Annotated in this window: 221 protein-coding genes and 5 pseudogenes (2 of these 226 running past the window's edge); 123 read left to right on the top strand and 103 right to left on the bottom strand. The window is 59.7% G+C overall.

Going from position 1 to position 226,924, the window contains the following annotated elements; genetic code table 11:
- From ACJ8QF_RS12670 to ACJ8QF_RS12625, 10 genes are all read right to left on the bottom strand, one after another.
- A protein-coding gene (locus tag ACJ8QF_RS12670) for a glycosyltransferase family 2 protein (RefSeq protein WP_004934661.1) crosses the window boundary here: on the bottom strand, positions 1-93 show its beginning. 813 nt of this gene lie to the left of the window's left edge; 93 of the gene's 906 nt are visible here — the first part of the coding sequence; it begins with the start codon at positions 91-93; the stop codon falls past the left edge of the window.
- Between the two features lie 3 nt (positions 94-96).
- Positions 97-1,251: a hypothetical protein gene (locus ACJ8QF_RS12665; protein ID WP_442537560.1), complete on the bottom strand. Its 1,155-nt coding sequence runs from the start codon at positions 1,249-1,251 to the stop codon at positions 97-99.
- 6 nt (positions 1,252-1,257) lie between these two features.
- On the bottom strand, positions 1,258-2,106 hold the full coding sequence (locus ACJ8QF_RS12660) for an ATP-grasp fold amidoligase family protein (protein ID WP_004934663.1): 849 nt from the start codon (positions 2,104-2,106) through the stop codon (positions 1,258-1,260).
- Positions 2,087-3,385 (bottom strand): flippase, encoded by a 1,299-nt coding sequence (locus ACJ8QF_RS12655; RefSeq protein WP_004934664.1) that lies wholly within the window; start codon positions 3,383-3,385, stop codon positions 2,087-2,089. Before ACJ8QF_RS12655 ends, ACJ8QF_RS12660 begins: the two co-directional genes overlap by 20 nt.
- A gap of 4 nt (positions 3,386-3,389) precedes the next feature.
- Positions 3,390-5,570 carry a polysaccharide biosynthesis tyrosine autokinase gene (locus ACJ8QF_RS12650; RefSeq protein ID WP_004934666.1) on the bottom strand — a complete coding sequence of 727 codons (2,181 nt, stop codon included), beginning with the start codon at positions 5,568-5,570 and terminating at the stop codon, positions 3,390-3,392.
- A gap of 27 nt (positions 5,571-5,597) precedes the next feature.
- Complete coding sequence (locus ACJ8QF_RS12645) at positions 5,598-6,731, bottom strand: polysaccharide export protein (protein WP_004934669.1); 1,134 nt, start codon at positions 6,729-6,731, stop codon at positions 5,598-5,600.
- Positions 6,732-6,776: 45 nt separating this feature from the next.
- Complete coding sequence (gene wecA, locus ACJ8QF_RS12640; protein ID WP_004934672.1) at positions 6,777-7,826, bottom strand: UDP-N-acetylglucosamine--undecaprenyl-phosphate N-acetylglucosaminephosphotransferase; 1,050 nt, start codon at positions 7,824-7,826, stop codon at positions 6,777-6,779.
- A gap of 173 nt (positions 7,827-7,999) precedes the next feature.
- A complete protein-coding gene (locus tag ACJ8QF_RS12635) occupies positions 8,000-8,962 on the bottom strand; it encodes an NAD-dependent epimerase/dehydratase family protein (RefSeq protein ID WP_004934674.1) in 963 nt (320 codons plus the stop codon).
- Between the two features lie 179 nt (positions 8,963-9,141).
- Complete coding sequence (locus ACJ8QF_RS12630; RefSeq protein ID WP_325961747.1) at positions 9,142-10,041, bottom strand: winged helix-turn-helix domain-containing protein; 900 nt, start codon at positions 10,039-10,041, stop codon at positions 9,142-9,144.
- A 771-nt stretch (positions 10,042-10,812) separates the two neighbouring features.
- Positions 10,813-12,207 carry a NarK family nitrate/nitrite MFS transporter gene (locus tag ACJ8QF_RS12625; protein ID WP_004934679.1) on the bottom strand — a complete coding sequence of 465 codons (1,395 nt, stop codon included), beginning with the start codon at positions 12,205-12,207 and terminating at the stop codon, positions 10,813-10,815.
- A gap of 349 nt (positions 12,208-12,556) precedes the next feature.
- On the opposite strand from ACJ8QF_RS12625, the gene narX reads away from it, so the two are divergent.
- Positions 12,557-14,341, top strand: a complete 1,785-nt coding sequence (narX, locus tag ACJ8QF_RS12620; protein ID WP_004934682.1) for a nitrate/nitrite two-component system sensor histidine kinase NarX — start codon at positions 12,557-12,559, stop codon at positions 14,339-14,341.
- A gap of 10 nt (positions 14,342-14,351) precedes the next feature.
- The gene (gene narL / locus ACJ8QF_RS12615) at positions 14,352-15,002 is read left to right on the top strand and encodes a two-component system response regulator NarL (protein ID WP_004934684.1); all 651 of its coding nucleotides are present in this window, start codon (positions 14,352-14,354) and stop codon (positions 15,000-15,002) included.
- Here the strand turns inward: narL and ACJ8QF_RS12610 are convergent.
- Entirely contained in the window at positions 14,999-16,510 is a 1,512-nt protein-coding gene (locus ACJ8QF_RS12610) for a YchO/YchP family invasin (RefSeq protein WP_280631498.1), read from the bottom strand. The genes narL and ACJ8QF_RS12610 overlap by 4 nt on opposite strands.
- Positions 16,511-16,939: 429 nt before the next feature.
- Between ACJ8QF_RS12610 and ACJ8QF_RS12605 the strand changes: the two genes are divergently transcribed.
- Positions 16,940-17,608: a prepilin peptidase gene (locus ACJ8QF_RS12605; RefSeq protein WP_280631497.1), complete on the top strand. Its 669-nt coding sequence runs from the start codon at positions 16,940-16,942 to the stop codon at positions 17,606-17,608.
- On the opposite strand, the gene ACJ8QF_RS12600 is transcribed toward ACJ8QF_RS12605, so the two are convergent.
- The 10 genes from ACJ8QF_RS12600 to chaB form a co-directional block, all read right to left on the bottom strand.
- Positions 17,605-19,215 (bottom strand): hypothetical protein, encoded by a 1,611-nt coding sequence (locus ACJ8QF_RS12600; protein WP_004934698.1) that lies wholly within the window; start codon positions 19,213-19,215, stop codon positions 17,605-17,607. The two genes, ACJ8QF_RS12605 and ACJ8QF_RS12600, sit on opposite strands and share 4 nt — an antisense overlap.
- 231 nt (positions 19,216-19,446) lie before the next feature.
- A complete protein-coding gene (locus tag ACJ8QF_RS12595) occupies positions 19,447-21,021 on the bottom strand; it encodes an ABC transporter substrate-binding protein (RefSeq protein WP_280631496.1) in 1,575 nt (524 codons plus the stop codon).
- A 132-nt stretch (positions 21,022-21,153) separates the two neighbouring features.
- Positions 21,154-21,825, bottom strand: a complete 672-nt coding sequence (locus ACJ8QF_RS12590; protein ID WP_004934700.1) for an ABC transporter ATP-binding protein — start codon at positions 21,823-21,825, stop codon at positions 21,154-21,156.
- The gene (locus tag ACJ8QF_RS12585) at positions 21,822-22,664 is read right to left on the bottom strand and encodes an ABC transporter ATP-binding protein (protein ID WP_004934707.1); all 843 of its coding nucleotides are present in this window, start codon (positions 22,662-22,664) and stop codon (positions 21,822-21,824) included. Before ACJ8QF_RS12585 ends, ACJ8QF_RS12590 begins: the two co-directional genes overlap by 4 nt.
- Entirely contained in the window at positions 22,654-23,523 is an 870-nt protein-coding gene (locus ACJ8QF_RS12580; protein WP_004934710.1) for an ABC transporter permease, read from the bottom strand. The genes ACJ8QF_RS12585 and ACJ8QF_RS12580 overlap by 11 nt, the downstream gene beginning before the upstream one ends.
- Positions 23,520-24,575 carry an ABC transporter permease gene (locus tag ACJ8QF_RS12575; RefSeq protein WP_004934713.1) on the bottom strand — a complete coding sequence of 352 codons (1,056 nt, stop codon included), beginning with the start codon at positions 24,573-24,575 and terminating at the stop codon, positions 23,520-23,522. Before ACJ8QF_RS12575 ends, ACJ8QF_RS12580 begins: the two co-directional genes overlap by 4 nt.
- Complete coding sequence (locus ACJ8QF_RS12570; RefSeq protein ID WP_440484283.1) at positions 24,575-26,143, bottom strand: ABC transporter substrate-binding protein; 1,569 nt, start codon at positions 26,141-26,143, stop codon at positions 24,575-24,577. The genes ACJ8QF_RS12575 and ACJ8QF_RS12570 overlap by 1 nt, the downstream gene beginning before the upstream one ends.
- A 175-nt stretch (positions 26,144-26,318) precedes the next feature.
- Positions 26,319-27,272, bottom strand: a complete 954-nt coding sequence (gene cbl, locus ACJ8QF_RS12565; RefSeq protein WP_004934716.1) for an HTH-type transcriptional regulator Cbl — start codon at positions 27,270-27,272, stop codon at positions 26,319-26,321.
- 302 nt (positions 27,273-27,574) lie between these two features.
- Complete coding sequence (locus ACJ8QF_RS12560) at positions 27,575-28,270, bottom strand: gamma-glutamylcyclotransferase (RefSeq protein WP_021504033.1); 696 nt, start codon at positions 28,268-28,270, stop codon at positions 27,575-27,577.
- A gap of 252 nt (positions 28,271-28,522) precedes the next feature.
- Entirely contained in the window at positions 28,523-28,750 is a 228-nt protein-coding gene (gene chaB / locus ACJ8QF_RS12555) for a putative cation transport regulator ChaB (RefSeq protein WP_004934720.1), read from the bottom strand.
- Between the two features lie 130 nt (positions 28,751-28,880).
- Between chaB and ACJ8QF_RS12550 the strand changes: the two genes are divergently transcribed.
- Together ACJ8QF_RS12550 and chaA are read left to right on the top strand one after the other, a co-directional pair.
- The gene (locus tag ACJ8QF_RS12550) at positions 28,881-29,699 is read left to right on the top strand and encodes a siderophore-interacting protein (protein WP_275094877.1); all 819 of its coding nucleotides are present in this window, start codon (positions 28,881-28,883) and stop codon (positions 29,697-29,699) included.
- A gap of 294 nt (positions 29,700-29,993) precedes the next feature.
- The gene (chaA, locus tag ACJ8QF_RS12545) at positions 29,994-31,097 is read left to right on the top strand and encodes a sodium-potassium/proton antiporter ChaA (RefSeq protein ID WP_004934723.1); all 1,104 of its coding nucleotides are present in this window, start codon (positions 29,994-29,996) and stop codon (positions 31,095-31,097) included.
- A gap of 36 nt (positions 31,098-31,133) precedes the next feature.
- On the opposite strand, the gene lpxO is transcribed toward chaA, so the two are convergent.
- From lpxO to putP, 6 genes are all read right to left on the bottom strand, one after another.
- Complete coding sequence (lpxO, locus tag ACJ8QF_RS12540; RefSeq protein WP_004934725.1) at positions 31,134-32,036, bottom strand: lipid A hydroxylase LpxO; 903 nt, start codon at positions 32,034-32,036, stop codon at positions 31,134-31,136.
- 235 nt (positions 32,037-32,271) lie between these two features.
- Positions 32,272-33,060 (bottom strand): phosphate starvation-inducible protein PhoH, encoded by a 789-nt coding sequence (phoH, locus tag ACJ8QF_RS12535; RefSeq protein ID WP_015378226.1) that lies wholly within the window; start codon positions 33,058-33,060, stop codon positions 32,272-32,274.
- Positions 33,061-33,778: 718 nt separating this feature from the next.
- On the bottom strand, positions 33,779-35,077 hold the full coding sequence (gene efeB / locus ACJ8QF_RS12530) for an iron uptake transporter deferrochelatase/peroxidase subunit (RefSeq protein ID WP_442518239.1): 1,299 nt from the start codon (positions 35,075-35,077) through the stop codon (positions 33,779-33,781).
- An 11-nt stretch (positions 35,078-35,088) separates the two neighbouring features.
- Positions 35,089-36,225, bottom strand: coding sequence for an iron uptake system protein EfeO (gene efeO / locus ACJ8QF_RS12525; RefSeq protein WP_004934728.1), 1,137 nt, complete (start codon positions 36,223-36,225; stop codon positions 35,089-35,091).
- A gap of 20 nt (positions 36,226-36,245) precedes the next feature.
- The gene (gene efeU / locus ACJ8QF_RS12520; protein WP_004934730.1) at positions 36,246-37,091 is read right to left on the bottom strand and encodes an iron uptake transporter permease EfeU; all 846 of its coding nucleotides are present in this window, start codon (positions 37,089-37,091) and stop codon (positions 36,246-36,248) included.
- 243 nt (positions 37,092-37,334) lie between these two features.
- Positions 37,335-38,819, bottom strand: a complete 1,485-nt coding sequence (putP, locus tag ACJ8QF_RS12515) for a sodium/proline symporter PutP (protein ID WP_015378228.1) — start codon at positions 38,817-38,819, stop codon at positions 37,335-37,337.
- Positions 38,820-39,388: 569 nt separating this feature from the next.
- Between putP and putA the strand changes: the two genes are divergently transcribed.
- From putA to ACJ8QF_RS12500, 3 genes are all read left to right on the top strand, one after another.
- Positions 39,389-43,360, top strand: coding sequence for a trifunctional transcriptional regulator/proline dehydrogenase/L-glutamate gamma-semialdehyde dehydrogenase (gene putA / locus ACJ8QF_RS12510; RefSeq protein ID WP_131164814.1), 3,972 nt, complete (start codon positions 39,389-39,391; stop codon positions 43,358-43,360).
- A 211-nt stretch (positions 43,361-43,571) separates the two neighbouring features.
- The gene (locus tag ACJ8QF_RS12505) at positions 43,572-43,727 is read left to right on the top strand and encodes a type II toxin-antitoxin system HicA family toxin (RefSeq protein WP_075201097.1); all 156 of its coding nucleotides are present in this window, start codon (positions 43,572-43,574) and stop codon (positions 43,725-43,727) included.
- 11 nt (positions 43,728-43,738) lie between these two features.
- A complete protein-coding gene (locus tag ACJ8QF_RS12500; protein WP_004934737.1) occupies positions 43,739-44,152 on the top strand; it encodes a type II toxin-antitoxin system HicB family antitoxin in 414 nt (137 codons plus the stop codon).
- A 29-nt stretch (positions 44,153-44,181) separates the two neighbouring features.
- Here ACJ8QF_RS12500 and tcyN read toward each other — a convergent pair whose 3' ends face one another.
- From tcyN to ACJ8QF_RS12465, 7 genes are all read right to left on the bottom strand, one after another.
- Positions 44,182-44,934 carry an L-cystine ABC transporter ATP-binding protein TcyN gene (tcyN, locus tag ACJ8QF_RS12495; RefSeq protein ID WP_015378232.1) on the bottom strand — a complete coding sequence of 251 codons (753 nt, stop codon included), beginning with the start codon at positions 44,932-44,934 and terminating at the stop codon, positions 44,182-44,184.
- Between the two features lie 3 nt (positions 44,935-44,937).
- Complete coding sequence (tcyL, locus tag ACJ8QF_RS12490) at positions 44,938-45,600, bottom strand: cystine ABC transporter permease (protein WP_033643498.1); 663 nt, start codon at positions 45,598-45,600, stop codon at positions 44,938-44,940.
- Complete coding sequence (tcyJ, locus tag ACJ8QF_RS12485; protein WP_015378234.1) at positions 45,600-46,400, bottom strand: cystine ABC transporter substrate-binding protein; 801 nt, start codon at positions 46,398-46,400, stop codon at positions 45,600-45,602. Before tcyJ ends, tcyL begins: the two co-directional genes overlap by 1 nt.
- 115 nt (positions 46,401-46,515) lie before the next feature.
- Positions 46,516-47,508, bottom strand: coding sequence for a D-cysteine desulfhydrase (locus tag ACJ8QF_RS12480; protein ID WP_004934750.1), 993 nt, complete (start codon positions 47,506-47,508; stop codon positions 46,516-46,518).
- 125 nt (positions 47,509-47,633) lie between these two features.
- On the bottom strand, positions 47,634-48,143 hold the full coding sequence (gene fliZ, locus ACJ8QF_RS12475) for a flagella biosynthesis regulatory protein FliZ (RefSeq protein WP_004934751.1): 510 nt from the start codon (positions 48,141-48,143) through the stop codon (positions 47,634-47,636).
- 54 nt (positions 48,144-48,197) lie between these two features.
- On the bottom strand, positions 48,198-48,920 hold the full coding sequence (locus ACJ8QF_RS12470; RefSeq protein ID WP_004934752.1) for an RNA polymerase sigma factor FliA: 723 nt from the start codon (positions 48,918-48,920) through the stop codon (positions 48,198-48,200).
- Between the two features lie 182 nt (positions 48,921-49,102).
- Positions 49,103-50,158 (bottom strand): flagellin FliC, encoded by a 1,056-nt coding sequence (locus tag ACJ8QF_RS12465; RefSeq protein ID WP_049188410.1) that lies wholly within the window; start codon positions 50,156-50,158, stop codon positions 49,103-49,105.
- A gap of 281 nt (positions 50,159-50,439) precedes the next feature.
- Between ACJ8QF_RS12465 and fliD the strand changes: the two genes are divergently transcribed.
- From fliD to ACJ8QF_RS12440, 5 genes are all read left to right on the top strand, one after another.
- Complete coding sequence (gene fliD / locus ACJ8QF_RS12460) at positions 50,440-51,840, top strand: flagellar filament capping protein FliD (protein ID WP_033645722.1); 1,401 nt, start codon at positions 50,440-50,442, stop codon at positions 51,838-51,840.
- A 26-nt stretch (positions 51,841-51,866) separates the two neighbouring features.
- The gene (gene fliS, locus ACJ8QF_RS12455) at positions 51,867-52,277 is read left to right on the top strand and encodes a flagellar export chaperone FliS (protein ID WP_004934758.1); all 411 of its coding nucleotides are present in this window, start codon (positions 51,867-51,869) and stop codon (positions 52,275-52,277) included.
- Positions 52,277-52,645 (top strand): flagella biosynthesis regulatory protein FliT, encoded by a 369-nt coding sequence (fliT, locus tag ACJ8QF_RS12450; RefSeq protein ID WP_004934765.1) that lies wholly within the window; start codon positions 52,277-52,279, stop codon positions 52,643-52,645. The genes fliS and fliT overlap by 1 nt, the downstream gene beginning before the upstream one ends.
- Before the next feature lie 308 nt (positions 52,646-52,953).
- A complete protein-coding gene (locus tag ACJ8QF_RS12445; protein ID WP_171454238.1) occupies positions 52,954-53,802 on the top strand; it encodes a helix-turn-helix transcriptional regulator in 849 nt (282 codons plus the stop codon).
- A 916-nt stretch (positions 53,803-54,718) separates the two neighbouring features.
- Complete coding sequence (locus ACJ8QF_RS12440) at positions 54,719-55,804, top strand: hypothetical protein (RefSeq protein ID WP_442537559.1); 1,086 nt, start codon at positions 54,719-54,721, stop codon at positions 55,802-55,804.
- Positions 55,805-55,847: 43 nt separating this feature from the next.
- On the opposite strand, the gene ACJ8QF_RS12435 is transcribed toward ACJ8QF_RS12440, so the two are convergent.
- Entirely contained in the window at positions 55,848-56,765 is a 918-nt protein-coding gene (locus ACJ8QF_RS12435; RefSeq protein ID WP_442537558.1) for a LysR substrate-binding domain-containing protein, read from the bottom strand.
- Between the two features lie 128 nt (positions 56,766-56,893).
- Here ACJ8QF_RS12435 and ACJ8QF_RS12430 point away from each other — a divergent pair, with 128 nt between their 5' ends.
- The 5 genes and pseudogenes from ACJ8QF_RS12430 to ACJ8QF_RS12410 form a co-directional block, all read left to right on the top strand.
- A complete protein-coding gene (locus ACJ8QF_RS12430; RefSeq protein ID WP_021504082.1) occupies positions 56,894-57,493 on the top strand; it encodes an FMN-dependent NADH-azoreductase in 600 nt (199 codons plus the stop codon).
- 407 nt (positions 57,494-57,900) lie between these two features.
- Positions 57,901-57,984: pseudogene (locus tag ACJ8QF_RS12425) on the top strand (Arc family DNA-binding protein); the annotation flags it as partial.
- Positions 57,984-58,724 carry a HipA family kinase gene (locus tag ACJ8QF_RS12420; RefSeq protein WP_442518240.1) on the top strand — a complete coding sequence of 247 codons (741 nt, stop codon included), beginning with the start codon at positions 57,984-57,986 and terminating at the stop codon, positions 58,722-58,724. The pseudogene ACJ8QF_RS12425 and the gene ACJ8QF_RS12420, both read left to right, overlap by 1 nt.
- The gene (locus tag ACJ8QF_RS12415; RefSeq protein ID WP_274864340.1) at positions 58,721-59,557 is read left to right on the top strand and encodes a DUF3037 domain-containing protein; all 837 of its coding nucleotides are present in this window, start codon (positions 58,721-58,723) and stop codon (positions 59,555-59,557) included. Before ACJ8QF_RS12420 ends, ACJ8QF_RS12415 begins: the two co-directional genes overlap by 4 nt.
- Positions 59,558-59,699: 142 nt before the next feature.
- Positions 59,700-59,905 (top strand): annotated as a pseudogene (locus ACJ8QF_RS12410) (integrase); the annotation flags it as partial.
- A gap of 35 nt (positions 59,906-59,940) precedes the next feature.
- On the opposite strand, the gene fliE reads toward ACJ8QF_RS12410, so the two are convergent.
- Positions 59,941-60,255: a flagellar hook-basal body complex protein FliE gene (fliE, locus tag ACJ8QF_RS12405; protein ID WP_004934773.1), complete on the bottom strand. Its 315-nt coding sequence runs from the start codon at positions 60,253-60,255 to the stop codon at positions 59,941-59,943.
- A gap of 315 nt (positions 60,256-60,570) precedes the next feature.
- Here fliE and fliF point away from each other — a divergent pair, with 315 nt between their 5' ends.
- The 16 genes from fliF to ACJ8QF_RS12325 all read left to right on the top strand — a co-directional run bounded on the left by fliF (position 60,571) and on the right by ACJ8QF_RS12325 (position 72,778).
- The gene (gene fliF / locus ACJ8QF_RS12400) at positions 60,571-62,271 is read left to right on the top strand and encodes a flagellar basal-body MS-ring/collar protein FliF (RefSeq protein WP_131164817.1); all 1,701 of its coding nucleotides are present in this window, start codon (positions 60,571-60,573) and stop codon (positions 62,269-62,271) included.
- A complete protein-coding gene (gene fliG / locus ACJ8QF_RS12395) occupies positions 62,268-63,260 on the top strand; it encodes a flagellar motor switch protein FliG (protein ID WP_004934775.1) in 993 nt (330 codons plus the stop codon). The genes fliF and fliG overlap by 4 nt, the downstream gene beginning before the upstream one ends.
- Positions 63,253-63,957: a flagellar assembly protein FliH gene (gene fliH / locus ACJ8QF_RS12390; protein ID WP_033643511.1), complete on the top strand. Its 705-nt coding sequence runs from the start codon at positions 63,253-63,255 to the stop codon at positions 63,955-63,957. Before fliG ends, fliH begins: the two co-directional genes overlap by 8 nt.
- A complete protein-coding gene (gene fliI, locus ACJ8QF_RS12385; protein WP_004934781.1) occupies positions 63,957-65,318 on the top strand; it encodes a flagellar protein export ATPase FliI in 1,362 nt (453 codons plus the stop codon). Before fliH ends, fliI begins: the two co-directional genes overlap by 1 nt.
- A 21-nt stretch (positions 65,319-65,339) precedes the next feature.
- Entirely contained in the window at positions 65,340-65,786 is a 447-nt protein-coding gene (gene fliJ, locus ACJ8QF_RS12380) for a flagellar export protein FliJ (protein ID WP_004934783.1), read from the top strand.
- The gene (locus tag ACJ8QF_RS12375) at positions 65,783-67,015 is read left to right on the top strand and encodes a flagellar hook-length control protein FliK (RefSeq protein WP_442537557.1); all 1,233 of its coding nucleotides are present in this window, start codon (positions 65,783-65,785) and stop codon (positions 67,013-67,015) included. Before fliJ ends, ACJ8QF_RS12375 begins: the two co-directional genes overlap by 4 nt.
- Before the next feature lie 165 nt (positions 67,016-67,180).
- Positions 67,181-67,666, top strand: coding sequence for a flagellar basal body-associated protein FliL (gene fliL / locus ACJ8QF_RS12370; protein ID WP_004934797.1), 486 nt, complete (start codon positions 67,181-67,183; stop codon positions 67,664-67,666).
- A 5-nt stretch (positions 67,667-67,671) separates the two neighbouring features.
- Positions 67,672-68,676 carry a flagellar motor switch protein FliM gene (gene fliM, locus ACJ8QF_RS12365; RefSeq protein ID WP_004934798.1) on the top strand — a complete coding sequence of 335 codons (1,005 nt, stop codon included), beginning with the start codon at positions 67,672-67,674 and terminating at the stop codon, positions 68,674-68,676.
- Positions 68,669-69,085, top strand: coding sequence for a flagellar motor switch protein FliN (fliN, locus tag ACJ8QF_RS12360; RefSeq protein ID WP_004934799.1), 417 nt, complete (start codon positions 68,669-68,671; stop codon positions 69,083-69,085). The genes fliM and fliN overlap by 8 nt, the downstream gene beginning before the upstream one ends.
- Positions 69,085-69,489, top strand: a complete 405-nt coding sequence (gene fliO, locus ACJ8QF_RS12355; RefSeq protein ID WP_004934800.1) for a flagellar biosynthetic protein FliO — start codon at positions 69,085-69,087, stop codon at positions 69,487-69,489. The genes fliN and fliO overlap by 1 nt, the downstream gene beginning before the upstream one ends.
- Complete coding sequence (fliP, locus tag ACJ8QF_RS12350; RefSeq protein WP_253718468.1) at positions 69,486-70,247, top strand: flagellar type III secretion system pore protein FliP; 762 nt, start codon at positions 69,486-69,488, stop codon at positions 70,245-70,247. The genes fliO and fliP overlap by 4 nt, the downstream gene beginning before the upstream one ends.
- A 21-nt stretch (positions 70,248-70,268) precedes the next feature.
- Positions 70,269-70,538 carry a flagellar biosynthesis protein FliQ gene (gene fliQ, locus ACJ8QF_RS12345; RefSeq protein WP_004934803.1) on the top strand — a complete coding sequence of 90 codons (270 nt, stop codon included), beginning with the start codon at positions 70,269-70,271 and terminating at the stop codon, positions 70,536-70,538.
- 2 nt (positions 70,539-70,540) lie between these two features.
- The gene (fliR, locus tag ACJ8QF_RS12340) at positions 70,541-71,323 is read left to right on the top strand and encodes a flagellar biosynthetic protein FliR (RefSeq protein WP_021504085.1); all 783 of its coding nucleotides are present in this window, start codon (positions 70,541-70,543) and stop codon (positions 71,321-71,323) included.
- Between the two features lie 355 nt (positions 71,324-71,678).
- A complete protein-coding gene (gene sra / locus ACJ8QF_RS12335; RefSeq protein ID WP_086556932.1) occupies positions 71,679-71,813 on the top strand; it encodes a stationary-phase-induced ribosome-associated protein in 135 nt (44 codons plus the stop codon).
- Positions 71,814-72,170: 357 nt separating this feature from the next.
- Positions 72,171-72,437 carry a hypothetical protein gene (locus ACJ8QF_RS12330; RefSeq protein ID WP_280598357.1) on the top strand — a complete coding sequence of 89 codons (267 nt, stop codon included), beginning with the start codon at positions 72,171-72,173 and terminating at the stop codon, positions 72,435-72,437.
- 14 nt (positions 72,438-72,451) lie between these two features.
- A complete protein-coding gene (locus ACJ8QF_RS12325) occupies positions 72,452-72,778 on the top strand; it encodes a hypothetical protein (RefSeq protein WP_440484291.1) in 327 nt (108 codons plus the stop codon).
- Between the two features lie 187 nt (positions 72,779-72,965).
- On the opposite strand, the gene flgL is transcribed toward ACJ8QF_RS12325, so the two are convergent.
- From flgL to flgB, 11 genes are all read right to left on the bottom strand, one after another.
- Entirely contained in the window at positions 72,966-73,925 is a 960-nt protein-coding gene (flgL, locus tag ACJ8QF_RS12320; protein ID WP_015378250.1) for a flagellar hook-associated protein FlgL, read from the bottom strand.
- A gap of 59 nt (positions 73,926-73,984) precedes the next feature.
- Positions 73,985-75,634, bottom strand: coding sequence for a flagellar hook-associated protein FlgK (flgK, locus tag ACJ8QF_RS12315; protein WP_442537556.1), 1,650 nt, complete (start codon positions 75,632-75,634; stop codon positions 73,985-73,987).
- Positions 75,635-75,840: 206 nt separating this feature from the next.
- On the bottom strand, positions 75,841-76,785 hold the full coding sequence (flgJ, locus tag ACJ8QF_RS12310; protein ID WP_154871153.1) for a flagellar assembly peptidoglycan hydrolase FlgJ: 945 nt from the start codon (positions 76,783-76,785) through the stop codon (positions 75,841-75,843).
- Entirely contained in the window at positions 76,785-77,885 is a 1,101-nt protein-coding gene (locus ACJ8QF_RS12305) for a flagellar basal body P-ring protein FlgI (RefSeq protein ID WP_442537555.1), read from the bottom strand. The genes flgJ and ACJ8QF_RS12305 overlap by 1 nt, the downstream gene beginning before the upstream one ends.
- Positions 77,886-77,895: 10 nt before the next feature.
- Positions 77,896-78,597, bottom strand: coding sequence for a flagellar basal body L-ring protein FlgH (gene flgH / locus ACJ8QF_RS12300; protein WP_004934817.1), 702 nt, complete (start codon positions 78,595-78,597; stop codon positions 77,896-77,898).
- An 83-nt stretch (positions 78,598-78,680) separates the two neighbouring features.
- Complete coding sequence (gene flgG / locus ACJ8QF_RS12295) at positions 78,681-79,463, bottom strand: flagellar basal-body rod protein FlgG (protein WP_004934819.1); 783 nt, start codon at positions 79,461-79,463, stop codon at positions 78,681-78,683.
- Between the two features lie 18 nt (positions 79,464-79,481).
- Positions 79,482-80,237: a flagellar basal body rod protein FlgF gene (locus tag ACJ8QF_RS12290; protein WP_442537554.1), complete on the bottom strand. Its 756-nt coding sequence runs from the start codon at positions 80,235-80,237 to the stop codon at positions 79,482-79,484.
- Positions 80,238-80,249: 12 nt separating this feature from the next.
- Entirely contained in the window at positions 80,250-81,473 is a 1,224-nt protein-coding gene (gene flgE, locus ACJ8QF_RS12285) for a flagellar hook protein FlgE (RefSeq protein WP_004934822.1), read from the bottom strand.
- Between the two features lie 54 nt (positions 81,474-81,527).
- Entirely contained in the window at positions 81,528-82,205 is a 678-nt protein-coding gene (gene flgD, locus ACJ8QF_RS12280) for a flagellar hook assembly protein FlgD (protein ID WP_004934824.1), read from the bottom strand.
- Positions 82,206-82,217: 12 nt separating this feature from the next.
- Positions 82,218-82,622: a flagellar basal body rod protein FlgC gene (flgC, locus tag ACJ8QF_RS12275; protein WP_004934826.1), complete on the bottom strand. Its 405-nt coding sequence runs from the start codon at positions 82,620-82,622 to the stop codon at positions 82,218-82,220.
- Between the two features lie 5 nt (positions 82,623-82,627).
- Complete coding sequence (flgB, locus tag ACJ8QF_RS12270; RefSeq protein WP_004934827.1) at positions 82,628-83,041, bottom strand: flagellar basal body rod protein FlgB; 414 nt, start codon at positions 83,039-83,041, stop codon at positions 82,628-82,630.
- A 160-nt stretch (positions 83,042-83,201) separates the two neighbouring features.
- Here flgB and flgA point away from each other — a divergent pair, with 160 nt between their 5' ends.
- From flgA to ACJ8QF_RS12245, 5 genes are all read left to right on the top strand, one after another.
- A complete protein-coding gene (gene flgA / locus ACJ8QF_RS12265; protein ID WP_015378257.1) occupies positions 83,202-83,855 on the top strand; it encodes a flagellar basal body P-ring formation chaperone FlgA in 654 nt (217 codons plus the stop codon).
- A gap of 129 nt (positions 83,856-83,984) precedes the next feature.
- Positions 83,985-84,296, top strand: a complete 312-nt coding sequence (gene flgM, locus ACJ8QF_RS12260) for a flagellar biosynthesis anti-sigma factor FlgM (protein ID WP_004934832.1) — start codon at positions 83,985-83,987, stop codon at positions 84,294-84,296.
- Between the two features lie 39 nt (positions 84,297-84,335).
- Positions 84,336-84,770, top strand: a complete 435-nt coding sequence (locus tag ACJ8QF_RS12255; RefSeq protein ID WP_004934835.1) for a flagella synthesis protein FlgN — start codon at positions 84,336-84,338, stop codon at positions 84,768-84,770.
- 229 nt (positions 84,771-84,999) lie between these two features.
- Positions 85,000-85,371, top strand: a complete 372-nt coding sequence (locus ACJ8QF_RS12250) for a type II toxin-antitoxin system RelE/ParE family toxin (protein WP_033647787.1) — start codon at positions 85,000-85,002, stop codon at positions 85,369-85,371.
- Positions 85,368-85,670, top strand: coding sequence for a helix-turn-helix domain-containing protein (locus tag ACJ8QF_RS12245; RefSeq protein ID WP_033632742.1), 303 nt, complete (start codon positions 85,368-85,370; stop codon positions 85,668-85,670). The genes ACJ8QF_RS12250 and ACJ8QF_RS12245 overlap by 4 nt, the downstream gene beginning before the upstream one ends.
- A 2-nt stretch (positions 85,671-85,672) precedes the next feature.
- Here the strand turns inward: ACJ8QF_RS12245 and ACJ8QF_RS12240 are convergent, their stop codons facing one another.
- The 17 genes from ACJ8QF_RS12240 to flhD all read right to left on the bottom strand — a co-directional run bounded on the left by ACJ8QF_RS12240 (position 85,673) and on the right by flhD (position 102,414).
- Positions 85,673-86,077: a flagellar protein FlhE gene (locus tag ACJ8QF_RS12240; RefSeq protein WP_015378259.1), complete on the bottom strand. Its 405-nt coding sequence runs from the start codon at positions 86,075-86,077 to the stop codon at positions 85,673-85,675.
- A complete protein-coding gene (gene flhA, locus ACJ8QF_RS12235) occupies positions 86,077-88,155 on the bottom strand; it encodes a flagellar biosynthesis protein FlhA (protein ID WP_021504090.1) in 2,079 nt (692 codons plus the stop codon). Before flhA ends, ACJ8QF_RS12240 begins: the two co-directional genes overlap by 1 nt.
- Positions 88,148-89,299 carry a flagellar biosynthesis protein FlhB gene (gene flhB / locus ACJ8QF_RS12230; RefSeq protein WP_019452962.1) on the bottom strand — a complete coding sequence of 384 codons (1,152 nt, stop codon included), beginning with the start codon at positions 89,297-89,299 and terminating at the stop codon, positions 88,148-88,150. Before flhB ends, flhA begins: the two co-directional genes overlap by 8 nt.
- A gap of 129 nt (positions 89,300-89,428) precedes the next feature.
- Positions 89,429-89,827, bottom strand: coding sequence for a type II toxin-antitoxin system tRNA(fMet)-specific endonuclease VapC (vapC, locus tag ACJ8QF_RS12225; RefSeq protein WP_004934850.1), 399 nt, complete (start codon positions 89,825-89,827; stop codon positions 89,429-89,431).
- Positions 89,827-90,060, bottom strand: coding sequence for a type II toxin-antitoxin system VapB family antitoxin (gene vapB, locus ACJ8QF_RS12220; RefSeq protein ID WP_442537553.1), 234 nt, complete (start codon positions 90,058-90,060; stop codon positions 89,827-89,829). The genes vapC and vapB overlap by 1 nt, the downstream gene beginning before the upstream one ends.
- A 125-nt stretch (positions 90,061-90,185) precedes the next feature.
- Positions 90,186-90,830, bottom strand: coding sequence for a protein phosphatase CheZ (cheZ, locus tag ACJ8QF_RS12215; RefSeq protein WP_004934858.1), 645 nt, complete (start codon positions 90,828-90,830; stop codon positions 90,186-90,188).
- 10 nt (positions 90,831-90,840) lie between these two features.
- On the bottom strand, positions 90,841-91,230 hold the full coding sequence (cheY, locus tag ACJ8QF_RS12210) for a chemotaxis response regulator CheY (RefSeq protein ID WP_004934862.1): 390 nt from the start codon (positions 91,228-91,230) through the stop codon (positions 90,841-90,843).
- Between the two features lie 102 nt (positions 91,231-91,332).
- Positions 91,333-92,382 carry a protein-glutamate methylesterase/protein-glutamine glutaminase gene (locus ACJ8QF_RS12205; protein WP_004934865.1) on the bottom strand — a complete coding sequence of 350 codons (1,050 nt, stop codon included), beginning with the start codon at positions 92,380-92,382 and terminating at the stop codon, positions 91,333-91,335.
- Positions 92,382-93,254, bottom strand: a complete 873-nt coding sequence (gene cheR, locus ACJ8QF_RS12200) for a protein-glutamate O-methyltransferase CheR (protein WP_025159837.1) — start codon at positions 93,252-93,254, stop codon at positions 92,382-92,384. The genes ACJ8QF_RS12205 and cheR overlap by 1 nt, the downstream gene beginning before the upstream one ends.
- A gap of 28 nt (positions 93,255-93,282) precedes the next feature.
- Complete coding sequence (locus ACJ8QF_RS12195) at positions 93,283-94,908, bottom strand: methyl-accepting chemotaxis protein (RefSeq protein WP_004934871.1); 1,626 nt, start codon at positions 94,906-94,908, stop codon at positions 93,283-93,285.
- Between the two features lie 76 nt (positions 94,909-94,984).
- Complete coding sequence (locus ACJ8QF_RS12190) at positions 94,985-96,655, bottom strand: methyl-accepting chemotaxis protein (RefSeq protein ID WP_004934873.1); 1,671 nt, start codon at positions 96,653-96,655, stop codon at positions 94,985-94,987.
- 194 nt (positions 96,656-96,849) lie between these two features.
- Positions 96,850-97,350 (bottom strand): chemotaxis protein CheW, encoded by a 501-nt coding sequence (cheW, locus tag ACJ8QF_RS12185; RefSeq protein WP_004934876.1) that lies wholly within the window; start codon positions 97,348-97,350, stop codon positions 96,850-96,852.
- 32 nt (positions 97,351-97,382) lie between these two features.
- Positions 97,383-99,386, bottom strand: a complete 2,004-nt coding sequence (gene cheA / locus ACJ8QF_RS12180) for a chemotaxis protein CheA (RefSeq protein WP_044031008.1) — start codon at positions 99,384-99,386, stop codon at positions 97,383-97,385.
- The gene (motB, locus tag ACJ8QF_RS12175; RefSeq protein ID WP_004934882.1) at positions 99,383-100,447 is read right to left on the bottom strand and encodes a flagellar motor protein MotB; all 1,065 of its coding nucleotides are present in this window, start codon (positions 100,445-100,447) and stop codon (positions 99,383-99,385) included. Before motB ends, cheA begins: the two co-directional genes overlap by 4 nt.
- Positions 100,444-101,334 (bottom strand): flagellar motor stator protein MotA, encoded by an 891-nt coding sequence (gene motA / locus ACJ8QF_RS12170; RefSeq protein WP_015378266.1) that lies wholly within the window; start codon positions 101,332-101,334, stop codon positions 100,444-100,446. The genes motB and motA overlap by 4 nt, the downstream gene beginning before the upstream one ends.
- 145 nt (positions 101,335-101,479) lie before the next feature.
- The gene (flhC, locus tag ACJ8QF_RS12165; RefSeq protein WP_016927281.1) at positions 101,480-102,064 is read right to left on the bottom strand and encodes a flagellar transcriptional regulator FlhC; all 585 of its coding nucleotides are present in this window, start codon (positions 102,062-102,064) and stop codon (positions 101,480-101,482) included.
- Positions 102,064-102,414: a flagellar transcriptional regulator FlhD gene (gene flhD / locus ACJ8QF_RS12160; protein ID WP_004934891.1), complete on the bottom strand. Its 351-nt coding sequence runs from the start codon at positions 102,412-102,414 to the stop codon at positions 102,064-102,066. The genes flhC and flhD overlap by 1 nt, the downstream gene beginning before the upstream one ends.
- 1,344 nt (positions 102,415-103,758) lie before the next feature.
- On the opposite strand from flhD, the gene ydgT reads away from it, so the two are divergent.
- The 3 genes from ydgT (at position 103,759) to ACJ8QF_RS12145 (ending at position 105,707) form a co-directional block, all read left to right on the top strand.
- Positions 103,759-103,974 carry a transcription modulator YdgT gene (gene ydgT, locus ACJ8QF_RS12155; protein WP_004934895.1) on the top strand — a complete coding sequence of 72 codons (216 nt, stop codon included), beginning with the start codon at positions 103,759-103,761 and terminating at the stop codon, positions 103,972-103,974.
- Positions 103,975-104,171: 197 nt separating this feature from the next.
- Positions 104,172-104,591: a universal stress protein UspC gene (uspC, locus tag ACJ8QF_RS12150; protein WP_016927278.1), complete on the top strand. Its 420-nt coding sequence runs from the start codon at positions 104,172-104,174 to the stop codon at positions 104,589-104,591.
- Between the two features lie 84 nt (positions 104,592-104,675).
- Positions 104,676-105,707: an NADP-dependent oxidoreductase gene (locus ACJ8QF_RS12145; protein ID WP_442537552.1), complete on the top strand. Its 1,032-nt coding sequence runs from the start codon at positions 104,676-104,678 to the stop codon at positions 105,705-105,707.
- Positions 105,708-105,741: 34 nt separating this feature from the next.
- On the opposite strand, the gene pcp is transcribed toward ACJ8QF_RS12145, so the two are convergent.
- The gene (gene pcp / locus ACJ8QF_RS12140) at positions 105,742-106,389 is read right to left on the bottom strand and encodes a pyroglutamyl-peptidase I (RefSeq protein WP_004934904.1); all 648 of its coding nucleotides are present in this window, start codon (positions 106,387-106,389) and stop codon (positions 105,742-105,744) included.
- 97 nt (positions 106,390-106,486) lie between these two features.
- Between pcp and ACJ8QF_RS12135 the strand changes: the two genes are divergently transcribed.
- The 32 genes from ACJ8QF_RS12135 to ACJ8QF_RS11980 all read left to right on the top strand — a co-directional run bounded on the left by ACJ8QF_RS12135 (position 106,487) and on the right by ACJ8QF_RS11980 (position 144,613).
- Positions 106,487-107,419, top strand: a complete 933-nt coding sequence (locus ACJ8QF_RS12135) for a LysR family transcriptional regulator (RefSeq protein WP_004934907.1) — start codon at positions 106,487-106,489, stop codon at positions 107,417-107,419.
- A 513-nt stretch (positions 107,420-107,932) separates the two neighbouring features.
- Positions 107,933-110,272, top strand: coding sequence for a type VI secretion system Vgr family protein (locus tag ACJ8QF_RS12130; protein WP_442537551.1), 2,340 nt, complete (start codon positions 107,933-107,935; stop codon positions 110,270-110,272).
- Between the two features lie 10 nt (positions 110,273-110,282).
- Entirely contained in the window at positions 110,283-110,672 is a 390-nt protein-coding gene (locus ACJ8QF_RS12125; RefSeq protein ID WP_004934914.1) for a DUF3592 domain-containing protein, read from the top strand.
- A 101-nt stretch (positions 110,673-110,773) separates the two neighbouring features.
- A complete protein-coding gene (locus ACJ8QF_RS12120) occupies positions 110,774-111,274 on the top strand; it encodes a hypothetical protein (RefSeq protein ID WP_004934918.1) in 501 nt (166 codons plus the stop codon).
- Positions 111,275-111,445: 171 nt separating this feature from the next.
- Complete coding sequence (locus ACJ8QF_RS12115; RefSeq protein ID WP_442537550.1) at positions 111,446-113,998, top strand: DUF2169 domain-containing protein; 2,553 nt, start codon at positions 111,446-111,448, stop codon at positions 113,996-113,998.
- Positions 113,995-115,062 carry a pentapeptide repeat-containing protein gene (locus ACJ8QF_RS12110; protein WP_442537549.1) on the top strand — a complete coding sequence of 356 codons (1,068 nt, stop codon included), beginning with the start codon at positions 113,995-113,997 and terminating at the stop codon, positions 115,060-115,062. The genes ACJ8QF_RS12115 and ACJ8QF_RS12110 overlap by 4 nt, the downstream gene beginning before the upstream one ends.
- A gap of 30 nt (positions 115,063-115,092) precedes the next feature.
- Entirely contained in the window at positions 115,093-115,728 is a 636-nt protein-coding gene (locus ACJ8QF_RS12105) for a DUF3540 domain-containing protein (protein WP_015378275.1), read from the top strand.
- A 15-nt stretch (positions 115,729-115,743) separates the two neighbouring features.
- Positions 115,744-116,136 carry a DUF4150 domain-containing protein gene (locus ACJ8QF_RS12100; RefSeq protein WP_004934933.1) on the top strand — a complete coding sequence of 131 codons (393 nt, stop codon included), beginning with the start codon at positions 115,744-115,746 and terminating at the stop codon, positions 116,134-116,136.
- A gap of 48 nt (positions 116,137-116,184) precedes the next feature.
- Positions 116,185-116,685 carry a type VI secretion system accessory protein TagV gene (gene tagV / locus ACJ8QF_RS12095; RefSeq protein ID WP_033632731.1) on the top strand — a complete coding sequence of 167 codons (501 nt, stop codon included), beginning with the start codon at positions 116,185-116,187 and terminating at the stop codon, positions 116,683-116,685.
- A gap of 29 nt (positions 116,686-116,714) precedes the next feature.
- Positions 116,715-117,245 carry a type VI secretion system lipoprotein TssJ gene (tssJ, locus tag ACJ8QF_RS12090; protein ID WP_015378277.1) on the top strand — a complete coding sequence of 177 codons (531 nt, stop codon included), beginning with the start codon at positions 116,715-116,717 and terminating at the stop codon, positions 117,243-117,245.
- A 40-nt stretch (positions 117,246-117,285) separates the two neighbouring features.
- Entirely contained in the window at positions 117,286-118,632 is a 1,347-nt protein-coding gene (gene tssK / locus ACJ8QF_RS12085) for a type VI secretion system baseplate subunit TssK (RefSeq protein ID WP_442537548.1), read from the top strand.
- 21 nt (positions 118,633-118,653) lie between these two features.
- Entirely contained in the window at positions 118,654-119,856 is a 1,203-nt protein-coding gene (locus ACJ8QF_RS12080) for a DotU family type VI secretion system protein (RefSeq protein ID WP_004934945.1), read from the top strand.
- On the top strand, positions 119,856-123,491 hold the full coding sequence (tssM, locus tag ACJ8QF_RS12075) for a type VI secretion system membrane subunit TssM (protein ID WP_015378280.1): 3,636 nt from the start codon (positions 119,856-119,858) through the stop codon (positions 123,489-123,491). Before ACJ8QF_RS12080 ends, tssM begins: the two co-directional genes overlap by 1 nt.
- Before the next feature lie 18 nt (positions 123,492-123,509).
- Positions 123,510-124,229 (top strand): type VI secretion system-associated protein TagF, encoded by a 720-nt coding sequence (gene tagF / locus ACJ8QF_RS12070; protein WP_004934950.1) that lies wholly within the window; start codon positions 123,510-123,512, stop codon positions 124,227-124,229.
- Between the two features lie 23 nt (positions 124,230-124,252).
- The gene (gene tssA / locus ACJ8QF_RS12065; RefSeq protein WP_004934952.1) at positions 124,253-125,284 is read left to right on the top strand and encodes a type VI secretion system protein TssA; all 1,032 of its coding nucleotides are present in this window, start codon (positions 124,253-124,255) and stop codon (positions 125,282-125,284) included.
- Positions 125,285-125,406: 122 nt separating this feature from the next.
- The gene (gene tssB, locus ACJ8QF_RS12060; RefSeq protein ID WP_015378282.1) at positions 125,407-125,943 is read left to right on the top strand and encodes a type VI secretion system contractile sheath small subunit; all 537 of its coding nucleotides are present in this window, start codon (positions 125,407-125,409) and stop codon (positions 125,941-125,943) included.
- Between the two features lie 3 nt (positions 125,944-125,946).
- Positions 125,947-127,452, top strand: coding sequence for a type VI secretion system contractile sheath large subunit (gene tssC, locus ACJ8QF_RS12055; RefSeq protein WP_004934958.1), 1,506 nt, complete (start codon positions 125,947-125,949; stop codon positions 127,450-127,452).
- 304 nt (positions 127,453-127,756) lie between these two features.
- A complete protein-coding gene (locus ACJ8QF_RS12050; protein WP_004934962.1) occupies positions 127,757-128,239 on the top strand; it encodes an Hcp family type VI secretion system effector in 483 nt (160 codons plus the stop codon).
- A 50-nt stretch (positions 128,240-128,289) separates the two neighbouring features.
- Entirely contained in the window at positions 128,290-128,793 is a 504-nt protein-coding gene (locus tag ACJ8QF_RS12045) for a type VI secretion system amidase effector protein Tae4 (RefSeq protein WP_071525932.1), read from the top strand.
- Positions 128,790-129,248, top strand: coding sequence for a T6SS amidase immunity protein Tai4 family protein (locus ACJ8QF_RS12040; protein WP_004934966.1), 459 nt, complete (start codon positions 128,790-128,792; stop codon positions 129,246-129,248). Before ACJ8QF_RS12045 ends, ACJ8QF_RS12040 begins: the two co-directional genes overlap by 4 nt.
- Positions 129,249-129,260: 12 nt before the next feature.
- On the top strand, positions 129,261-129,614 hold the full coding sequence (locus tag ACJ8QF_RS12035) for a T6SS amidase immunity protein Tai4 family protein (RefSeq protein ID WP_049188443.1): 354 nt from the start codon (positions 129,261-129,263) through the stop codon (positions 129,612-129,614).
- A gap of 69 nt (positions 129,615-129,683) precedes the next feature.
- On the top strand, positions 129,684-129,884 hold the full coding sequence (locus ACJ8QF_RS12030; RefSeq protein WP_071591444.1) for a hypothetical protein: 201 nt from the start codon (positions 129,684-129,686) through the stop codon (positions 129,882-129,884).
- A gap of 609 nt (positions 129,885-130,493) precedes the next feature.
- On the top strand, positions 130,494-132,233 hold the full coding sequence (gene tagH / locus ACJ8QF_RS12025; protein ID WP_004934973.1) for a type VI secretion system-associated FHA domain protein TagH: 1,740 nt from the start codon (positions 130,494-130,496) through the stop codon (positions 132,231-132,233).
- Positions 132,233-133,006 (top strand): PP2C family protein-serine/threonine phosphatase, encoded by a 774-nt coding sequence (locus tag ACJ8QF_RS12020; RefSeq protein WP_004934976.1) that lies wholly within the window; start codon positions 132,233-132,235, stop codon positions 133,004-133,006. Before tagH ends, ACJ8QF_RS12020 begins: the two co-directional genes overlap by 1 nt.
- 28 nt (positions 133,007-133,034) lie before the next feature.
- The gene (locus ACJ8QF_RS12015; protein WP_442537547.1) at positions 133,035-134,021 is read left to right on the top strand and encodes a type VI secretion system-associated protein; all 987 of its coding nucleotides are present in this window, start codon (positions 133,035-133,037) and stop codon (positions 134,019-134,021) included.
- Between the two features lie 15 nt (positions 134,022-134,036).
- The gene (locus tag ACJ8QF_RS12010; RefSeq protein WP_442537546.1) at positions 134,037-134,858 is read left to right on the top strand and encodes a type VI secretion system accessory protein TagJ; all 822 of its coding nucleotides are present in this window, start codon (positions 134,037-134,039) and stop codon (positions 134,856-134,858) included.
- Positions 134,859-134,860: 2 nt separating this feature from the next.
- Positions 134,861-135,436, top strand: coding sequence for a type VI secretion system baseplate subunit TssE (locus ACJ8QF_RS12005; protein ID WP_004934985.1), 576 nt, complete (start codon positions 134,861-134,863; stop codon positions 135,434-135,436).
- A gap of 4 nt (positions 135,437-135,440) precedes the next feature.
- Complete coding sequence (gene tssF, locus ACJ8QF_RS12000; protein ID WP_004934987.1) at positions 135,441-137,327, top strand: type VI secretion system baseplate subunit TssF; 1,887 nt, start codon at positions 135,441-135,443, stop codon at positions 137,325-137,327.
- On the top strand, positions 137,324-138,394 hold the full coding sequence (gene tssG, locus ACJ8QF_RS11995; RefSeq protein ID WP_049240660.1) for a type VI secretion system baseplate subunit TssG: 1,071 nt from the start codon (positions 137,324-137,326) through the stop codon (positions 138,392-138,394). Before tssF ends, tssG begins: the two co-directional genes overlap by 4 nt.
- Positions 138,395-138,450: 56 nt before the next feature.
- Entirely contained in the window at positions 138,451-141,108 is a 2,658-nt protein-coding gene (tssH, locus tag ACJ8QF_RS11990) for a type VI secretion system ATPase TssH (protein WP_346594278.1), read from the top strand.
- A 49-nt stretch (positions 141,109-141,157) separates the two neighbouring features.
- The gene (locus ACJ8QF_RS11985; RefSeq protein ID WP_280631476.1) at positions 141,158-142,603 is read left to right on the top strand and encodes a serine/threonine protein kinase; all 1,446 of its coding nucleotides are present in this window, start codon (positions 141,158-141,160) and stop codon (positions 142,601-142,603) included.
- 81 nt (positions 142,604-142,684) lie between these two features.
- Positions 142,685-144,613 carry a type VI secretion system Vgr family protein gene (locus tag ACJ8QF_RS11980; RefSeq protein ID WP_442537545.1) on the top strand — a complete coding sequence of 643 codons (1,929 nt, stop codon included), beginning with the start codon at positions 142,685-142,687 and terminating at the stop codon, positions 144,611-144,613.
- A 188-nt stretch (positions 144,614-144,801) separates the two neighbouring features.
- Here the strand turns inward: ACJ8QF_RS11980 and sbmC are convergent, their stop codons facing one another.
- Both sbmC and kynA read right to left on the bottom strand, forming a co-directional pair.
- Positions 144,802-145,269 (bottom strand): DNA gyrase inhibitor SbmC, encoded by a 468-nt coding sequence (gene sbmC, locus ACJ8QF_RS11975; RefSeq protein WP_440484304.1) that lies wholly within the window; start codon positions 145,267-145,269, stop codon positions 144,802-144,804.
- 22 nt (positions 145,270-145,291) lie between these two features.
- Positions 145,292-146,134: a tryptophan 2,3-dioxygenase gene (gene kynA / locus ACJ8QF_RS11970; RefSeq protein WP_004935005.1), complete on the bottom strand. Its 843-nt coding sequence runs from the start codon at positions 146,132-146,134 to the stop codon at positions 145,292-145,294.
- A gap of 296 nt (positions 146,135-146,430) precedes the next feature.
- Between kynA and ACJ8QF_RS11965 the strand changes: the two genes are divergently transcribed.
- From ACJ8QF_RS11965 to ACJ8QF_RS11950, 4 genes are all read left to right on the top strand, one after another.
- A complete protein-coding gene (locus tag ACJ8QF_RS11965) occupies positions 146,431-147,468 on the top strand; it encodes a LacI family DNA-binding transcriptional regulator (RefSeq protein ID WP_442537544.1) in 1,038 nt (345 codons plus the stop codon).
- Between the two features lie 270 nt (positions 147,469-147,738).
- Positions 147,739-148,974, top strand: a complete 1,236-nt coding sequence (locus tag ACJ8QF_RS11960) for an MFS transporter (RefSeq protein ID WP_253718471.1) — start codon at positions 147,739-147,741, stop codon at positions 148,972-148,974.
- A gap of 21 nt (positions 148,975-148,995) precedes the next feature.
- Positions 148,996-149,760 carry an SDR family NAD(P)-dependent oxidoreductase gene (locus ACJ8QF_RS11955; protein WP_442537543.1) on the top strand — a complete coding sequence of 255 codons (765 nt, stop codon included), beginning with the start codon at positions 148,996-148,998 and terminating at the stop codon, positions 149,758-149,760.
- Positions 149,761-149,809: 49 nt separating this feature from the next.
- Positions 149,810-150,226: an RbsD/FucU domain-containing protein gene (locus tag ACJ8QF_RS11950; RefSeq protein WP_019453017.1), complete on the top strand. Its 417-nt coding sequence runs from the start codon at positions 149,810-149,812 to the stop codon at positions 150,224-150,226.
- Between the two features lie 52 nt (positions 150,227-150,278).
- Here ACJ8QF_RS11950 and ACJ8QF_RS11945 read toward each other — a convergent pair whose 3' ends face one another.
- Positions 150,279-151,628: a colicin-like pore-forming protein gene (locus ACJ8QF_RS11945; RefSeq protein WP_325961720.1), complete on the bottom strand. Its 1,350-nt coding sequence runs from the start codon at positions 151,626-151,628 to the stop codon at positions 150,279-150,281.
- Between the two features lie 305 nt (positions 151,629-151,933).
- On the opposite strand from ACJ8QF_RS11945, the gene ACJ8QF_RS11940 reads away from it, so the two are divergent.
- Positions 151,934-153,013, top strand: a complete 1,080-nt coding sequence (locus ACJ8QF_RS11940) for a transketolase-like TK C-terminal-containing protein (protein WP_442537542.1) — start codon at positions 151,934-151,936, stop codon at positions 153,011-153,013.
- Here the strand turns inward: ACJ8QF_RS11940 and ACJ8QF_RS11935 are convergent, their stop codons facing one another.
- Positions 153,014-153,451 (bottom strand): MarR family winged helix-turn-helix transcriptional regulator, encoded by a 438-nt coding sequence (locus tag ACJ8QF_RS11935; protein WP_015378305.1) that lies wholly within the window; start codon positions 153,449-153,451, stop codon positions 153,014-153,016. It abuts the gene before it with no gap.
- A 154-nt stretch (positions 153,452-153,605) separates the two neighbouring features.
- Between ACJ8QF_RS11935 and aceE the strand changes: the two genes are divergently transcribed.
- Positions 153,606-156,281, top strand: coding sequence for a pyruvate dehydrogenase (acetyl-transferring), homodimeric type (gene aceE / locus ACJ8QF_RS11930; RefSeq protein ID WP_442537541.1), 2,676 nt, complete (start codon positions 153,606-153,608; stop codon positions 156,279-156,281).
- 27 nt (positions 156,282-156,308) lie between these two features.
- Here the strand turns inward: aceE and umuC are convergent, their stop codons facing one another.
- The 7 genes and pseudogenes from umuC to ACJ8QF_RS11895 form a co-directional block, all read right to left on the bottom strand.
- A complete protein-coding gene (umuC, locus tag ACJ8QF_RS11925; RefSeq protein WP_442537540.1) occupies positions 156,309-157,625 on the bottom strand; it encodes a translesion error-prone DNA polymerase V subunit UmuC in 1,317 nt (438 codons plus the stop codon).
- A 2-nt stretch (positions 157,626-157,627) separates the two neighbouring features.
- A complete protein-coding gene (gene umuD, locus ACJ8QF_RS11920) occupies positions 157,628-158,062 on the bottom strand; it encodes a translesion error-prone DNA polymerase V autoproteolytic subunit (RefSeq protein WP_015378308.1) in 435 nt (144 codons plus the stop codon).
- A gap of 188 nt (positions 158,063-158,250) precedes the next feature.
- Positions 158,251-158,331 (bottom strand): annotated as a pseudogene (locus tag ACJ8QF_RS11915) (SOS response-associated peptidase family protein); the annotation flags it as partial.
- A gap of 329 nt (positions 158,332-158,660) precedes the next feature.
- Positions 158,661-159,032: a hypothetical protein gene (locus ACJ8QF_RS11910; RefSeq protein WP_157798850.1), complete on the bottom strand. Its 372-nt coding sequence runs from the start codon at positions 159,030-159,032 to the stop codon at positions 158,661-158,663.
- A gap of 75 nt (positions 159,033-159,107) precedes the next feature.
- Positions 159,108-159,488, bottom strand: a pseudogene (locus ACJ8QF_RS11905) (resolvase); the annotation flags it as partial.
- Positions 159,489-159,706: 218 nt separating this feature from the next.
- Positions 159,707-159,886, bottom strand: a pseudogene (locus ACJ8QF_RS11900) (DNA polymerase V); the annotation flags it as partial.
- A 248-nt stretch (positions 159,887-160,134) separates the two neighbouring features.
- Positions 160,135-161,094 carry a LysR substrate-binding domain-containing protein gene (locus ACJ8QF_RS11895; protein ID WP_100245524.1) on the bottom strand — a complete coding sequence of 320 codons (960 nt, stop codon included), beginning with the start codon at positions 161,092-161,094 and terminating at the stop codon, positions 160,135-160,137.
- 88 nt (positions 161,095-161,182) lie between these two features.
- Here ACJ8QF_RS11895 and ACJ8QF_RS11890 point away from each other — a divergent pair, with 88 nt between their 5' ends.
- From ACJ8QF_RS11890 to ACJ8QF_RS11875, 4 genes are all read left to right on the top strand, one after another.
- On the top strand, positions 161,183-162,148 hold the full coding sequence (locus ACJ8QF_RS11890; protein WP_004935061.1) for an MBL fold metallo-hydrolase: 966 nt from the start codon (positions 161,183-161,185) through the stop codon (positions 162,146-162,148).
- A gap of 406 nt (positions 162,149-162,554) precedes the next feature.
- Positions 162,555-163,397 (top strand): formate dehydrogenase accessory sulfurtransferase FdhD, encoded by an 843-nt coding sequence (gene fdhD / locus ACJ8QF_RS11885; RefSeq protein ID WP_004935065.1) that lies wholly within the window; start codon positions 162,555-162,557, stop codon positions 163,395-163,397.
- Positions 163,398-163,455: 58 nt separating this feature from the next.
- Positions 163,456-164,373 (top strand): bestrophin family protein, encoded by a 918-nt coding sequence (locus ACJ8QF_RS11880; RefSeq protein ID WP_004935069.1) that lies wholly within the window; start codon positions 163,456-163,458, stop codon positions 164,371-164,373.
- A 34-nt stretch (positions 164,374-164,407) separates the two neighbouring features.
- Positions 164,408-165,370: a Dyp-type peroxidase gene (locus ACJ8QF_RS11875; protein WP_004935072.1), complete on the top strand. Its 963-nt coding sequence runs from the start codon at positions 164,408-164,410 to the stop codon at positions 165,368-165,370.
- 26 nt (positions 165,371-165,396) lie between these two features.
- On the opposite strand, the gene arsC is transcribed toward ACJ8QF_RS11875, so the two are convergent.
- The 3 genes from arsC to ACJ8QF_RS11860 form a co-directional block, all read right to left on the bottom strand.
- Positions 165,397-165,828: a glutaredoxin-dependent arsenate reductase gene (arsC, locus tag ACJ8QF_RS11870; RefSeq protein WP_004935075.1), complete on the bottom strand. Its 432-nt coding sequence runs from the start codon at positions 165,826-165,828 to the stop codon at positions 165,397-165,399.
- Positions 165,829-165,842: 14 nt separating this feature from the next.
- A complete protein-coding gene (locus ACJ8QF_RS11865) occupies positions 165,843-167,132 on the bottom strand; it encodes an arsenic transporter (protein WP_004935077.1) in 1,290 nt (429 codons plus the stop codon).
- Positions 167,133-167,201: 69 nt separating this feature from the next.
- Positions 167,202-167,528 (bottom strand): metalloregulator ArsR/SmtB family transcription factor, encoded by a 327-nt coding sequence (locus ACJ8QF_RS11860; RefSeq protein ID WP_004935082.1) that lies wholly within the window; start codon positions 167,526-167,528, stop codon positions 167,202-167,204.
- A gap of 151 nt (positions 167,529-167,679) precedes the next feature.
- On the opposite strand from ACJ8QF_RS11860, the gene ACJ8QF_RS11855 reads away from it, so the two are divergent.
- The 4 genes from ACJ8QF_RS11855 (at position 167,680) to ACJ8QF_RS11840 (ending at position 170,650) form a co-directional block, all read left to right on the top strand.
- Positions 167,680-168,789: a YbdK family carboxylate-amine ligase gene (locus ACJ8QF_RS11855; protein ID WP_004935083.1), complete on the top strand. Its 1,110-nt coding sequence runs from the start codon at positions 167,680-167,682 to the stop codon at positions 168,787-168,789.
- Positions 168,790-168,884: 95 nt separating this feature from the next.
- Positions 168,885-169,064 (top strand): hypothetical protein, encoded by a 180-nt coding sequence (locus ACJ8QF_RS11850; RefSeq protein WP_004935085.1) that lies wholly within the window; start codon positions 168,885-168,887, stop codon positions 169,062-169,064.
- Between the two features lie 213 nt (positions 169,065-169,277).
- A complete protein-coding gene (locus tag ACJ8QF_RS11845; protein WP_033645726.1) occupies positions 169,278-169,874 on the top strand; it encodes a hypothetical protein in 597 nt (198 codons plus the stop codon).
- A gap of 2 nt (positions 169,875-169,876) precedes the next feature.
- A complete protein-coding gene (locus ACJ8QF_RS11840; RefSeq protein WP_325961714.1) occupies positions 169,877-170,650 on the top strand; it encodes a DUF3307 domain-containing protein in 774 nt (257 codons plus the stop codon).
- A 48-nt stretch (positions 170,651-170,698) separates the two neighbouring features.
- Here ACJ8QF_RS11840 and mgtA read toward each other — a convergent pair whose 3' ends face one another.
- Together mgtA and ACJ8QF_RS11830 are read right to left on the bottom strand one after the other, a co-directional pair.
- Positions 170,699-173,398 (bottom strand): magnesium-translocating P-type ATPase, encoded by a 2,700-nt coding sequence (gene mgtA / locus ACJ8QF_RS11835; protein ID WP_261125663.1) that lies wholly within the window; start codon positions 173,396-173,398, stop codon positions 170,699-170,701.
- 244 nt (positions 173,399-173,642) lie between these two features.
- Positions 173,643-174,341 (bottom strand): MgtC family protein, encoded by a 699-nt coding sequence (locus ACJ8QF_RS11830; protein ID WP_004935097.1) that lies wholly within the window; start codon positions 174,339-174,341, stop codon positions 173,643-173,645.
- A 434-nt stretch (positions 174,342-174,775) separates the two neighbouring features.
- Between ACJ8QF_RS11830 and ACJ8QF_RS11825 the strand changes: the two genes are divergently transcribed.
- Together ACJ8QF_RS11825 and ACJ8QF_RS11820 are read left to right on the top strand one after the other, a co-directional pair.
- Positions 174,776-174,937 carry a hypothetical protein gene (locus ACJ8QF_RS11825; protein ID WP_162838016.1) on the top strand — a complete coding sequence of 54 codons (162 nt, stop codon included), beginning with the start codon at positions 174,776-174,778 and terminating at the stop codon, positions 174,935-174,937.
- A gap of 61 nt (positions 174,938-174,998) precedes the next feature.
- A complete protein-coding gene (locus ACJ8QF_RS11820) occupies positions 174,999-176,384 on the top strand; it encodes a CoA transferase (RefSeq protein WP_442537539.1) in 1,386 nt (461 codons plus the stop codon).
- Here the strand turns inward: ACJ8QF_RS11820 and ACJ8QF_RS11815 are convergent.
- The gene (locus tag ACJ8QF_RS11815; protein ID WP_154871127.1) at positions 176,381-177,256 is read right to left on the bottom strand and encodes a LysR substrate-binding domain-containing protein; all 876 of its coding nucleotides are present in this window, start codon (positions 177,254-177,256) and stop codon (positions 176,381-176,383) included. The two genes, ACJ8QF_RS11820 and ACJ8QF_RS11815, sit on opposite strands and share 4 nt — an antisense overlap.
- 101 nt (positions 177,257-177,357) lie before the next feature.
- Here ACJ8QF_RS11815 and ACJ8QF_RS11810 point away from each other — a divergent pair, with 101 nt between their 5' ends.
- A complete protein-coding gene (locus ACJ8QF_RS11810) occupies positions 177,358-178,773 on the top strand; it encodes a pyridoxal phosphate-dependent decarboxylase family protein (RefSeq protein ID WP_154871126.1) in 1,416 nt (471 codons plus the stop codon).
- A 13-nt stretch (positions 178,774-178,786) separates the two neighbouring features.
- Here the strand turns inward: ACJ8QF_RS11810 and ACJ8QF_RS11805 are convergent, their stop codons facing one another.
- The gene (locus ACJ8QF_RS11805) at positions 178,787-179,428 is read right to left on the bottom strand and encodes a GNAT family N-acetyltransferase (protein WP_079007628.1); all 642 of its coding nucleotides are present in this window, start codon (positions 179,426-179,428) and stop codon (positions 178,787-178,789) included.
- A 797-nt stretch (positions 179,429-180,225) separates the two neighbouring features.
- Here ACJ8QF_RS11805 and rcsA point away from each other — a divergent pair.
- Entirely contained in the window at positions 180,226-180,855 is a 630-nt protein-coding gene (gene rcsA / locus ACJ8QF_RS11800) for a transcriptional regulator RcsA (protein WP_004935115.1), read from the top strand.
- Between the two features lie 217 nt (positions 180,856-181,072).
- On the opposite strand, the gene dsrB is transcribed toward rcsA, so the two are convergent.
- Complete coding sequence (gene dsrB / locus ACJ8QF_RS11795; RefSeq protein ID WP_004935117.1) at positions 181,073-181,273, bottom strand: protein DsrB; 201 nt, start codon at positions 181,271-181,273, stop codon at positions 181,073-181,075.
- Between the two features lie 317 nt (positions 181,274-181,590).
- Positions 181,591-181,803: a transcription antiterminator/RNA stability regulator CspE gene (cspE, locus tag ACJ8QF_RS11790; RefSeq protein ID WP_004935122.1), complete on the bottom strand. Its 213-nt coding sequence runs from the start codon at positions 181,801-181,803 to the stop codon at positions 181,591-181,593.
- A 376-nt stretch (positions 181,804-182,179) separates the two neighbouring features.
- Between cspE and ACJ8QF_RS11785 the strand changes: the two genes are divergently transcribed.
- From ACJ8QF_RS11785 to ACJ8QF_RS11775, 3 genes are all read left to right on the top strand, one after another.
- Entirely contained in the window at positions 182,180-182,557 is a 378-nt protein-coding gene (locus ACJ8QF_RS11785; protein WP_049188334.1) for a hypothetical protein, read from the top strand.
- Between the two features lie 511 nt (positions 182,558-183,068).
- The gene (locus tag ACJ8QF_RS11780; protein WP_004935132.1) at positions 183,069-183,278 is read left to right on the top strand and encodes a hypothetical protein; all 210 of its coding nucleotides are present in this window, start codon (positions 183,069-183,071) and stop codon (positions 183,276-183,278) included.
- A gap of 156 nt (positions 183,279-183,434) precedes the next feature.
- Positions 183,435-184,442 carry an NAD(P)H-quinone oxidoreductase gene (locus tag ACJ8QF_RS11775; protein WP_154871124.1) on the top strand — a complete coding sequence of 336 codons (1,008 nt, stop codon included), beginning with the start codon at positions 183,435-183,437 and terminating at the stop codon, positions 184,440-184,442.
- A 44-nt stretch (positions 184,443-184,486) separates the two neighbouring features.
- On the opposite strand, the gene ACJ8QF_RS11770 is transcribed toward ACJ8QF_RS11775, so the two are convergent.
- On the bottom strand, positions 184,487-185,539 hold the full coding sequence (locus ACJ8QF_RS11770; RefSeq protein WP_131164871.1) for an SDR family oxidoreductase: 1,053 nt from the start codon (positions 185,537-185,539) through the stop codon (positions 184,487-184,489).
- A 110-nt stretch (positions 185,540-185,649) separates the two neighbouring features.
- Here ACJ8QF_RS11770 and ACJ8QF_RS11765 point away from each other — a divergent pair, with 110 nt between their 5' ends.
- Positions 185,650-186,582 (top strand): LysR family transcriptional regulator, encoded by a 933-nt coding sequence (locus tag ACJ8QF_RS11765; protein ID WP_275094922.1) that lies wholly within the window; start codon positions 185,650-185,652, stop codon positions 186,580-186,582.
- 3 nt (positions 186,583-186,585) lie between these two features.
- Here the strand turns inward: ACJ8QF_RS11765 and ACJ8QF_RS11760 are convergent, their stop codons facing one another.
- The 3 genes from ACJ8QF_RS11760 to ACJ8QF_RS11750 all read right to left on the bottom strand — a co-directional run bounded on the left by ACJ8QF_RS11760 (position 186,586) and on the right by ACJ8QF_RS11750 (position 187,534).
- Positions 186,586-186,978 (bottom strand): YidB family protein, encoded by a 393-nt coding sequence (locus ACJ8QF_RS11760; protein WP_004935144.1) that lies wholly within the window; start codon positions 186,976-186,978, stop codon positions 186,586-186,588.
- Between the two features lie 95 nt (positions 186,979-187,073).
- A complete protein-coding gene (locus tag ACJ8QF_RS11755) occupies positions 187,074-187,322 on the bottom strand; it encodes a GlsB/YeaQ/YmgE family stress response membrane protein (RefSeq protein WP_004935146.1) in 249 nt (82 codons plus the stop codon).
- Between the two features lie 14 nt (positions 187,323-187,336).
- Positions 187,337-187,534 (bottom strand): glycine zipper domain-containing protein, encoded by a 198-nt coding sequence (locus tag ACJ8QF_RS11750; RefSeq protein ID WP_004935148.1) that lies wholly within the window; start codon positions 187,532-187,534, stop codon positions 187,337-187,339.
- Between the two features lie 630 nt (positions 187,535-188,164).
- Between ACJ8QF_RS11750 and ACJ8QF_RS11745 the strand changes: the two genes are divergently transcribed.
- On the top strand, positions 188,165-189,085 hold the full coding sequence (locus tag ACJ8QF_RS11745) for a Kdo(2)-lipid IV(A) acyltransferase (RefSeq protein WP_442537538.1): 921 nt from the start codon (positions 188,165-188,167) through the stop codon (positions 189,083-189,085).
- 176 nt (positions 189,086-189,261) lie between these two features.
- Positions 189,262-189,681, top strand: a complete 420-nt coding sequence (gene yjdN, locus ACJ8QF_RS11740) for a VOC family metalloprotein YjdN (RefSeq protein WP_004935154.1) — start codon at positions 189,262-189,264, stop codon at positions 189,679-189,681.
- Between the two features lie 15 nt (positions 189,682-189,696).
- Here yjdN and ACJ8QF_RS11735 read toward each other — a convergent pair whose 3' ends face one another.
- Positions 189,697-189,891: a hypothetical protein gene (locus tag ACJ8QF_RS11735; protein WP_004935157.1), complete on the bottom strand. Its 195-nt coding sequence runs from the start codon at positions 189,889-189,891 to the stop codon at positions 189,697-189,699.
- Positions 189,892-190,051: 160 nt separating this feature from the next.
- On the opposite strand from ACJ8QF_RS11735, the gene ACJ8QF_RS11730 reads away from it, so the two are divergent.
- Positions 190,052-191,605 carry a sensor domain-containing diguanylate cyclase gene (locus ACJ8QF_RS11730; protein WP_442537537.1) on the top strand — a complete coding sequence of 518 codons (1,554 nt, stop codon included), beginning with the start codon at positions 190,052-190,054 and terminating at the stop codon, positions 191,603-191,605.
- A gap of 480 nt (positions 191,606-192,085) precedes the next feature.
- A complete protein-coding gene (locus ACJ8QF_RS11725; RefSeq protein ID WP_048324083.1) occupies positions 192,086-192,979 on the top strand; it encodes a Kdo hydroxylase family protein in 894 nt (297 codons plus the stop codon).
- Between the two features lie 43 nt (positions 192,980-193,022).
- Here ACJ8QF_RS11725 and paaZ read toward each other — a convergent pair whose 3' ends face one another.
- A complete protein-coding gene (gene paaZ / locus ACJ8QF_RS11720) occupies positions 193,023-195,089 on the bottom strand; it encodes a phenylacetic acid degradation bifunctional protein PaaZ (protein ID WP_442537536.1) in 2,067 nt (688 codons plus the stop codon).
- A gap of 317 nt (positions 195,090-195,406) precedes the next feature.
- On the opposite strand from paaZ, the gene paaA reads away from it, so the two are divergent.
- The 13 genes from paaA (at position 195,407) to paaY (ending at position 206,700) form a co-directional block, all read left to right on the top strand.
- Positions 195,407-196,345 carry a 1,2-phenylacetyl-CoA epoxidase subunit PaaA gene (gene paaA / locus ACJ8QF_RS11715; RefSeq protein WP_015378348.1) on the top strand — a complete coding sequence of 313 codons (939 nt, stop codon included), beginning with the start codon at positions 195,407-195,409 and terminating at the stop codon, positions 196,343-196,345.
- Positions 196,346-196,366: 21 nt separating this feature from the next.
- Entirely contained in the window at positions 196,367-196,654 is a 288-nt protein-coding gene (paaB, locus tag ACJ8QF_RS11710) for a 1,2-phenylacetyl-CoA epoxidase subunit PaaB (protein ID WP_004935173.1), read from the top strand.
- An 8-nt stretch (positions 196,655-196,662) separates the two neighbouring features.
- Complete coding sequence (gene paaC / locus ACJ8QF_RS11705; protein WP_015378349.1) at positions 196,663-197,421, top strand: 1,2-phenylacetyl-CoA epoxidase subunit PaaC; 759 nt, start codon at positions 196,663-196,665, stop codon at positions 197,419-197,421.
- Between the two features lie 9 nt (positions 197,422-197,430).
- Positions 197,431-197,928: a 1,2-phenylacetyl-CoA epoxidase subunit PaaD gene (gene paaD / locus ACJ8QF_RS11700; protein ID WP_015378350.1), complete on the top strand. Its 498-nt coding sequence runs from the start codon at positions 197,431-197,433 to the stop codon at positions 197,926-197,928.
- A gap of 13 nt (positions 197,929-197,941) precedes the next feature.
- Positions 197,942-199,000, top strand: a complete 1,059-nt coding sequence (gene paaE / locus ACJ8QF_RS11695; RefSeq protein ID WP_442537535.1) for a 1,2-phenylacetyl-CoA epoxidase subunit PaaE — start codon at positions 197,942-197,944, stop codon at positions 198,998-199,000.
- Between the two features lie 8 nt (positions 199,001-199,008).
- The gene (paaF, locus tag ACJ8QF_RS11690; protein WP_442537534.1) at positions 199,009-199,782 is read left to right on the top strand and encodes a 2,3-dehydroadipyl-CoA hydratase PaaF; all 774 of its coding nucleotides are present in this window, start codon (positions 199,009-199,011) and stop codon (positions 199,780-199,782) included.
- 3 nt (positions 199,783-199,785) lie between these two features.
- Positions 199,786-200,577 (top strand): 2-(1,2-epoxy-1,2-dihydrophenyl)acetyl-CoA isomerase PaaG, encoded by a 792-nt coding sequence (paaG, locus tag ACJ8QF_RS11685; protein ID WP_015378353.1) that lies wholly within the window; start codon positions 199,786-199,788, stop codon positions 200,575-200,577.
- A 2-nt stretch (positions 200,578-200,579) separates the two neighbouring features.
- Positions 200,580-202,112: a 3-hydroxyacyl-CoA dehydrogenase gene (locus ACJ8QF_RS11680; protein ID WP_442537533.1), complete on the top strand. Its 1,533-nt coding sequence runs from the start codon at positions 200,580-200,582 to the stop codon at positions 202,110-202,112.
- Positions 202,109-202,549, top strand: coding sequence for a hydroxyphenylacetyl-CoA thioesterase PaaI (gene paaI / locus ACJ8QF_RS11675; protein ID WP_015378355.1), 441 nt, complete (start codon positions 202,109-202,111; stop codon positions 202,547-202,549). Before ACJ8QF_RS11680 ends, paaI begins: the two co-directional genes overlap by 4 nt.
- Positions 202,546-203,751: a 3-oxoadipyl-CoA thiolase gene (pcaF, locus tag ACJ8QF_RS11670; RefSeq protein ID WP_442537532.1), complete on the top strand. Its 1,206-nt coding sequence runs from the start codon at positions 202,546-202,548 to the stop codon at positions 203,749-203,751. Before paaI ends, pcaF begins: the two co-directional genes overlap by 4 nt.
- Positions 203,752-203,766: 15 nt before the next feature.
- Positions 203,767-205,074: a phenylacetate--CoA ligase PaaK gene (paaK, locus tag ACJ8QF_RS11665; RefSeq protein ID WP_004935199.1), complete on the top strand. Its 1,308-nt coding sequence runs from the start codon at positions 203,767-203,769 to the stop codon at positions 205,072-205,074.
- Positions 205,075-205,152: 78 nt separating this feature from the next.
- Positions 205,153-206,091 carry a phenylacetic acid degradation operon negative regulatory protein PaaX gene (paaX, locus tag ACJ8QF_RS11660; RefSeq protein ID WP_076740701.1) on the top strand — a complete coding sequence of 313 codons (939 nt, stop codon included), beginning with the start codon at positions 205,153-205,155 and terminating at the stop codon, positions 206,089-206,091.
- Between the two features lie 12 nt (positions 206,092-206,103).
- Positions 206,104-206,700, top strand: coding sequence for a phenylacetic acid degradation protein PaaY (paaY, locus tag ACJ8QF_RS11655; protein ID WP_197753289.1), 597 nt, complete (start codon positions 206,104-206,106; stop codon positions 206,698-206,700).
- A 37-nt stretch (positions 206,701-206,737) separates the two neighbouring features.
- Here the strand turns inward: paaY and ACJ8QF_RS11650 are convergent, their stop codons facing one another.
- From ACJ8QF_RS11650 to ACJ8QF_RS11630, 5 genes are all read right to left on the bottom strand, one after another.
- Positions 206,738-208,135, bottom strand: a complete 1,398-nt coding sequence (locus tag ACJ8QF_RS11650) for an amino acid permease (RefSeq protein WP_021505795.1) — start codon at positions 208,133-208,135, stop codon at positions 206,738-206,740.
- Positions 208,136-208,155: 20 nt separating this feature from the next.
- On the bottom strand, positions 208,156-209,343 hold the full coding sequence (locus ACJ8QF_RS11645) for an amino acid aminotransferase (RefSeq protein ID WP_442537531.1): 1,188 nt from the start codon (positions 209,341-209,343) through the stop codon (positions 208,156-208,158).
- 58 nt (positions 209,344-209,401) lie between these two features.
- Positions 209,402-209,773 carry a RidA family protein gene (locus ACJ8QF_RS11640; protein WP_442537530.1) on the bottom strand — a complete coding sequence of 124 codons (372 nt, stop codon included), beginning with the start codon at positions 209,771-209,773 and terminating at the stop codon, positions 209,402-209,404.
- Position 209,774: 1 nt separating this feature from the next.
- Positions 209,775-210,572: an alpha/beta hydrolase fold domain-containing protein gene (locus tag ACJ8QF_RS11635; RefSeq protein ID WP_197753291.1), complete on the bottom strand. Its 798-nt coding sequence runs from the start codon at positions 210,570-210,572 to the stop codon at positions 209,775-209,777.
- Between the two features lie 147 nt (positions 210,573-210,719).
- Positions 210,720-211,631 (bottom strand): LysR family transcriptional regulator, encoded by a 912-nt coding sequence (locus tag ACJ8QF_RS11630; RefSeq protein WP_197753292.1) that lies wholly within the window; start codon positions 211,629-211,631, stop codon positions 210,720-210,722.
- A gap of 98 nt (positions 211,632-211,729) precedes the next feature.
- Between ACJ8QF_RS11630 and ACJ8QF_RS11625 the strand changes: the two genes are divergently transcribed.
- Positions 211,730-212,347, top strand: coding sequence for a glutathione S-transferase (locus tag ACJ8QF_RS11625; RefSeq protein ID WP_275094933.1), 618 nt, complete (start codon positions 211,730-211,732; stop codon positions 212,345-212,347).
- Between the two features lie 4 nt (positions 212,348-212,351).
- Positions 212,352-213,266, top strand: a complete 915-nt coding sequence (locus tag ACJ8QF_RS11620) for a pyridoxamine 5'-phosphate oxidase family protein (RefSeq protein WP_442537529.1) — start codon at positions 212,352-212,354, stop codon at positions 213,264-213,266.
- Positions 213,267-213,303: 37 nt separating this feature from the next.
- On the opposite strand, the gene ACJ8QF_RS11615 is transcribed toward ACJ8QF_RS11620, so the two are convergent.
- A complete protein-coding gene (locus ACJ8QF_RS11615) occupies positions 213,304-213,519 on the bottom strand; it encodes a glycogen synthase (protein WP_004935234.1) in 216 nt (71 codons plus the stop codon).
- Between the two features lie 211 nt (positions 213,520-213,730).
- On the opposite strand from ACJ8QF_RS11615, the gene gabD reads away from it, so the two are divergent.
- The 3 genes from gabD (at position 213,731) to ACJ8QF_RS11600 (ending at position 216,101) form a co-directional block, all read left to right on the top strand.
- Positions 213,731-215,206 (top strand): NADP-dependent succinate-semialdehyde dehydrogenase, encoded by a 1,476-nt coding sequence (gene gabD, locus ACJ8QF_RS11610; protein WP_442537528.1) that lies wholly within the window; start codon positions 213,731-213,733, stop codon positions 215,204-215,206.
- 90 nt (positions 215,207-215,296) lie between these two features.
- On the top strand, positions 215,297-215,710 hold the full coding sequence (locus tag ACJ8QF_RS11605; protein WP_021505800.1) for a GyrI-like domain-containing protein: 414 nt from the start codon (positions 215,297-215,299) through the stop codon (positions 215,708-215,710).
- 22 nt (positions 215,711-215,732) lie between these two features.
- A complete protein-coding gene (locus ACJ8QF_RS11600; RefSeq protein ID WP_025159860.1) occupies positions 215,733-216,101 on the top strand; it encodes a glyoxalase/bleomycin resistance/extradiol dioxygenase family protein in 369 nt (122 codons plus the stop codon).
- Between the two features lie 6 nt (positions 216,102-216,107).
- On the opposite strand, the gene ACJ8QF_RS11595 is transcribed toward ACJ8QF_RS11600, so the two are convergent.
- Positions 216,108-216,503, bottom strand: coding sequence for a (R)-mandelonitrile lyase (locus tag ACJ8QF_RS11595; protein ID WP_015378368.1), 396 nt, complete (start codon positions 216,501-216,503; stop codon positions 216,108-216,110).
- Positions 216,504-216,676: 173 nt separating this feature from the next.
- On the opposite strand from ACJ8QF_RS11595, the gene ACJ8QF_RS11590 reads away from it, so the two are divergent.
- Positions 216,677-217,570, top strand: coding sequence for a LysR family transcriptional regulator (locus tag ACJ8QF_RS11590; protein WP_015378369.1), 894 nt, complete (start codon positions 216,677-216,679; stop codon positions 217,568-217,570).
- Here the strand turns inward: ACJ8QF_RS11590 and ACJ8QF_RS11585 are convergent.
- On the bottom strand, positions 217,567-218,556 hold the full coding sequence (locus ACJ8QF_RS11585) for an aldo/keto reductase (RefSeq protein WP_015378370.1): 990 nt from the start codon (positions 218,554-218,556) through the stop codon (positions 217,567-217,569). The two genes, ACJ8QF_RS11590 and ACJ8QF_RS11585, sit on opposite strands and share 4 nt — an antisense overlap.
- Positions 218,557-218,861: 305 nt before the next feature.
- On the opposite strand from ACJ8QF_RS11585, the gene pqqU reads away from it, so the two are divergent.
- The 4 genes from pqqU to ACJ8QF_RS11565 all read left to right on the top strand — a co-directional run bounded on the left by pqqU (position 218,862) and on the right by ACJ8QF_RS11565 (position 224,108).
- Positions 218,862-221,000: a TonB-dependent receptor PqqU gene (gene pqqU / locus ACJ8QF_RS11580; protein WP_442537527.1), complete on the top strand. Its 2,139-nt coding sequence runs from the start codon at positions 218,862-218,864 to the stop codon at positions 220,998-221,000.
- A 147-nt stretch (positions 221,001-221,147) separates the two neighbouring features.
- Positions 221,148-223,520 (top strand): glucose/quinate/shikimate family membrane-bound PQQ-dependent dehydrogenase, encoded by a 2,373-nt coding sequence (locus ACJ8QF_RS11575; protein WP_004935255.1) that lies wholly within the window; start codon positions 221,148-221,150, stop codon positions 223,518-223,520.
- Positions 223,521-223,746: 226 nt separating this feature from the next.
- Positions 223,747-223,932, top strand: a complete 186-nt coding sequence (locus ACJ8QF_RS11570) for a hypothetical protein (RefSeq protein ID WP_033643635.1) — start codon at positions 223,747-223,749, stop codon at positions 223,930-223,932.
- Positions 223,929-224,108 (top strand): hypothetical protein, encoded by a 180-nt coding sequence (locus tag ACJ8QF_RS11565; protein ID WP_004935260.1) that lies wholly within the window; start codon positions 223,929-223,931, stop codon positions 224,106-224,108. Before ACJ8QF_RS11570 ends, ACJ8QF_RS11565 begins: the two co-directional genes overlap by 4 nt.
- A 30-nt stretch (positions 224,109-224,138) precedes the next feature.
- On the opposite strand, the gene ACJ8QF_RS11560 is transcribed toward ACJ8QF_RS11565, so the two are convergent.
- From ACJ8QF_RS11560 to ACJ8QF_RS11545, 4 genes are all read right to left on the bottom strand, one after another.
- Positions 224,139-225,572: an EmmdR/YeeO family multidrug/toxin efflux MATE transporter gene (locus tag ACJ8QF_RS11560; RefSeq protein WP_004935263.1), complete on the bottom strand. Its 1,434-nt coding sequence runs from the start codon at positions 225,570-225,572 to the stop codon at positions 224,139-224,141.
- Between the two features lie 114 nt (positions 225,573-225,686).
- The gene (gene gspS, locus ACJ8QF_RS11555) at positions 225,687-226,085 is read right to left on the bottom strand and encodes a type II secretion system pilot lipoprotein GspS (protein ID WP_442537526.1); all 399 of its coding nucleotides are present in this window, start codon (positions 226,083-226,085) and stop codon (positions 225,687-225,689) included.
- 76 nt (positions 226,086-226,161) lie between these two features.
- Positions 226,162-226,362, bottom strand: coding sequence for a hypothetical protein (locus ACJ8QF_RS11550; protein WP_015378375.1), 201 nt, complete (start codon positions 226,360-226,362; stop codon positions 226,162-226,164).
- Between the two features lie 116 nt (positions 226,363-226,478).
- Positions 226,479-226,924, bottom strand: partial view of a peptidase domain-containing ABC transporter gene (locus tag ACJ8QF_RS11545; RefSeq protein ID WP_004935271.1) — the 3' portion only. It continues 1,690 nt past the right edge of the window; 446 of the gene's 2,136 nt are visible here — the last part of the coding sequence; its start codon lies beyond the right edge, outside the window; its stop codon occupies positions 226,479-226,481.

The raw sequence follows: 226,924 nt of genomic DNA, 5'->3' as shown, positions 1-226,924 counted from the left end.
GTCGAACCCTTGGCAAGCGTTGAAAATCCGCTTCAGAGTTTTAGGCAGGTAACGCGCACTATTATAAATAGGGATCACGATCGAGAAATCCATTTCTTAACCCTCCAACTTAGAATTTATCATTTCTTTTCCACGGCAAAGCAGCAATAACGACACGTTAAATACCGGGACCAAAAAATAGGTTTCCGTAAAAGTTGTTAGCAGGAAAACCACCACCACCCAGCGCATGAATCGACTCAGCCTGCGCATATTCCCCAACAGGTGAAAATAACAAAAAAGCATGACAACAGAGGCTATCCCACCAGCCGAATAAAACATGGCGATGAAGAAAAAATCGACCGGCTTATAGGGTTCGATATTCATGCCGAACAGCGGATTGGGTAGCCCCACCGCCTGAAACATCTGCCAGGAGAACCAGATGCGCCCGGTCAACGCCTGGTTCAACAGCGCGTCCAATGCCGGATTGTTCCCCCAGCGTATAACGCTGGCGAACTGAAAGCCTATGATAGCCAACGTCAGCGCAATGCAGACTTTTCTATTGGGGGTAAAACGCAGCAGCGGCGCCAGCCAAAACAGCAACAACATCAACAGCGCCAACATAAAACAGGTGCGGGAATAGGAATACATCAGCACCGGGATAATTAACGCCGACACCCCCAGTGAGGCGATATTTTTCATTCCACGCGTTAATTTTGCATGGTCGATCAGGCACAGCAGCATGGCGAACAAGGCAAAAGAATAATACGCCAAGGTGTTCGGGTTATCGAAACCCAGCGTTAATCTGTTGCCATAGCGCTCATCAAGATAAACAAATCCCTCGGTGTAAAAGGTATAGGGGATAACCATCAACAGCCCGGCAACCACAAAAGCGATAGCGAACATTTCAGCGCCGCGCACCATCTCGATGCGGCGGAATAAAATTATCACCGCCGAGCTGAATACCGCGCCAAAAAGGTAATCACCATGTCCGGTGGCGATATTAACCAGAAACAGCAGAACCAAAAAACCCGCAACCGCTTTTTCCGCCATCGTAGCGATGAAAAATGCATAGCCGACATAGAGCAACATTAGGGCATTAAGCCCCGTCACGGTTTTATTAATCAGCTCGCTGTTGAACGATCCCGAGGTCAGGAAAGTTTTCACGAAAAATAGCAACAGGAAGGTCAATATGATTGATTGATTGACCAAATCCCGCGACTGATTATAACCGACATTGGCATGCATGTGAAAATTGGAGGCGACTCTCTGCATAAGCATTTACTCAGTAAAATAACTGCCCCATTCCTGCTCGATGTTTTCCGGCTTAAGCTTGCTTAACCCCGCACCAGGCGTAAACGTCAATTCACCGAAATAGACCTTCTCACCGACCTGGTAGAAATCCACGCGGACATAAGAGAACTGCTGCGCAACCTGGCGAGCCAAGCGCGTCATTTCTTCCAGCCGCGTAGGCCGCGGCATCGGTTCGTCGGCATTCGGCAAGCTGATGCGGATTTCGGTGCGGTTCCAGTCGATATCAAAAATGTCGCGCCGATGGGTGCCGAAACGCTGGTAATCCACCTGGATGAACATGCGAATTTCATGGTTGTCGTTGAAACAATGAAACTTGATATCGTTCGGCACCTGCTCCCCATCCAGCAACATGCGTTCCACCATGATGCAGGGTTCGATGTCCAGATAATGCTTTTCGCGACTCTGCTCGTAAAAGTTGCTGCGCATCCACGCACTGCTGAGATCGTACAATTCCGCGTAGCTAACCTGTTGCTTGTCGAACACCAACCGGTTATAGCCGCTGCCATGGTTGGCCTTCAGCACGAAGGCATCGGGCAACTGCCTGAACGTGTCGTAGCTGAGTTCAGTGCCATGCGCATACAGCTCCACCAGATACTCTTCGCCCCACAGGCCGGCAATAAATTCACGGACCTTGTATTTGTCCGACAAGGTGGTGTAGATGCTGCGCGGATAAATTTTGCGGCGCATGATCTTTTCGCTGAAGCCGGTCGGTTTTGACAGGTGCGGCAGTTTTTTGAAATAGAGCGCGTATTTAACCTGATGGTGCCAGGCATCGGGCAGGCGCTTGGAAATGCTTTTAACCAGGGTGTTTAACATGCTCTCTCCTTAATTTGCTGACAAGACGCGGCAGGCAGTAAAAACAGGTCAGCTGCAGTCGGGTAATTTTCCCGCCACGGAATAAACTGTTCAGAACGAAGAATGAAATGAATTCCGCCAGTAGCGTAGACACCGCAGCGCCGGTCAGGCCGTAACGCGGGATCAGCAGCAGATTCATCGCCACGTTCATCAGAGCCACCAACGGCATCTTGATGGCGATAAAGCGATAACCGGCGAACAGCACGATGCTGCGGTACGAAACCGTCCCCATCACTGAGAACAGCGAGGTCAGCGTACAAATAGCCAGGATGTCGGCGGCCGGTTGAAAAGCGGCGCCATACAGCAGCGCAATAGCCGGGTGGGCGAACCACCACAGCCCCAGCAGCACCGGCAACGACAGGCCCAATACCACCAGATACAGCACCCGGATGCGGTACTCCTGCTCCAACGGATCGCGACAGTTGGCAATACCCGGCATCAACGAGGTGATCAGCGCCATCGGCACAAAAACCCACCCCTGACTGAGGGTGGTAGCGGCGCTGAACCAGCCCACCGCCTGCTCGCCGACCAGATTGCCCAGCATGATTTGATCGATGCGGGTATAAATCACTATCGCCAGACTGGAGATGGCCAACGGCAGGCCCACTTTCAGCAAATAACGGCCATAGCGCCCGGCCTGGCGCGGCGTAACCCGCGGCGTGGCCGCCGCTTCCCCACGGAATAGCCAGAGGCGCGCCAGATAAGGTACGGCGCTGCTGAGGATGTAGGGTACCGCGAACCACACCAGCGGCAGCGCGGCGCTCACCAGCGCCAGCCGCAGCCCGATCGACAGCAGCAGCGCCAGGTTGTTGATCAGCGTATTGCGTTTCGACTGCAGGCGGGCATCGTAATAAATTTTGTACACGTCCTGAATCGAGAAATAGGCGCTGATAAGCAGCAACAGCGTCATCAGTTGACTGGCTGGAGGCTGGCTGAAATAGCTCCATATCAGCATCGGCAGCGCCACCACCAGGAACAGCCGGCGGCGCAAACGCATCGAAGCCAACATCAGGCGAATGCCGCTCGGCTGGCGGCGGGCGACGCGGTTGAAAATGATGCTGTCGGCGCCCAGCTGCACCAGCGGCACCACGATGGCGATCGTCGCCAATAGATAGTTGAGAGCGCCAAACTGGGCGGGCCCCAGATAGCGCGCAACGTAAATGGAGACGAAGATGCCGGACAGGCTGAGCGAAACGCGTTCAAGCATCAGCCACAGGGCGTTGGTGATAATGGCCTTCACCCGCTTATTCCTCTGCCTGCCGGTGATCTTCCCGATGGCTTGGATAGGCGAAGTTGTAATAGCTCATGTCGGTCGCCGCCCTCTTCACGATGCCGTTGAGGATTACGCCTCTGATCGCCACGCCATTCTGTTCGAAACGGCGCATGCTGGTTTCGATCTGCTTGACGGTGTTCACCTCAAAACGCACCACCAACAGTGACGTACCGGCGTGATTGCCGACGATGGCCGCGTCCGTCACCGCCAGAATCGGCGGCGTATCGATCAGCACCAGATCGTAGTTTTGCCCGGCCCAACGCAGGAAATCGGCGAAACGGCGATGCATCAGCAGCTCGGACGGGTTCGGCGGCACCTGGCCACGCGGTACGAAATCCAGATTGGCAATGGCGGTTTTCCGCACCGCCTGTTCCGTCGTCACTTTGCCCACCAGCATGTCGGACAGCCCTTGATGAGCGTCGTCCGATAGCCAACGATGCAAAAATCCTTTACGCATATCCGCGTCGATCAACAGCACCCGCTGCCCGGCCTGCGCCACCACCACCGCCAGGTTGGTGCTGGTAAAACTCTTGCCGCTTTCCGGGCTGGCACCGGAGACCATCAAAATGTTGTTTTTGGCCTCCAGCATGGCGAAATGCAGGCTGGTGCGCAGGCTGCGAATGGCCTCCACCGACAGATCCGCCGGCTCGGCCACCGCCAGGATCGGCAGGCGACGACCGCCGGATTTGGGCAACTGCAGGCGTTGTTCGCGATTGCGTTTCGCCTGCCATGGCGACAGCGGCACGGTGGCGTAGACGTTGATGCCTCGCTTCTCCAGCGTATCGATATCATTGATGCCGCGATGGAAGGCCGTGCGCAGCAGCACCACCGCCGCGGTGCCTGCAGCGCCCAATATCAACGCCAACAACACGATTAGCATCTTTTGCGGCTGAATCGGTCGGATAGCGGATTCCGCTTCGTCGACGATGCGAATATTGCCCACCGTACCGGCCTTGCTGATGCTCAGCTCCTGCTGTTTGTTCATCAGTTGCATGTAAACCTGCTGATCCACCTGCACGTCGCGGGTGAGACGCAGGATCTCCTGCTGCATTTTCGGCAGCGTCTGTACCTGTTTGCCGAGCCGCGCCTTTTCCGCCTCCAGCGTGGCGCGCTTTTCCAGCAGCGCCCGGTAAGCCGGGTGCACGCGGGTATAAAGCTTGGAAATCTCCGCCTCTTTGAAGGTCAGCTCGTTGAGCTGGGCTTCGAGCTGTACCTGCGTGTCCAGCACCGACTTGGCTTCCAGCGACAGATCCACCGAGTCGTTTTGCTGGCGGAACTGGTTGAGCTGGGTTTCGGCGTTGTTGAGCGAGGTTTGCGTTTGCGGCAACTGCTCCTGCAGGAAGGCCAGCATCCGCTGCGCCTCTTCCGTTTTGCGATCCACGTTCTGCTGCAGGTAGTTATCGGTGATGTTCTTCAGCACCGCCTCTGCACGCTGCGGATCTTCGCTCGGCAGCGTAAACGTCATGATGCCGCTGTCTTTGCCGCTCGGCACTACGCCCAGGTATTTACGCAGATCGTCCACCGCTTCTTGACGCGCGACTTTCACCACGGTGAAACTGGTGCCCGGCGCCGCGTCCAGCGCCGAAACGGTCATGCCCCACTCGCCCTGCGCCACCGGTTGCCCAACCACGCCACTGAACAATTTGGCGCCGTCATGGCTCAGCTCATAATGTTGCCCATCGCGCACCGTCAGCGTCAGCGCTTCGCCCTGCATGTCCGCCGGCGTTGTCAGCGTGGCGATGTCCAATACCGGCGCCTTTTCACCGCTCAGTCGGGCAAAGCCTTTACCGAATACCGGGAAATAGTCCGGTTCGACGCGCACCGTCAGGCCGAGGGCATCCACCGTTTTGCCGAGCACGTAGCGCGACTTGACCAGCGTCACCTCATCCTGCGTCGCCGAATTTTGCCCCAGCGAACTGTCCAGCGTTTCACGCAGCAGCGAATCGCCGGACAGCTGATTCTCCACCTGCACCACCGCCGTGGCCTGGTACACCGGGGTAGCCAACAGGGCGTAGGCGACGCCCAGCGCACCCGCCACGCCGGTCACGACGGCGATCCGCCAGCGGTTATCCCACAGCGGCCCTACCAGACGCTCCCACTCCAGCTTTTCATCTTGTTCGGCCACCATCACGGACAGCGCATTGTTTTTCATCTTCTGTTCCTTATTCACCCTGCGGAGTTACCAGTTGCGCACGCGCAAGGTAGCCTCGCTGAGATCGTTAAAACTGCTGATGGTCGGCACCAGCTGGCTGATCAAACGGTTCCAGCGCGCGATAGGCGCCGCGGTGACGTACACGACGTCGTAAGGGTGCAGCTGAAATTCAGCGCCCATCGCCAGCGCGCTGGCGTCGGAGAGATCGAACTGATACAGCGTCGCCAGCCGCTGCGGGGGATTGCCGCCGCTCGGCCGGATCACGAACACCCCGGTCGCATCCGCCACCGTCTGGCTGATCCCTTCGGAAGATCCGAGGGCTTCGGTCAGGGTCATGCCGCTGCGATCCATCTTCAGCGTCGCTTGCTTGCCCACCTCGCCCATCACGAACACTTTCAAGTTGTCATTGCGCGGAATGTAGAGGATGTCGCCCGGCTGCAGCAGCGCGTTCTGGCTGATGTCGCCACGCTGCATCAGCGCCTGCAGCGAGATGGCCCGCTCTTTGCCCTGATGGGTCAGCACCACGTTGCGCCAGTCGGCATTGTCCGTCAGGCCGCCGGCGGCGTTGATCGCATCCAGAATGGTCAGCGGCACGTTGGTGATCGCCTGCTGACCGGAGGTTTTCACCTCACCGGTCACATAAGCCTTCTGCGAGCGGAACGCGGCGATGCTGACATCCACCTGCGGGCTTTCCACATACTGCGCCAGACGGCCGGCGATCAGGCTGCGCACTTCGGTGACGGTTTTACCCACCACCGCCACGCGCCCGATATAGGGGTAAAAGATCGTGCCATCCGCATGCACCCAGTTACCGGTGTCGCTGGCGCTGCGATATTGCCCGGCCGGCGTGGTCAACTCGGGGTGATCCCAGACGGTGACGTTCAACACGTCGCCGACGCCGATACGGTATTGGTAGCTCTGCAACCGCTCATCCAGTGCCGGATTCGGCTGGGCGACCGGTTCAACGCGCCGCATTTTCTGCAGCAGCATCGGTGACATGCGGTAGACCTGTACCTGGCTGTTCAAATCGAAATCGTCGTCTTGTTGCACGACGATGGCTTTTCCGCTGGTCGATAAATGAGAGCCGGGAACCACCGTACAACCGCTCAACAACGCGGAGGTGAAGGCCAACGGCATCAAAAGAGGCAAATGAAAATTCATGGAAGTACCGTGATAAACGGGCTGCTGCCGCAGCCCGTGAGAGGATTAACGCCCGACGGTTGGATTATCGCTGAGCATCGTCGCCTGACGCGGTTCGCGCAACATGGCGAAATAACCGCAAAAACAGAACAGAAACGCCACCAGCATCAGGCTTTCCTGCAGTTGCAACACTTCACTGCAAATGCCGATGCAGGCCAGCGTCACCGCCAGCATGGTGCTCATCGCCAGTGCCTGACGCGCATTGAGCCCGCGACGCATCAGAATATGGTGCAAATGATCGCGGCCCGCTTTGAAGGGGCTTTGGCGGCGCAACAGGCGGCGCACCATCACGGTCACCATGTCCATCAGCGGAATGGCGATCAGCCACAGCGCGGTGACCGGGCGCATTACCGCCTGCTGCCCCTGCGTCGCCAGCAACACCAGCCACAGAACGCTGAAGCCGATCACCATGCTGCCGGCGTCCCCCATAAAGATTTTGTTACGCGCGCCGAACAGGCTCAGGTTGAACAGCAGATAAGCCGCCAGCGCGACGATCATGCCCAGGCACCACAGCGCCAGATCTTCCCGGCCACCCAGTCCGAACACGATGGCCAGCGCAACAAAGGTCACGCAGGACAAGGCGCCCAGTTGCCCGTCGATGCCATCCACCATGTTGTAGGCGTTGATCGCCCCCCATACCGCCAGCGGTGTGAGCAGCAACGCGCCATAACCGAGCATCACTTCCTGATGGCCCCAGGCATGGCCCAATGAGGAAAGCTGCATCCCTGCCGCCAGCATCATCGCCAGCGCGATCCCTCCCTGCACCATGACGCGCGGCGCCACGGGCAGATCAAAGCGGTCATCCAGTACGCCCAACACCACCAGCGCCGTGATGCACAGCAGGTAGACGGTGTTGTCGGGCAGCCAGGCGGGTTGCCACAACGTCATCAGCATCAGCGTCAGGTACACGGCGATGCCGCCGACCAACGGAATATGTCCCAGATGTTGCTTGCGCGCATTGGGCTTATCCACTAATCCCACCGTCAAGGCGACCCGGCGGGCAATAAGGATCCACGCGACCGCCAGCACAAATATCACGCTCAGTTGATATAACATCGTTCCTCCAGCGAATAAGCACGCTACCGCCCTTGAGTTACAGCTCCCAATGCGCTATTAACAAAAACAGAATTGATCCTGCCAGGATATAAGTCAGCATGAATTTATCCTGAAAAATACAGATTTATCCGCTTGTCGGCGGAATAATCAAATAACGTCAGCGTGCGATTAAGTTATCTATCAGAAAACTCATGTTTAATGGTTCTTTCGATTGCCGAATCAAGTTCAACAGGCGCCACGAAATTATTTTGCACATTACTTTTAAACTGCGTTCTGGCGCAGAATTTCTGTACTCTGACGCGACTGATTGGGAATTTCTTGCGACTTATTTTACTCACAACATCCAATGCGGTTGCGCCGCATATGCCTACGGCATAAGGAATGCGAATCGTCTTATTTTCTCTCCCCAATGAAGAGGAAATTACGTCAACCAATTGATTCATCGTAAAGTCCGGTTTATCGACGTAGTTGCTGACCTGATAACTTGACTGTTGATCCAGCGCATATTCCAGCCGCGCGGCAATATTTTCAACGTAGGCCATCGACTTCATATTATTGCCGCTGCCAATCATCACGAAACGTCCGCTGGCGATCTGACGGAACAGGTTATACACGTTGCCACGGTTGCCTTCGCCGAATACCACCGTTGGGCGAATGATAGTCAGCCGATTTGCCTCATCGGCCTTGCGCCAGGCTTCATAAACGTATTCCGCCTCGAGCTTGGACTTGCCGTAATGGTTGAAAGGCTCGAAACGTCCTTCTTCGCCGGTCTCCTGTTTGACGAAGCCGTAAACAGCGACCGAGGAGGTGAAAATGATTTGACGGATATTCAGGGCGGAGGCGGTCATGCAGACATGGCGCGCGCCTTCGACATTGACCTGATAATAGAGCGAAATGGGATCGACATTGTCCTGATGCTCCGCCGCCAGATTAATGATGGCGTCGCAGCCCGCCAGCGGTTCTTGCAACGTCTGGGGTTGCGTCACATCGCCATACTGATAAAGGGATGGAAAATGTGCACTGGGTTGCTTATCGACGATGACCAATGTCAGATCATCGCGCTTACTGAGACGTTTCGCCAGGCGTGTTCCGATAAAACCGGAACCCCCGATAATAGCTACTTTACGCTTATCCATAATTTGTCACTCAGCAGGTTCTCATTATTCCCGTCACCCGATTGGGACAGGACGCTAATACGCGTTAGGTAATGAGTTCCAGACTGGACAAATCGAACCTGGCTTTCAAATAACAAATAATGAAATAAAAGATTTCATCAAATGTAAAATTATCGCTATAGATAAAACCTCATTCAGCGCTAATTTTTAACATCGTAAGCAACTTGATATTGCAAGGTTTTATTCGGCAATATAAGATTAATCCGACCCTTACCGGTGGAAGAAGAGGTCTCATATTTTACCGGCAATTTCAGCTGGCCTTGCTTAGGATCGACACATTCGATGGTCGCCTGCTCCATGCTCTCGCCCTGGTACAGGCAGAACAGAGTTTGCGGGCTGTTGGTATGGGGATTATTCAGCGTCAGCGTCAACACCACACGCGTGTTGTTCTGAATATCATTGATCACCGGGGGGCGGGTTTGGTTGCCAAGCACGTATGAAAAATGTGAAATAACCAGCAAAGAGGCGAATACGGTCAGGTATTTCACTACACGGCTGGCGGGCATGCTGAAAAAGCGACGCGCCGCCGCCGACTTTTTTTCACGCGCCGGTTCTTTGGATGACTCCACCGTTGCAACAGGCGCAGCAACCAGCGTCGACTTATGCGGCTTATCTATTTTTTCATCGTTTGTTTCAGACGACTCACTTACACTTTCAGAAAGTTCCGCTTGAATATCAACGCCAATATCTTCACCGCCATTTAATATATCATCATCTGCGTAGTCTTCATCCTCGGATATAAAGTGAAAAGCCGCTTGATTTTCCACCTTGTAACCCAAACGAGGAATGGTTCTGATAAGCGTGTGTTCCGTGTCGCTAATCTTTTGGCGAATAGATTTAATTGTTTGATTTATCGTTGAATCTGAGCAATAGGTTCCTTTCCAGATATTTTCTATAATTTCCGTTCGGGTAACCAGCTCTGGCGATCTGGCGACAAGCAGCGAAAGAATTTGATACTCCTTCCAACGCAGACGAAATTTCTCCCCGGCAGGAGTCAGAACATCGAGATTCCTAATCTTTATTCTTTTATCAAGATTCACTTTTAATTTCCTTAGCGTGCCTGTCCTGCACACTTTGTATAGAAATATCAAAAAATGTTCAAGAAATTAAATGTAAACTCAACAGGTTGCATTCATCGGATATTGGCCTTTATAAAAATTTTCTGATTTCATTTTTTACATTAGGCCATATTAAGGATGTTCCGTTTATCCAAATGACTCTTTTTCCCTGTTGGCAACATGGATTTCTTTCATGGTTACCGTAAAATTCAAATGAACACCTCATTGATTTAAAAAGAAAAAACTAACCATGTTGTTCGATTGTTAATCGAATGAAATTGTGAAATTTCATTCTTATCCGTGAATTCATTGTGTTTTCCCACCTAATCTGATTGTCAGATAGACTACAAAAAGCCGAAAAAAACAGAATGAGAGTTATCTGATTTAACCCCGTCACACATTCTACTCGGTGTGTGCTGCATCTAAGACAAAATCCTATTACTGATTTTATAACAATCGCACTAATTATGCTTTGCCCTCCCGGAAATTTCATTTAATCTGCGAAATGACATTAACGTCTTAATGTAAGAATACTCTCAATAAAACGAAAAAAACGTGCAAATAATATAATCCGTTTTGGCGAAAACATTCTCACATTGAGAGATAGTGCTATAAAAAAAGAAAAAAACGGCAAGCAAAGATGAGAATTTTACCTAAAGACAGAAAATTTCACTGAGGAGGGGAGGAGAGATGACTCGGAATGAGAGAAATATCCCTCCCCTGGCGGGAGGGATTGAGAAAGCAGTTTGATACTCAGGCCTTTTTCTTGCGGCCATACACCGCCCAGGTGATGACCACACACAAGATATAGAACACCAGGAATACTTTCATTGCCCCCGCCGGTGAGCCGGTCAGCGCCAGCGAGGTACCGAATGCCTGGGGAATAAAGAAGCCGCCTGCGGCGCCGATCGCCGAGATAAAGCCCAATGCGGCGGCGGAGTCCGTCACCGCTTCACGCTGTGCGCTCTCGTCACTGCCGCCGGCCGCTTTCACGCGATCGACAGTGATTTTACGGAAAATGACGGCGATCATTTGGAAAGTCGATCCGCTGCCCAGCCCCGCCGTGAGGAACAGCACCATAAAGATGCCGTAGAAGGCGATGAACGAACCGCCCTCGCCCGCCGTCGGCAAGGTCAGGAACAACAGCGCGGCGAACACGGCCATCACCACAAAGTTGATCAACGTCACCCGCACGCCGCCGAAACGGTCAGACAGCGCGCCGCCGACCGGCCGCGCCAGCGCCCCGAGGAACGGCCCGAAGAAAGCGTAATGCAGGATCACGACCTCCGGAAATTGCGTCTTCGACAGCATGGCGAAACCGGCGGAGAAACCGATGAAAGAACCGAAGGTCGCGAGGTACAGCAAACTCAGCATCCACAAATGCCCACGTTTGAGCACTGGCAGTTGCTGGCGCAGCGATGCCTTGGCCGCCGCCAGATCGTTCATGCCGAACCAGGCCGCCAAGGTGGCAACCAGCAGGAACGGTACCCAGATCCAGGCGGCGTTTTCCAGCCACAGCTGCCCCCCTTCTGCCTGATCTTGCGCCGTGCCGCCAAACAGACCAAACAGGCTGAAAGAGATCGCCAGCGGCGCGACCAGTTGCATGACGCTGACCCCCAGATTCCCCAACCCGCCGTTGAGACCCAACGCGCCGCCCTGACGCGCTTTCGGGAAGAAGAAGCTGATATTGGCCATGCTGGAGGCAAAGTTGGCGCCCGCAAAACCGCACAGCAGGGAAATGATGACGAACACGCTGTACGGCGTGCTGCTGTCCTGCACCGCGAATCCCAGCCACAAGCACGGCACCAGCAGGAAGCAGGTGCTGATAGCGGTCCAGCGACGGCCGCCAAACAGCGGGATCACGAAGGAATACGGCACGCGTAAAATAGCGCCCGAGACCGACGGCAGCGCTGTCAACAGGAACAGTTGATCGGTGGAAAAGTTGAAGCCAACCTTGTTCAGGTTGACCGCCACGGCGCTGAACAGCATCCAGACGCAGAAGGCCAGCAGCAGACAGGGAATGGAAATCCACAGGTTCCGGGTGGCGATGCGATGGCCACGCTGCTGCCAAAAGGCGCTGTCTTCAGGATGCCAATCCTGAATCAGCGCACCGGTTTTCTTTGATGAAGGCGTTGCAAGTTGCGACATAAAAACCTCAGACACGGGGGATTATTCCGACACCCTAGGGGGCGGCCCCGGCGGCAAAGTTGATGTATATCAACCCGAATGCAAGTAGTTGGCGGCACAAATAGCGCCTTCATCCCCTTAGGGGTACGTTCCGGATAAAAATTAAATCATTTATAATCAATAAATTACAATAAACCACTTCGTCATCCTCACCGCTTCGCCGCCCCACTGGAAACTAATGGGTACTTCATTCGAGGTATGGGGTTATGCTCAGGGATAATCAAAAATACGGCTGAATCGTTACTTGTTTACCCCGTCGCCGCCTTCGCCCCTGAGCTTCAGCGGCGCCAAATGCCAGGAACCCGCGCTTATGAAACGCCTGTTGGCCCCGCTTTCGATCGTGAATCAGGTCGCCCTGCTGATGTTGCTGTCGGGCATTCTGGGCGTGGCCGGCATGGGGATTTCCGCCTGGATGTCGCAAAGCATTCAGGGCAACGCGCATGCCATCAACAAGGCCGGCTCGCTGCGTATGCAAAGCTATCGTCTGCTGGCGCAGGTGCCGCTGGATGAACGGCATGAAGCGTTGATCCGCGAACTGGAGCGCGACGAAAACAGCCCCGACCTGCAGCGTTCGGTGGAACAGGAAGGGTTGACGCAACCTTTCGACACCTTGCGCGACTACTGGCAACAGACCCTGCAACCTCGCCTGCGTAGCGCGCAGCGCCCGGCCGACGCCGCGCCGCAGGTGGCGCACTTCGTGCAGCTGTTGGATAAACTGGTCTCGGATATCGACAGGCAAACCGAGCGCCGCCTGCTGATGGTGACGCTAGTGCAGGCCGGCTTTATCGCGCTGACCCTGCTGCTGCTGATCGGCACCACCTGCTACCTGCGCCGCCGGTTGCTGCATCCGTGGCGGCAGCTGGTGGAAATGGCGTTGGCGGTGGGCCGCGGCGACTTTAGCCGCCGCTTCGCGCAGCGCGGCCATCAGGATGAAATGGCGTCGCTCGGCGGCGCGTTGAACACCATGTCCGACGAACTGTCGGCCACCTACAGCGGGCTGGAGCAGCGCGTAGCCGAGAAGACCGCGGACCTGCAGCAAAAAAATCAGATGCTGAGCTTCCTCTATCGCGCCAGCCGCCTGCTGCACGCCAGCGAGCCATTGTGCAGCCGCCTGACGCCGCTGCTCAACCAACTGCAAACCCTGACGCCGCTGCGCGCCATTCAGGTGCGGCTGTATGAAAACGACAGCCGGGAGCCGCTGCTGCAGCTGAGCGGCAACCAGCCGTTGCGGCCGGAGCATTGCCATAATCCGGTGTGCAGCGCCTGCCTGCACGACAGCGACCGCCAGCATCCCGACAACCCGTCGCTGAGCTGGAGCCTGAGTGACAAACTTGGCGACTACGGCGTGATCGTGGCGCAACATGCGCCGCAACAGCCGCTGAACGATGAGCACCGCCAGCTGGTCAACACTCTGGTGGAGCAACTGACCAGCGTGCTGGCCATCGAACGTCAGGTAGACCACCAGCAGCAGCTGATGCTGATGGAAGAACGGGCGGCGATCGCCCGCGAGCTGCACGACTCCATCGCCCAATCGCTCTCCTGCCTGAAAATGCAGATCGCCTGCCTGCAGATGCAAGGCGAAACGCTCTCGTCCGCCAGCCAGGCGCTGGTGCAGCAGATGCGCGAAGAGCTGAACGGCGCCTATCGCCAGCTGCGCGAGCTGCTGACCACCTTCCGCCTGCAGCTGACCGAACCGGGCCTGCTGGCGGCGCTGCAATCGACGGTAGCGGAGTTCAATCCCAAACTGGGCCTGAACATCAGCCTCGATTACCAACTGGGGCCGCGCACGGTGCCCGCCTACCAGGCCATTCATCTGCTGCAGATCGCCCGCGAGGCGCTCAGCAACATCCTTAAGCATGCCGCCGCCAGCGAGGTGAGCATTCAGGTCATCAACAAACGGGGCGAAGTGACCCTGAGCGTATGCGACAACGGACGCGGCCTGCCGGCCGAAACATCCCGCCCCGACCATTACGGCCTGATCATCATGCGCGATCGCGCCAAGAGCCTGCACGGCCGTTGCGACATTTTACCGCGCAGCGGCGGCGGCACCGAGGTGCGAGTCAGCTTCACGCCGGATAACCACGCCATCGACTAACGGAGACACCATGACGACAGAAACCGCCGCCACCATCTTACTGATCGACGACCACCCGATGCTGCGCAACGGCGTAAAACAGCTGATTGGCATGGACGCTCGCCTGCAGGTCATCGCCGAAGCCAGCAACGGTGAACAAGGGGTCGCGCTGGCGGAGCAGCACGATCCGGATCTGATCCTGCTCGACCTCAACATGCCCGGCATCAACGGGCTGGAAACGCTGGATCGCCTGCGCCAGACCGACCTGTCGGGGCGCGTCGTGGTGTTCAGCGTGTCCAACCATGAAGACGACGTCGTCAGCGCGCTCAAACGCGGTGCCGACGGTTATTTGTTGAAAGACATGGAGCCGGAGGATCTGCTGAAGGCGCTGCATCAGGCGGCGGCCGGGCAGATGGTGCTCAGCGAAACGCTGACGCCGATCCTCGCCGCCAGCCTGCGGGAAAACCGCCCCAGCGCCGATCGCGATATTCAGCAATTGACGCCGCGCGAACGGGATATTCTGAAGCTGATCGCCCAGGGGCTGCCGAACAAGCTGATCGCCCGCCGCCTGACCATCACCGAAAGCACCGTCAAGGTACACGTCAAACACCTGCTGAAAAAGATGAAGCTAAAATCCCGCGTCGAGGCCGCCGTGTGGGTGCTGCAGGGTAAAAACGGTTAGTCGCCGCCGTACAGCGGCCCGGTTTGCGCCGGGATCGGCGGCGGCGTCAGGGTTTTGATCGGCGGCAGGCCCGCGTCATCACCGGCGGTCGCCGTCAGCGGCGGCGCCACTTTCAGCTCTATCCAGTTGGACGTCACGCGCTGCTGTTTATCGTCCTCCAGCGTGACCGATAGCCGGTAGCTGTTGGCGGCGCCCGGCGCATCGTCCCACGGCGGCACGATCGCCGTCCAGCCCTGCGGATCGTTGGCGTTGTGCGGCGGCGTCAGGCTCAGCGCCTGGGTATCCCCCTGCCAACTGACGTGAGCGATGCCGTTGAGCGCCTTGATTTCCAGCACCAGCGGCACGGTTTCCCCCGCCTGCAGGCTCCACGGCGGCGTGGCCAGGAACACCTGCAGCGTTTTGCGCTGGCGGAACTCCAGCACCGGCACGTTCTTGCGTTCGATAGGATCGTAGCGGCTGCCGCGCAGCGACTTGGCCTGCGCCACATACTCCGGCGAAATCTGCTTCACCAACGGCACCCCGAGCCGATAGCTCAGCGCCAGCTCGATCTGATCCTGGCTCTGCCCGCCCGCGCCAATCTTATGCAGCGCCTTCATCGTCACCAGCGGCACCGGGGTGTAATTGAGCCCCAGCTGCATCGCGCGCGGATCGTTTTGTTTTTTGCCGCTGCCGAACAGATCGACATTATCGCCGAGATACTGCTCATAGCTGAGCGAACCGCCGATCTGGCGATAAAACGGCAGATAGCCTTGCGTCGTAATGTCGTAACCGCGCGCCGGGCGGCTGAAAAACACGCCATCGCTAGGCTGTTGCGCCAGCGCCGACAGCGGGTAGTAATAGTTGGTGGAGAAACGCAGGTAGTCTCCCCAGGCCTCCGCGCCGACGCTGCCGCGATTGCGCTGCCGGGCGAAATCGCTGTCGAGCGCCGTGTTGTACCCCAGCAGCCAGTCACCGGCGATCCAGCGCTGCCCCAGCGCGAAATTACCGAGCGCCCCGGCGCTTTGCTGTAGCCAGCCGATCTGGCTGTAGGTCAGCAATCCGTCGACGTCGTACAGCGGGCTGAATAACTGCCCGTTGCTGCCGGTAAAGTCCCCCTCACCGGTCATCTTCAGCGATAATCGGGCGGTGCCCAGCGGCGACAACAGTTCCTGCGCCTGCTGTTGCAGCGCGCCGGTCGCCTGGCCCAGCAGATAATCCTCGGCGCGGCTGCGCATCTGCTGACGGGAAACGTTATTCAGATCTTTTTCGCCGAACTGCTTGGCCATCTCGGCCCACTGCTTCTCGCGCGCGGCGTCATCGGGCGCGCCGCCCAGTTCGGGCAAATTCGCGGCCGGATCTGCGGCGGCCTGTGCGGAAGAGACAACGCTCTCCGGCGCCGGCGGGGATTCGGCGCAGGCGGGCGCCGCGCCAGCCAGCCACACCAGCGCCCCGGCCAGCCAAATCGTCCGGCGGCTGTGCCAGCGTCGTTTTTTGGTTTTGATGAGTCCCGCCTGAATTTCGTCTTTCATGGCACCGTTGGCCCCCCTCCCTCCTGGAGCGGGCCAACCCACTGCTTTGCTGTCGCCTTTCCCGCGGCAGATCTGGAAACCCTACGCCCCGTCCAGGCCGGGGCGCCTCTCCCTTAAAGTCTAACGGCTTGACGAACAGAAACAATAGGATAAACCCCAATCACTCCCCAGTGACGCCGTCACTTACGCCCTTTACCGATCCATTCCGGCCGCCAGGTGAATTCACACCATTTCAGCACCGATTTTGCCGATAAAAAGCGCAACACCCCACTGCTGCGCGCCTCCACGCATGACATTGCCTCACTCTGCAATACGTGAAGTGGCGATGCGTACAACTGCGCATTCCTCACAGCCCACCGCATTTCACCCCGATGAAATACGCATTTTGCCGTTATTTTAAACATCTATTTCACGACTGACGGAGCCCCGATGTTTCTTTCCTTACTGTGGCCCGCGCTGTTTTTCACCGCGCTGCTGTCGGCAGGTGCGGTCGCCTTCACGCTCATCACCCGATTGGAGCGAACGGCGGCCGTGCGCGCCAGCCCACCGAAATTGCGCCGCCGTAGCCTGCTGCTGACGGCCTTCGGTTTGGCGTTGACGGCGCTGCCCTTCGACCTGCCGGCAGCACACCGGCTGTGGTTGCCACCGGCTGCGGCGCTGCTGATCGCCCTGGCCTGGCTAGACTGGCGCCATCGGTGGTTGCCGGACCGGTTAACCCAGCCGCTGCTGTGGGGCGGGATGCTGTGCAATCTTGACGCTCGCTGGGCGACGCTGGGCGACGCGGTTATCGGCGCCGCCGCCGGCTACGGGGGGTTGTGGCTGCTCAACGCGCTTTATCGGCAGGTGCGGCGGCGTAACGGCATCGGCCAGGGTGATTTCAAACTGCTGGCGGCGCTGGGCGCCTGGCTCGGTTGGACGATGCTGCCGCTGCTGGTCTGTCTGGCGGCCATGTTCGGAATAGGCATGGCATTGACGCGCGGCCGCCGCAACCGCCGCGCCTGGCAAACGCGGCAACCTTTCGGCATCGCCTTGGCGGCCGCCGGCTGGCTGTTGCTCTTGATGGACGCCGGCCAAAACGCGCCGGCGTTATTCGGTTAGTTCTTCAGTGTCTCGATCAGCCGATTGAGCAATCCTGCCACTTCCGCAGTGCTGGCCGTTGTCGGATTAGCCAGTGGCTGGATCACTGCGAGCCTGGTGGTGGATAACACCTCATCGCTGCGGATTTCCAACGCATCGGCGGGTGGCGTGCTCAATGAAACGCCGTCCGGCCGCCAGTAGCTGCCGCGCGTAGTCTGCACCTGATAACTGCCAAAGCCGAAATCTTTCTCGACGCGGTAATATATTTCGCAGCTTAACGGCCCGGTGCGCCGCAACATAAAGGCGCCTTTCGCACTATAGCTGCCTTTATTGACGACAAAGGCGGTTGCCTGCGAAGACAGATCGAACGTGATATATAAATCGCACGCCAGCACCTTGGTGCTTACGCCCTGTTGAAGAGTAATGCGCGTTGTAGGTTGCCGATCCGGCGCGGTCAGGGTGCCTAAAAAAGTCCACGATTGCTGTTTCGAGATATTGCGCGGCAAATGGTTGCTGGTGGCGGAAGGGGCAATTCCCCGCTCGCCCAGACTGTACATCGCTTCGACCCCGCTTAAAAACGACGTAACGTCGACGGTGCTTTTGCCGGCCACCGGAACGCCGCCGTTGTATACGTTACTGAAGGTTACCTCGGTATTGTTGCTGCAGGCGGCGATCGCCGCCGGGAACGGCGTCTTCGAACCGCTGTAAAGAGTCAACTGACCGATGTCCCAACGAGATTCGTTGATGAATCGGCACAACACGCTCCCGCTCTCCACATTCTGCGCGTCCTGGATATTGATATTGCCTATCGTGCCCTGGGCAAAGTTGGTGGACAACACGCTGACATTGGCGGCGCGCTGCGTATTGCGGTTCTCGCAACCCAACGAATTGATCGTGCCGTTAAAATCTTTGAACGAGTAGATATCGCCGATGCAGTCATCCGCAGCCAACGAGCCGATAGTAGAGTAAAACCCTGAAATTCTGAACGCAGTCCCCTTGGCGCGAGCGGCGTAGAGGCCGTCTATAAAATTGGTGGTGCCGGACTTGTCCATCCACAGCACCCCATCGCCCGGGCGATTGGCGTTTGCCTCCATCTGCACGTTCACCAGCCAGTTAATGAACATGTCGCCCGAGACAAACAGCGAATAACCGCCGACCTTGGTGTAAATATCGCGAATATCAAACTTCGTCATATTGCGATCGCTGAACCACACGCCGTGAGTGTCGTCTACGCCGGTATCATCCCGCAACGTCAAGCCGTGCAGCGTCAGATTGGCGAAGCCTTTCACCACGATCACCGCTTTCTTCGTTTCGCCCTGTTCGTTGGTGTAACTGCTGTCCGCCGTCTTGACAATTTTGGTCGCCCGTCCCAATCCGACCACCCGCAACCCGATGCCGCCGTAGATGTCCGTTGTCGTCTGAATGAGTACGTGTCCGGCGACCGTATACACCCGCTTCCCAAGGGACAGCGTACCGCCGGCTTGCAGCGCCGCCGCCGCCGCTTTGTTGATCGCCGGCCCCCAGTTGCTTCCGTCGCTGTCCTGATAAAACTGTTCCGGCGTAACAACCTCACCGGTGGCGATCAAGGTTGCTGCGCGCGCTCCTGAAGCGTTTTCGTTATTGTCCATAATATCTCCTGACGTGATGTGTCCGCATCATTGCGGACGGCCGCGGTGAAAGGCGTCAACAACGCCGCCTTTCAGTGCCAATCTATCACCGTCATATGAGTGCGTTATGAAATTTCATTTTATTTCACCCTGACACAACATCTCGCGATCCGAGGTGACAACAGCCAGCGATTTCACTCGCCGTTGGCCTTTGGTGCGACAGAAAGCTCGGACAGGCCCGCGGCATTGCCGCTACTTGCTGACCCGATCCAGATACAGCATGCTGTTGGCGATATCCAGCCGGGCACCTTCGACGTTGTCTCGCAATGCCACCAGCGTTTGCCCCTGCAGCGCCACCACATACGGCGAACTGGCCTGCAGTTCCCGTTGCAACGTGACGTAACGTGCGCTGCGCGCGGCGCTGTTCCCTTCCGCAGCCGCGGCGCGCGTTTCCGCGCTGATGGCGGGAATGTTCCACTGGGTGCGCCAGGCCAGAGTTTTCGGCCCACCGGGCACGTTATAGGCAAAGGCGCTGGCGTTGGTGTTCGGATCCAGGTAGTCGGCGCCCCAGTAGGTGAAGATCGCCTGAAAATCGCGGCCGCGCATCTTGCCCCACAGATCGCTTTCTACCACCGGATGGATATCCAACCGCAGCCCGGCCTGCGCAAAACTGGCCTGCAGCGCCTGCGCGATGTCGGTATACGGCGGTTGGTTGATGACGATAAGATCGATGCGCGTACCTTCAGCGATGCCGGCATCGCGCAGGATCTGTTTGGCTTTGTCCACGTCGAGCTTAAACGGCCGATCGTCGAGTGCCCCGTCCAACCCCTGCGGCAAGAAGGCCTGATGCACGCGATATTGCCCTTTCAGCAGTTGCTCGGCGATGCTCTGATAATCGACCAGCCAGCGCGCCGCCTGCCATAACGCCGGATTGCCCAGCGCCGGATTGTCTTTGCTGCCGGTGTTGAAACCGAGGTAATAGATCCGGGGCGCATCGGCCTGCTCAATGCGCACGCCAGACGCGTTACGCAGTGAGTCGAACTGGTCGGCCCCCAGATCGTAGGCCACGTCGGCATCCCCTTTCAGCAACAGCAAACGGCGGGTACCGGCGTCGCTGACGTTCTTGAACAACACCGTTTTCAACCTTGCCGGCGACGGAGCGTAGTCATTACGGCCAAACAGCAGCGCTTCATGCGGCACATAGTTGTTCACCCGATACGGGCCGCCGCCGGCGGAATGGCTGCGCAGCCAGCCGTTACCGTAGTCCCCCTGCTGCGCGTGCTCGTTCAACAGCTTTTCATCCACGATCGAAGCCACATTCGCCGTCAGCAGCCGCAGCGCCAACTCGCTGCCGATGTTGGCGGGCCAACTGAGTTGCACCTGGTTATCTCCCACCTTCTTCAGCTGTTGCTCAACGTTATCCGGCGTCCAGCCAAACTCGCCGAGAATAAACGACGGCGCCTTGTTCAGCTTCACCGCGCGAACCAGCGAAAAAATCACATCTTCTGGCCGCAGCGGGTTGCCGGAAGCGAAACGCTGCTGCGGTTTCAGGGTAAAGGTCAGGCTGTGGCCATCGGCGCCCGCTTGCCAACTGCCTGCGGCGTCCGGCGCCAGCTTTTGCGGCGCGGCGCGATCCGGCGCCACCAGGCGCTGATAGAGGTTGACCAGATTGGCCGAACTGACGGTTTCAAAGCTCTCTGCCGGATCGAGGCTGATAATACCCTCCAACGAACTGACCACCACCAAGGTATCCTGCGGGGTGGCAGCCTGCGCACCGAAAGCGGCCGCCAGCGCGCCATACAATAAGGTTGGAATTAACCGTTTCATCGATACACTCTCCACAATCACGCGGTTGCGCTGTTTTTCGAGTGTAGGGGGTAAGAATTAACAGAAGAACGACGATAAATTGCTTTATTTATTACCAAGATGGATATGCCCGCCGCGTTGGCGGGCACAGGTTTAAATGCTGATGCGGCCGTGCGCCATTGCGACCGAACGATCGCACATATGGTCAATCACGTCCGCATCGTGGCTGACCAGCACCATGGTCAGCTCGCCCGCCTGCTTCAGCTCGTTGAGCAGATTGAGGATCTCCGCCTGCACCGACATGTCCAACGCCGAAGTCGGTTCATCCAGCAGCAACAACTTAGGCCGCAGCAACAATGCGCGCACGATCGCCACGCGCTGCCGCTGGCCGCCCGACAGCTGATGCGGGTAGCGATCCAGCAGGCGCGGATCCAACCCCACCTGGCGAAAGCCCGCGCTGATCTTGCGTTCGATATCGCTTTCCTGCAGCAGCTTGAGCGGCTCCGACAGCGTACGCAACAGCCGGTGCTTGGGGTGTAGCGAAGCATAGGGATCCTGAAACACCATCTGCACCTCGCGCCGCAGCTCGCCGGTAAATGCCTGCCCCGGTTGCAGCCGCCGCCCCAGCAGCTCAAAACCGCCCTGCCAGCTGCCATTCAGCCCGGCCAGCACCCACAGCAACGAGGACTTGCCGCAGCCGGAAGGCCCCACCAGCCCGAAACACTCACCCGGTTCGATGTGCAGGTTAACCTCATGTACCACGGTGCGCAGCTCGTAGCCCTGGCGATGACTGACGCTCAGGTTCTCCAGTGCAATTACGCTCATTTCAACGTCTCCAACAGCGCGCGGTCCAGCACCGGCAGCGGTTTGCCGCGCGTCTCGCGGCTCGGCCGGCACGCCCACAGCGTGCGAGTGTAAGGATGCGTGGCCTGCGCCAGCTCTGCTGCCGGCAGTTGATCCAACAGCTCGCCTTTGTACATCACCAGCACTCGCTCGCAGTGGTGCGCCACCTGCTGCAAATCGTGGCTGATCAGGATCAGCCCCATGTTGCGTTGCGCCACCAGATTGTCTATCAGTTGCAGCACCTGATCGCGCATCTGGTGATCCAGCGCCGAAGTCGGTTCATCGGCAATCAACAGCTGCGGATCGTTGATCAACGCAATGGCCAGCATCACCCGCTGCCCCATGCCGCCGGAGAGCTGATGCGGATAACGGCCCCACAGCGCCGCCGGATCGGGCAATCCCACCGCCGCCAGCATCTCCAATACCTTTTCACGCCGCTCGGCGCGGCTTAGCTTGGCATGCAGCACCAGCGGCTCCTCCACCTGACGGCCGATCGGCTGATTGGGATTCAGCGCATGTTTGGGATCTTGCATCACCATCGCCACCCGGTCGCCGCGCAGGCGGCTCCACTGGCGTTCGCTCAGGCGCGTCAAGTCTTCATCGCCGAGCGTCAGGCGCTGCGCCTGCAGCTGCAACGGCGGCGGCAATAGCCCCATCAGCGCACGCGCGGTCAACGACTTGCCGGAACCGGACTCGCCGACCAGCGCTAGCCGCTCCCGCCCCATGCTGAACGAGATATTCTTCACCAGCGCCGCCGGCTGCGGCCCCGGCACGCCGATCGCCAGCCGTTCGACGGTCAATAAAGTGTTATCAGTGCCCATGACGAGGATCCATTTTGTCGCGCAGGCCATCGCCCAGCAGGTTAAACGCCAGGCTGGCGAACAGGATCGCCCCGCCTGGTGCGGCGGCGACCCACCATTGGTCGAAAATCACTTTACTGCCTTCGGCCACCATCGAACCCCATTCGGCGGTCGGCGGCGCGACGCCCATGCCGAGGAACCCCAGACCGGCGGCGGACAGGATGATGCCGCCCAGGCTCAGCGCCGCACGCACCACCGCGCTCGGCAGGCATAAAGGCAAAATGTGGCCGACCATCAGCCGCAACCCGTTGATACCCTGCATGCGCGCCGCCGCCAGGTAGTCACTGCGGCGCAGCGCCAGGGTTTCGGCCCGCGCCTGGCGGGCAAAGGCCGGCCAACTGGTCAATGCCAGCGCCAGCGCGCCGTTCATCAGCCCCGGCCCCATCACCGCCACGAACGCCAGCGCGATCACCAGACTCGGCAGCGACAGGAAAATATCGGTCAGACGCATCAAAATGCGCTCGACCCAGCCGCCGAGGTAACCGGCGCAAATGCCGACCAGCAGGCCGATGGGAATGGTCAACACCAGAATCAGCGACACCAGGATCAGCGTCGGCCGCGCGCCGTAAATCACGCGGGAAAGCAAATCGCGGCCAAAGCCGTCGGTGCCCAGCCAATGTGCAGCCGAAGGCGGCAGTAACCGCAGCTCGATATGCTGCAGATTGGGGTCGAAAGGCGCCAGCCACGGAGCCAGCAGCGCGGTGACGAGCAGGATCGCCACCAGCGCCGCGCCCAGCGTCAGCGTGGTCAGACGCCGACCGCGGCGGTAACCGACGGCTGGCTCGCTTTGCGGTTCGTGTTCAGAGAGATATTGGCTCATCGAGTTCGCGGATCCACTAAATAGGTCAAGGCGTCGGCCAGCGCATTCAACAGCACGAAACAGGTGCCGATCAGCAGCGTGGCGCCGAGGATCGCCGGCGTGTCGGCGGCAAACAGCGCCGAGGTCAGGTAACGCCCGACGCCGGGCCAGGCGAACACCGTTTCGGTCAATACCGCGCCCTCCAGCAGGCTGGCGTAGGAGAGAGACAGTACGGTGATCAGCGTGCCAAGCACATTGGGAAACACATGGCGCAGCAGAATGCGCAGGCGGCCGGCGCCCTTGGAACGCGCCAGCGTCACGTATTCCTTGTTGCACTCTTCCAGCATCGCCGCCCGCAGCAGCCGGGTAATGCCCGCCATCGACAGCAGCGCCAACGCCACCACCGGCAGCCACAGGTGGCCGATGGCGTTGTAGAACATTTCACGATCGCCGGACAGCCAGCTGTCGATCAACACGAAACCGCTGCGCGGCTCCATGCTGTACAAGTAAATGTCGTCCAGCCGCCCCGGCCCCGCCGACCAATGCAGCGTGGCGTAGAACAGCAACAGCCCGAGCAGGCTCAGCCAGAAAATCGGCACCGAATAACCGATCAGCGACAGCAGACGCGCCGCGTTATCCAGCCAACTGCCCGGTTTGAGCACCGCCAGAAACGCCAGCGTAATGCCGCCGAGGGCGCCGAGGATAATGGCGCAGGTGGCCAGCTCCACCGTCGCCGGGAAGGTACGCAACAGATCGCTCAACACCGGCTGCGCGGTAATACGCGAAATGCCCAAATCGCCGTGCGCCAAGTGCACCAGGTAACGCCAAAATTGCACCGGCAGCGGCTGATCCAACCCCAGCTCGTGCCGCACCTGCGCATAGGTGGCTTCGCTGGCGTGATCGCCCGCCACCTGCAGCGCCGGATCGATCGGCGCCAGGTGCGACAGCATGAAGGTGAACAGCAGCAGGCCGAGCAGCGTTAACGCCAGAGACAGCGCGCCGCCGAGCAGCCGCCCGCCCCAGCGCCAATACCGCCGGGCCGCCCCGGCGCCGGCGGACAGGTCAGCGGCCATTACTTGCTGACCTTGCTGTAGAACACCATGTCAGGGTTGATGCCCTGCACATAGCCCTTGAGGTTGTCACGCACCGCAATCAGGCTGCGTGCCTGCAGGCCGATGACAAACGGCGAGCTTTGCTGCACCTGTTTTTGCAGTTGCTGGTAGTCTGCCACCCGTTTGGCGGTGTCGTTTTCCGCAGTGGCGGCCAGCGTCAGCTTGCTCAGCGCCGGGATCTGCCAGTTGGCGCGCCAGGCCAGCGTCTTGCTGCCGTCTTCCGGGTTGTAGGCGAAGGCTGCGGCGTTGGTGTTAGGGTCGAAGTAATCCGGCCCCCAGGAGGTCAGCGTCGCATCGTAGTTAAGCGCTTTCACCTTGGTGGAGACCTGCGAACTGATGCCCGGCACCAGTTCGACCTTCACGCCGCCCTGGGCAAAACTGGCCTGCAGCGCCTGGGCAATATCCAGATACGGCGGCTGATTGTTGACGTCCAGGCGGAAACTGACGTTGCTCAGCCCCGCTTTGGCCAGTATTTCTTTGGCTTTCTGCGGATTGAAGCTGTACGGCTGGTCCTTGAGCGCGCCCAGATAACCGTCCGGCAGGAATGCCTGATGGCTCTGGAACTGCCCTTTCAGCAGATCGTCGGCGATGCCTTGATAATCGAACAGCCAGCGTGCCGCCTCCCAGAACGCCGGATTGCCGAGCGCCGGCGACGCCTTGGCATTGAACTGCAGGAAATAAAGCGAAGCATAAGGAATAGCCAGCGGTTTGACGCCCGGCTTGCCCTTCAGAGCCGCCATCTGGTCTGCCCCCAGGTTGCGTGCGATATCGGCATCGCCCTGCTCGATCAGTAAACGGCGCGCCGCCGGATCGGGCACGTTTTTGATCAGGATGGTTTTCAGCGTCGGCGCCCCTTCCGGTGAGCCGGGATTGGCGTCCAGCACCACCACTTCGTGCGGCACATAGGTGCGGATTTTGTAAGGGCCGCTGCCGGCGGAGTGGCTGTTCAACCATTGATGCCCCAGATCGTCGCCCTGCTGGTGCGCCAGCGCCTCTTTGGCGTCGACGATCGAGGATACCGGCGCCGACAGCAGGCTGAGCACGAAGGCCGGGCTGACGTTCTCACTCCAGCTGATTTTTACCTGATGCTCGTCCACCTTGCTCAGGTGTTGCTCCACGTTCTTCGCGTTCCAGCCCAGCTGCGTCAGGATAAATGACGGCTCCAGATTCAGTTTCACCACCCGTGAAAGCGAGAAGATCACGTCTTCCGGCCGCAGCGGATTGCCGCTGGCGAACCTGGCGTCCGGGCGCAGGCTGAAAGTCAGGCTGCGGTCGTCGGCGCCGGCCTGCCAGCTGCTGGCCAGGGTTGGTTTAAGATCGATGGGATTGTGCGGATCTGACTGGATCAGACGTTGATACAGGCTGTTGAACGACTGCACCGTGGTTAACTCAAATCCCTGGGCCGGGTCAAAGCTGACCACGTCATCGATAGATTGCGCGATCACCAGCGTGTTGGCCGGCGTCGCCGCCTGTACGTTAACGCTGGCCGCCACGGCCAAAAACAGCAAAGAAGGAACGAGCGCTTTCATCTGAAACTCTCCAAGCGGATGGAATTTATAATAATTTTGCGAGTGTATGCGAGCACGATCGGCAGCTGAAGGTACTTAAATCACTATAGATATTCTTTTTATGTATATAGATGGGATTTTGATTATTAGGCGGGCTTTGAGGAAAATGCGGCAGGAATTGCCTGCCGCCTCTCGCTTAAATCTGGTAGTCAATCACCGCATCCAGCTGCGACGAGAAGACCTTGTCTTTGATTTCGGTCAGCGACAACGTCGGGTTGCACAGCTGAATAAAGCGCCAGGCATAGTTGCGCTGCAGCTGGCTGCGTTTCAGGCCCAGCCAGACCGTATTGGGTTCAAACAAATGCTCGGCGTTGAGGCTGACCAACCCGCGATCGCGCTCTTTTTCATACGACATGTCCGCCAGCACGCCCACGCCCAACCCCAGCTCGACATAGGTTTTAATCACGTCGGAATCTTGCGCGCTGAGCGCGATGTCCGGCGTCAGGCCCGCTGATTTGAACGCCGCATCCAGCTTCGCGCGGCCGGTAATGCCCTGGCGGTAAGTGATCAGCGGCAAGGTGCTGAGCATCTCCAGCGTCACCTGCGGCTGCCGCGTCAACTCGTGCCCTTCAGGCACCAGAATGGTGTGATGCCACCGGTAGTAGGGGAACGCCGCCAGCGACTCGTCGCTCATCAGCCGTTCGCTGGCAATGCCGATATCGGCTTCACCGGCGGCCAGCATAGAAACGATCTCCTCCGGGCTGCCCTGATTGAGCACCACCCGCACCCGTGGATAAAGCGCGCGAAACTCTTTGATCACCCCCGGCAGGCTATAGCGCGCCTGGGTGTGCGTTGTCGCGATATGCAGCTGCCCCGAATCGTTGCTGCTGAAGACGTCCGCCAGGCGACGGATGTTATTGGCGTCGTTAAGAATGCGCTCCGCCACCACCAGCAGCTCTTTGCCGGGTTCGGTCATGCCCAACAGCCGCTTGCCGCGGCGAATGAATATTTCAATGCCCAGCTCTTCTTCCAGCTCGCGAATATGCCGACTGACGCCGGACTGCGAAGTAAATAAGGTATTGGCGACCTCGGTCAGGTTGTAGTTGCAGCGCGCCGATTCGCGAATAATTTTTAATTGTTGAAAGTTCATCCCCGTCTCCCTGTTTCTTGCGGTAGCGTTTGCCATATTGATACGGAGTCCTGCGGGGCTGAACAAATAAGAAATAACCTTTACTTATGCAATTTAATACTAAGTGAATTATTTATCGTGGCTCTCGGGGGGTGAGGACGGGGGAAAATGATGAATGGCTTTAAAAATAATGAGATAAATAACCACACGAATAAAGAGCCTTAAGTCATCATGCAGAATAAAGTTATTAAATAGAGGTATTAGATATATGAAAAAGGGCTCAGCATGCTGAGCCCTTCAGTGTCTGCTGCCCTGCTAACGCCTCAGGCCGTGGCTTCAGCCCCGAAAGCGCCAGGGCGGTTCTGTTGCAACCACTGCTGTACATAGCGCACCAGATCGCCGATGCAATCATCCTGCATGCCGTGGTGTTTCAGCTCGTTATCCAGCGCAAACAGGTATTGCGCGTTGGTACCCAGCGGGCCGCTGGCGCTGGCGATTAATGGCGCGATCACCTGGTGGCTGGTGTCTGCTTCAAACAGCGGGTGCTGCGCGTTCATCACGAACACCAGCGCCGTGACGGTCTCTCCGCCATCCAACTGCAGTTCACACCAGGTCGGTACGTAGCAATCGGTCACCATTTCGCGCTTCCAAAGCAGCTCCAGCTCTTCGCGCAGCTTGCCTTCCGGCAGACGAAACGCCAATCCGGTGGTCTGACCGCCCTCTTTCAGCGCCAGCATGCGCCCCGGCTGATGCAGCGTGCCGCGCCCGGCGGTCAAACGCATGCAGAACGCCCGATGCCAGCCCTGCAGCATGGCGGGCCGCACTTCTTCAGATTCGAAAACCGGATTCCACATCAGCGAACCGTAACCGAATACCCATACCGGGCTGTGATCCGGCCGGCGCGATAACGTGCATTCCAACGAGGCTGCGCGCTGTTCAGGCGTCAGCAGCAGCGACTCCTCAATAGCGCCAAAGGCGGTTTTGCAATCCGCTTTTTGCAGAAAATCTCGCGTTAACACTGTTACAACCTCCCGGGAATACGATTTCTCGTCCTCCCTCGCCACTACTGAACCTTTGCAATTTTATTTTTTGGTGCGGAATTTTATTAATTCAATAACCGCGCCGATTAATAATGACCATATTCTTTTCCCGCCGCGCAATCAAGTTGCAAAGCGGCGTTAACGTGGAAAAGTATTTGTACTGAGCAGCAATAATATTAATTGCCGAGGTCAGCATAACGTCTGCGCGTTTTTTACCGGGGCATAAAGGCGTTACTTTTTATGCCAGCGTTCGTCGTCGCCCTTGCGATAGCTTTGCTTGACCGCCGCCCAGGCCACCTTATGCGCCGTTTCCTCCCGGCTGTCGTCACCGCGCCGATCGTCGGGATCCCGGTATTGTTGCCAGGCGCTGTTGAACGCTTCTTTATAGATCGCCTGCGCATGTTCCGGTAGCACATGCTTTACATTGTCCGGCAAGTCGCTCGTGTCTTGGTATGGCATCACGTCCTCCCGTGCGTATTGCGTGAACCTTAAGCCTAGCTCACACGCGGTTGCGCCTCAATGAGCAAACAATTCTCATTATCAAACGGCATGGTATACTCACCGCCAAACGAACTATAAGGAGATCCTCGTGACTACCGAAGCCCCCCGCTCACGCGCCCCCTACCTGATCGCCGTCAGCGCCGTACAGGACATTACCCCGCACCTGCGTCGCATCACCTTTACCGCGCCCGATCTGCGCTACTACCCGGCCAACGCCGCCGCTGCGCACATCAAAGTCTTTTTGCCGCTCGCCGGCCAGACGCAACCGGATCTGCCGACGCTGACCGAAAACGGCCCGCGCTGGGCCGCGGACGCCGTGCGCCCGATCGTGCGCACCTATTCCATTCGCGCCGTGCGTCCCGAGCAGGCGGAAGTGGACATCGAGTTCGCCATCCATGACCACCAGGGCCCGGCGGTCGACTTTGCGCGCCAGGCGAAAGCCGGCGATAAAATCGGCATCAGCAACCCGGGCGGCCCGAAACCGATGCTGCCGGCCGCCGACTTCTACTGCCTGGCGGGCGATCCCTCCTCGCTGCCTGCGCTGGCCGCGCTGCTGGAAAACCTGCCGCCGCACGGCGCAGGGCGCGCTTTCATCCGCGTCGACAGCACTGCCGACGTGATTGACCTGAAAAAACCTGCCGGCGTTGAGGTGAATTGGATCGTCGGCGGCACGGAGAAAACCGACGAATTGATCGCTCGGTTCCGCGCGCAGTCCCTGCCGCAGGGGGAAGCGCACTTCTGGCTCGCCGGTGAAGATCGCCTGGTGGTGGAGCTGCGCCGTTACCTGCGCCGCGAACGCCAATGCGATCGTAATCGTCTTTATGCCGTACCTTACTGGCGTGAGGGGCTAAATGAAGAGGGTTACCACAATAAACGGCATGAAATCATGGACAATATTGACGACTAGCGGTCATATTTTCCTTGAATAACCACGAACTAAATAAGTAAACACGACTTTTCTCAAATCTAGCGTTGTAAATTGACGTTATTGCGTAAAAGTAAGTAAATAAAACCGCACCCCGTGCGGTTTTTTTGTTACTCTGATCACATAAAGCAAGCAATTGCTTTCTCAGATAAAAACAACATCACACCGGCGCCGCGGGTGTATCCTAATATAAAATACCTACTGGAAACGCAGAGTTGCCGCATCACGGCGACCGGCGCTGACGGGCTACGCTGTTTGAGAAGGAGTGCCACCCTCATGAAGTCGCAACACGATCCTGGCCGATCCACCAAATCTCGCCACACCGAATACTCGCTGATCTTCCCCATCGCCGCGCTGGTGGTGTTGAATTTATGGGGCAGCACCGCTAACTTTCCGCTGATCGTCGGCATCAATATTCTCGCGCTGGTGGGGATCCTCAGCAGCGCCTTCAGCGTGGTGCGCCATGCCGACGTGCTCGCCCACCGGTTGGGCGAACCCTATGGCTCGCTGATCCTCAGCCTGTCGGTGGTGATCCTCGAAGTCAGCCTGATCTCGGCGTTGATGGCCACCGGCGACGCCGCGCCGGCGCTGATGCGTGATACGCTGTACTCCATCATCATGATCGTTTCCGCCGGCCTGGTCGGCTTCGCGCTGCTGCTCGGCGGGCGCAAGTTCGCTACCCAGTACGTCAACCTCGGCGGCATCAAACAGTACCTGATGGCGATTTTCCCGCTGGCAGTGATCGTGCTGGTGTTCCCGAGTGCGCTGCCGGGCGGCAACTTCAGCACCGGGCAAGCGCTGTTGGTGGCGTTGATCTCCGCCGCCATGTATGGCGTATTCCTGGTGATCCAGACCAAAACCCACCAGAGCCTGTTCGTGTACGAGCATGAAGACGACGATGGCGATCCGCATCACGGCAAGCCTTCTTCGCACAGCAGCGCCTGGCACGCCGCCTGGCTCATCGTGCACCTGATCGCGGTTATCGCCGTCACCAAGTTCAATGCCAATCCGCTCGAAGGCCTGCTGACCAAAATGAACGCGCCGGCGCAGTTCACCGGTTTCCTGGTGGCGCTGCTTATCCTCTCGCCGGAAGGCCTGGGGGCGCTGCGCGCCGTGTTGAACAATCAGGTGCAACGCGCCATGAACCTGTTCTTCGGTTCGGTGCTGGCGACCATCTCCCTGACGGTGCCGGCGGTGACCATCATCGCTACCCTGACCGGGCAGACGCTGATCTTCGGCCTGCAAACGCCGCATATCGTGGTGATGTTGACGGTGTTGCTGCTGTGCCAGCTGTCGTTCTCGACCGGCCGCACCAACGTGCTGAACGGCACCGCCCACCTGGCGCTGTTCGCCGCCTACATGATGACTATCTTCGCCTGATCAAAAAGGGGCGCACTCTGTGCGCCCCTGTCTGCGTTATACCGAGAAGAATATCGCCGCGGCGATCCCCCCGAACAAAATCCACTTGATGATGTAATAACCGGTGCGGTTCCAGGCCTTCAGCCGTTTCCCCACCCGGCGAATTGCATAGATGTATTTGAACATCTTGTTGACGCCGCCGGTGCGATCGCCCTCTTCATTCGGCGCGGTGGCGGCGCTCATCAGATTGCGCCCCAACCAGTGGTTAACCGCCTGTGCCCAGCGGTAGCGCATCGGCCGTTCGATATCGCAGAACAGGATCAGGCGATTCTGCCCGCTCTGGTTTTCCGCATAGTGCAGATAGGTTTCATCGAACATCACCCCTTCACCGTCACGCCAGCTGTAGCGCTCACCGTCCACCTCAATGAAGCAGCGGTCATCATTGGGGGTAATCAACCCCAGGTGATAACGCAGCGAACCGGCGTAAGGGTCGCGGTGGCGCGGCAACCGGCTGCCGTCCGGCAGTTCGGCGAACATCGCCGCCTTGACCGAAGGCAGGCTGCGCAGCAGTTCCGTGGTCTGCGGGCACAGGGTCATGGCGGAGGGATGGCTGTCCTCATACCATTTCAGATAAAAGCGTTTCCAACCGGTCTTGAAGAACGAGTTGAAACCGGCGTCGTTGAATTGATCGGACGCTTTGATCTGCTGGATCTCCATCAGCTTCTGTCCTTCTTCGCGGATAGTTTCCCAGTTCTCCCGCAGTACCGTCAGCTCAGGAAATTGCTCCGGCTTCAGGTACGGCGTAGTCGGCACACGGGAAAACAGATACATGAAGACGTTCAACGGTGCGGTAAAGGTGGAATGGTCAGACAGCTGCCGCCACACGTTGTAGCGCACCCGCCCGCGGTAATGCACATAGACGACGCATAAAATAAGCAAAAGCAGAATGATGTATTTCATGTTTGAATCGCATCAAAGAACCCACACGCTATGCGCCGCGCGGCGCACACCCCAGATAGTGTCCTTTTGGCGCCGCACGCAAATTGCGCGCCAATCTGGAACCCATTAATCATTAACGCTAACTCAACGAAAATCTATACAAATAACCACAATAATTTACACAAAGGTTAAACGAAATGGTAAATAGGCGGCGATAAAAAAGGCCGCCGAAGCGGCCTTTTCAGTAGCGGGTAGGTTAACTGTAAGCGTTGAGCGTGCGCTGGCACAAAGCGGAGCGTACGCAGTCCTGTTTTTCAAAGCGGATAACGCCGATCATCTCGTCCTCTTCGAAGCGCTCCAGGGCATCGCTGAGACCGGATTTCACGCCGCGCGGCAAGTCGCACTGGGTCACGTCGCCGTTAACGATAACCGTCACGTTTTCCCCCAGGCGGGTCAGGAACATTTTCATCTGGCTGGCGGTCACGTTCTGGGCTTCATCCAGGATAACGACCGCATTTTCGAAGGTGCGCCCGCGCATATAAGCGAACGGCGCAATCTCTACCTTGCCGATTTCCGGGCGCAGGCAGTACTGCATAAAGGATGATCCTAAACGGCGCACCAGAATGTCATACACCGGGCGGAAATAAGGCGCGAATTTCTCGGAGATATCCCCCGGTAAGAAACCGAGGTCCTCATCCGCCTGCAAAACAGGACGGGTAACGATAATCCGATCCACCTCTTTATGGATCAGCGCCTCCGCCGCCTTGGCGGCGCTGATAAATGTTTTGCCACAGCCGGCTTCGCCGGTGGCGAAGATCAGCTGCTTATTCTCTATGGCTGATAAGTAATGACCCTGAGCTTCGGTTCTAGCCTCGATGGGTGAGCTATCGCGCTTGTCTCGCGCCATGCCGATAGACTCGACTCCCCCCATTTGCACCAGCGAGGTCACAGACTCTTCTTCCAGCTGGCGATGACTACGAGCGTCACGACGAATAACGCGTTTCGCTTCACGACGTGCTTTGATCACTGCTTTCTGTCTACCCATAGTGGCACCTTACAGTTTGTTTCACCTACCGCAACGGCCAGGCCGCGCGATTATGTTTCACACACGTATTAGGTTTTGGCCTCCTCCGAGCCAATAAGAGCCAAGGGACAAAGTGAATCGACGGCAACGCTTAAGCGCCGTGTCTTCACGGGACAACGCGGACTGCATCAATAAACGTGGAGTAAAAAGTGATGAGATTCGGTAGCGATAAGGGTGCGGAGTTGCCGGTAAAAGAGAGTCGGAGAGAGAACCCTCGTTACAACGAGAAATCAGGGGAGATGTGTTATTTTTTCTTTCCAGCCCAACCAAGGACTTTACCATTAGCGATCCCCGCAGTGATATTTACAGCTTCAAGCTGTGCACCGTGTGAAAACTACCGCCAGATGATTACAGTATAATGACATTCAATCCTGTCGCGTTACTAAAATGTAAAAAAATTTTATATGTTTTGTTTTTAGTTATCACTAAAACACTATATCACGCGCAACACGTCATTCCATAAAAATTTTTAACATATAAATTTCAACTGGTTACAATTAAAAACCGCGAATGACACTTTGGTTTCCCGATTAAATTTTGCGCTATCAAAAGCAGCAGAGATGGGTGTTTTTTTATCTGCTGGCGAAGCATTGAATTGCGTTTCATCGTTAACTGCCCCCCTGCAGCGGGTAAGACAAACGTAAAACGAGGCGGAAGATCCCGCCTCGTTATTCCGGCTTCAGGCCTTGAGCAGGCCGCTGGCCAGATAATCGCTGCCCTCTTTCACGCCCGGCAATACGAAGAAATACCCGCCGCCAATCGGCTTGATGTATTCCTCCAGCGCTTCGCCGTTCAGCCTTTTTTGCACCGTCAGGAAGCCTTTCTCCAGATCGGCCTGATAGCAGACGAACAGCAGCCCCATTTCCAGCTGGCCGGCATTGGAGACGCCAAGGGAATAGCTGTAGCCGCGCCGCAGCATCAGGTTGCTTTGGCTTTCCGGCGTGCGAGGATTAGCCAGCCGGATGTGCGCATCCATCGGGATCACCTTGCCGTCGGGATCGTTCGCGTAGTCCGGCTCGTCATGTTCACGCTTCATGCCCAGCGGCGCCCCGCTGTGCTTCTCGCGGCCGAAGATGGTTTCCTGCTCCTGCAGCGGCGTGCGATCCCAAAACTCGACGCGAAAACGAATAATGCGCGCCGCCTGATAGCTGCCGCCCGCCGTCCACGCCGGCTCACCGACGTTGTCGCCGACCCACACCACCTTATCCATCAGCGGTTTGTCGTCGGTTTTCGGGTTCGCAGTGCCGTCTTTGAAACCCAACAGGTTGATCGGCGTCTCTTTGCCTTTGCTGCGCGCCGCGTGCGCGGAGATGAACCCCTCCCGCTTCCAGCGCACGCTGAGCAGATCCGGCGAATGCTTAATGATGTCGCGCAGCGCGTGAATCACCGTTTCGTTGGTGTTGGCGCAGATCTGCAACAGCAGGTCGCCGTGGCAAAGCGCGGTGTCCAACGCATCGTTGGGGAAGCGGGTCATTTTCTGCAACCGCAGCGGCTTTTGCGCCTGCAGACCAAAGCGTTCATCAAACAGCGATGCGCCGACCGAGACGGTGATGGTCAGGTTGTCCGGGTAAATCTCCGGCCCCATGATGCCGGAATCGAGCGGCGGCAGCTTGGCGTCCACCTCCGGCGCCTTGCCGCCGTGGGTCAGGAAGGCGATGCGATCGGTCAGCAGCCGGAACAGGCGCTCCAGCCCCGCTTTGTCGGTCGCCAGCACATCGAACGCCACCAGCATCATCGCCGCCTGTTGCGGCGTCAGCACCCCGGCCTGATGGCGGCCATAAAACGGCTGTTTCTGCCAGCGCTCATCCTGCGGCGTCGCCAACGGCTCCGCCGCGTTACCCGCCGCCTGCGCCAGGCGGCTGCCGCCCAGCGCCAGCGCGCCCAGCCCCAGCCCTTGCAGCAAACGGCGGCGCGAAGGCGATGCCGCCCCCTGCGATTGCGGATGCGGCCCGTTATTCGGGCCTGCCTTGTTGCTCATAACCGTATGCCTCAGTCCAGACCCAATACGCCGCGCAGCTGGGAAAGATCTTCCGCCAGCGTGGTGATCGGCCCTTTCAACGCATTGCGATCGGCATCGGTCAGCTTCTCATAGGACTCATAACCCTCTTTGGTTTGGTACTTCGCCAAAATGGTGTCCACGGTTTTGAAGTTGGCGTCGATTTTGTCCAGCAGCGGCTTATTGGCCTTAACCAGCAGCGGGCGCAGCAGATTGACTATCTTTTGCGCGCCGTCGACGTTGGCCTGGAAGTCCCACAAATCGGTGCGGCTGTAACGGTCTTCTTCACCGCTGATCTTGCTGGCCGCCACCTCTTCGATCAGCCCGGCTGCGCCACCCACCACCTTGCTCGGCGGGAAGGTCAGTTCACTCACGCGTTTTTGCAGCTCAACGGTGTCGTGATACAGACGATCGGCATATTGGCCCATGTCTTTGGTGGAGTTGTCAGCAAACAGCGCCTTCTCCAGACGGTGGAAGCCGGTGAAGTTCGGGTCCGCCGCTTTCTTCTCGTAGTCGTCTTCACGGGCGTCGATGCTGCCGTCCAGATCGGAGAACAGCTCGGCGATCGGCTCAATGCGCTCATAGTGCTGGCGGGTCGGCGCATACAGCTTGCGCGCCTGCTCCACGTTGCCGGCCTTCACCGCGTCGGTAAACAGCTTGGTCTGTTTCACCAACCCATCGACTTCTTTGGTGACGTAAACCTTGTATTCGGCGATCGGGCCGACCAGGTCCAGCGCGTTCGGCTTGCCGTCGGTGGCGCCGTTGGCCGCGGCGGTGACAGTCAGTTTGCCTTTCGGATTGCTCAGCAGCCCGCAGGTCATGTCATATTCGCCCGCTTCCAGCGTGGCGGTCATTTTCTGGGTAAAGCCCGGCGCGATGTTCTCGCGCTCTTCCACCACCATCACCCCTTTCAGGATTTCCCATTCGACGTTTTTCTGGCTGGTGTTGTGCACCACAAACTGCGTCTTGCCGGCCGGGACCGTCAGCTGCATCGGTTCGCACTGCTTGTCGTTAACCGTAACCTTGACCTGCGGCACGTCCGCCGCCAAGGCGTCGATGCTCAGCGCAAACGCCGGGATAGCCAGTAATGCTGCGTGCAACGCCTTGCGGCGAAATAACGGAGTAGACATACGAGATTCCCTATTAAACATTAATGATTGATTTTACGTTGCGCCGGGGCCGCTGCCGGCTCCGCGCGCTGCGGCAGGAAAAAGAAAATCAGCGCCGGGATCAGATACAGGAAGTAGACCGCCACTTCGCTGACCGTCGGCGCTTCCTGGTAACCGAGAATGCCTTCCAGCAGGGTGCCGAACAGCGAATGGGTCGACAGGGTGTTGCTGAAATCGAAGGCGATGTCCTGGAAGTGGTTCCACAGACCGGCTTCGTGGAAGGCGCGGATCGCCCCGGCGGCCAGGCCGGCGGCGACGAACAGAATGAACAGGCTGGTCCATTTGAAGAATTTGGCCAGGTGCAGCTTCACCCCGCCCCAGTAAATCATCATGCCCAGCACGATGGCGGCCACCAGGCCGAGCACCGCGCCGATCGGCGCCGCGGCGCCTACGTCTTGCTGGAACGCCGCCAGCAGGAAGAACACCGACTCCAGCCCTTCGCGCGCCACGGCGAAGAACACCATCGCCACCAGCGCCCACCCCTGCCCTTTACCGGCGCTGAGCGCCTGATCGATAGCCCCTTCCAGATGCACCTTGACCGATTTGGACACCTTACGCATCCAGAACACCATATAGGTGAGGATCAGCACCGCCACCGCCGCCACGATGCCTTCGAACAGCTCTTGCTGTTTCTGCGGGAACTCGCCGGTGGTCTCATTGATGAAGATGCCGAGCGCCAGACACAGCGCCGCGGCGACAATCACGCCGATCCACACCGCGCCCAGCCATTGGCTGCGCTGCGTGCGCTTCAGGTAGCTGGCGATCAGGCTGACGATCAGCGCGGCCTCCAGCCCCTCACGGAACATGATAAGAAAGGGAACGAACATAACCAATCACCCCTGAAAAGACCGCGGCGGCAGAGAAAACCGGCTCGAAATGAGCCGCGGCGAGTATGTAAAGAAACGTAAAATACAACGAGAGTGATTATCATTCTGGCAAAAAGAAATACAAGAGGCACAAGCGTGATTTTTTCTAATCAAATGTCGCCAGGTGTTACAGCCGAATGACGGGCAAACAGGCAAAAAGAAGGGGCGCTCTGCGCGCCCCTTGCCGACAGACATCAAACGGCGTTATACCGTTTTGTATTCGGCTTCCGCCTGATCGAAACGTTCGGTCATGGTCGAGGATGGCTGGCGGCCCATCAGGCTCACCACCACAATGGCCAGACAGCCCAGGATGAAGCCAGGGATGATTTCGTACAGGCCCAGCCATTCGTACTGTTTCCAGACGATCACCGTCACCGCACCGACCAGCATGCCGGCCAGCGCACCGTTGCGGGTCATGCGCGACCACATTACCGAGATCAGCACAACCGGGCCGAAGGCGGCACCGAAACCGGCCCAGGCATAACTCACCAGGCCCAGCACGCGGTTCTCCGGGTTGGCCGCCAAGGCGATGGCGATCAACGCCACTACCAGCACCATCACGCGGCCGACCCACACCAGCTCACGCTGGCTGGCGCCCTTGCGCAGGAACGCCTTGTACAGGTCTTCGGTGATCGCGCTGGAGCACACCAGCAGCTGGCAGCTCAGGGTGCTCATGACCGCCGCCAGAATCGCCGACAGCAGCACGCCCGCCACCCATGGGTTGAACAGCAACATCGCCAGTTCGATGAACACGCGTTCGCCGTTCTGCGACACGTTACCGGCCTGATCCGGGTTATTGGCGAAGTAAGCGATACCGAAGAAACCGACGGCGATGGTCCCGGCCAGGCACAGGATCATCCAGGTCATGCTGATGCGGCGCGCGCTGCGGATGGTGCGGTGAGAATCCGCTGCCATGAAACGCGCCAGGATGTGCGGCTGGCCGAAGTAGCCCAGGCCCCAACCCAGCAGCGACAGGATGGCGACGAAGTTCAGCCCCTTCAGCATGTCGAGGTTGGCCGGATTCTTCGCCTGGATCACCAGCATCGAGGTATCGATGCCGCCGACGGCGAAGATCACGATCACCGGCGTCAGGATCAGCGCGAAAATCATCAGGCTGGCCTGTACGGTGTCGGTCCAGCTCACCGCCAGGAAACCGCCGATAAAGGTATACAGGATGGTCGCCGCGGCGCCGGCCCACAGGGCGGTTTCGTAGCTCATGCCGAAGGTGCTTTCGAACAGGCGCGCGCCGGCCACGATGCCGGAGGCGCAGTAAATGGTGAAGAACACCAGAATGACGATGGCCGAGATCACCCGCAGCAGCTTGCTGTTGTCTTCAAAACGGCTGGTGAAATAGTCCGGCAGCGTCAGGGCGTTGTTGTTGGCTTCGGTATGCACGCGCAGCCTTCCTGCCACCAGCTTCCAGTTCAGGTAAGCGCCGATGGTCAGGCCGATGGCGATCCAGCTTTCGGAGATGCCGGAGAGGAAGATGGCGCCCGGCAGGCCCATCAGCAGCCAGCCGCTCATGTCGGAAGCCCCGGCGGACAGCGCGGTCACCACGCTGCCCAAACTGCGGCCGCCGAGAATATAGTCATCAAAGTTGTTGGTTGCCCGGTAGGCAAGCAGGCCGATCAGCACCATCCCGAAAATGTACACCAGGAAGGTCACCAGCATAGGTGTGCTCATTGTCATTTAATTCTCCACTTTCATTATTATTCGCGTTTCGCTCCGGCCAAGCCGGCGCCGGTAAACCCACGCGCAATGCATTTCACTGGCCGCCGCGCCGGAACGTGGCGCAGCCTGCGAGCGAGTGCAGGTAAAATAGTTTCTGCCCGTAATTGTTGACCGTCGGTTATCCTAGATGAGCCTTTCATCAACCAACAAGATATTTAACAACAAAGTTACACAAAGTTTACCCTGCGTCACATTTACCGGACTCAAAGGTTGCACTTACGACAAGTAAAATGAGTTGCACCTTGCCATTACCCTTATATACCGCAGGGTGAAGCGCCTGCGACGTAATAAACCCGCCGCATTCGCTCAATAACGCAACATTCATGCCAACTGCCCGTGTTAAAAAATCGATGAAACTCACACTTCGCTCATCAGCCTGATTTAACAAGGTTGCACAAAGTTGCAACATGCAGGATATTGTCTGCATTCTTAACCCACACATCTCACGAACCTATCCCAACAGGCTTTCCGGCCTGCTGTTTGTCTAGCCTGATGGGATAGGTTCTAAACACAGGAGTTGGACAGGCATGGGCACTACCACAATGGGCGTGAAACTCGACGAGGCAACACGCGACCGGATCAAGAGCGCCGCGCAGCGCATCGATCGCACGCCGCACTGGCTCATCAAGCAGGCCATCTTTAATTACCTCGAGCGTCTCGAGAGCGGTACCGATATCCCTGAAATTCCAGCGCTGGCCGCAGCGGGCCAGCCTGAAGCGGACGACATTATGCCGCAAGCGCAGGAAGAGTCACACCAGCCATTCCTCGATTTCGCCGAACAAATTCTGCCGCAGTCGGTCACCCGCGCCGCCATCACCGCCGCCTATCGCCGCCCGGAGACCGAAGCGGTGCCGATGTTGCTCGAACAGGCGCGATTACCCGCCGATCTTGCACAGGCTACTCATAAAATGGCCTATGGCATCGCCGAGAAATTGCGTAACCAAAAAAGTGCAAACGGCCGCGCCGGCATGGTGCAAGGCCTGCTGCAAGAGTTCTCCCTCTCCTCGCAGGAAGGTGTGGCGCTGATGTGCCTGGCGGAAGCGCTGCTGCGCATTCCGGACAAACCGACCCGCGACGCCCTGATCCGCGACAAGATCAGCAACGGCAACTGGCATTCGCACCTGGGGCGCAGCCCGTCGCTGTTCGTCAACGCCGCGACCTGGGGCCTGCTGTTTACCGGCAAGCTGGTGTCCACGCATAACGAAGCCAATCTGTCCCGATCGCTGAACCGCATTATCAGCAAGAGCGGCGAACCGCTGATCCGCAAAGGCGTGGACATGGCGATGCGCCTGATGGGCGAGCAGTTCGTGACCGGCGAAACCATCGCCGAAGCGCTGGCCAACGCGCGTAAGCTGGAAGAAAAAGGCTTCCGCTACTCCTACGACATGCTGGGCGAAGCCGCCCTGACCGAAGCCGACGCCCAGGCCTACCTGGTTTCCTATCAGCAGGCGATCCACGCCATCGGCAAAGCCTCCAACGGCCGCGGCATCTATGAAGGCCCCGGCATCTCCATCAAGCTGTCCGCCCTGCACCCGCGCTACAGCCGCGCGCAGTACGAACGCGTCATGGAAGAGCTTTACCCGCGCCTGCTGTCGCTGACCCTGCAGGCACGTCAGTACGATATCGGCATCAATATCGACGCCGAAGAGGCCGATCGCCTGGAGATCTCGCTCGATCTGCTGGAGAAACTGTGCTTCGAGCCGCAGTTGGCCGGCTGGAACGGCATCGGCTTCGTGATCCAGGCCTATCAGAAACGCTGTCCGTTCGCCATCGACGCGGTGATCGACATGGCGCAACGCAGCCGCCGCCGCCTGATGATCCGTCTGGTGAAAGGCGCCTACTGGGACAGCGAAATCAAACGCGCCCAGATGGACGGCCTGGAAGGCTACCCAGTCTACACCCGCAAGGTGTACACCGACGTTTCCTACCTGGCCTGCGCCCGCAAGCTGCTGTCGGTGCCGAACCTGATCTATCCGCAGTTCGCGACCCACAACGCCCATACGTTGAGCGCCATCTATCACCTGGCCGGCAACAACTACTACCCTGGCCAGTATGAATTCCAGTGCCTGCACGGCATGGGTGAGCCGCTGTACGAGCAGGTGGTGGGTAAAGTGGCCGACGGCAAACTGAACCGCCCTTGCCGCATCTACGCGCCGGTCGGCACCCATGAAACCCTGCTGGCTTACCTGGTGCGTCGCCTGCTGGAAAACGGCGCCAACACCTCGTTCGTCAACCGCATCGCCGACGCCACCCTGCCGCTCGACGAGCTGGTGGCCGATCCGGTCAGCGCCGTGGAAGCGCTGGCGGCCAGCGAAGGTCAAATTGGCCTGCCGCATCCGCGCATCCCGCTGCCGCGCGAGCTGTACGGCGAGAAACGCGTTAACTCCAGCGGTCTGGATCTGTCCAACGAACAGCGTCTGGCCTCACTCTCCAGCGCCCTGCTCACCAGCGCCAGCCATCCGTGGCGCGCGGAACCTATCATCGATGCCGAATTGGATCAGGGCGTGGAGCAGCCGGTGATCAACCCGGCCGAGCCGGGCGATGTGGTCGGCTATGTGCGTGAAGCCACCGAAGGCGAAGTCAGCCGCGCGCTCGACGCCGCCGCGGCCGCCGGCCCAATTTGGTTCGCTACGCCGCCGACGGAACGCGCCGCGATCCTCGAACGCGCCGCCGAACTGATGGAAAGCCAGCTGCAAAGCCTGCTGGGCATTCTGGTGCGCGAAGCGGGTAAAACCTTCAACAACGCCATCGCCGAAGTGCGTGAAGCGGTCGACTTCCTGCACTACTACGCCGGCCAGGTGCGCGACGACTTCGCCAACGACAGCCACCGCCCGCTGGGCCCGGTGGTTTGCATCAGCCCGTGGAACTTCCCGCTGGCGATCTTCACCGGCCAAATCGCCGCCGCGCTGGCGGCGGGCAACAGCGTGCTGGCCAAACCGGCCGAGCAAACGCCGCTGGTGGCCGCGCAGGCGGTGCGCATCCTGCTGGAAGCCGGCATTCCGCAAGGCGTGCTGCAGCTGCTGCCGGGCCAGGGTGAAACCGTCGGCTCGACGCTGGTCAACGACGCCCGCGTCCGCGGCGTGATGTTTACCGGCTCCACCGACGTCGCCGGCATTCTGCAGCGCAGCATCGCCGGTCGTCTGGATCCGCAAGGCCGTCCGACGCCGCTGATCGCCGAAACCGGCGGCCTGAACGCCATGATCGTCGACTCCTCCGCCCTGACCGAACAGGTGGTGACCGACGTGGTGGCCTCCGCCTTCGACAGCGCCGGCCAGCGCTGCTCCGCGCTGCGTATCCTGTGCATTCAGGAAGACGTGGCCGAGCACACGCTGCAAATGCTGCGCGGCGCGATGGCCGAATGCCGCATGGGCAACCCGGAGCGCCTGTCTACCGACGTGGGCCCGGTGATCGACGCCGAAGCCAAAACCGGCATCGAGCGCCACATCCAGGCGATGCGCGCCAAAGGCCGCAAGGTGTACCAGGCCGCCAAAGGCAGCGCGCAGGATGAAAAAGAGTGGGCGCGCGGCACCTTCATCAAGCCGACGCTGATCGAGCTCGACAGCTTCGACGAGCTGCAAAAAGAGATCTTCGGCCCGGTGCTGCACGTGGTGCGCTTCCAGCGCAACAATCTGGACGCGCTGGTCGATCAGATCAACGCCGCCGGTTATGGCCTGACGCTGGGCATTCACACCCGTATCGATGAAACCATCGCCCGGGTGACCGAACGCGCCAAGGTCGGCAACCTGTACGTCAACCGCAACATGGTCGGCGCAGTGGTCGGCGTGCAGCCGTTCGGCGGCGAAGGCCTGTCGGGCACCGGCCCGAAAGCCGGCGGCCCGCTGTACCTGTACCGTCTGCTGGCCAACCGTCCGGACGACGCGCTGCAACGTACGCTGCACCGCCAGGACGAAGAGCGCCCGATGGAAGCCACTGCGCGGCCGCAGCTGTTGGGTGCGCTGCAATCGCTGGAGAAATGGGCGGTCACCAGCCAACAAGGCGAACTGGCGGCATTGGCGCAGCGCTATGCGGAACTGGGCCAGGGCGGCACCGTACGTCCGCTGCCGGGCCCGACCGGCGAGCGCAATACCTATGCCCTGCTGCCGCGTGAACGCGTGCTGTGCCTGGCGGATAACGAAACCGACGCGCTGATCCAGCTGGCCGCCGTGCTGGCGGTTGGCAGCTGTGCGCTGTGGCCGGAAGCGGAACTGCAGCGCAATCTGTTCCGCCGCTTGCCGAACGATGTGCAGGCACGCATCGCCTTCAGTAAAGACTGGCAGCAGGATAAGGTCGAGTTCGACGCCGCCATCTACCACGGCGATGCCGACCAGCTGCGCACCCTGTGCGAGCAGATCGCCCAGCGCGGCGGCGCCATCGTCTCGGTGCAGGGCTTCGCTCACGGTGAAACCAACATCCTGTTGGAACGCCTGCTGATCGAACGTTCGCTGAGCGTCAACACCGCCGCCGCCGGCGGTAACGCCAGCCTGATGACCATCGGTTAACGCATCCTCAAGGCGGCAATACATTGCCGCCTGATTTGCTAACCGCTACGCAAACCCTGCACTTGTGCAGGGTTTTTTATTGTCCGCAGCCCGGTCAGCCGTTAGCGTATTAATCTTCTTGCCTGATAGTGTGTATGGTGTGTAGATTAAGGACAATAACATCGTGAAGAGTTCAGAACTGATTGCGCTGCTGGAAAGCCGCGGTTAGGTATTGCGGCGGGTAAAAGGCAGCCACCATCAATTCAAACATCCCGATTTTGCGCTGATCATCACCGTGCCGCATCCAAAGAAAGATCTCAAGCTGGGCACGCTGCGGCAGATACTTAAAGACGCGGAGTTAAGTGCGCTTCACATCGCCACGCGTTAACAGGAGAGACCATGTTTTATCCCGCTTATATCCATACAGAATCAAACGGCAGCGCCAGCGGTTTCTTTCCCGACGTCCCTGGCTGCTACTTCGCCGGCACCAGCCTGGACGACGCTTTTGCCGATGCCCAAAGCGCACTGGATGCGCACTTTGAGTTGTTGAGCGAAGACAATCAACCGCTACCGCGCCCGCATGCCGTCGCAGCCCATCTTGCCAAAGGTGCGGGATCCTTCGAGGGAGGACAATGGCTATTGGTCGCTATCAATATGGATAAATTTGACGGCCGAGCCGAACGGATTAACATCACGTTGCCCCATCGCCTGTTAAGTCGCATTGACTCTCTGGTTCGGCAACATCCGGGATACGGCAGCCGCAGCGGATTTCTCGCTGCCGCCGCGCGCAATGAATTGTTGAAAGCGGAGTGAATGCAGTCGGGGGAAACGCCCCCGACGCCTTATTGATTCCGGAACTTGTCGAGGAATTGCTGGGTGCGCTGATGCTGCGGATTGGCGAACAGCGCTTTGGCCGGGCCCTGTTCGACGATGCGGCCGTGATCCATAAAGATAACCCGATCGGCCACGTCGCGGGCGAAGCTCATTTCATGGGTGACGATCACCATGGTGCGTTTCTCTTCCGCCAGTGAACGCATGGTATTGAGCACTTCTCCCACCAGCTCGGGATCGAGCGCCGACGTCGGCTCGTCGAACAAAATCACCTCCGGCTGCATCGCCAGCGCGCGCGCGATCGCCACCCGCTGCTGCTGCCCGCCGGACAGCCGACGCGGATAAGCCGCCTCTTTGCCGCTCAGCCCCACCTTGGCCAGCAACGCGCGAGCGCGCTGTTCGGCGCTGGCTTTCGCCTCGCCTTTAACGATAACCGGCCCTTCAATGATGTTTTCAAGCACCGAACGGTGCGGAAACAGGTTGAAGTTCTGGAATACGAAACCGACCTGCTGGCGCAGCGCGCGCACCTGATTTTTCTGTTTACTCAACGGCTTGCTGCCGTCGATCAGGATATCGCCGACGCGAATGGTGCCGGAATCCGGCTCCTCCAGCAGGTTGATACAGCGCAACAAGGTGGTTTTCCCTGAGCCGCTCGGGCCGATGATCGCCACCACTTCACCGGCGTCCACCGCCAGATCGATCCCATGCAGCACCGTCTGACCTTTGAACTGCTTGGTCAATTGCTTAACTTCAATGGCACTCATGCGTTACTCCTGATCCTGGCGATTAACGTGGGCTTCCAGACGGTTTTGCAGTGCGGAAAGCAGGGTCGCCATCACCCAGTAAATCAGCGATGCCGCCAGGTACATGGTGAACACTTCCAGCGTGCGCGAGGTGATGAGCTGCGCCTGGCGAAACAGTTCCGGCACCTGAATGGTAGCGGCCAGCGAGGTGTCCTTCACCAGGCCGATAAAACTGTTGCCCAGCGGCGGCAAGGCGGTGCGCGCCGCCTGCGGCAGGATCACCCGGCGCAGGGTTTGCCAACGGGTCATGCCGATGCTGGCGGCGGCTTCCCACTGCCCTTTGTCGATCGACGAAATCGCCGCGCGCAGCGTTTCTGAGGTGTAGGCGGCGGTATTGAGCGACAGGCCAATCAGCGCCGCCGGGAAAGGATCGAATTCGACGCCGAACTGCGGCAGACCGTAGTAGATCATAAACAGCTGGGCGATCAGCGGCGTGCCGCGGAACAGCGATACGTAAATGCGCGACAGCCATGACAGCGGCCAAAGCGGCGATAGGCGCATCAGCGCCAGCAGAAACCCCAGCAACAGGCCGAACGCCATACCGCCCAGGCTAAGCTGCAGCGTCAGTATGGCGCCCTTCAATAAAAATGGCGCTGAATCCAGCGCCAGTTGAATACTTTCGTGCATTATTTAGTTACATCCGCGCCAAACCATTTCTCGGAGATCTTCGCCAGCGTGCCGTCTTTTTGCATCTCGGCGATCGCCTGGTCAATCGCGGCCAGCAGCTCTGGGTTATTCTTGCGCAGCGCCACGCCGGACTCCTGGCGGGAGAAGGCCGGGCCGGCCACCGCCAGCGTATCGCCGGTTTTCTTCACCAGATCCAGCGCCGCCAGGCGGTCCACCAGAATGGCGTTGATGCGGCCGACGCGCAGATCCTGATACTTGGTCGGGTCGTCGTCGTAGGTGCGCACGTCCACGCCCTGCACATTCTCGCGCAGCCATTGCTCATAGTTGGTGCCCAGGCCAACGCCGACCTTTTTGCCCTTCAGGTCATCCGGCTTGGTAATGGTGCCTTCGTTGCCTTTTTTCACCAGCGCCTGAATACCGGAAACGGTGTAAGGGGTGGAGAAATCATATTTCTTCTTGCGCTCATCGGAGAGCGTCACCTGATTGATGACCACGTCGATGCGCTTCGAATCCAGCGAAGCCAGCATACCGTCCCACTTGGTCGGGTTCAGCTTGGCTTTCACGCCCAGATGTTGCGCCAGCGCGTTGGCGAAATCCACTTCGAAACCGGTCAATTTGCCGTCTTCACCCTGGAAGCTGAACGGCGGATAGGTGCCTTCCAGCCCAACGATCAGCGTGCCGCGCTGTTTCACCTGCTGCAGCAGGTTATCGGCGGCGTAGGTTTGCGTCGTCACACCGGCGGCCAACGCAATACCCACCACGCCCAACAACCATTGACGACGAACTTTCGCAAACATCATAAACACCCCTGTATGTTGTTTATCTTTTTTGATATCAGCACTTTAACAGTGCAACCGCCCGCATAAAGGAATATAACCTTATAAATATAGTTCAAAATGGAATAACACGCGGTGTTTACACCTGCGGATGGTAGGCGAACAGCGCCGGCGCACCGCCGGTGTGAACAAACAGAATGGGACCTTCATCGCGGAAGCGCCGCTGGGCGATGCCGTCGATCAAACCGGCCATCGCCTTGCCGGTGTATACCGGATCCAGCAACACGCCCTCTTGCTGCGCCAGCAGCTGCACTGCCGCCATGCCCTCTTCGTTCGGCATGCCGTACTGCGGAGCGAAGTAATCGTCCCACAGCGCGATCGGCGCCAGTTCGTCGATATTCAGCGAACAGGCCAGGGCCTTTTGGATCTGCTCAACCTTCGGCAGCTGATCGATCACGGTGCGCGAAACCGTCACGCCGATCAGCTCGGTTTCCGGCAACAGCTGCTGCAGCCCCACCGCCAGCCCGGCATGCGTGCCGGCGCTGCCGGACGCCACCACCACCGAGCTGAACGCCACGTTGCTGCGTTGGCTCTGTTCGGCGATTTCCAATGCGCACTGCACGTATCCCAGCGCGCCCAGTGCGTTGGAGCCGCCCACCGGCACCACGTAAGGTCGGAAGCCCTGCGCTTCAAGGCGCGTCGCCAGTTCCGCCAGCTGCTGCTGCGGATCGTGCAGCGCTTCGCACATCACCACTTCGGCGTTGAACAGGCCGAGCAGCAGGCGGTTGCCGTTAGTCAGATAATTTTCTGCGCGGGTGTCGATCGGGTTTTCCAGCAACGCGACGCAGTGCAGGCCCAGTTTCGCCGCCACCGCCGCCGTCTGGCGCACGTGGTTGGATTGAATGGCGCCGGCGGTGACCAGCGTATCGGCCCCTTGACGCAGCGCATCGGCGGCCAAAAACTCAAGCTTTCTCAGCTTGTTGCCGCCCATCGCCATAGGCGTGACATCGTCACGTTTAAGGTAAATTTCACGGCCGAGGTAATCGGAGAGACGGGACAGTTTTTCCAGCGGTGTGGCGACGCCAACCAGATCCAGACGCGGAAATTGCGCCAGTTGTTGTTGCAGGTTCACTACTTCCCCCCAGGGAATCGAATATCAACATCTGATAACCGATAGATTTAGCAGATGTGAACTGAATAATCATCCTTTATCACGGGGGGATATAGCTGACCCCGGCCCAGCGGCCGGGGAAAGTCTCAGTAGCTGCGCTGCCAGGCGAGATACTGATCGTACTTGCGCAGCGCAATGCGGTAGTTGTTGTGCGCCGCGGTAGGCAGATCGTCGATGATGCGCTGATGGCTGGCGCTGTTGGCGAATTTGTCCGCCGGGTAATTCCGCGCCACCAGCATTTCATCCAGCCGGCGCAGCCGCACCACGTACTCGCGAATGGTGCTGTGGCTCATCTCGGTCTGTTCGAACAGATACTGCTTGAACGCCATAATGTCGAAATAACTCGGGTGGCTGTTGCAGGAAATCTCGCTGCAAAAGCGGCACAGCGCGGTCAGCTCGTGCTGCACGTTTTGCCAGACCGCATCGTCGATCGGCTGATCCATGCGCGCGATGGCTTCTTTATTGATTATCTTGCCGCGAAACACCAGCGCCATGCGGTCCAACAGTTTGCCGCACTGGGAGCAATGGGTCTGGCTGTGCTTGTAATCTTTCAGGTAACGGCTAAGCGGCCGTTTCTTCAACAGTATTCCTGGCATAAGGGGCAGTCCGATTGTCGCATGAGTCATCGAGTTGGGGGCGGCGCTCCGCCGTCAGGTATCGTTCGCCAGCCGCGCGCGCAGCCGTTTGATCGCCTGACTGTGCAGTTGGCTGACGCGGGATTCCCCCACGTCCAGCACGGCGCCGATCTCTTTGAGATTCAACTCTTCCTGGTAATACAGCGTCAGCACCATTTTTTCGCGCTCCGGCAACGCCTCGATGGCGTCGATCACCCGCTGGCGCAGGCTGCCTTCCAACAGGTGATGCAGCGGGTTGGCCTCTTCATGCCCTTCCAGCATCGGTTCCGCGTTCTCGCCATGCTCCTCGCGCCATTCGTCGTAGGAGAAAAGCTGGCTGTTATTGGTGTCCAACAGAATTTGACGGTACTCATCCAGCGAGATGTTCAGCGTCTGCGCCACTTCCGTCTCGCTCGCCGGGCGGCCATAACGCTGTTCCAGTTGCCGCATCACCTGCGCAACCTCGCGCGCGTGGCGCCGCACGCTGCGCGGCACCCAGTCGCGGCTGCGCAACTCGTCGAGCATCGCGCCGCGAATGCGCTGCACTGCATAGGTGGTAAAGGCGGTTCCCTGTAGGGCGTCATAACGCTCAACGGCGTTTAATAGCCCGATTCCCCCGGCCTGCAACAGGTCGTCAAGCTCCACGCTGGCGGGCAGCCTGACCTGCAGGCGCAACGCCTCGTGGCGCACTAACGGCACGTAGCGCAACCAGAGAGAATTTTTGTCCATCACGCCTTCGGCGGTATACAGATCGCTCACTATGTCTTAAACCTGCGGATAAGAGAGTCAGCGCTATTATGCGTAGGGGGCAGAATGCCAATCGGCTGAACAGTCGCACAAAACGGGCTTTATTTGCGCCATGTAATAACCGCGCGGTGCGCGAGCATAAAAAAACCCCGCCGAGGCGGGGTTTCTTTGCGACAGTTAATCGGGAGAGACGATTAACGCAGCAGGGACAGAACGTTCTGAGTAGACTGGTTAGCCTGTGCCAGAACAGAGGTGCCAGCCTGTTGCAGGATGTTGGCACGGCTCATGTTGGACACTTCGGTCGCGTAGTCAGCATCCTGGATACGAGACTGAGAAGCAGCCAGGTTGTTCACGGTGCTGTTCAGGTTGTTGATAACAGAATCGAAACGGTTCTGTACCGCACCCAGGGAAGAACGCAGACCGTCAACCTGTGCCAGCGCTTTGTCCAGGGTATCCAGTGGGTTTTTGATGGTCACGTCAGCGCCGGCAGTTACTTTACCGTCGGCGGCAATGGTTGCCGCTTTGTAAGTTTTGGTGCCGTCAGTAGCGGTAGTCTGCACGTAGTTTACTGCTTTACCGTCTTTGTCTTTACCGGAAACCAGCACTTCGCCTTTCGCTGCATCCAGACCAGACTTGGCTGCGTCGTAAGTCACATCCGCATCTTTGTCATCTTTCAACACGGTACCGTTGGCAATAGCAGTGCCAACAGATGGACCTTTGTCGGTCACGTTGAAGGTGTCCAGGCCCAGTTGCTTAGCGTCGATTTTTTTCAGGTCGATATCGATGGTTTCACCGTCGTTAGCGCCAACCTGGATGGTCAGTTTCTGATCGCTGCTCAGCACTTTCACGCCGTTGAAGTCAGTCTGCTCGGAGATACGGTTGATTTCAGACAGACGCTGAGTGATTTCGTCCTGGATGGATTTCAGGTCGCTGGTGGAGTTGGAACCGTTCTGCGCCTGTACGGTCAGACGACGGATGTTCTGCAGGTTGTCGTTAACTTCGTTCAGTGCGCCTTCAGTGGTCTGCGCCAGAGAGATACCGTCGTTGGCGTTGCGGGAAGCCTGAGTCAGGCCTTTGATGTTAGCGGTGAAACGGTTGGAGATCGCCTGACCCGCAGCATCGTCTTTCGCGCTGTTGATACGCAGACCGGAAGACAGACGCTCAATCGCAGTGCCCAGAGAAGACTGAGATTTGTTCAGGTTGTTCTGCGCCATCAGAGACAGGCTGTTAGTGTTGATTACTTGTGCCATTGTTTGCTTTCCTTACGAGTCAGTTGCGTTCTTCGCAACACGGTTAAAAGGTTCGGGCTTGTTTGCCCACGGCGTCAACCACCGTCCCCTCAGGTATCGGCCCTCCCCTAACAACCTTTAGCAATTTTTTAAAATTTTTTGCGCCCGTTGCAATGGCGGAAATAACGCGCTTTTTCCCTCCTCTATTGCGCCATCGTTTTTTTGTTTTTTTCGGTAAACTTTTTCACCACTGGGCCGATAACGCGTAAAGCGAATAAAGTCATAATCAAGGAGAATTACTCATGGCAACGATCAGTTCATTAGGTCTCGGCTCAGGACTCGACCTCAATGGCTTGCTGGATAAGCTGACCAAAGCGGAACAACAGCGTCTGACCCCTTACACCACCAAGCAATCCAGCTACAACGCCCAGCTGACCGGTTACGGCACGTTGAAAGGCGCGCTGGAAAAATTCGACAATCTCAGCAAAGAGATGGCGAAAGAAGATTTCTTCAAGGCCACCACCGCCACCGAACACGACGCCTTCAAGATCACCACCAACGCCAAGGCGGTGCCGGGCAACTACGTGGTGGAAGTGAACAAACTGGCGCAGGCGCAAACCCTGACCACGCAGGCGAAAGTCAGCGACCAGGGCGCTAAGTTGGGCGCTGAAGGCGTGACAGACCGCTCCCTGACCATCACCGCCGGCAACCCGCCGAAAGCCACCAAGATCCCACTGAGCGACGATCAAACCTCGCTGGTTGAGCTGCGCGACGCCATCAACGGCGCCAAAGCCGGCGTCACCGCCAGCATCATGCGCGTCGGCGACAACGACTATCAGTTGGCGGTCAGCTCTTCCACCACCGGCGAAAACAACAAGATTTCTCTGCAGGTCGATAACGACGACCAACTGGGCGATATCCTGAACTACAACGCCACCCGCGGCACCGGCACCGCCATGAAGCAGACGGTCGCGCCGCAGGATGCTGAGCTGACGGTGAACGGCACCGCTATCAAGCGCAGCACCAACTCGATCAGCGATGCCCTGCAAGGCGTCACCATCGATCTGAAAACCAAAACCAAAACCGATGAACCGCAGCACCTGGTGATCAGCACCAACACCGCCGGCACCACCGACAAGATCAAAGAGTGGGTCGACAGCTATAACTCGCTGCTGGACACCTTCAACGCGTTGTCCAAGTTCACCCCGGTGAAAACCGGCGAAGCGCCAAACCCAACCAACGGCCCGCTGCTGGGCGACAACACCCTGCGCGGCATTCAGTCGTCGATCAAAAGCGCGCTGAGCGCAGCCCAGGACAACCCGGAGTTAAAAGGCCTGGGCAACCTCGGCATTTCCACCAACACCAAAACCGGCAAACTGGAAATCGACAGCGCCAAGCTGAAGAAAGCGATGGATGAGAAGCCGGATCAAGTCAGCAACTTCTTCGTCGGTAACGGCAAAGACACCGGCATGGCCACCGAGATCCACAACGAGATCCAGAACTACATCAAATCCGGCGGCATCATCGAGAACTCGACCAAAAGCATCAACACCAACCTCGATCGCCTGAACAGCCAGATCACGACGGTCACCGCCAGCATTCAGAACACCATCGATCGTTATAAACAACAGTTCGTTCAGCTGGATACCATGATGTCGAAAATGAACGGCACCAGTAACTATTTGGCTCAACAGTTCAAGTAACCCTTTAACAAGGTAAAGAAAACAGCATGTATAACCGTAGCGGCACTCAGGCCTATGCACAGGTCAGTCTGGAAAGCGGCGCCATGAGCGCCAGCCCGCACCAGTTAATCGTGATGTTGTTCGACGGGGCGCTCAGCGCCCTGCTTCGCGCACGCATCCTGATGAACCAGGGCGATATCGCCGGCAAAGGCATGGCGCTGTCCAAAGCCATCAATATCATCGACAACGGCCTGAAAAGTGGCCTCGATCCTCAGCAGGGCGGCGAGATCGCCGAAAATCTGGCGGCATTGTACGACTACATGAAGCGTCGACTGATGCAGGCCAACCTGCACAACGACGAAGCGGCGATCGCCGAAGTGGTTAAACTGCTGGAAAACATCGCCGACGCCTGGCGCCAGATCGGCCCTAACTACCAACCTTCGCAGGACGCCGTGTAATGGAACGTCAACAGCAGCTGTTAGCCGCTTATCAACAAATTTATAGCCTGAGCAGCCAGATGATCGCGCTGGCGCAAACCGGGCGCTGGGAGGAGCTCGTCGAGCTCGAATTCGCTTACGTGACGGCGGTGGAGAAAACCGCCGCCTTTACCGGGCAAGCCGGCCCGTCCATGGCGCTGCAGGAGATGTTGCGCAATAAGTTGCAACAGATCCTCGACAACGAAACCGAGCTCAAGCGTCTGTTACAGCAGCGAATGGATGAGCTGAAGATGCTGATCGAACAGTCCACGCGCCAGAACGTGGTCAACAATACCTACGGCCAGTTTCATGATCGTGCGCTGTTGCTGGGGGAACCACAGGTCCGATAAGATCGACAATACTGACGAAAATGGATTAAATAGCACTATGCGCTATTACCCTCGGGTTACGTTAGGATATTAATCTATGGCATTTGAATTATTCAGTTTATGGGTAATTGGTAAAATGCGCGCTTCGAGCCTGGCTCTCACTTTAATGGATAAACATCATCCCGACACGGACGTTTTCTGTTCAGCAGGAAATTGATTTTTGATAGATAAAACACGCCGCTGTGTTTCACGGCCCATGGAAAAATGTTGCTCCAACGCTGATCAAAGCGTAAAGATATTCTCAGATAATGGCTGCGAAATGAATATCGATGGAACGTACAATTAATCTCTGTCCTGGAATTGGCGCCTCAGCGCACATCATTCAGCATACTGAATTATTATTCCCTTCAGTCTATTTTGAGCAACCACATCTGTATCTGATACAACAAGGCCATAAGCGCGTACGCTGGCAACAACACGAAGTGGTCGCTCATCCCGGCGAGCTGTTGATTATCGACGGCGGGCAAACGGTGGACATTATTAACGGCCCGTCCGAAGACGGCGTATTCAGCTGCCAGTTGCTGACCTGCGATCCCCTGTTGCTCACCGTCCAACCTCCGGCCGAGGAAACGCCGGCGCCGATGCCGTTCGAGGCCGTCCTGGCGCTGCGCAACCTGCCCTGCGCCCTCAAGCACAGTTTTGAAACCACCGGCCTGGCGCTGACGCTGCGGCAACGCTTTCCCACCATCATCGTGCGGCACAAAATGCTGGAAATTCTGCTGTGGCTGGCCCAATTCGGCATTCGCTTTATTCACAACGAAGCCAAGGATCTGACGCAGCGCGTGCGTCGCTGCCTGGCGACCGATCCGCACAGCATTTGGACGGCGGCCAAAGTCGCGGAAAGCCTGTCGATGAGTGAAGTGATGTTGCGCCGCAAACTGTCGATGGAAAATACCGCATTGCGCAATCTGATGATCGACGTGCGCATGAGTAGCGCGCTGGCCCTGCTGCAGTCGACCGACTGGCCAATCTCCGCCATCGCGCAACATGTGGGTTATGAAAGCGCATCGCGTTTCGCCGAACGTTTTCGCAAACGCTTCGGTTTCGCGCCTACCGCCATTCGCGGCCATCAAAGGATTATGGAACCTGCCTTTGAACAGCATTACGGTTCCGGCTAATCAATGGCGGCAAACAGTGCAATTTAGCCCGGATAAACGATGGCATCGCAATGATGTGGGCGTGCCGAGCAACTTATCTTGACGTATCCGCCAGCGACCGCTGGCATCTTTTCCTAGTTGTTCTCTTCCTGTCGCTGGCTATTTATCCCGCACAACCCACTGCTCAGTTATCCACCAAAACATTAAGCATTTTCCTATTTTGACCGACGCCAAAAATTTGCTTGCTATACTGCTTTTCTATCTGACTGTCTAAAGCGAGAACGTAAAAATGTGGCAAAGGAACAACGTTAAAGCCAAGCTTAAGCAAGCTGGTGAAAAGCTGGTGCTTGCCAGCTGTCTCTTATTGCTGCTTTATTACGCATTGCAATGGTCGTTGCTCCTCGGTGATTTTTAATTAATTTTGTTTATTTATTTTATTGCTGAATTAATTGCATCGGTGGCCTGCTTTCTGCTGTCACAGCAAATCCCGAGGGCCAATCGTCACTATACCAAACGCAAAACCCGCGCGACTTAATTAGCTCACTAATTATAACGACGACATATACTTGCAGTCTAATTCTATAACCCCATGAATATACTACCCTTGCAGCTAGACCGTCCCATCTTATTATTGTATGATAGCGTGCGTAAATGCGCTGGTTTTTATAACTACTTTAATCTGAAGCCAGACGATGCCATATAGGATAAGTAATTTAGGGAATATAATGTGAATATATTAAGTTTTGTTTGGCTAGCTCTTGCTTTCGCCACTTTTTTCCTACATCACAGAACCATTTTCGCCCTATTGATTCTCGCATCCATCTTTCAATCAAGCGCTATTATTAACACAGGGAGTAATAGCCTACCTATATTTTACTTTATCGAGCTGGTTTTAATAACTCGGTTTTTTTTCACTTCAAAAAACAGCACATCCGTCTTGAACTTAAAACACCGGGTATTTCTGCAATCGCTGGTAATAATTGTTCTTTTTTGGTTCTTCACCTATGCGTTAACCCACCTATTTGAAGGGGTAAGAGTTTATTCACCGGCTTATAGCTTTGAAAATAATTATGCCAAAAAAGGTATCTCGCTTGTGTGGGGCAATAACAACATCAAGCAACTGGTTCTAATCACGCTGAACCTGATAACGCTGTATGTCATTTACGTCAAGCGGCGTGAAATCACGCCTGAATACGCACTGAAAACCATCATTTTCACGACGCTGGTTTTCTCCGCTTACTGTCTGATTTGGCTCCTTGCCAGGCCGTTGGCGAATGCGATTCAGATTTTGATGTATAACAGCATGCATAACGCCAATGCCATTTTTGAATCCAGACTGAGCGGTACCTTCGGTGAACCGTCATTCGCCGGTATCTTTATCGGCGCAACGATCGTGCCTCTTTTGGTTGCCAAGGGGTTGCGACTGAAGCTAGTGGCCCTATTGATGGTGCTGCTCTTGGTTAGAAACGGCTCTACATCGGGCTATTTTACCCTGCTTACGTCGCTGTGCGGCACATTCATTTTCAGTCCGCGTTTTAGCCTGATACAGAAAGCTCTATTTTCTCTGGCTTTGGTTATCGTATCAAAGCTCACATTTATCTTTTTCCTGGAGAAAATAACCGATTACGCGGATAAAAAAGCGCAAACGATCTCTCACCTCGTGCGTTCCGCCTCCAACTACAATGCCCTTGAAATTATGTATAATACCTTTGGCTTGGGCGTCGGTATCGGTAGTGCAAGAATATCTTCTCTGCCCCTGTCCCTACTTGCTAACTTCGGAATATTGGGGACGATACTGTTAGTCGGTTTTATCGTATCCAAGCTTATTCGTTCGCAATGTAACGTCGCCGGCAACGAAGCCCATTCCATGCTTAAATTTATGCTTTTCTCAGCATTTTTGGGCTCTTGCGCCGCCAACCCCGATTACTCTTACGGGTTCATTTGGGTTCTTATTTTCAGTTGCCTGTTGACAGGGAAAACACAGCCGTCACTGCCACGATCAACGCAACAGCGCACGCTCTGACATCGGTAAACGTCCCTTGGACCGCATGCCACCACATACACGTTCAGGCCAACGCGAACCGCGTCAGCCTGCCCGGCAGCTCCGCCACCAGCTTGTCTACCGCCAGCCGCACCTTGAGCGGCTGGTAAGGCATATAGGGCCACACGACGTTCACCGGGAAACTGAGGCTGGACTCACCGCGCATGATCTCCACCAACGTCCCCGCCATCAAGCGCTCGCGCACCAGCCACTCCGGCAGCCAGGCAATGCCGGCGCCGGCGGACACCGCATCGACGATCCCCTGCATGTCATCCATCATCATCTTGGCCGGTGGCCTGAACGGCCGCAGCTCGCCGTTTTCACCGCGAAGCTGCCAGGGCAGCACGGCCCCGGCATGCAGATACCCCACCGCCTGATGTCGGCTTAACGCCTCTACCGTTCTCGGTTCACCGCAGCGCTGCAGATAATCGGGCGAGGCGCACAGCAGCATGCCGTGTTCGCCCAAGCGCCGGGCAACCAGGCTGCCGCTGTCCGCCAGCTCGCCAATGCGCACCGCCAGATCGAACCCCTCGTCGACGAGATCGATCCTGCGGTCGCTGAATGAAATCTCCAGCGTCAGTAAGGGATGCTCATTCGCCAGCGCCGTCAACACGGGCGCAATGCACAAATGGCCGAACAGCACCGGCACCGAGACTCTGAGCCGGCCGCTGACCTGCATCTTGCCGCTGTCGAGCTGGTTTTCCGCCGCCTGAATGTTTGCCAACGCCTGCCGGCAGTGCTCATAGTACAGCGCCCCTTCATCCGTCAGGCTCAGGCTGCGCGTGGTGCGCATAAACAACATCACACCAAGCCGAGCCTCGAGACGCGACACGATTTTGCTGACCGCCGAGCGCGTCAGATGCAGTTTCTCTGCGGCGGCGGCGAAACTGCCGCCTTCCGCTACGGCAACAAAGGCCGGCAGCGCACTCAGATCGCTTTTCATCTTAATGTTGCCAATATGGAATCAATTTAGTGAAAACCTATCACCACTGGTGAACCTCAAGCAATGATAACCTGCAGTCATTCCGAATCCCCGGTGAAAACCACAGATGACCGTCAGAGGACAACAGCATGAAAAAAATACTGGTACTCAAATCCAGCATTATGGGAAATGACTCGCAGACCAATAACCTGATTGACCGCTATCTGGCGGCGCGTAAGGCGAAAGGACACGAAGATCGGATCGTCGAACACGATCTGACGGCGTTGGATCTGCCGGTATTGGACGGCGAGCTGTTCGGTGCGTTGCGCGGCGCGGAAAACATCAGCCCACGCGCCAAAGCGGCGGTGGCGCTCTCCAACCAGCTGATTGCCGAACTGAAAGAGAGCGATCTGCTGCTGCTCGGCGCGCCGATGTACAACCTCAACGTCCCGACCCAGTTGAAAAACTGGTTCGATCTGGTGGCTCGCGCCCGGATGACCTTCAACTATACCGCTACCTACCCGGTGGGGTTGGTGGAAGGCGTCAATGCGCTGGTATTCAGTTCACGCGGCGGCATGCACGCCGGGCATCCGACCGATGCCGTAACGCCCTACCTGCGTTCGGTGCTGGGGCTGATGGGGATCGGCGACGTGCAATTCATCTATGCCGAAGGGCTGGACATGAAACCACACGGCCGCGATCAGGGGCTGGCGAACGCCCACCAGCGGATCGCGGAATTGGCGGGCTGAAGCAAACGCACGGCAGCATTGATTTGTTATAACATAACAAATATGATAATCGCGTTGACGCCACCTCGAGCGGGTGTCGACGCTCCTACATGACATAAATGTTTTATCGCACCTTCAGCCAGCTATTTCGATAGCTGGTTTTTTTTGTTCCTTATAGCATATTTTTCACACAATGGATTCACAGCGGGCCCATTGTAGCCTCTGGAAACACAATCTATGATAACAACACTTGGTTGAAGATTGCTTTCAATAGCCAGAGACAACGCACACGTCAATTCCCGCATCCCCCCAGAAAGTAAGGGAGAAGCACCTGCAGTAAATGGAATATTAACGAACTCCAAGCTTCTTACTATCGTTCAAGGTAGATTGTCACAACCAGCATCAGTATCTGATGTAGATGCGATGCGGAAAAAATGGCTAATATGCAGGCAGAAAAATTCCGGCGCGTTGTTTTCGATATACTTAACGACCTATATTGCAAGGAAAAGTGATGGTTGATAATGCTGAAGATGACATTCCATGCGTTGTAGAAATAATCCGCAGAATAAATGAAGGATCGACGCAGCCATTCTTGTGCCGGTGTAACGATGATCGGCTCTATGTTGTTAAATCCAGACCATCAATGCCACCAAGGAACCTATTGGCTGAGTTCGTCTCTGGGTGCATTGTTGAAGACATCGGACTCCCTATACCCGACTTCAAGATAGTGAACATTCCCGAGGAAGTCATTGAATACGTTCCGGATCTCGAACAGCAAATATCACCTGGACCGGCGTTTGCATCACTTTACATAGAAGGAGCTGCATCTCTAACCTTTAGCCAGTCAAGAGATGAATCAGTTATCCCTGTAGATGAGCAAAAATTAATCTATGTAATTGATAAAACTGTATTAAATGCTGACAGAACACTCACTGAAAAAGGTGGCAATGTCAACATTTTGTATGATTTTGGCAATAGTAAATATTATCTAATTGACCATAACCTATCCTTTGATCAGAATGCTTCAGAGGCTGATTTTTCTGTCCATGTTTATGCTCCTAACAGCAGAAACTGGCGTATAGACATGGTCGACAGAGTTGAGTTGCGAGAGAGGGTTCTTGAAACTCTTAGTAGGATGCCACACTTCTTGGATGACATTCCTGATGAGTGGATTGATGACGCATTTTCCCCGGTCATAGACAACACGTTAGACCGGACTGAAACAGATGAGTTTTGGAGCACCTTAGAATGACCACACCGTGTCTTTACAGCATTGTGAGATATGCCCCTTATGCGGAGACTGAAGAGTTTGCCAACGTCGGTGTGGTCTTATGCGCTCCAAAAGCAGGCTTCTTTGACTTCAAAATCACTAAGCGCAATGATGCGAGAGTCAAATGTTTCTTTCATGACGACAAAATCTTCCCCATCGCCAAGACGGCAATCGGTACCGAACTCAAGATTGCTAAATATAAATTAAATCAATTTACGCATTTTGGTGATAAAGATTTCGCTAACTTCTTCAGAAATCTCACCGCAAGAAAGGAGTCAATTTTCCACTTTAGCCAAACTCGCGTAGTCCTTAGTCAAGATCCTGCCACAGAGTTGGTCAGAATCTATGACAAGTATGTCAACCACTCAACTTACACGGAAGAACGCCGAGAAGATGTGTTGGCCAAAGAATTAAAATGCGCTTTTGATCGAGTAAGCGAACTGCGCAATGCTTTCAAACCCACATCTATCAAAGGAAATCTATCGAAGTTTACTATGCCTCTCGTTGCAAAAGTTGAAGGGCAAGTTAAGTGCGCAATCAAACCGTTAGCATTCACACAAGATGAGCCGGGTAAGATGATGGAGCATGGTGATGCGTGGATCATGCGTATAACCAGAGCTTCAGAAGAGGGCTTGCTCTCTGCTGATGATGTCCTATTTACCCTAGACGAGCCAATGTGCGTTACGGCAAGACAGAAGAAGGCTCTCGACAATATCAAGAGAGCTATGGATCTGAAAGGCATCAACCACATTGATGCATCTGATAAAGCAGACACTATAAACTTCGCTAAGCGAATTCTTCACAGCTTTAACTAAGCACTGGCTCACCGTTGTGGGCCAACCTTGCCCTGCACGCACAATGAGTTGGTAATAACGTCAGAAAAGTAACTATTATTCCGAGGGCTCTATGGGGTAGCGCTGGGATGATACCTTACTTCGAGAAGGGTTCTGGCATTGAAAGGCTTACCAATCGCGGCATTCTAGCCCCTGTCTGCCAGCACCGGCTCCCACTTTCTTGCTCAACAGAGGGAACACGTTTCTACCCAGATGGTTTACCAAGTTTATGGATCATGGATGGCAGAAAACAACCATGACCAGATCAACCTGTTGAACCAGAAATTAACGGAGTTTGCCCCATCAGTGCCCCACGCCGCTATTAACTAGTGACATTTCCCTTTTAAATCAAAGAAATTAACCAATCACACCGGCATATTCATGATGTCCTGGTAGGCCGCCACCAGCTTGTTGCGCACCTGCACGCCCAGTTGCAAAGAGACCGACGATTTCTGCAGATCGACCATCACATCGTTCAGGCTGATGCCTGGCGCGCCCAGCTCGAAATCCTGCGCCTGTTTGCGCGCCGTTTGCTGGGTCTCGCTGATCTTGCCGAGCGCCGCGGTCAGTTCGCTGGCGAAGCTGACGCCCTGCGGCGCCGCATTCTGCCCCATCTTGCCGGCCTGAACCGCCATGGTCTGCATCTGCTGCAGTACCCCTTCAATGCCCTGAATCGCCATCTGGTCCTCAATCATCTCGTCTCGCCGGGTGACGTTTTCACCCTGCACTTCTCCAATGATGCACACCCTAGCACAGCGTTTTCGGACCTAAAGCGGTTAATTAACTGCAAAAAACCCGGCTTATCGGGCAATCGGAATTGTCTGATAAGGCGAATAATGGCCTGCCCAGAAATGGGAGCGCCGCTATTTAGAAGATATGTGTATCAGGGAGTCTGTTTTGTCACACAACGCTAACCATACCGTTCATCAGCCTGGCAGGGAGCTGCTCAGCGGCCCGTACGGGATCGTGAGCGCCATTGAAGGACGAGACCTAAAATGAGTGCTTCGATAACCGCCGGCGAAAGCCGCGACAACGGCCTGCAGGCCATCTGGAACCGTCTGCGCGCCAACCCGAAAATTCCGTTGCTGGTCGCCGCTTCCGCCGCGATCGCGATCGTCGTCGCGCTGCTATTGTGGGTGAAAAGCCCCGACTACCGCGTGCTGTACAGCAATCTGAACGACCGCGACGGCGGCGCCATCGTCACCCAGCTGACGCAGATGAATATCCCTTACCGCTTTGCCGAGAATGGCGCGGCGCTGCTGATCCCGGCGGAAAAGGTGCATGAAACCCGTCTGCGTCTGGCGCAGCAAGGGCTGCCGAAAGGCGGCGCCGTCGGCTTCGAACTGCTGGATCAGGAAAAATTCGGCATCAGCCAGTTCAGCGAGCAGATTAACTATCAGCGCGCCCTCGAGGGCGAGCTGTCGCGCACCATCGAATCGCTGGGGCCGGTGCAAAACGCCCGCGTTCACCTGGCGCTGCCTAAACCTTCGCTGTTCGTGCGCGAACAGAAATCCCCTTCCGCCTCGGTAACGCTCACCCTGCAACCCGGCCGTGCGCTGGACGACGGCCAGATCAACGCCATCGTTTATATGGTGTCGAGCAGCGTCGCCGGCCTGCCGCCGGGCAACGTGACCGTGGTCGATCAGGCCGGCCGCCTGCTGACTCAGTCCGACGGCACCGGGCGCGATCTCAACGCCTCGCAGCTGAAATACGCCAACGAAGTGGAAAACGGCTTCCAGCGCCGCATCGAAGCGATCCTCGCTCCGGTGGTCGGCAGCGCCAACGTGCGCGCGCAGGTCACGGCGCAGATCGATTTCGCCACGCGCGAACAAACCGATGAACAGTACCAGCCGAACCAGCAGCCGGACAAAGCCGCTATCCGCTCCCAGCAAACCAGCCTGAGCGAGCAGATCGGTGGGCCGCAGGTGGGTGGCGTGCCGGGCGCGCTGTCCAACCAACCGAGCGCGCCAGCCACCGCGCCGATTGAAACCGCCAAGCCGGCCACCGCGGCAGGCAACAACGCCAACGCCACCGCGCAAAACGCCGCGGCCACCCGCAGCGCGGCGGCCGGCGGCGTGCCGCAAAATACCCGACGCGACGCGACCACCAACTACGAGCTCGACCGCACCATTCGCCATACCCAGCAAAAAGCCGGCACCGTGCAGCGTCTGTCGGTCGCCGTGGTGGTCAACTATCTCGGCGTAGACAAAGACGGCAAACCGCAGCCGATGAGCAAAGAACAGCTGGCGCAGATCGAAGCGCTGGTGCGCGAAGCGATGGGCTACTCCAGCAGCCGCGGCGATACCCTGAACGTGGTCAACACACCGTTTACCGACAGCCAGGTGACCGGCGGTGAACTGCCGTTCTGGCAAAGCCAGTCGTTTATCGATCGCCTGATCGACGCGGGCCGCTATCTGCTGGTGCTGCTGGTGGCCTGGCTGCTGTGGCGCAAACTGGTGCGGCCGCAGCTGCAACAGCGCCAGGCCGCGCAACAGGCCGCCCTCGCCGCCGCCAACGCCCCTGCCGCCAAAGCGGCCGACAGCAACAAACCGAGCAACGAGGAGCTGGCGCAGCGTCGCAAATCGCAGCAGCGCGTCAGCGCAGAAGTCCAGAGCCAGCGGATCCGCGATCTGGCTGACAAAGACCCGCGCGTGGTCGCTCTGGTAATCCGCCAATGGATGAGTAACGAGATATGAGCCTGACCGGAACCGACAAAAGCGCCATCTTGCTGATGACGCTGGGTGAAGATCGCGCGGCGGAGGTGTTCAAACACCTCTCCTCGCGCGAAGTACAGCTGCTGAGCGGCACCATGGCCGGCATGAGCCAGGTTTCACACAAACAGCTCGGCGAGATACTGACCGAGTTTGAAGACGACGCCGAGCAATACGCGGCGCTGAGCGTCAACGCCAGCGACTACCTGCGCTCGGTGCTGGTCAAGGCGCTGGGCGAAGAGCGCGCCGCCAGCCTGCTGGAAGACATTCTCGAATCGCGCGAGACCACCACCGGCATGGAAACGCTCAACTTTATGGAGCCGCAGAGCGCCGCCGATCTGATCCGCGACGAACACCCGCAGATCATCGCCACCATTCTGGTGCACCTCAAACGCGGCCAGGCGGCGGACATCCTGGCCCTGTTCGACGAACGCCTGCGCAACGACGTGATGCTGCGTATCGCCACCTTCGGCGGCGTGCAGCCGGCGGCGTTGGCGGAGCTGACCGAGGTGCTGAACAACCTGCTCGACGGCCAGAACCTCAAGCGCAGCAAAATGGGCGGGGTGCGCACCGCCGCCGAGATCATCAACCTGATGAAAACCCAGCAGGAAGAAGCGGTCATCGACGCGATGCGCGAATACGACGGCGAGCTGGCGCAGAAGATCATCGACGAGATGTTCCTGTTCGAAAACCTGGTGGAAGTCGACGATCGCAGCATCCAACGCCTGCTGCAGGAAGTGGAAGGCGAGTCGCTGCTGATCGCGTTGAAAGGCGCCGAACAGCCGCTGCGCGAGAAGTTCCTCAAGAACATGTCGCAACGCGCCGCCGACATCCTGCGCGACGACCTGGCCAACCGTGGGCCGGTGCGCATGTCGCAGGTGGAGAACGAGCAGAAAGCCATCCTGCTGGTGGTAAGACGCCTGGCGGAAACCGGCGAAATGATCATCGGCGGCGGCGAGGACACCTATGTCTGATCGCATTAACACCCTGCCCTGGCAGCCCTGGTCGCTCAACGATTTGGGCGAACAGAAACCGGCGTTCGAACTGCCGCCGCTGCCGGATCTCGAACACAGCGATCCGTCGCCGGACGCGCAGGCCGAATTGCAGCAGCAGTTGGCGACGCTGCGCCTGCAGGCGGAGCAACAGGGCCAGCAACTGGGCTATGCCGACGGCCAGCAGAAAGGTTACGAGGCCGGTTTTCAGTCCGGACTGGAGGAAGGCCGCCAGCAGGGGCTGCTGGAAGCGCAACAGCAGCAACAGCCGCTGACCGCCCACTGGCAGCAGCTGGTCACCGAATTCCAGCACACGCTGGACGCGCTCGACAGCGTGATCGCATCACGGTTGATGCAGCTGGCGCTGACCGCCGCCAAACAGGTGCTGGGCCAGCCGCCGGTGTGCGACGGCACCGCCCTGCTCGCGCAGATCCAACAGCTGATCCAGCAGGAGCCGATGTTCAACGGCAAGCCGCAGCTGCGGGTCCACCCGGACGACTACCCGCGCGTCGAGCAGCAGTTGGGGGTTACCCTCAGCCTGCACGGCTGGCGCCTGCTGGCGGACGGTGAACTGCATCCGGGCGGCTGCAAGGTCAGCGCCGAGGAAGGCGATCTCGACGCCAGCCTGGCGACGCGCTGGCATGAACTGTGCCGCCTGGCGGCACCGGGAGAAGTCTGATGACCGCGCGTCTCGGCCGCTGGCTGAGCTCTCTGGATACGCTGGAAAAACGCATCGCCCGCGCGCCGACGGTGCGCCGCTACGGTCGCCTGACCCGCGCTACCGGGCTGGTGCTGGAGGCCACCGGCCTGCAGCTGCCGCTCGGCGCGACCTGCCTCATCGAACGGCACGACGCCGGTGAGGTGCAGGAAGTGGAAAGCGAAGTGGTCGGCTTCAACGGCCAGCGGCTGTTCCTGATGCCGCTGGAAGAAGTGGAAGGCATCGTGCCGGGCGCGCGGGTTTACGCCCGTATCGCGCCGGAAGGCCAAAGCGCCGGCAAACAGCTGCCGCTCGGCCCGGCCCTGCTGGGGCGCGTGCTCGACGGCAGCGCCAAACCGCTCGACGGCCTGCCCTCCCCGGAAACCGGTTACCGCGCGCCGCTGATCACCGCGCCGTTCAATCCCTTGCAGCGCACGCCAATTGAGCAGGTGCTGGACGTGGGGGTGCGCACCATCAACGGCCTGCTGACCGTCGGGCGCGGCCAGCGCATGGGCCTGTTCGCCGGCTCCGGCGTCGGTAAGAGCGTGCTGCTCGGCATGATGGCCCGTTATACCCAGGCGGATGTGATCGTCGTTGGCCTGATCGGCGAACGAGGTCGCGAGGTCAAAGACTTTATCGAGAACATTCTCGGTGCCGAAGGCCGCGCGCGCTCGGTAGTGATCGCCGCGCCGGCGGACGTGTCGCCGCTGCTGCGCATGCAGGGAGCGGCCTACGCCACCCGCATCGCCGAAGATTTCCGCGATCGCGGGCAGCATGTGTTGCTGATCATGGACTCCCTTACCCGCTACGCCATGGCGCAGCGTGAGATCGCCCTGGCCATCGGCGAGCCGCCGGCGACCAAAGGCTATCCGCCTTCGGTCTTCGCCAAGCTGCCCGCTCTGGTGGAGCGCGCAGGCAACGGCATCAGCGGCGGCGGCTCCATCACCGCCTTCTACACCGTGTTGACCGAAGGGGACGATCAGCAAGACCCGATCGCCGACTCGGCGCGCGCCATCCTCGATGGCCACGTGGTGCTGTCGCGGCGGCTGGCGGAGGCCGGCCACTACCCGGCGATCGACATCGAAGCGTCAATCAGCCGCGCCATGACGTCGCTGATCGACGAAGAGCATTACCGCCGGGTTCGCACCTTCAAACAGATGCTGGCCAGCTATCAGCGCAACCGCGATCTGATCAGCGTCGGCGCCTACGCGGCGGGCAGCGATCCGTTGCTGGACAAAGCGATGACGCTGTACCCGCAGATGGAAGCCTACCTGCAACAGGGCATCTTTGAACGCAGCGGCTATGATGAAGCCTGTCAACAGCTGCAGCAGTTGATTGTTTAACGTCACCAGAGGCGCACAGCGATGAAATCACAATCCCCCCTGATTACCCTGCGCGATCTGGCGCAGGATGCGGTGGAGCAAGCCGCGCAACAGCTGGGCCAGGTGCGGCAGGCGCAGCAGGCGGCGGAGCAACAGCTGTCGATGCTGCTCAACTATCAGGACGAATACCGCCAGAAGCTGAATCATACGCTCTGCGACGGCATGGACAGCTCACGCTGGCAAAACTACCAGCAGTTTATCGGCACGCTGGAGCAGGCCATCGACCAGCACCGCCAGCAGCTGCTGCAGTGGGGGCAGAAAGTGGATCACGCGGTGAAGCAATGGCAAGACAAACAACAGCGGCTGAACGCTTTCGAAACCCTGCATACCCGCGCAATGAACGCGGAGCAGCAGCAGGAGAACAAACGGGATCAAAAATTGATGGATGAATTCGCTCAACGCAGCGCACAAAGGAATATCAACCCATGAATCTGAACGCCCTGTCCGGCCTGGCCTTACCCGGCGACGCCGGCGGTCTGACCGAACTGACCTCGGCGCTGGACGAAAGCCAGCTGTCGTCCGCTTTTGCCCAGCTGCTCGGCGCGCGTTTCGCGCCCGCCGCCGATGGCAAACCTCAGCCGGCCACGCTGAGCGCGGACGATGAACGCGCCCCGGCCCTGAGCCGCAACCAGCTCAATCAGCTGCTGGCCACCTTCGGCGAGCGCGGCGGCCTGTTGCCGAACCTGTCAGCCTCAGCCGACGCGCCTTCTTCAGAAGCCGTTGAAGGCGATGCGCCCGCCGCCGGCGATAAACCGGCGCAGCCGCCGATCGTCGCCGCCAAAGAGCTGGATGCCGCGACGCTGCAGGCGCTGTACGCCATGCTGCCGGCCGCGATCGTCGCTCAGGCGCAACCGGCCGAAGGCCAACAGTCGCTGCCGATGGAAAACGCTGACGAGGCCACTGCGCTGCAGCCCGGCAACGGCCTGCTGAACATCGCGGCGGCCGGTGATAACACCGCCGCGCACTCGTCGGCGGCCCCCGCCTCGGCGGTGACGGGCGCGAAAACGCCGGCTACCGATGGCGACAACGCTGCCGCGGCGCTCCCGCAGCCGACCAGCGGTGAACGCGCAAACGCCGCACAGCCGCTGCCGGCGAGCGATGCGCAGCAGCAACCGACGCTCAATCACGCTGTCGCCCTGGCCGCCGCCAGCCCGACGCAAACGGCCGCCCCGGCCAGCGCGCTGGTGACGGCGCCGCCTACGCCGCAGCTCAACGCGCAGCTGGGCAGCCCGGAGTGGCAGCAGGCGTTGAACCAACAGGTGCTGATGTTCCACCGCAACGGCCAGCAGAGCGCCGAGCTGCGCCTGCACCCGCAGGAACTGGGCGCCTTGCAGATCACGCTGAAACTGGACGATCAGCAGGCGCAGCTGCACATCGCCTCTGCGCACGGCCAGGTGCGTGCGGCGGTGGAAGCGGCGATGCCGCAGCTGCGGCACGCGCTGGCGGAGAGCGGTATCAACCTGGGGCAGAGCAGCGTGGGCGGCGAATCCACGCCGCAATGGCAGCAGCAGGCGCAACAGCAGGCTTCCAACGGCCAGGGCCGTTCCAGCTATGCTGAACATCATGGCGGCGAGGCTGCGGCAGCCGACAACGTCAGTACGCCGGTTGCGCTGCAGCGTATGGCCAGCGCGGTCAACGGCGTCGATATTTTCGCCTAAGTCGCCGCAAACGCCCAAGCTGGCACCCATTTGCGCGTCTATTCAGGCTATTGCACGCCACAATAGACGCGATAATACCTTTACATGTCATGCGTGCGGCTTTGCCGCGCGCTATGCCCGCCGCCTCGCCGGCCGCGGGTGGAACAACAGGAATTAGATTTCGCTATGTCTCAGAACTCCCTTCCGGCAGCACCGAAACGCCCCCTTCTGGTCATCCTGCTGGTGTTGATCAGCGTCGTCGCCTGTGGCGCCGCGGGCTACAGCTGGTGGCTGCTGCAACAGCATAAAAACGGCGCCGAACCGGCCGCAGCCAAACAGCAACCGCCGGCCGCGCCGGTGTTCATGCCGCTCGACACCTTTACCGTCAACCTGGTGACGCCGGACAACAACCCGGATCGCGTGCTGTACATCGGCCTCACGCTGCGTCTGCCGGACGAAAGTACCCGCCGCCAGCTGAACGATTTTCTGCCGGAAGTGCGCAGCCGTCTGCTGATGCTGCTCTCCCGTCAGGAAGCGAGCCAGCTGGCCAATGAACAAGGGAAGCAACAGTTGGTGGCGCAGATTAAGGACGTGCTCAGCCCGCCGCTGGTTAAGGGACAACCGAAGCAGGTGGTCAGCGACGTGCTGTTCACCGCCTTCATACTGCGGTAATCACTATGGGCGATAGCATTCTTTCACAGGCAGAGATCGACGCCTTGCTCAACGGCGACAGCGCGGGTGATGAACCCGAGGCGGTGGTCGGCAAAGAGAGCGAGGTCAAGCCTTACGATCCGAACACCCAGCGCCGCGTGGTGCGCGAGCGCCTGCACGCGCTGGAAATCATCAACGAACGTTTTGCCCGGCAGTTCCGCATGGGGTTGTTCAACCTGCTGCGCCGCAGCCCGGACATTACCGTCGGCCCGATCAAAATCCAGCCGTATCACGAGTTCGCCCGCAACCTGCCGGTGCCGACCAACCTGAACCTGGTGCATCTGAATCCGCTGCGCGGCACCGCCCTGTTCGTGTTCGCGCCGAGCCTGGTGTTCATCGCCGTCGATAACCTGTTCGGCGGCGACGGCCGCTTCCCGACCAAGGTCGAAGGCCGCGAATTCACCCCGACCGAACAACGGGTGATCAAGCGCATGCTGCGTCTGGCGCTGGACGCCTACGGCGACGCCTGGAGCGCCATCTACAAGATCGACGTAGAGTACGTGCGCGCCGAAATGCAGGTGAAGTTCACCAACATCACCACCTCGCCGAACGACATCGTGGTCACCACGCCGTTCCAGGTGGAGATCGGCGCGCTGACCGGCGAGTTCAACATCTGCATTCCCTTCGCGATGATTGAGCCGCTGCGCGAGCTGTTGACCAACCCGCCGCTGGAAAATTCGCGGCAGGAAGACAGCCACTGGCGCGAAACGCTGGTGAAGCAGGTGCAGCATTCCGAACTGGAGCTGATCGCCAACTTCGTCGATATCCCGATGCGGCTGTCGAAAGTCCTGAAGCTGCAACCGGGCGATGTATTACCGATAGACAAGCCGGAACGCCTGATCGCCCATGTGGACGGCGTACCGGTTCTGACCAGCCAATACGGCACGTTGAACGGGCAATACGCCCTGCGTGTTGAACATTTGATTAACCCTATTTTGAATGCTCTGAGTGAGGAACAGCCCAATGAGTGATCCTAAGCAACCGTCTGGCGAAGGAAAGGAATCCGTAGACGATCTGTGGGCTGATGCGTTTAACGAGCAGCAGTCTTCAGAGAAATCCGGCGCGAGCACCGAAGGGGTGTTCAAGTCGCTGGAAGCTCAGGATGCGCTCGGCAGCCTGCAGGATATCGACCTGATCCTGGATATTCCGGTCAAGCTGACCGTGGAACTGGGGCGCACCAAGATGACCATCAAAGAGTTGCTGCGCCTGTCGCAGGGCTCGGTGGTGGCGCTGGACGGCCTGGCTGGCGAACCGCTGGATATCCTGATCAACGGTTACCTGATCGCACAAGGTGAAGTGGTGGTGGTGGCCGACAAGTTCGGCGTGCGCATCACCGACATCATCACCCCATCCGAACGCATGCGTCGACTGAGCCGCTGATGACCGCCGCGGCGCCCGTTACCGTGCAAAGCACCCAACACCCCGCCGCGCCGGCCCTGCCGGCCGGTTCGGTGTTAATGCAGGTCAGCAGCGCGCTCGGCGGCATTCTGCTGCTGATCCTGCTGGCCGGTTGGCTGTTCCGTCGGCTGGGGTTCGCCCCGCAGGCGCGCAACAACAAACTGCTCAACCTGCGCGCCAGTTGCCAGGTCGGGCAGCGTGAGCGCGTGGTGGTGGTGGAAATCGACGACACCCTGCTGGTCTTGGGCGTCACCGCCCAGCAGATCACCCCGCTGCACACCCTGCCCGCCCCGCCGAAAGACGAAGGCGAGTCCAACGCGGCGACACCGGCGGACTTCCGCCAACTGATGCAAAAAGTTCTGAAACGCCCGGAAAAATCGGCATGACCTCGACTCTTCATACCCTCATCCGCCGTCCGGCGGTTTGGCTCCCTGCCGCCCTGCTGCTGATCAGCCCGGCGGCTTTTGCACAACTACCGGGGCTGATCAGCCAGCCGCTGGCCAACGGCGGCCAAAGCTGGTCGCTGCCGGTGCAGACGCTGGTGCTGTTGACCTCGCTGACCTTCCTGCCGGCCATGCTGCTGATGATGACCAGCTTCACCCGCATCATCATCGTGCTCGGGCTGCTGCGCAATGCGCTGGGCACGCCGTCGGCGCCGCCGAACCAGGTGATGCTGGGGCTGGCGCTGTTCCTGACCTTCTTCATCATGTCGCCGGTGTTCGACAAGGTCTATCAGGACGCCTACCTGCCGTTCAGCCAGGACAAAATCGGACTGGAAGTCGCGCTGGATAAAGGCGCGCAGCCGCTGCGCGAGTTCATGCTGCGCCAAACGCGCGAAACCGATCTCGCGCTGTACGCCAGACTGGCCAATCAGCCGCCGCTGGCCGGCCCGGAAGCGGTGCCGATGCGCATCCTGCTGCCCGCCTACGTCACCAGCGAACTGAAAACCGCCTTCCAGATCGGCTTTACAGTGTTTATTCCGTTCCTGATCATCGACCTGGTGGTCGCCAGCGTATTGATGGCGCTGGGGATGATGATGGTGCCGCCGGCCACCATCTCGCTGCCGTTCAAGCTGATGCTGTTCGTGCTGGTCGATGGCTGGCAGCTGCTGCTTGGCTCGCTGGCGCAGAGCTTCTATTCGTAACCCCCGATCGGAGAACGCGAGATGACACCTGAATCGGTTATGGCGCTCGGCACCGAGGCGATGAAAGTGGCGCTGGCGCTGGCCGCCCCGCTGCTGCTGGCGGCGCTCATCAGCGGCCTGGTGGTCAGCCTGCTGCAGGCCGCCACCCAGATCAACGAAATGACGCTGTCGTTCATCCCCAAAATTCTGGCGGTAGTGGCCACCATCATCATCGCCGGCCCCTGGATGCTGAACCTGTTGCTGGACTACATGCGCACCCTGTTCAGCAACCTGCCTACCCTGATCGGCTGACCGTGCTCACTTTCGACAGCGCCCAGCTCACCGTCTGGCTAAGCCACTATTTTTGGCCGCTGCTGCGCATTCTGGCGCTGATCAGCACCGCGCCGATATTCAGCGAAAAGCAAATCAGCAAAAAGGTCAAAATCGGCCTTGGCGGGCTGATCGTCATCCTGATCGCGCCGACGCTGCCCGCCAGCAATATTCCCATCTTCTCCGCCGCCGGCCTGTGGCTGGCGATTCAGCAAATACTGATCGGCGTGGCGCTGGGGTTGACCATGCAGTTCGCCTTCGCGGCGGTGCGCCTGGCGGGCGAAGTGATCGGCATGCAGATGGGCCTGTCGTTCGCCACCTTCTTCGATCCCAGCGGCGGCCCGAACATGCCGGTGCTGGCGCGCCTGCTTAACCTGCTGGCGATGTTGCTGTTCCTCAGCTTCGACGGCCATCTGTGGCTGATTTCGCTGCTGGCGGACAGCTTCCACACCCTGCCTGTCCAAACGCAGCCGCTGAACGGCAACGGTTTCCTGGTGTTAACCCAGGTCGGCTCGCTGATCTTCATCAACGGCATGATGCTGGCGCTGCCGCTGATCTGCCTGCTGTTGACGCTCAACATGGCGCTCGGCCTGCTCAACCGCATGACGCCGCAGCTGTCGGTGTTCGTGATCGGCTTCCCGGTCACCATGACCTTCGGCATCATGACGCTGGGCATGATGATGCCGATGCTGGCGCCGTTCTGCGAACATCTGTTCGGCGAAGTGTTCGATCGACTAGCGGCGGTGATCGGCGGCATGACCTTCTGAGCCCCTGTGCGGCCCCTTCCTTCCCCTCTCTTCCGCCTGAGACAAAATGGCAATAAAAACGCTTTCTTGGGACAAAAGCCTGAGAAACGGCTTTTATCCGGATTAAGGTTCAAATGTCTCCGGCGGCTTGAATAAATAAAACCCCGACCTAGAATAGACCCGGTAACAAAAATATCGCCACAGCGCGTGAGTCTCCGCAGCGATAATATACAGCCATTAATTAGAGAAAAATAAAATAACGCAGCCACGCAGGGTTAAATGCGCGGCAGATAACTTACACCCTGAATAAATGCGTCTGGCAGCCTGCCGGCTGCAGGGCGCAGCATCGACCTTTGCTAACTACAGGAGCGAGATCATGATTAAAGCGAAAAGCAACCGCAAAGCACGCCGGTTATTCGGTTTGACCCACTGGAAAAGCAACAAGTTTAGAGTTTCCTTTACCGAGACGGCCGACGGCGGAAAATGGAAAGTAGTGAAGAAAAAGAAATAATCCGTACAGCTTTTAGCAAAACATTCCGGGTTGCGCCCGTATCCGGCCTCTGCTGCGCCATTCGACGCTGCACCGGAACGGCAACCCGGCTCCTGCCGTAACCGGCATTGATCACCCGTCGGCAAGCCATGTCGACGTCCTGTGCATTTCATTGTCAGTAATGAAATAATGCAGCACGTCGCCCTCGCTGCCACGCTAAATTTAAAGATAATGCATTAATAATTTGCTTTACTCACATCTCTTATTTATTCACTGACAAGAAAAATCGATTTCCCACCTTATCCCCCCAGCGTTATATTGGAAGCAACCTTACAGACAGCACGCTGAAAGCCTCACCCAAATATAATCGGTGTAAATATGAAGATAAAATTCCAGCTGAGTGATTTATTCATCAGCGGCATCGCCCTTTTGATCATGAGCACTATTTTAAACACGCTAGGTTTTTCCTGGGGTTTATTTGCTCTGCCGCCTGGCGTCGATAGTTTTGTCATCATCCCGTTTACCTTATTTGGCTCATTGAAGTTGGCCGAGTGCCTCTATAAGCCAATACGGTGGCTGTTCAATGAGAGCCGAAAATCTCAAATCGAAAATAACAACCCTAAAAATAACGCTAAGTCGCGTTAACAGGAGATCGACCTATGCTGAGAGAACTGACCAGAGAAGAAATGCAACGGATGGGCGGCGCCGGTGACGGCAATAACGGCGGCGATCGGGATCGCGACTATGGCCGAAGCTCCTACGGCGCGCAGGCGAACGGCTTCCAGCCTAATTGGGCGGCGAAAGGCTATGGGCTATTTCAGGATCCTTGTACCGGCGCGGTGGTGACCGGCGCCATTGCCATGGCCGGCGCCCTGGCCAGCCGTAACGGCAGTGCGATTGGCACTGCGGCGGCCTCAGCCTTTGTCAACATAGGCGGTCAATGCACTAAAGGGTCCGGCAACGATCGCGGCGTGCCTTTCCGCTAAGGCTTAAGGTGAATGGGGAACATGCAGACAAAAAAAGGCGCGTCACTCAGTCAGTAGTGGGAGAACGAGCGACGCGCCAAACGAGTGCGCCCGGTTTCAAGAAGCCTCCCTCCCCGCGGGGCGGAGAGGGCATTTTCTAAGCGCACTAAAGGGAAACCCGTCGCGGTCAGGCAACGGGGTATTGCTCTTAACGATTCATCTGGAACAACGACATGCCCTGCATATCGCTGAAGGTTTTATACGACGCCTGCAGCGCCGCCTGCTGCATGAAATAAGACGAGATAGACTCGGCGAGGTCGGCATCCGTCAGCGCGCTCATCTGGATTTGGTTGGTCATATCGCGCTCTTTGCCGATGCTGTCCAGTTGATCCATCTCCTGCAGCTGGCTGCCCAGCTCGGCGCGCACGCTCAGCACGTTGTTGTAGGAGTTGTCCAGGCCGCGGTTGGCTTTCGCCAGCGCATCGTTCACCTGCTGCTTGGTGGCCTCGTCGGCGCCCTGCAGCGGGATTTTCAGCGCGTTCAGCGCGATATCGATGCTCTCGAATACGTTGCTGACCGGCGCGCTGCCGTCCGGCTCGGGCTTCGGGTTGCTGGTCAACGACATGAACACCGCGTTGCCGGTATGGCCGATGGTCATGGTGCGGTTGGCGTCCACTTTCTGCTGAACCGTCTTGTCGCCGCCCTGATAGCTGACGGTGCCGCCGTTGTCGACGAACGGCGCCTTGTCGTTCACATACCCGCCGAACATATAGCGGCCGTTGCCGTCGGTGCTGTTGGCCTGGTTCAGCAGCTGATCTTTCAGCCCCTGCAGCTGAGTGGCCAGCGACTGGCGATCGTTATCGCTTTCCGTACCGCCGGCATTGACGATCAGCGCCTTCATGTCCGCGATGGTGGAGGTCGCGCCGGCCAAGACCGTTTCTTCCATCGACACGTTCTGACGAGCGAAGGTGCGCGCCAGCGTGTACTGGCTGTTTTCCGCCTGCGATTGCGACAACATCACCGCGCGCGACGCCGCCAGCGGATCGTCGGACGGGTTGATCACCCGCTTGCCCGAGGAAAGCTGCTCGGCCGCCTTCATGAACAGCGACTGGTTGCCCGTGATGCCGTTCATGTTCTGTTGGTACATCATGCTGGTGCTCATGCGCATGCTGTGGGTTCCTTACTCTGAGCGACCGGCGCCGTTATCGGCGCCGATTAACAATGAAATCAACGAATATTCAGCAGCGCGTCGAACAGCGAGCTGGCGGTCTGAATCACCTGCGCGTTGGCCATGTAGTACTGCTGGAAACGCAGCAGCTCGCCATACTCTTCGTCAAGGTTGACGCCGGACATCGACTGCTGTTGCGCGCCCAGCTGCGTGACGATCTTGGCCTGCGAGGTGGCGATAGCCTTGGCGGCAGCGGTCTGGTTGCCGACGCCGCTGACGATGCCGGCGTAAGCGCCGCTCAGGGTCGCCTTGCCGTCCACCAGGTTTTTGGTTTGCAGATCCAGCAGCTTCTTGGCGTTTTCGTTATCGCCGCGGCCGCTGTCGTCTTTACCGGCGGCGGCGATCTTGGACGAATCGGTGATGGCCACTTTCAGATTGCCCGCCACGTCGCTGACCGGCTTCACGGTGAAGCTGTCTTTGGCCTGCGCATTGCCGTCGATGTTCACTTCCAACCCGTCGAAGTTCAGCGTCGGCTTGCCGTCGGCGCTGGTGCCCGGCGTCGCGTTGACTTTCACGTTGTCCGGCAGGCGGCTGACCTGCCAGTTGCTGCCGTCGAACTCGACGCGATAATCGTTGGCCTTCACCTTGCCGGTATCGGTGTAAGAGACTGACAGCGACGCGTCGCCGGTGTTGCGGGTGTTATCCACCACCCGGCCGCCGCTGAAGCTGAAGAAGTCGCCGCCCGCGTCACCGTTCAGATCGAAGCCGGCGCGATGCTGCTGGTTAAAGCTGTCCGCCATCGCCAGCGCCAACTGGCCCAGCTGATTGCGCACGCCGTCCAGCGTTTCGCTGCGGAATTTCAGCACGCCGCTCAGCGTGCCGCTGGTGATCTGGCCTTCCGGCACTTCGCTGGCGCCGTTGCCGCGGTTGTAACCGATAGTCAAACGGGAAGGATCGCTGCTGGAAGGCACGGCTTCCACCTGATAGGTATTGCTGCCCTGCACCAGGGTCAAGCCGTTGGCGAAGGAGACGGTATAGGCGTCGCCGTCCTGTTGCGTGACCTGTACGCCCACCAGCTGATTCAATTCGGTGACCAGCTGATCGCGCTGATCCAGCAACGCATTCGGCTCGCCGGCGGCGCTGCCGCGCAAACGGGTGATCTCGTCGTTCAGTTTGGCGATCTGTTGGCCGTAGCTGTTGATCTGCTGCGCCGTATCGCTGATCTGCTGATTAACGCCGTTATCCATGTCGCGCAGGAATTTATCGGTGTTGTTGAACTGGTTCACCAGGCCGTTAGCCTTGCCCAGCACCGTCTGGCGCGCGGCGTCGTCACCGGCGTTGCTCACCAGGTTCTGCAGGTTGGTGAAGAAGTCCTGCATGTTGGTCGACAGCGGGTTGGTCTTGCTCGCCAACAGGTTGTCGATCTGCGAAATCTTCTCGTAATAGGCGTTTTGCGCCCCGAACGCGCTTTGTGCGCCGCGCAGCTGGTTGGTGATGAACTGGTTGTACTCGCGGTTGACGCTGGTGACGGTCACGCCGTTGCCGATAAAGCCGCTCATGGTGGCCATGCCGCCGTTCTGCGCCAGGATCGCGGTCTGGCGGTTGTAGCCCGCCACGTTGTAGTTGGAGATGTTGTTGCTGACGGTACTGAGCGCCACCTGAGCCGCATTCAGCCCGCTCATCGCGGTATTGATTAAGCTATTGGACATCGGAATTCCTTATGCTGCGGCGCCGGTGGCCCACAGGGTTCTTAATTGAGCTGCTGAGCCTGTTCGCTCAGCCTGTTTCGGTTATCGGCAAAAATGAGAAGAACTTGAGGAAAAAAAGCGGCAACGCGCTCAGCATCCAGCCAGCCTTCGTTACCGCCTATCCCCTAAATAATTGGCGCCGCTGCGGCGTCAAGAATGACGGGGATTTAGAACAAATCTTTCAGATCGTGGGTGTAAGCTTTCACCGCCTGTTCCCCCGCGCTCTTCATCTGCTGAATCACGCTGACCAGTTTGCTGGCGTACTGCGGGTCGGTGGCATAGCCGGCGCGCTGCAGCGCATGCGCCGCCTGTTCCGGGCTGCGCGCGGCGGCCACATCGGCGTAGCGCGGGTTGTTGGTCAGCAGTTTGACGTAATCGGCGATCGCTTCGACGTACGAGCCGTAGACGCGGAACTTCGCCTTCACCTTCTTCGCCGCGCCCTGTTCGAACTCGGTGGTGGTGATCTCCGTCACCGGCCCGTTCCAGCTGCCGCCGGCCTTGATGCCGAACAGGTTGTAGCTCGGCGTGCCGTCTGAGGTCGGGATCTCGCGCTGCCCCCAGCCGGACTCCAGCGCCGCCTGCGCGACGATCAGCTGATGCGGAATGCCGCTCTGCTGGCTGGCGACCTTCGCCGGTATCGACAGACGAGCGACGAAGTTGCCGTTGTTGAGCGACAGCGGCGCGGCGGCCGACGGGGCTTTCGGCATCGCGCGGCGCACCATCTGCTCCAGCGCCTGGTTCGGCAGCGTTTGCAGCACCTCGTTGTCCAGCGCCATCGGCGACAGGCCCGCGGTTTCGCTCGGCACCGCGTTGGCGTTGCTCATCTGCTTGACCATCATGTCGGCCAGCCCCAGCCCTTTTTGCGACATCTGCTGGGCGATTTGCTGGTCGTACATCGAGGTATAGAGCCGCGTTTGATCGCTGCTCAATACCCCGTCCTGCGGCAAGGCGGAACGCATGCTTTTCAGCATCATCTGCACGAACATGCCTTCTACCTGCTGGGCCACCTGCTTGAGGTTGCCCTGCGGGTCGGCCGCCGCGTCGCGCTTCAGGCCGTTCAGCGCCTGGGCGTCATAGGCCGCGCCCGACATCGCCATCAGATCGCCGGCCATCAGATGATTTCCAACTTGGCGCGCAGGCAGCCGGCGCTCTGCATCGCCTGCAGGATCGACATCAGATCGATCGGCGTAGCGCCCAGCGCGTTCAGCGCGCGGATCACATTGTTCAGGTTGGCGCTGGCGTTCACCTTCTGCAGCGATCCGCCCTGCTGTTGCACCGAGATCTGGGTGTTTGGCGTCACCACCGTCTGGCCGCCGCCGAACGGGGTCGTTGGCTGGCTGACGGTGTTCTGCCGATCGACCACCACCGACAGGTTGCCCTGGGCGACGGCGCAGGAATCGAGGATCACATCGCGGTTCATCACGACCGACCCGGTGCGCGAGTTGATGATCACCTTGGCGTCCATCGCGCCGACGTTGACGGTGATGTTCTGAATCTCCGCCAGGAAGCGTACCTGAGAGCTGTTGCCCTGCGGCACCAGCACCTGAATGGTGCGGGCGTCGAGCGGCGTCGCGGTGCCGCCGCCGCGTTGGCGGTTGATAGCGTCGCTGATCTGCTGCGCCAGCGTGAAGTCTTCGTCGTTCAGCCGCAGGTTGAGTACGCCGCCGCTGCCGAAGGTGGTCGGCAGCTCGCGCTCGATGGTGGCGCCGTTGCTGATGCGCCCGCCCGCCAGCTGGTTGACCTGCACGCTGCTGCCGCCGGCCGCCGCGCCCGCGCCGCCGACCAGCACGTTGCCCTGCGCCAGTGCATAGACCTGGTTATCCACGCCTTTGAGCGGCGTCATCAGCAGGGTGCCGCCGCGCAGGCTCTTGGCGTTGCCCATTGATGAGACCACCACGTCGATATTCTGCCCGGCGCGCGAGAACGGCGGCAGTTTGGCGGTCACCATCACCGCCGCCACGTTTTTCAGCTGCATGTTGGTGCCCGGCGGCACGGTGATGCCCAGCTGCGACAGCATATTGCTCAGGCTTTGGGTGGTGAACGGCGTCTGCATGGTCTGGTCGCCGGAGCCGTCCAGCCCCACCACCAGGCCGTAGCCGATCAGGGCGTTGTCTCGCACGCCCTGCACCGTCACCAGATCGCGGATGCGCTCCGCCGCCGCCGGCAAGCACACCAGCCCGACGCACAGCGCGATAAACCATTTTTTCAGCATCAGTCAATCCTTAGAACGGTGAAACATTTAAGAAGAAGCGCTGCAGCCAGCCCATGGTCTGCGCTTCGTTGATATAGCCATTGCCGACGTATTCGATCCGCGCGTCCGCCACCTGCGTCGAGGTCACCGAGTTGTTGCCGCTGATGGTGCGCGGGTTGACGACGCCGGAGAAGCGGATGAATTCGGTGCCCTGGTTGATGGCGATCTGCTTTTCCCCCACCACGTGCAGGTTGCCGTTGGCCAGTACCTGGTTGACCGTCACCGTAATGGTGCCGTTGAAGGTGTTGTTGGCGTTGGCGCCGCCCTTGCCGCCGAAGGTGCTGTCGCCGGAAATGTCCATATCGGCGCGCGCATTGCCCAACAGGCCGTCGAGGTAACGCGGCGAGGTGGCGACGCCGAACTTGCTGGCGCCGTTGCGGCTGGCGTTGGCGGAGGAGCTTTTGCTGGCGCTGACGTTTTCCTGCAGCACGATGGTCAGGGTGTCGCCGACGTTGCGCGGCCGGCGGTCTTCGAACAGCGGCTGATAGCCGTAGTTCATCGGCTGCACCGTCTGGAAGATTGAGCCGTTCGGCATCGGCGCGCTGGCCGGCGCGGGCTGCGCCGTGGTCGCGCCGTCCACCAGCGGTTTGTGCGGGATATAAGCGCAGCCGCTCAGCGTCAGCATCACCATTCCCGCCAGCCAGCGTTGTCCCTGCCGCGGCAGGATTGCCATCGAATATGTGGTTACCACGGGTATCGCCTTTGTTTCACGAAAGAGAATGACGGGCGCGGCATGCCGGGCCCGTCAAGGACAGATTACAGTTGCGTCAGCTTTTGCAGCATCTGATCGGAGGTCGATACCGCTTTGCTGTTGATCTCGTAAGCGCGCTGAGTCTGGATCATGTTGACCAGCTCTTCCGCCACGTTAACGTTGGAGGTTTCCACGTAGCCCTGATACAGCAGACCGGCGCCGTTCAGCCCCGGCGTGCTCTCGTTCGGCGCGCCCGAGCTTTCGGTTTCCTGATACAGGTTCTCGCCCACGCTCTCCAGACCGCTGTCGTTGACAAAGGTCGTCAGCGTCAGTTGGCCCACCTGCTGGGCGGCGGTTTGCCCCTGCTGGGTGACGCTGACGATGCCGTCGCGGCCGACGGTGATGGACAGCGCGTTCGCCGGAATGGTGATCGCCGGCTGCACCTGGAAACCGCTGGAGGTGACCAGCTGGCCGTTCTGATCGATCTGGAACGACCCGTCGCGGGTGTAGGCCTGGGTGCCGTCCGGCAGCATCACCTGGAAGAAACCCTGCCCTTTGATGGCGACGTCTTTGCTGTTGTTGGTCTGCGACAGGTTGCCCTGGCTGTGCAGGCGCTCGGTCGCCACCGGACGCACGCCGGTGCCGATCTGCAGACCGGAAGGCAGCGTAGTCTGCTCGGAAGACTGCGCACCCGGCTGACGCATGGTCTGGTACAGCAGATCTTCAAATACCGCACGCTGGCGCTTGAAGCCGTTGGTGCTGACGTTCGCCAGGTTGTTGGCGATCACGTCCATGTTGGTCTGCTGCGCGTCCAGACCGGTTTTGGCAATCCATAAGGATGGAATCATCGGTTATTTCCTTGCTGCTTAGCTCACTGAGAGCAGTGAGTTGGCACGCTGTTCGTTTTCATCCACGCTGTGGATGACCTTCATTTGCATTTCAAAACGGCGGGCGTTGGCGATCATGTCGACCATGGTCTCCATCGGCTTGACGTTGCTGCCCTCCAGCACGCCCGGCATCACCCGCACCTGCGGATCGTTTTGCAACTGATTGCCGCGCTGCTGTTGAGTTTCCGGCGTCAGGCGGAACAGCCCGTCGTCACCGCGCATCACTTCGCGCGCATCGGCCTTCACCAGCTTCAGGCGGCCAATCTGCGCGATGGTGTTCGGCGGATCGCCGGCGTTCAGCGCCGAAATGGTGCCGTCGGCCGCGATGGTGATCTCCGCCGACGGCGGCACCTCGATCGGCCCGCCGTCGCCCATCAGCGGCATCCCCTGCACCGTCAACTGCCCGGTGGAGGAAATCTGAATGTTGCCGTTGCGGGTATAGGCCTCGCCGCCGCCCGGCAGGCTCACCGCCAAAAAACCATCCTGCTGCAGCGCCACGTCCAGCGGGCGCGCCGTGTAGTTCAGCGCGCCCTGGCTCATGTCGGCGCCCGGCGTCGAGGCAGTCACCAAGGTGCGTGTCGCCAGGCTCGGACCGTCAACCGGCACCGCGCGCAACGCGGCAAGCTGGACGCGAAAGCCCGGCGTCGACGCGTTGGCCAGGTTGTTGGCGGTAATGGACTGCTGTTCCAGCGTTTGGCGCGCCGCGCCCATCGCGGTATAAATCGCGTGATCCATAACTCGGCCCTATTAGCGCAGGCTAACCAGCGTCTGCAAGATGGAGTCCTGCGTCTTGATGGTCTGGGCGTTGGACTGGTAGTTACGCTGTGCGACGATCATGTTCACCAGCTCCTGGCTCAGATCGACGTTGGAAGATTCCAGCGCGCCGCTGGTCAGCTTGCCGAAGCCGCCGCCGCCCGACAGACCAACGCGTGGCTGGCCGGACGCGCCGGTTTCCTGCCAAACGTTATCGCCCTGCGACGCCAGCCCTTCCGGGTTGGAGAAGTTGGCCATTACGATCTGGCCCAGCACCTGGGTCTGCTGGTTGGAGTAGATCCCAACGACGGTGCCGTCGTTGTTAATTTGGAAGTTGGTGTATTCACCGGCGGCATAGCCGTCCTGCGCCACCTTGCTCACCGAGTCGCTGCCTACGTTCTGCTGCATGCTGCCGGCGAAGCTCAGGGTGAAGTTTTGCGCCGGCGCGCCGTCTTTGGCGGTCATCGGGATCACCATGCTGAACTCGCCCGGCGCGCCGTTGGTGCTGGTGGTTTTCACCAGATTACCGCTGGTGCTGAACTCCATGGTGCCGGCGTTCACTGGCGCCGCGCTGCCGTCCTGGGTGTAAACCTGCCACTTGTTGTCTTCGGTCTTCACAAAGTAAGCGTTGATGTTGTGCGCATTACCCAGCGAGTCGTAAGCGGTGATGGTGTTGACGTAGTTGTAGCTGTCCTGCTTGGTCGGATCGAAGGTCTTGTTTTCCGGCACTTTATGGGTGGACTTCAGGTTAGTCACCATCTCACCGGAGGTGGACGCCTTGGCGTTCATCATGCCTTCAGGAATGCTCAGCGGCACCGGGTTGGCGCCCTGCTGGATGGTCGGCGGGGAACCGGCCGCCGGGTAACCGGTCAGCTGCAGGCCCTGCATGTTGGTCAGGTTGCGGTTCTCGTCCAGTTTGAACTGGCCGTTGCGGGTATAGAAGATGCCGCCGTCTTTATCCTGCATGCGGAAAAAACCGTTGCCATTGATGGCCACATCCAGCGCGCGGCTGGTGCCGGTGGTGGTGCCGCCCTTGAAGTTCTGGGTGATGCCGGACACTTTGACGCCCAGCCCGACCTGCGAACCGGCGAACATGTCGGCAAAGGATACGCTGCCGGATTTGAAGCCCGCAGTCGCGGAGTTGGCGATGTTGTTACCGATCACGTCCAGGTTGGTTGCTGCCGCGTTCAAGCCGCTGACTGCCTGAGAAAAGGCCATGTTATTCTCCGAATAGTGGTCAGGCTATCGTCCGATTGAGCCTGATGCTTAGGGTTATAAGATCTGTCGCACGTCTTCCAGGGTGGCGTTGCCCGCCAGGCCGAGATCCAGCTTGGCGCCGTTGCCGTCGCGGATCACGCCGTTCACCAGCCCGAAGTGCAGGCTGCGCGCCACCAGCTGCTCGCCGTTGCCTTTGGCGTTAATCGCCACTTTGTAGGCGCCGTCGGGCGCGGTGGAGCCGTCATCCAGCGAGCCGTCCCAGGTGAAGGCGTGCACGCCGGCGGTCAGGCCGCCAATTTCAATGGTGCGCACCACCTGCCCGCTGGCGTTGGTAATGGTGGCGGTCACCTGATCGGCGGCGCGCTCCAGTTCCACGCCGAACGGCGTGGTGCTGACCTTGCCGTCCTTGCTGCCGACCAGAATGTTGTTGCCCGGCACCATCACGCCGTGACCGATCAGCGCGGTGGCCTGCAGCGACTGGTTGCTGTTGATCTGGCCGGAGATCGACCCCAGCGTGGTGTTGAGTTTTTCGATGCCCTGAACGGTATTGATCTGCGCCAGCTGCGAAGTCAGTTCGTTGTTCTGCATCGGGTTGGTCGGATCCTGGTTTTTCAACTGCGCGACCAGCAGCGTCAGGAAGCTGTTGTGCAGATCCTGGCTGTTGGTGGTCTTGCTGTTGTTACCGATGACGGTGTTGTCCAACGACTCGTTGGTGGTTGCGGCGATAGCCATGGAAATCTCCGGTTATTGACCCAGCGTCAGGGTTTTCATCATCATCGACTTGGTGGTGTTGAGCACCTCGACGTTGGCCTGGTAGCTGCGGGAAGCGGAGATGGTGTTGACCATTTCCCCCACCACGTCGACGTTCGGCATGCGCACATACCCCTTGGCGTCCGCCAGCGGGTTGCCCGGCTGATACACCAGGCGCTCGGGCGCCGGATCGTCCACCACCTGGGCGACGCGCACGCCGCCGGTCGGCTGCCCTGGCGCCGCCGCGACCTGGAACACCACCTGCTTGGCGCGGTAAGGTTCACCGTCCGGGCCGGTCACGCTGTCGGCGTTGGCCATGTTGCTGGCGCTGACGTTCATGCGCTGGGATTGCGCCGATAACGCCGAGCCGGAGATATCAAAAATATTCAGTAAAGACATGCGCCTTATCCTTGTTGCAGCACGGACATCATCCCTTTGATCTGCCCGTTGAGCAGCGTCAGGTCGGTCTGATATTTCAGGCTGTTATCGGCAAAGTTGGTGCGTTCGCGATCCATGTCCACCGTGTTGCCGTCCATCGACGGCTGATCCGGCACTCGGAACAGCAGATCGAGCTGTGGCGGCTGCAGGGTCTGCGCCGGGATGTGGCGCGCCGCCGTCAGGTTCAGCGCCATGCCGTTGCCGTTGACGCGCCCCTGCTCCAGCACCTTGTTCAATTGGCTGGCGAAATCGATATCCCGCGCCTGATAACCCGGCGTGTCTGCGTTGGCGATGTTGGCGGCCAGAATTTCCTGCCGCTGGGCGCGCAAGTTCAGCGCCTCTTGGCCAAAGCGCAGAGCCGCGTCCAGTTTGTCGAGCATGCTCCCTCCGCGAGGTTAGAATTTGGAGTCGACAGCATAAACGCCCCCTGCGCCACCCTATCGCGGGAATAAACGCAAAATGGGGCGCTATTTATCTGCTTAGCCTGCGCGCGCTGCGGGTACACTTACGCGTATCCCGATGAAGCTTGAGAAGATGACGATGAAAGGTAAAATGCTGCTGCTTATCGGCCTGCTGTGCAGTCTGAACGCGCGCGCCGACGATCTGGCGACGCAAATCGAAAGCTTCATCCAAGGCAAGTTCAGCGGCGAACCGGTACAGGTAAAAGTGCGGGTGCGCACGCCGCCGAACCAATGGCCCGCTTGCGAACTGCCGCAGCTGTCGCTGTCGCCCAACGCGCGGATCGGCGGCAACGTCAGCATTTCGGCGCGCTGTGGCCAGGAGCGGCGTTTTATCCAGACGCAGGTGCAGGTGTTCGGCCGCTATCTCGTTTCGGCGCGCGGCATCAGCGCCGGCAGCCGGTTGACGGCGGCGGATCTGGCGTTGAAACAGGGCCGGCTCGATACCCTGCCGCCGCGCGCGCTGACCGAAGCGGGCAAAGCGTTAGGTGCCGTCAGCCTGCGCAACATCAGCCCCGGTCAGCCGCTGACTCTCGCCATGCTGCGCCGCGCCTGGATTATCAAGGCTGGGCAACCGGTGCAGGTCAACGCACAGGGCGAAGGATTCAGCATCAGCGGTGCGGGTAAGGCGATGAACAACGCCGCCGCCGAAGACAGCGTGCGGGTACGCATGGCCTCCGGGCAGATCGTCAGCGGCGTGGTCGGGGACGACGGCGCGATCCGCATTACGTTATAAAAAAGTAAAGGTTCCGCCAACCTTGCCGATAAGACAAATCAAGCAGCATTTTATTGGCCACCAGGGCCGCAACACTTTCATTGCAGCGTCGTCGCCCGCGAGCGGTCACGGCGTAAACGGAGATGGACCATGAGTATCGATCGCACCCAGCGGTTACAGCCGGTTTCCACTGTGCAACCGCGTGAAACCCCGGCCGACAACCCGCTCCAGCCGCGCAAGGCCGCCGTGGCCGAAACCGCCGTCAGCGGCACGCAGGTCAAACTGAGCGAGGCGCAGGCGCGCCTGATGCAGCCGGGCACCCAGGATATCGATATGGGTCGGGTCGAGGCCATCAAACAGGCGATCCGCAACGGTGAACTGAAGATGGACGCCGGCAAAATCGCCGATGCGCTGCTGCAAGACGCGCAGAGCGATGTTCAATGGATCGCCGGACGCGACTGACAGCGCGCGGCGAGTAGCGGTAAAGGATAAGTCATTACTATGGAAAAGCTGGCACAACTGCTGGATAAACTGTTGGAAACGCTGCAGGCGCTCAATGGCGTGCTGGAGGAAGAGCACGACTTGCTGTGCTCCGGCCAGTTGCCGGGCGTGGCCTTGCAGCGCGTCACCGATGCCAAAAGCCAACTGCTGGCGACGGTCGCTTATCTCGAGCAACAGCGCCTGGGGCAGGAAAAAACCTGCGGGCAACGCGCGCCCTATGCCAGCCAAGCGCCCCTGGCCGATCGTTGGCAGCGCGTTCAATTGCTGAGCCAAACGCTGCGCGAAAAGAACCAGCACAACGGTCTGCTGCTCAATCAGCAGATCGACCATAACGCTCAGGCGCTGGCCATCCTCAGCAAAAACAACAAATCGCTGTATGGCCCGGACGGCCAGTCGCACGCCGGCAGCCTGCTCGGCAGAAAGATCGGCGTTTGACCTGACTCATTTGCCCGGTGAGCCTATCACCGGGCATGCGTTTACCGGCTTCTGCGCATCCCGTCGCATTTTCTCCTCATCACCTCCTGAATTCCCTTAACGTTATGCGCCAGGCTGCGCAGAACGGATATTTACCTGTTCCCCATCACTCCCTATTTCGTCATCTTAGCTCGGTCGTTAAACATCTTGATCTGTACCCATTAAGGGTATATTTTCACACGGAGAGTGAATGACCGACATTTATCTCACAAAAGCCTTCCAGACATTTGCCGGCGACGAACGCATCAGTGACGCCACGATAGTGAAAGCGGCGCGAGAGATGCAAAATCAGCTGTACGACGCCAATCTTGGCGGTTGCGTATACAAAAAGCGCATCGCCCGGATGGGGAGTGGGAAACGGCGCGGGTATCGGGTATTAATCGCAACGGCAGATGAAGGCAGGATCTTTTTCATGTATGGCTTTGCCAAAAACGAAAGAGACAACATCAATCAGGATGAGTTAATTTCCTGGCGGCATTTGGCGGCGCTGTATCTGGATTATTCACCATTCAGACTGTATCAGTTGGTCAACTGCGGGGAATTAATAAGGTTACAACTATGAGCAAGATGCTGAAATCGATCCACCAGGAAGTTCAGGGCCTGCATCGCGCCGGTTTCGTCGATGACGTGACCATGCGCACCTTCGACATGCTGTGCCTGCGGCCGGTGAAACAGTTCGGGCCGGCCGAGATCCGCGCGCTGCGCGAACGGGAAAACGTCAGTCAGCCGGTGTTTGCGCTGTATCTCAACGTCAGCAAAAAAGCGGTGCAGAAATGGGAGCGCGGCGAAGCGCAACCGAACTCCGCCGCGATGAAACTGCTGACACTGGTGGAACGCAACGGCCTGCAAATTCTGGCCTGATGTTACTGATAATTGACGATCACCTGATTGCCAATCACCCGCAGCGGCGGATTCAGCCCGCCTTGCGACTGCACGTAATAGACAAAGCGCAATTCCGCATTGGCCGGTTCGCCCTGCAGACCATTGCTGCTGCCGCTGCCTCCGCCCAGTGGAATGCAGCGGTTTACCGTGCAGAGCTGGGCCTGCAGCCCCACGGGCTCCGGCCCCAGCAAACGGTAGCGCCAGCTGACGCTGGTGATGCGCGCATGGGCATCCGGAAGCGCGTTCGGCGGCCGCAAAGCGGCGGATTCATCGCGCATCCCGCCCTGTTCCAGCGTGACCCCCGCCCCTTCAGCGACCCAGGAACCGGACACCGCGCCAGCGGCGAGCGGAGCCAGCAAACAAAATACGAACAGACAGCGTTTCATCAGGCCGCTCCGATGGTCGAGGTCATGCGAATCTGGCGATCGTCGTTGATCTCCAGATTGGACAGCACCACGATCTGCGGCAGGCTGCGACGCAGGAAGCGCGCCAGCAAGGCCCGCAGCGCATGGTTGACCAGCAGCACCGGCGGCGCGCTGAGCATTTCTTGCCGCTGCAACGCCTGGCGTGCCTGATCCAACAGACGATCGGCCAGCCCCGGCTCCAGGCCGCCGCCGCCCTGCAACGCCTGCAGCAACAGACGCTCCAACTGGGTATCCAGGCCGATAACCTGAATCTCGCCGTTGCCCGGGAACCACTGCTGCGTGATCGCCCTGCCCAGCGCCACTCGCACCACGGTGGTCAATTCATAAGGATCGCTCTGCGCCGGGGCGTGTTCCGCCAGCGTTTCGACGATGGTGCGCATATCGCGAATGGAAACGCGCTCGGCCAACAGGTTTTGCAGCACTTTGTGCAGCGTCGTCAGCGACACCACGCCCGGCACGAAGTCTTCGGTCAGCTTCGGCATCTCCTGCGACACGCGGTCCAGCAGCTGCTGAGTTTCCTGGCGGCCAAACAGCTCGCTGGCGAACTGGCCGATCAGGTGATTGAGGTGTGTCGCCACCACGGTGCTGGCCTCCACCACGGTAAAGCCCTGGATCTGCGCCTGCTCGCGCAAGGCGCTGTCGATCCATACCGCCTCGAGCCCAAAGGCCGGATCGACGGTTTTGTCTCCAGCCAGCTCGCCTACGGCATTGCCGGGGTTGATCGCCAGCCAGCGGCCCGGCTGCGCTTCACCGCTGCCGATCTCGACGCCTTTCATCAGGATACGGTAGCTGGCAGGCGGCAGTTCCAGGTTGTCGCGAATGTGCACCACCGGCGGCAGATAGCCCATGTCCTGGGCGAATTTCTTGCGGATGCCGCGGATACGGCCCAGCAGTTCGCCGTTCTGCTGAAAATCGACCATCGGAATCAACCGGTAGCCCACCTCCATCCCCAGCGGATCTTCCAACTGTACGTCGGCCCAGCTGGCTTCGGCGGCCTGCGGATTCTCCGGCATCACCGGATCTTCCACCGTTTTCGGCGCCTGTTGTTCACGGCCGCGCAGCCACCAGGCGAGGCCCAACAGAGCCGCGGTAAACAGCAGGAACACCAGGTTCGGCATGCCCGGCACCAGGCCCAGCAGCCCCAGCACCCCGGCGCTCAGCAACATCACGCGCGGATTATTGAACAGCTGGCCCACCATCTGCTCGCCGACGTCCTGATCGGTCGCGACGCGGGTGACGATGACGCCGGCGGCAGTGGAGATCACCAATGCCGGGATCTGCGCCACCAGGCCGTCACCGATGGTCAGCAGCGTATAGCTTTCCGCCGCCGCCCCCAGTTCCATGCCGTGTTGTACCACGCCGACCAACAGGCCGCCGACTACGTTCAGCACCATGATCATCAGGCCGGCGATGGCGTCGCCGCGCACGAATTTACTGGCGCCGTCCATCGAGCCGTAAAAGTCGGCCTCCTGGGTCACTTCGGCGCGGCGTTTCTTCGCTTCGTCTTCACCGATCAGGCCGGCGTTCAGATCGGCGTCGATCGCCATCTGTTTACCCGGCATACCGTCCAGCACGAAGCGCGCGCCCACTTCGGCGATACGCCCCGCACCTTTGGTGATGACCATAAAGTTAATCAGCACCAGGATGATGAACACCACGATGCCGATGGCGAAGTTGCCCCCCACCAGGAAGTGGCCGAAGGCTTCCACCACGCGGCCGGCGGCGGCGGAGCCGGTGTGCCCTTCCAGCAAGATGATGCGCGTCGACGCGACGTTGAGCGACAAACGCAGCAATGTGGAGAACAGCAGGATGGTCGGGAAGGCGGCGAATTCGAGCGTGCGCTGGGTGAACATCGCCACCAGCAGCACCATGATCGACAGCGCGATGTTGAAGGTAAACAGCAGGTCGAGGATAAACGCCGGCAACGGCAACACCATCATCGACAGGATCAGCAGGATCAGCACCGGGCCGGCCAGCACCTGCCACTGCGTATCTTTAAAATTGCCCGGCAAACGAAGCAGGGAGGCCAAATTAGCCATCAGAGTCACTCTCTCTTGCAAAATCCAGTGCTTCCGGCACCGGTAAACGTTCAGGTTTTTTCGGGATCAGGCCGCCCTCGCGCCGCCAGCGGCGCAGCTGGTACACCCAGGCCAGCACTTCGGCGACCGCGGCATACAGAGTGGCCGGAATATGCTGGCCGATCTCGCTGTGCCGATACAGCGCACGCGCCAGCGGCGGCGCCTCCAGCATCGGGATGCGGTGTTCCGCACCGAGTTCGCGAATGCGCAAGGCGATTTCGCCGGCCCCTTTGGCCAGCACTTTCGGCGCACTCATTTTTTTGTCGTTGTACTGCAACGCGACGGCGTAGTGCGTCGGGTTGGTGACGATCACGTCCGCCTTGGGCACGTCGGCCATCATGCGGCGCCGGGCGATCGCCCGCTGCTGCTGACGAATGCGCCCCTTCACGTGCGGGTCCCCTTCCTGGTCTTTGAACTCGTCGCGAATATCCTGCTTGGTCATCTTCAGCTTCTTGAAGTGACTCCACAGCTGATAAAACACGTCGAACGCCACCATCGGCGTCAATCCCAGCACCACCAGAAAGCCACAGAACAGAATCATCTGCAGCGCGTTGCCCAGCGCATCGAGCGGCTGCTGAGTCATCAGATGCAGCATCGCCGCCCAGTTGTGCCACAGATAGAGGCCGGTCACCCAACCGACCAGCGTCGCTTTCAGGATCCCTTTCAGCAGCTCGGCCAGCACCTGGGTAGAAAAGATGCGCTTCAACCCGGATAACGGGTTCAGCCGCTTCAAATCGAACTTGATCGACTTGCCGCTGAACAAAATGCCCCCCAGCAACATCGGCGCGGCGAGCGCCACCAGCACCAGCCCCGCCATGATCGGCAGCAGCGCCAGCACCGCCTGGCGCAGCAACATGCCCAATTGGCGCAGCATCTGTTTATCGTTGCTGACCATGCCGTGATCGAAGTTCAGACCTTGCGTGAGCATCGCCGCCAGCTGTTGCGCCATGTTGCTGCCGGACATCAGGATAATCGCCAGGCCCGAGAGCAGCATCAGTACCGAGGTCAGCTCGCGCGAGCGCGGGATCTGGCCGTCTTCACGCGCCTTCTCCAGCCTGTGGGGCGTGGGGGCCTCGCTTTTTTCCAGATCGCTGTCTTCAGCCACGAAACGCCGTTCCTGTGTCGGGAGGGTAAAGAATGGCGGTCAGCATGCCAAAAAATTGGCGATGTCATTGGCGGAACAACGGGGAAAAAGGCGGGTTATTTAGGGGATGAGGCAATCAAGGGGGAGACGTTACAGCCAATTTTCCAGCCGTAAGCCATCAACGCGCTCAAATTCGCGTCGGTTATTGGTCACCAGAATCAATCCTTCGCTGCGCGCATGCCCGGCGATATGCAGATCGTTTACGCCAATAGGCGTTCCCTGACGTTCCAGCGCAGCCCGAATGTTGCCGTAGTGCGAAGCCGCTTTGGCGCCGTAATCGAGAATGTCCAATCGGGAGACAAAATCCTCAACCACTCTGGCGTTAACCGCCGGACGCGCGCTTTTCTCCACTCCGTGAACCAATTCGCCATAGGTGACCGACGAAATGACCATTTTGCCCGCATAGCGATTGAACACCTCCAGCACTGCTAAAGGCCGGCGCTTGATGACATAGATAACAATGTTGGTGTCCAGCATATGGCTGAACATCAAAGTTCTTCCCGCTCGCGCTGGTGTTGCCCGGCACGTTCATTGAGGAAGTCATCGCTCACCTCATTTTCCGCGCAGAAGAAACTGTCCCAGGTATTCTCCACCGGCGCAAGAATGCGCTCTTTGCCCACTACGCGGACGGTCACTTTAGAAACGGTATCGGGGAAACGCGCCTCTGCGGGTAAGCGCACGGCCTGCGTCCGATTATTGGTAAAGACAGAACCTAACGTCATGGCGACCTCCTTTAACTGGAGTACAAATTATAATCGCCACAGTGTATATAGCAACGCTATATACTCCAATCTTTGCGCGACGCTGCGCAACTTTCGGGGCGCGCCGTCGCGCGCCCCGAAAGGCCTCAGAAACCGAGGCTGTCGAGCAGATCGTCGACCTGCGCCTGATTGGCGATCACGCCGACGCCGTTCTGGTCGAGCTGCGGGCCGTTCAGCAGGCTGTCGTTCGGCCGTTTTTCCTTCACCGGCTGCTCCGGCATGTTTTCCATCAGCACCATCAGCAGCTGCTTTTCGATCTCCTGCACCACGTCCATCATGCGCTTGATCACCTGACCGGTCAGATCCTGGAAGTCCTGCGCCATCATGATCTCCAGCAGCTGGGCGTTGGTGAAGGCCGTATGGCCCGGCACCTGATCCAGATACTGGCGCGTGTCGTTGACCAGAGAACGCGCGTCGTCCAGTTCGATGGGATTGGCGAACCACTCGTCCCAGCGCCCTTTCAACGCGTTGGCGCCGGATTCCAGCTCCGCCTGGCGCGGTTGCGCCGCCTCCACGCAGTTCAACGCCCGTTCCGCCGCCTGCGCCGTCATGGTTACGACATAGTCAAGACGGTCGCGCGCATCCGGGATCGCCTCTGCCGCCTGGGCGATCGCCTGATCGAGCCCCAGTTCGCGCATGCTGTCGCGCAGCATTCGGGTCAGTTGGCCGATGCGGGAGATGATCTCTCCCGCGGTCGCTGCATCGCTGGCAGGCATTGGAATGTCTCTCATCGCCCTCTCCTTACATGCCCAATTTTTCAAAAATCTTGTTGAGCTTTTCTTCCAGCGTCGCCGCCGTAAATGGTTTTACTACATAACCGCTGGCGCCGGCCTGCGCCGCCGCGATGATATTTTCTTTCTTGGCTTCCGCGGTCACCATCAGTACCGGCATTGCGGCCAGCGCGCTGTCGGCGCGGATGGTTTGCAACAGCTCAAGCCCGTCCATGTTCGGCATGTTCCAGTCGGACACCACGAAGTCGAAACCGCCGGCGCGCAGCTTGTTCAGCGCATCCGCACCGTCTTCAGCTTCTTCGACGTTGTTGAAGCCCAGCTCTTTGAGCAAATTTCTGACGATGCGGCGCATGGTGGAGAAGTCGTCCACAACCAGAAATCTGAGGTTCTTGTCTGCCATTGTTACTCCTGAAATAGTTAACCGTTTAATGATGCAACACCGCAGGCCGCCGCACGGCGAACCTGGGTCATATCGCCGCCGGGTAGACCCTGCGGACTGAAATCAAATGCGCAATGCCTGGCCGCCGGCGATCTGCGCCAGCATCCGTTGGCTCATTCTGTCCAGCTCGACCACTTCGCTGACGCCGCCGCTGGCGATCGCCTCGCGCGGCATACCGAACACCACGCAGCTCGCCTCGTTCTGCGCCAGGGTATAAGCCCCGGCGCGATGCATCTCCAGCATCCCCGCCGCTCCGTCGTTGCCCATGCCGGTGAGGATCACCCCCACCGCATTGCGGCCGGCGTATTGCGCCACCGAGCGAAACAGCACGTCGACCGACGGACGATGACGGTTGACCGCCGGGCCGTCATGCAGCTTCACCTGATAGTTGGCGCCGCTGCGCGTCAGCTCCAGATGGCGGTCCCCCGGGGCGATATAGGCGTGGCCCGGCAGCACGCGCTCGCCGTCCTCCGCTTCTTTCACCGTGATCTGGCACAGCTTGTTTAGCCGCTCGGCGAACGAGCGGGTGAAACCCGGCGGCATGTGCTGGGTGATCAGCAGCGCCGGGCTGGTAGCCGGCAGCGGCTGCAGCACCTGGCGGATCGCTTCGGTGCCGCCGGTGGAGGCGCCGATGGCGATCAGTTTTTCACTGCTCAGCAGCGGCGCATGGCTAAGGATCGCCGGCGCCGGGCTGCTGGAGCGCTGAGGCAGGCGCGCTCTGGCCGCGGTGCGGATCTTCTCGGCAATCAGCTCGCTGTAGGCCAACATGCCCTCGCGAATGCCGAGTTGCGGTTTGGTGACGAAATCCACCGCGCCCAGTTCCAGCGCGCGCAGCGTGATTTCCGAGCCTTTGCCAGTCAGCGAAGAGACCATCACCACCGGCATCGGTCGCAGGCGCATCAGCTTCTCGAGGAAATCCAGCCCGTCCATGCGCGGCATCTCGACGTCCAGCGTCAGCACCTGAGGATTAAATTTTTTGATCAGATCGCGCGCCACCAGCGGATCCGGCGCGGTCGCCACCATTTCCATGTCGGGATGGCCGTTCACGATTTCCGTCATCAGCTGGCGCATCAGTGCCGAATCGTCTACGCATAACACTCTGATTTTACTCATTACCTCTCCTTGGTCAGCCCATACACGGTCTGCCCACGCAAGTAGAAATCCCGGCTGATCTGGCTGAAATTCTCGGAGTGGCCGGCGAACATCAGCCCCCCCGGCTTAAGCAAGGGAACGAAGCGGCGCAGGATGCGCTCCTGCGTCGCCTTATCGAAATAGATCATGACGTTGCGGCAAAAAATGGCGTCGAATTGCCCCGGCAGCGCCCACTCTGGCGCCAGCAGATTCAGCGGCTGAAAGTTCACTCGCGCCGCCAACTCCGGCCGCACGCGCACCAGCCCCTGATGCGGACCGGTGCCGCGCAGAAAATAGCGCTGCATTTGGGTCGGCGTCAGGGTGCGCAGATCTTCCTGGCGGTAAACACCCGCCTCCGCTTTTTCCAGCACCTGCGTATCGATGTCGCTGGCCCAGACCTGGCAACTGCCGGCCCGCTGCCCCAGGGCATCGCTCAGCGTGATGGCGATCGAATACGGCTCTTCGCCGGTCGAGGCCGCGGTGCTCCAGACGCTGTAGCCGTTCGGCCGCGAGCGCGCATGCTCCGCCAGGATCGGGAAGTGATGCGCCTCGCGGAAAAATGCCGTCAGGTTGGTGGTCAATGCGTTGATGAACGCCTGCCACTCCGCGCTGTTCGGATCGCTTTCCAGCAGCGCCAGATAGTCGCCGAAATCGTGCAATCCCAGCAGCCGCAACCGGCGCACCAGGCGGTTGTAAACCATCTCGCGCTTATGCTCCGCCAGCACGATGCCGGCGCGTTGATAAATCAACTGGCTGATACGGCGAAAATGCACGTCCGACAGCGGCAGGCGCTGCACCATTTGCGTCAACATCGACGCAGTATCCCGGTTAGAAGTTGACGGCGCCTGTTTCATGCCGCCTCACCGGAGTAAAACGTGCTGCTTATGCGGTTTGACAATCTTGGGCTTCCTTTACCACGGGTGAAACTGCGTTGTTGCTGTTACCTGGCGCGACGAAGTTATCGTCCGCCAGACGGAATACCGCGACCGCGTCGGCCAGGGTAATGGCCTGCTCTTCCAGCGCGGTGGCGGCAGAAGCAGACTCTTCCACCAGCGCGGCGTTCTGCTGGGTAACCTGATCCATCTGGGTCACCGCCTGCGTCACCTGCTCGATGCCGCGACTCTGTTCATCCGAAGCCGACGCGATCTCGCCCATGATGTCGGTGACGCGCGTCACCGAACGCACGATGTCCTGCATGGTGGCGCCGGAATTTTCCACCAGCACCGAGCCGTGTTTGACGCGGCTGACCGATTCGTCGATCAGCACCTTGATCTCTTTCGCCGCCTGCGCGCTGCGGCTCGCCAGGTTGCGCACTTCGCCGGCGACCACGGCGAAACCGCGCCCCTGTTCACCGGCGCGCGCCGCTTCCACCGCCGCATTGAGCGCCAGAATGTTGGTCTGGAAGGCGATGCCGTCGATTACGCTGGTGATGGCGCCGATTTTCTGCGAGCTGTTGGCGATATCGTGCATGGTGGTGACCACGTCCCCGGCCAGTTCGCCGCCCTTGGCCGCGGTGGCCGAAGCGTCGCGCGCCAGCTGAGAGGCCTGCCGCGCATTGTCGGCGTTCTGTTTCACCGTCGCGGTCAGCTGTTCCATGCTGGCGGCGGTTTCTTCCAGCGAAGCGGCCTGCTGCTCGGTACGGGAAGAGAGATCGTTATTGCCTTCGGCGATCTCCTGCAGGCCGATCAGAATCGACTCCGCACCGTCGCGCACCGCGCCGACGGTACCGATCAGTGACTGCTGCGTGCGTTGCAGGCTGGCGAACAACATGCTGATTTCATTGCGGCCATACACCTGAATCGGCGTCGCCAAATCGCCGGCGGCGATGCGTTCAAAGTGGCTGCGGATTTGGTTCAGCGGCTGTACCAACATGGTGCGCAACCACCACATGGCGCTGCCGGTCACCACGATCAGCATCAAGACCGCCCCCGCCAGCATCAGGCCCGCCAGCGTGAAGGAGAATTGGTTGGCGTCTCGAGCCTCGCTGATGTCACCGTTGACCAACTGCAGGTACTGCACGAAGTCAGCCTCAAACAGGTCCTGGGTTTTCTGCGTCGGCTGATCCATAAACGCCTGCAGCTCGCCCTTTTCCAGGAAACCGATCAGTTCACGCAGCGCGCCGCGCAGCCGCTCGTAGCTGGCCTTGGTGGTGGCCGTCTGCTGGTTCTGCTGTTCACTGCTGCGTTCAACCGCCATAAACTGATTGAAATAGAGATCGGCCTTCTGCAGCGAACTGCGGGCGCTGCTCATCAATTCGTTCACCTGCTCCTGCGGCAGTTTCAGCGCCGCGCGGGTGCCGGCGCGGTTCAGCGTATTGCGCGCCTGCAACAGCGACACCCAGCTCAGGCTGAGCGAATCGCGCTGCTGGCTGCCGAGGGTGATGATGTCGAGGTTGTGGTTATCAGAGCGAAACGCGGAATACGACAGGCCGCTGCTGGCCAACTGCAGAACGCAGAAGGTCATCAACAACAGGAACAAGCTGGTAGAGATACGGATTCGGTTAAACACTGTGAACCTCCTTGCAGCCGGCCGGCGACCGGCCTACGTAGGGAAAAGGGCCTCTGCGAGAGAGGCCCGATACCGGTCAGAACGTTTCCCAGTTATCCTGCAGATCGCTGGCGTTCATTTTCTTATGATTGATTACCGGTGTTACCGGCGCCTTGCTGGTGACAGGCGCTTTAAACTCTTCCTGGCCTTCCGACCTCAGGCGGAATACCGCTACCGACTGGGTCAGCATGCTGGCCTGTTCTTCCAGCGCCGCCGCCGCCGAGGCGGATTCTTCCACCAACGAGGCGTTCTGCTGGGTCACGCGGTCCATTTCCGCTACCGCCTGGCCAACCTGATCGATACCGCGGCTCTGCTCGTCGGAAGCCGAGGCGATTTCGCCCATGATGTCGGTCACGCGGGTGACGGCGTTGACGATGTCGCCCATGGTTTCCCCGGCGCTTTCCACCAGCACGGAGCCCATATCGACGCGGCTGACCGAGTCTTCGATCAGGCCTTTGATCTCTTTCGCCGCCTGCGCGCTGCGCTGCGCCAGGTTGCGCACTTCACCGGCCACCACCGCGAAGCCGCGGCCCTGTTCGCCGGCGCGCGCCGCTTCCACTGCGGCGTTCAACGCCAGGATGTTGGTCTGGAAGGCGATACCGTCGATCACGCCGGTAATATCGGCGATCTTCTGCGAGCTGCCGGCGATGTCGTGCATGGTCTGCACCACGTTGGCCACCACCTTGCCGCCTTTCTGCGCGGTTTCGGAGGCGCTCAGCGCCAGCTGTGAAGCCTGACGGGCGTTTTCGGCGTTCTGTTTCACCGTCGCGGTCAATTGCTCCATGCTCGCGGCGGTCTCTTCCAGCGAAGCGGCCTGCTGCTCGGTGCGGGAGGAGAGATCGTTGTTGCCCGCGGCGATTTCAGACGCGCCGCTGTAGATGGCGTCCGCACCCTGGCGCACGCCGCTGACGGTTTCGATCAGTTCGCTTTGCATGTGTTTCAGGCTGGCCGCCAGCACGCCCATTTCGTTGCGGCTGTTGACGACGATCTGCTGAGTCAGGTCGCCGGCGGCGATCTGTTTGATGTGGTCGATCATGCGGTTCAGCGGGCGCACCAGGATGTGATGGATACCGGTCCAGACCAGTACGATCACCGCCAGCACCACCACCAGCACCACGATCAGCGTCCAAATGGCCGAGTTGTAGGAGCTGTTGCTGCCGTCAACCGCGATTTGGTACAGCTTGCCGTTTTGCTCCAGATAAACGTTGTAGCTCTGCTCAAAGTTGTCCTGGTAACTCTGCGTAGGCTGATCGAAGAAGGCGTTGATTTTGCCTTCGCCCAGCAGTTGGATCAGCTCGGAGAGCGCGCCGTACAGCACATCGTACTGCTGCTTGAGGCGTTCCGCCGATTGAGGATCCTGGCGCGGGTCCTGAGGAATTTTCTCGTACGCGGCGTAGTGTCTTTCCGCTTCACCCAGCTCTTCCTTCGCCTTGGCCAGCAGTTCATCAATGGTGGCGCCGCTGCCGATCTTGTTGGTATCCATCATGTAGCGAATACCGGCGCGGTTCAGGGAATTGCGCGCCTGCAGCAGGTCAACGCGGCTTTCACTCAGCTGCAGCTGCTGCTGGCGGATCGTTTGCAGGACGGTAAAGTTTTCCTTATCGCTTTTCAGCGAGGAGAAAAAGAGTCCGCCCGAAATCAACTGCAAGGCGCCAAACAGCACCAACACCAGCAACAGGCTGGTGACCACCTTCATACGATTTAACATGATTTCCCTTGTTGAAGCCCGCGCAGACAGGCTCTGATGACGTTGAATGTGAGAGTTATCGGCGCCGTGCGGCAAAACTTTATGCGGGAAAGTAACTATTTTTAGTGGGGGTTCCGGGCGCGGCTGAGGCCATCGCGACAGATCAGGGAAAGTGAAGATTAAAGGGGGCGGCGCCCCGCCCCTTGAGTCTGAAATCAGACGCTTTTCGCCACGCTGTCGACCAGCGACATCTCTTCGCTGCTCAGCAGCTTCTCGATATCCACCAGGATCAGCATGCGCTCGCCCAGCGAACCGAGGCCGGTGAGATATTCGGTCGCCAGGGTCACCGCGAACTCCGGCGCCGGACGGATCTGATCGGCGGTGAGCGACAGCACGTCGGAGACGCCGTCAACCACGATGCCCACCACGCGCTGGCCAAAGTTCAGCACGATCACCACGGTGTTTTCATCGTAGGAAACGCTCTGCTGCGAAAATTTCACCCGCAGATCGATGATAGGAACAATCACGCCGCGCAGGTTGGTGACGCCCTTGATGAACGCCGGGGTGTTGGCGATGCGGGTCACCTGATCATAGCCGCGAATTTCCTGCACCTTGAGGATGTCGATGCCGTACTCCTCGTTGCCCAGGGTAAAAATCAGAAACTCTTGCCCTACCGTTTCGCCAGCCAATTTGCTGACGGCGGCCAATCCTGCCATATCATTCACCTTTTAAATCAATAAACTCATTATTATGCGGCGGCGTCCGTCAGACGCTTTTCACGGTTCAAGGTTTGCAACGCCGAGACATCGACGATCAAGGCCACGCTGCCGTCGCCCAGAATGGTCGCGGCGGAGATGCCCGGCACTTTGCGGTAGTTGCTTTCCAGATTCTTCACCACCACCTGATGCTGGCCAATCAGCTGATCTACCAGCAACGCATAGCGGCGGCCGGCGCTTTGCAGGATAACGACGATGCCCTGCGTGGCGTCGGTTTTGGCGCCGTCCACTTCGAATACCCGATACAGCTCCACCAGCGGCAGGTATTCGCCGCGCACCTGCAGCACGCGTTCGCCGCCGGCCAGCGGGTGCAGATCTTCCGCCTGCGGCTGCAGCGATTCCATCACCGCGTTCAGCGGCAGGATAAAGACTTCGTCGTTCACCTTGACCGACATGCCGTCGAGGATCGCCAGCGTCAGCGGCAACAGGATGCGGATGGTGGTGCCTTTACCGGCCTGCGAACGGATCTCGACGTGGCCCCCCATCTCCTGAATATTCCGTTTCACCACGTCCATGCCGACGCCGCGGCCGGAAACGTCGGTCACCTGCTCGGCGGTGGAGAAGCCCGGCGCAAAGATCAGCATGCCGACCTCTTCGTCGCTCATGCTGTCGCTGACCGCCAGCCCTTGCGAAGCCGCCTTGGCGAGAATTTTTTCGCGGTTCAGCCCGGCGCCGTCGTCGATGACTTCAATACAAATGTTGCCGCCCTGGTGTTCGGCCGACAGCACCAGATTGCCCACCGCCGACTTGCCGGCGGCGATACGGGTAGCCGGCTCTTCGATACCGTGATCGAGGCTGTTGCGCACCAGGTGCGTCAACGGATCGATAATGCGTTCGATCAGGCTCTTGTCCAGTTCGGTCGAGCTGCCCTGCAGCGTCAGCTCCACCTGTTTATTCAGCTTGCCGGCCAGATCGCGCACCAGCCGCGGGTAGCGGCTGAAGACGTATTCCATCGGCATCATGCGGATCGACATCACCGATTCCTGCAGATCGCGCGCGTTACGCTCCAGCTGGCTCATGCTGTTCAGCAGATCGCCGTGGTTCACCGGATCAAGCGTGCCGGAGCGTTGCGCCAGCATCGATTGGGTGATCACCAGCTCGCCCACCAGGTTAATCAGCTGATCCACCTTTTCCACCGCCACGCGGATGCTGGTGGATTCGCTCGCCTTGGCGCGCGCTTTTGGCGCTTCGGCCGGTTTCGCGGCAGGCGGCGCGGCGTTCGCGACCGGCGCAGGCTCCGGTAAGGCGGCCACTTCCGGTAAGCTCGCTTCTGCGATGGCCGGTTCGCTCTGGGTCGGCGTCGAGAAGCTGATTTGTTCCGGTTCCAGCACGAAGCACAACACGGCGCTGATGTCGTCTTCACTGGCGGAGGTGAGCAACGTCACGTCCAGACTGTGTTCCGTCTGATGCGGATCTTTAACCTCGCCGAGGTTGCCCAGCTCTTCCAACATCAAGGGGATTTCACTGGCCTTCAGCCCGTTCAGGCTGATGCGCATGCCGCCCTCGATCGCCGCCGGCGCGGCCGATGGCTTAACGACAGGCTGCTGAACGGCCGGTTGAGCCGCAGGCGCCTCTTGCTGCTGTTGCGCTTCCAACGCCAGCTGGCGCAGCGCCTGACAAATGTATTCAAAGCTTTCAGCGTCAGGCTGTTGCGAGGTTTTATAGGCGTCCAGTTGCTCCTGCATAATGTCTTTGGTTTCCAGAAACAGGTTGATAATCTCGGTGCTCAGGCTCATTTCCTGGCGTCTTGCACCGTCCAGCAGGTTCTCCAGCAGGTGGGTGGTTTCCTGCAGCACCGAAAAACCAAAGGTCGCCGCGCCGCCCTTGATCGAATGCGCCGCGCGGAAGATGGCGTTCAACGGCTCGATATCGGGGGCCAGCGGATCCAGCTCCAGCAGGTGTTGCTCCATGTCGGCCAGCAACTCGTCTGCCTCATCAAAGAAGGTCTGATAAAAATCGCTAATGTCCATGCTCACGGGGTCACCTCTGGCTGTGAGTCGCGGTTAGTCGGTGCGGGTGCGGACGCCGGTGGTTCCGGCGCCTGATCGGCCGGTGCTATCGCCGGGGATGCCTGCGGTGGAGCGCCTGGCGTTGTCGCCACCGGTTCCGGGGCCGTCGCCGAGGGTTCCGGCGTTTGGCTGGCCGGTGCGGTCGCCGACGGCGCCAGCTGCTTCAGGCTGTCCGGCTGGGCGATATCCATCGCGTTGCTTTCGGCATTTTCGTGCTCGATGCCCTCTTGCGTTTGCTTGTTCAGCACCAACACGGTGATGCGACGGTTAATCGCGTCATCGGCGCCATGCTGTTTCAGGCTCATGGTGGCCGCCATGCCCACCACCCGCAGCACCTTGCCTTCCGCCAGGCCGCCGGCGATCAGCTCGCGCCGGGAGGCGTTGGCGCGATCGGCCGACAGTTCCCAGTTGCTGTAGCCGCGCTCGCCGGTGGCGTAAGGGATGTCATCGGTGTGGCCGGACAGGCTGATTTTGTTCGGCAGGTCGTTAAGGATCGGCGCTATCGCCCGCAGAATATCGCGCATGTAGCTCTCGACCTGCGCGCTGCCGGTTTTGAACATCGGCCGGTTTTGGCTATCGATAATCTGGATGCGCAGCCCTTCGTCCATCATGTTGATCAGCAGATGCGGACGCAGCGCCTTCAGGCGCGGATCGGACTCAATCAACTCATCCAGCTTTTCGCGCAGCTTGTTCAGGCGCAGCTCTTCGGCGCGCGAGTCCGGCGAATCGACCTGTTTTTTCACCAGGCCATGCTGCTGCGTGGGATCGTCGCCGCCGCCAGGAATGGGGCTGCTCTCGGAACTGCTCTTGTCGCCGCTGGTCAGGGCAACCTTGAGCGGCGTACGGAAATATTCGGCGATTTGCGTCAGCTCCTGCGGGCTGGCGATCGCCAGCAGCCACATCACCAGGAAAAACGCCATCATCGCCGTCATAAAGTCGGCATAAGCGATCTTCCAGGAGCCGCCGTGATGGGCGGCATGATGCGACTTGCGCTTTCTGACCAGAACGACCGGATGATTCTGTTTCATGCTTCTTCTTCTTCCGTCGCCTGCTGCGCCGGCGCTTTCACGCGGCGCACGTGTTCTTCCAGCTCAACGAAAGAAGGACGTTCGGTGGTATACAGCGTTTTACGGCCGAACTCGACTGCGATCTGCGGCGCGTAACCGTTCAGGCTCGACAACAGCGTGACCTTGATGCACTGCATCATCTTGACGTTTTCGGCGCTCTTCTGGCGCAGCAACGTCGCCAGCGGCGAGATGAAGCCGTAGGCCAGCAAAATGCCGAGGAAAGTACCGACCATGGCGTTAGCGATCAGCGCGCCCAGTTCAGCGGCCGGACGGTCAGCCGAAGCCAGGGCGTGCACCACCCCCATCACCGCCGCGACGATGCCGAACGCCGGCAAGGAGTCGCCCACCATCGCCAGACTGCCGGCGGGCACTTCGCTTTCCTGCTCGTAGGTTTCGATCTCTTCGTCCATCAGCGCTTCGATCTCGAACGCATTCATATTGCCGCTCACCATCAGCCGTAAATAGTCGGTAATGAACTCCACCAGAGTGTTATCGGCAAGGATGCGCGGATAATTAGAGAAAATTTCACTTTCTTGCGGATTATCGATATCGAACTCGAGCGACAGCATGCCCTGCTGGCGCGATTTGGCCAGCAGACGGAACAGCAACGCCATCAGATCCATATACAGATCTTTGTTGTATTTGGAACGGCGCATCAGCCGCGGCAGCGCGCGCAGCGTGGCTTTGATCGCTTTGCCGTTGTTGCCGACGATGAAGGCGCCGACGCCCGCCCCGCCGATAATCAGAAATTCCGCCGGCTGATACAATGCCCCAAGATGACCGCCCACGATCAGGTAGCCGCCAAACACCGCACCCAATACCACGAGATAACCCAAAATAACTAGCACACGCATTCCTTAAATTAACAATGTGGATGGAAGGTGGGGCAAACGCGCCCTGGCGCGACAGACCAGGCTGCATGTCTGGGGGCGGCATGCCGCCCCTGCGTATCACACGTCGGTATTCATTGCCGAGAGCCGGCAACGTGGCGGCTCAAATGGCGCGTTTGACCTGCTCGTCCAGCAGTTGAGGAATAATATCGGCCAGTTGCGGCGAAAGTTTACGTCTTTTTACGGCGCGGGATGGGGGTTGGCATAAACTGCAGATGAAACCATTCAGCGGCTGGTGCGCGTGGGTGATAAATGCGCCGCCGCAGCAGCTGCAGGCGGAAAGCTGCAACATGCCGCTATCGACGAAGCGCACCAGCGTCCAGGCACGGGTCAGCGCCAGCAACGGCGCCTCGCCGGCCTGCTGCGGACACTGCTCGAGATAGAGGCGATAGGCTTTGATCACCGCCTCCACGCCGCTGCACTGCCCGCTTTTCATCAAAAACAGGTAAGCGTTGTAAAACATCGACGAGTGAATATTTTGTTCCCAGGTCATAAACCAGTCGGTTGAGAACGGTAACATTCCTTTTGGCGGCGGGCTGCCGCGTAACTCCTTGTAAAGTTTAATCAAGCGCCCGCGGCTAAGCTGGGTTTCACTCTCCAGCATCTGCAATCGGGCTCCCAGCGAAATCAGCTCCATGGCGAGCTGAATGTCCTTGGCTTCTTGAACGATACTTTTCTCAACCATCATCAGGCTCTTTTCTTCGTCGGGCTAGCGTCTTTACTCGATAGCTCTTGCAGTAAATGGCTTGATAGCAAAATGCCGGTATGGATTTGTTGCAGATCGTCGACGCGCGACTCTTTGGTCAGGCGTTCGATGGTCTGGCTTTCGTTAAAGCGGAAGTGGCAAACCAGCTGGTTGGTCTCGGCCAGTTTAACCATTTGCGGCAAAGTCAGCTGCGCCAGCGCATCGGCCATGGTTTCATCAATACCCAGGCGAAACATTGCGGACGCTTTTTCATCGTTGATCAAACGCTGTGCTAAAAGTAAATATGACAGATTGATGTCATAAATATGCTTAAGTAATTCAGACGTACCCATATTCCCCATCCCGACAGACTATGTTTAAAAACATACGCTGGGTGATAAATTTTATCGCCCGTGACTTGGGTTGTTTCCCAAAGTTGGCAAATTAATCTCTCAAAAACGACTGCTATAATTTTCGACAATCGCTAAATTCGACCACTGTTCAGTATTTGCTACGAGCGTAAACCAACGTGTATGGATGTACAGCATTCTGCTTCGATAGTGTTTAGTCACCATGAAACTATTTTTACAAATTTAATAAGATTATTCCTAAAGCAGCGCAACTCTACCCCCGAACCATTAGCACACACAATGTAAGTGAGAGGCAATTTTAAATACAATGTGACATAGATCACAAAAATAAAAAATAATTAAGCCAAATACCCCCAAATACGCTCACTTATTGACCGTCATTTTGCTCATAAAACAGCCATAGGTAAAAAAACGTCTTAAAAACAATGTTTATGCGCCAAAAAATTATCTTTTTTAGATCAATTCGAACAAAAGCATCACCAAACCAAAATAACAGAACAAAAATCTGCATATAGGCAACAAACTCAGTATAAATAACCATTTGAGTTACTAAAAAATATCCAAGCTGAAAAATAACCAATGTAAACTATGAGGTTATTAGCTATCGGATTTGACTTAAGCCTTCAGCCTGAGGCTGTTCTAATTTTCAACATCAGGTGATTATGGCTTATCAATGATTCGCAGGCGTAGTGAACAAGCCAACAGACGTAACGATATGTTTCCGTATTAGCACGATGCAAGAGTGCTTTTTTTGAGTTAAATTCCCCCAAAACGTTATATCGGCAGCAATTCATAAAACTTTAATGCTTTTTATTTCTTTTTCTGACGCCGAGATAATTCCCCCTCCCCCCTGAGATTATTTACATGGCTTTGGCTTTCATTACTTCATTGTCATAAAATAAAACGCAGTTTTGTTTTACTGTTCATATTTCTTCATCGAAAAAAACGGCTTTTCAACGTAAGCAGCGGCGACAAACATCGCCCAATGCCGCGACGGCGCCACGGCCGGGTGAAAAAATCACCCAAAAGAGGCCCGGCACGGCACCTTGTGCTTGCCCACAGCACGAACGGCGACGCGTCGGCCGTCAACCGCCCTGAGACTTTCCCTATTTCTCCATTAATCAGCAGGCTGAGATTGCTGACGGCGCACTGGCATATTATGATTTACCAAAGCGCCGCTACGGGCGGCGCGACATCATTACCCAGTGCAATTTATCTAATTGAAATGATTTTTGTCAGGTCGTACATCGCTGCCTCGACGGCGTCGCCGTGAGTCGCTATGTGTTATTCACCCGGCTTTAACTATTAACAGGCTATATTTTAATCATGACCGATACGCTCGAATATCTGCTGACATTTCGTAAATGCTCCTCTTTGGACAGCCTGGAGAAGGTGTACGACAAACTGAACTACTCCATTGAAAACGATACGGAAATGAGCAATATGTACCGTGCCGCCGACCACCGTCGCGCCGAGCTGGTTGCCGGTAAATTGTTCGATCTGGGCAAGGTGCCGAAAACGCTGTGGGCACAGGTGCTTTAATTCAGTGAAATTACGTGCGGCAACGGTTTTATCTTTTATTGCTATATAACCGGGGCACATTCAGCTTTTATTGCCGCGCGTGATATGAAACACATTTATTCCCCCCGCCAGGTTCTACCCTTTATCCGACGCAGTACTTCCACCAAGGCCGCCGATGCAGCGGCCTGAAACACGATGGATACAACAAGGAGTCGGATATGGGGTATCAAAACGTTCTGGTTACCGTCGCCGTTGCCCCTGACAGCCACCGCCTGGTGGAAAAGGCCGTCTCCATCGTTCGCCCCTACGGCGGCAGCATCACCCTGTTAAGCACCCTCGCCAATCCGGAAATGTACAATAATTTCGCCGGGCCGATGCTGGGCGATTTGCGCTCGCTGATGGAAGAGGAAACCCGGCTGTTTATGGAGGAACTGCGCCAACGCGCCGGCTACCCTATCGCCGATACGCTGATCGTGCATGGCGAGCTGGGTGACAGCCTGGCATTCGCCAGCCGCCGTCAGCCGTTTGACCTGCTGCTCTGCGGCAATCACCGAGACAGCATGATGAACAAAGTCTCCTGTTCCGCCGCCCGCTTTATCAATATCAGTCATATCGACGTGTTGATCGTTCCGCTCTGAGCTAAGCACATTCGGTCACGTCGCCTCAGCGCTCCTGCACTAGGCTTAACGGACCTTGTTTGCCGCACCACAAAGGAGCTTTCGATGTCCCCTTCTCAACAGAACCGCCGCTTCCTGCTGGCCTCGCGTCCGAACGGCGAACCGACAGCCGCGAACTTCCGTCTCGATACCGTCCCCGCACCGCAACCCGGCGCCGGCCAACTGCTGCTGCGCACCGTATATCTGTCGTTGGATCCTTATATGCGCGGACGCATGAGCGATGCCCCCTCCTATGCGCCGCCGGTGGAGATCGGTCAGGTGATGGTGGGCGGTACGGTATCGCGCGTGGCGGCCTCACAGCATCCCGATTTCAACGTCGGCGATTGGGTATTGGGGTATGACGGCTGGCAGGAATATGCGCTGTCCGACGGCAGCGGCCTGCGCAACCTCGGCCCGCATTTGCCGCACCCTTCCCGCCTGCTGGGCGTGCTCGGCATGCCGGGATTTACCGCATACATGGGGCTGCTCGACATCGGCCAACCGCAGGCGGGTGAAACGCTGGTGGTGGCCGCCGCCAGCGGTGCGGTTGGTTCGGTGGTCGGCCAAATCGGCAAACTGAAAGGCTGCCGCGTCGTCGGCGTCGCCGGCGGTGCGGAAAAATGCCGCTATGTGGTGGAAGAGTTGGGTTTCGACGCCTGTATTGATCACAGCGCCCCAGACTTTGCCGAACGGTTGGCCGCCGCCTGCCCACAGGGTATCGACATCTATTACGAGAATGTCGGCGGGGCGGTGTTCGACGCCGTACTGCCGCTGTTGAACACCAAAGCGCGTATTCCGGTATGCGGCATCATCGCCCATTACAATGCCACCGGGTTACCTGCGGGGCCGGACCGCTTGCCGCTGCTGGAGGGGCTGATCCTGCGCAAACGCATCCGTATGCAGGGCTTTATCATCTTCGACGACTACGGCTCACGCTTTGACGAGTTCTTGCAACAAATGAGCAGTTGGGTCGAACAGGGGAAAATCAAGTTCCGCGAAGACATCGTCGACGGGCTGGAGCAGGCGCCGCAGGCGTTTATCGGCCTGCTGCAGGGCAAAAACTTCGGCAAACTGGTGATCCGCGTCGCCGACGAATAACCCGTAGCAGGGCGTGGTACGCCGCGCTCTGCTTTTAATGTACGGCGCCGTCGCCGAATCGCACATCTTCCTCTACCGTCAGCGTCACCTGAACGACAGTGCGCACCGCTTCCACCATCGTCGCCAGTGCCATGCTCGGCTTGCCCGGGTGCGCTGCCGCCAGTTCATGGCTGTACGGAATATGCACGAACCCGCCCCTGGCCCGCGAATGCTGCGTCTCCAGATAGTGACGCAGACCATAAAAAATGTGGTTGCAGTTGTAGGTGCCCGCCGTATAAGAGACCGCCGCGGGGATCCCCTGCCGGCGCAGTTGCTGCACCGCGGCCTTGACGGGCAGCGTACTGAAATAGCCCACCGGCCCGCCGGCAACCACCGGCACGTCAATCGGCTGTTTACCGGCATTGTCGGGAATGCGGGCATCGATCAGATTGATGGCTACCCGTTCCAGGGATATCTCGGCCCGGCCGCCGGCCAGCCCCAGACAAATCACCGCCAGCGGCTGCAATGCCTCAATCGCCGCGATCAACCGCTGATTGGCTACGCCCAATACGCAAGGTAGCTCGAGCACCACAATCTCCGCGCCGGCAATATGTTCACCGGCCAACGCCTGCGCAATCTGCCAGGAAGGATTCACCGCATCCCCCTCGAACGGCTCAATGCCGGTGATCAAAACTTTGTTCATCATTTCCCCTGATTGAAGGCTAAATTCGTGTACTTCCAGCCTAAAGAACGCAGTATGATTCTGGAAATGGATTATCTGTATATAGAGTATTCATAAAATGAATTTATCCAGCGTCGATCTCAACTTGCTGGTGGTGTTTGAGGCGTTGTATCAGACGCGCAACGTCACCGCCGCAGGCCGGCGTCTTAACCGCGCGCAACCTTCCGTCAGCAATGCATTGGCGCGGCTGCGCATTCTTCTGAACGATCCGCTGTTTGTTCGCAGCGGCGGCGGCATGGCCCCCACGCCGCGCGCCCACCAGTTGATGCCGCAAATACAGCGGGTGCTTGAACAGATCCATCTGGCGTTGGCGCCCCCTGCCCGTTTCGACCCGGCCACCGCCGGGCAGCGGCGTTTTACGCTGGCGGCCGGCGACTATGCCGATATATTGCTGCTGCCCGCCATCATCAGTCGATTGCGTCAGACCGCACCCGGCATCGATATTCGCGTTTCGCGCCTGGATCGCCACAATATTTACCGGCAACTGGATCGCGGCGAGGTGGATATCGCGCTGGGAGGGCACCTTTCCGGTGCGGAAAGCCACTATGTGCGCACGTTGTTTGAAGAACATCTGGTGTGTATCGCCAGCCGTTCACACCCACAGCTGGCGGATGGCCGCTGGGATCTGGCGCGCTACCTCAGCCTGCCGCATGGGCTGTACGCACCGGCAGACGACGGCTCTGCCAGAGGGTTGGTCGACCGGCGTCTGGCGGAAATTGGAGGTCAACGGCGCGTTGCCGTGACCTTTTCACACATTGCCGCTCTGCCGGCGGTGGTCGCCGACAGCGATCTGATCGCCACGCTGGCCGCCAGCGCGGCCCGGCATTTTTCCGATCCGCAACGCGTACGCATTCTCCCGCTGCCTGACGAGTTGGCCATCGCGCCTTTCCCCATTGAGCTGATCGCCGGCCGGCAGGCGCAACGCGACCCGGCTTTAATCTGGCTCTGCGAGCTTATCGGGCAACTCTCCTTCGCCTTCTCTCCACGCTAACGACGACATTCGCTGCATTTTCAACCGTTCAAACGCATGTTCCCAGGCCCGTCGGTGGGCCCTGGAACGCCCACCAAATAGGAATCATCCGAATTAACATTCGGTAAATTTATATATTTGATCATCTTTAACTAACGAATGGTAAGGATAAAAAATACTCAGTGACTTTTTTCACGGAAAAAAAGAGTTGTTTTATAAGCACGTTGACTTAAGTGTTACAGATTTATTATTTGGTATTACCATTTACCCAATAATTTGGGATAAAAAAAGATCTGCGCGTATCTATATGTTTTAGATAATAAAAAACCAGATCGTGAGCGAGTTAACGAATTGAGCATTGATCCACAAGGCTATTTTGCAAATGCAGAGCTCTATTGTAGACTGCACAAATCGTGCCTTTGTGTAAACTTTGTTAAATCTTTCGTCAGCCCCTGTCTCAATTCGTGACAGATACGCCATCGGGATCGCGCGTCAAATCTCGTGCGGTAGCTATGCCTAAACCGGGGATATAGTATGGATCGCCTTATCATTGCGCACACGCCTTTGCCCGCCAATCAGCTGTTGTTCAGAAGCCTTTCCGGTGAGGAAAAACTGGCCGGCCTGTTCGAATTCGACGTCGAGCTGCTCAGCCCCGACAATCGGCTCGATCTGAAAGCGCTGCTGGGACAAAAAATCACGCTGGAGCTGCGGGGCAATCCGTTGGCGCCGCGTTATCTCAACGGCAATATCACGCGCATGACCCTCTCCGGACGAGAAGCCGGCGGCAACCGTTACTATATCTACCGCGCCGTGCTGCGCCCCACGCTGTGGTATCTGACGCAAAACCGCGATTTTCGCATCTACCAGGAACAGACCGTTCCCGACATCCTGACTCAGGTGCTGGGGCAGTATCAGGTGAAAATCGATAACCGCCTGAGTTACGACTACCGCATCTGGGGGTACTGCGTGCAGTACCAGGAGAGCGATTTCGATTTCATCAGCCGTCTGATGGAACACGAAGGCATCTATTACTATTTCACGCACCAGCAAGACGGCCATACGCTGGTGCTGGCTGACGCGCCGGCGGCCCATCAGGAACTCGCCGGCTACGCCAGCATTCCCTATCAGCTCGCGGAAGGCGGCCTGGTGGAAAACAAAGACAGCATCAACAGCTGGAGCGTTTCTGACGCCATCACGCCCAGCCTGTATAGCCTGGATGACTACGATTTTCGCAAGCCGCGCGCGCGTTTGCTGGAGGCCCGGCAAAATCCCGCCTCATTCGCGCAGGACAAAGCCGAGGTGTTCGACTGGCCCGGCCGTTATACCGATCACGCCCATGGCCAGTTTTACGTCAAGGTTCGCCAACAGGAGTTCGAAGCGCAGCATGAGCAGATGAGCGGCGAAGGCAATTCGCAGGGCATTGCGCCCGGCTATCGTTTTCAACTGACCCAGGCGCCGCGTATGGAAGACAACCGCACCTACCTGGTGGTCAGCGCACATTACTTCATGCAGGAAAATAGCTACGCCAGCAACGATAACGACGTCGGCGAACAGCGAACCGAATTTCAGGTCGTTCCGGCGGATATCAATTGGCGCCCGGCGCGCACCACGCCCTGGCCGAAAACCCATGGCCCGCAAACTGCCGAAGTGGTGGGCCCGGAAGGCGAAAGCATCTGGACCGATAAATATGGCCGGGTGAAACTCAAATTCCGTTGGGATCGCCACGGCAGCGGCAACGAAACCAGCTCCTGCTGGGTGCGCGTCTCCAGCGCCTGGGCCGGCTGGAAATACGGCGGGATCCAGATCCCGCGCGTCGGTGAGGAAGTGGTGGTCGACTTTATCAACGGCGATCCGGATCGCCCCATCATCACCGGCCGCGTTTACAACGAAGACAGCATGCCACCGTGGGATCTGCCCGGCGACGCCACCAAAATGGGCTTTATGAGCCGCAGCAAAGGCGGCGGCGTCGACAACGCCAGCTTCCTGTTCCTGGAAGACTCGCCCGGCAACGAATCTTTCGACATGCACGCCGAACGCAACATGAACATGACGGTGGAAAACGACAAGAACGTCAATATTGACGGCAGTCGCACCACCACCATCGGTCGCCAGCAGGACGACACCGTCACCGGCGACGCCACGTTCCTGTACAAAGCGAAACGCACCACAACGGTCAATGGGCTGGAAACCGCCAACCTGAACGCTCACCAGACGGTGAACATCAAAGGCGGCCGCGACCTGACGATTATCGACGGTGGCGATAAAATCGACATCACCGGCAATCAGTCCTTCAAGCTCGACGGCGCGCAGACGCAAAACATTACGCAAACCCAGCATGTCACGGTGAAAGGCAACCAGACCCTCGACATTACCGAGGGGCAACAGACCAGCACCATCAAGCAAGGGCAGACGGTCAACATCACCTCCGGCGGGCAGCACACCACCATCACCGCCGGCGGGCAGGAATTGACGATTGAAGGCGGCGGCCAAACCGCCACCGTAACCGGGGATGTCACCGAGACCTACAAAAACGATCAGAGCACCACGGTCACCGGCACGCTGACCATCAAGGCGAAAACGATCAATATCACCAGCGCGGACGGCGTATCGGTGCAGACACCGAGCTGGAAAGATAACTGCCACGGCTTGAAATGGGTGGCGACCGGGGCCAACTTCGCCTTTTACGGTTCAAATCTTGCGTTGACAGGAGCCAGCCTGAAACACACGATGCTGGATATCTCGCACAACCCGCTGTCGATCAGCAAAACCAATTTCAAGCTCAGTAATGATCCCATGACGTTCACGCAGCTTGGCGCGCTGGTGACCAACGGTGCCTTACGATTGAGCACCAAGGCGCTGGCGATCTTCTTGTAAAGGGACTCCCATGTCGAAGGCCAAAAATGTTTTCACCGTTATCGGTTTGATTTTATTGGCTCCCATTCTCAGCCTGGTGGGCTTTTTCAAATTCATCACGGTCGATATCTGGGGTTATTTCAAACATATCGGTTCTTCCCTCAGCGTGATGGAGAACGGTATTTCCGCCTCAGGGCAAATCGTCAGCATTCGCCAGACCAACCTGTGGGACGGGAATCGGCCGGTCTGCGAAGTCGAAGTCAAGTACATCGCCCAAGACGGGAAAAACCATACGGCCGTGGCGAAAGGCCCGATCAGCGTCGTGGATCTGCCGCGTTATCAGCCGGGTCATTTCATCGCGATAAAGTACGATCCGAAGAATCCCAAAAAAGCGGTGATCGAAGAGCTTTCCCGGCTTTGAGCGAAAAGCATCCCTTCAATCACGCGATCCGATTTCAACGTTCCGTAAACGGCTTATCGTTCATCAGTTCGCGAAATCACCTTGCATAAGGAAGTGTCACGATGGGCACGTTCATTGCCTTTTCGACGCAGGACAGCCTCTGGGGACAAGTCCTGTTTACCTTCTTTGGCATCCTGGTTGGCTGCGTATTGCTCGCTGCGATCGGCAAAACCTTTTTGTCGGCCAACCGAGCGGCCACGTTGCCTGTGCGGCTGCTGATCTTTGTCGCGCTGATGCTGGCGCTCCTGAAATACAACCAGCAGGTGATGTCTGCGGTAAATGCCCCCGCAGAACTGATCGGATTGCTGATTTTTCCCGGCTTTTTGATGAGTTACCTGAGTGCGGCGCCCACCGGCAGACTGGCGCTGGCGATAGAGCTGCCCTGTTTTGCGGCGCTCGCCGCGCTGCTGATCCTGGGCACCAATGACATCGGCTTCTTTGCGCCCTATCACCTGGAGAGCGCCGGCCAATTGATCGCCAAGGCGATCGCCGCGGCGTTGTCCGTGGCCGCCGTGCTGCTGGCTCGTGGAATAAGCGGAAAGGACAACGCACTGTCCTCTTGATCATCCATTTCGAAGCGGGGCGCTCCCCGCATTGGCGATCGGCTCTGAACGCCGCATCGTTTTCTTCATCTGTTGTGACATAGCCTGATATCTATTAAACCGAAAAACGGATTGTTTTTGAGCAAGCAGCCTGGCTGCCGGCTGATATCCACAGGAAGCTTTACACACACAATGAAAGTCGTAAAACCTCTGCGCCTCAGCGCGCTTCATCGTCCCTTCTCTTGGCAGGGGCAAAACCATCTGGGCGTTTCCGTTTTGGCCTTGGCCGACATGGGGGCCGCCCCGCGCCTGCGTCCCGAACCGGAGTTGTGGCAGTTGGCCGCCGACGAACTCACGTTGAGCGGCGGCGTGCTCGATTTGGCTATCCCAAAAGCTTGCGCGGAGTTTCTCGCCACCGGCAATGCCTACACCCATCATCAACAAGACAAAACCGCTTGCGCCGTGAAGATCCAGCTTGATTCGCTGGAAAAAACGCTGGTGGTTTTCGGCGATCGCCATTGGATCAACGATCGTCCCTCTACTCCCCTCCCTTTTGCAGAAATGCGTCTGGACTGGCGCCGGGCTTACGGCGGCGCGCAGTTCGCCGATAATCCGCACGGCATCGGCGCCACCCCAGAAACATTTCCGCAAGGCCGCATCCACCGCCTACCCAATGTTGAACCCCTGCAGGGGCGCCTTGCGTCTTCTCGGCAAAGCGCGCAACCGGCAAGCTTTGACGCGTTGGATATCACCTGGCCGCGCCGCTTCTCCCGCATCGGCAAAAACTACGACGCCGACTGGTTGAAAAACGGCTTTCCCGGCTTCGCCAACGATATCGACTGGCGCCTGTTCAACATGGCGGAAAGCGATCAGCAGTTTCCTCAACGCGACAGCTTGCCGCCCCGGGCCGCCTATCGGATTTGGAACATGCACCCTTCAGAACCGGTGCAGCAAGGGCATTTGCCGCCGTGGCGCGCGCGCTGCTTCATCAACCGGCTGCGCGGCGGCGAAACGCATTTCGAAGAGATCGCGATGCGCCACACCACCGTCTGGTTCTTCCCCCATCGGGAACAGATGCTGCTGATTTATCAGGGCAGCGCACGCATCAATGAAGACGATGCCGCCGACGTGATGCAGCTGATGCCGGCCCTGGAAACCGAAGGCGAGCCCCGCTCCACCGCGCATTATCGGCAGGTATTGGCCCAGCGGCTGGATAAAGAACGGGGTGCTCTGCACGCTTTTCGTGAGCAAGAGTTGTTGCCGGAGGCGTGCATCGGCGCCTGGCTGGATACGGAAACGCCGACGCAGCAAAGCCCGATGGCGGAAAATATCGCCGCCTACGAGCATCAGCAACGCGAAGAGCATCGCCAGCGTCTGCTGCGCGAGGGACAAGACATTGATGAACTTTTCCCGCGCCCGTCGCAAGAGGCGCCGCCGAAGCTGGACCAGCTCGCCGAATTCGTCGAGCGTCTGGAAAGCCAGGCCGAGGCGCAGTATCAGGACATGCTCAAGCTGACACAAGCCGAGGGTATCGATCCGCTCAATCCCGGTGGGGACCATGTGCCGCCATCCGGTGCGGAAAGCTACCAGCAGCAACGCGATCTGCTGTTCCAGGAGGCACGCCGGCATCCTGACGCATTTAGCGATAAACAGCGTGGGGAAAGCGAACGCGCGCTGCACCAAATGTATTTAATGTCGGCACAGGCGCAAAGCCCTGCACTGCGCCTGCGTGGCGATCTGGCGCAAATCATTCGCCAACGCGTCGCCGCCGCCATGCTGCGCGATAAGGATCTCAGCGGCCTGGATCTCACCGGCGCCGATCTGTCCGGCATGAATCTCTGCCAGGCTAACTTGCGCGGCGCTTTGCTGGAAAACGCCGATCTGCGCCAAACCCAATTGGTGGGTTGCGATCTTCGCGAGGCGATGTTGGCGCGCGCCGATCTCAGCGGCGCCGTCTTACAGCAGGCCGATTTGAGCCACGCCTCCTTGGCCCTGGCGAAATGTGAAGCGACGGATTTCGGCGGCGCGCAGTTGCACGAAACCAACATCCAGCAAACGTTGTTTCAACGCTGCGATTTCACTATGGCGTCGTTACGCGACTTGCTGGGGTACGAAACCCTGCTCGGGCAGTGTGACTTCAACCGCGCCACGCTGGCCAACATTACGCTGATGGAGCTGCAACTGGAGCAACTGACATTCAGCCACGCCCGGCTCGACAAAGTCAGCTTCGTCAAATGCCGGCTGCTGGCGGTGAACTTCGATCGGGCGCGGCTAGAGAGCTGCGCCTGGGTTGATACCGAGACGAAAAGCCTCAGCTTCCGCGCCGCACGCCTCACCGCCTGCGCCTTCGCGGCAAAGACGCTGTTGCCGCAGGCGGATTTCGGCGACGCAACGCTGAACCAGTGCAATTTGCGCCAGATGCCGTTGCAGCGGGCTAATTTCAGCCGTGCGCGCCTCGACAACTGCGACCTGTCGGAAGCCCGGCTGAACGAGGCCGATTTCCGTCAGGCCAACGGCAGCGGCAGCCTGTTCATTCGCTGCGATCTGTCCCAGGCCAACCTGCGCGACGCCAATTTCATCGCGGCGATCCTGCAAAAATGCGTGCTGTCAGGCGCCGACCTGCAGGGCACCAATCTGTTCCGGGCCGATTTGTCGCAGTCGCAAGTGGATCAGGCGACCCGGCTCGACGGTGCCTATACCGCCAGGGTGAAAACATTGCCTCGCCACAACGGGAAGGAAGTATGACGTCAAAACCTGAGCAGATACGCCAGCGCGTGAAACGCGGCGAGCTGATTGCCGGTGAGGATTTGCACGGCCTGTCATTCGCCGGTATGGATTTGGCCGGCGGCATGTTCAACGAACTGAACCTGAACGGCGTGAACTTCTCCGATTGCGATCTGCGCGACAGCGTCTTCAGCGATTGCCGGCTCGAACACGCTCAATTTGCGCGGACGAACCTGAAGCAAACGGCCTTCAATCAGTGCGCCATGGCGGGCGGCCGCTTCAGCGAGAGCCATATCGAACTGACGATGTTCAACGGTTGCCGGCTTGAACAGAGCGACTTTAGCCGGCTGCCGCTCAACCAAAGCCACTGGATGTCATGCCAATTGGCCGGCGCGAATTTTTCCGCCACTCAGCACGATCGCACCACCTTTTACGAAAGCCCGCTCGACGGCGCAGATTTAAGTCATACGAGGCTGTCACTTGTCACGTTCTTTCGATTAAATCTCTGTGAAACAAGGTTTGAAGGGGTTGATTTCGACCGCGTCACGTTTTTCGAATGTGACCACCGCGGCAAAAGTTACGCCGGGCAGCGCCTCATCGCCTGCCAGTTTACCGATAACCAACTGGACGACGTCGATTTCAGCCAGGCGACGTTGCGTCAAAGCAACTTCAAGGGCGCTTCGCTGCTGCGCGCCAACCTGACGGGCGTGCAAGCGCAGCAGTCACTGTGGCTGGAGGCCAATCTGACCCACGCGCAGTGCCGCAGCGGGCAGTTCGATCAGGCGATCTTCAGCGAAGCGACGCTGGACGCCGCCAACTTTAGCCAGGCGCGCCTGTATCAATGCGTGTTCCAGCGCAGCCGCGCGGCGCGCTGTGACTTCAGCGACAGCGACCTGACCTACGCCGACTTCTGTTACGCCGACATCGGCGCCGCCGATTTCCGGCGCGCGCGTTTTATGCGCACCCGCATGCACCGCGCCCACCAGCAGCAAACGCGCTGGGGCGATCGCAGCGGGATCCTCGAGCGCGACGAAGAACTGTACGCCGCCGAAACCTGGAGCGCACAGCGCCAGAGCCGAATCTGAATGCATTGACCACTTCACGAGGGGATCACCATGAGCGTTGCCAACACAACTCGCGCCGTCAACATCGCACCGCCCCAGCAGGCCGCCGGCCAGGTCGTCAACCTGTTGCCGGACGGCAGCCTGGTGGTGGAGTGCGAAGGCCGCGGCTGGCATTGCCGCCGGGCGGCGAGCTGCCTGCTGACGCCGGCCCTCGGCGATAACGTGCTGGTCGCCGGCTGCGGCCACCAGCTGTGGGCGATCGCCGTCCTTGAGCGCGCAGAGCCGCAAAGCGCGGCGCGGCTCTGCGTCGCAGGCGATCTGCACATTGAAACGCCGAACGGCTCGCTGTCGCTGCACGGCGCGCAGGCGCTGAACCTGAGCGGCGACGCCATGACGCTGCAAGCGAACAGCGGCGACTGCCACGTCGACAAGATGAAATACAGCGGCGAAGAGCTGTCGGCCTTCGTCAGCCTCAGCCGCCTGGTCGGCAAACGCTGCGAGTCGCTGTGGCATTCGGTCAGCCAGATCAGCCATTCGCTGTTCCGCAAAGTGCGCCAGACCGAGCACGTGCGCGCCGGGCAGCTGGATTACCAGGCGGAAGATTACGCCCGCATTCATGCGCGCAACACGCTGATTACCTCGAAAGACATCACCAAGCTGGATTCGGAACAAATCCACGTCGGATAACCTGCGGAGGCCTTTATGTTTGCCAACAGCCAAATGATCGGCGTGGACCTGGCGTTTCCCGACGTCTGTCTGACGCCAAGCCCGGCGCCGGTGCCCGTGCCTTACCCGGATATCGCCCTGGCGCCGACCGCCATCCCGAATGCGTTCAACATTCTGTTCGTCGGCACCCCGGCGCACAACATGGCGACGGTGACGCCCCTGACCAACGGCGACAACCCCGGCGTGGCCACCGGCGTCGCTTCCGGCACGGTGATGGGGCCGTCCCGCCACCTGACCGGCGCCTTTACCGTGCTGCTCAAAGGCACCCCGGCCACCCGGTTGACCAGCCTCAGCCTGCAGAATTCCACCAACGCGCTCGGCATGCGCATCGTGCCGAGCCAATTAAAAGTGTTGCTGCTTGCGCCCTGATGACGGCGCCTTATTACACAGCCATTCAATCAAGAAAAAGAGGACATTGTGAAAACACGGATTACCCTGACGCTGCTGACCGCCCTGACGCTTGCCGGTTGCTCCACCCCGCCGCCACCGCCGCCGGCGCTCAATAACGACGCCATCGTCAGCAGTGAAGTCAATGGCGTCACGCTAAAACACCGCGCCGCGGTGAGCGCGCCGAAACAGTTCAAGCCGATCGGTGAGGAATACCGCAGCCTGTACGCCGCCAGCATCATGAGCAGCCCCGATTATACCGGCACCGCCGTCGGCAGCCTGGACAACGCCGCCGCGTTCTACGCGCTGGGCGAAGTGGAAAACAACTGGCTGGCGATCTCCGCCATTCGCGGCGGCGACCTGGTGGGTTATATCCAGGCCAACGCCGGCGTGCCGGAAGCGCGCTACAAATCAACGCTGCGCAAAGATCTGCCGCGCCGCGCGCGCGCCGCCAAACAGGACTGCGTCAAAGTCGGCGGTGACAGCAAGGCGTGTAAAAACGCCGGCTCAGCCACCTGGATCCTCCAGTAGTCAGTACGCCTGCGGGCGACGAGATTCCCATGATGACGACCCCTATCGCTTCCCGCTGGTGCGGGATGTTGTTTCTGCTGCTGGGCGCGTTGGCGCTCGGCGGTTGCATGTCTTCCGCCAAAAGCGTGCCGTCGCGCTACAGCCTGGTGTTCGATGCCGATCGCCAGGTCAACGCCGCCGCCGGTGCGCAACCGGCGCCGATAAAAATTCGCGTGCTGCTGCTGCGTTCGGATGCGGAATTCATGGATGCCGACTTCTTCAGTCTGCAAAACGACGCCAAAAGCGTGCTCGGCAATAGCCTGCTGGACAGCGATCAGTTCTTCCTGACGCCGGGCCAGACCGGCAAGACGCTCGGCGGGCAAAGCGCATTGGACGCACGTTACATCGGCGTGATCGCCGAGTATCAAAACCTGGACGGCAAGGCCTGGCGCATTTCGCTGCCGCTGCCGGAGCCCACCGAAACCAATTTCTACAAGGTATGGCAATTCTCGCCGGATGAGCTGGAAGCGCATATCGTCGCGGGCGTGAATGGCCTGCGCCCCGTAAAAAAGGTCGACTGATCTACCGCTGCGCTGAAGCGAAGTAACTATAGGTGTGATGATGAAAGATGCTCATAAGGTTGTCTGGACTGAGGGGATGTTTTTACGCCCTCACCATTTCCAGCAGGCGGAAAACTATCTCGAAGGCTATATGCGCAACTGGGGCCAGGCCCACAGCGGCTGTTTCTGGGGGTTCCTGACCCTGGATCTGGACCAAACGCTGCTGCGCCAGGGCAAGATTGCGCTCAACGCCGCCAGCGGCATCATGCCGGACGGCACGCCGTTTCGCTTCTCCGGTGCCCAGCAGGCGCCCGCGCCGCTGAGCATCGCCGAAAACAAGACCGGTGAAAACGTGGTGCTGGCCCTGCCGACTTACCGCGCAGGGCGTGAAGACGTGATCTTTCAGGAAAGCCCGGAGGCGCTGGCGCGCTATCTGGCTTACGAGAATGAAGTCGACGATCTCAACGCCGTCTCGGTGGGCAGCGCGGCGCTGCAGTTCGGTCGCCTGCGCCTGCGGCTGATGCTGGAGAGCGAGCTGAACGCCGAATGGACGGCGCTCGGCGTTACCCGCGTGCTGGAAAAGCGCGGCGACAACAGCCTGCGTCTTGATACGGCGCAAATCCCGCCGATGCTGAACTGCCAGGGCAACCCGGTACTGAAAACCTTCATCAACGACCTGCAGGGCCTGCTGCAGCAGCGCAGCCAGCAGATGAGCCAGCGCCTGTTGCAGCCGGGGCGCGGCGGCAGTTCCGAAATGGTCGATTTCATGCTGCTGCAGCTGATCAACCGTCATCTTGGCCAGGTGAGCCATGCCTATCACCTCGACCATCTGCACCCGGAACGCCTGTTCGCCGATTGGCTGCAGTTCGCCACCGAGCTCGCCAGCTTCTCGGCGCAGCGCACCCCGGAAGGCCGCCTGCCGGTGTACGACCACGACAACCTGGCGCTGTGCTTCGGCAAGCTGATGCTGTTGCTGCGTCAGGGCCTGTCGGTGGTGCTGGAAGACAACGCCATTCAGCTGACGCTGGTCGAACGATCCCACGGGTTGAACGTCGCCACCGTGCAGGACACCAAAATGATGCGCGACTTCGGTTTCGTCTTGGCAGTGCGCGCCGACGTGGCCGCCGAGGTGTTGCTGACCCACTTCCCGGCGCAGATGAAGATCGCCCCGGTCACGCGCATCCGCGATCTGGTGCAGCTGCAGCTGCCGGGCATCGGCCTGCGCACCATGCCCGCCGCGCCGCGTCAGATCCCCTATCACGCCGGCTACACCTATTTCGAGCTGGAAAAAGGCGGCGACCTGTGGAAACAGATGGAAAAATCCAGCGCCTTCGCCCTGCATCTGGCCGGCGAGTTCCCGGGGCTGGACATGGAATTTTGGGCGATTCGCAGCCATACGGACCGGTAACCTATGACTCAGGAAAATAGCATGGCGCCGGCGGCCAATCCGCTGGTGGACGCCGCCAACCCGCTGCTGAACGCCATTTCGCAGATCCGCCAGTCGGCCACGCACGCCAACCCGGCGCAGCTGCGCCAACAGCTGATCGACGAAATGCGCCGCTTCGAGATCCGCGGCCAACGCGCCAATCTGCCGTACGAAGTGATCATCGGCGCGCGTTATTGCCTGTGCACCGCGCTGGATGAAGCGGCGGCGCTGACCCCGTGGGGCAGCAACAGCGTGTGGTCCGGCAGCGGGCTGCTGGTGACCTTCCATAACGAAACCTGGGGCGGCGAAAAGTTTTTCCAGCTGCTGGCCAAGCTGTCGCAGAGCCCGCGTGAGCACATCAACCTGCTGGAACTGATCAATTATTGCCTGCTGCTGGGCTTTGAAGGCCGCTATCGGGTCATGGAAAACGGCCGTTCTCAGCTGGAAACCATGAAACAGCGCCTGCTGCAGCTGATCCGGACGGTGCGCGGCGGCTACGCCCCGCCGCTGTCGCCTCATGCGCTGGATCTGCCGGTACAGCAAAAACTGTGGCGCCCGCTGGTACCGCTGTGGGCCTGCGTGGCGCTGACCGGCTTCCTGGCTTCGCTGCTGTTCATCGCCCTCAACTGGCGGCTGGGCGACAACACTAGCCCGGTGCTGGCGGCGATTTACCAAACCAATCTGCCGCAGGTGGCGATCGGTAACCCGGCGCCGGCCGCGCCGCCGACGCTGAGCCTGAAAAGCTTCCTGCGCAAAGAGATCGCCGAAGGGCTGGTGGTGGTGCGCGACGAAGCGCAGCAAAGCGTGGTGATCCTGAAAGGCGACGGGCTGTTCGACTCCGCCGCCACCACGGTGCGCGCCAACTATATCCCGGTCATCGACCGCATCGCCGCCGCCATGAACGGCGTCAGCGGCAAGATCCTGGTCACCGGCTACAGCGACAACCTGCCGATCCGCAGCGCCCGTTTCGCCTCCAACTGGGAGCTGTCGCTGGCGCGCGCCGAAGCGGTCAGTGCCCGCTTGCAAAAACACCTCGCCAACCCGCAGCGGGTCAAGGCCGAGGGCCGCGGCGAGAGCAACCCCGTCGCGCCGAACGATAACAAAGTGAACCGCGCGTTGAACCGCCGGGTAGAAATTACGCTGTTGGTCGCCCCGGAAAACACCCAGGCGGAAATCAACGGCTTGCCGCAAGGAACCGGAAAGTAATGCTCAGTACGTTATTCTCCATCATCACCAGCCGCCTGCTGTGGGGCTTTGTCGGCATTACCGCGCTGGCGTTCATCATCTGGATGATCGGCCCGCTGGTGGCCATTGGCGACTATCGCCCGCTGGAGCCGGAACTCAACCGCCAGATCGCCATTGGGGTCATCTACCTGATCTGGTTCCTGTGCCGCCTGATCCCGCGCCTCTACAGCGCCTGGTTCAACAGCCGCCTGCTGAGCAACCTGCGCGCCGCCGAAACGGTGCCGGCGGAAGACGGCAAGCCCGAGGTTAAACAAGACGATCAGCTGGCGCAGCGCTTCGACGAAGCGGCGCAGCTGCTGAAAAAGGCGCGCTTCGCACCGGGCCAGGGCGACGGCAAACACCGCTGGATGACCCGCTTTAGCCGCCAATACCTGTACCAACTGCCGTGGTATGTGATCATCGGCGCGCCCGGCGCCGGCAAGACCACCGCGCTGGTCAATTCCGGCCTGCACTTCCCGCTGGCGGATCGCTTCGGCAAATCCGCGCTGCGCGGCGTGGGCGGCACCCGCAACTGCGACTGGTGGTTTACCAACGACGCCGTGTTGCTCGACACCGCCGGCCGCTACACCACCCAGGAAAGCCAGCGCGAAGAAGACGCCGGCGAATGGCAAAGCTTCGTCGCGCTGCTGAAAAAATATCGCACCCGCCAGCCAATCAACGGCGTGATGGTCACCATCAGCGTCGCCGATCTGCTGAGCGACAGCGCCGAAGCGCGCGCCGCCCAGGCCAGCGCGCTGCGCAAACGCCTGATCGAACTGCACGAACAGCTGGGCATTCACTTCCCGGTCTATGTGCTGGTGACCAAAACCGACCTGCTCAATGGCTTTATGGCCTATTTCGGCAGCTTCGACAAAGCGCAGCGCGACCAGATCTGGGGATTCACCTTCCCTTACGAACGCTCGCGGCAGCCGGACTTCAACCTGAACGCCGCCTTCGAACAACAATACGCCCTGCTGCAACAACGGCTGGATGCGGCGCTGCCGGATACGCTGCTGATGGAGCACGACGCGCGCCAACGCGCCGAAAGCTATCTGTTCCCGCAGGAATTCGCCGCGCTGCGCCCGCTGCTCGGCCACTATCTGGAACAGGTGTTCGCCACCTCCAGTTTTGAAACCCGCTTTACCCCGCGCGGCATCTATTTCACCAGCGGCACCCAAGAGGGGCTGCCGTTCGACCGGGTGATGGGCGAACTGAACCGCTACCTGCAGCTGCCGACGGCCAACTCAGGGGCGCAGGCCAACGCGGCCTGGGACAGCGTGGGCCAGGAAACGCCGATCCCGGCGGCCAAGGGCCAGAGCTTCTTCCTGAAAGAGACGCTGGAATCGGTGATCTTCCAGGAGTCCGGGCTGGCGGGCAGCAACCGCTGGTGGGAATACCGCAACCGCGCCCTGCACTGGGCGGGTTACATCGCGCTGGCGGTGGTCCTGGCGGTGCTGGCGATGCTCTGGTTCACCAGCTACGGCAACAACAAGGCCTACCTGGCGGAAGTGGCCGCCAAGGTGCCCGGCGTCGAGCGCCAGGGGCAAAACCTGACGCAGGTGGGCAACGGCGACATGTTCTCGCTGCTGCCGTTCCTCAACAGCCTGCTGCACCTGCCGGACAGCCAGAACTTTTCGCTGGACGATCCGCCGTTCACTTACCGCATGGGGCTGTTCCGCGGCGATCAGGTCGGTGACGCCGGCAATGCCCTGTATCAAAAAGCGCTGAAAGAGCTGCTGCTGCCGCAGGTGGCGCAACAGATCGCCACCACGCTGCGCAACGATAACCACGGCGACGCGGACTTCAGCTATGAAGCTTTGAAGGCCTACCAGATGCTGTATCTGCCGAAGCAGTACGACGGCAAATTCCTGCGCGCCTGGGTGATGCTCAACCTGCAGCGCAACCTGCCGCAGGGCAGCACCCAAAAACAGCTGCAGCAGATCGAATGGCACCTGAGCCAACTGCTGGATGCGCAGATCCAGGCCTCGCCCTACGCCAAAGATGAACAGCTGGTGGCGCAGGCGCAGGCCGCCATCAATCGGGCGCCGCTGTCGCAGCGCGTCTATGGCCGCCTCAAGCGCTTGCTGCTGAAACAGACCGACATCAAGCCGGTCAGCCTGGTCGATTTGGCCGGCCCGCAGACCGAGCTGGCGTTCAGCCGCAAAAGCGGCAAACCGGTCACCGACGGCGTGCCGGGCCTTTTCACCTCGCAAGGGTACTGGAAAGCGTTCAACGACAACATCGATCCGGTGACCGATACCCTGCGCAAGGAAGACGTCTGGGTGTTGAACAGCCAGACGCCGGAGCAGAAAAGCGCCGATCTGACCAAGACCATCCGCCAGCTGTACATGCAGGACTTTATCAGCGCCTGGGATGAGCTGCTGGGCGATATCCAACTGGCCAACATCGGCAACCTGACCCAGCGTATCAGCAGCGCGCGCCTGCTGTCAGGCAACCCGTCGCCGATGCGCAACCTGCTGGTCAACGTCAGCAAAAACGTCACCCTGCGCGACGAGAAAAGCGACGCCGATTCCCGCTCGCTGCTGGCCAAAACCGAAGACAGGCTGAATCAAAACGCCAACCGCACGCTGGAGGCGCTGTTCACCAACCGGCCGGCCAACGCCGACGGCGACGTGTCGGCCCAGCCGGAACAGCTGGTGATGGCGCACTTCGCGCCGCTGCTTGAGCTGGCGCAAAGCCAGGGCGAAGGCAATAAGGCGATCCCTTTCGACAGCGTGCTGAAACAGGTCGATGAGCTGTACAGCTACCTGACGGCGGTGCAAGGCGCGGCCAACAGCGGCATGTCGGCGCCGCCGAGCGACATCATCCCGCGCCTGCAGGCCGAGTCCGGCCGCTTGCCGGTGCCGTTCAAACAGATGCTGCTGTCACTGGCGATCGGCGCCAGCAGCGACACCCAGCGCAAAGAGATGGAGAACGTGAAAAAGCGCATCAGCTTCGAGGTCGGCAGCTTCTGTCGCCAGGCGATTGCCGGGCGTTATCCGCTGGTGGCCCGGGCGCGCCAGGAAGTGACGCCGGACGATTTGGCGCGCATGTTCGCGCCGAACAGCGGGCTGATGGACAGCTTCTTCCGCGACAACCTGCAGGGCAAGGTCGACACTACTCGCGCCAACTGGCGCTTTACCCCCGGCGTGGACGGCAAGACGCTGCCCGGCGGCGAAGGCATCCTGCGTTCGTTCCAGCAGGCGCAGCGCATCCGCGACGCCTTCTTCGCCAACGGTACCGCGACGCCCTCGTACCGCGTGACCGTGCGGCCGGTGCGGATGGATAACGACATCCTCAACCTGACGCTGGATATCGACGGGCAGCTGTTCAAATACAGCCACGGCCCGCAGGTGCCGCTGGTGGTCAGCTGGCCGGGCACCCGCAATACCAACCAGGTGCATCTGCAGCTGGCGCTGGCCAACGGCACCACCGCCAGCCTGGTGACCAGCGGGCCGTGGGCGCTGAACCGCCTGGTGGATATGGCGCAGTCTTCGGGCACCGGCGGCCTCGGCCGTCAGGCGACGTTCAATCTCGACGGCCACCGCGTCACGCTGGAGTTCACGCCCAACAGCATTCGCAATCCGTTCCAACTGCCGGCCTTCTCGTGCCCGTAGCCCCGAAAGGACATGACCATGAGCACTGATTCAAGCGCCCCGACGAGCATCGGCTGGTACGGCAAACTTCCTTCCGCCGGTGACTTCCTGCAACGCCGTTTGCCTGACCCGGTGATCAACAACTGGGCCCACTGGTTCCATAACGGGCTGGTGAATTTGCAGCGCGATGCGCAGGGGCCAAACGATCACCCGTTCAGCAACGCGCCGGTGTGGAACTTCGTGATCCCCGCCACGCTCGGCAGCCAGTACGTGCAGATGGGCTGCCTGTTGCCGGCGCGCGACCGCGTCGGGCGGCGTTACCCCATCTGCGCGCTGCGCCTGTTCAGCCAACAGGATTGGCGCCCGCAACAGCTGAACATGGCGGCGAGCTGGTACCAACAGCTCGGCCATACCCTGCTGAACGGCGTGCGCAACGGCTTCTCCGCCGAACAGATCGACCGCACGCTGCAGGCGATCCCGGCGCTGCCCAGCCCGCCGGCGGAAGCGGACTCCGAGATATTGTCGATTATCGGGTTCCAGCATCCGGACGTACCGGGCCTCGGCTGGCAACAGGCCGCCGACTGTTTCGATCCGGCGCAGTACACCAGCTTCTGGTGGACCAATCAGGCCGACGGACACCCGCTCTACACCCACGTGCACAGCGGCAACCTCACCGTGCAGCTGTTTTCACTGCTGTTCGAACCCAACGGCTGGGCGCGCCCCGGCCGCGGCGGCCAGTACCCGCAAATGTTTGATTAACATCGCTCGTTGAAGGAAATTTTATGGCTATCGACACCGATACCCTGCTGGCCCCGGTTGACGCGGACAATCCCTGCGGCGACAACCTGGAATACGACGCCGACTTTCTGGCAATGGCGCGCGCCGCCACCGGCAAGGCCGAACAACAGTTCGGCAGCACCATCATTCCGGAAGAAGCGCCGGACTGGGTGCAGGTCGAGCGCCTCGCAAGCTCGCTGCTGGCGCGCACCAAAGACCTGCGCATCATGCTGTATCTCACCCGCGCCTGGACCCAGCTACGCGGATTGCCGGGCTATGCCGACGGGCTGACGCTGATCCACCAGGCGATACTCCGCTACTGGGATGCCCTGCAGCCGCCGCTGGAGTTCGACGGCGAGGCCGACCCGCTGTTTCGCATCAACGCGCTGGCCGACCTTGGCGACAAGGCCGCGCTGGCCGCCAGCGTGCGCGCCGCGCCGCTGCTGAAAAGCGCCGCCGGTGAAATCTCGCTGCGCGATGCGGGCGCCCTGCTCGACGGCAGCAAGCAAGAGTGCCCCAACTTTCCCGGCGGCCGTGCGCGGCTGCAGGATGAACTGGCGCAGCAGGATCGCCCCGAAGGCGCGCTGGTGATGCACATCGCCAACACCCTGGCCGCCATCCGCAGCGAAGTGACCCGCCATCTGGGTGAAAGCGCGCTGCCGGAAATGAGCGCGCTGACCAAGGTCTTTTCGTTGGTGGCGCTCGCCGGCCAGAGCGAGGCCCCGGCCGCCACCGAGGCGGACGCCACACAGGAAACCGCCGCTGAGCAACCACCGGCCGCCGTGCAGAGCGCCTCTGCCCCACTCAACTGGCGCAGCGCGCAGATCCAGTCGCGCGACGACGCCCAGCTGATGCTGGACAAGGTGAAAAACTATTTTCGTCTTCATGAGCCAAGCCACCCGGCGCCGCTGATGATCGATCGGGTCCAGCGGCTGATTACGCTGGACTTTATGCAAATCGTCCGCGATTTGGCGCCCGATGGGCTTAACCAACTGGAGACCATTCTCGGTCGCCCCGACCACGAGGAGAACAGCTAGCCGCCGACTTTTGTTCTCTTGACGACACCCGATACCGTCTGCCCCTGCGCAGACCCGAATCAGAACCTGACTCTCCCAGCCGGACGAGGCGCGTTCCCAATCGCCATTAGATGGAGTAAATCATGTCAAACTCGAAATCCCGCAGCGGGCAGAAATTCATCGCCCGCAACCGCGCGCCGCGCGTACAGATTGAATACGATGTCGAAATTTATGGCGCAGAGCGCAAAATCCAGCTGCCGTTCGTGATGGGCGTGATGGCGGATCTGGTGGGGAAAGCGGTCGATCCGCAAGCCAGCGTGGAAGAGCGCAAGTTCATGGAAATCGACGTCGACAACTTCGACGAGCGCATGAAATCGCTGAAGCCGCGCGTCGCTTACCAGGTTGACAATACCCTGACCGGCGAAGGCAAGCTGAACATCGATCTGACCTTCGAAAGCATGGAAGACTTCTCCCCCGCCGCTATCGCCCGCAAGGTCGACGCGCTGGACAATCTGCTGGATGCCCGCACCCAGCTTTCCAACCTGCTGTCCTACATGGACGGTAAAAACGGCGCCGAGGAGCTGATCTCCAAGATCCTGCAAAACCCGGCGCTGCTGAAATCCCTGACCGACGCGCCGAAGCCGGCGGTTAACGATGACAACAACGAGCGTGAGGATTAATCGATGAGCAACTCGCCTCAGCAACAGAATGCGTTGCAAACCACCGAGACTTTTTCCAGCGATGAGTTCAGCGCGCTGTTGAACAAAGAGTTCCGGCCGAAGACCGACCAGGCCAAAGAAGCGGTCGAGAACGCGGTGAAAACGCTGGCGCAGCAGGCGCTGGAAAATACCGTCACCGTTTCTTCCGACGCCTACCGCACCATCCAGGCGCTGATCGCGGAAATCGACGAAAAGCTGTCGCAGCAGATCAACCAGATCATTCACCACGACGATTTCCAGAAGCTGGAAGGCGCGTGGCACGGCCTGCACTACCTGGTCAACAACTCTGAAACCGACGAGATGCTGAAGATCCGCTTCATGAGCATTTCCAAGCAGGAGCTGGGCCGCACGCTGAAGCGTTATAAAGGCGTGGGCTGGGATCAGAGCCCGATCTTCAAGAAAATCTACGAAGAAGAGTATGGCCAGTTCGGCGGCGAGCCGTTCGGCTGCCTGGTGGGCGACTACTACTTCGATCACAGCCCGCAGGACGTGGAGCTGCTGGGCGAAATGGCCAAGATCGGCGCCGCCTCGCACTGCCCGTTCATCGCCGGCACCGCGCCAAGCGTGATGCAGATGGAGTCCTGGCAGGAGCTCTCCAACCCGCGCGATCTGACCAAGATTTTCCAGAACACCGAATACGCCGCCTGGCGCAGCCTGCGCGAATCGGAAGACGCGCGCTACCTGGGCCTGGTGATGCCGCGCTTCCTGGCGCGCCTGCCGTATGGCATCCGCACCAACCCGGTGGACGAGTTTGACTTCGAAGAAGATACCGACGGCGCGACCCACGGCAACTACACCTGGACCAACGCCGCCTACGCCATGGCCGCCAACATCAACCGTTCGTTCAAAGAGTTCGGCTGGTGCACCGCCATTCGCGGGGTGGAATCCGGCGGCGCGGTGGAAAACCTGCCGTGCCACACCTTCCCGAGCGACGACGGCGGCGTGGACATGAAATGCCCGACCGAGATCGCCATCAGCGACCGCCGCGAAGCCGAGCTGGCCAAAAACGGCTTTATGCCGCTGGTGCACCGCAAAAACTCCGACTTCGCCGCCTTTATCGGCGCGCAGTCGCTGCAGAAGCCGGCGGAATACTACGACGCCGACGCCTCCGCCAACGCCCAGCTTTCCGCGCGCCTGCCGTACCTGTTCGCCTGCTGCCGTTTCGCGCATTACCTGAAGTGCATCGTGCGCGACAAAATTGGCTCCTTCCGCGAACGCGACGACATGGAGCGCTGGCTGAACGACTGGATCATGAACTACGTGGACGGCGATCCGGCCAACTCCTCGCAGGAAACCAAGTCGCGCAAACCGCTGGCCGCAGCGGAAGTACAGGTGGAAGAGATCGAAGACAACCCGGGCTACTACAGCGCCAAGTTCTTCCTGCGCCCGCACTACCAGCTGGAAGGCCTGACCGTCTCCCTGCGCCTGGTGTCGAAACTGCCTTCGCTGAAACAAAACGACGCGTCCTGATGGACTGAAGTCAGGCCGCGGTAGTGCGGCCTGGCTGATGTATCAATCTCATCGTCAGCCTATCGCAGAAAACCCGGATCGCATGTGGAACCAAGACAACGCGAAATAATTAAGCATTGAGCCATTAGCACTTAATAGTGGCTCGGTAACCCGTACCGATAGTTTTCGGTATTTAAGAAGGTGCATGGCACAAGGATATAAATTGGTAATGCATTACCACACTTGCAATTCCTGCTGCTATTACCTGAGTTTTTCAACGTAACGTTAATACTACTGTTAACCCTTAATAAAGAGTGAAGAAACTATGGCTATTGATATGTTCCTGAAAGTTGAAGGTGCCAGCGGCGAATCCAAAGATTCGAATCACAAAGGCTGGACCGACATTACTTCTTTCTCCTGGGGCGCTTCTCAACCAGGCAATATGGGCGTTGGCGGCGGCGGTGGCGCCGGCAAAGTGTGCTTCAACGATCTGCACGTCAACGCGCTGATCGACAAGTCAACCCCGGCCTTGCTGAAACACTGCTCAAGCGGCAAACACCTGACCAAGATTGAGCTGTCGGTTTGCAAAGCGGGCGGCACCCAGGTTGAATACGCAAAAATCACCCTGGAAGACGTGCTGGTCACCGCCGTGCAGTACACCGGTGCAGGTGGCGAAGACACCGTGGGCGTCACCTACTCCTTCCAGGCGGCGAAAGTGAAACAGCAGTACTGGGAGCAGAGCGACAAAGGCGGCAAAGGCGCCGAAAGCAGCGCAGGTTGGAACATCAAGGAAAACCGCGAAGCTTAATCTGCATGCCCCCCGGTTACGGCCGGGGGGATTAATATAGGGAAATAACAATGAATAATAATCGCCCCATTTTTTCAGCAGCATGGGCTGCAAGCACTAAAATATATAATGCGCAATATTCAGCTCAAAATGTTGCCAAGATTATCGGCGGGCGTGTCGCCATGAATATTGCGCCCAATGGAAAGTGGGAAAACACCTGCGCTGTGCGTATGAGTTACATCTTGAATAAATCTGGCTTCCCCATTCCTTATGTAAAAGATCAGACCGTATCAGGCGCCGATCGTCAATGGTATTTTTTTAGAGTTAAAGATCTTATCGCTTATCTGACAAAGATCTGGGGCAAACCCGACCTTCGAGTCAAATTCCCTCCTCCAGGTGGTGGTGAATTAGCCGGGAAGAAAGGGATCATACTGTTTGAAATTGCAGGTTGGAGCGATGCTGGAGGACATGCTACGCTTTGGAATGGGAACGGCGATTGTTATGATCATTGTTATTTCAATGAACCAGAAGCTCGCTATACAACAAATTACGCTAACTTTTGGGTATTGAGATGAAAAAAATCCTTATCTCTTTTCTTTGTCTATATGCTACTTGTGCTATAGCACAGAAAAACCAAGAAGAACCCATTGAAAAGTGGCCACCGCAAGCGGCGTACCGAAACTATTTGCAAAACTACAAGGATATTGCTCTGACCTACTGCATTTCCGTCGCTTATAAGACATCACCAGAGGCTAGCAAAGATGCAATTGCCTCATCGAATGGTATCGATGCTTGGTCATACTATGCAATTCGTGATGAAGAATCCCCTATCATCAAGCTGACAAAGCAGTATTTGCAAAAGAATTACAATGCTAAGGACGGGAAAAGCCGCTTAGACTTAATGAAGTGCATGGATATGTACCATAGTGAAGAACTAGACAAACTTGCGAAAGATTATGTACAGCGCCCTAATGATAATTGGGTGAAAGACAATCCGGACAGAGTAAATGAAAATCCTCCTCGGAAATAACCAGTGAAAAAAATCTCACTGACTGTGGCCATCGCCGCAACGTTGAACGTCAATGCAGCGACAGAAATTGACTATTCCCCTGCCGAGAACCTCAAAAACTACGCGCTCAGCGTTTGTATCGCCGAGGGGTACTCAGCAAAAGAAGTCAAAAACGATGCCGCCGCCGCTGCTCGGGGTTACATGGAATTCGGCGATTATTCTCTGGAGGCGCATACCGCCGTCAGGGCGCTGGCAAAAGAATTTCTGGCAAAGCCCTATGACAGTATGTCAGGGGAGCCGATGACGATGGCCAAGTGCATCGATCTTGTACATAGCCAAGCGTTGCAAGCCATCATCAAGAAGTACCAAGGGAAAGACGACAACTGATATCAGAATTGCTCAAACGACGGCTCATATCAAAGGTTATCTCGGATGAGAAGATACACGTACTTTTTAATGTCTCTGCTGCTCGGAAGCCATGTAGCCCTTGCTGAAAACTCACTCAATATTTTATCGCAAGAGGCACTATATAAAAATTGGTTAGTCAGCCGCTGCATTGGGAAGTCCACTGACTCAGAAAAAACCAAGCAAGACGCCTTCCGCTCCGCTTCCGCCTATTTAGAATTGAGTAAACTGCCGATGGATGCATTCGAATAAGGCGAAAAGCTGGCTGAACAGTACGCCAATAAAAATAGCCAAGGCTCAGTTAAAGGAAGTTATCATATTTTAGATTGCCTTTCACTGCAGAACGCCAGTGAAGCTAAAGCCATTTTTAAACGTTACTCAAAGTAATAGTCAGGATTATCGAACCCAATTTCATAAAGCTTTCAACTCAAGTAAATTTATTGATTATTAACACAACTCCAGACGTCACGCTATCAACTTACTCATATGGATTCTTACTTTCCTATCTTTCATTGTCACTCATAACTTTAGTGGCATTATATTACTTAAAAAAATTATCGGCTCACAAACACAATTATCCATTTTTTGTTTTCAACTGTCTCATTGTGGTTTTTATGGGTGTCATACAGCTCTCAATTTTTGCATGCGGGAATGATTTTCTTAATCTTTTCTACCCACCAGGCAACAATGACTATGACTCTATACATTATGGCAGTTTGATATTTACCTTTATCTACTTAACTCAACTGCCAAAAAAAACCTATTACAAAAAAGAAAAGAATCGAAGTTAGCCATCTGATTAGATGACTAAATCAACATACGCCCAAAGCAGTCTAAAATCCCCATCAGCAGGAATGCCTTATGCGATTTTCCATTGTAAAAAATAAAAGCGGCCAGGTTCCGCCGCAGAGCAGTTGCGATTTTCTGCCGCCGGGCGGCACCATCGGCCGCAGCGTGGACAACAACCTGGTGCTACCGGACGAAGAGCGCGCTATTTCCCGTCTGCAGGCGATCGTGCACATTTCCTCTGACGGCGAATGCCGCATCACCAATCGCGGCAACGTCACCCGCGTGCTGCTGAACGATATTCCGCTGGAGCGTGGCCGCCAGGTTGAACTGCAGGATGGCGACGTACTCGGCATCGACGATTACCAGATTGAAGTCAGCGCGCTGCAGCAACACGCCGCGCCACAGGCTCAACCGGTGGCCAAGGCTGCTGCCGTTGCCGCTGCTGCGGCCCCAGCAGCTGCCGCCACCGAAAAATCCGCCGCGCCAATTCCCAACGAAATCTGGGACAGCCTGGTGGAAGAATTCACGCCGAACGCGCCGGCCGCCGTCACGCCGCCGCCGATCGCCAATCCGGACAATCATCCGCTGCTGGATACCCCCGCTCGCGAGCTGAACCCGGCCGATCCGCTGGCGCAGCTGGCGGGCGAGGTCGATCTGCACCAATTGCAGCAACAGCAGACCGATCCGGCCGCCTTATTCAACACCGACACCACTTTTGAACGCGAACACATTCTGGCCGATACCACCCCCAGCGCGCTGCTGGCGGAGCAGGCTGCGCCACCGCGCCCGGCTCCCCCCGTCCGGAATGCGCACCAACCGGAGCAAGAGCTGGATCCGCTGGCGCTGTTCGGCGGCTCATCCGCGCCCGCTTCGCCAGAGACGCTGAACAGCAACGATCCGCTGGGGCTGCTGATGGGAGGTGCCGTGCCGCTGGCTCAGCCAGAGGAAGCGGTACAGCCTCCGTCCCCGCCGCCAGCACCGGCTCCGGCCGCCGCACAGCCGGTAGCGCCGCGCCCTCAGCCGACGCCGCCGCCCGTACAGATGCCCGAGCCGCAACCCCAACCCGCGCCGCAGTTCAGCCCGCAGGAGCCGCCTGCGCAGCCGCCGCGTCCGCGCCAAGGCAACCGCCTGGGCATCGATCCGGTTGCCTACCAGTCCGCTCAGCGGCAGCACGCCGCCGCGCCTAATGGCGACACCTTGGAAGGACCGTTGCTGGCGGCGCTGCTGCAAGGCGTCGGTCTTGACGATCTGCAGCCGCAGCCGCATTTCGACGAACAACAGATCCGCCTGGCCGGCCGCCTGCTGAGCCTGTTCTCGCAAGGCACCGTCGCCCTGCTCTCATCCCGCTCGATCCTCAAGCGCGGCGTGAAGGCCGAGATGACCATGATCCTCGACGAAGCCAACAACCCGTTCAAGTTGCTGCCTTCGGGCAAAACGGTGCTGATGCAGATGTTCGGCAGCCAGATGCCGGGCTTTATGCCGCCGGAGCAGGCGGTGCGCGACGCGCTGATCGACCTGCAGGCGCACCAGTTGGGAATGATCGCCGGCATTCGCGCCATCATCGCCGCCATGCTGCAGTCGTTTAACCCGGAGCGTCTCGAAGAAGAAGCGCGCAAGGAAGGCGTGGCGCCGCGTCTGTCGCTGCCCGCCAACCGCAAGGCCGCGCTGTGGGACTACTTCGTGAAGAACTATCAGCAAACCTCCGGCGAAATCGAGGACGATTTCCACACCCTGTTCGGCGAAGCCTTCCTGCACGCCTATGACGTTGAAGTGAATCAATACAAAGACTCACAGACCAAACCGGACGCGTAATGAATATCACCATAGCCTCTACCTCCAACCAGGGCGGCCGCGCCTCCAACCAGGATCAGACCGGCGAGGTGCTCGGCAACCGCGCCGCCTGCTTCGTGGTGTGCGACGGCATCGCCGGTTTTCCGGGCGGCGATATCGCCGCCAAACTGGCACGCGACACCATTTTGCAAAACTTCGACGGCGAAAAGCACCTGAACGCCCAGAGCATTCGTCAGCACATCACCAGCGCCAACGCCGCCATCCACCAGCAGCAGCGGCAGTCGGACGAATACAGCAAGATGGGCACCACGCTGGTTAGTCTGTTTATCGATCGCGATTACCAGCTGGCCTACTGGGCGCACGCCGGCGACAGCCGCCTGTACCTGTTCCGCCGCGGCTACCTGCATGCCGTCACCACCGACCACAGCCTGATCCAACAGATGCAGGACGCCGGCTACCAGACCAACGGCATCAACAGCAACCTGCTGTATTTCGCGCTGGGGCTCAACGAAGAGCGCGACGCCACCTACAGTGACGTGCTGCAGCTGGAAGACGGCGACGTTTTCCTGCTGTGCACCGACGGCTTCTGGCACAGCTTCAGCCAGGCCGAACTGGAACAGTCGCTGCACATGGTCAACTCCCCCAGCGAGTGGATCGCCCTGATGCAGCAGGCATGGAAGAAAAACAATAACAGCGATAACTACAGCGCTATCGCCGTCTGGATTGGCTCACCGCAGGAAACCACCCTGCTGCATTCGCTGGCGGATGCGGAGCGGTTTCTGAGCCGCGACTGAGCAGCGCACATTCACAGCAAGGTTCACTATGAAATATTGGATGCCGGGGCTCGTCGCCCTGATGGCGGTGCCGACCGCGCAGGCGATGAACTATCGCCTGGTTTACTCCCCCAGCCAGAAGCTGGAAGTGTTTATCGATGACGTTAAAAACAGCAATCCGGCAAGCTGGTGCGGCAAAAGCATCCCGCTGCGTATCGTCTCGGCGCAAAGCCAGGATCCGGCGGTGCTGAACGACTTTCTGCCGCGCGTCGGCAATCTGTTGGAAAAGCAGTGCCCGAAAGCCGGTCACCTGCCCTGGACGCTGACCGACAAGCGCGGAGAGAAACTGGCCAGCGGCGAAGCCGCCAAAGCGCGCGGCTGGAAACCGATGGTCAAACAAGAGGCCTCCGAGCCGCCGGAAACCCCGCCGCAACCGGCGATCCCTGCGGCGGTGGCCGTGACTTCTCCGCAGGCGGACAGCGCGCCGGCTCAGCGTTTCAGCCTGCCGCAGGGCTGCCACTTCCGCACCTTCTGGCGTGACGAGGCCAACGGCGGCTCGCTGTTCATTCCCGCCGGCGCCGCGCTGCGCTGCGGCGAGGACGGCTGGCTGCAGGGCAGCGGCGCGGTCACGCTGCAACAGGGCGGCCAAACCCTCTCGCCGACGCTGTGGTTCCTGCAAGGTTACCCGCTGGCGCAGGTTAACGGCGGCGATCGCGCGCTGACCGTCGTCAGCGCCAACGCCCAACGGCTCATTTTGGGCGGCAACCCGCAGGCGCCGGGCAGCTTCCTGCTGCTGAACTTCGAACCGAAGCTGCACGCCTGGGCGTTCAACGGTGAAGCGATCGTTGAAATGCCGCGCGTCGACGCCGCCGACGAGAACAAGATCAAACAGCGCGTGCAGCAGGCGCAAACTGCCTGGCAGCCGCTGCTGAGCGCCCCCGCCCCGCTGACTTTCAAACTGGTGGAAAAGCTGGCCGCAGACCGCGTTGATCCTGCCAGCGGCAGCTACCTGTCGGTTAACGGCGCCACTCACTGATTATAAGGAAAGCCTGTGAAATCATTAGCAAGCATGCTGCAAGGCCAGTCGATCGGCGCGGCCATCACCGCCGTCGAAAACGATATCAAGGCGAAACCGGCGGATGCCGACCTGCGCGCCGCGCTGGTGCAACTGCTGTGTCTGAGCGGCAACTGGACGCGCGCCAACGCGCAGCTGAAATCCTGGCAGGCGCTGAAACCGATCGCCCAACCGACCACGCTGCTGCTGATGCAGTCAGTCAACGCCGAGCTGCAACGCCAGGCGGTGTTTGCCGGCACGGCCGCGCCGGCGCTGCTGCGGCAGGATCAGCCTTGGCTGAAACTGATGGTGCAGGCGCTGCATCAGGATGCGCAAGGGGTGACCGAACAGGCCCAGGCGCTGCGTGATGAAGCGCTGGAGGCCGCTCCGGCCGGCGCCGGGCGGTTAACGCTGGCCGAAGGCGAACAAGAACGGCAGCTGCGTTTCGACTGGCTGACCGACGGTGACGGCCGCCTCGGGCCGGTATGCGAACTGGCGCTGAACGGCGTTTACTACTGGCTGCCGTTTGCCGACATCGCCGCGATCCAGTTCCAGGCGCCGCAGAGCGCCATCGACCTGGTGTGGAGCCATGCGCTGGTGCGCCTGACCGATGGCCGCGAACAGGTATGCCAACTGCCCGCCCGTTATCCGCTGCCCGAAGGCAGCGACGACGCGCTGCTGCTCGGCAAGCGCACCGAATGGCAACCGCTGGGCGACGGCACCCACTATGCGGGGCTGGGCCTGAAAACCTGGCTCAGCGAAAGCGATGAATTCCCACTGCACAGCCTGCGGCAGCTGAGCTTCGACGCGAGCGCCTGACCATGAACGATAAGCGCCCACCCCACTACGACGGCGGCGATCTGCGCCACCAGGGCTATCGCTATCGTCAGGACAGCGAACGCCTGACCTCGCGCGACAAAATGCAGCCGGTGCTGCTCGATATGCTGACCGACGACGAACCGCAGAAAAAGCAGGAGGCGCAGGTGCGCAACCTGGTGTCGCACAGCGAGCTGCGCCGCCGGGTATTGCGCGATCTGCAGTGGCTGTTCAACTGCGTCAACAGCGAATCCAATCTGGATCTCGGCGATTTTCCGCAGGTGCGGCGCTCCACCCTGAATTATGGCATCGCCTCGCTGGCGGGCAAGCGCATGTCGGACATCGAATGGCTCGACATTCAGCGCGCGCTGACCGAATCCATTCTCCATTTCGAGCCGCGCATTTTGCCCGAGGGGCTGCAGGTGCGCTGCATCTCGGATACCGGCTCGCTGGAGCTGCACAACGTGCTGTCGATCGAAATCAAGGGCCGCCTGTGGTGCGTGCCCTATCCGCTGGAGTTTCTGTTCCGTACCGACGTGGATCTGGAAAACGGCCACTTCGATCTGAAAGACATAGGGTAAGGCGATGGACAGTAAACTGTTAGATTATTACAACCGCGAGCTGGCCTATCTGCGTGAGATGGGCGCCGAGTTCGCCGAACAGTACCCGAAGGTCGCGGGCCGCCTCGGCATGCGCGGCATCGACGTGGCGGACCCTTATATCGAGCGCCTGATGGAAGGCTTTGCCTTCCTCACCTCGCGCGTGCAGTTGAAAATGGACGCCGAGTTCCCGCGCTTTTCTCAGCGCTTGCTGGAGATCATCTACCCCAACTACCTGTCGCCGACGCCGTCGATGGCGATCGCCGAGCTGCAGCCGGACAGCAGCAAGGGCGATATCAGCAACGGCTTCGTGGTGCCGCGCGGCACCATGATGGACAGCCAGACGCTGAAGAAAAGCGGCATCACCTGCAGTTACACCACGGCGCATGACGTCACGCTGCAGCCGGTGCGCATCGCCGGCGTCGAGCTGGGCGGCATTCCGGCCGATATCCCGCTGGCCTCGCTGGGGCTGCAGCACAGCGGCTGCGTCAGCGCGCTGCGCATTCGTCTTGAGTGCTACGAAAGCGTGACGCTCAACAACCTGCAGCTGGATCAATTGATGTTTTACCTGGCCGGGCCGGACATGCAGGCGCAGCAGCTGCTGGAGTTGCTGATGCAGCACAGCGTAGGGCTTGTCTGCCAAACGGTGGAGGCTCAGCCACAGCGGCGGGCGCTGGCGTTGGACGGGCTGCGACAGGAGGGCTTCGCCGCCGATCAGGCGCTGCTGCCCAACGATCTGCGCAACTTCGAAGGCTACCGGCTGCTGCAAGAATATTTCGCCTTCCCGGCGCGCTTCCAGTTCTTCAGCGTCAACGGCCTGCGTCCGCTGCTGCAGAGCGTGCGCGAAGGGAAAAAGGGGCTGCGCCAGTTCGAGATCGTGGTGCTGCTCGATAGGCACGACGCCGCGCTGGAACGGGTGGTTGACGTTGCTCACCTGGCGCTGCACTGCACGCCGGTGATCAACCTGTTTCCGAAAGTGGCCGAACGCATCGCGATCAACGAAAAGAACCACGAATACCATCTGGTGGTCGACAATATCCGGCCGCTGGATTACGAAGTGTTTTCGGTGCAGCGGCTCGGCGGCAGCGCCAGCGAAAAACGCTACGAGCAAGAGTTTCGGCCGTTTTACAGCACCCTGAGCGCGGACGACGGCAACTATGGCGCCTACTTTTCGCTGCGGCGCGAACAGCGCACGCTGTCGGAGCACGCCCGCCGCTACGGAACCCGCACCGGCTACGCCGGTTCGGAAGTGTTCGTGTCGCTGGTGGACGAACGGCAATCGCCGTGGCACAGCGATCTGAAATACCTCACCGCCGACGTGCTGTGCACCAGCCGCGATCTGCCGTTGATGCTGTTGCAACAGGATCAGGGCAACTTCGTGATGCCCGATTCGATCCCGATCAAGCAGGTCTCGCTGCGCAAAGGCCCCACCCCGCCGCGCCCGGCGCTGGCCGAAGGGATGATCACCTGGCGGCTGATCAGCCAGCTGCAGCTGAACTACCTCAGCATGATGGACGGCGATCCGGAACAGGGTGCCGCCAGCCTGCGCCAGCTGCTGGGGCTGTACGGCAACCTGAGCGAACCGGCGATCGCCAAGCAGATCCAGGGCGTGCGCCACTGCAACCTGCGGCCGGTCTATCGGCGTGTACCGGAGCCCGGCCCCATCGTATTCGCGCGCGGCATCGCCATCGATCTGACGGTCGATGAGCAGGCGTTCTCCGGCAACAGCCCTTACCTGCTCGGCAGCGTGTTGGAGCGCCTGTTCTCGCGCCTGGTGGCGATGAACACCTTCACCGAGATGACGCTCTCCAGCCAGCAGCGCGGCGAGATCGCCCACTGGCAGGCGCGCATGGGCAAAAGGACGCTGATATGAGCGCGGAAATGATCGCCACCGAACTGGCGCCGCCGCAGATCAACGCGCTGTATCGCCTGCCGGACGACTTCTGGCCGCGGCTGCGCAGCGCGCCTTACCAGCACGATCTGTTTCAGCTGCTGCGGCGCATCGACGCCCAGGGAGGCCAGCCCTACCTGCTGGGGCGCGCGCCGCTGCCGCGCCACGAGATGCTGCGCCTGGGCCAGGAGCCGTCGCTGTCGTTCGCGCCCTCCACGCTGGCGCAGGTGACGCCGCGCGCCAACGGCCCGCTGCACGACGTTTCGATCTTCAGTTTCGGCCTGTTCGGCCCCAACGGGCCGCTGCCGCTGCACCTGACCGAATACGTGCGCGAACGGGTATACCACCATCAGGACACTACCCTGCTGGCGTTCACCAACCTGTTCCATCACCGCCTGACGCTGCTGTTTTACCGCGCCTGGGCCGACGCGCAGCCGACGGTATCGCTGGATCGCCCGGACAACCGGCGCTTCGACGAGTACCTGTCGAGCCTGATCGGCATCGGCCAGCCGGCGCAGCAGGAACGCGACAGCATCAACGCCCACGCCAAGCATTTTATGGCCGGTCATCTGATTCGCCACAGCCGCGATCCGGAAGGCCTGAGCAAGATTTTGCAGCAGTATTTCAAGGTGCCGGTGCGCATCGTCGAAAACGTGCCACACTGGCTGCGGGTGGAGCCGCGCGAGCAGGCGCGGCTCAAGGCCGGCCGCGGCGCGCCGCGGCTCGGCGAGTCGGCCTTTCTCGGCATCGCGGTGCGCGATATCCAGCACAAGTTCCGCATCGAGCTGGGGCCGATGCCGCAGCAGGACTATGACCGTTTCTTGCCGGGCGCCGATCTGTGCCGGCAACTGCGCGACTGGGTGCGCCAATATCTGGGCATCGAGTTCGTCTGGGAAGTGCGCCTGATCCTGGCGAAGGAACAGGCGCACGGCATCCAGCTCGGCGGCGCGCAGCGATTGGGCCTGAGCAGTTGGCTGGCCGACCATCGGCGACAGCGCGATCTCGACGATCTGATCTTCAGCCCTGAACCGCTGGAAAACCCGTTCTGACCCTATTTCGGCCGGCGCCCTGCGGCGCCAGGCCACCCTGAGACCTGAGGAAAACCATGTCTGAAATCAGCCGCTCGGTATTATTTGGCAAACTGGATAGCCTGTTATTCACCTCTCTGGAAAGTGCGACGGCGTTTTGCAAGCTGCGCGGTAACCCCTACGTCGAATTGGCGCACTGGCTGCATCAGCTGATGCAATCGCCGGACGGCGATCTGCAGCAGATCGTCCGCCACTTCGCTTTGGACGAGGCGCAGCTGGCGCGCGACATCGTCGAGGCGCTCGATCGCCTGCCGCGCGGCGCCAGCGCCATCTCCGATCTGTCCGAGCACATCGACAGCGCGGTAGAACGCGCCTGGGTCTATGGCTCATTGAAATTCGGCGCGGCGCGCATCCGCGGCGGCCACCTGCTGCTCGGCATTCTGAAAACCTACAGCCTGCGCCATCTGCTGAAGGCCATTTCCCCGCAGTTCGAGCGCATCAACGCCGATCTGTTGATGGAGCAGTTCGCTGTCATTACCGCTCACTCGGCGGAAAACGCCCAGGATGCGCCGGCGGAAAGCCGCGCCGAGAACGCATCCGGCGCGGCGCGCAGCGGAGAAAGCGTGCTGGCGCAGTATGCCCAGGATCTGACCGCCAGAGCGCGCGACGGCGAGATCGACCCGGTGGCCGGCCGCGATGAAGAGATCCGGCAAATCATCGATATCCTGATGCGCCGCCGCCAGAACAACCCGCTGCTGACCGGCGAGGCCGGCGTCGGCAAAACCGCCGTGGTGGAGGGCCTGGCGCTGCGCATCGTGGCCGGCGACGTGCCGCCGCAGCTGCGCGACGTGAAACTGTGCCTGCTGGACATCGGCATGCTGCAGGCCGGCGCCGGCGTTAAGGGCGAGTTTGAAAAACGGCTGCAGGCGGTGATCGACGAAGTGCAGTCCAGCCCGACGCCGATCATCCTGTTTATCGACGAAATTCACACCCTGATCGGCGCCGGCGGCGCCCAGGGCACCGGCGACGCCGCCAACCTGCTGAAACCGGCGCTGGCGCGCGGCCAACTGCGCACCATTGGCGCCACCACCTGGTCGGAATACAAGAAATACATCGAGAAAGACCCGGCGCTCACCCGCCGTTTCCAGGTGGTGCAGGTGCACGAACCGAGCGAAGACAAAGCGCTGCTGATGCTGCGCAGCACCGTCAGCCCGCTGGAGCAACACCACCGCGTGCTGCTGCTGGATGAAGCGGTGGACGCCGCGGTGCGGCTGTCCCATCGCTATATTCCGGCCCGCCAGTTGCCGGACAAGGCGGTGGCGCTGCTGGATACCGCCTGCGCGCGCGTGGCGGTCAGCCAACACGCCGAGCCCGCCCAGGTTGAAGACTGCCGCCATCGCATCGATGCGCTGCAGATCGAATTGGATATCGCCCGCCGCGAGGCCAAGGTCGGCATCGGCGATCCCCTGCGCCCGCAGGAGATTGAAGCTCAGCTGACCGCGCTGCGCCAGGAACTCGAACAGCTGACCGATCGCTGGCAGCAAGAGCTGGCGCTGATCCAAGAGATCATCACGCTGCGCGCCCAGCTGCACCGGCAGGAAGCGGAGGAGCCTGCCGGCGAAGAAACGGAGGCGGGCCCTGACGCCGACGCGCTGCGCGCCCAACTGGGCGAACTGCAGCAGCAGCTGAGCGCGCTGCAGGGCGAAGCGCCGCTGATCTTCGCCGCCGTCGACGCCAACATCGTGGCGGCGGTGGTGGCCGACTGGACCGGCATCCCGCTGGGCCGCATGGTGAAAAACGAGATTGAAGCGGTGCTGCAACTCTCCGATACCCTGAACCAGCGCGTGATCGGCCAACGCCATGCGCTGGATCTGATCGCCCGCCGGGTGCGCACCTCACGGGCGCGGCTGGACGATCCGAACAAGCCGGTCGGGGTGTTCCTGCTGGCCGGGCCCTCCGGCGTCGGCAAAACCGAAACCGCGCTGGCGCTGGCGGAAACCCTGTACGGCGGCGAGCAGAACGTCATCACCATCAACATGAGCGAATTCCAGGAGTCGCACACCGTTTCGACGCTGAAAGGCGCGCCCCCGGGCTATGTCGGCTACGGCGAAGGCGGCGTGCTGACCGAGGCGGTGCGCCGCCGTCCTTACAGCGTGGTGCTGTTGGACGAGATCGAGAAGGCGCACCCGGACGTCCATGAAATCTTCTTCCAGGTGTTCGACAAGGGCTGGATGGAGGACGGCGAAGGCCGTCATATCGATTTCCGCAACACCATCATCATCCTGACCTCCAACGTCGGCACCGATCTGATCGCCGGGTTGTGCAGCGATCCGGAGCTGCTGCCGGAGCCGGAGGCGCTGAGCGGCGCGCTGCGCCAACCGCTGCTGTCGGTGTTCCCGGCCGCCTTGCTCGGCCGCCTGCTGGTGGTGCCGTATTACCCGCTAACCGACGCCACGCTGGGCAACATCGTGCGCCTGCAACTGGGCCGCATTCAGCGTCGCCTGGCGGAGAATCACGACATCGTCTGCACCTTCGACGACGCGGTCATCGAGCAGATCGTCAGCCGCTGCACCGAGGTGGAGTCCGGCGGCCGCATGGTCGACGCCATCCTGACCAACACCCTGCTGCCGCAGATCAGCCACACCCTGCTGACCGGCAGCGCCAACGACCAGCGCTATCGCCAGCTGCATATCGCGCTGCAGAACCACGAATTCATTTGTCAATTTCAGGCATAACGCCGCGGCCGCCGAGACGGCGGCCCTTTGAACACAGAGAGTCATCACTATGTCGGGAACCGGGATAACCAAACCGAATTCGAACAGCCTGCCGAGCGGCTATCGATTCAACGAATTCGAGATCCAGGAAGCGATCGGCGAAGGCGGCTTCGGCATCGTCTACCGCGCCTACGATCACCAACTGGAACGCACCATCGCCATCAAGGAGTACATGCCGACCTCGCTGGCGAAACGCAACGACGATCTCAGTATCGGGCTGCGCGGCGAGCGCTTCGGCAAAACCTTCCAGGCCGGGCTGAACAGCTTTATTCAGGAGGCGCGTCTGCTGGCGCGCTTCTCGCACCCCGGCCTGCTGCACGTGTTGCGCTTCTGGGAAGAGAACGGCACCGCCTATATGGGCACCCAGTTTTACAGCGGCACCACGCTGAAAAACCTGCAGGCGCAGCAGCCAGAGAAAATCGACGAGGCGTGGATCCGTCGGCTGCTGCCGCCGCTGTTCAGCGCCATCAACACCATCCATCAGGAAGGCTACCTGCACCGCGACATTTCGCTGGATAACATCCAGATCCAGGAGAGCCAGCTGCCGGTGCTGTTGGACTTCGGGTCGGCACGCAAAGAGATCGGCAACCTGTCGGACGAAACGGAGATCATGCTCAAACCGGGCTTCGCGCCGATCGAGCAGTACACCGAGAACAGCGACGGCGAACAGGGGCCGTGGACCGATATCTACGCGCTGGGCGCCGTGCTGCACACGCTGATCGTCGGTTCGCCGCCGCCGGTCAGCGTGGTGCGCAGCATCGAAGACAGCTACCAGCCGCTGGCCGAGCGCCGCCCCGCCGGCTACTCGCCGGAGCTGTTGCGCACCGTCGATCGCGCGCTGGCGCTGAAGCCGGAAGACCGCCCGCAGACCATCGATGAAATGGCCGAGCTGTTGCATCTGCCGATCGCCGATGAAAACGAAATCATCAGCACCCCGGCCGCCGCTCCGGAGAACTTGTTGGTCGCCGCCAACCCGGCCGCCGCTGCGGCCGCCGCCGGCGCCGTTACCGCGCGCGGCACCCAATTCTCGCGCCCAATGATGGCCGGCGCCGGCGTCGCGGCGCTGCTGGTGATCGGCGCCGTCGCCTGGCTGAGCGGCGGCAAGGACGACGCCCAGGCCGTCGCCCAAAACACCGTAGCGTCACCGGCGCAGAAAACCCTGACGGAGCAGGCGAGCGCGCCGCAAACCGCGCAGCCTGCAGCGACAGAACCTGAAAAAGCGGCGCCGCCACCGCAGCCGGTGGCGCTGGTGTACTTCAAACTGCAACCGGGCGAACAGGTCAGCCTCGACGGCAAGCCGCAGCAGGTCACTGCGGGCGAAAACGGCTTCGCCAGCCTGAACCTGGCGCCAGGCCGTTATCAGTTGGAGATCCGCCACAACGATCGGCTGCGCCGCCAACAGCTCAGCATCGACACCGCCGGCACCTGGCTGGTCAATCCGGCCACCGCCGGCTGATGCCGGATTTGAAGCCCGCCGTGGCGGGTTTCTCCCTATTTCATGAGACTGACGCATGCGTCAATCACAGAGGACGTTCTCATGTTGGATCGCATTATTGCGCACACGCCGCTGGGCCAGGAGCAACTGCTGTTCCGCTCGCTGGACGGTATCGAAGCGCTTTCCACTCCTTTCGACTTCTCTATTGAATTGCTGAGCACCGACGCGCGGCTCGATCGCAAAGCGCTGCTCGGCCAACCGCTGACGCTGGAGATCCCGACCCAGGGCTTTCTCAGCGCCCCGCGCTACCTGAACGGCAAGATCACCGCCATCGCCGTCAGCAGCGAAGAGATCGGCGGCACGCGCTACGCGGTGTATAACCTGCACGTGCAGCCGGATCTGTGGCCGATGACCAAAGACCGCAACTTCCGCATCTTCCAGGAACAGACGGTGCCGCAGATCGTCAAGACCCTGCTGGCGGAGCACAACGTGCAGCTGGAAGATCAGCTGACCGGCGACTATCGCCTGTGGGGCTACTGCGTGCAGTACAACGAAAGCAGCTTCAACTTCATCAGCCGCCTGATGGAGCTGGAGGGCATCTATTACTATTTCAAACACGAGATGGGCAAACACACGCTGGTGCTCGGGGATGCGCCCCACCACCACCAGCCCTATCCCGGCTACGAGATGATCCCCTACCACCTGACGCCATCCGGCGGCAGCACCAGCGAGGAAGGCATCAGCCAGTGGACGTTGTCCGATCGCGTCACGCCGGGCATCTACAGCCTGGACGACTATGATTTTCGCAAACCGAACGCCTGGCTGTTCCAGGCGCGGCAAAACCCGGTCTCCCCCACGCCGGGGCAGATCGACGTTTACGACTGGCCAGGCCGCTACACCGAGCATCAGCAGGGCGAGTTCTACGCCCGCGTGCGCCAGGAAGCCTGGCAGGCCGAGCATCAGCAAATTCGGGGCACCGCCACCGCGTTGGGCATCGCCCCCGGCAGCACTTTCACGTTGTATAACGCCCCGCACGCCGACGACAACCGCGAATATCTGACGCTGCAAGCCAACTATCACCTGAAAGAGAACCGCTACGCCAGCGGCGACGATCAGAGCAGCGAACACCGCATCGACTTCACCGTGCTGCCGGCGGACGTGCCCTGGCACCCGCCGCAGCAGGCCAGCTGGCCGAAAACCCACGGGCCGCAGACCGCCCGGGTGGTCGGCCCGGCCGGCGAATCGATCTGGACCGATAAATACGGCCGCATCAAGGTGAAATTCCACTGGGATCGCTTCGGGCCGAAAGACGACGGCAGCTCCTGCTGGGTGCGCGTCTCCAGCGCCTGGGCCGGCCAGGGCTACGGCGGTGTGCAGATCCCGCGCGTCAACGACGAAGTGGTGGTGGACTTTATCAACGGCGATCCGGATCGGCCGATCGTCACCGGGCGCGTCTATAACGAAGCCAGCATGCCGCCGTGGGCGCTGCCGGCCGCCGCCACCCAGATGGGCTTTATGAGCCGCACCAAGGACGGCACCGCCGACAACGCCAACGCCCTGCGTTTCGAAGACAAGGCCGGCGCCGAACAGGTGTGGATCCAGGCGGAGCGCAACATGGACACCCAGGTGAAAAACGATGAAAGCCACACCATCGCTAACGACCACACGCATCTGGTGGGCGGTAACCAGATCAAACGGGTGGTGCTCAATCAGGCGACCGGTGTCAAAGGCGACGCATCCGCGCTGACCGGCAAAACGCGCAGCGACGCCGTGGTCAATGCCTTTACCCTCGGCTCCGGCGAATCGCTGCGGCTCGAGTGCGGCGAAAGCGTGATCGAACTGCTGGCGGACGGCCAAATCAACATCACCGGCACCAGTTTCAATATCACGGTGAAAGAGGACGGGGCGATCAACACCGGCGGCCAGTTGGATCTCAACCAGCCCGGCGGCGCCGCACGCACCGCCGCACCGGGTGGCGGCCATCAGGCGGCGATCCAGAGCGCCGTCGATCAGCTGTTCCCTAAAGAGTAGGTAATTGGTACGCCAGGAAAGCCGGTTAACGCCGCCCCTCGGGCGGCAGTACCGGCAAAAACGCCGTCCGCTGTAACCCCTTTTGGCAAGGAGATGAATAGGCTGGCGGCAAAATCACCGACGTTAAGCCAACACAACGGGCTGAATCTGTACCGCCCATCGATTCAGCCTTCTTTATCATTTCCCCTTCACCACTTCTTCACCGTCTGGTAAATATCGAGGTCGCAATAGCCGTCGGCTTCGCAGTCGTTGAGATAGTGTTCATAGCTCACCCCCTCAACCGGCTGGTAGCCGCTGGCCGGCAGCAGCTTCTGATAGAACTCGCCCCACACCCGCTCGAAATCGCCATCGCTGATGCGCACGTGGTAGACCGCATACTGCCCGGCGGGCAGCGTCTGTACGGTGACGCCCTCGCTGCCCGCCGGCAGCGCGAAATCGTCCGCCACGCTCATCACCACGTCGGCGCGCAGCTTTTCCGGCGCCACTTCCGCCGGATCGTCCCAATACAGCACCAGCCATTTGCCGAACGGCACGTCGTGGCGCTGCCGCCATGCCAACAGTTGCTGCGAGCCCTGCGGGATGGTCTGCGGATACGGCCCCACCACTCTCACTCCCACCACCTTCTCCGCCGCCTTATCGATAATCCTCACGCTCATCGCCCTTCTCCCTCACAATGTCTCAGGCACCGATTTCGGTACGCACGTCCAGCAACTCGGGGAAAAAGGTCAGATCCAACGCCTTTTTCAGGAAGCTGACGCCGCTGGAGCCGCCGGTGCCCGACTTAAAGCCGATGATCCGCTCCACCGTTTTCATATGGCGGAAACGCCACAGATGGAAACTCTCTTCGATATCCACCAGCTTCTCCGCCATTTCATAGGCTTCCCAGTAGGTTTGCGGGTTGTCGTAGATCACTTTAAACGCCGGTAGCAGATCCGGGTTGCGCTGGTAGGGCTGCGTCCAGTCGCGCTCGAGACACTCCTGCGGGATCGGCAAGCCGTGGCGCGCCAGATACAGCAAGTATTCGTCGTACAGGCTCGGCGCTTCGAGGATCGCCTTCAGCGCGGCGTGCCTTTCCGCGTCGTTGCTGAACACCGCCAGCATGGCGGCGTTCTTGTTGCCGAGCAGGAATTCGATCGACCGGTACTGGTGCGACTGGAAGCCCGACGAACTGCCCAGCACGTCACGAAACTCGACGTATTCCGACGGCGTCAGCGTTTCCAGCACCGCCCACTGCTCGAACAGCAGCCGCTGGATCTGTTTGACGCGCGCGAGGATTTTAAAACAGTGGCTGAGTTTGTCCTGCTGCACCAGCCGCAGCGCCGCCTGCAGCTCGTGCAGCATCAGTTTCATCCACAGTTCGGAGGTTTGATGCTGTATCACGAACAGCATTTCGTCATGATGCGGCGGGTTGGAGAGCGGGTGCTGGCAGTCCAGCAGTTGGTCCAGGCACAGGTAGTCGCCATAGCTCATGCGTTTGGAAAAATCGGTGACAATCGCGCTTTCTAATTCCCGTTTGTTCATCTGTGATCTCCGTTGCGCCCAGCGCCCCATCGGCCTGGAACGTGCCGCAAAGAGAAAACAATAGTACAGAACCCGCCGCCCCGAAGGGCGATAAACGAGAGATGCTTCGCAGATCTCACTCATCTGCGTTAACACAGTGCCCCCACCCCCGCTGTTGTTTAGTAAACAACACGGCTGCCGCCTGACGACTCTCACAAATGCGCGATCCCATGCACGCGGCGCCCCGGTTGCAGCTTGCCTGCGGCCGGCTTCCCTTATAGATTGCAGGCTAACGGCAGGCAGCAAGGTATCGGCAAATGGCAAATATTCGTGATGTGGCGCGGTTGGCCGGCGTGTCCATCAGCAGCGTGTCGAACCTGCTGAATAATCGCAGTCACCAGATGAGCGCGCAGACCCGTGAGCGCATCGAACGGGCGATGGCGACCCTGGGCTACCGGCCGGCTCAATCGGCGGCGGCACCCGCGCCGCAGGCGAAAATCATCGGCCTGCTGCTGCCGTCGATCGTTAACCCGAGCTTTTCGGCGCTGGCGCATGCGGTCGACGGCGCGGCGCGGGCTCACCGCTACCGGGTCTTGCTCGGCAACGCCTACCGTCAGGAGCAGGAGGAGGCCGCGTTTATCGACGATATGTTCCTGCACGGCGTGCGCGGCATCATCGTGGCGGCGAGCGACATTCGCCAGACCCATTTTGTTCAGGCCGCCGAGCGCGGCATGAAGATTGTCAGCTATGACAGCCCGTTTGCCGAGCCGATGGCCACCGATAACCGGCTGTTCGACAGCGTGTCGATGGACAATATCGCCGCCGGGCGCCTGGCCGCACAGCACCTGCTCGAACGCGGCTGCCGACACATCGTGTTCGCCACCGAAGCGACGCTGACCGTCGGGCGCAGCCACAAGATCGACGGTTTTCTGAGCGCCCTGGGGCACAGCCTGAGCGAACGCCAACGGGTGATCGAAGGCAAGGCCACCAGCGCCTACGGCGACACGGAAATGTTCGAATTGGGGCTGACGCTGGCGCCGCGCGTTCTCACGTTGGCGCCGCGCCCGGACGGCATCGTGGCGATTAACGATGCGTTGGGCATCGGGCTGATGGTGGGCCTGCGCGCCGCCGGCGTCCAGGTGCCCGCAGACATCTCGGTGATCGGCATCGACAATATCGCGCTGGCCGGCCTGGCCGAACCGGGGCTGACGTCCGTGCGGCCGCCGCTGGCGGAGATGGCGCAGCTGATGGTCGAACGCCTGATCGGCCGCATCAACCATGATTCGCAACCGCCCGGCGAGTTTCTCTTCCCGCCGACGGTCATCAGCCGGCGCTCGGTCAAAACCGCCGGTTAATACGGTAAAAACGACTTTCCCAGACGATGCGCAGTCGGCATCGTCCGGATCGTCACAGCTAAAAGCAGAAAAAATAGAATCGTCGCAATAAATAAACGGCGCGACGCTTTTATGCACGCAACGTCGTTATTCAGCTCTCCGCTCATTGCTTTGGGCCGGGCCGCTATTATTCCGATTAACCACATGGGAAAAACCATGATGAAAAAAACAATGCCAAAGGATATTGAACGCAGCGCCATCAGGAAATTGACGCTGCATATCGTCCCCCTCATGATTTTATTGTATTTCCTGGCCTTTCTCGACCGCAACAATATGGCCTACGCCGCCAAAGCGCTGGAAGATAATTTGGGATTGACCGCCTCGGCCTTCGGCTTCGCCTCCGGGATTTTCTTTATCGGCTATTTCCTGTTTGAAATACCCAGCAACGCCGGCACCATTAAATTTGGCCCGCGCATCTGGTTCGCCAGAATATTAATTTCCTGGGGCATCTTCGCGACCCTGCTCGGTTTTGTGCGCACGCCGCTGGAGCTGTATATTTGCCGTTTTATGCTGGGCGTGTGCGAAGCCGGTTTCTTTCCCTCGGTGGTGTATTACTTCACGGTGTTCTTCCCGGAAAAGTACCGCACTAAAATTCTCGGCATGTTCATCATCGTCCAACCGCTGTCCAACGCGGTCGGCTCGCCGATTTCCGGCTTTATTCTCAATATTCAGCATGACTGGTTCGGGTTCGCCCCCTGGCAGCTGCTGTTCATCCTCGAAGGGCTGCCGCCGATCGTCATCGGCCTGCTGATCCCGTTCCTGATCAAGAACTCGCCCAAGGACGTCGGCTATCTGAACGTGGAGGAAAAAGCCTGGCTGATGAGCAACGCCGGCCGCTCCAAATCCGGCTCTAAAATCACGCTGAGCGACTTCCTGAAAGGGATTAAAAACAAGAAATACCTGCTCTACGCGCTGCTCAACTTCGGCATGGTGTGCGGCATTTACGGCTTCGGCACCTGGCTGCCGTCGATCATCAGCGCCATTTCCGGCGGCGATATCTTCCGCGTCAGCCTGCTGGCGCTCATTCCCTACGGCCTGGCCGCGCTGCTGGTCTATCCGTGGAGTCTGTGGGCCAGCAAAACCAAAAAACTCGGCGTGTTCGCCGGCCTCAGCATGGTGATCGCCGCCATCGGCCTGATGGGCGCGGTGACATTTTTTAAATACGACCCGTTCGTCGCACTGTCATTCCTGTGCATCGCCGCCATCGGCATCTATACCGCCGTGCCGCCGTTCCTATCCATGCCCGCCAACATTTCCACCGGCGCGGCCGCAGCAGCCGGGCTGGCGGTGGTGAGCTGCATCGGCAATATCGGCGGTTTCGTCGCTCCCTATGCGGTGGGCGTGCTGAACGATCTGACCGGCAGCAGCGCGCCGGGGCTGTTTTTCCTGGCTTCGTGCCTGCTGGCCACCGGGTTGATCTGCATTTTCTACTGCGCCAAACAGCGTGAAGGCGTCATCAATTCTTAACGAACCAATAAGGAGTCAATCATGGGCGATCTTGCGGGCAAAAAGGTCTTTATCACCGGGGCGGAACAGGGCATCGGCCGCGCCACCGCGGAGCGGCTGATCAAAGCCGGTTGCGACATCTATTTTCACTATCACAGCGACGAAAGCGGCCCCAAAGCGCTGGTGGCGCTGGCCCATTCATTGGGGCAAAAGGCCGCCTACGGCTACGCCGATCTCATCGATACCGACGAAACGCTGCGCTGCGTCTCGGCCGGCGCCGAGTTGCTCGGCGGCATCGATATCCTGATCAATAACGTCGGCGGCATCGTCGGGCGCAAATGGCTGGGCGAGATCGACCGCGCCTTCTGGCAAACCGTGATCGACGTGAACATGACCACCATGCTGAACGTCACCCAGAGCGCGCTCCCGCACCTGAAAGCGGCGCCGGACGGCGCCAGCATCGTTAACCTGGCCTCACAGGCGGGCCGCGCCGGCGGGCACGCCGGCTCGCTGGTCTATTCCGCCACCAAGGGCGCGGTACTCACCTGGACGCGCTCGCTGGCGGCGGAGCTCGGCGAGCACGGCATCCGGGTGAATGCGGTGGCGCCCGGCCTGATCCTCGGCACCCGTTTCCACAATCGCCACACCACCCAGGCATCGGCGGACGAAACCGTTCGCGCCATCCCGCTGGGCCGCGCAGGCACACCGGACGACGTGGCGCGCGCCATCGCCTTCCTGGCGGCGGAATACGACGGCTTCATCTCCGGCGCGACTCTCGACATCAACGGCGGCATCTACCGCATGTAATTCAGCTGCGGGCGGCGCGCTTGCCGCCCGCCCATTCAGGAATCGCTTTATGATCAAATCCGCCATCACTCACCCGCCGCTGCTCGCCGCGCTGGCGCAATGCGGGCATAAAACCCAGGTGTTGATTGCCGACGGCAACTACGCCTGCGTGACCCACGCGCCGAAAGACGCCACCGTGGTCTATCTGAACCTGGCGCCCGGCACGCTCGCCGCCCCGCCGATCCTGGAAAAACTGCTGGCCTGCATCAACGTGGAAAGCGCGGCGCTGATGGCCTGCCCGCCGGACTTCACCAACACCATCGAAGCCGAATACCGGCAGCTGCTGCCGGCACATTGCCCGGTCGAACACCTGCCGCGCGAGGCGTTTTACGCCGCGGTCAAATCGGATCGAACGCTGCTGGTGATCGCCTCCGGCGAACAGCGCCGTTTCGCCAATCTGCTGCTGACGGTGGCGCCGGTGGTGTGAAAGAGGTAGAGGGTGTGAGGGGTAAAATGAGGGGGCCAGCCCCCTCATGCCGTTACAGGTCAGCGACCCACTTCTCCAGCTCCCCCGCACGTTCCGCATCGATATAGCTGGTGGCCCAGCCAAACAGGTAAGCGAAGGCGAAAATGCCCACCGTCGACGACACCAGCGTCGGCGCGAAAAACGCGGCGATAGCGGAGAGCGTATACCCTGCGCCGATCGACAACCCGAGCGCTTCGAGCTGGTTGCGGAACGCTTTCCAGTTGCCGGTTGAGAAACCTTCAATCGCGGCGTTTACCAGATCCGCGCCTTTGATCGCCCAATCCACCCCGGTGAAAACCTTGCCCAATACCCGCGCATTGCGGGCATACTGTTCCGCATCGATCATTTTCAGCCAGGCGACAATCGCCGCTTTGTCCTGCGCCTTGAGTTTTTTGTTCAGGCCCTTCGTCAATTGCTCGTAGGTTTTCTCCGCATCTTGCACGTTGCGGATATATTTCCCTTGAATTCCCGCCTCCAAATCCTTGGCGAGTTTGGCGTATTTCGCGCCGATCTTTTCCGCGATATCTTTATTGATACCTGCGGCCAGGCTAACGCCATCCTTGATGGCTTTTAATTCCGCATTTTGATATTCGACGAATTCCTTAACGATCGTTTTTACCGAGCCGGGCGATTTTACCGGTTTGCCGTTGGCATATTTCACCTCCATGGCATTCAGGTTATCCCCTCTCACCACGGCGATAAACGCGGGCCGGTTCTTATTGGCCTTATAGTAGAGGTTGTAGGTCGCCACTCCGTCTTGCTTTTCCACCTTCAAATGATGAAAACCGTAGTAACTCCCGGTCGTGCGGGTCGTCGAGAATTCGCCGGTTTTGCCGTTGCCATGCCAGCCGCTGACGGGCCGATCGCGATGCGAGTCTGTCACGAAACTGCCTAACGAAGAGGCGCCGATCTGCCCGGCATTCAGGCCATTGTTGCCGCCTTTGCCAGGGGTTGAGGGCTTGCGCGCATGGCCGGTTTCGATATCCCCGAGCGCCACTGTCACCCCCTTGGCATTGACCCCCATCACCAGCCCCCCCAGGCCAATGTGCTTCGCCTGATCGGCCGTCAAACCGGTGGCGGAAAGGCTCAGCGTGCCGGATGGGCTGACGCTTTCAATATGCAATTTCGCATCCGGGTTAATTCTGCGCGCCGCCTTAATCACCGCCTCCAGCTTCATGCGCAGCGCCGGATCGTTTTGGATCGCCGCTATCTGTTGTTGTTCCGGGCTGTTGCCAACGCCGGCGCCGCCGCGATCGCGATCGCCGGAATGGCCTTTATCGCCGCCCCCCGGCTCAGGGCCCGTACCACGTTCAGAACTCCAGTTAGTCCCATCTCCTTTACCACCATAATTAAATCCAGGCATATGCTTTCATCCTTATTTCGTTTTATTTTTAAGATGCCGATATTCTCGTTTAACGCGGATTGACACGCGCATTATCCCTATCGGCAAACCGTTTTTAGCTGCCCGTCATTTATAAAAAACTGCAGAAATAAGGACAACGGATGGCGGCTGTCTGGTCGGTGAAACAAATAGGATCGCGTCTGCAGAACCTGAATATATCGCCGCGGGACACACCTGGATGGCTGCGACCTGTTCAGAAGTCATTGGCACACGCCATGAATTGCAATTACAATCATCGCACTTGCAACTTAAAGAGAATGCTCCGCATGTCGCCTCAACGTATAACACTGCCCGCCGCCTCGGCCAGAACCCAAACCCTGGCCGAAGCCTGTATCCGCAAGATGACCTCCGCCAGCCAAAAAGCCGGCGCTTCGCGCCCTTCTGCCAGCGCCTGGACGGCGCAAACTCTGGGCGAACTCAACGCCAGCGGCAACATCTGGCTTATCGACGGCAGAAGGCGCGCCGAGCCGCCGATTTCCCGCTACGCCACCGCCTGGCCGCTCTGGTTTGGCCATCAATCAGAGCGTTATGAGAAGCCGCTGTTTTACTTCGTCAACACGCCCTCGGTGGACATGCTCCGCGGGCTTGAGCCGGAAACCAATCGCAAGGGGATTTTCATCAGCGATGCAGATACCGGCAGTGCCGATTTGCCGAAAGGCGTTCAGGCCTGGTTCCCGCTTCAGCTCACGGCCATGCCGGGCTGGTTGCCTTTCGATCCGGCCAATGCCAGAGAAACCGGCGCGATACTCCATCACGCCCTGCGCGCGCTCTATCTGGAGGGAACGAGAAAGATGGTGTATCTCGCGACCAACGCAGACAATGGCCCCCTCTCTTCAGGGGAGCCGTTTGTCGCAGAACAGGCGTTCAGGGGAATGTATCGCGTCGCCACCGCGGCAGACTCACCGTTGCAGGTTCGTCTGTGCGGCGCCGGCCGTGCGCTCGCCCGCGTTCAGCAGGCGGCCGAGGTGTTGAAAAACTGGGGGATTGCGTCTGAAATCTGGAGCTGCCCCAGCTACACGCGGTTGGCGCAGGACGCCGAACTCGCCGACATGCAGCGCCAGGACAGCGGCGGCAAATGCCATCTGAAAACGTGCCTGGGTGCCGGGAATGTCCCCGTCGTCGCCGTCACCGACTACTCGCACCTGATTGCCAATCAGCTCAAGCGATTCATTCCCGCACGCTTTGCCGCGGTGGGCTCAGATTCACGGGTGCGCGGCGAAATCCACTACCCGCAGGCGGAATGGATTGCGCTCTGCGCCCTCAAACTGCTGGCCGACGAGCAGAAAATCCCTTCGGCGCTGATCGCCGATGCGCTGCGCGTTCTGCACATCACACCCGATGCCTGATCACTCTCTGGCTAGCTGCATCGCGTTGTCCAACGCGTCGGAGAAGCGTGCGATCTCTTCTTCGCTGAACTGGTTGAGAAAATGGGTGTTGACCACCGTGCGGTAGATCTCCCACATCTTTTTCCGCAGGGCCTTGCCTTCCTCGGTGATAGTCGCGAAGGAGGCCCGGCGATCGTCATCCGATCGAAAACGCGTGACCAGCCGCTCTTTTTCCAGGCGATCCATCAGGCGGGTCAGGTTGTAACGCTCAATCACCAACACGTCCGCCAGCTCATGCATGCGGCGTGTGCCGTTTTCCCCGCTTTCCAATCCCCATAACACGTCATACCAGGCGTAAACCGGCAGCCCCGCTTCCGACAACTTCGCCTCTATCTTTCTGATCATCGCCCGATGCGCGCGCACAAAGGAGAACCACAGGTCGGGTTGTTTATCTGTCATGTCATTTTTCTCGTCAAAAGCGGTTAGTTGCAATTGCAATTGTAAAGGGATAGAGTGGCTTTCGCCATTATTGCATTTGCAACTCTTGCACTTGCAATTCAATAAATCCCTGTATCGCTCAGCGCCTTATCAGGTAAGTACATTTGGAGCTTTTATGAACCAACCCGTGGTTAAAGCAGATCTTGACCCGCAAGAGACGGCTGAATGGCTTGAGGCATTTGAAGGCGTCACCGATATCGACGGCCGTGAGCGCGCGCATTTTTTACTGGAGAAAATGGCCGAAGCCGATCAGCGCAAGCACGGCGATTTCTTCAGCATGGTCACCACGCCCTACGTGAACACCATTCCGGCTTATAAGCAGCCGACGTATCCCGGCGATCTGGCCGCTGAAGCGCGCATCAATGCGTTTATTCGCTGGAACGCCATGGCGATGGTGCTGCGCGCCGGCAAACATTCCAACGTTGGCGGGCATATCGCCACCTACCAGTCGGCCGCAGTGCTTTACGATGTGGGATTCACGCACTTCTTCCGTGGGCGCACCGATGATTTCGCCGGCGACATGGTGTATATCCAGGGCCACTCCGCCCCCGGTATTTATGGCCGTGCCTATCTCGAAGGCCGCATCGACGAGGAGCTGCTCGACAACTTTCGTCACGAATCCGCGCGCCGTGGCCTCTCCTCCTACCCGCACCCGCGGCTGATGCCGGATTTCTGGCAATATCCCACCGTTTCGATGGGGCTGGGGCCGCTGACCGCCGCCTACCAGGCGCGCTACATGCGTTATCTGGAATACCGCGAGCTGAAACCTCACCAGGGAAGAAAGGTGTGGGCGTTCCTCGGCGACGGCGAGATGGATCAACCGGAATCGCTGGCGGCGATTGCGCTGGGCGGGCGAGAAAAACTCGATAACCTGATCTTCGTCGTGAACTGTAACCTGCAGCGGCTGGATGGCCCCGTGCGCGGCAACGGCAAGATCATTCAGGAACTGGAGGGCACCTTCAAAGCCGCCGGCTGGCAGGTGATCAAGGTGATCTGGGGCAGCGGCTGGGACAAACTGCTGCAAAAAGACCGCTCCGGACTGCTGATGCAGCGGATGATGGAGTGCGTCGACGGCGATTACCAGACCTTCAAATCGCAAAGCGGCGCCTATGTGCGGGAGCATTTTTTCGGCAAGTACCCGGAATTGCTCGAGCTGGTCGCCGACCTGAGCGACGATGAGATCTGGGCGCTGCACCGCGGCGGCCACGATCCGCAAAAGGTGTACGCCGCCTACCATCAGGCGGTGCATACCACGGGTAGACCGACGGTGGTGCTGGCCAAAACCGTCAAAGGGTTTGGCATGGGGGAAGCCGGTGAAGGGCAGAACATCAACCACCAGCTGAAAAAAATGAGCCAGGATGCGGTGAAAGCCTTCCGCGACCGTTTAGGGCTGACAATCTCCGACGCCCAACTGGCAGAGATCCCTTACCTGAAGCCTGAGCCCGACAGCGCGGCGGCGAAGTACATCACCGCGACGCGCACTGCGCTGGGCGGCTACATCCCTGCCCGCTTCGGCCAATCCGCTCCGCTGGCGATACCGGAACTATCGCGCTTCGACGGCCTGCTGAAGGGCAGCGGCGAACGCAACATGTCGACCACCATGGCTTTCGTCAATATCCTCGGCACGCTGCTCAAAGACGCCAACATCGGCAAACTGATTGTGCCCATCGTGCCGGACGAATCGCGCACGTTCGGCATGGAAGGCCTGTTCCGCCAGATTGGCATCCATTCCTGGCTCGGCCAGCTGTATACCCCGCAAGACGCCGGGCAGCTCAGCTACTACAAAGAGGCCAAAGACGGCCAGATTTTGCAGGAAGGCATCAACGAATCCGGCGCGATATCGACCTGGATCGCCGCCGGCACCGCCTACAGCAACCACGATGTCGCGACAATCCCGTTCTATATCTTCTACTCCATGTTCGGGCTGCAGCGGGTGGGCGATCTCGCCTGGGCAGCGGCAGACGCGCGCACCAAGGGCTTCCTGCTCGGCGCCACCTCCGGCAGAACCACTCTGATGGGCGAAGGCTTGCAGCATGACGACGGCCACAGCCACGTGCTGTCTTCCGTCATTCCCAGCTGCGTCTCCTACGATCCGACCTATGCCTATGAACTCGCAGTGATCGTTCAGAGCGGCATGCGCAGGATGTTCGTTGAACAAGAGGATATTTACTACTACATCACCTTGCTCAACGAAGGATATCCGCAGCCGCCGATGCCGGCGGGCGTTGAGGACGGGATTATCCAGGGCGCCTATTTGCTCAAACAGAACGAAACGGCAAACCAAGAGAGCCCGCGCGCTCAGCTGGTCGCCAGCGGCGCCATCATGCGCGAGGCGCTGGCGGCGGCGGCGCTGTTGGCCGAGGACTTTGACGTCGCCAGCGATATCTGGAGTGCCACCAGCCTGAGCGAACTGCGCCGTAACGGCATGGCGGCCGAACGCTGGAACCTGCTGCACCCGGAAGACCCGCCGAAAGTCCCTTATATACAGAGTCTGCTGGCGGCGCATCCTGGCCCGGTGGTGGTGGCGACGGACTATATGAAGATCGTCGGCGATCAGATCAAACCGTTCTTGCCGGACCGCGCCTTTATCACCTTGGGCACCGATGGCTTTGGCCGCTCGGACACCCGCGAGGCGCTACGTGAGTTCTTCGAGGTCAACCGCCATTTCATCGCGATCGCCGCGTTGAAACTGCTGGCTGACGAAGGCCGTATCGCCCGCAGCGAGGTCAACCGCGCCATGGTGCTGTATGGCATCACCCCCGATAAGCCGGACCCGGCAGCGGTGAAGTAACGCATAGCCTACCCACGCCGCCGGCTGTCACCCGCGGCGTTTTTCCTCCTTCGGCTCGGCGGCGCGCGGCTCCCGCTCCCCCAGCCGCACCAGCGGGATATCCGCCAGCCGGGTGGTGTAAGCCGGCGACAGCATGTCGCGCTTCATTTGCCACGGTTTGACGATCCCCTGCCCGGCGAACCATACGCGCCCGCGCCCTTCCTGATTCAGGCGATCGAGGGTCGCCATCAGCCGCTCGCTGTTGCGGCGCGGCGGGCAGTCGTCGAACAGGTCGATCTGCGCCATGGCGGCGGCGCTGAAATCCCCCAACATCACGCCGCCCTTCAGATAACGCCGCCCCTCCTGCCAGATGCTCTCCAGCGCGCGCACCGCCATGGCGATGATGTCGCGGCTGTCGTTGCTCGGGGTTTGCAGCCGGGCGGTGCCCATATTGCTGTAATAGCCTTCGCCCGCCGAATGCGGGCTGGTTTTGATAAACACCGACACGTTGCGGCAATAGCGCTTTTCCTGCCGCAGCTTTTCGGCGGCGCGTTCGGCGTAGCTGCAGATCGCCTCGCGCATGTGCGGGTAATGCGTCAAACGCTGGCCGAACGAGCGGGAACAGATGATCTGCTCTTTCGCCGCCGCCTCATCTTCCCATCGCAGGCACGATTCGCCGCGCAGTTCACGTATCGTGCGCTCCAGCACTACGCTGAAGGTTTTACGCGCCAGCCGGGTATCGCAATCCGCCAGTTGCAGCGCGGTATGGATCCCCATCGCCTGCAGCTGGCGTGTCAGGCGGCGCCCCACGCCCCACACCTCTTCCACCGGGATCAACGCCAGCAGCTTGCGCTGGCGCACCGGATCGGATAAATCCACCACGCCGCCGGTGCCGCGCCATTTCTTGGCCGCGAAGTTGGCCAGTTTGGCCAGTGTCTTGCTCGGCGCAATGCCGACCCCGACCGTCAAATGCAGCTCGCGCCGGATGCGATCGCGCACCCGCCGGCCGAACGGTTCCAGCGCCTCGCAGCGCGCCACGCCGTCCAGCCGCAGAAAGGCTTCGTCCAGCGAATAAATCTCCACCGCCGGCGCCATCTCCTCCAGCGTGTCCATCACCCGGCGGGACATATCGGCGTACAGCGCGTAGTTGGAGGAAAACACCGCGACGTTGCGGCGGCGCATCTCCTCTTTGATTTTGAAATAAGGCGCGCCCATCGGCACGCCCAACGCCTTCGCCTCGGCGCTGCGGGCGATCACACAGCCGTCGTTGTTGGACAGCACGATCACCGGCCGCCCCCGCAGATCGGGCCGAAAGATGGTTTCGCAGGAGGCGTAGAAGCTGTTGACGTCTACCAGGGCAAACATGGTTACAGCGCCGCGTAGACGATAAAGGTCACCACGCCGAAGATCTCCAGCTGCGCCTCGTCGTTGAACACGATGGGCGCATAGGCGGGGTTCATCGGCAACAGCCGCACGTCGGGGTAGCGCTGCAGTTTTTTGACGGTGAATTCACCGTCCACGGCGGCGATCACAATATTGCCGTGTTCCGGCGTCAGGGCACTGTCGACAATCAGCAGATCGCCGTCCTGAATATTGCCGTCGATCATCGACTCGCCGCTGGCGCGCACGAAGTAGGTGGCGTTGGGATGCCGCACCAGCAGCTTGCCGATATCCAGCCGGCTCTCGACATAGTCCTGCGCCGGGGAAGGAAAGCCGCAGGCCACGCGATCGGCAAACAGCGGTAACGTCAGAGACTCACCTGGTGAAAAAGCATACAACCTTGAATTGCTCAGCATAATCATAACCAAACTGTATATTTATACAGTAAAGCATAAACAAAACGCGAACGCGCGCAACCCCAAATTCCCCTGCGGATCGCGCTTTGCCGCGTAATATAATAATTTTCTGAGTGATTTTTCCTGCAGATTTTGGCGTTCTTCACGTGTGTTTGCACACATGATACCCACCAAAACTGTGGATAATTCGGCACTCAGACCGTTGGCGTATCGATGGGCAGGATGAGTGAGGGATTGTCATTGCGAACGGCGCCGACGGCGGACGATACCGGACGCGCGGCCGTCGGTCTCTGCTGCGTACAGCGCCGCAAAAAACAGCAGCAGGCCTTGCCTCAGCAAGATCCCACGGGAGGAACGGCGGACGGCCTTACAAACAAAATGACGCCAATAAAATTGCGACTGGCAATGGCATCGATGGGACGGCCAGAGACGAAAGTCAGTACGTTATGCCAGGAGCTTGGGATCACCCGACAAACGCTGTACCGCCACATTTCCCCTGATGGTCCACTGCGAGCTGACGGTATAAAGCTACTCAACCGGGGATAATTTTAGCGGACGGAAAAATCTGGGGTTCCGGCGTAGAACCCCGAATAAGGAATAATCCTTAATTCATTTCAGGATTATTAATTCCATCTAAAACCTCTCGGCAATATTCTTTTTTATAGGCTTCATCATTACTTAATGACTTAACCAAAAAATCAGCATTTTTCCAACCATTATCCCAATGCGTATCGAATCCTGACTGTTCATACTTTAATGTTCTAGTTAATGAGTCTTTTATTTGTTTTTTATACTTATCAATCTTCTCATTGGTTGCCCCACAAACATCATGTGCAACACGAGCATTTGAGCCAGAAAAACCTATTGCTGAAATTGCCATCGCTTCATTTGATTTGTCGAAATCATTAGCATATGCCACAGCATTAGATAAAGTGAATATGACAAGAGCAGGTATGGTTTTTTTGTATGAAATCATCTTTCACCTCTCACTCATTGATTGTTCATGGGGTCAGCTTGGATATCGAAAATTATTGTACATTAAGGCTGCTTTTTAATCAGTCTCAACTTCTTTATAGAAGGCCTGAATGCGACAAACTTGGGAAGTACTGTAGCCTGTCGCGTCTGCTGTTTCTCGGATGCTCAGTTTCTTAATCTGTCGGTAGTACAGGACTTTCTGATGTCGTTCCTGATCTGCCTGCTTTCCCCGGTATCTACCCAACGTATGCGCCCGTTCAATTCCCTGCTTTTGCCGTTGGCGGCGACTCAACCAGTCCTTATGTAACATCGCGGCCATCAGGTCGATTAGCATGTTATTGATGGCGGTTATTACTGCACGGGTGAGCGGGTCCGCCTGTGAAGGATCTTTCTCTGACAACGCCTGCCATGAGGTAGGGACATCCAGACTGACAATCCGTAACTCATGCTGCTCAACCAGCAAAATATCAGTTACCGTTTGGGGGCGGCATACTTCCGCATCAGTCTCCAGCAAAGCGCCGATGAGGACAGGCTCCAACCCCAGCGTCTATTCCTTTGCCCGGATACGGCCGTGATTCATCTGGATCTGCACCGGCAGTCCGGCATCATACGCGGCCTGATACCCGCCGGCGACCTGCAGCGCGTCACCTTCCAGCTTTATGATCGTTCCGTCCGCGCGCCACGCACGAAATAAGTGGCATTAGGATGCCGCACCAACAACTTGCCAATGTCCAGCCGGCTCTCGACATAGTTCTGTGCGGGAGAAGGGAAACCGCAGGCCACGCGATCGGCAAACAGCGGTAACGCCAGAGACTCACCTGGTGAAAAAGCATACAACCTTGAATTGCTCAGCATAATCACAACCAAACTGTATATCCATACAGTAAGACATAAACAAAACGCGAACGCACGCAACCCCAAATCCCCCTGCGGATCGCGCTTTGCCGCGTAATATAATAATTTTCTGAGCGATTTTTTTTTTACGCCTGCTAACGGTTTCACTCTGCCTTGCGCACACGTTATCCACTAAAACTGTGGATAACCTGGTGGGGCCGCAAACGATTCACTCAAACAGCCCGCCGCCGCCCCATTGATGCAGCGTGTTAACGATGGGGGGAACAGGCCCCTTCTTCTGACAAGCAAAGATGCTGCGAGACTTCCCTGACTTGCGCCAACAGCCATTGCAATGTCGATTCCTGACTACAACGCTGGTGCCATAACATTTCCACGTTAACGCTAGGGGGATTAGCCAGGGGCAACTTGCTATATTTCAGGCCGTAATCCCGGCTCCAAACGGCGGCTTGACATGTCGGCACGCTCGCCAATACAGGCGTGCTTTGCAGAATTAACGGTAAAGCCGCAAAGTTGGTCGTAGTATAGAGCGCGGTACGCTTTAGCCCATATTCGCCCAATTGATGATTAATAACGCAAGCGTTAATGCCGCGGTAAGGAATTAGCAGATGCTCTTGTGCAACATAATCCGCCAACGATAATACGTCAGGCAGATCTAATTGATCCGGATGCCACAGGGTGCGAAAACTCATATTGATTAGAGACTCACGCTGGAGCCAGCGCGGGCCATGAGGAGCAACCGTCAAAGCTAAATCAATATGGTCGCTTTCCAGCATCTCTTCCGTCTGAGAAGGCGCAATTCTTATCACATTCAAAGCGACTCGCGGCGCTCGTTGCTTTATTAAAGCCAACAGAGAGGGCATTAGCCACATTTCAACCCAATCGGCCATGCCCAAACGGAATATGTGTTTGTCGTGGCTTGGGCTGAAAACAGGCTGCTGGAATAAAGCTTGCTGCATTTCCACCATCAGGGGAGCCAGTGCTTGCACAAGTGCCTCTGCGCGCGGCGTAGGTTCCATTCCTTGCGCGGTTCGGACAAAGAGTTGATCGTTGAACATTTCGCGCAGCCGGGCCAATATCCCGCTCACCGCAGGCTGCCCCAAGTGTAATTTTTCAGCAGCCCGTGAAACACTGCGCTCACGGAATAACACCATTAGCACCTTAATCAGGTTCAAATCGAAGCGGTTAAAATCATTTTCTCTGATAGCCATAATCATTTAATTCAATTTGAATAGTGTTCCATCGTTCCAAGATAATACTATTGAGATCTGAATGCGATTTTTTATTCCAGGAGAATTTATGAAACAGAGTTTAGCGCAGAGAAAAACATGTTGGTTGCTTGCTGCAGCCGGTTTGTTGATTACCTCTGCCGCACCTGCGGAGACGAACAGTCAGGCTCCCGGTTACTATCGAATGCCGCTGGGGAAAATGACGGTGACTGCCGTTTCAGACGGTACCGTTACACTCCCACTAGAGCAGCTGTTGACAAATATTTCCCCAGAAACACTGCAAAAACGCCTGGCTGACGATGGAATATCGTCATTAGCAGAAACCTCAATCAACACCTTTGTTATTGATACTGGTAAACAAAAAATCCTTATTGATGCCGGCGCCGGTTCGCTGATTGGCAAGACAGGAGGTCATCTGTTGGATAACTTGCGGGAAGCAGGTTATCCGCCAGAAAGCATTGATGCAGTACTCATTACCCATATTCACAGCGACCACTCAGGCGGGATCTCATTAAATGGGAAGCCGGCATTCCCAAATGCGCAAGTATACGTTGAGCAAAAAGACGCCGAATTTTGGTTAAACCCTGCCGCCAACCTTAATAAAGTATCGGAAGATAAAAAAGGCATGTTCAATGAATCAGTAAATGCGTTTAACCCTATAAAAACGGCTGGCAAGTTGCGAACATTTAATGCCCCGGCAACGCTGGTGGGAGGCATTCGTGCATTCCCAGCCCCCGGCCATACGCCAGGAAGTGTTATCTATCGCGTGGAAAGCGAAGGCCAGTCATTGATTTTCTGGGGTGATTTGGTTCATGCCAAGGCAGTGCAAATGCCCGATCCTAAAGTTGCCATTCATTTTGATTTTGACCAGCCGCAGGCGATAAAAACGCGCGAGCGTATTTTGGCGCAAATAGCGAAAGAAGGGAGTTGGGTTGGAGCAGCTCATTTTTCATTCCCTGGATTCGGCCATGTAAAAACCGATGGCAATGGCTATCGCTGGATCCCTGCCAATTACACCATTAAGGTAGCGCAGTGACAGCATAACCCCTTCGCTCGGACGCCGGGCGAAGGACGTCAACTTATCAATCGTATATCTGCATGACTTGCTTTCCATTAGCAGGTCATCGTCGTTACGCGCGCCAGGCGACATGCTTTTGCAGGTTCACCTTTGGGGCAATACCAATCGGGTTAAGGATCGATTGAGCGATCCATATTTAAGACGCAATAACCGCGCCACGGCATAGAGCCGTTTTCTTATTCCTCCCACCAATACTCCGCTTGGTTTCAGCGAGATCTACAGATTTCCCCCCCTCTGATCAGCCGCCTGATTAACGTCGCCCCGTTTCGCCCTGTTCAAGCACGCCATCTATGATAAAATCGGCTATCACTCATCAGACTCTATCTGACGCCGGCGCTGTATCCGCCGGCGCCGCGAAACCATCATGAACAAGCATTTGATTCTCGACGAACCCGGCGATGCCGACTCGGCCTGCCTGTCTCGCCATGCGGTCTGGCAGCGCAACGATCTGGCTCAGGCGCAGCAGGATTGGCTGGCGGAAGAAGTGCCGGTTGCCCTGGTGTACAACGGCATTTCCCACGTGGTGATGATGGCGACGCCGAAAGACCTGGCGGCCTTCGCCATCGGTTTTTCGCTGTCCGAAGGCATCATCGCCTCCCCCAACGATATCTACGACATCCGCCAGCAACCGGCCTGCAATGGCATTGAAGTGCATGTGGAACTCTCGAGCCGCCGCTTTATGCAGCTGAAAGAGAAGCGCCGCAGCCTGGCCGGCCGCACCGGCTGCGGCGTCTGCGGGGTCGAGCAACTGCAGGAGGTCGCTCAGCCCATCGCGCCGCTGCCTTTCACGCAGCGTTTCGATTTGGCGCTGCTCGATCGGGCGCTGGCGCAGCTGCAGGAAGTGCAAACGGTGGGGAAACTGACCGGCTGCACCCACGCGGCGGCCTGGATCCAGCCGGACGGCGCGCTCAGCGGCGGATGTGAAGACGTCGGCCGCCATGTGGCGCTCGACAAACTGCTGGGTTATCGCAGCCAACAGGCGTGGTCGCAAGGGGCGGCGCTGGTGTCGAGCCGCGCCAGTTATGAAATGGTGCAAAAATCCGCCATGTGCGGCGTCGAGATCCTGTTCGCCGTTTCCGCCGCCACCCGCCTGGCGGTGGAGGTGGCCGAGCGCAGCAACCTCACGCTGGTGGGCTTCAGCAAGCCGGGGCGCGCCACCGTCTATACGCACCCGCAGCGGCTCTGGCAATCGACAACGGCGGCCTAACGCCGCCGGATAAGAATCGACTATTCTCAATAGCAGGACACCAGGAAGCGCCCACGTTATGATAATCCGCCCGCACCAGAACTGGTTTTTTCGCCTGTTCGCCTGGCACGGTTCCGTGCTGTCAAAGATCACCTTTCGCCTGTCGCTGAACGTGCTAATGTCGATAGTGGCGGTGATCAGCTACCAATGGTACGAACAGCTCGGCGTGCATTTGACTATCGCGCCGTTCAGCCTGCTGGGCATCGCCATCGCGATTTTTCTCGGCTTTCGCAATAATGCCGGCTATAGCCGCTTTGTCGAGGCGCGCAACCTGTGGGGCTCGCTGCTGATTACCGAGCGATCCCTGCTGCGCCAGATCAAAAGCCTGCTGCCGGACGAACCGGCGGTGCAGCAAAAGGTCGCCAAGCTGCTGATCGCCTTCAGCTGGAGCCTGAAGCATCAGCTGCGCGCCACCGATCCCACCGCCGATCTGTACCACAATCTCAGCAGCAAAGAGCTGGCCGAAGTGATCGCCAGCCCGATGCCGACCAACCGCATCCTGCTGATGCTGGGCCAAGAGATCGGCAAGCTGCGCCGACGGGGGCTATTGAGCGACATCACTTTCGAGCTGCTCGACAACAAGCTGAGCGAGCTGTCCCACGCCCTCGGCGGCTGCGAACGGCTCGCCAGCACCCCGGTGCCGTTCGCCTATACCCTGATCCTGCAGCGCACCGTTTACCTGTTCTGCAGCCTGTTGCCTTTTGCCCTGGTGACCGATCTGCATTACATGACACCGTTTGTTTCGGTGTTCATTTCCTATACCTTCTTATCCTGGGACTCACTGGCCGAAGAGCTGGAGGATCCGTTCGGCGTGTCGGCCAACCATCTGCCGTTAAACGCCATTTGCAACACCATTGAGCGCAACCTGCTGGAAATGAATGACCAAAGCCCGCTGCCACCGCCGATGAAACCCGACGAGCACTTTAATTTGATCTGAGCAATTTCACCCGAACACACTGGAGCCGAATGCAATGAATGCAAATACCCCCCTGCCGCAAGCCGTATTCACGCCGGTGACGCGCCATGCCATCTTTATCGTCGCCACCCTGTCGCCCGTTCCCGCCCATCTGGCGGCGGTGCGCGCCTGGTGCGGCGACATCGCCGCCGTAGTGCGTTCGGTCGGCAAACGCGCGCCGGCGGGCAACCTCACCTGCGTCTGCGGCTTCGGCTCCGAGGCCTGGGATACGCTGTTCGGCGCGCCGCGTCCTCGCCAGCTGCATCCGTTCAGCCCGATCGGCAGCGGGGAACGCATCGCCGTTGCCACACCCGGCGATATCCTGCTGCATATCCGCGCCGATGAAATGGATCTGTGTTTTGAACTGGCCTCTCAGCTGATCGGCAAGCTCGGCGACGCCGTGACGGTGATCGAGGAGGTGCACGGCTTCCGTTACTTCGATCAGCGCGCCATGATCGGCTTCGTCGACGGTACGGAGAACCCGGAAGGGCATGAAGCTTTCGATTACACAGTGATCGGCGACGAAGACGCGGCGTTCAGCGGCGGCAGCTATGTGCTGGTGCAGAAATACCTGCACGACATGCAGGGCTGGAATTCGCTCAGCGTGGAAACGCAGGAGAAGATCATCGGCCGCCATAAGCAGTCCAACATCGAGCTGGATGAAGCGGTCAAACCGTCGTCGTCGCACAGTTCGCTGACCACCATCACCGACGAGCAAGGCAACGAGGTGAAAATTCTGCGCGATAACATGCCGTTCGGCCGCCCCGGCCTGCGCGAGTTCGGCACCTACTTTATCGGCTATGCGCGCTCCCCGCAGCCGATCGAGCAGATGCTGGAAAACATGTTTATCGGCCGCCCGGCCGGCAACTACGATCGGCTGCTCGATTTTAGCCACGCGGTGACCGGCACCCTGTTCTTCGTGCCTTCCGCCCCGCTGCTGGAAGCGCTGGCCGATCGCAGCGGCGCCGAACTGCACTGATTGGCCGAAATACAGGGCCGCAGCGATCAGCCTTTGGTTATCCTGCGGCCCTGCGCGTCGATCACCGGCTCGCCGTCCTCTTTGCTGAAGGCACCGCGCTGCGGATCCGGCAGAATCTCCAACACCGCCTCCGACGGACGGCACAGGCGCGTGCCAAGCGGCGTCACCACGATGGGGCGATTGATCAGGATCGGCTGTTGCACCATGAAGTCGATCAGTTGATCGTCGCTCCAGCCGGCTTCATCCAGCCGCAGCTCGGCGTAAGGCTCGACGTTTTTACGCAACAACGCGCGCGGCGTCATGTTCATGTCGGCCAGCAACGCAATCAACCGTTCGCGGCTGGGGGGCGTTTCCAGATACAGAATCACCTCCGGCTCAGCGCCGCTGTTGCGGATCAGCGCCAACGTATTGCGCGACGTGCCGCAGGCGGGGTTGTGATAAATTTTGATGTCGCTCATGTCAGTTGCTCCGGTTATGGCAAAACGGACAGCCGCAGCACCAGCGCGGCCAGGGTGACGAACAGAATTGGCAGCGTCATCACCAGTCCCACGCGGAAATAATAGCCCCAGGTAATGACGATGTTTTTCCTTGCCAACACATGCAGCCACAGCAGCGTGGCCAGGCTGCCGATCGGGGTGATTTTGGGGCCGAGATCGCTGCCGATGACGTTAGCGTAAATCATCGCCTGCCTGATGACGCCTTCCGCGCTGCTGCCGTCGATCGACAGCGCCCCCACCAGCACCGTCGGCATGTTATTCATGACGGAAGAGAGAAACGCGCTCAGGAAGCCGGTGCCGAGCGTCGCCGCCCACAGCCCCTGCCGCGCCAGCGCATCCAGCACGCCGGACAGCAGATCGGTCAAGCCGGCATTGCGCAGCCCATAGACCACCAGATACATACCCAGCGAGAAAATCACGATCTGCCAGGGCGCCCCGCGCAGCACTTTGCCGGTATCGATCGCCCGCCCGCGTTTCGCTACCGCCAGCAGCACCAGCGCGCCGCAGGCGGCGACCAAACTCACCGGCACGCCGAGCGGTTCCAGGGCGAAAAAGCCGATCAGCAACAGCGCCAATACCGCCCAACCGGCTCGAAACGTCGCGCGATCGCGGATCGCTTCCCGCGGTACCGGTAAACGCGTCAACGCGTAGCCCGGCGGAATATCCTTGCGGAAGAACAAATGCAACATCACCAGCGTCGCCGCCACGGCGACGAGGTTGACCGGCACCATCACCGCCGCATACTCCGTAAAGCCCAAGTGGAAGAAATCCGCCGAAACGATATTCACCAGGTTGGACACCACCAGCGGCAGGCTGGCGGTATCGGCGATAAAGCCCGCCGCCATGACGAAAGCCAGCACCGCCGCAGGACGAAAACCGAGCGCCGACAGCATGGCGATCACGATCGGCGTGAGGATTAACGCGGCGCCGTCATTGGCGAACAGCGCCGCCACCGCCGCGCCCAACAGGAGCATATAGGTAAACAGCCAGCGGCCCTTGCCGTTGCCCCAGCGCGCGACGTGCAAGGCGGCCCAGGCAAAAAAGCCGCTTTCATCCAGCAACAGGCTGATGATGATGACGGCGATAAAGGTCGCAGTCGCATTCCAGACTATCTGCCATACCACGGGGATGTCGCCGACGTGCACCACGCCGCTCAATAATGCCAATCCCGCCCCGATCGACGCACTCCAGCCAATACCCAGCCCCTTCGGTTGCCAGATGACCAAGATCAACGTCAGAATAAAGATCGCCCCTGCCACTATCATCGCTGTCCTTCCGCCCCTTTAAGTTTACACATTCGATTTTTCATATGTGTTTGCGCAAATTTTTTACCGTTACGGGCAACCTTTCGCCACGCGTTGCGCTAACTCCGTCATCTGTTCTGGCCGGCACTGATAAGCCTGCTCAATAATCGCCGCCGCCCAGGCCGGCATATGCGGCGACAGGCGATAATGTATCCATTTACCCTCGCGCCGATCGAGCAGCAGCCCGCTTTCACGCAGCATCGCCAGATGCCTTGAAATCTTGGGTTGCGGCAGCGCCAGTGCGCCCGACAGCTCGCACACGCACAGTTCACCGGCGTGGCGCAACAGCAGCACCAAGGTCAGACGCGTCTCGTCAGACAGGTTTTTAAACAGCTTCAGCGGCGTCAATGACGGCATGTCACACTCCCGTTAACCTTTCTCTTCACCACAACTTGCTCGTGAAGATACCAGCTTCACATGCGAAAAAACAAATATAAAATGCAAAACGTTGCCCTCCTCACCGAGACATATACTTATCTTTATGCCGTTCTTGCAGGAAGGAGGTACCATGCCGCTCACATTCAAACGTTCGGAAAGGCTCTCCATCGGCACCGAAATAGAGTTACAGCTGGTCGATGCCGAGCACTATGATCTTACGGATCGAGCCGATCGGGTGGTCAGCGCGGTCGGCGACCGCCGGCGCGTCAAGCATGAGCTCACCAAATCGATGGTGGAGCTGAACAGCTCGGTGCACCGCGATCTCGATGAGCTGCACACCGAGCTGCGCGCCCTGACCCATACCGTCCGGCGCAGCGCGCAGCGCCTGGGCTGTGACGTCTGCGGCGGTGGCCGCCACCTGAGCAACGACTGGCGCAAGCAGGTCATCAGCGACAACGCGCGCTACAGGCAGCTGGCCAGCCGTTTTGGCTATCTCTCCAAGCTGGCCTGCGTGTTCGGCCAACACATTCACCTCGGCGTCAACGACGGGGACGAAGCGATGTACCTGTGCCATGCGCTGACGCCCTACTTTCCGCAGTTGATCGCGCTCAGCGCCTCGTCGCCGCTGTATCAGGGGGTCGACACGTGCTTTGCCAGTTCCCGCTTCAGCGCCCAGAACTCCTTCCCCAACTACGGATGCCTGGAACACATCTACAGCTGGCATGAATTCAACGCCTACTACGAACGGTTGAATGCCGCAGGCGTGATTGAAAGCGTCAAGGATATTTACTGGGATGCGCGCCCAAAACCAGAGCTGGGCACGGTAGAGATCCGCATCTGCGATACGCCGCTGCGCCTCACCCACGCCGTGCTGCTGGTCGGTTACTGCCGCCTGCTGGCCGATTTTCTGTTGCAGCACCGCTCACCGATCGCGCCGGAATACGATGCCTTCACCAATTACAACAAGATCAACGCCTATCGCAGCGGCTTTGCCGCCGAATACGTCGATCCCGCGACGCTGCGCCGCAGCAGCCTGACCGCCCACATCCTGCACACTCTCGAAGCGCTGAGCGGTTTTGCCGAGCGACGGGAGGATCGTGCCCTGCTGCAGGCCGTCGAGCGCCATGTCCGCCAGGGCATCAGCGATTCGGAGCATATCCGCCAGATGTTGCACAACGGCCTGCCGCAAGCTCAGGTGATCAAGCGCCTGTGCGATGAGCTGTTGCAACCGGCAAGTTAAGTTTCGGCTATCGATTCCATACGCCAAAGCCGCTGTTCATTATGTGCTCTTTCGCTACAATCGTGAGCACTGACATTCACCGTATCGAGGACACCATGTACAACTTCTCCCGCTATCAGGCAAAAGAACTGGCGCTGGCTTACATGAGCGGCAAAAAACACGATCTGTCGCCGCAGGAATTTTTGCAGCAGCTGAAAAGCAGCGAGCGATCGTTTGAGCATCTGCTGAAACACGGCAGCGAAATGCCGCGTGACGTGCTGGTTAAAAGCTTCTGAACAGCCGGTTGCCGGCCATTTTCCCTCTACGCCGCCGGTGGCGAGCCTGGCAGGCCCGCGCATTCCCGGCCGTTCATCCCACGTTCCTCATCCTGCCTCGTTTCGCCTTCACAGGCGAAAACCCCATAAATTCGCACCTAGAGGCGAATTATTGACATATTCGTATCCAGGTGCGAATTTATAGTCATCCCTCCGCAAATAATGGAACACGCCATGCCGACGCCAATCAGCGTAATCAGCGGCGATCTGGTCGATTCCCGCCGATCAGACACCGTCAACTACCTCAATGGGCTGCATAACCTGCTCGATCGGCTGCGGCGTGACGGGCGGCTGCATCAGGTGGAAATCTTTCGCGGCGATGCCTTCCAGGCGCAGGCCGCCCCGGAGGACGGGCTGTTTCTGGCGGTGTACATACGCCTCGCGCTGCGGGCGATGGGCGCCGCGCACTGGGATGCGCGCATCGCCGTCGGGCTGGGTAGCCAACGGCCCGACGCCGCCGGTTACGGCAGCGCCTTTATCAACTCCGGCAGCGCGCTGGACGCCATGGCAAAAAATTGCCGGCTGGCTCTGAAAACCGACAACGATCGGACAAACGCCATTGTCAGCGATCTGCTGCCGATGTTAGATCATGTGATTGGCCGCCTGTCACAGGCCGAAGCGCGCATCGTTCAGGCGAGAATGTTCGCCGACAGCGGCGCCGCCGTGGCGGACCAGCTGCAAAAAGCCGCCTCCACGGTCTCCGCCGCGCTGAAACGCGCGGCCTACGAGGAAATCATGCGGTTTATTCACGCCATTAACAGGATCGTCTGACCATGGATCTGACCTATGCGCCTTTGCTGGCCTGGCTGTTGCTCGTCCATCTGCTGGCGGATTTTCCGCTGCAGCCGCTGAGTTGGGTGGAAGATAAAATCCAACATCGCGCGCGTTCGCGTTTTCTGCTGTTGCACGCGTTGCTGCACGGGGTGCTGGCCGCCTGGACGGTGGCCGGTTTCGGCCTGCTGCACGGCGGACTGTCTTCACTGCAGGTGCTGGCCAGCCTGCTGGCCATCGCCGTCAGCCACTACCTGATCGATTTGCTGAAAGTCACCGCGATGAACCGCCTGAGCCCGGCCCGCAGCTTTCTGCTCGATCAGGGATTGCATTTGGCGGTGATCGCCTTACTGTGGCTGGGGCTGACGCCGAATGCCGGTGAACTGCTCGCCGCGCTGGGGCGGCAGCTGGGGCGTTGGCAAACCGGCCTGGTGCTGGTGGCCTACAGCCTGATTTATCTGCCGATGAGCCTGCTGATCGGGCAACTGCTGGCGCACTGGACGCCGCAAATGCCGCCTTCGGCCAAGGCCGACAACGACTCGCTGCTGCGCGCGGGCAAACAGATTGGCTACCTGGAAAGAACGCTGATCCTGACCTTCGTGCTGCTGGGGCAAATTCCGGCGATCGGTTTTTTACTGGCGGCCAAATCTATCTTCCGTTTCGGCGATCTGCGCCAAAGTGACGATAAGATGCGTACCGAGTATGTGCTGCTCGGCACGCTGTTTTCCTTCACGCTGACCATCATGCTCGGCCTGCTGGTCAACAAACTGCTGTAGCGGTGCGGGGGCGAAAAATTTCGCCCCCGAAGTGAACGCCGAGGCGGCTTACAGCCACTCGCCGAAGCGGCGGATATAGAAACGCTTCATCAACTGCGCGACCACGCAGTAGCTGACCAGCGTTGCGGCCAACCACGGGAAGTATTCCCACGGCAGCGGCTGCAGGCCAACCAGGGCGCCGAGCGGCGAGAACGGAATGTAGATGCCGAGCGCCATCACCAACCCGGTGGTCAGCAACACCGGCAGCGCCGCGGTGCTCTGAATGAACGGGATCTTCTGGGTGCGCAGCATATGCACCACCAGCGTTTGCGACAGCAACCCCTCAATGAACCAGCCAGACTGGAACAGCGCCTGGTGTTCTACGCTGTTGGCGGCGAACACGTACCACATCAGCGCATAGGTCGTAATATCGAAGATCGACGAGGTCGGCCCAATCCACAGCATAAAGCGCCCGATGTTTTTGGAATCCCACTTGCGCGGCTTGCGCAGGAACTCTTTGTCCATCTTGTCCCACGGCAGCGACAACTGGGAAATGTCATACATCAGATTTTGAATCAACAGGTGGATCGCCAGCATCGGCAGGAACGGGATGAAGGCGCTGGCCACCAGCACCGAAAACACGTTGCCGAAGTTGGAGCTGGCGGTCATGTTCAGGTACTTGATGATATTGCCGAAGGTCTCGCGCCCTTTGATCACCCCCTCTTCCAGCACCATCAGATTCTTTTCCAATAGGATGATGTCCGCCGACTCCTTGGCGATGTCGGTGCCGGTGTCGACCGAAATGCCGACGTCGGCATCGCGCAGCGCCGGCGCATCGTTGATGCCGTCGCCGAGGAAGCCGACGGTATGGCCGTTGGCCTGCAGCATTTTCAGCACCCGCGATTTTTGCAGCGGCGTCAGCTTGGTGAAGACCGTGCGTTGTTCCACTTCGCGCGCCAACTCTTCGTCATCCATCTGTTCAATCTGCAGCCCGGAAAGCGGCTCGCCCGGCTCCAGCCCGACATCGCGGCAAATCTTGCAGGTGATCACCGGGTTGTCGCCGGTCAGCACCTTCACCGTCACGCCGTTTTCCTGCAGTGCGGCGATCGCCTGCTGTGCGCTCTCCTTCGGCGGATCGAGGAAAGTCAGCAGCCCTTGCACCACCATGTCGCGCTCGTCGGCCACGCTCAGCGGTTCGGCTGGGCGCTGCGCATCCAGCTCGCGCGTCGCCAGCACCAGCACGCGGAAACCGTCTTCGTTATACTCGCGGGCTAGCGCCTGCAGCGCCGCACGGCGCGCGTCGTCCAGTTCCAGCGTTTTGTCGCCTTCGCGCACGTGGGTGGCGATCTCGAGCATCTCCTCTACCGCGCCCTTACAGATCAGCTGCTGCTTGCCATTTTCGTCCGCCACCACGATCGACAAACGGCGGCGCACGAAATCGAACGGCAGCTCATCCACCTTGCTGAAACGGCCCAGGGCTTCGATCCCCGGTTTGCCGCGCCCGAAACGGATCACCGCCTGATCCATCAGGTTCTTCATGCCGCTCTGATGGAAGCTGTTCAGCCAGGCCAGGTGCAGCACCTCGTTATCCCTGGCGCCAGTGACGTCGATGTGGTGCTCGAGAATGATGCGATCCTGGGTCAGGGTGCCGGTCTTGTCGGTGCAGAGCACGTCCATGGCACCGAAGTTCTGAATGGCGTTCAGGCGCTTCACCACCACCTTGCGGCGTGACATGGCGATCGCCCCTTTCGCCAGGTTGGAGCTGACGATCATCGGCAGCATTTCCGGCGTCAGGCCGACCGCCACCGCCAGTGCAAACAGCGCCGCCTCGCTCCAGTCGCCTTTGGTGAAGCCGTTGATCAGCAGCACCACCGGCACCATCACCAGCATGAAGCGAATCAGCAGCCAGCTGACGCTGTTCACCCCGCGATCGAACGCGGTTTGCGCCCGCGAACCGACGATCGACTTGGCCAGCGAGCCGAAGTAAGTGCGCCCGCCGGTTGCCACCACCACCGCCGTGGCGGTGCCGCTGGCGACGTTGGTGCCCATCAGGCAGATATTGGACAGCTCAAGCAGCGCGTTCTCGCTGGACACTTCCCCTTCGCTCGACTTCTGCGCCACGTTGCCCATGGCATCGTATTTCTCGATCGGGATCGCTTCGCCGGTCAAAATCGCCTGGCTGATGAACAGATCGCGCGAGGCGATAAGACGCACGTCGGCCGGCACCATGTCACCGGCGGAGAGCTGAATGATATCCCCCGGCACCAGTTCGCGGATCGGCACTTCCAGCGTCAGCGGATGCGCGCTGTAGCTGCTGCGGCGCAGCACAGTAGCGGTGGTGCGCACCATCGACTTCAACGCTTCCGCCGCTTTGTTTGTGCGGTATTCCTGCCAAAAACGCAGCAGCCCGCTCAACGTGACCATGGTCAGGATGATGATGACGCCGGTGAGTTCAGTTTCTTCACCGCTCTGGAGCGGCAGCCAATAATCGGTAAAGAAACTGATCGCAGCCAGCACCATCAGCACGAAGATAAACGGGTTGTTGAAGGCCTTGATCAACTGAATCAAGGCATGCGGCGCCTTGTCGTGGGCGACCTGGTTGGCGCCGAACTGCTCCAGCCGCTCATCGGCATCGTCCTGGGTCAAGCCGTTGCGGTTGCACTTCAGGTTCGCCAGCGTTTGGGCGATGCTGTTGGTCGCCTCTTGCGCAATGGCGTAGGTCACCGCGTCTTTATCACGGCGACGCATTCTTTCATTAATCTGAGTCATAACGCTATTCTCTTATTTTCGTTCTGCGCACAGGGAGATCCCGCCCGATAAACAGGTGACTCTGCGCAGAGTGGAATTTTTTAATTAGCGTGACTGAATAGCGTGATTACCCTGTCAGCCACGCAAGAATCATTTCCCTTCCGGGGTCATCGTCCATAACGCCTCCTTAATGCTCCGCGTTATTCAAGGCACTCATGAATAAAACCGAACATATAATCAAGTTAATCAATATTTATATTATTACTCAGACCGGTAATTCGGACGCGACGCGCCAACGCACGGCACTCACGCTTTTTTCCAGACTGACGCGGCAAACAATACCCTCAATTTCTTTTTGCGCGGCCGGCGTAGCGGTAATTTCCGCGCACACTTCCAATTGCCCAGGGCTGGCAATATCGGCGCTGCGCAAGGATTGCAGCCGCAAGGCGACGCCGTTCAGCGCCTGCAGAATCAGGGTGCGCACCAGAATTTCATCCTGCTCGCCGCAGGTCACCTGAATGCGATAGCACAGTTCCAGATCGGTCGCCTGCTGGTGCGGCTGCAGGTTGATGCGCTGCGCGGCCTCGCGCAGCAGGATATTGGCGCACAGGATCACCAGCGTGGCAACCACCGCATCCCAATGTTGGCCCAGGCCGCACAGGACGCCGATTCCCGCCGAACACCACAGCGTGGCGGCGGTGTTGAGGCCGCGAATGTTCAGCCCTTCACGCATGATTACGCCGGCGCCGAGGAAGCCGATACCCGAGACGATCTGCGCGGCCACCCGGCCGGCGCTGGCCGGATCGGTGGACATGGAGCTGAGAATGAAGACCGCCGCACCGGTCGCCACCAGCGCATTGGTGCGCAGGCCGGCCATGCGTTGGCGCCACTGACGCTCGGCGCCAATCACCGCGCCCAGGCACATCGCCAGCAATAAATTTAAAACGAAAGGAGTCATAGCCATGACTTTCCCCTTAATTAACCACAGGAGATAAAATCATGTGCTGTTTAGCACACGCGAAAACGCGCTGAAAATAAATCAGCGAATCAGCGTGTCATGCCTGGAGGGAAAAGGCTGTGGCTGCAGAATACCATAATAACGTCCAACTCAATTCGCCTGAAGCCACCTGGCATCAGGAAACGTTTTCTTATTCGGGTATGCACAGCTCAGAAATAACTGGAGAGGGGTGCTGCCCGCCGATAACGGCAAGCAACAAATCAGAAGAGAATTGGTCAGCTTGCCTTATTTATTTTATTACAACTACAACTGTCCAATTGGGTTTCTCCACCGAAATTTTGGCTGAGTATAGTGACGTCGGGTAATGAAGTAAAGGCCAATTTATTAAACGAAAAATAAACTGGAATACCGCAATGATATTCCAATGTCACAAATAGAAGATGGCGACATTGGGTGCCGACGCCGCCTTCCGGCCGCTGCATCAGGCCCTGTGGGACAAAGCGCTGACCGCCAACTTCAGCGCGCAGCCATTCGTCGGCGTAGCGGCCCGCAGCCTGTGCGCCAAACTGGCCGATGGCCGCACGTTCGACGTTGCGCCTTAGCAAGGTCACCGGCGGTGGGCTACGCTAGGCTATATTTCCGACGACCCGCAAGGAGTGGCCGATGACGCCTCTGATCCACACTCTGCTCGACGAAATTTGGCAAAGCCTGGGGCAGCGCCCCGCTCCCGCCGGCCGGCTAACCGTAAGCGGCATCGGCGCATTGCCTTCGGCTTTTCCCGTAACCGAATTGGCTACCGCCGCCTGGAGCGCCGCCGGTTTGGCCTGCGCCGAGTTGCTTCGCCGCGAGGCAGCCGACGCGCCGCAGGTCTGGATCGATCAACGCCTGGCCTCGCTCTGGTTCGGCTGGACGCTGCGTCCGCTGGGGTGGACGCTGCCTGCGGCCTGGGACGCGCTGGCCGGCGACTATGCGACGGCGGATGGCTGGATACGCCTGCACACCAATGCGCCGCACCATCGGCGAGCGGTGGAGCAGGTGCTGGGTTCGGCATCGGATAAAGGCACGCTGGCGGAACGCGTGCTGGGCTGGAAAAAAAGCGAGCTGGAGGAAGCGGTGATCGAAGCCGGCGGCTGCGCGGCCCAAATGCGCTCGGCGGCCGCGTGGCGACAACATATTCAGGGCAAAAGCGTAGCGCTCGAACCGCTGATCCACGCCTCGCTGCAGCCGGAAGCGCCACCGCCGGGCTGGGCGCTACCCGTCGCCCGGCCGCTGCACGGCGTGCGGGTGCTGGATCTGACGCGCATTCTCGCCGGGCCGATCGCCACGCGTTTTCTTGCCGGTTTGGGCGCCGACGTGCTGCGCATCGATCCCTACGGTTGGGATGAGCCCGGCGTTGAACACGAAGTCATGCTGGGCAAGCGCAGCGCGCGCCTCAACCTGACCAATGCGCACGATCGCCATACGTTTGAACATCTGCTGAGAAACACCGACGTGATCGTGCACGGCTACCGTGCCGGTGCGCTGGAGAAGTTGGGTTATGGCGCGGAGGAAAGGCGCGCGCTGGCGCCGGGCCTGATAGACGTCTGCCTGAATGCCTACGGCTGGAGCGGGCCGTGGCGCACCCGGCGTGGTTTCGACAGCCTGGTACAGATGAGCTGCGGGTTGGCGGAGGCGGGCATGGTTTGGCGCAGCGCCAGTTTGCCGGTGCCGTTGCCGGTACAGGCGCTGGATCACGCCACCGGCTATTTGATGGCGGCGGCGGTGCTGACCGGTATGGCGCAGCGCCTGAGCCGCGGCACCGGCTACCACGCGCGGCTGTCGCTGGCGCGCACGGCGCAGCTGCTGCTGGCGCATCCCTGTTCGGCAGATTATCGGCCGGAACCGCTGGCGCCGGCCGGCCCCGCCGACGAGAACCCGGAAACGGAATTGACTTACTGGGGGGGCGCGCAACGCCTGCGCGCCCCGTTAAGCCTGCAGGGCACGGCGCTGCAATGGGCGCTGCCGGCGACTACGCTCGGCACCTCGCAACCGGAATGGCTACGCCGCTAAATCGCCGCCAACTGTTGCTGCAGCCACTGCAGCAAGCGGGTGACCGCCGGCGTCAACCCGGCGGTCTGCGGCCACACCAGATAAACGTCGTCATCGCTCAGGCGACAGGGCGCGGCCAACGCCACCAGTCTCCCGGCGTCGAGGGCATCCTGCACCAGCAGCTTTTTCGCCAGCGCGATGCCAAACCCTTGCTCCGCCGCGCGAATCAACAATCCGGCATCGTTGAACAACGCCTGTTGCCGCCCGCACAGCGAGCGCCCTTGCGCATTGAACCAGTCGCGCCAGGGACTGACGTCGTGCTCGAGCAACGGAATATCGCCACCGTTATCGAACGCCGCCCCCCATTCTCGCGCCATATCCGGCGAAGCGACAGGCAGCACGTCACCCGACGCGATGCGCTGCGCCTGCAGCCCCGCCCATTGACCGCTGCCGATGCGGATCGCCGCATCGAACCCTCGCTGCGACAGATCCTGCAGCGCCAGCGACGCATCGATATCCAGCGCAATATCGGCGCAGGCCTCATGAAAAGCAGGCAGACGCGGCAACAGCCAATAGTGGGCAAAAGACGGCAACACGCTGATGCGCAGCAACTGACTTGTCGCCGCACGCCGGGCGCGGGCGATACCCTGCTGCAGCGCCTGCAGCGCCGGTTCCACCGCCGCCAGCAACTCTCGCCCGGCGGCATTCAGGCGCACACCGCGCCCGCACCGTTCAAACAGCGGATAGCCGACCGCCTGCTCCAGCAGCTGAATTTGCTGGCTGACCGCACCGTGCGTCAAATGCACCTGCTGCGCCGTGGCGCGCAAATTTTCCAACCTGGCGGCGATCGCAAAGGTCGGCAAGACATGCAGGGGAATGCGTTCATTCATCATTGGTTAACCAGGCTATCCAAAAAGGTTATTTTTCATCGATTTTAACCGGCAGGCAAATGTTCTATGTTTACCCCATCATCCCTGACGCTTTCGGAGCCACCATGCACCCACGTTTACAACAGGATCTCGCGCAGTTTCCGCAGATCCTCGACCACACCCGCCAGTTGGCGGAAGATTTTCTGACCGGGCTACAGCAACGCTCGGTCTGCCCGCCGCTCGAGCATCAGCAACTGCAACCGGGCGACGATCGACTAGATGAAAACGGCGAAGGCGCCCTGGCGGCGCTGGAGCGCTTTTGGCAACGTTATCAGGCCGGCATTTCCGCCAGCGCCGGCCCGCGTTATTTCGGCTTCGTCACCGGCGGCGGCACCCCGGCGGCGGTCGCAGCGGACTGGCTGGTTAGCGTGACAGACCAAAATAGCTTGCTCAGCCATGATACCATCGCAGCCACGATCGAGCTGGCGGCCGTGACGCAGTTGAAATCCCTGCTGGGCCTGCCGGAAACGTTCAGCGGCAGCATGGTCAGCGGCGCGACCATGGCCAATTTCACCGGGCTGGCCATTGGCCGGCAGTGGCTGGGACAACAGCACGGCGTGGATATCGCCCAACAAGGCCTGGCGGCGCTGGGTTCCATCCGGGTATTGTCGGCCAATCCACATTCCAGCAGCGTGAAGGCGCTCAGCATGCTCGGTATCGGCCGCGAAGCGCTGACGACCGTCGCCAGCCTGCCGGACTCGGAAGCCATGGATATGGAAGCACTGGAACGGCAGCTCGCCGCTGGCGCCGGCCAGCCAACGTTGGTGCTGGCCAGCGCCGGTACGGTCAACACCGTCGCGTTCGACGACCTGCCGCGTCTGCTGACGCTGCGGGAGCGTTATCCATTTTGGCTGCATGTCGATGCGGCATTTGGCGGCGTAGCGGCCTGCTCACCGCTATACGCTCCAAGGCTTGAGGGCTGGCAGCATGCCGATTCCATCACTGTCGACGCACACAAATGGCTGAACGTGCCTTATGACAGCGCGATCCAATTTACCCGCCATTTGGATCTGCAAATGCAGGTATTTCAGAACCATTCGGCCTACCTGGAAGCACCGACATTACGGCCAGACAACTATCTGCATCTGACGCCGGAGAATTCGCGCCGCTTCCGCGCCCTGCCGCTCTGGCTGACGCTGAAAGCCTATGGCCGCAGCGGCATACGGGATATCGTCGAGCGCAACGTCCGATTGGCGCAGGCGCTGGGGGCGGCGCTGGCAGCCGATGACGGTTTCCAGCTGCTGGCGCCGGTGAATTTGAACGTGGTCTGCTTCGCACTCAGCCATCCACAGGGCGACAGCGAGGCGGCGCGCGATCGCTTTCTCGAGCGCCTGAGCCGGCACGGCGTGGTGTGCTGCACCCCTACGCGTTATAACGGTCAGCCGGGGATCCGCGCCGCACTGGTCAACTGGATGACGGAGGAACAGGACATCCGGCTGGCGTTGGACTCGCTGCACCATTGCCTGGCGGAAACGGCCTAACGCGCGCGGCGTATTACCCGAGTTGGAAGGCCTGCAAACGCCGTTCTTGCCGCCCGTCATCGCCGATATTATCCGGCGACAGCCAGGCGGCAAACGCCGCGCGCCGCGCCGGCCATTCCCCGTCGACGATCGACAGCCAGTCGGTGTCGCGCGTGCGTCCTTTGACGACGACGGCCTGGCGGAAGGTGCCTTCATAGCGGAAACCCAAGCGCTCGGCGGCCTGGCGTGAAGGAAGATTGAGGCTATCGCATTTCCATTCGCAGCGCCGGTAGCCAAGATCGTCGAACAGATGCCGCAGCATCAGGAAAATCGCCTCGCTGCCCAGCGCGCTGCGCTTCATCAGCGGCGACCAGTTGATGGTGCCCAGTTCGGCCACGCCGTTGGCAGGATCGATGCGCAAAAAAGCGCAGCTTCCCACCGCACGCCCGTTTGACTGATCGATCACTACCATCGTGTTTCTGTCAGCGCTGGACGCCTGAGCCTGAAGATAACGCTGGAAATCTGCGCGCGACTGCGGCCGTTCCCAAAACAGATAAGTCCAGTCGCGATCGTCCTCGGCGGATTGATAAGCCTGATAAAGCGCCTCCCCCCAGCGCTCGAGGTTAAGCGGTTCGAGGCGGCAAAACCGCCCTTGCAGCGGCGAGTGCCCGGGCATGCCTGCCGGCTGCCAATGAGGGAGGGCTTCGCCTATCGGCTGCCCATACTGATTCCGTCTCACCGCGACATCCTGTTTTTGAAAGGTGGAGAGGCAAGTTAAAACCAACGCGGGCCAGAGACAACTCCGACCTGCCATTCCTCCCCTGCGGATCGGGCAGCAGGATGATAGTTTAGAGAAATCACTCAATCACCGTTAAACATTCACGAAAATTATTTCATGTAAAATAAATATCCAGATAACTCATTGTAAAACGGTGATTTATAGCAACAAATAAGCTACACATTCCGGCCATAATGTTAACTTTCGTTTGCCGTTATGATAAAAAAAGAAGTGCTAATCATTAGCATGGAAAGCAGGAAATCAACACAACTTAATGATTTTTAAACAAAAAAATAAAATAACCTCAGGGAGGGTATTTTTTAATCACTCAAAAAATGCGCTGAAAGACTTCAAAAAAACGACACATGAATTTTTTTTAAGACTTTTCCTAGCAAACTAAAATTTTGTTTCGTGACATGATGAACAGATTCGCGGCAAGCAATGCAGACAGGCACGGGCGCCAAGCGCAGATCAGGCTCAACATGCCGAAGCTGGACGAGCAGCAGATCGCTCTGACTTAAGCCAAACTTATAGATTCATGCAATTAATAAGTTTAGTATGAAAATATCATTGAGTGATGCCGTGTTTATTGATAGAACACTCGCTACACTGAATTATTGCTCCATTTTGCCTTTCGGCTTTTTAGGCTTTTTCTCATATTACCGCAGTAAAACGGATTTAAGTGGGGGTGCGATATGCCAACGATTATCATGGATTCATGTAGCTATACCAGATTGGGGTTAACCGACTATCTGACTTCGCATGGCGTGAAGAAGCGCCATATTAATGCCATCGAGGACATTGACAGCCTGCATGAAAAATGCAGCAAGTTGAATCCGAGCCTGGTGTTTATTAACGAGGACTGCTTCATCCACGAAGCAAACGCCACCGAGCGAATAAAACGGGTGATTTCACTGCACCCGGATACGTTATTCTTCATCTTCATGGCCATTACCAACGTACATTTCGACGATTATTTATATGTTCGCAAGAACGTCATCATATCGTCAAAATCCATCAAGCCAGAGACTATGAATCAGCTACTTAGCCACTATCTCGAGAGAACGTCCCTCCGTACGGAGAAATCCTCTCTGGATCAAACGCCGGTAACGCTGAGCCAGACTGAATCAAACATGTTACGCATGTGGATGTCCGGTCAAGGCACCATCCAGATATCAGACCAGATGCAAATAAAGGCCAAAACGGTCTCTTCCCACAAGGGAAACATCAAGCGGAAAATAAAAACGCACAACAAGCAGATCATTTATCACGTTGTTCGTTTGACCGATACATTGACCAGTGGAATATTCGTCAATAGCCGCTGAACTACAGAGAACGCCCCCGCTCTGTTTTACCAGCCGTTAAATACCCGGTGATAATGTCATCTGGATGGCAGCCGCTGGAACCACAAAAAAATACCTGTTGCGTTATCCCCCGCTAGCGCAACGGGTATTTTTTTGCCGTCGATAAAAAAAATCTTACCGCAATGAAATAATCTCAAAATGGACAATTTCATTAGCAAATTAATGAGATTAGCCTAAGTTACTGCCCGTGCTCGCGACAGGGCTCCACAAACGTGCCGTCACGGCTGTCGATCTCATTAAAAAACCATACGCCCGCCGGGTAGTCGTCAAGAGAAACCAGGTACATGGTGCCTTCGTTGAACACCTCTACGGCCAGAATGACGCCTTCACGCCGCGGGCCGCCGTCTGTTTTTACCGTCACTCGATCGTTAACTTGCATACCCTTCTCCCTTATTTGCGATTGCCGTCAGTGTATTACAAAACCGGAGGCGATGGACACCGCTCCAGCCCTGCCGGCCTCTGCTATCAGCGTAGCAGCCGCCTGGATTTTCACTTTCTTAACGGTTTGGCCGCAGAATCTTAAGCCGGTCTCGCGTAGCCTGTCTTCAGGCGTTTCCCCCCCAGAGAAGCGCTCGCAAATGAAGTAACAAGGAACTTTTGCCCGCTGACTTGCGGGCTTTTTTTTGCGCACCGCTGAATTGCAGGCATAAAAAAACCCGCCGCAGCGGGTTTTTTTCAATCAGCGCCAAGCGCCAATTAGATAGCGGTAACGTTAGCCGCAGATGGACCTTTCGCACCGTTCTCGATAGAGAACTGTACGTTCTGGCCTTCAGCCAGGGTCTTGAAGCCTTGATCCTGGATAGCAGAGAAGTGTACGAATACGTCTTTGCTGCCGTCTGCTGGGGTGATGAAACCAAAACCTTTAGCTTCGTTGAACCACTTCACTTGACCTTTGATCATGTTAGACATGTCTAATTTCCTTCAATAATAAATGTAAGCCGCCATGGGCGAGGTAGCCGGTCATCAGTTACTTATGGAGGCACTGGAAAGGAAATTCGTCAGAGAAGGGCTATCCGGGATAACGCTTTAAATTTGAACTACTTTACTCAAAATGTCGTGCATAAATAGGTCTGTACCACAGGCCGACATCATTAACTCATGAGCGAGCGGCAATAGCAACCTTTTTCGCCGCGATGGGACGCTAATCTCGGCTAAACGCACAGGATTTGACCCTGTCTGCCGATAGGGCCGCTGCCTGGCTCGCCCGTAACGCCCAGGCAAATGATAGTAATTCTCGTTCTGCTGTTTTATAGTTGCCTGACGAAATCATTCAGGGAGATTCACCATGCCGAGATGGCTTACATTACCGGCTGTCAGTGCCGCCGCCCTGCTGGCCTTTGCCGCTTACAGTGCTCCGCAGAGTGCACTGGAGCTCAATTATCAAGCCCCCGACCCCAGCATGGTTCCCGCGCCCAAGCCGCCTGCCCCTTCAGGGCCGGCCCCCAAAACGGGAAAGCCGCCGATTGCCTGGACAGAGGCGAGAGATAAAAGCGGTTTTCGCGTCGATATTGAGTGCGATCATCCTGGCTGCAGCAAACCGCGCGCCAAACCTTATCCCGCGTACGAAGGCCCGGTGAAGAAAACCGATCGCCGCCGCCAGTCTGATCCCTATTCCACCAATAAGGATCCCGATTACAACATTCAGTTAGGCTATGAGTGGTAATGACGCTTTCGGAGTAATGCCTATATCAGCCTCCTTTGCCGCTGCATAGAATATGCCTCAGTTCACCACTCCTCCTGGTGTTGAACACAACAAGCTGTGTTGCAAATCTTTATGCGCCTCCCTATAGGCGCTTTTTTTTTTGCCTATCCCTCAAAGCGTCTTCCGATTACAGATTGCTCTCATTGCCCCACAAAGTGATGAATGTCACAAATATGCCTCCTTGCCATTCTTATTCGGAGGTAACGTTCATGGCCACAGGATCCCTTGCCCTCCTGGCCGTCTTGGCCGGCATTGCGGGCTTCGCCCTCTACAAGCATTTAAAATCTCAGAAAAAAAGCACACTCGTCCGCCCGCACGATCGGTAACCGACAACGCGCTTTCACCGCGAAGGCCCGGCACATCGCGCGCCGCGCCTTCGCGGGCTGTCATGCTTTCATCACAAAATTGTCACATTATGGCCATATGATGATTCGCGTTTATCCGCTCTGGCTTAACACCAAGGATTTCGCCCATGACCATAATTAAAGCTGCAAACCATCAGGAAGCAGAAAAACTCATCCGCGCCGGCACCGCCAAGAAAATCGAACTGGCTTACGATATCGGCAGCGACGACTTCTTCCAGCTTGCCAGCCTGTGGTGCGACAAAGGCGCCAAGATCTCCAAAGGAAAAGAACACTTTATCGTTTCATTGAAAGGGTTCCGCATCCCCCCTAACGATTGATGCCCAGCCGCCCATCGCGGCGGCGTCTCCTCCTCTTCCTCGCAAAACCGCTCTATTCGACCACGCGCACCTCATTCGATTTCGCTAAGCTAACAGCAGACTTTATTGTGGACGCGCCACCTGATAACCGCGTCCGCCACGATGAGGAGTGTAACCATGTCAACAAATGCACCGCTGCCCGACACGATGAAAGCGATTGAGATCAGCCAACCCGGCGCCCCCGAGGTTCTGGTCGTCGCCGAACGTCCGGTGCCGGTTCCGCAAGCGGGCCAACTTCTGGTGAAAATCGCCGCCGCCGGCGTTAACCGCCCCGACGTGTTGCAACGTCAGGGGAACTATGCGCCACCGCCCGGCGCCTCGGATATTCCCGGCCTCGAAATTGCCGGCGAAGTGGTGGCCATCGGTGAAGGCGTGACCCACTTCGCGATCGGCGATCGGGTTTGCGCCCTTATCGCCGGCGGTGGCTATGCGGAATACTGCACCGTGCATGAAAGCAATGCGTTGCCGGTGCCGGCGGGGCTGAGCCTGACCGAGGCCGCCGCGCTGCCGGAAACCTTCTTTACCGTCTGGGTCAACGTGTTCCAGCGCGGTCACCTCAAAGCCGGCGAAACCGTGTTGATCCATGGCGGCACCTCCGGTATCGGCACGGTCGCCACCATGCTGGCGAAGGCCTTCTGCGCCCAGGTGATCACCACCGTCGGCTCCGAAGAGAAACGTCAGGCCAGCCTGGCGCTGGGCGCCGACGTGGCGATTAATTACCGCAGCGAAGACTTTGTCGCACGCACCAAAGACGCCACCAACGGTAAAGGCGCCGACGTCATCGTCGACCTGATCGCCGGCGATTATGTCGCCAAAAACTATCAGGCCGCAGCGATGGAAGGCCGCATCGTGCAAATCGGCACGCAAAACGGCGTGGTGAAAGAGCTCAATCTGATGCCGCTGCTGTTGAAACGCCTGACCCATACCGGGTCGACGCTACGCTCGCGCAGCGTGGCGGACAAAGCACAGATTGCCGCCGATCTGCGCGAAAAGGTTTGGCCGCTGCTGGAGCGCGGCGTGCTGAAACCGCAAATTTTTAAAACCTTCCCGCTTGAGCAAGCCGCCGCCGCGCATACGCTGATGGAGTCCAGCGAGCACATCGGCAAGATCATGCTGACGTTCTGAGCCCATTCCCCGCGGCCGGTGCTGCGGGGAAACCAATGCCACGTTCAGGGAATGATGCCGCGGCGGCGGAACTCATCGAACAGTGAGAAAAACATGGCTTCGGTTTCAACAAACTGGTGGAAACCGAAGCGCCGCGCCTTGCTGCCATCCGCGAACATGTCATAGTCCCAGGAAAAGACGAAATCGGCGAAACGCCAGCCGGCCACCGCGCGATAGTCCGGTTCGGCCAATTGGTGCCGCTGCGCCAGCTCCCGCCACAGCGACGCTTTGTCCGTCATCATGATCTCCAGCGACATCGGCAGCGGCGGCGCGCATTCCAGCCCAAAGTAAGCGGCGATTTTCGGCCACATCTCGCTCCAGCGAAACAGATCGCCGTTGTTGATATTAAACGCCTGATTGGCCGCCGCAGGTTCGGTCGCCGCCCACAGCGTGGCGCGCGCCAACAGCCCGGCGTCGGTCATTTCCAGCAGGCTGTGGTAAGCGCCCGGTTTACCCGGGAAGCGCAACGGCAGCCCGAGCGCTTTGCTGATCGACGCGTAAACCGCGATGCTTAACGCCAGATTCATCGGGTTGCCGAGGGAGAAGCCCCCCACCACGCTTGGACGGATGGCGCTCCAACGCCAGCGTTTGCCGGCCTGCCGCTGCGCCAGATACTGCTGCTGCGCCACGTTAAACTCCGGCGGCATATGCCCGGCATCGCTTTCGCGCGCCGGCGTTTTAAACGGCCCCAAATGCGCGCCATACACCTTATAACCCTGCATCAAACTGATGTGCTCCAACGCCGGCGCGATCGGCTCCAGCCCTTCGACAACGTGTTGCAACATCTGCAGATTCGGCGCCACCAGCCCCGCCCAGTCCGGCGCATCCTGATAGGCGGCATAGAAAACGTGACTAATCGCGCTCAGCGGCCGCAGCGCGTCGCGCGTCGCCGCCGCATCCAGCAGATCAACCTGAAGGTGGCGCACCCCCGGCGCCGATTGTCCCCCCCGGCGCGAGACGCCCACCACTTGCCAGCCCTGACCGGTCAGCTCCTCAATCAATCGGCGCCCAATCACGCCATTGGCGCCGATCACCAATGCCTGTCGCTTTGTATCCATCTTGCCACTCCTCAGGTTGTCGATACCCTGAGTGTCATTGATTAGTAATACTTGCGGTAGAAGAGACCTTCCACTAACACTTATAAGAAAAATCTATAGGCAAGATCGACATGGATAAGCTGAACGCAATGAAAACCTTTATGCGGGTGGCGGAGCTGGGCAGCCTGTCGGCCGCCGCTCGCGATCTGCGTTTGACGCAGCCGGCGGTCAGTCAGCAAATCGCCGGTCTGGAGCAGCAACTGGGGGCACAACTGCTGTTTCGCAGCACCCGGGCGGTCACCCTGACCGATGCCGGCAGCAGTTATTATCAGCACCTCAAACCGATTCTGGCGGCGGTCGATGAAGCGGAAGAAGCGCTGCACGGCCAGCACCACCAGTTACAGGGCAATCTGCGCATTCATGCCCCGACCGGGTTCGGGCAGTTGCACGTCACGCCGCTGGCCATCGCTTTCCAGCAACGTCATCCGAACCTCGCCATCGAGCTGCTGCTGGACGATCGTCGCGCCGACGTGATCGGCGAAGGCATCGACGTGGCGCTGCGTTTCGGTGAACTGCATGCGCCCGGCATGGTGGCTAAACGTTTGGGCGAGCTGCAACGCCTGCTGGTGGCGTCACCGGCCTACCTGGCCAAGTATGGCGCTCCACGTTCGCCGGCGGAGCTGGCTAAACATGCGCACATTCGTTACAGCGGTTTGAACGACGGCGATACGCTCACTCTGTTCGGGCCGCACGGCCCCGAGATGGTCGCTCTGCGGCCCACGTTCCGCGCCAACAATACGCTATCGCTGCTGGCCGCCATTGAGGCTGGAGCCGGTATCGGCGGTGCCCAACGGCCTTTAATCGCCGAGCAGCTGGCGACGGGGGCGCTGGTGCCCGTTTTGCCGGAATACCGCTACCCGCCCATGGCGCTGCACGCGGTCTATCCCGCTTTACGTTTTATTCCGGAGAAAGTGCGCGCCTGGGTGGCGCATCTGCAGCAGGCGTTGACGGCGATCGAGGGAATTAGCGGAGTGAATGCTCCCGGCCAGACGCCGGGAGCCTAATCATTATTTGAACAGTTTACCGACCATATCGCCCAGCTCGTTGCTGTCTTGCTGCACTTCACCGTTTGGTGAGGCGGCATCCGCGACCGTTGGCAAGAACTGTGCAATGGTGCTGGACGCCTGTGCAGGATCGATGCCCAGCTTTTCAGCCAGTTGGTTGATGGCGTCGCTACCCAACGCCTGCTGCACATGGTCGCCGGTAATCGGCTGATTTTCGCCATTGCCGAGCCAGGAACCGACGATATCGCCGAACTGCCCCTGACGGAACTTGTCCAAAATGGCCTGCAGGCCACCTTGTTGCTCGACCCACTGCATAATGGCGATGTAGTCGATACCTTTACCACCGTTGGCGCCGCCGCCCAGAATGTTACCCAATACGCTATCGAACAGACCCATGATATTCCCCTTTCAGCGGGTACGGCCCGCGCCGCACCGCCGGATTGATTTCACGAAAAAGGGCCGCCGCGGCGACCCTGTTGAGCAACGGCTGCTTAGCCTTTGATCTTCCTGTAGACAAAAAGCACCACCAGGGCACCGATGACCGCCACCACAAAGCTGCCCAGGTTAAAACCGTCAACGCGGCCCATACCGAAGAAGGTGCTGATATAGCCGCCGACGACGGCGCCCACGATCCCCAATATAACGGTCACAATAAAGCCGCCGCCGTCTTTGCCCGGCATAATCCACTTGGCCAGGATACCGGCGATTAAACCAAAAATGATCCAGGAAATGATGCCCATCTTTACTCTCCCTATTACCTTTTGCCTAACAGAAATCCTATTACCAGGCCCACGACGGCGCCGGCGCCTATCCCCGCCCAAGGGTTATCCTTGAGGCAGGCACATGATTGCTCGAGCGCTGCTTTTACACCGCTGCTCACTTCGCAGGCGGTGGTTTTCACGTAGTCGCTCGGTTGCTCAACACCGTTTAGATCGTCATTTTCATATGACATGTCAAATCCTTACAGACCAACCCTCTGAGAATTTCGTCACATGTTTCGCGCCAGGCGCCATCCGCTCCGCGATCTTGCTCTGGGCAATCTGCCCGCTGCCGCTCAATGCGGAGGCGTCCGGCGGCAAACGCACAACTTCACACTATGACTATAGTAAAAAATCAGCGGTTTACCCATTTCCGTCCGTCTGAATTTCACCATACAAAAAACGATCTGATTTCATCCCGCTGTCATCTTGCAAGGCTAAACTTTAAACATATCCTCCGGGAGGAAACGCCGATGTTCAATGCACCTTTTGTCCTGATCCTCACGCTACTGTACGCACTGGCCGCCGCTTGGGACGGTTCCGTAGCGTTACTGTTTCATTAAGGTTACATAGCCGTTGTCACTTTTGCGATGCGCTTAATTGTGTCTTTATTTTTCAATTTCGCCAGCCAATTGAAATAGCGGAAAACATCCCCTCCTCCCTCGGTAAAAATCCTATTTCGCTTCGTTTTTCGCCTGCGTTTAAATAAAGCGTAAAAAAAAAGCATTAATGGAAAATCCTGTTTAGCACAAAATATTCTATCATCTTCCTCATGACAATTTGGGTTAAGGTCCCATTGGCAAAGAAAAGGAATAACAGGAAAAATGCTTTCTAACCAACGCTTTGAGCGCAAATTCTTGCGCCCTCGTTATTGGTTGTTGTGGATAGGACTGGGAATACTCTATCTCTTGGTATTACTGCCCTACCCGCTCATTTATCGGCTCGGACACGGCCTTGGCAGAATAGCCATGCGCTTAATGAAACGCCGGGTAAAAATAGCGCGCCGCAATTTAGAACTCTGCTTCCCCGCAATGCCCACCGCCGAGCGCGAGGCGCTGATCGTCAAAAATTTTGAGTCCGTCGGCATGGGCCTGTTCGAAGTCGGCATGGCCTGGTTCTGGCCCGACTGGCGCATCGCCCGCTGGTTCAAGGTGAGCGGCATGGAAAACATGCGGCTGGCGCGTCAGGACGGCAAAGGCGTTCTGCTGATCGGTCTGCATTTCCTGACGCTGGAACTGGGCGCGCGCATTTTCGGCATGCAAAACCCCGGCATCGGTGTGCATCGCCCGCACAACAACAAGCTGATGGAATGGGTACAGACCCGCGGCCGGCTGCGCTCGAATAAATTCATGATCGACCGTAAAGATATCAAAGGTATGATCCGCAACCTGAAACAGGGCGAAATCCTGTGGTACGCGCCGGATCACGATTATGGGCCGCAAAGTAGCGTATTCACACCGTTCTTCGCCGTGGAAAATGCCGCCACGACCACCGGCACCTTTATCCTGGCGCGCATGGGGCGGCCGTCGATCGTGCCTTTCGTGCCACGCCGCCTGCCAAATGCTCAGGGCTATGAGCTGATCGTGCAGCCGCCGTTGACGGACTTCCCGCTGGATGATGAAACGCGCGCGGCGGCCAAGATGAACCGCGTGGTGGAAGAACAGGTGCTGCTGGCCCCCGACCAATACATGTGGCTGCACCGCCGCTTTAAAACCCGCCCACCCGGCGAACCGTCGCTGTATTGACCCCTTCGCGCCTTTGCCCGTCACACCGCCGGCGAAGGCGCGCTCACCTCGCACAAGCATTCTGCGCCAGGGGAACTACACTAGTAAGTCACCGACGGCAATTATTGCCGCCAGCAATCATTTCGTCCGCCCGAGAGCCGGTCGTTGCCTGTCGGGCCATAATCGAGGTCAATGTCATGCTGGTACAACCCTATCTGTTTTTCAGCGGTAACTGTGAGCAAGCGATTAACTTCTACGTACAGCAGTTGAATGCCAAAGTTGAAATGGTCATGCGCTTTAAAGACATGCCCGAAGAAGCCCGGCAAGGCGGACCACAGGACGTCAATCCGGAAGCGATCATGCATGCGCGCCTGCTGATCGGCGACGGGGTGCTGATGGCCTCCGACGGCTGTCCGCAGGATGACAGCGGCGGTGCTTCTCACAAAGGTTTCTCGCTGTCGCTGAACCCCAGCGATGCGGAACAAGGACGCAAACTGTTCGACAATCTGGCGCAGGGCGGCCAGGTGACGATGCCTTACCAAGCCACCTTCTGGGCCAAAGGTTTTGGCATGCTGACCGACAAATTCGGCGTCAACTGGATGATCAACGTCGAATAACCCCGCATGGCGCCGCTAGCCATAGCGGTGCCAGTCATACGCCGCCTTGGCGAACAGCACGAACAGCAGCGCCAACAGCGCCAATCCCAACCGCCAATAGGGCGACCGGCGGCGGCGCCAGGCGAAGTACATCATCACCGCCAGCGTTCCCAGCGTAAGGGGGTAATACACCGCCAGCGTCAGTAAAGCGATAATGATGTAATCAGACATGGCTCTTTCACTCCGAGGTGTTCACACCGCCGCTGATGCGGGCTGCGATCGACCTTTCGCCTTATCGCCTCGTTAAAGGCTAGAGGTCTGGCGCATTTATGCATAAAATATAAGATTGCTCTTAACTCAAACTGAATAGTAATCAAACAACAAGGGTGACATGACTCAGCAGCAACCCATACAGGATGCCGTGCCGGCGCGCAGCGTTAAAAGCTCCCCATTATTATTTCAGGCCGGCGTGTTTGTCATCATCGTTGCCGCCACGCTGATCCTCTTTAACAGCTGGCAAATCTGGAACGCACACCAGCGCGATCTGCGCAGCGCCGAGCATGAATCCGCCAACCTCGCCCGCTCGCTGGCGCAGCATGCCGACGATACTTTCATGCAGGTGGACGGCAATCTGCTCGATCTGACCGAACGTCTCCAGTACGACGGACTGGGGCCATCGCAATTGACCCGCCTGCAGCGGGTGATGCAAACCCAGGTCGGCAACCTGCCGCAGCTGCATGGGATGTTTCTCTACGATGCGCGCGGCCGCTGGCTGGCGACCTCCTCGGGCAAGTTCATCAAGAACGCCAACAACGCCGATCGCGAGTACTTCATATACCATCAAAACCGCGACGACGGCGGCCTGTACATCGGCAAGGTGATCCGCAGCCGTACCACCGGCGATTTGATCATTCCCGTTTCGCGGCGTTTCAACAACCCGGACGGCAGCTTTGGCGGCGTGGTGCTGGCGACGCTGTACATCGATTATTTCCGCCAGTTTTACGATAGCTTCGCCCTCAACACCGACGCCTCACTGAACCTGCTGCTGGCGGACGGCACCATCCTTTACCGCCGCCCTTACTCGGCGGCGTCGATCGGTAAAAACATCGCCAAGGGTGTGCTGTTCAGCGAAATTTTGCCGCATTCGGAATTCGGTAACGCCACCATCACCTCGCTGTACGACAAAGTAGAGCGCATCTACGGCTATTCGCGGGTCAACCGCTTTCCGCTGGTGATCGCCGCCGGGCTGTCGAAACGCGACGCGCTGGCGGACTGGCGCACCGACGCCGGGCTGTTCGCCGTCGGCGGCCTCTCGCTGCTGATGATCCTGTTGGCGATGGGCATGGTGCTGCTGCGGCAAATCAAGCACAGCATGCAAACCGAAGCCGAGCTGATGCGCACCCGCGATCAGCTGACCAGCATCAACCAGATGCTCGAAGAGCTGGCGCTGCTGGACGGCCTGACCGGGCTGGCCAACCGCCGCCAGTTTGATATCGCGCTGAAGAACGAGCTGGCACGGGCTTCGCGCAACTACCGCAGCGTGGCGCTGCTGATGCTGGATATCGACTATTTCAAACAGTACAACGACAGCTATGGCCACGTCGCCGGTGACCAATGCCTGCAGCAGATCGGCCAAACGCTCAAAGGGTTGGCGTGCCGCAGCAACGACGTTCTGGCGCGTTACGGCGGCGAAGAGATGGGGATTATCCTGCCGGATACCGACGTCCAGGGCGCACTGATTTTCGCCGAACGCGTCATCAACGCGGTGCGCGATCTGAAAATTCCGCATCAGGGTAATCCGCACGGCATCGTCACCATCAGCATCGGTATCTGCGCCAAAGTGCCGCATATGTATAACGATACGCCGATCAGCTTTATCAATGAGGCGGACAGTGCGTTGTATCAGGCCAAGAAAAAAGGCAAAAACTGCATTTACGGCGCGTAATCATTAATCGGGCCACCAAATTTTGGCGGCCCGATTTATTACTAAACAAAATGAAATAATTCCTCTCCGCAACATTATTTTCCCGGGTTACCCTGCGCTCTGAATAAAATAACGCCAATAATAAGCATACTATTTATTTTCATTAAAATTCAACAAGATAAAAAAATCGCCATTCCACAGACAATTCGTGCCATTTTTGATTATTCGTGCCTACGCGCAGCCCCGTTTAACCCTCGTTTACTTTTCATTGGTATTGCCGGTGATATCCTTATCAGGACTATTCTCTATATCAGGAAGCCATCGCACGCTTCGGCGCACTGCGCCCTGCTGATACATCCATAATAGAACCCACAAATTTCACGTTGCAATTGGGCGGCCTGTTGACGCCGCTCCAGCCAGCCACTGCGCAAGCCAGTGCAGCCAATCACGCGGCAACCTGAAAGACGGGAATAAAGCGATATAGATTTGCGAGGAGATCTCATGCCTACTGGCGATATTATGCGTGAACAGGCCGTCCTGACGCTGCCGTTGCGACAATGGGCGGCAGCGGAAGCATCCAGCGCGGTCAGCGAACTGGAACAGGGCAAGGTACTGTTTCTGCCCGAACTGGCCTTCACCTTGTCTGAACAGGAAATGCCGCTGCTGGATCCGACGTTGGTCGATCCGAAGCGCAAAAACATCAGCTATCAGCCGCTGTCCGGCAAACTGAGCGGCGTTGCCGTCGCGGAACGCCGGCAACAGGTTCAGCAACTGCTGGAGCGCTATTATCAATCTTGCCGCCAGCTGATCGCCGGGCTGTTGCCCGAGTATCAGGAGGCGCTGCACCACCCGACCGGCAGCCTGCGTTTGCACCCGGTTTCCGCCTGGCGGGCGACCAGTTCCTGGCGCAAAGACGACAGCCGCCTGCACGTTGACGCTTTCCCGTCGCGCCCGAACTACGGCGAACGCATTCTGCGCATCTTCACCAACATCAATCCGCACGGCGAGCATCGCCAATGGCGCGTCGGCGAGCCGTTCCCTGAGCTGGCGGCACGCTTTATGCCGCGCCTCGCACGCTACTCCGCCCTCAGCAGTTGGCTGCAGCATCAGGTGCGCATCACCAAGACCCGCCGCAGCCATTATGACCACCTGATGCTGCAGTTGCATGACGCCATGAAGGCCGACGGTGATTATCAGCAACGGGGTCCGCAGCTGGCGCTGGAATTCCCGCCGGGCAGCAGCTGGATTTGCTTCTCGGATCAAACGCCGCACGCCGCAATGGGCGGCCAGTTTATGCTGGAACAGACCTTCCTGTTGCCGGTGAACAAGATGCAGGATCCGCAGCGTTCGCCGCTGAAAGTGCTGGAACAGCTGCGCGGGCAGCCGCTGATCTGAATAGCTCGCCGCCGCCGGGATGCCGGCGGCGGCGAAACGCGCATTATGCCTCGAAGTCCCCTTGCTGACGCGCCACCAACGTCAGAATGCTGTACAGCGCCACCGGTTGCTGTTCCTGATTCAGCACCTGCACATCCCACACCACCACGCCGTGCGGCCGATCTTCGGCGGTTTTTTGCGGCTTGCGGATCTTCTTCTTGCAGGTTAACCGCACCTGAATGGTGTCGCCGATCTTCACCGGTTCAATAAAACGCAGATTTTCCATGCCGTAGTTGGCGATCACCGGCCCGACGGCGGCGTCGACAAACAGCCCGGCCGCAGCGGACACCACAAAGTAACCGTGCGCCACCCGCTCGCCGAACAGCGAATCGGCAGCGCCGATCTTGTCCATATGCGCGTAAAAGTGGTCGCCGCTCAGGCAGGCGAAGTTGACGATATCCGCTTCGGTCACGGTGCGGCGCGCGGTCAACAGGCTGTCGCCCAGCTGCAGCTGCTCGAAGTATTTCCGGAACGGGTGCACCGGATGTTCGGCGACCGGCGCGCCGCGCACCCATTCGCCGCCGATGGCTGCCAGCATCGCCGGGCTGCCCTGGATCGCCGTGCGCTGCATATAGTGCTTCACCGCGCGCAGTCCACCCAGCTCTTCACCGCCGCCGGCGCGCCCCGGGCCGCCGTGCACCAGCATCGGCAACGGCGAACCGTGGCCGGTGGATTCCGCCGCCGCCTGCTCATCCAAAATCAGCATACGTCCGTGAGCGCAGGCCGCCGCGCGGATAAAGCGCTTGGCCAGCGCCGGGTCGGCGGTCACCAGCGATCCCGCCAGGCTGCCTTGCCCCAGCAACGCCAACGCGATCGCCTGCTCGGTATCCGCATACGGCATCAGCGTCGCCACCGGGCCGAAGGCCTCAGTGCCGTGCGCCGCCTGATGGGTGAACGGATCGGCGCAATACAGCAGGGTCGGCGGATAAAACGCCCCGCCGCGCGCGCCGTCGCCCAGCACGTCCAGCTTATCCAACGACGCGCCGCACAGCGGTTCGCAGCCGTTGCGCAGCAGGAACTCCACCTTGCTTTGCACATCATCACGCTGCTCGTGGCTGACCAGCGCCCCCATGCGCACCTGCTCCAGCTGCGGGTCGCCCACCGTCACCCCCGCCAGACGCTGCAACAAGGCCTGACGCACCGCCGCCACCTGCGCCGCCGGCACGATGATGCGGCGGATCGCGGTGCACTTCTGCCCCGCCTTGGCGGTCATTTCACGGCACACCTCTTTGATAAACAGCGCAAATTCCGGCATCTCCGGCGTCACGTCCTCCGCCAGCACGCAGCAGTTGAGCGAATCCGCCTCCATGGTGAACGCGATCGATTTTTCCAACAGGCGCGGATGCGCCCGCAGCCGCTGGCCGGTCTGCGCCGAACCGGTGAACGTTACCGCATCCTGATAATCCAGGTGCGCAAACATGTCGCCGACGCCGCCGCATACCAACTGCAGCGCGCCTTCCGGCACCAGCCCGCTGTCGACGATCAGCCTGACCATCGCCTGCGTCAGCTGCGCGGTGGCGGTGGCCGGCTTGATGATGGCCGGCATGCCCGCCAGCCAGGTCGGCGCCAGTTTTTCCAGCATGCCCCAGCAAGGGAAGTTGAAAGCGTTGATATGCAGCGCCACGCCGGGGCGCGAGGTCAATACGTGGCGGGCGGCGAACTGCGCCTGCTTCGACAGCGGGATCAGCTCATCTTCCGGCCACAGCGTATCGTCCGGCAGATCGCGGCCGGCCATGCCGGCATAGGCGAACAGCGTGGCGATGCCGCCTTCGATATCGACCCAGCCGTCGCTGCGCGTCGCCCCGGTTTGATAGGAAATCTGATACAGCGCCTCTTTATGCGCCAGCAGGTGTTTCGCCACCGCTTTCAGCATCTGGGCGCGCTGCTGGAACGTCATGTGCGCCAGCGCCGGGCCGCCGTGGCTGCGGGCATAGCTCAGGCTGGCCGCTAACGGCAGGCCGTCGGAGCAGACCTGGAACAGCGCCTCGCCGGTTACGGCGTGACGGATCTCGCGCGCCTCTCCCTGCCCGTACACCCAGGCGCCAGAAAGATAACTGTGTAACTGCTGCATGTGCCCTCCGGAATTCATAAATTTTCACCATACAGCTTAATTACGTATCACATAAATGCCAGTCGATGCCAAACTCAATTTTAACAAAAAGAGAACAAGAAGCGCTTTCAAGCCGTTTCCCCTGGCATTAATACGGAGTCACTGCTTATTTTTATCAAAAAAAATCAAATGATTAACAAAAACACTTGTGAGTGCGCTCGCAAAACCACATAAATCTCGTTTGATCTTTTTGTTATCAGTTTGTAGCCTTATGGTTAGTTAAAGTGATTCACATTTTTATATTTAATGTGAAAAATACGAATCACCAAGAGGCAAGCATGACAACTGACGCACAGTATCAGCAGCATTTCGACGACAAGATCGCGGCGGATATCGCCATTGAGGCTAAAGACTGGATGCCGGACGCCTATCGTCAGAACCTGATTCGGCAGATCGGCCAACACGCCCACTCGGAAGTCATCGGCATGCTGCCGGAAGCCAACTGGCTGACGCGTGCCCCCACGCTGCGCCGCAAGGCGGTGCTGCTGGCCAAAGTGCAGGATGAGGCCGGCCACGGTCTGTACCTCTACAGCGCCGCCGAAACCCTCGGCTGTTCGCGCCAGGACATCTACCAAAAGATGCTCGACGGCAAGATGAAATACTCCTCTATCTTCAATTACCCCACGCTCAACTGGGCGGATATCGGCGTGATCGGCTGGCTGGTCGACGGCGCCGCCATCGTCAACCAGGTGGCGCTGTGCCGCGCGTCCTACGGCCCCTATGCGCGGGCGATGGTGAAGATCTGCAAAGAGGAGAGCTTCCACCAGCGCCAGGGCTACGAGGCGGTAATGGCGATGGCCAACGGCAGCGACACGCAGCGCGCCATGCTGCAGGACGCCATCGATCGCTTCTGGTGGCCGGTGCTGATGATGTTCGGCCCGAGCGACGCCGACTCCCCCCACAGCGCCCAGAGCATGGCGTGGAAAATCAAACGCCACAGCAACGATGAGCTGCGGCAGAAGTTCGTCGACAACACCGTACCGCAGCTGGAAGCGCTGGGCATGACGGCGCCGGATCCGGATCTGCACTGGGATGCCGCTGCCGGCCACTATCGCTTCGGCGAGATCGACTGGAGCGAGCTGCATGAGGTGATCAAAGGACGTGGCCAATGCAACCACGAACGCCTGCAGGCCAAACGCCGCGCCTGGGAAGACGGCGCCTGGGTGCGTGACGGCGCCATGGCCCACGCCGCGAAAAACGCCGCTTCCGCCGCATAGCCAACATAAGGAACCGAGATCATGAGCCACGTTGAATGGCCGCTGTATGAAGTGTTTATCCGCAGCAAACAAGGGCTGGCGCATCGCCACGTTGGCAGCCTGCACGCCGCCGACGACCAAATGGCGCTGGAAAACGCCCGCGACGCCTACACGCGCCGTAATGAAGGCTGCTCGATTTGGGTGGTGCAATCCCGCCATCTGATCGCCTCGCAGCCGGAAGATCGCGGCGCCTTCTTCGATCCTTCCGAAGACAAGATCTACCGTCATCCGACGTTTTACACCATTCCCGACGGCATCAAGAACATGTAGAGGCGACCATGACGGTTAACGATCCGCGCATCAGCTATTTGCTTCGCCAGGGCGACACGCCTCTGATCCTCGCCCAGCGCCTGTGTGCCTGGTGCGGCCACGCGCCCGAGCTGGAGATCGATCTGGCGTTGGCCAACATCGGGCTCGATCTGCTCGGCCAGGCGCGCAACTTCCTGGGCTACGCCGCCGAACTGGCCGGGCCGCCCTGCAGCGAAGACAGCCTGGCCTTCGGGCGCGACGAACGCCAGTTTCATAACCTGCTGCTGGCGGAACAGCCGAACGGCGGTTTCAACGACACGTTGGTGCGCCAGTTCCTGCTCGACGTCTACCACGTGCAGCTGCACCAGGCGTTGAGCCGCAGCGGCGATGCGCAGATCGCCGCCATCGCTGCCAAGTCGTTGAAGGAGGCCGATTACCACCTGCGCTTCAGCCGCGGCTGGATGATCCGCCTCGGCGACGGCAACGACATCAGCCACCGCAAGATCCAACAGTCGCTGGATAACCTGTGGCGCTTCACCGCCGAGCTGTTCCACGCCGACGCGCTGGAGCTTGAGCTGGCGGAACAGGGCATCGCCGTCGATCCGCGCGAGCTGCAGGCTCCCTGGCAAGCGCAGGTGGAAGAGACACTGCGCCAGGCGACATTGACGCTGCCCGCCGAGCAGGCGTTCCGTCACGGCGGCAAACAAGGCCGACACAGTGAACACCTCGGCCCGCTGCTGGCGGAGATGCAGTTCCTGCAACGCGCCTATCCAAACGGCCAATGGTAGGAGGCCGCGATGAACGTCACTCGTTTGCAACCCGCTGAAATCCCGCAGATTTGGCACTGTCTGCAACAGATCAGCGATCCCGAGCTGCCGGTGCTGTCGATCACCGATTTGGGCATGGTGCGCGACGTGGCGCGCGACGGCAACGGCTGGCGCGTGACCTTCACCCCCACCTACTCCGGCTGCCCGGCCACCGAATTTCTGCTCAACGCCATCGAGCAGCGGCTGACGGCCGCCGGCTTCAGCCCGGTGCAGGTGGACATTCGCCTCAGCCCGGCCTGGACCACCGATTGGATGAACGCCGACGCCCGCGAACGGCTGCGGCAATACGGCGTAGCGCCGCCGCAGGGCCACACCTGCGATCGGCCGCATGCCCACGGCCCGGTAGCCTGCCCGCGCTGCGGCAGCACCCACAGCGAGAAGATCAGCGAGTTCGGCTCCACCGCCTGTAAAGCGCTGTACCGCTGCTGCGACTGCCGGGAACCGTTCGATTATTTCAAATGCATATAGGAGCGCTGACACCATGACGGTCTTTCATCGCCTGAACGTCGCCGCCATCGAGCGCGAAACGCCGGACGCCGTAGCCATCACCCTGCGGGTGCCCGAAGAGCTGCAAAACCAATACCGCTACACCCCCGGCCAGCACCTGACGCTCAAGGCGCTAGTCAACGGCGAAGAGCTGCGACGTTGCTATTCCATCTGCAGTTCGCCGCAGGAAGGCCTGCTGCAGATCGGCGTGAAAGCGATTGATCAGGGCCGTTTCTCCGGCTTCGTCAACCGCATGCTGAAAGTCGGCGATGCGCTGGAAGTGATGGTGCCGCAGGGGCGCTTCGGCTATCAGCCGCAGGCGGAGCGCCGCGGCAACTATCTGGCGATCGCCGCCGGCTCCGGCATCACGCCGATGCTGTCGATCATCAAGGCGACGCTGCAGCTCGAACCGGGCAGCAGCTTCACCCTGATCTACGGCAACCGCAACAGCCGTTCAATGATGTTCAAAGAGGCGCTGTCGGATCTGAAAAACCGCTATCCGCAGCGTTTTCAGCCGCTGTACCTGTTCAGCCAGGAGAGCCTCGACAGCCCGCTGCTCAGCGGCCGCATCGACCGTGAACGCCTGGCGGCGATCGGCGGCGCGCTGCTGGATTTCCGCGACTATGACCACGCCTTCATCTGCGGGCCGGAATCGATGATGGACGACGCGCAGATCGTGCTGGAACAGGCCGGCGTACCGGCCAATCACATCCACAGCGAACGTTTCAACACCAGCGGCCTGGTCGCCCGCCCGCGCCACAGCGGCGATCGCAATGCCACCCGGGTGGCGATCCTGCTCGACGGCCGCCGGTTGGATATCGAGGTCGGCGAACAGGACGACAGCATTCTCGATGCCGCGCTGCGCCAAGGCGCCGATCTGCCCTACGCCTGCAAAGGCGGCGTGTGCGCCACCTGCAAATGCCGTCTGAAGGCCGGCCAGGTGGAGATGGGCGTCAACTACAGCCTTGAGCCGGATCAGCTGGCGGCGGGCTACGTATTGAGCTGCCAGTCGTGGCCGAAAGGCGACGGCGTGGTGTTGGACTTCGACGTCTAGGAGCCGCGATGGATACCCCGTTTATTTTGCATCAGCAGCAACACCGCGTGGTCACGCTGACGCTGCATCGCCCGGAGGCGCGTAACGCCCTGAGCACGCCGTGCCTGGAACAGCTGGTTGTCCGGCTGGAGCAGGCCGACGCCGACAGCGGCGTGGGCGCCGTGGTGATCGCCGGCGCGGCGCGCTTCTTCGCCGCCGGCGCCGATCTGCGCGAACTGCAACAACAGGATCTGCCGGCCGCGCTGGCGGATCGCCGTCCGCAGCTGTGGCTGCGTCTGGCGCAGTTCAGTAAGCCGCTGCTGGCGGCGGTGAACGGTTATGCCCTGGGCGCCGGCTGCGAGCTGGCGCTGGCCTGCGACATCGTTATCGGCGGCGAAAGCGCCCGCTTCGGCCTGCCGGAGATCACCCTCGGCCTGATGCCGGGCGCCGGCGGCACCCAGCGCCTGATCCGCTGCGTCGGCAAGTCGCGCGCCAGCCAGATGGTGCTGACCGGCGAAGCCATCGACGCCCGCACCGCGCTGCAGGCCGGCCTTATCAGTGAAGTATGCGTCGATGCTCTGACGCTGGAGCGCACGCAGCAGATTGCCGATCGCATCAGCCGTCAGGCGCCGCTGGCGCTGCGCGCCGCCAAACAGGCGCTGAAACAGGCCGAGGAAATCGGCCTTAGCCAGGGGCTGGCGATGGAGCGTCAGCAATTTGTCACCCTGGCCGCCACCGACGATCGCCGCGAAGGCATCGCCGCCTTTTTCGAAAAACGTACGCCAAACTATCAGGGGCGCTGATTTATGGATAACGCATTGATTCTCAGCCATCTCGACGCCGGCGTGTTGACGCTGACCCTCAACCGGCCGGATCGGCTCAACAGCTTTAATGACGAGATGCATCGCCAGTTGAGTGAAGCGCTGACGCAGGCCGAGCGCGACGACAGCGTGCGCTGCCTGCTGATCGCCGGCGCCGGGCGCGGTTTCTGCGCCGGGCAGGATCTCAACGATCGCAACGTCAGCGCCGATCAACAGGCGCCGGATCTCGGCCTGTCGGTCGAACGTTTCTACAACCCCCTGATCCGCCGCCTGACCGCCCTGCCGAAACCGGTGGTATGCGCGGTCAACGGCGTGGCGGCCGGCGCCGGCGCCGCGCTGGCCCTGGCGTGCGACATCGTCATCGCCGCCGACAACGCCGGCTTTATTCAGTCGTTCTGCCGCCTGGGGCTGGTGCCGGATTCCGGCGGCAGCTGGTTCCTGCCGCGGCTGGCCGGCCACGCCCGCGCCATGGGCATGGCCTTGCTGGGTGACAAAATCAGCGCCCAACAGGCGCTGGAGTGGGGCATGATCTGGCAGGTGGTGCCGGCGGATGAATTGGCCGACCGCACGCAAACGCTGGCGCGCCATCTGGCCACCCAGCCGACTTACGGTCTGGGTCTTATCAAGAAAGCCATCTACAGCTCGGCCACCAACAGCCTCGATCAGCAGCTCGATCTGGAGCGCGATCTGCAGCGATTGGGCGGCCGCAGCGACGACTACCGCGAAGGCGTCAGCGCGTTCTTCGCCAAACGCACGCCAAACTTCAGCGGGAAATAGCCATGAACGCGCCCCTTCTTAACGGCCAGGTGGCAGTGATCGGCGCCGGCACCATGGGCATCGGCATCGCCCAGGTGGCCGCCGCCGCCGGCCACCCGGTACGGCTGTTCGATATCGCCCCCGCCGCTGCCCAGCGCGCGATCGACGAACTCGCTCGCCGCCTGCGGCAGCGGGTCGACGGCGGCAAGGCCGACGCCAATGCCACCGAGGCGCTGCTGGCGCGCCTCGAACGCGCCGACTCGCTCGAGCAACTGGCCGACTGCACGCTGGTGATTGAAGCGGTGGCGGAAAATCTGGCGATTAAGCAGAGCCTGTTCCGCGATCTGGAAGCGGTCTGCTCGCCCACGGCGCTGTTCGCCAGCAATACCTCCTCGCTGTCGATCACCGCCATCGCCGGCGCCTTGCAATACCCGGCGCGCATGGCCGGGCTGCACTTCTTCAACCCGGCGCCGCTGATGAAGCTGGTGGAGATCGTCAGCGGTCTGGAGACCGGGGCCGAGACCCTCGCGGCGCTGCAGGCCCTGGCGCAGCGCTGGGGTAAGCAAAGCGTCGTGTGCCGTTCAACGCCGGGATTCATCGTCAACCGCGTGGCGCGGCCGTTCTACGCCGAAACCCTGCGCGCGCTGGAGGAACGGGTGGCCGACGCCGCCACCCTGGATGCAGCCATGCGCGACGCCGGCGGCTTCACCATGGGCCCGCTGCAGTTGACCGATCTGATCGGCCAGGACGTCAATTACGCCGTGACCGACTCGGTGTATCAGGCCTTCTACCAGGATCCGCGCTTCACCCCCTCTCTGGTGCAGCAGGAGTTGGTGGCCGCCGGACATCTCGGCCGCAAATCCGGCCGCGGCTTCTACCGCTACGACGCGCAACGCCCCGCCGCAGAGATGATCGCCTTTGCGCCGCCGGCGCAGGCCGCGCCGCCGCAACGCGTCACGCTGCACGGCGACTGGTCTTCGCTGGCCGATTTAGCGGAACTGTTGATCGAAAATGCGGGGGCGATCAAACAACCTGGCCAGACCAGCCCGTACCTCACGATCGACGACGTTACACTGATGTTAACCAATGGTAAAACCGCCGACCAACTGGCCGACGAACGTGGAACGCCTGTGGTGCTGTTCGATCTCTGTGCCGACTATGCGCATGCCTCCGCCATCGCCATCAGCTGCGCGGCGCAAAACGGCGCGCAACATAATGCCAACGCGATTCGCCTGCTGCAGTCCCTCGGCAAGCAGGTCATTCAACTGCCGGATTATCCCGGCCTGCTGACTATGCGCACCCTGGCCATGCTGGCCAACGAAGCGCTCGACGTGGTGAACAAAGGCATCGCCAGCGCCGAAGATACCGATCTGGCGATGCTGCGCGGCGTCAACTATCCGCGCGGCCCGCTGGCCTGGGGCGCCGCACTCGGCTGGCGTCACATTCTGACGACGCTGGAAAACCTGCAACGCTATTACGGCGAAGCGCGCTATCGCCCGATGCCGCTGCTGCGCCGCTACGCTTCCCCCGCCTCTTTCCCAGGAGCCGAAAGATGAACGCCAATACGCCGCGCGCGCTGGCTCAGCGCTGCGCCGAACAGATGTTCCAGCAAGATACCTGCGCTCAGGCGATGGGGATGCACATCGACGCCGTCGACGCCGGATACGCGCAGGTCAGCATGACCGTCGGCCCGCAGATGCTCAACGGCCACCAAACCTGCCACGGCGGCCAACTGTTCAGCCTGGCGGACACCGCCTTCGCCTACGCCTGCAACAGCCAGGGGTTGGCGGCGGTGGCCTCCGGCTGCAGCATCGACTTCGTCCGCCCGGCGCTGGCCGGCGATCGCCTCACCGCCAGCGCCCAGATGCGCCATCAGGGCAAAGCCACCGGGCTGTATGACGTCGAAATCGTCAATCAACAGGGCAAAACCGTCGCCTGGTTTCGCGGCCGCGCGCACCGCCTTGGCCACAGCATTTTAGGAGATCAAGCATGAATCAGGCATTTATCTGCGACGGCGTGCGCACCCCGATCGGCCGCTACGGCGGCGCGCTGGCGCAGGTGCGCGCTGACGACCTCGCCGCCCTGCCGCTGCGCGTGCTGCTGGAGCGCCATCCGCAGGTGGATTGGGCACAGCTGGACGACGTGATCCTCGGCTGCGCCAACCAGGCCGGGGAAGACAACCGCAATCTGGCGCGCATGGCGCTGCTGCTGGCCGGACTGCCGGTCGGTGTTTCCGGCACCACGGTGAACCGCCTGTGCGGTTCGGGCCTGGATGCGTTGGCAATGGCGGCGCGCAGCATCAAAGCCGGCGACGCCGGGCTGCTGCTGGCCGGCGGCGCGGAGTCGATGACCCGCGCGCCGCTGGTGATGGGCAAGGCCGACAGCGCCTTCAGCCGCCAGGCGCAGCTGTACGACACCACCCTCGGCTGGCGCTTCGTCAACCCGCGCATGCAGGCCGAGTTCGGCACCGATTCGATGCCGGAGACCGCCGAAAACGTCGCGGCGCAGTTCAATATCAGCCGCGCCGATCAGGACGCCTTTGCGCTGCGCAGCCAGCAGCGCGCCGTCCGGGCGCAGGCGCTGGGCCACCTGGCGCAGGAGATAGCCCCGGTCAGCCTCACCGGTAAAAAAGGCGCGGTCACCCTGTTCAGCCAGGATGAACACCCGCGCGCCGACACCACCTTCGAGCAGCTGCAGGCGCTGAAAACCCCATTCCGTCAGCCCGGCAGCGTCACCGCCGGCAACGCCTCGGGCCTGAACGACGGCGCGGCGGCGCTGATCGTCGCCTCCGAAGCGATGGCGGTGCGCCAGGGGCTGACGCCGCGCGCGCGCATCGTTGCCACCGCCACCTGCGGCGTGGAGCCGCGGCTGATGGGCATCGGCCCGCTGCCGGCCACCCGCAAGGTGCTGGAGATCGCCGGGCTGAGCCTGGCGCAGATGGACGTCATCGAACTGAACGAAGCGTTCGCCGCCCAGGCGTTGGCGGTGATGCGCCAGCTTGGCCTGCCGGACGATGCCCCGCAGGTTAACCCCAACGGTGGTGCGATCGCTCTGGGGCATCCGCTGGGCATGAGCGGCGCGCGCCTGGCGCTGGCCGCCCTGTTTGAACTGGAACGGCGAGCCGGCCGCTACGCGCTTTGCACCATGTGCATCGGCGTCGGCCAAGGCATCGCCATGATCATTGAGCGTGTCTGACCCCTGAGGCTAACCATGACAATAAATCCACAGCCCCTCGAAACGATCGAATTCGCCTCGCGCGATGAGATTGAAGCGTTGCAGTTGGCGCGTTTGAAGTGGACGCTGCACCACGCCTACGACAATGTGCCGATGTACAAGCGCAAGTTCGATCAGGCGGGCGTACACCCCGACGATCTTAAGCAGCTGAGCGATCTGGCGCGCTTCCCCTACACCACCAAGCAGGATCTGCGCGACAACTACCCGTTCGACACCTTCGCGGTGCCGATGGAGCAGGTGGTGCGCATCCACGCCTCCTCGGGCACCACCGGCCGCCCGACGGTGGTCGGTTACACCCAGCGCGACATCGATAACTGGGCCGATATCGTCGCCCGCTGCCTGCGCGCCGGCGGCGCCACCGCCAAAGACAAGGTGCACGTCGCCTACGGTTACGGCCTGTTCACCGGCGGCCTGGGGGCGCACTACGGCGCGGAGCGGCTCGGCGCCACGGTGATCCCGATGTCCGGCGGGCAGACGGAACGCCAGGCGCAGCTGATCCTCGACTTCAAACCCGACATCATCATGGTGACGCCGTCCTATTGCCTGACGCTGATCGACGAACTGGAGCGCAAGATGGGCGGCGACGCGCGCGGCTGTTCGCTGCGGCTCGGCGTGTTCGGCGCCGAACCCTGGACCGAAGCCCTGCGCCACGAAATCGAATCCCGCATGGGCATCAAGGCGCTGGATATTTATGGCCTGTCGGAAGTGATGGGGCCGGGCGTGGCGATGGAGTGTCTGGAAAGCGGCGGCGGCCCCACCATCTGGGAAGACCACTTCCTGCCGGAGATCATCTGCCCGGAGACCGGCGTCGCCCTGCCGGACGGCGAGCACGGCGAACTGGTGTTTACCACCCTGACCAAAGAGGCGCTGCCGGTGATCCGCTACCGCACTCGCGATCTCACCCGGCTCCTGCCGGGCGACGCGCGCCAGATGCGCCGCATGGGCAAGATCACCGGCCGCTCCGACGACATGCTGATCATCCGCGGCGTCAACGTCTTCCCGTCGCAGGTGGAAGAACAGATCATGCAGTTCGAGCAGCTGTCGCCGCACTATCAGCTGCAGGTCAGCCGCAGCGGGCACCTGGACACGCTGGCGGTGCGCGTCGAGCTGAAAGAATCGGCGCTCAGCCTCAGCCACCAGCAGCGTTGCGACATCTGCCACCAGCTGCGCCACCACATCAAATCGATCGTGGGCGTCAGCACCGACGTCAGCATAGCCAACTGCGGCGATATCCCCCGCTCGGAAGGCAAGGCGCAGCGCGTGGTCGATCTGCGGCCGCGCTGAGGCGCACGGCGTCACGGATGACGCCGCCCCAAATTATGTTAATGTTGTGGCTCATCGAAGGCTAACCCATGGAAAAATATGGAACATAAACTGGATGAGTTCATTCGCCACGCCGTCGACGCGCAGCCGATCAGCGGCACCTCGCTGATCATTTCGCTGTACGGCGACGCGCTCAGCCACCGCGGCGGCGAAGTGTGGCTCGGCAGCCTGAGCGCGCTGCTGGAGGCCTTCGGCTTCGGCGATCGTTTCGTGCGCACCTCGGTGTTCCGCCTGCAGAAAGAGGGGTGGCTGGCGGTGGAGAAAATCGGCCGCCGCAGCTTCTACCGCGTGACCGAACAGGGGATGCGCCAGTTCCGCCATGCCGAATCGAAGATCTATCTGCGCGAGCAGCCCGCCTGGGACGGCAAATGGGAGCTGCTGCTGCTGGAATGCGCCGAAAAAAACGCGCGCGCGCGGCTGAAAAAAGAGCTGGGTTGGCTCGGGTTCGGGCAGATCGCCAACAATCTGATGGCCGCCCCTACCCATGCGCAGACCGACGTGACGGCGCTGCTCGGCGAACTCAACGCCAGCGAACAGGTGATCTACTTTCGCGCCGATTACCCCTACAACCGCTCCGAGCAAACGCTGCAGAAACTGGTGGCCGACTGCTGGTCATTGAGCGAGGTGGCGGCCGGCTATCACGAATTTATCGTCTCCTTCCGGCCACTGATGGCGCTGCTGCGCGAAGTCGACCCGGCGGCGCTGACGCCGCTGCGCTGTTTCCAGATTAAGCTATTATTGATTCACTTCTTCCGTCGCGTGGTGTTGAAAGATCCGCTGCTGCCGGACGCGCTGCTGCCCGCGCAGTGGGAGGGCCAAATCGCCCGCAACCTGTGCATCAATCTCTACCAGCAGGTCGATCGCGCCGCGACGGAGTACGTCAGCTCGCTGGCGGAGACCACCATCGGCGCCCTGCCCGCGCCGGCCGCCGGTTACTATCGGCGCTTCGGCGGCCTGCCGCGCGACCCTACATATTAAGGAACTCACGCTATGCCTGTGTATCAGATTGACGGCCTGACGCCGGTCGTTGACCCCAGCAGTTACGTGCACCCGACGGCGGTGCTGATCGGTGACGTGATCGTCGGCAAACACGTGTATATCGGCCCGAACGCCAGCCTGCGCGGCGATTTTGGCCGCCTGGTGATCTGCGACGGCGCCAACATTCAGGACAACTGCGTGATGCACGGCTTCCCGCAGCAGGACACGGTGGTGGAAGAAGACGGCCATATCGGCCACGGCGCCATCCTGCACGGCTGCCGCATTCGCCGCAACGCGATGGTGGGCATGAACGCGGTGGTGATGGACGGCGCGGAGATCGGCGAGAACACCATCGTCGGCGCGATGGCGTTCGTCAAAGCCGCGGCGGCGATCGAAGCCAACAAGCTGGTGGTAGGCAGCCCGGCGCGCGTGCTGCGCGATCTGACCGAACAGGAGCTGGCCTGGAAGATTGCCGGCACCCGCGAGTATCAGGATCTGGTGCAGCGCTGTAAATCCTCGCTGCACGAAGTGGCGCCGCTGACCGAAATCGAACCGGGCCGCCAGCGCCTGAGCTTCGGCGATCACCTGATCCCGAAAAGCCAGCTTTAATCCCCAGGGCTGAGGTGCGCCTCAGCCCCTCCCCGTATTACTCCACTTCCGGCGCCTTGAGCGGCGACGGCGCAGCCGCGCGGCGGCTCTGGAAGTGATAAGCCACCACCAGCAGCAGGGTGAACGGAATACCGAACCACAGCGTCATGCGGAAGAATTCGGTAAACGCCGTCGAGATCATCAGCGCCGTCATCAGCCCAGCGCCCAGCAAGGTGGTATAGGGGAATCCCCACATGCGGAACTTCAGATGGGTCTGCCGGTGCCGGCGGCGGAAGAACAGGTGGGTGACGAAGATCATCAGCCAGGTAAAGCAGGCGCCATACACCGAAATAGACATCATGGCGGCGAACGACGTTTCCGGCGCCACCAGGCTCAGGACGATGGACACCACGATGCCGATGCACGACATCGCCAGCGCATTGACCGGAATGCCGCGCCGGCTGACGCGCCCCAGCGCCGCCGGCGCCTGCCCGGCACGCGACAGCGAGAACATCATGCGGGTGGTGATGTACAGCTGGCTGTTCATCGCCGACAGCGCCGCCACCAGCACGATAAAGTTGAAAATACCGGCGGCGGCGGGCAGATGGATCACGTTCATCGCCATCAGGAACGGGCTTTCGCCGGTGCCGGACTGGCGCCAGGGCACGATGGCCAGCATCAGGGCGATCGACAGCATGTAGAAGATGAACAGCCGCACGATGGTGCCCTTGAACGCCGCCTTCACCGCAATCACCGGATTTTTCGCCTCGCCGGCGGCCACCGCGATCATTTCAATGCTCAGGTAGCTGAAGATGGACACGATCACCGCGAACCACATGCCCTTGACGCCAAACGGCATGAAGCCGCCGGCGGTCAGGTTGCGCAGGCCATAGGCCGGGTTGCCCGAGAACGCCAGAATGCCGATGCCGATCAGAATAAACGCCACGATCGCCGTTACTTTGACGGTGGACAGCGCGTATTCCACCTGGCCGAACGATTTCACGCCGATCACGTTAACGACGATCACCGCCGCCGAGAACAGCAGCACCCACGGCCAGGTCGGCGTCGCCGGGAACCAGAACTGCATGTACATGCCGATGGCGGTGACTTCGGTGCCCACCGCCAGCACCACGCAGGACCAGTAAGAATAACGCACCAGAAAACCGAACAGCGGGCCGAGATAGAATTCGGCGTAGTCGCCGAACGAGCCGGGCGTCGGGTGTTCGGAGGTCATTTCCGCCAGGCTGCCCATCAGCAGCAGCGCAATGACGCCGCCGATCAGGTAGCTCAGCAATACCGACGGCCCCGCCATCTGAATGGCGTAGGCGCTGCCGAGAAACAGCCCGGTGCCGATGGCGCCGCCAATCGCCAGCATCGACATCTGCCCGGCGGTAAGATGCTTGTTCAGCCCACCCTGACGGCGGGCGATATGCTCAAAATCATTCATCTGTGGCATGGCTGGGTTCCCGAGCGGAGTTAGGCGGTGCGAGTGACGTCGAGGATCGCGGCGGTCACATAGTCGATGTTGCCGGGGTTAAGCCCCGGCAGACACATGCGGCCGGGCGAGACCAGATAGATGGCGTAGCGCTGCCGCAGGGTCTGCAGCTGCGCTTCGTTCAGGCCGGTATAGCTGAACATGCCGCGCTGCTCGCGAATGCGCCGGTGATCCAGCGAAGAGCCGCCCTGCGCCAGCCCGGCGGCCAGCTGTTCACGCATTTGCTTGATGCGCGAGCGCATTTCCGCCAGCTCATTGCGCCAAAGCTCGCCGAGTTCGGCGTCGCCGAGCAGGGTTTCCACGATCTGGCTGCCGTGCGTCGGCGGGCAGGAGTAGCTGCGGCGGATCAGCGTTTTTAACGCCCCTTTGACGTTGGCGGCATTTTCCGCATCGGCGCAGCGCACCGACAGCGCGCCCAGACGCTGGCCGTACAGCGCGACGTTTTTGGAAAACGAGTTGCAGACCAAAAACGGCAGATCGGTTTTCAGCGCTTCGCGCAATGCAAAGCAGTCCTCCTCCAGCCCGTCGCCGAAGCCCTGATAGGCGATGTCGAACAGCGGCAGCAGCTTACGCCGCTGCAGCACGGCGAGCGTGGCGCGCCACTGCTCCACCGTCAGATCGGTGCCGGTCGGGTTATGGCAGCAAGGATGCAGCAGAACTACGCAGCCGGGCGGCAGGCTGTCCAACGCGTCGAGCATGGCGGCGAAACGCAGGCCGCCCGCCGCTTCATCAAAGTAGGGATAGGTATTCACCCGCAGCCCGGCACCTTCGAAAATCGCCCAGTGATTGGCCCAGGTGGGATCGGACACCCAAATTTCACCGCGCGCCAGAAAGTGGCGCAAAAAATCCGCCGCCAGCTTCAACGCGCCGGAGCCGCCGACGGTCTGCACCGTGGCGATCTCGGCCGCCTGTTGCTCACCGAACAGCAGCGTCTGCACCTGGCGAGCGAACTGCGGCGAACCTTCGATCGGCGGATAACCGTGCGGGCGACGCAGCGCCAGCAACCGCTGCTCGGCGGCCTCAACCGCCTGCATCAGCGGAATATTCCCCTGCCGATCGTAATACAGCCCAATGCCTAAATTCACTTTTTTCGGATTGGGATCCTGCAAATAGGCTTCCATCAGCGACATAATAGGATCGGCGGCGGAAGGTGCAATCTGTTTAAACATGACGCATCCTTAACTCGTTATTGAATTAATATTAAGACTGACTTAAGAAGAAATTAAATCAGGCGATGGCGCTGACGGTAATTTCTATTTTCATTCCGGGCACCACCAATTTTTCGACAATGACCGCGGAGCGATTGGGATAAGGATAATTAAAGTATTTCCGGTAAATATCATCGAGTAATTTAACGTCGTTGACGTCGGTGAGATACACGATCACCTGCAGCACCTTATCGCTGTGGCTGCCCGCCGCCTCCAGCGTCTGCGCCAGATTATCGAAGGTCAGCGTAATCTGTCGTTCCGGCGCGCCGGTGTCGATGCTGCCGTCCGCCCGCACCGGGCCGTGAGCGGTAAACAGCATGCCGCCGCCCCGGGTGGCCCAGGAAAAAGGCTGGCCGATCTCCGGCAGCCCGGTCTCTACGATCTCGCGCATGTCAGTGGTTCCCGTGGTGGTTAAGTTGGTGAAGCAGCGCGCCGTCGGCGGCGAACAACGCATCCAGAATGGTAAAATGATTGGCGCCTGGCACCGCGACCAGATCGGCCGGCAGCCCGCGTTGGCGTAGCGCCGCATGATAGTGTTGCGACTGACCTCTCAGTTCCGGCAGTTCCAATGCGCCGTAATACAGCGTAAGCGGTTTGCCGCGCGTCGGCAGGCGGCGTGCCGGGCTGAGCGTTTCAATTTGCCGCGCGCTCAGCTGCAGCGCCCGATTAACATAGCTTTGTTGCAACGGCGCCAGCTCGAACAGGCCGCTGATGGGAAAGACAGCATCCACCAACGCATGCTGCTGCCAGAACGCCGCCAGCTGCCCGCCGGCGGAATGGCCGCACAGATAAACCGGATGGGCGTAGTGCGGCGGCAGGCGGCGCTGAATGGCATCCAGCGCCATCCCGATCTGTCGGCATATTTCGTCGAGATCCACCGCCGGCGCGAGCGCATATTCCACCAACACCACGTCAAAACCCAACGCCAGCGGCTCGGCGGCGATAAAGGCGAAATCCGCCTTATCGCAGAATTGCCAATAACCGCCGTGAATAAAAATTAACGTCCCCTGATGCGGCTTGGCAGAATAGAGCCAATCAAATGTTTCGCGTTCGCCGTTGCCATAAGCAATATTATTTTCATGGCGCGTCTGTTTATAAACAGCCGCGCTACGAGTTTGAAATGAAGTCAAAATAGCCGCTTCATTGTCCACCGTGGCGCCGTTATCATAACTCCCCGCAAGTGGTTTCATATATTAAACTTCGTTTATTATTTAAAATGTAAATTAACTATTAGCACCGGCAACATTATTGTCAAGACGGGCGCATCAGCAATGCGCGCCCGGTAAAATAAAACCTGATGAATAATGAAAAAGTTTAACCCATGAAACTTTTTGCGCTTATTTCCCCCGCCCGTCCGGCTGAATTTGCGGCAAGGCGCTGAGCCGTTCAAATGCATAATCCCAAAAGGCGCGCACCTTCAGCGGCATGTGCTGCGCCTGCTGCGCCACCAGCTGTACCGGCATCGGCAACGGCTCATGATCCGCCAGCAGCCGCACCAGCGTACCGGCGGCCAAATCGTCCGCCACCTGATACGAGAGCAACCGGGCGACGCCCTTGCCGGCGCGCACCGCCAGCAGTTGCGCTTCCACGTCGTTGAGCAACAGCCGGGGAGTCAATCGCACGCGCTCGCCGTTTTCCTGCGGGCCGAAGCGCCATTCGCGCAGCGACGGCCGCTGGGTGCCGACGATGGTGGCATGCTCCGCCAGCTGCGCCGGCGATCGCGGTTCACCGCAGCGCGCCAGGTAATCCGGGCTGGCGACCGTCACCCGGCTGACCTGCCCCAGCCGCCGCGCCACGCGGGAAGAGTCCTGCAGATGACCGATGCGCACCGCGATATCCAACCCTTCGTCAATCAGATCGAGATTGCGATCGTTCAACACCATTTCGATCTGCATCTGCGGGTAGTCATCGAGAAACGCCATCACCACCGGCGCCACGTAGCGGCGGCCGAACTGCACCGGCGAAGTAACGCGCAGCAAGCCGCTCAGCTGTGCTTCGGCGGTATCCTGCACCACCGCCTGATAATCCTGCAGCAGCTGTTGCGCGCGCTCCAACAGCCGCGCGCCCGCTTCGGTAGGCGCCAGCCGCCGGGTGGTGCGCTCCACCAATCGGGTGCCAAAACGCTGTTCCAGTGCGGCGATCGCCCGGGTGATCGCCGGCGCCGAACGCCGCAGTTTGCGCCCGGCCGCCGCCAGGCTGCCCTGCTGCACCACCGCCACGAAGATGGCCAACTCGTCTAGCCGATCCATAGATTCTTCCGAAAAGTGAAATTATCAATTTCCACATTGCCGGATTTCGCTCGTTCAACGCAAGAGTATGCTGACAAAAAGCACTGAGGAGAAACGCCATGTCCACCATCACACTCTACGGCACCCCGCTTTCCGGCCACGTTCATCGCGTGGCGTTGCTGCTGCGCATGCTGGCGCTGCCCTATGCATGGGTCGAAGCCTCGGCGGAGGTGCGGCAGAGCGCAGCCTTTCGCCGGCTCAACCCGTTAGGCCAGATCCCGGTCTTGCAGGATGGCGATCTGACGCTGGCCGACAGCAACGCCATTCTGGTCTATCTGGTGAAGCGCTATGCACCGGACAGCCACTGGCTGCCGGAACAGCCGGCGGCGGCGGCGCAAGTGCAGGCCTGGCTTTCCAAAGCCGCCGGTGAAGTCCGCTACGGCCCGGCCTCTTGCCGATTGATCGCCCAATTCGCGGTGCCGGAAGACTATCAGGCGGCGCGGGCGGTCAGCGATCGTTTCCTGCCGCAGATGGAACAGCACCTGAGCGAGCGGGACTACCTGGCCAGCGAACACCCGACCATCGCCGATCTGGCCTGCCACAGCTACGTGGCGGTCGCGGCCGAAGGCGGCATTTCTCTGGCGCCTTACCCGGCGATACGTCGCTGGGCGGCGCGCATCGCTGCACTGCCCGGCTTCTTTGCCATGCCGGCCCTGCCGGAACCGGCGGGGAGCTGACGCCATGATCCCGCAACTGTTCCATCCCGATGAGCTGCGCGCGCAGACGCTGGCCGGGTTTGGCGGCGTAGGCGGTGGCATCTACCCTGCGATGCCGGATCAGCACCGCGCGTTTTTCGCCGCGCTGCCCTACCTGTTCGTCGCCACGCTGGATGAACAAGGCTGGCCGATTGCCACCCTGTTCACCGGCCCGCCCGGATTTTTACGCACGCCGGACGACACTCATTTACGCATCAGCGCGCTGCGCCGCAGCGACGATCCCGCCCAGGCGCTGTTGCTGCCCGGCAAACCGGTCGGCGCGCTCGGGCTGGATTTCAGCAACCGGCGGCGCAACCGCGCCAACGGCACCGTCGGCCGCACCGACAAAAACCGGGTGGAGATCGTCGTTCAGCAAAGCTTCGGTAACTGCCCGCAGTACATTCAGCGCCGCGAACTCTACCCGGTGGACAGCCGGCCACAGCCGGTTGAGCATTTAATCTCGCTGGATGCGGCGGCGCAGGCGCTGATCCGCACCGCGGATACCAGCTTCGTTGCCAGCTGCGCGCACCTGGCACTGGCGCAGGGCGGCGTCGATATTTCCCATCGCGGCGGCCGCCCCGGCTTTATCCACCTGGAAGGTGACACGCTGTGGATGCCGGACTTTCGCGGTAACCGCTATATGAACACGCTGGGCAATCTGCTGGCCGAACCGCGGGCGGCGCTACTGTTCATCGATTTTGAACGCGGTGACGTGCTGCATCTGCAGGGGGAAACGCAGATCCTCTGGCAAGCAGAGGGGCATCCCGGTGTTGAAGGCGCAGAACGCTATTGGCGGTTTGACGTTCGCCGCGCCTGGCGTTTTACGGCGGCGTTGCCGTGGCGGGGGCGTAATCTGGAGTATTCGCCGGCGACGCTGGCGACCGGGGTGTGGCAGCGCTGAAATGAAAAGCCCCGCTGCGGCGGGGCTGGTTCGGAAATTACAGGCTGTGTTCGGCCGCCGATGCGGCCTGATAAAGCTGACGAAAATAATTCAACCGCGCAAAGAACAGGCGGCTTTGCTGCTCCGACATATTGCCGGCCACCTGCCCGGCGTCAATCTGTCGCCCTTGCCATTCCATCAGAGCGATGCTCGACGCCAAAAAATCCATTTCGCTGCCGTAGGCCGCGAGATGTCTATCCACTGATTTCATCATTCGCACACTCCTTTTAATTACATCGAAAAGGGTCATATGCCTGCTCTTTCAGTATCGGCCCGGCGAAGGATATTTTTTGTACAGAAGGTGCGCATAAAGAAAACCACCATCTTGTTGCCGCGTGGACAAACGGCGGCGGCAAAATTTGCTAGGGTAAAGGGTAGCCGTATGGGATAGACCACTCTGTTGAACTCAGCAAAGGAAGAGACTCATGAGCACCAGTATCTGCGCTACCCTCAAGGATCCCACGCTGTTCCGCGAGGCCAACTACATCGACGGGCAATGGTTGCCGGCCCAGGAAGGCCGTTCGATCGCCATTCATAATCCCGCCAACGGCGAACGGATCGGCCACGTACCGGCCTTCGGCGCCGAAGAAACCGCACGCGCCATCGCCGCCGCCAAAAAAGCGCTGCCCGCCTGGCGCGCGTTAACCGCCAAAGAGCGCGCCGGCAAGCTGCGCCGGCTGTTTGAATTGATGATGGAAAATCAGGAAGATCTGGCGCGCATCATGACGGCGGAACAGGGCAAACCGCTGGCCGAAAGCCGCGGTGAAATCGCCTATGCCGCCTCCTTTATCGAATGGTTCGCCGAGGAAGGCAAGCGGGTGTATGGCGACACCATTCCACAGCCCCAGGCCGGTCGCCGCATCATCGTGCAAAAAGAGCCGATCGGCGTGTTCGCCGCCATCACCCCGTGGAACTTCCCGGCGGCGATGATCACCCGCAAAGCCGGCCCCGGCTGGGCCGCAGGCTGCACCGGGGTGATCCGCCCCGCCAGCCAGACCCCGTTCTCGGCGCTGGCGATCGCCGTGCTGGCGGAGCGCGCCGGGCTGCCCGCCGGGGTGTGCAACGTGATAACAGGCCCCAGCAAAGGCATCGGCGGCGAACTCACCGCCAACCCGGACGTGCGCAAACTCTCCTTCACCGGCAGCACCGAAGTCGGTGCGCAGCTGCTGGCCCAGTGTGCGCCCACCATCAAGAAAACCAGCATGGAGCTGGGCGGCAACGCGCCGTTTATCGTGTTTGACGACGCCGATCTGGGCGCCGCCGTGGCCGGCGCGGTCGCTTCGAAATACCGCAACGCTGGCCAGACCTGCGTCTGCACCAACCGTTTTCTGGTGCAAGACGGCGTATACGATGCCTTCGCAGCCAAACTGAAAGCCGCCGTCGCCAAGCTGAAAGTCGGCAACGGCCTGGATGACGGCGTCACCATCGGCCCGTTGATTAACCCGGACGCGGTGGAAAAAGTGCGCGAGCATATCGCCGACGCCGTCGAGCACGGCGCCTCGGTGCTGCTGGGCGGCAAGCCTGACGCGCTGGGCGGCAATTTCTTCACCCCGACTATCCTGACCGATGTGCCGCGCACGGCGAAAATCTTCCGCGAGGAGACGTTCGGCCCGGTGGCGCCCCTGATCCGCTTCAGCCAGGAGGCCGACGCCGTCGAACTGGCCAACGACACGCCGTTCGGCCTGGCCGCTTACTTCTACAGCCGCGATATCGGCCGAGTGATGCGCGTGGCCGAAGCGCTGGAGTACGGCATTGTCGGCATCAACGAAGGGTTGATTTCCACCGAGGTGGCGCCGTTCGGCGGCATGAAACACTCCGGTTTGGGCCGCGAAGGATCGAAGTACGGCATCGAGGACTATCTCGAAATCAAATACCTATGCCTTGGCGGCGTGGATGCCTGATGCGTTCGGCCCCCGCACCTGCGGGGGTTCTGTCTGGCGTTTGCTATCTTTAGGTTAGGCATCTTTGTGCGGTTAAAAGGGATTGTCTCTATGCGGCCCATCTCGGTACATCTGCCCGGCTTTTACGTCGCCGGCCAAACAGTCAGAACCACCAACCAGAACGAAACCCAAGCCGAAACGGCAAAGATTCCCGCGCTGTGGTCAGATTTTTTCGCTACCTCACCCGCCCTGCCGGTATACGGGGTCTATTCCAATTACGCTTCCGACGCCAGCGGGCCGTTTGACGTCACCGCCGGCAGTGAGGCACAGAGCGGTTTACACATCCAACCCGGCCGCTATCTGGTCTTCTCCGCCCGTGGCGCGATGCCGGCGGCGGTCATCGCAAGCTGGCAGCGCATCTGGGCCTACTTCGAACAACACCCAGAGATCGAACGCCGCTTCCTGACCGACTTCGAAGCCTATACCGGCCCCGACGCGGTCGATATCCACATCGGCTGCCGCTAACGCGACAATGAGGTCAACGATGATCGCCTTCTCGCCCGCCATTCCGATCCTGCGTATCTTTTCGGTCGACAAGGCCAAAGAGTTTTACCTGGATTTTCTCGGTTTCACGCTGGAATGGGAGCACCGTTTCAGCGAAGACCTGCCGCTGTACATGCAGATTGCCCGCGCCGGGCTGACGCTGCACCTGAGCGAACACTACGGCGACAGCACGCCCGGCGCCGCCATTTTCATTCCGATGCAGGACATCGATGCGCTGCACCGGGAGCTCACGGCCAAAAACTACCGCTATGCACGGCCGGGCCTGGAGATTGTCGATTGGGGCAAGGAACTGAACCTCACCGATCCGTTCGGCAACCGCCTGCGGTTCTGCGAACAGAACCGCAGGTCCTGAGCGCCGTTATTGCCGGTACTCCGCCTCGCTGACCGGCTCCAGCCAGGTCACCGGAGTGCCGTCCAGCGCTTCGGCGATGGCGATATGAGTCATGGCGGAGTCCGGCGTCGCACCGTGCCAGTGTTTGACGCCAGCCGGGATCCAGACGATATCGCCGGGATGCATTTCCTGCGTGGCCTCGCCCCACATCTGGATCCAACCGCGCCCCTGAGTGACGATCAGCGTCTGGCCGAGCGGATGCGTATGCCAGGCCGTGCGGGCGCCGGGCTCAAAGGTGACGGTTGCGCCGCCCACTCTGGCCGGCGCTTCGCCGGCGAACGGCGCGTCGATGCGCACCTGCCCGGTAAAATAATCCGCCGAACCGCGCTGTGATGGGATCGAACCGCTGCGTTGTATTTTCATCTGTTTTATCCTCCGCGCCGGCTCTCACAACCGGCGCTGATAGTCATAAGTGAGTGATGCCAAGATAGCGCCATGCTTTTCCGCCGACTAGCGGGTAAAATGCGCAAGGAGCTATGAGCTAAATTCATAAATCTACGCGCGGCCGCGCCCTAACCTTGCTCTTCGGTGCCGATATGTTGAAAGAAAACGTTAACGACCTGATCGCTTTCCTGATGGTGGCCAGAGAACGCAGCTTCACCAAAGCGGCGGCGCAGCTTGGCGTTTCCCAATCGGCGCTCAGCCACGCTATACGCGGGCTGGAAGAGCGCCTGGCGCTGCGCTTGCTCACGCGCACCACCCGCAGTGTCGCCCCTACAGAGGCCGGTGAGCGGCTGCTCAACAGCATCGGTCCGCGCTTTGCGGAGATAGAAAACGCGCTGAACGCGCTGGGTGAAATGCGCGATCGCCCGGCCGGCAACATCCGCATTACCGCCGGCGAACATGCGGTGGATGCGGTGCTGTGGCCGGTGCTGCGCACTTTCCTCATCGATTACCCGGACATCAACGTGGAAATCACCGTCGACAATAGTCTGGCCGACATCGTCGTCGGGCGTTTCGACGCCGGCATCCGGCTGGGGGAACAGGTGGCGAAGGACATGATCGCGGTGCGCATCGGGCCGGACATGCGCATGGTGGCCGTCGCCTCACCCGCCTATTTCGCCCGTCACGGCCTCCCCGCCACGCCGCAGGCATTGCAAAACCACCGTTGCATCAACATGCGTTTGCCCACCCTCGGCGGGCTGTACGCCTGGGAATTTGCCCGCGATGGCCGGGAGATCAAAGTACGTGTGGAGGGGCAACTGACCTTCAACAGCCTGCGCCAGCGGATCGACGCTGCGCAGCTCGGCCTCGGTATCGCCTTTGTGCCGGAAGACAGCGTCGCCGAGCCGTTGGCCGACGGGCGGTTGCAGATGACGCTGGACGACTGGTGCCCGCCGTTTCCCGGTTATTACCTCTATTATCCAAGCCGCAGGCAACACACCACCGCCTTTGCGCTGCTGATTGAGGCGTTGCGGCGCGGGGCTTAACGCCCGACGTTTTTCTGCAGATGCGCCGGGTAACGATCGCCGATCACGTCGATAGCGGAGAGCGCGCGCTCAATCTCGCCCAGTTCGTCCGCCGCCAACACCACCGACGCCGCCGCGAGGTTCTCTTGCAGCCGATGACGCTTGGTGGTTCCCGGGATTGGCACGATCCACGGCTGTTGCGCCAACAGCCAGGCCAAGGCGATCTGCGCCGACGTCACGCCCTTGCGCTGAGCTATCTGCCCCAGCACGCTCACCAGCGCCTGATTGGCCCGGCGTGCTTCGGCGCTGAAGCGCGGCACCAGGTTGCGAAAATCGCCGCTGTCAAAGGCGGTGTCTTCGGTGATGGCGCCGGTGAGAAAGCCCTTGCCGAGCGGGCTGAACGGCACCAGACCGATGCCCAATTCCGCCAGCGTCGGCAAGATTTCACGCTCCGGCTCGCGCCACCATAGCGAATATTCGCTTTGCAGCGCCGTAATCGGCTGCACCGCATGGGCTCGCCGGATGGTTTGCGCTCCGGCTTCCGACAAGCCGAAGTACTTCACTTTCCCTTCGCGAATCAGTTGCTGCACCGTACCGGCCACCTCCTCGATAGGCACTTCGGGATCGACGCGATGTTGATACAGCAAATCGATCGTCTCTACCCGCAGGCGCTTCAACGAACCTTCCACCGCCCGGCGAATATGCTCCGGACGGCTGTTCAACACCTGTTGCCCCGCCGGCTGCGGCAGATCGAAACCGAACTTGGTGGCGATGACGACCCGATCGCGCACCGGCGCCAGCGCTTCGCCCAACAATTCCTCGTTGGTGAACGGACCATAAATCTCGGCGGTATCGAAGAACGTCACGCCCTCGTCAACCGCGGCGCGGATCAGATCGATCGCCTGCCGTTTGTCGGTGGCCGGGCCGTAGCCAAAACTCAGCCCCATACAGCCCAGACCCAACGCCGATACTTCCAGCCCTTCTCGCCCTAACTTGCGTGTTTGCATCTTCACTCTCCCACTGAATGATACCGGCTCCGCCTGACGCGGCGCCGCTCCGGTGTGGTGACTGTAAAAGGCGGCTGCCGCCATGACTATGGGGCAAAATACGCTTGAGCTTATGAACCAGGCTCATGAATCCGTTAACCGTTGCTGGGACCAGCGTTTTTGCGGGAACGTTCCTGCCCGAGATACTCTATACTGATGTCAGGATGCCTTACCCTTTTCGTTTAGCGTCATGTAGATGGAGCGACAGATGGCTAACTCTGAATCGACCTGCGATTCCCTTTCAATACCAGTGGCAGATTTATTCCATGACCAATAAGAAAAGCGCCGTGCTTACCCCGGCTGCAATGCTATTGCTACAACCCATGTTTGCCAGCCAGGCACTGGCGGCAGAAAATAATGAAGAGAAAAGCGACACCCTGGTGGTGATGGCGCAACCCATCGGATTGACCGAGCTGGGATCGCCGGTGTCCGTCAGCGTGATCGACGGGCAAGACCTGCGCAACGCCGCCCCGCAGATTAACCTGTCGGAAAACCTCGGCAGCGTGCCGGGCCTGCAGCTTCAAAACCGGCAAAACTATGCGCAGGATCTGCAGCTGTCGATACGCGGGTTCGGCAGCCGCTCGATGTTCGGCGTGCGCGGGGTGCGCATGTACGTCGACGGCATTCCCGCCACCATGCCCGACGGCCAGGGGCAAACCTCCAATATCGACATCAATTCCGTCGAACGCATCGAGGTGCTGCGCGGCCCCTATTCCGCGCTGTACGGCAACGCCTCGGGCGGGGTGATCAATGTTGATACGATTACCGGCACCCAGCCGCCGACGCTGGAGGCCGGCGGCTATTTCGGCAGCGACAACACCTGGCGCTACGGGGTGAAAGCGACCGGCGCCACCGGCGACGGCACCCAGGCCGGCGACGTCAACTACGCCATCTCGGGCACCCGCTTTACCACCCAAGGCTACCGCGATCACAGCGCCGCGCGCAAAAACCTCGGCAACGGCAAGCTCGGCGTGCGGCTGGACGACGTCAGCACCCTGACGCTGATGTTCAACAGCGTCTCGATTGACGCCGGCGATCCGGGCGGCCTGACCGAAGCGGAATGGAAGGAAAACCCGCGCCAGGCGCCGCGCGCGGATCAATACAACACCCGCAAGTCGCTCGATCAGACCCAGGCCGGCCTGCGCTATCAGCGCCAGATGAGCGAGCGCGACGAACTGACGCTGACCGCCTACCACGGCGAGCGCCACACCACGCAGTACCAATCCATTCCACGCGGGCCGCAGCTCAACCCCACCCACGCCGGCGGGGTGATCGTGCTGGAAAGAAAATATCAGGGCATTGACACTCGCTGGAAGCATGAGGATACTCTCGCCTCGTTACCGGTAACACTGATCGGCGGTCTGGATTATGAAACCATGACCGAACGCCGGCAGGGGTTCGAAAACTTTATTCTGCGAGACGGCACAGTGGACTACGGCGAGAAAGGCGACCAGCGGCGCAACGAGAAGAACCGCATCTGGAACCTGGATCCTTACCTGCAAACCTCCTGGCAACTGACGCCGCACTGGACGCTGGACGCCGGCCTGCGCTACAGCACGGTCAGCTTCGACTCGACCGACTATTACATTACGCCGCGCAACGGCGACGACAGCGGCAGCAAACGCTACCACCAGTGGCTGCCGATGGGCTCGCTCAACTATAAAATCAATCCGGCGTGGAACGTTTATCTCTCCGCCGGCCGCGGCTTTGAAACCCCGACCACCACCGAACTCTCCTACCGCCCCGACGGCCAGCCAGGCCTCAACCTCGGCCTGCAGCCGTCCACCAGCGACACCGTCGAACTGGGCAGCAAACTGCGCCTCGGCAACGGCCTGGTGAGCGCCGCCCTGTTCCAGACCAATACCGACAACGAGCTGGTGGTGGCGAAAAGCCAATACACAAATACTACCTACGCCAACGCTGGCAAAACCCGGCGGCGCGGCCTTGAGCTGGCGCTGGATCAAGAGTTCGCGCTGGACTGGCGCCTGCATATGGCCTGGACGCTGCTGGACGCCACCTACCGCAGCGAAATGTGCGGTAAATCCGGCTGTACCCCCGCCGGCAATCGCCTGCCGGGCATCGCCCGCAACATGGGCTACGCCTCGCTGGCCTATGCCCCGCCGGAAGGCTGGCACGCCGGCGCGGAGCTGCGCTACATGAGCGACATTCAGGCCAATGACGCCAATAGCGCGCAGGCTCCCGCTTACACCGTGGCCGGCGTAAACGCCGGTTATCGCTTTACCTGGAACCGCTGGGCGCTGGACGTGTTCAGCCGGGTGGACAATGTTTTCGATCGCCGATACGTCGGTTCGGTGATCGTCAACGAAGGCAACGGCCGCTACTTCGAGCCGGCGCCGGGGCGCAACTGGGGTGGCGGCGCCACCTTGTCTTATCGCTTTGAATAAGGCAAAGCACCTTAAGGTTAAAAAACGGGATGGGTTTTACGTCACCCTAGCGGCTTCTCGCTGAAATAGTAGGGAGAAACCGCGTGTTTTTTCCGATTTGGCTTAATCTCTAAATCGGGGACTTTCATTTTTGGTAAGGGTATTGCTATGCAAAATAAAGCGTCACTATCGCCGCTTATCGTCATAACGGCGCTGTTTGCCGCGCTGAGCGGGCTTTATCTGCTCGGCGGCGGCATCTGGCTGGCCAAGTTGGGCGGTTCGCTGTATTACATCATCGCCGGGCTGGTGCTGCTGGCGACCTCCTGGCTGCTGTTCCGCCGCCGCGCCACCGCGCTGCTGCTGTACGCGGTATTCCTGTTGGGCACCACCATTTGGGCCCTGTGGGAAGTGGGCCCGGACTTCTGGGCGCTGACGCCGCGCCTGGACGTCACCTTCTTCTTCGGCCTGTGGCTGGTGCTGCCGTTTATCTACCGCAAGCTGGTGGCCAACGGCAAATTCGCCTACGGCGCGCTGAGCGCGGCGCTGGCGATCACCGTCATCGCGTTGGCCTATGCCGTGTTCAACGATCCGCAAGAGATCAACGGCACGCTCGACGCCGCGCAGGTACAGCCGAAAGACGCCACCGGCGCCGACTGGCCGGCCTATGGCCGCACCCAGGAAGGCACCCGTTACTCGCCGCTGAGCCAGATCAACGACAAAAACGTTGGCCAGCTGCAAGAAGCCTGGCGTTTCCAGACCGGCGATCTGAAGACCGCCAACGATCCGGGTGAGATCACCAACGAAGTCACGCCGATCAAAATCCGCGATACCCTTTACATGTGTACGCCGCACCAGAAGCTGTTTGCGCTGGATGCCGCTACCGGTAAAGAAAAGTGGAAGTTTGATCCGCAGCTGAAGTACAACCCAACTTTCCAGCACATCACCTGCCGCGGCGTGTCTTATCACGAAACCGCCGCAGCCGCAGGCGCCACCGGCGATGCCGCACCGGCGATGTGCGCACGCCGCATCATTCTGCCGGTCAACGACGGCCGTCTGTTCGCGCTGGACGCCGAAACCGGCAAACCCTGCCCGGACTTCGCCAACAACGGTGAGCTGAACCTGCAGAGCAATATGCCGTATGCGACGCCGGGCCACTACGAGCCGACCTCGCCGCCGGTGATCACCGATAAAGTGATCGTCATCGCCGGCGCCGTGACCGACAACTACTCCAACCGCGAGCCTTCCGGCGTGATCCGCGGCTTCGACATCAACAGCGGCAAGCTGCTGTGGGCCTTCGATCCGGGCGCGAAGGATCCGAACGCCATCCCGGCGGACGAGCACCACTTCGTGCCTAACTCGCCGAACTCCTGGGCGCCTGCCGCCTATGACGCCAAGCTGGATATCGTTTACCTGCCGATGGGCGTTTCCACTCCGGACATCTGGGGCGGCGATCGCACCCCGGAAATGGAACGCTACGCCAGCGGCCTGCTGGCGCTGAATGCTTCCACCGGCAAACTGGCCTGGTTCTATCAGACGGTCCACCATGACCTGTGGGATATGGACGTGCCGGCGCAGCCGACCCTGGCGGACATTACCGACAAGAGCGGTAAAAAAGTGCCGGTGATCTATGTGCCGACCAAAACCGGCAACATCTTCGTGCTGAACCGCACCAACGGCGAACTGGTGGTGCCGGCGCCGGAGAAACCGGTACCGCAGGGCCCGGCCAAAGGCGATCGCCTGTCGCCGACCCAGCCGTTCTCCGAGTTGACCTTCCGTCCTGAGAAGAAACTGACCGGCGCCGACATGTGGGGCGCGACCATCTATGATCAACTGGTCTGCCGCGTGATGTTCCACAGCCTGCGTTATGAAGGCACCTTCACCCCGCCTTCCGAGCAGGGCACGCTGGTGTTCCCGGGTAACCTGGGCATGTTCGAATGGGGCGGCCTGGCCGTCGATACCGATCGCGAAATCGCCATCGCCAACCCGATCGCGCTGCCGTTCGTCTCCAAACTGATCCCGCGCGGCCCAGGCAACCCGATTGAACCGCCGGAAGGCGACAAAGGCGGCAGCGGCACCGAGTCCGGCGTACAGCCGCAGTATGGCGTGCCGTTCGGCGTCACCCTGAACCCATTCCTGTCGCCGTTCGGCCTGCCGTGCAAACAGCCGGCCTGGGGTTACATTTCCGCCGTGGATCTGAAAACCAACGACATCGTGTGGAAAAAACGCATCGGCACCGTGCGCGACAGCTCACCGCTGCCGCTGCCGTTCAAAATGGGCATGCCAATGCTGGGCGGCCCGGTGACCACCGCCGGTAACGTGTTCTTCATCGGCGCCACCGCAGACAACTACCTGCGCGCCTTCAGCGTGACCAACGGTGAAAAACTGTGGGAAGCGCGCTTGCCGGCCGGCGGCCAGGCGACGCCGATGACCTATGAGGTCAACGGCAAGCAGTACGTGCTGATCTACGCCGGCGGCCACGGTTCCTTCGGCACCAAGCTGGGCGACTACGTGGTCGCTTACGCTCTGCCCGATCAGAAGTAACCACCGCCGTTAGTACCCCGCAAAGCACGCCGCAAGGCGTGCTTTTTCTTTTCCCGCCCCGCCGGCTGTCCCCTCGCAATACCCTTAATTTTTTCACTCGCATTATTGATAATGGTTATCATTCGCAATATTATACCTTTGCGGCCCCGGCAGCGGCTGCGATCCTCTCCAGCTTAATGGGCAATACAACGATCGGCCGCCTTCGGGCGGCCCTATTCGGAGGCGCATGGTCGACCATACTCGGAAGCATCGAAAGAAGATCCTGCAAGCGGCGGTGAAAACGCGACGCGCCGGCCTGACGTTCGCGCCGGCGTCGCCAGCCACTTCGCCCTTTATCGGCCAGCACCGCCAGACGCAAGCCGTACTGATACACCTGATCGGCCATGATGACGCACAGGAGGAACATGAATGAATCTGCAGCCCTTTACCGCCATGTTGATGTTCGCCTATGTGCTGCTGATGGTGCCGCTGCTCTACGTCATCGACAGCCGCCTGAGCGCCAGCAAGCTGGTGCGCAAAGCCACGCAAAACGTCATCATCATCGCGTTGACGCTGCTGTTCTTCAGCGCGATGACGCTTTTATACTGAGGCCATCTCGCCGGTGCCCCGCGGCCGACGTTACCCGGCCTCCCGGCGTTTGGCCCGCGGATATTTCCACAGCCAGCGCCCGCTGACCATGCGCCAGTAGAACAAGGCGCCGCGCACCGCCCAATCAAGGAACATCCCCAACCAGACACCCACCACGCCCATGCCCAGTTCGATACCCAGCGCGTAGCCCGCCACCACGCGGCAGCCCCACATGCCAAGCATCGTCACCCACATGGCGAAGCGCGCGTCGCGCGCGCCTTTCAGCCCGGCGGGCAACACCCAGGAAGCGGCCCAGATCGGCATAAAGGCGGCGTTGAGCCAAATCAGGGTTTTCACCACCGTTTTCACGTCATCCTGCGAGGTATAAAACGCGGCGAATACCCCGGCCAACGGCGCCGTACCCCAGGCGATAGCGGTCAACCCGAGGGTAGACAGCCAGAAAATATGGCGCAGCTGCCGTTCCGCCTGACCGATCTCGCCTTTGCCGAGCCGCCGGCCGACGATGATGGTCGAAGCCGAGCCCAGCGCGTTGCCCGGCAAATTGATCAACGAAGCGATGGAGAAGGCGATAAAGTTACCGGCGATCACGTTGGTGCCCATGCCGGCGACGAACATCTGCGTCAACAGTTTGCCGCCGTTGAACAGCACCGACTCGACGCTGGCGGGAATGCCGATCCCCAGTACTTCCCACAGGATGCTCATCTTCAGCGGCGTGAAATAGCTTTTCAGCGTGATGTGCAGCGCCGGATTAAAACCGATCGCCAGCACATAGAGGATGGCGATGGCGCCGATATAGCGGGAAATCGTCAGCCCCAGCCCGGCGCCGACGAACCCCAGGCCATGCCAGCCCAGCATGCCGTAAATCAGGATGCTGCTGATGATGATATTGAGGATATTCATGCCGCCATTGATAAGCAGCGGGATCTTGGTGTTGCCTGCGCCGCGCAGAGCGCCGCTGCCGATCAGCGCAATCGCCGCCGCCGGGTAGCTCCACACCGTGGTTTGCAGGTAAGAGAGCGCCAGCGCTTTCACCTCCGGCGAGGCCGCGCCGGCGATCACATCAATGATCGGTTCGCCCGCCAGGTGAATGCCCGCCGCCAACAGCAGCGCCACGCCGGTCATCAGCACCAGCGACTGACGCGCCGCCGCCCGCGCCCGCCGGCGATCGCGCTTGCCGAGGCTGAAGGCCACCACCACGGTGGTGCCGAGATCCACCGCGGCAAAAAAGGCGATGATCACCATGTTGAAGCTGTCCGCCAGCCCCACCCCGGCCATCGCCTCTTTGCCGAGCCAACTCACCAGAAAGGTGCTCAGCACCCCCATCAACAGAACGCAGGCGTTCTCCAGAAAAATCGGCACCGCCAGCGGCGTGATTTCGCGCCAGAACAGCACGCGGTAGCTTTTCCGTTTGGCGTACCAGGGCGTATTTTCCACGCGCTGACGCAGTGCGGCATACAGGTTCAAGGTGGGCTCGATGGATAAAAGTGAAACATCATTTCAAATGATGAGCGATAAATCGTTATCCTGCAAAGAATTTTTGGGCGCCCGTGGCGAGCGCCCGACAGGCACACCGTAGCGCTACTCCATGTAGTCTTCCTGATCGGCCTGCGCCGCCGCGATAAAGCGCGCGGTGCTGCGGCTGAGCGTGGCGCATTTGTCCGTCAGCAGTTGACTATCCTGTTGCAGAGTCAGGTAACGCGCCTGGGTGAGCGCCGGCAACTGCCGATACCCTGCCGCCTGCGTATCCCAGCCGCGGTGCTGCGCTGCACGCATCGCGGTACGTTGCAATTTCACGTCGTCCGGCACGTCGCTGCGCCCGCAGTCCACGCGCTGGAAATGCCCGCCGGCCAACATCAAAGCGATGTGATCCAATTGCGCCTGCAGCGGCGGCGCCGGTTGGTGCGCCGTCTGCTGACAACCCGCAAGCAGCAACAACGCCGCTACGCCGCAAAGAGACGTGCGAAACAGAGTAGACATGGACGCTCCCGGAAACCTGTGGGTGATGCAATGATCTTAGGTGAGCGGATGCCGGGCGGCAAGGCGGGCAGTACGCTTAGCGCCGGCCGCTGCTGACCTTGGTGGCGCGGGCGGGGTTGCCGGCGACGAATTCCAGCGTGGGGGAATAGTAAAACGGCAACCAGGCGTTATAGCCGCTCTCCCACTCCCATTTGACCGGGCAAGGCCACAGCATGTCTTCATGCAGGATGTAATAGATCCACCGCCCGGGCGGGCGGCGCGGTTTGCGCGTTTTCATAGCGGGTTCGACGGCCTGATGGAATGCGATAGGGTCAACTGCTGCATTTTACCGCGATTTAGGTCGCGGGGACAGCCTGCGTTGCCGGCTTCGCCCCCGGCGCCGGCAAGCGCCCTTTATTCACCGCCGCCTGCCGGCGCGCCGCTCTCGGCCCCCAGCACCACCACCCTGTCGGCCGAGTCGATGGTCGACTTTCTGTGGGCGACGATCACGCGCGTAATATTCAGCGAAGATATCGCCCGGTTGATCGCCGACTCATTCTCAACGTCCAGATGGCTGGTCGCTTCATCCATAAACAGCACGCTCGGGCGGCGATAGAGGGCGCGCGCGATAAACAAACGTTGCTTTTGCCCGCCGGAGATGCCGTTGCCCAACTCGCCGATCAGGGTTTCGTAGCCCATCGGCATCTGCATGATTTCATCGTGGATATTGCTGTGTATCGCGCAGGCCATGATCAGCTCTTTATTGGCATTGACCTCAAACCCGCTGATGTTTTCCGCAATGGATCCGGAGAACAGCCGGTCGTCCTGCAGCACGCAGGCGATCGCGTTACGGTAGTTAT

The organism is Serratia sp. CY81684 (genome assembly GCF_052166595.1).
Taxonomy (GTDB): domain Bacteria; phylum Pseudomonadota; class Gammaproteobacteria; order Enterobacterales; family Enterobacteriaceae; genus Serratia; species Serratia nematodiphila.
This window is presented reverse-complemented; position numbering and strand designations above follow the sequence as displayed.

Coding starts and splice junctions, on each gene's coding strand:
- ACJ8QF_RS12665 (WP_442537560.1), bottom strand. CDS start 1,251: ATGCAGAGAGTCGCCTCCAATTTTCACATGCATGCCAATGTCGGTTAT.
- ACJ8QF_RS12660 (WP_004934663.1), bottom strand. CDS start 2,106: ATGTTAAACACCCTGGTTAAAAGCATTTCCAAGCGCCTGCCCGATGCC.
- ACJ8QF_RS12650 (WP_004934666.1), bottom strand. CDS start 5,570: ATGAAAAACAATGCGCTGTCCGTGATGGTGGCCGAACAAGATGAAAAG.
- ACJ8QF_RS12645 (WP_004934669.1), bottom strand. CDS start 6,731: ATGAATTTTCATTTGCCTCTTTTGATGCCGTTGGCCTTCACCTCCGCG.
- wecA (WP_004934672.1), bottom strand. CDS start 7,826: ATGTTATATCAACTGAGCGTGATATTTGTGCTGGCGGTCGCGTGGATC.
- ACJ8QF_RS12635 (WP_004934674.1), bottom strand. CDS start 8,962: ATGGATAAGCGTAAAGTAGCTATTATCGGGGGTTCCGGTTTTATCGGA.
- ACJ8QF_RS12625 (WP_004934679.1), bottom strand. CDS start 12,207: ATGTCGCAACTTGCAACGCCTTCATCAAAGAAAACCGGTGCGCTGATT.
- narX (WP_004934682.1), top strand. CDS start 12,557: ATGAAACGCCTGTTGGCCCCGCTTTCGATCGTGAATCAGGTCGCCCTG.
- narL (WP_004934684.1), top strand. CDS start 14,352: ATGACGACAGAAACCGCCGCCACCATCTTACTGATCGACGACCACCCG.
- ACJ8QF_RS12610 (WP_280631498.1), bottom strand. CDS start 16,510: ATGAAAGACGAAATTCAGGCGGGACTCATCAAAACCAAAAAACGACGC.
- ACJ8QF_RS12605 (WP_280631497.1), top strand. CDS start 16,940: ATGTTTCTTTCCTTACTGTGGCCCGCGCTGTTTTTCACCGCGCTGCTG.
- ACJ8QF_RS12600 (WP_004934698.1), bottom strand. CDS start 19,215: ATGGACAATAACGAAAACGCTTCAGGAGCGCGCGCAGCAACCTTGATC.
- ACJ8QF_RS12595 (WP_280631496.1), bottom strand. CDS start 21,021: ATGAAACGGTTAATTCCAACCTTATTGTATGGCGCGCTGGCGGCCGCT.
- ACJ8QF_RS12590 (WP_004934700.1), bottom strand. CDS start 21,825: ATGAGCGTAATTGCACTGGAGAACCTGAGCGTCAGTCATCGCCAGGGC.
- ACJ8QF_RS12585 (WP_004934707.1), bottom strand. CDS start 22,664: ATGGGCACTGATAACACTTTATTGACCGTCGAACGGCTGGCGATCGGC.
- ACJ8QF_RS12580 (WP_004934710.1), bottom strand. CDS start 23,523: ATGAGCCAATATCTCTCTGAACACGAACCGCAAAGCGAGCCAGCCGTC.
- ACJ8QF_RS12575 (WP_004934713.1), bottom strand. CDS start 24,575: ATGGCCGCTGACCTGTCCGCCGGCGCCGGGGCGGCCCGGCGGTATTGG.
- ACJ8QF_RS12570 (WP_440484283.1), bottom strand. CDS start 26,143: ATGAAAGCGCTCGTTCCTTCTTTGCTGTTTTTGGCCGTGGCGGCCAGC.
- cbl (WP_004934716.1), bottom strand. CDS start 27,272: ATGAACTTTCAACAATTAAAAATTATTCGCGAATCGGCGCGCTGCAAC.
- chaB (WP_004934720.1), bottom strand. CDS start 28,750: ATGCCATACCAAGACACGAGCGACTTGCCGGACAATGTAAAGCATGTG.
- chaA (WP_004934723.1), top strand. CDS start 29,994: ATGAAGTCGCAACACGATCCTGGCCGATCCACCAAATCTCGCCACACC.
- lpxO (WP_004934725.1), bottom strand. CDS start 32,036: ATGAAATACATCATTCTGCTTTTGCTTATTTTATGCGTCGTCTATGTG.
- phoH (WP_015378226.1), bottom strand. CDS start 33,060: ATGGGTAGACAGAAAGCAGTGATCAAAGCACGTCGTGAAGCGAAACGC.
- efeB (WP_442518239.1), bottom strand. CDS start 35,077: ATGAGCAACAAGGCAGGCCCGAATAACGGGCCGCATCCGCAATCGCAG.
- efeO (WP_004934728.1), bottom strand. CDS start 36,225: ATGTCTACTCCGTTATTTCGCCGCAAGGCGTTGCACGCAGCATTACTG.
- efeU (WP_004934730.1), bottom strand. CDS start 37,091: ATGTTCGTTCCCTTTCTTATCATGTTCCGTGAGGGGCTGGAGGCCGCG.
- putP (WP_015378228.1), bottom strand. CDS start 38,819: ATGACAATGAGCACACCTATGCTGGTGACCTTCCTGGTGTACATTTTC.
- putA (WP_131164814.1), top strand. CDS start 39,389: ATGGGCACTACCACAATGGGCGTGAAACTCGACGAGGCAACACGCGAC.
- ACJ8QF_RS12500 (WP_004934737.1), top strand. CDS start 43,739: ATGTTTTATCCCGCTTATATCCATACAGAATCAAACGGCAGCGCCAGC.
- tcyN (WP_015378232.1), bottom strand. CDS start 44,934: ATGAGTGCCATTGAAGTTAAGCAATTGACCAAGCAGTTCAAAGGTCAG.
- tcyL (WP_033643498.1), bottom strand. CDS start 45,600: ATGCACGAAAGTATTCAACTGGCGCTGGATTCAGCGCCATTTTTATTG.
- tcyJ (WP_015378234.1), bottom strand. CDS start 46,400: ATGATGTTTGCGAAAGTTCGTCGTCAATGGTTGTTGGGCGTGGTGGGT.
- fliZ (WP_004934751.1), bottom strand. CDS start 48,143: ATGCCAGGAATACTGTTGAAGAAACGGCCGCTTAGCCGTTACCTGAAA.
- ACJ8QF_RS12465 (WP_049188410.1), bottom strand. CDS start 50,158: ATGGCACAAGTAATCAACACTAACAGCCTGTCTCTGATGGCGCAGAAC.
- fliD (WP_033645722.1), top strand. CDS start 50,440: ATGGCAACGATCAGTTCATTAGGTCTCGGCTCAGGACTCGACCTCAAT.
- fliS (WP_004934758.1), top strand. CDS start 51,867: ATGTATAACCGTAGCGGCACTCAGGCCTATGCACAGGTCAGTCTGGAA.
- fliT (WP_004934765.1), top strand. CDS start 52,277: ATGGAACGTCAACAGCAGCTGTTAGCCGCTTATCAACAAATTTATAGC.
- ACJ8QF_RS12445 (WP_171454238.1), top strand. CDS start 52,954: ATGGAACGTACAATTAATCTCTGTCCTGGAATTGGCGCCTCAGCGCAC.
- ACJ8QF_RS12435 (WP_442537558.1), bottom strand. CDS start 56,765: ATGAAAAGCGATCTGAGTGCGCTGCCGGCCTTTGTTGCCGTAGCGGAA.
- ACJ8QF_RS12430 (WP_021504082.1), top strand. CDS start 56,894: ATGAAAAAAATACTGGTACTCAAATCCAGCATTATGGGAAATGACTCG.
- ACJ8QF_RS12420 (WP_442518240.1), top strand. CDS start 57,984: ATGGTTGATAATGCTGAAGATGACATTCCATGCGTTGTAGAAATAATC.
- ACJ8QF_RS12415 (WP_274864340.1), top strand. CDS start 58,721: ATGACCACACCGTGTCTTTACAGCATTGTGAGATATGCCCCTTATGCG.
- fliE (WP_004934773.1), bottom strand. CDS start 60,255: ATGGCGATTCAGGGCATTGAAGGGGTACTGCAGCAGATGCAGACCATG.
- fliF (WP_131164817.1), top strand. CDS start 60,571: ATGAGTGCTTCGATAACCGCCGGCGAAAGCCGCGACAACGGCCTGCAG.
- fliG (WP_004934775.1), top strand. CDS start 62,268: ATGAGCCTGACCGGAACCGACAAAAGCGCCATCTTGCTGATGACGCTG.
- fliH (WP_033643511.1), top strand. CDS start 63,253: ATGTCTGATCGCATTAACACCCTGCCCTGGCAGCCCTGGTCGCTCAAC.
- fliI (WP_004934781.1), top strand. CDS start 63,957: ATGACCGCGCGTCTCGGCCGCTGGCTGAGCTCTCTGGATACGCTGGAA.
- fliJ (WP_004934783.1), top strand. CDS start 65,340: ATGAAATCACAATCCCCCCTGATTACCCTGCGCGATCTGGCGCAGGAT.
- ACJ8QF_RS12375 (WP_442537557.1), top strand. CDS start 65,783: ATGAATCTGAACGCCCTGTCCGGCCTGGCCTTACCCGGCGACGCCGGC.
- fliL (WP_004934797.1), top strand. CDS start 67,181: ATGTCTCAGAACTCCCTTCCGGCAGCACCGAAACGCCCCCTTCTGGTC.
- fliM (WP_004934798.1), top strand. CDS start 67,672: ATGGGCGATAGCATTCTTTCACAGGCAGAGATCGACGCCTTGCTCAAC.
- fliN (WP_004934799.1), top strand. CDS start 68,669: ATGAGTGATCCTAAGCAACCGTCTGGCGAAGGAAAGGAATCCGTAGAC.
- fliO (WP_004934800.1), top strand. CDS start 69,085: ATGACCGCCGCGGCGCCCGTTACCGTGCAAAGCACCCAACACCCCGCC.
- fliP (WP_253718468.1), top strand. CDS start 69,486: ATGACCTCGACTCTTCATACCCTCATCCGCCGTCCGGCGGTTTGGCTC.
- fliQ (WP_004934803.1), top strand. CDS start 70,269: ATGACACCTGAATCGGTTATGGCGCTCGGCACCGAGGCGATGAAAGTG.
- sra (WP_086556932.1), top strand. CDS start 71,679: ATGATTAAAGCGAAAAGCAACCGCAAAGCACGCCGGTTATTCGGTTTG.
- ACJ8QF_RS12330 (WP_280598357.1), top strand. CDS start 72,171: ATGAAGATAAAATTCCAGCTGAGTGATTTATTCATCAGCGGCATCGCC.
- ACJ8QF_RS12325 (WP_440484291.1), top strand. CDS start 72,452: ATGCTGAGAGAACTGACCAGAGAAGAAATGCAACGGATGGGCGGCGCC.
- flgL (WP_015378250.1), bottom strand. CDS start 73,925: ATGCGCATGAGCACCAGCATGATGTACCAACAGAACATGAACGGCATC.
- flgK (WP_442537556.1), bottom strand. CDS start 75,634: ATGTCCAATAGCTTAATCAATACCGCGATGAGCGGGCTGAATGCGGCT.
- flgJ (WP_154871153.1), bottom strand. CDS start 76,785: ATGGCCGGCGATCTGATGGCGATGTCGGGCGCGGCCTATGACGCCCAG.
- ACJ8QF_RS12305 (WP_442537555.1), bottom strand. CDS start 77,885: ATGCTGAAAAAATGGTTTATCGCGCTGTGCGTCGGGCTGGTGTGCTTG.
- flgH (WP_004934817.1), bottom strand. CDS start 78,597: ATGGCAATCCTGCCGCGGCAGGGACAACGCTGGCTGGCGGGAATGGTG.
- flgG (WP_004934819.1), bottom strand. CDS start 79,463: ATGATTCCATCCTTATGGATTGCCAAAACCGGTCTGGACGCGCAGCAG.
- ACJ8QF_RS12290 (WP_442537554.1), bottom strand. CDS start 80,237: ATGGATCACGCGATTTATACCGCGATGGGCGCGGCGCGCCAAACGCTG.
- flgE (WP_004934822.1), bottom strand. CDS start 81,473: ATGGCCTTTTCTCAGGCAGTCAGCGGCTTGAACGCGGCAGCAACCAAC.
- flgD (WP_004934824.1), bottom strand. CDS start 82,205: ATGGCTATCGCCGCAACCACCAACGAGTCGTTGGACAACACCGTCATC.
- flgC (WP_004934826.1), bottom strand. CDS start 82,622: ATGTCTTTACTGAATATTTTTGATATCTCCGGCTCGGCGTTATCGGCG.
- flgB (WP_004934827.1), bottom strand. CDS start 83,041: ATGCTCGACAAACTGGACGCGGCTCTGCGCTTTGGCCAAGAGGCGCTG.
- flgA (WP_015378257.1), top strand. CDS start 83,202: ATGAAAGGTAAAATGCTGCTGCTTATCGGCCTGCTGTGCAGTCTGAAC.
- flgM (WP_004934832.1), top strand. CDS start 83,985: ATGAGTATCGATCGCACCCAGCGGTTACAGCCGGTTTCCACTGTGCAA.
- ACJ8QF_RS12255 (WP_004934835.1), top strand. CDS start 84,336: ATGGAAAAGCTGGCACAACTGCTGGATAAACTGTTGGAAACGCTGCAG.
- ACJ8QF_RS12250 (WP_033647787.1), top strand. CDS start 85,000: ATGACCGACATTTATCTCACAAAAGCCTTCCAGACATTTGCCGGCGAC.
- ACJ8QF_RS12245 (WP_033632742.1), top strand. CDS start 85,368: ATGAGCAAGATGCTGAAATCGATCCACCAGGAAGTTCAGGGCCTGCAT.
- ACJ8QF_RS12240 (WP_015378259.1), bottom strand. CDS start 86,077: ATGAAACGCTGTCTGTTCGTATTTTGTTTGCTGGCTCCGCTCGCCGCT.
- flhA (WP_021504090.1), bottom strand. CDS start 88,155: ATGGCTAATTTGGCCTCCCTGCTTCGTTTGCCGGGCAATTTTAAAGAT.
- vapC (WP_004934850.1), bottom strand. CDS start 89,827: ATGTTCAGCCATATGCTGGACACCAACATTGTTATCTATGTCATCAAG.
- vapB (WP_442537553.1), bottom strand. CDS start 90,060: ATGACGTTAGGTTCTGTCTTTACCAATAATCGGACGCAGGCCGTGCGC.
- cheZ (WP_004934858.1), bottom strand. CDS start 90,830: ATGAGAGACATTCCAATGCCTGCCAGCGATGCAGCGACCGCGGGAGAG.
- cheY (WP_004934862.1), bottom strand. CDS start 91,230: ATGGCAGACAAGAACCTCAGATTTCTGGTTGTGGACGACTTCTCCACC.
- ACJ8QF_RS12205 (WP_004934865.1), bottom strand. CDS start 92,382: ATGAGTAAAATCAGAGTGTTATGCGTAGACGATTCGGCACTGATGCGC.
- cheR (WP_025159837.1), bottom strand. CDS start 93,254: ATGAAACAGGCGCCGTCAACTTCTAACCGGGATACTGCGTCGATGTTG.
- ACJ8QF_RS12190 (WP_004934873.1), bottom strand. CDS start 96,655: ATGTTAAATCGTATGAAGGTGGTCACCAGCCTGTTGCTGGTGTTGGTG.
- cheW (WP_004934876.1), bottom strand. CDS start 97,350: ATGGCAGGATTGGCCGCCGTCAGCAAATTGGCTGGCGAAACGGTAGGG.
- motB (WP_004934882.1), bottom strand. CDS start 100,447: ATGAAACAGAATCATCCGGTCGTTCTGGTCAGAAAGCGCAAGTCGCAT.
- flhC (WP_016927281.1), bottom strand. CDS start 102,064: ATGATGGTTGAGAAAAGTATCGTTCAAGAAGCCAAGGACATTCAGCTC.
- flhD (WP_004934891.1), bottom strand. CDS start 102,414: ATGGGTACGTCTGAATTACTTAAGCATATTTATGACATCAATCTGTCA.
- ydgT (WP_004934895.1), top strand. CDS start 103,759: ATGACCGATACGCTCGAATATCTGCTGACATTTCGTAAATGCTCCTCT.
- uspC (WP_016927278.1), top strand. CDS start 104,172: ATGGGGTATCAAAACGTTCTGGTTACCGTCGCCGTTGCCCCTGACAGC.
- ACJ8QF_RS12145 (WP_442537552.1), top strand. CDS start 104,676: ATGTCCCCTTCTCAACAGAACCGCCGCTTCCTGCTGGCCTCGCGTCCG.
- pcp (WP_004934904.1), bottom strand. CDS start 106,389: ATGAACAAAGTTTTGATCACCGGCATTGAGCCGTTCGAGGGGGATGCG.
- ACJ8QF_RS12135 (WP_004934907.1), top strand. CDS start 106,487: ATGAATTTATCCAGCGTCGATCTCAACTTGCTGGTGGTGTTTGAGGCG.
- ACJ8QF_RS12130 (WP_442537551.1), top strand. CDS start 107,933: ATGGATCGCCTTATCATTGCGCACACGCCTTTGCCCGCCAATCAGCTG.
- ACJ8QF_RS12125 (WP_004934914.1), top strand. CDS start 110,283: ATGTCGAAGGCCAAAAATGTTTTCACCGTTATCGGTTTGATTTTATTG.
- ACJ8QF_RS12120 (WP_004934918.1), top strand. CDS start 110,774: ATGGGCACGTTCATTGCCTTTTCGACGCAGGACAGCCTCTGGGGACAA.
- ACJ8QF_RS12115 (WP_442537550.1), top strand. CDS start 111,446: ATGAAAGTCGTAAAACCTCTGCGCCTCAGCGCGCTTCATCGTCCCTTC.
- ACJ8QF_RS12110 (WP_442537549.1), top strand. CDS start 113,995: ATGACGTCAAAACCTGAGCAGATACGCCAGCGCGTGAAACGCGGCGAG.
- ACJ8QF_RS12105 (WP_015378275.1), top strand. CDS start 115,093: ATGAGCGTTGCCAACACAACTCGCGCCGTCAACATCGCACCGCCCCAG.
- ACJ8QF_RS12100 (WP_004934933.1), top strand. CDS start 115,744: ATGTTTGCCAACAGCCAAATGATCGGCGTGGACCTGGCGTTTCCCGAC.
- tssJ (WP_015378277.1), top strand. CDS start 116,715: ATGATGACGACCCCTATCGCTTCCCGCTGGTGCGGGATGTTGTTTCTG.
- tssK (WP_442537548.1), top strand. CDS start 117,286: ATGAAAGATGCTCATAAGGTTGTCTGGACTGAGGGGATGTTTTTACGC.
- ACJ8QF_RS12080 (WP_004934945.1), top strand. CDS start 118,654: ATGGCGCCGGCGGCCAATCCGCTGGTGGACGCCGCCAACCCGCTGCTG.
- tssM (WP_015378280.1), top strand. CDS start 119,856: ATGCTCAGTACGTTATTCTCCATCATCACCAGCCGCCTGCTGTGGGGC.
- tagF (WP_004934950.1), top strand. CDS start 123,510: ATGAGCACTGATTCAAGCGCCCCGACGAGCATCGGCTGGTACGGCAAA.
- tssA (WP_004934952.1), top strand. CDS start 124,253: ATGGCTATCGACACCGATACCCTGCTGGCCCCGGTTGACGCGGACAAT.
- tssB (WP_015378282.1), top strand. CDS start 125,407: ATGTCAAACTCGAAATCCCGCAGCGGGCAGAAATTCATCGCCCGCAAC.
- tssC (WP_004934958.1), top strand. CDS start 125,947: ATGAGCAACTCGCCTCAGCAACAGAATGCGTTGCAAACCACCGAGACT.
- ACJ8QF_RS12050 (WP_004934962.1), top strand. CDS start 127,757: ATGGCTATTGATATGTTCCTGAAAGTTGAAGGTGCCAGCGGCGAATCC.
- ACJ8QF_RS12045 (WP_071525932.1), top strand. CDS start 128,290: ATGAATAATAATCGCCCCATTTTTTCAGCAGCATGGGCTGCAAGCACT.
- ACJ8QF_RS12040 (WP_004934966.1), top strand. CDS start 128,790: ATGAAAAAAATCCTTATCTCTTTTCTTTGTCTATATGCTACTTGTGCT.
- ACJ8QF_RS12030 (WP_071591444.1), top strand. CDS start 129,684: ATGTCTCTGCTGCTCGGAAGCCATGTAGCCCTTGCTGAAAACTCACTC.
- tagH (WP_004934973.1), top strand. CDS start 130,494: ATGCGATTTTCCATTGTAAAAAATAAAAGCGGCCAGGTTCCGCCGCAG.
- ACJ8QF_RS12020 (WP_004934976.1), top strand. CDS start 132,233: ATGAATATCACCATAGCCTCTACCTCCAACCAGGGCGGCCGCGCCTCC.
- ACJ8QF_RS12015 (WP_442537547.1), top strand. CDS start 133,035: ATGAAATATTGGATGCCGGGGCTCGTCGCCCTGATGGCGGTGCCGACC.
- ACJ8QF_RS12005 (WP_004934985.1), top strand. CDS start 134,861: ATGAACGATAAGCGCCCACCCCACTACGACGGCGGCGATCTGCGCCAC.
- tssF (WP_004934987.1), top strand. CDS start 135,441: ATGGACAGTAAACTGTTAGATTATTACAACCGCGAGCTGGCCTATCTG.
- tssG (WP_049240660.1), top strand. CDS start 137,324: ATGAGCGCGGAAATGATCGCCACCGAACTGGCGCCGCCGCAGATCAAC.
- tssH (WP_346594278.1), top strand. CDS start 138,451: ATGTCTGAAATCAGCCGCTCGGTATTATTTGGCAAACTGGATAGCCTG.
- ACJ8QF_RS11985 (WP_280631476.1), top strand. CDS start 141,158: ATGTCGGGAACCGGGATAACCAAACCGAATTCGAACAGCCTGCCGAGC.
- ACJ8QF_RS11980 (WP_442537545.1), top strand. CDS start 142,685: ATGTTGGATCGCATTATTGCGCACACGCCGCTGGGCCAGGAGCAACTG.
- sbmC (WP_440484304.1), bottom strand. CDS start 145,269: ATGAGCGTGAGGATTATCGATAAGGCGGCGGAGAAGGTGGTGGGAGTG.
- kynA (WP_004935005.1), bottom strand. CDS start 146,134: ATGAACAAACGGGAATTAGAAAGCGCGATTGTCACCGATTTTTCCAAA.
- ACJ8QF_RS11965 (WP_442537544.1), top strand. CDS start 146,431: ATGGCAAATATTCGTGATGTGGCGCGGTTGGCCGGCGTGTCCATCAGC.
- ACJ8QF_RS11960 (WP_253718471.1), top strand. CDS start 147,739: ATGATTTTATTGTATTTCCTGGCCTTTCTCGACCGCAACAATATGGCC.
- ACJ8QF_RS11955 (WP_442537543.1), top strand. CDS start 148,996: ATGGGCGATCTTGCGGGCAAAAAGGTCTTTATCACCGGGGCGGAACAG.
- ACJ8QF_RS11950 (WP_019453017.1), top strand. CDS start 149,810: ATGATCAAATCCGCCATCACTCACCCGCCGCTGCTCGCCGCGCTGGCG.
- ACJ8QF_RS11945 (WP_325961720.1), bottom strand. CDS start 151,628: ATGCCTGGATTTAATTATGGTGGTAAAGGAGATGGGACTAACTGGAGT.
- ACJ8QF_RS11940 (WP_442537542.1), top strand. CDS start 151,934: ATGTCGCCTCAACGTATAACACTGCCCGCCGCCTCGGCCAGAACCCAA.
- ACJ8QF_RS11935 (WP_015378305.1), bottom strand. CDS start 153,451: ATGACAGATAAACAACCCGACCTGTGGTTCTCCTTTGTGCGCGCGCAT.
- aceE (WP_442537541.1), top strand. CDS start 153,606: ATGAACCAACCCGTGGTTAAAGCAGATCTTGACCCGCAAGAGACGGCT.
- umuC (WP_442537540.1), bottom strand. CDS start 157,625: ATGTTTGCCCTGGTAGACGTCAACAGCTTCTACGCCTCCTGCGAAACC.
- umuD (WP_015378308.1), bottom strand. CDS start 158,062: ATGATTATGCTGAGCAATTCAAGGTTGTATGCTTTTTCACCAGGTGAG.
- ACJ8QF_RS11910 (WP_157798850.1), bottom strand. CDS start 159,032: ATGATTTCATACAAAAAAACCATACCTGCTCTTGTCATATTCACTTTA.
- ACJ8QF_RS11895 (WP_100245524.1), bottom strand. CDS start 161,094: ATGGCTATCAGAGAAAATGATTTTAACCGCTTCGATTTGAACCTGATT.
- ACJ8QF_RS11890 (WP_004935061.1), top strand. CDS start 161,183: ATGAAACAGAGTTTAGCGCAGAGAAAAACATGTTGGTTGCTTGCTGCA.
- fdhD (WP_004935065.1), top strand. CDS start 162,555: ATGAACAAGCATTTGATTCTCGACGAACCCGGCGATGCCGACTCGGCC.
- ACJ8QF_RS11880 (WP_004935069.1), top strand. CDS start 163,456: ATGATAATCCGCCCGCACCAGAACTGGTTTTTTCGCCTGTTCGCCTGG.
- ACJ8QF_RS11875 (WP_004935072.1), top strand. CDS start 164,408: ATGAATGCAAATACCCCCCTGCCGCAAGCCGTATTCACGCCGGTGACG.
- arsC (WP_004935075.1), bottom strand. CDS start 165,828: ATGAGCGACATCAAAATTTATCACAACCCCGCCTGCGGCACGTCGCGC.
- ACJ8QF_RS11865 (WP_004935077.1), bottom strand. CDS start 167,132: ATGATAGTGGCAGGGGCGATCTTTATTCTGACGTTGATCTTGGTCATC.
- ACJ8QF_RS11860 (WP_004935082.1), bottom strand. CDS start 167,528: ATGCCGTCATTGACGCCGCTGAAGCTGTTTAAAAACCTGTCTGACGAG.
- ACJ8QF_RS11855 (WP_004935083.1), top strand. CDS start 167,680: ATGCCGCTCACATTCAAACGTTCGGAAAGGCTCTCCATCGGCACCGAA.
- ACJ8QF_RS11850 (WP_004935085.1), top strand. CDS start 168,885: ATGTACAACTTCTCCCGCTATCAGGCAAAAGAACTGGCGCTGGCTTAC.
- ACJ8QF_RS11845 (WP_033645726.1), top strand. CDS start 169,278: ATGCCGACGCCAATCAGCGTAATCAGCGGCGATCTGGTCGATTCCCGC.
- ACJ8QF_RS11840 (WP_325961714.1), top strand. CDS start 169,877: ATGGATCTGACCTATGCGCCTTTGCTGGCCTGGCTGTTGCTCGTCCAT.
- mgtA (WP_261125663.1), bottom strand. CDS start 173,398: ATGACTCAGATTAATGAAAGAATGCGTCGCCGTGATAAAGACGCGGTG.
- ACJ8QF_RS11830 (WP_004935097.1), bottom strand. CDS start 174,341: ATGGCTATGACTCCTTTCGTTTTAAATTTATTGCTGGCGATGTGCCTG.
- ACJ8QF_RS11825 (WP_162838016.1), top strand. CDS start 174,776: ATGGCGACATTGGGTGCCGACGCCGCCTTCCGGCCGCTGCATCAGGCC.
- ACJ8QF_RS11820 (WP_442537539.1), top strand. CDS start 174,999: ATGACGCCTCTGATCCACACTCTGCTCGACGAAATTTGGCAAAGCCTG.
- ACJ8QF_RS11815 (WP_154871127.1), bottom strand. CDS start 177,256: ATGATGAATGAACGCATTCCCCTGCATGTCTTGCCGACCTTTGCGATC.
- ACJ8QF_RS11810 (WP_154871126.1), top strand. CDS start 177,358: ATGCACCCACGTTTACAACAGGATCTCGCGCAGTTTCCGCAGATCCTC.
- ACJ8QF_RS11805 (WP_079007628.1), bottom strand. CDS start 179,428: ATGCCCGGGCACTCGCCGCTGCAAGGGCGGTTTTGCCGCCTCGAACCG.
- rcsA (WP_004935115.1), top strand. CDS start 180,226: ATGCCAACGATTATCATGGATTCATGTAGCTATACCAGATTGGGGTTA.
- dsrB (WP_004935117.1), bottom strand. CDS start 181,273: ATGCAAGTTAACGATCGAGTGACGGTAAAAACAGACGGCGGCCCGCGG.
- cspE (WP_004935122.1), bottom strand. CDS start 181,803: ATGTCTAACATGATCAAAGGTCAAGTGAAGTGGTTCAACGAAGCTAAA.
- ACJ8QF_RS11785 (WP_049188334.1), top strand. CDS start 182,180: ATGCCGAGATGGCTTACATTACCGGCTGTCAGTGCCGCCGCCCTGCTG.
- ACJ8QF_RS11780 (WP_004935132.1), top strand. CDS start 183,069: ATGACCATAATTAAAGCTGCAAACCATCAGGAAGCAGAAAAACTCATC.
- ACJ8QF_RS11775 (WP_154871124.1), top strand. CDS start 183,435: ATGTCAACAAATGCACCGCTGCCCGACACGATGAAAGCGATTGAGATC.
- ACJ8QF_RS11770 (WP_131164871.1), bottom strand. CDS start 185,539: ATGGATACAAAGCGACAGGCATTGGTGATCGGCGCCAATGGCGTGATT.
- ACJ8QF_RS11765 (WP_275094922.1), top strand. CDS start 185,650: ATGGATAAGCTGAACGCAATGAAAACCTTTATGCGGGTGGCGGAGCTG.
- ACJ8QF_RS11760 (WP_004935144.1), bottom strand. CDS start 186,978: ATGGGTCTGTTCGATAGCGTATTGGGTAACATTCTGGGCGGCGGCGCC.
- ACJ8QF_RS11755 (WP_004935146.1), bottom strand. CDS start 187,322: ATGGGCATCATTTCCTGGATCATTTTTGGTTTAATCGCCGGTATCCTG.
- ACJ8QF_RS11750 (WP_004935148.1), bottom strand. CDS start 187,534: ATGTCATATGAAAATGACGATCTAAACGGTGTTGAGCAACCGAGCGAC.
- ACJ8QF_RS11745 (WP_442537538.1), top strand. CDS start 188,165: ATGCTTTCTAACCAACGCTTTGAGCGCAAATTCTTGCGCCCTCGTTAT.
- yjdN (WP_004935154.1), top strand. CDS start 189,262: ATGCTGGTACAACCCTATCTGTTTTTCAGCGGTAACTGTGAGCAAGCG.
- ACJ8QF_RS11735 (WP_004935157.1), bottom strand. CDS start 189,891: ATGTCTGATTACATCATTATCGCTTTACTGACGCTGGCGGTGTATTAC.
- ACJ8QF_RS11730 (WP_442537537.1), top strand. CDS start 190,052: ATGACTCAGCAGCAACCCATACAGGATGCCGTGCCGGCGCGCAGCGTT.
- ACJ8QF_RS11725 (WP_048324083.1), top strand. CDS start 192,086: ATGCCTACTGGCGATATTATGCGTGAACAGGCCGTCCTGACGCTGCCG.
- paaZ (WP_442537536.1), bottom strand. CDS start 195,089: ATGCAGCAGTTACACAGTTATCTTTCTGGCGCCTGGGTGTACGGGCAG.
- paaA (WP_015378348.1), top strand. CDS start 195,407: ATGACAACTGACGCACAGTATCAGCAGCATTTCGACGACAAGATCGCG.
- paaB (WP_004935173.1), top strand. CDS start 196,367: ATGAGCCACGTTGAATGGCCGCTGTATGAAGTGTTTATCCGCAGCAAA.
- paaC (WP_015378349.1), top strand. CDS start 196,663: ATGACGGTTAACGATCCGCGCATCAGCTATTTGCTTCGCCAGGGCGAC.
- paaD (WP_015378350.1), top strand. CDS start 197,431: ATGAACGTCACTCGTTTGCAACCCGCTGAAATCCCGCAGATTTGGCAC.
- paaE (WP_442537535.1), top strand. CDS start 197,942: ATGACGGTCTTTCATCGCCTGAACGTCGCCGCCATCGAGCGCGAAACG.
- paaF (WP_442537534.1), top strand. CDS start 199,009: ATGGATACCCCGTTTATTTTGCATCAGCAGCAACACCGCGTGGTCACG.
- paaG (WP_015378353.1), top strand. CDS start 199,786: ATGGATAACGCATTGATTCTCAGCCATCTCGACGCCGGCGTGTTGACG.
- ACJ8QF_RS11680 (WP_442537533.1), top strand. CDS start 200,580: ATGAACGCGCCCCTTCTTAACGGCCAGGTGGCAGTGATCGGCGCCGGC.
- paaI (WP_015378355.1), top strand. CDS start 202,109: ATGAACGCCAATACGCCGCGCGCGCTGGCTCAGCGCTGCGCCGAACAG.
- pcaF (WP_442537532.1), top strand. CDS start 202,546: ATGAATCAGGCATTTATCTGCGACGGCGTGCGCACCCCGATCGGCCGC.
- paaK (WP_004935199.1), top strand. CDS start 203,767: ATGACAATAAATCCACAGCCCCTCGAAACGATCGAATTCGCCTCGCGC.
- paaX (WP_076740701.1), top strand. CDS start 205,153: ATGGAACATAAACTGGATGAGTTCATTCGCCACGCCGTCGACGCGCAG.
- paaY (WP_197753289.1), top strand. CDS start 206,104: ATGCCTGTGTATCAGATTGACGGCCTGACGCCGGTCGTTGACCCCAGC.
- ACJ8QF_RS11650 (WP_021505795.1), bottom strand. CDS start 208,135: ATGCCACAGATGAATGATTTTGAGCATATCGCCCGCCGTCAGGGTGGG.
- ACJ8QF_RS11645 (WP_442537531.1), bottom strand. CDS start 209,343: ATGTTTAAACAGATTGCACCTTCCGCCGCCGATCCTATTATGTCGCTG.
- ACJ8QF_RS11640 (WP_442537530.1), bottom strand. CDS start 209,773: ATGCGCGAGATCGTAGAGACCGGGCTGCCGGAGATCGGCCAGCCTTTT.
- ACJ8QF_RS11635 (WP_197753291.1), bottom strand. CDS start 210,572: ATGAAACCACTTGCGGGGAGTTATGATAACGGCGCCACGGTGGACAAT.
- ACJ8QF_RS11630 (WP_197753292.1), bottom strand. CDS start 211,631: ATGGATCGGCTAGACGAGTTGGCCATCTTCGTGGCGGTGGTGCAGCAG.
- ACJ8QF_RS11625 (WP_275094933.1), top strand. CDS start 211,730: ATGTCCACCATCACACTCTACGGCACCCCGCTTTCCGGCCACGTTCAT.
- ACJ8QF_RS11620 (WP_442537529.1), top strand. CDS start 212,352: ATGATCCCGCAACTGTTCCATCCCGATGAGCTGCGCGCGCAGACGCTG.
- ACJ8QF_RS11615 (WP_004935234.1), bottom strand. CDS start 213,519: ATGATGAAATCAGTGGATAGACATCTCGCGGCCTACGGCAGCGAAATG.
- gabD (WP_442537528.1), top strand. CDS start 213,731: ATGAGCACCAGTATCTGCGCTACCCTCAAGGATCCCACGCTGTTCCGC.
- ACJ8QF_RS11605 (WP_021505800.1), top strand. CDS start 215,297: ATGCGGCCCATCTCGGTACATCTGCCCGGCTTTTACGTCGCCGGCCAA.
- ACJ8QF_RS11595 (WP_015378368.1), bottom strand. CDS start 216,503: ATGAAAATACAACGCAGCGGTTCGATCCCATCACAGCGCGGTTCGGCG.
- ACJ8QF_RS11590 (WP_015378369.1), top strand. CDS start 216,677: ATGTTGAAAGAAAACGTTAACGACCTGATCGCTTTCCTGATGGTGGCC.
- ACJ8QF_RS11585 (WP_015378370.1), bottom strand. CDS start 218,556: ATGCAAACACGCAAGTTAGGGCGAGAAGGGCTGGAAGTATCGGCGTTG.
- pqqU (WP_442537527.1), top strand. CDS start 218,862: ATGACCAATAAGAAAAGCGCCGTGCTTACCCCGGCTGCAATGCTATTG.
- ACJ8QF_RS11575 (WP_004935255.1), top strand. CDS start 221,148: ATGCAAAATAAAGCGTCACTATCGCCGCTTATCGTCATAACGGCGCTG.
- ACJ8QF_RS11570 (WP_033643635.1), top strand. CDS start 223,747: ATGGTCGACCATACTCGGAAGCATCGAAAGAAGATCCTGCAAGCGGCG.
- ACJ8QF_RS11565 (WP_004935260.1), top strand. CDS start 223,929: ATGAATCTGCAGCCCTTTACCGCCATGTTGATGTTCGCCTATGTGCTG.
- gspS (WP_442537526.1), bottom strand. CDS start 226,085: ATGTCTACTCTGTTTCGCACGTCTCTTTGCGGCGTAGCGGCGTTGTTG.
- ACJ8QF_RS11550 (WP_015378375.1), bottom strand. CDS start 226,362: ATGAAAACGCGCAAACCGCGCCGCCCGCCCGGGCGGTGGATCTATTAC.